Below are 228546 nucleotides of genomic sequence, written 5' to 3' on the forward strand. Positions count from 1 at the left end.
CCATGCCGAACTCAGAAGTGAAACGCCGTAGCGCCGATGGTAGTGTGGGGTCTCCCCATGCGAGAGTAGGGAACTGCCAGACATCAAATCAAGCGAAGGGCCCGGTCGAAAGATCGGGCCTTTTTGCGTTTACGCGCCCTGAGAACTGCCGGATGGCGGCGGTGCCTTATCCGGCTCGCGTTCCACCTGATAAGCGCAGCGCCACCAGGCAGTTAGTGAATGACTTGCGATAAAAATGCCCGGGTGCGCTCTGATTTAGGATGGGCAAAGAACTCTTCCGGTGGCGCCTGCTCAACAATTTCACCGCGATCCATAAAGATCACCCTGTCTGCTACCGTTCGGGCAAAGCCCATTTCGTGGGTGACGCAAAGCATTGTCATCCCGGACTGTGCCAGACCAATCATGGTATCCAGCACCTCTTTCACCATCTCAGGATCCAGCGCGGAAGTCGGCTCATCAAACAGCATAATTTTGGGCTTCATGCATAGCGAACGTGCAATAGCCACGCGCTGCTGTTGCCCGCCGGAAATCTGCCCTGGAAACTTATGGGCGTGCTCAGCGATGCGCACACGTTCCAGGTAATGCATCGCCAGTGCTTCAGCTTCTTTCTTTGGCATCTTCCGCACCCAAATCGGTGCCAGAGTACAGTTTTGCAGTACCGTCAGATGTGGGAAGAGGTTGAAGTGCTGGAACACCATACCGACTTCCTGTCTTACCCGCTCGATATTGCGAATGTCTTCATTGAGTTCAATACCGTCTACCACAATACGCCCTTGTTGATGTTCCTCCAGATGATTAATACAGCGAATGGTCGTGGATTTACCCGAGCCGGAAGGGCCACACAGCACGATACGCTCCCCCTGTTTCACGTTCAGATTAATGTCTTTCAGAACATGAAACTGACCGTACCATTTATTGACGTTTTCCAGCGTGATCATCGCGTCGGCAGGTTGAATTAATAATTGGCTCATAAAATCCTCAGTGCGGCGTACGCCCGGTGTTAAAACGTTTCTCCAGATGCTGGCTGTAACGCGACATGCTGAAGCAGAAAATCCAGTAAATCAGTGCGGCAAAAACATACCCTTCGGTCGACATCCCCAGCCATGCAGGGTCAACAGTTGCTTGCTGAACGCTACTGAAAAGGTCAAATAAACCGATAATGATCACCAGGCTGGTATCTTTAAACAGGGCGATAATGGTGTTCACCAGACCCGGGATTACCAGCTTCAACGCCTGGGGGAGAATGACCAGTCCCTGGGTTTTCCAGTACCCGAGCGCCAGAGATTCCGCGGCCTCATACTGCCCTTTTGGTAATGCCTGTAACCCTCCGCGTACGACCTCTGCGACGTAGGCAGACTGAAAAAGGATCACCCCGACCAGCGCCCGGATAAGTTTGTCGATACTGGTTCCTTCCGACATAAACAGCGGCAGCATGACCGAAGACATAAACAGCACGGTGATTAACGGTACGCCTCGCCAGAACTCGATAAAGATAACGGAGAGCATCCGAACGATCGGCATATGAGAGCGACGGCCCAGCGCCAGCAAAATTCCCAGAGGAAGGGCACCTGCAATACCGACGGAAGCGATGATCAACGTGAGCGTTAATCCTCCCCATTGCCGCGTTTCTACCCGCTCCAGCCCGAAGAAACCGCCATACATCAGCCACCAGACAACAATGGGATAGATAACCGCCCATGCGGCGATGTAGCGCCCGCGACGGGGCATTGCTTTCCAGAACATCGGCACAATGGAGGCCAGACCAACGAGTAATGCCAGGTTGATGCGCCAGCGTTGGTCATGTGGATAAAGCCCATACATAAACTGACCAAAACGTTCGTGAATAAATACCCAGCAGGCACCCGCCTTCGTACAATCAGCACGCGTCGAACCCACCCAGTTAGCCTGTAGAAACGCCCAGTTCAGCAAGGGGGGAATGAGTATCCACATGAGCCACAGACAAAAAAGGGTTAGCAGGCTATTGGACCAACTGGAAAAGAGATTTTTACGTACCCACAAAATTATGCGACCTGCGCCGTTATTGGCCGGGCGCATGGGATGAGACAGAAGAGCTTTTGTCATCATGGTTCCTTAGCGCTCAATCAGGGCGATACGGCGGTTATAAATATTCATCAGCAGGGAAATACTGAGGCTGATGATCAGATATACCGACATGGTGATGGCGATGGTTTCAATGGCCTGACCCGTCTGGTTCAGTACCGTTCCGGCAAACAGGGAAACCATATCCGGGTAGCCGATAGCGGCGGCAAGCGATGAGTTCTTCACGATATTCAGGTACTGGCTGGTCAATGGAGGAATGATCACGCGCAGTGCCTGGGGAATGATGACCTGGCGTAGCGTTACCGGATTAGGGAGACCCAGTGAACGCGCGGCTTCATGCTGGCCGTGGGGAACCGCCTGGATACCGGAACGGATGATCTCAGCAATAAATGCCGAGGTGTATACCGAAAGCGCCAGCGTCAACGCAGCCAGTTCTGGAATTAATGCCATTCCTCCCCGGAAGTTAAACCCGCGTAACTCGGGCACATCCCAGTGCAGCGCCGCGCCAAATAGCCACTGAGCGACAGCCGGCAATAGCACGATGAGCGCCAACGCCGTAGGCCATGTTCGGCGCAATTGCCCCGTCTTAATCTGGTGCGTTTTATTGAAGCGAAAGAGCCCGGTGGAGATGACGATCGCCAGAAGGATTGCCATGCAAAAAGCGATAACGCCTTCACCCAGCTGTGGTGCCGGAATATAGAGTCCCCGATTACTCAGAAAAACCAAATCCAGCGCGCTGACCGCCTGCCGTGGCCCGGGTAAATTACGCAGGACGGCAAAGTACCAGAAGAAGATTTGCAGCAATGGCGGAATATTGCGAAAGGTTTCGATGTAAATGGTCGATAACTTACGCAATAACCAGTTATCCGACAGGCGTGCAAGGCCGAGGAAAAAACCTAAAAATGACGCAAAAACAATACACAGTGCTGAGACCAACAGGGTATTGAGCAAGCCGACCAGAAAGACGCGACCGTATGTATCCCCTTGCTCGTAGTCGATCAGGTGCTGAACAATACCGAACCCGGCGCTGCGATCGAGAAACGCGAATCCTGAGGTAATCCCCCGGCTGCTCAGATTGTTAATCGTATTATGAATTAAATAGACCGCAACACTGACAACCGCAATAACGGCGAGTATTTGAAATAACCAGGCGCGGACCGCAGGGTTAGAAAAGGAGAGTATTCCTTTCACGGTTGAGCGGCGATGGGACATAAGAAAACCTCGGTAACCATAACTCTGGGCTGAGCGCCGCAGGTGCGGCGCCCGTTACATCACAACGGCTTAGCGTACGGGTGGTGCGTACTGAATGCCGCCATTATTCCAGAGATTGTTCTGGCCTCGTTTGATCTTCAGCGGGCTTTCCGATCCCACGTTACGTTCAAAGATCTCCGCGTAGTTACCAACCTGTTTAATGATGTTGTAGGCCCATTTGTTATCCAGTTTCAGATCCTTACCGTAATCCCCTTCTTTGCCCAACAAATGCGCCATGTCCGGTGTTGCCGGATTCGCCGCTTTCTCATCTACGTTCTGCGAGTTAATCCCCATTTCTTCAGCATTCAGCATAGCGAACAGCGTCCAGCGGACGACAGAGAACCACTCATCATCACCACGGCGCACAACGGGCCCCAGAGGCTCTTTTGAGATGACTTCAGGCAAGACGATCCATTCGGCAGGGTCGCTCAGCTTGATTCGCAGGGCATATAACTGAGACTGGTCAGAAGCCAGCGTGTCACAGCGGCCCGATTCCAGCGCTTTGGCTGACTCATCAGAGCGATCAAAAGTGACCGGGGTGTATTTCATTTTGTTGGCTTTAAAGTAATCGGCCACGTTCAGTTCGGTATCCGTGCCTGCCTGTATACAGACGGTGGCGCCGTCCAGCTCTTTAGCGCTTTTTAACCCCGCTTTGTTATGCGTCAGGAAACCAATCCCGTCGTAATACGTCACGCCAGTGAATGACATGCCCATACCTGCGTCGCGTGAAGAGGTCCAGGTTGTATTACGGGATAACAGATCGACTTCGCCGGATTGCAAGGCGGTGAAGCGTTCCTTTGCAGTGAGTGGGGTATATTTTACTTTTGTATCATCGCCAAAGACGGCTGCGGCAACGCCACGACAAACATCGACGTCAATACCCGTGAATTTACCGCTTGCATCTGCATAAGAAAAACCAGGCAGGCCGTCACTGATCCCACATTGTACGAATCCTTTTTTCTTTACGGCATCCAGTGTTGCGCCAGCATGCGCCTGATTTGCAACAGCAAGCAGCACGCCGACCGCAGCCAGGCTGGCTATCATCATCTTTTTCATAATGCATCCTGTGTGGAGAAATTATCGTTATAGAGAGACGTTCTGGAACGTCTTTACCTGTCTGTGGCTTTGGCCATACTCTTTTAAGCAAAGGTAGTGCCAGGTTTTGCGAACGAATGCTCGACGCAATATGCAGAGTGTAGACAGGAAAAAATAAATGCAGCGCCCTGAAATGGTGCGAAAATGAAACGTAAGCCACATTTTGGAGCAAAATATTTAAATTTACGGGCGCTGTGCGGAATAACGATTTCGCCCGTTAATATCGGCAGGATAAGTATGATAAATGCAGTTTCACTAAGACAGAATAATGAAAAGCGCCAATCTTATAGAGTAGATATGTGAGAGAAATCTATAATTGATGATTAATAATAAATCGATTGTCCAGAGCTTTGTCTTATATTAAAAGCGCGGGTTGCCGCGCTTTTAATAAAACCTATTTCGTCAGGGCAACAATCCCCAGCGTCAGGCCTGCGACAGCGGCTGCGCCACCGGCAATCGCCCCCGCTGTTTCCCAGTTATCTTGCGTGGTGCCCTTCATACAGGTATTGGTATGAACCAGACGACCCTGGTCGTCATAAACCGGAACGCAAGGAGAGTCATGCGCACACCCCGCCAGCAAGGTTGTGAGCAATGCAACAGGAATTAATCTTTTCATGGTGTTACCTCAAAAATAAACGTTTCGCTACATCCAGCAAAGTCGAATGCTCCGCTAGCTGCGAACCCGGCGCTATTTTATCACGCCTTAAAAAGGCACCCGCATATGGAATAATTTCAATTCATGTGGATTGTAAAAATAATGGAGAAAAGGATGGCTAAGCGGTGCATGTCTGGTAAATAGCAGGGAAAATAAATGACTATCTTTTTAATACATAAATGGATAATTATTTTGGAAAAAGGCGCCCGAGGGCGCCGTAATTTTAGTGGTTAATCATGATGCCGGTTAAAACGACGTCTCACGACCACAAAGAAGACCGGAACGAAGAAGATTGCCAGCAATGTCGCCGTCAGCATTCCTCCCATAACCCCCGTTCCCACCGCATTTTGCGCGCCACTGCCTGCGCCATGACTGATAACCAGCGGCATAACGCCGAGGATGAACGCCAGAGATGTCATCAGGATTGGGCGTAAACGCATACGCGACGCTTCAAGCGTTGCCTCAATCAACCCTCGTCCCTCTTTCTCCATCAGATCTTTGGCAAACTCTACAATCAGGATGGCGTTTTTAGCAGAAAGACCAATGGTTGTGAGCAGGCCAACCTGGAAGTAAACGTCGTTATTCAGTCCGCGAAGCGAGGCGGCCAGCAATGCGCCGACCACGCCGAGCGGTACGACGAGCATAACGGAGAACGGAATGGACCAGCTTTCATACAATGCAGCCAGGCAAAGGAAGACCACAATCAGTGAGATTGCATACAACGCTGGAGCCTGGTTGCCGGAGAGGCGCTCCTGATACGACATGCCAGTCCAGTCATGACCAATACCGTTCGGTAATTTTGCCGCCAGGCTTTCCATTAATGCCATCGCTTCCCCGGTACTTCTGCCGGGCGCCGCTTCACCCAACAGCTCCATTGAAGGCATACCGTTGTAGCGTTCCAGACGTGGTGAGCCGTAAATCCACCGTGCCGAACTGAAGGTGGAGAACGGAACCATTTCACCGTTTGCGCTACGGACATACAGATTGTTGATGTCACCGGGCAACATGCGGAACGGCGCATCCGCCTGGACATAGACTTTCTTCACTCGTCCATGATCGATGAAATCATTCACGTACGTACCGCCAAGCGCGGTGGAAATCGTCTGGTTGATGTCTGACAGGCTGACTCCCAGGGCCTGTGCTTTTTCCTGATCGACATCCAGCTTGAACTGTGGCGTATCTTCCAGTCCGTTAGGGCGTACACGAACCAGCAGGTCGGGATGCTCTTTTATCATACCCAGCAACTGGTTCCGGGCTTTGGTGAGTTCCGTGTGACCCAGGTTCGCCTGATCGATCAGTTCAAAGTCAAACCCCGTTGCCGTACCCAGCTCAATAATCGCGGGCAGGTTGAACGGGAAGACAAGACCATCCTTTATCTGGCTGAATGCCCTGGTTGCGCGGGCAACGATCGCTTCTACGCCATTTTCTTCGCCGGGGCGTTCTTCCCAGGGCTTCAGGCTAATAAAGACAATACCGGAGTTCTGCCCCTGTCCGCTAAAGCTAAAACCATTCACGGTAAAGACGGATTCAACGTTGGCTTTTTCCTGGTTCAGATAGTAGTTCTGAATCTGATCCAGCACCTGCTGCGTACGCGTCTGCGTCGCGCCAGCCGGTAACTGCACCATCGTCATGAATACGCCCTGATCTTCTTCTGGCAGGAAGGAGGTGGGTAAGCGCAGGAACAAAATGGCCATGCCGCCGACGATAAGGACATACAGCAGCAAATAACGCCCGGTCTTGCGCAAAATACCGCTGACGCTGTTACTGTAATGCCCGACGCTTTTCTCAAACAGCGTGTTAAACCACCCGAAGAAGCCACCTTTCTTTTCATGGTGATCGGCAGACGCAGGCTTAAGCAGCGTGGCGCAAAGCGCAGGCGTCAGGATGAGCGCAACCAGTACAGAAAGCGCCATTGCAGAAACGATAGTCAGCGAGAACTGGCGGTAAATCGCGCCGGTTGAGCCGCCAAAGAAGGCCATCGGCACAAATACGGCGGAAAGCACCATCGCGATCCCCACCAGCGCGCCCTGAATCTGCGACATTGATTTCTGGGTCGCTTCTTTGGGCGGTAGCTTTTCTTCCACCATCACGCGTTCGACGTTTTCCACGACGACGATAGCGTCATCGACCAGCAAGCCGATGGCGAGCACCATCCCGAACATTGTTAACGTATTAATAGAGAAACCGAACGCCGCCAGGATGGCGAATGTACCCAGCAGTACAACCGGTACCGCAATGGTCGGTATCAACGTCGCACGTATGTTTTGCAGGAAAAGATACATGACCAGGAAAACGAGGATGATCGCTTCAAACAGCGTTTTCACCACTTCATGAATCGATATTTTCACAAACGGCGTAGTGTCATACGGGTAGACCACTTTCAACCCTTGCGGGAAGAACGGCTGTAGTTCCGCAAGCTTCGCTTTAATGGCCGCTGCCGTATCCAGCGCGTTCGCGCCGGTTGCCAGCTTAATACCCAGGCCTGTCGCCGCCTGGCCATTAATCTTCGTCACCATGTTGTAGTTTTCGCCGCCAAGTTCGATGCGGGCCACATCTTTAAGATGGACCATCGAACCATCCTGATTCACTTTCAGCGTGATGCGGCCAAACTCTTCAGGCGTTTTCAGTCGTGTTTGCGCGATGATAGAGGCGTTAAGCTGCTGTCCCGGGATGGAAGGCGTCCCGCCCAGTTGGCCTGCGGCAATCTGGTTGTTCTGCGTTTTCAGCTGGTTAATAACATCTAACGGCGTCAGTTGGTATTTGTTTAACGCATTGCTGTCGAGCCAGATACGCATCGCGTACTGCGCGCCAAACAGTTGGACGTCGCCGACGCCGGATGTCCGGCTGATGGTATCTTTAACGTTAGACGCTACATAATCGGAAATGTCATCCTGCGTCAGGTTCTTATTGTCGGAAACAAAACCGGCCACCAGAAGGAAGCTACTGCTTGATTTCTCGACGCTGATACCTTGCTGCTGTACTTCCTGCGGCAACAAAGGCATGGCCAGTTGCAGTTTATTTTGTACCTGAACCTGTGCGATATCCGGGTCGGTGCCGGACTGGAACGTCAACGTAATAGTTACGCTACCGGACGAGTCGCTGGTGGACGACATATACATCAGGTTATCGATACCGTTCATATTCTGTTCGATAACCTGCGTTACGGTATCCTGCACCGTTTGCGCGTCCGCTCCCGGGTAGGTTGCGGAAATCGCAACGGCGGGCGGCGCGATGGTCGGGTACTGCGCAACGGGCAGCTGCATGATCGCCAGGGCGCCAGCCATCATGAGAATGATGGCCAGAACCCAGGCAAAAATCGGGCGATTAATAAAAAAGTTTGCCATGTCCGGTTACCTTATTGCGCTGCATTCGCCGCAGGGGCATCGGTGGTGGCTTTAACCTGTTCGCCCGGGCGGGCTTTCTGCAAGCCGCTGACGATAACTTTGTCGCCCGGTTGCAACCCTTTGCTGATTAACCATTTATCGCCGATCGCCTGAGTAGCGATAACGTCGCGCGCTTCAACCTGATCTTTATCATTGACGATCATCACCATCGCATCGCCACGCGGCGTGCGCGTTACGCCCTGCTGTGGAACGAGAATGGCATTGGGCTGAATGCCTTCATCAATTCGCGCGCGGACAAACATACCGGGAAGCAGGGTGTGCTGAGGATTGGGGAAAACAGCCCGAAGGGTGATAGAACCGGTACTTTCATCTACCGTGACGTCGGAAAATTGCAGCGTGCCTTTCAGCGGGTACGCCTGACCATTTTCCATTACCAACTCGACGTTGCTGCGGGTGTTGTCTTTGTGCAGGCTACCCTGCTCGACGGACTGCCTGAGACGCATAAAATCGCTGCTGGACTGCGTCACATCAACGTAAATAGGGTCAAGCTGTTGCACGGTCGCCAGTTCGGTTGCCTGACCATTGGTCACCAGCGCGCCTTCGGTGACACTGGATTTACCAATGCGGCCGCTGATCGGCGAAGTCACTTTGGTGTAGGCGAGGTTGATGCGCGCGCTTTCTACTGCGGCTTTTGCGGCGATAACGGCGGCATCAGCCTGACGAGCATCGGCGATGGCCTGGTCGTACTCTTGTTGGCTAATGTATTTTGTGCCAACCAGCGGAACGTAGCGTTTAACCGTTAAGTGCGCAATGGCGGCGGCAGCTTCGCTTTTTGCCAGCTCGCCTTTGGCGCTGTCGTAATCAGCCTGATAAGTCGCCGGGTCAATCTGATAAAGCGACTGGCCTGCTTCGATATCGCTACCTTCGGTGAAATTCCTTTTCAGTACAATGCCGCTGACCTGAGGCCGGACTTCCGCAATACGAAATGGCGTCGTGCGCCCCGGCAGCTCAGTCGTCACCGCTAAGGGAGCAGATTCGACTACGTGGACGGTGACTTGCGGCTCAGCAGGGTGAGCTTGCGTATCTCCCTGATCGTTACAACCGGCGAGTAACGCAGCGGAGATTATGATGAATGAGGGCAGGAGTGCAAACCTGGCATGTTTCGTCATTACTGTTCCTTAGAAAACCGAAGCTCGTTATTTACCGGATAACGGTAAGGCGTTAACGCGCACAAATAAAATAGCAGTTGGCTATCCTACAAATTATCAGCTCGTGATGTAAGCAATACTTATTTCCGGTCGTCATGCACGGCACGTAAAAGCAAAAAAAGATTAATATCCTGTCGTTTCATAATGCGGTGGAAAAGTAAAACCCTGTCTTTCATTAACACAAATAGAAATATACATTCTTTTGGTGAATAGTTTTATTTGATTCATTTGTATTTATTATTTATTTGGATGTATTGTGCGTAATAATACACGAGGGATCTCGTTTAAATAAAAATGAAGTGATACATTTGCGCGTTATCCCTGAACAGTATTTACTGTCATCCTTCGGTTTCAGACACACTTCATTATGGCCAGGAAAACAAAAGCGGACGCCCTCAGAACCCGACAACACTTGATTGAAACAGCGATCGTACAGTTCGCCTTGCACGGGGTCGGCAGCACCACGCTAAACGACATTGCAGACGCTGCGAATGTTACGCGGGGCGCTATCTATTGGCATTTTGAGAACAAGACGCAGTTGTTTAATGAGGTATGGGGTCAGCAACCGCCGCTACGCGATCTCATTCAGGACAGGTTAACAACGTGTGGGGGCGATAATCCGCTACAGAATTTGCGTGAAAAACTGATTGCCGCTTTGCAATATATTGCTGAGGTGCCCCGACAACAGGCATTAATGCAGATTTTATATCATAAATGTGAATTTCATAATGATATGATATCAGAGCAGGATATTCGGGAAAAAATAGGCTTCAGTTATCAGATAATGCGTGAAGCATTACAGCAATGTATGAATAAAGGACTGATTGCGACCGGTCTTGATGTCGAGGTCAATTTAATTGTGCTTCATGGCAGTTTTAGCGGAATCGTAAAGAACTGGTTAATGAATCCTTCCAGTTATGATCTCTATAAGCAGGCGCCGCAATTAGTGGATAATGTATTAAAAATGTTAGTTCCGAATGGCAATGTGATGGTATTAACGCAGAATAACAAGCCGGTCGTGGAAGCGTAACGGTTATCCCCAACTGTGCGTCGGCATAATTTGCATAGAACTGGCTGGCGTACTACTCAAGGTCGGCGCAGTTGACGAGTTTGAGCGGGTTAACCGAATTCATGTTGCGGCATTTATCGTATTCCGTTGTCATCAGTTCGATCCACTGCATGAGTAATGCGTCAAAAAGGAAAACGGAGACTGCGAAAACAACCAGCCACCAATACTTACGAATCATTGCCAAATCCTGTGTATTCATGCCCAAGCGTGCAAGGAATATACACGAAACAACGCGGCAGAAAAGCAGACTTACAATGCTTTTACTTCACCTGAGACGTATCCGTCATTTCGGTCATTCGGCTCTTTTTGGACAGGTTTGTTGTCTTGCGCTTTTTCACCTTTGCCAGCTCGTTTTCCGCATAGTGAGAGGTGACGTTCAGCCTTCTGATGCCCATTTTTACGTATTCATTGTTGATTTCGATGCCGACAAATTTGCGCCCGGTTTCCACGGCTACGGCGCCCGTCGTGAAGCTTCCGGCGAAGGGATCTAACACCGTGTCGCCCGGGTTTGAGGAGGCCAGGATGATCCGGCTCAACAGCGCTCTGGGTTTTTGCGTGGGATGGTTCTCATACTCATCCATTAAGTAGCGGACGCGGGGAAAATCCCAGACGTTTCCGGGGACTTTTTGCGTGTTGTAGGGCTGGGGTGGATTTTTGCGGTAATCGATCAACGCTCTTTTTGCGCCGGTTTTGGTTTCAACCAGGATGTCATCACGATTAAACGTATAGTTCTTCGCATCTTTTACCATCATCAGGATGGGTTCATACATTGAGCCAAAATACTTTTTGGCCTGCACGCCTGAGCTGTCGTACGACCATATGATGCGGCTTTTGATATCGAACAGTTTCCTGCATTTGAGGTCGAGATAGGGCATGTTCTCCGTGCTGTTCATGATGTACATCGTGCCGTGTTTTTTCAGCACCCGATGGCACTCATCAATGCATTCAAACAGCCAGGCCAAAAAGGTCTCTTCGTCCCAGGACTCCACCAGACCGTCAAAATTTTTTCCGATGTTGTAGGGCGGGTCGGCAAAAATTAAATCGGCACTTTCCGGGGGCAGTTTTTTCAATTCTGAAAGCGCATCACCGTGAATGATCTTCTTCGATTCATCGCCAAAATATTGCGGCTCAAATCCGACATTCATGAACAAACTCCTGTCTGACGCGAATAAAAAAGGCGCTTCCCCATGCCGAGTAGCGCCTTTTTAAACAAGCAATTAGCTAATCGAAATTAGTTCATGCCGTATTTTTTCAATTTTTTACGCAGCGTACCACGGTTGATGCCCATCATCAGGGCAGCACGGGTCTGGTTACCACGGGTGTATTGCATCACCATGTCCAACAGGGGCTGTTCTACTTCAGCCAGTACCAGCTCATAGAGGTCATTAACATCCTGACCGTTCAGTTGAGCAAAATAGTTCTTCAGTGCCTGTTTAACCGAGTCACGCAGGGGCTTTTGAGTCACCTGATCCTGAGAGTTAACGGTAGAAACGGTCAGTACGTCAGAATTTACGCGTTGTTCGAACATAGTTCTGTCAGCTCTTTATTTCATTACGCAAAATTTTCGAAGTATGCCTCCAACGCCTCCAGCTGTTCGCTGGCATCCTCAATGGCGTTGAATGTGCGCCGAAACTGGTCATTTGGAGCGTGCTCCTGGAGATACCAGGAGACGTGTTTACGTGCAATTCGGTACCCTTTTGCCTGGCCATAAAAGTCATGCAGTTCCCGAACATGCGCGCAAAGCAAGCGCTTAACCTCTGCCAAAGGCAGGGGGGGTAGCAACTCCCCAGTGTCCAGATAATGCTGGATTTCCCGAAAGATCCAGGGTCTTCCCTGAGCTGCGCGGCCTATCATCAGGGCATCCGCCCCCGTATAGTTGAGCACAGCTCTGGCTTTATGCGGGTCAGTAATGTCGCCATTCGCGATAATCGGAATGGAAACTTTCTGCTTAACTGCCCGAATACTGTCGTATTCAGCATCTCCATTGAACAAACAGGCGCGGGTGCGTCCATGAATGGTCAGAGCCTGAATGCCACAGTCTTCAGCCAGTTGGGCAATCTCTACGCAGTTACGGTGTTCCGGGGCCCAGCCGGTGCGAATCTTCAGGGTGACAGGAACGTCCACTGCACTCACGACCTCGGTTAGTATCGACTTCACTAAATCCGGGTACTGCAAGAGGGCTGAACCTGCGAGCTTGCGATTCACTTTTTTAGCCGGACACCCCATATTGATATCAATAATCTGGGCGCCGCTTTCCACGTTAATACGTGCGGCATCGGCCATCTCAACAGGGTCGCTACCGGCGATTTGCACCGTGCGAACGCCTGGCTCATCAACGTGCACCATCCGTAAACGAGATTTGTCGCTTTCCCAAACCTGCGGGTTAGAAGACATCATCTCGGATACCGTCAATCCTGCTCCCATCTCATAGCACAGCGTCCGAAAAGGTCTGTCAGTAATGCCAGCCATGGGCGCTGCGATCAGGCGATTTCTAAGCTGGTATTGTCCGATGCGCATGAGTTAAGAAATGACCATACTGTGACTGCAAGGCGGCGTATATTACGCATTTTTTGCACGAGATGAAAGGCCAAACTTTGACCAATCCTCTGAGGTGGATCAAAGAATCGCAGTTAAGATGAACGATGAGAATTAATTAACTTTATAAATCATTGCGTTATAAAATGAGGCCGAATTTTTATACGCTTACAATTTTGCGTAACTTATCATTTTTTCTTCTATGGCTGACGGCTGGACAACATAATCTGCTGATTTAACCAGCAGATTATCGTTTCATAGTGTGATCGCCGCCTCATTTCAGGACAGGATCGCGAAGCGTCGGTATCGACCATTCGTTAATGACGCGGCCATTCAAAGGCTGGACAGGGCGATTGTTGGCAGGGTGTATCGTATGGCGAAATTTTTCCAGTTGACCGGCAGAAAGCGTCATAGGCTGTTTCAGGACAATCCAGGTTACGCCTTCGCTACAGGGAGGCGTCGTTAACGAACCGCTAAAGCGCCAGTAGGTTCTGTCTTCCGGCAACAGCAGATTGATATCGACGGGGGAAAGCAACGGTATGCTGTCGCCCGGGGTTGCCGGGATGGATTGCCATAAACGTTCAATTGCCTCATTTGGCTCACCGATATCAAACATGACGGCAACAACGGCAATCTCACCTTCCTGGTTTTTGTGCGTCAGGTGCAGCTCCATCGCATAGTGTTTACCATTGATGGTATTTTCACTTGGGGCATGAAAATGAAATTCTGCTAAAGCATAAGGCCGATCGTCAATCTGAGTGGAAGCAGAAGAATAGGGGTTCATTGTTGCCTGAAGAGTGTGGTTAACGTTCAGGAGCATGTCGGCGCGATCGATGTACTGTACGTTAAGTGGTGGGAGCTGGATTTCATTCGTGGTGAGAATATCAACAGGGGACTGGCTCATCCCGGTCTGGCACAGTTTGTATGCTTTATTGATTTCACCCCAGTGCGCGGGAGAGGTGTCGCCTTCATAGCTCCAGTCAGTTGCCGAAACGGAAACGGGCATCATACAGATTGCCAGAAAGGCAGTGGCCAAAGAAATTAACTTCATGCATTTACCCGATGAATTGAAAACAACATAACATTATATAAATCAATCAATTATAAAGAATATTGTATCGGTGACGAGCAGGAGAGGAAAGCGAATCGTGTGAAAAAGGCGTGGCCAGATGACCACGCCGGAAAGGACTGATTATTTTTTACGACCGGTAATGCGGCACCACTCTTCTTTCTCTACCACCGGGTCGAGCGTAAAGAGTTCGGTATAGGCTTCGCATACGCTTTCCGCCTGGCTGGCCAGGATACCGGAAAGCCCCAGTAAACCGCCCTCAACGGGCAGTACGCTGATTAACGGGGCCAGTTCACGTAATGGGCCAGCCAGGATGTTAGCGACCACCACATCGGCTTTCATGGCTTCTGGCTGGTCTTTGGGGAGATAGAGCTCCAGACGCTCAGATACGCCGTTGCGCTCTGCGTTATCACGGCTGGCCTGGATCGCCTGCGGATCGATATCGATCCCGATAGCTTTCGCTGCGCCCAGTTTTAATGCGGCAATCGCCAGGATGCCGGAACCGCAGCCAAAGTCGATCACCGTCTTACCGTTCAGATCAAGCCCGTCGAGCCATTGCAGGCAGAGGGATGTGGTGGGATGCGTGCCAGTACCGAAGGCCAGACCCGGGTCCAGCATGACGTTGACGGCGTTCTCATCCGGTACATCGCGCCAGCTCGGGCAAATCCACAGACGCTCGCCAAAGCGCATCGGGTGAAAGTTGTCCATCCATTCGCGTTCCCAGTCTTTATCTTCCAGTTGCTCAATCTTATGCGCGAAACCCGCGCCCAGCAGCGGATGATGCTCAAGGATTGCCACCACCTCTTTCATGTCGGTTTCGGCATCGAACAGGCCGATAACGTCGGTATCGCCCCACAGACGCGTTTCACCTGGCAGCGGCTCAAATACCGGCGTGTCGTGCGTGTCCTGGAAGGTCACAGAGACCGCGCCGGTTTCCACCAGCGCATCGCTAAGTTCTTCGGCGTTCGTACCGGTCGTATTCAGTTTCAGTTGGATCCACGGCATGGCAAAACTCTTTATTTATCAGTAGTCAATAAGGTGGCTTGCTGGGCAGATGAACCAAAACGGTTTCCGGCCAGAAAAGCCAATAAACTGAGCAGTAGCGAGGGCACGATGGGGTGAAAGCCCAGGTACTGAACGTTAAAGGTGGCGAGCACGGCATACAACACGCCGCCAATGATCATGGCGCTTAGCGCGCCTGTCGCGTTTGCACGCTCCCAGTACAGGCCCAGCACCAGCGGCCATAAGAACACCGCTTCCAGGCCGCCGAAAGCCAGCAGGTTAAGCCAGATAATCATTTCCGGCGGTTTCCAGGCTGCGAGCAGTAGCAACGCACCTAACAGCAGCGTGATGATGGCTGACATCCGCTTCAGGCGAGTTTCGTTATGCATTTGCTCCGGGCGAATATTCAGATAGAGATCTTTAATGATCGTAGCGGAACTTTGCAGCAACTGGGCATTGATTGTCGACATAATGGCCGCCATCGGCGCGGCGAGAAAGATGCCGGCGGCAATCGGCGGCAGAACCTTAACCATCAGCGTTGGAATGACCAGGTCCGGTACGGTCAGGTCAGGAATCACCGCCCGTCCCAGCGCGCCCGCCAGGTGCATACCGAACATCAGGATCGCCACCACAATCGTGCCGATGATAATGCCGCGATGCACCGCTTTACTGTCTTTATAGGAGATGCAACGCACGGCAGTATGCGGCAGGCCGATCACGCCAAAGCACACCAGCACCCAGAATGAGGTCATAAAGGTCGGTGACAGAATGTCATCCGCGCCCTGCGGCGTCACCAGTTTCGGGTCGATCGTTTGCAGGGTTTCGACCGCGTGTCCGAGGCCGCCTGCCGCATGAACCACGCCGACCAACAGGACGATGGTGCCAATCAGCATGACCATGCCCTGCATCGTATCGTTGAGCACGCTGGCGCGAAAACCGCCAAATGCGGTATACAACGCGATGCTGACGCCAAAGATTAACAGCCCTGTTTCGTAGGGGATGCCCGCTGCGGTCTCAAGCAGGCGCGCGCCGCCAATAAACTGTACGGTCATCGCCCCGACGAAAGCCACCAGCAGGCTGAGGCTTGCCAGCCAGACCAGCAGACGGCTTTGATAGCGGGCAAACAGCATATCGTTAAGGGTGACGGCGTTGTAGCGCCGCGCCAGAATAGCGAACTTCTTACCCAGAATACCCAGCGAGAGCCAGACGGCGGGTAACTGGATCATCGCCAGCAATACCCAGCCCAGGCCGTATTTATAGGCCGCGCCCGGGCCGCCGATAAATGAGCTGGCGCTGATGTAGGTGGCGGTCAGCGTCATCGCCAATACAATTCCGCCCATCGAACGACTACCGAGGAAATACTCATTCAGGAAGGTGCCCGTCGTCCTTTTTCGCATGGCATAGACCGACAGACCAAACACCACCAGCAGATAGGCGATAAGCGGCAGAATGACTTCAAGCTGCATCATCGTCCTCCAGAGGAATGTCGCGATAGATAAATTTCACCATAGCCCAGCACAGTAAAATGAAAACAAGCGGCGTCAGCAGGCAGGCCATTTCAAACCAGTGCGGAAGGCCCGTTATGCCGGGTGCCGCGCCTGGTAAGTAAGCAGTCACCAACCACGCAGCCAGATACAGAAGGGTCAGCCACAGCGCCCAACGCGCCTCTTTGTTGGCCTGAACAAAACGCGTGTCCATTTTTTGTCCCTTGTGGATGAAGAAAGCGGGGATTGTACCTTATGGGATGTACCGGAGGGAAAAAAACAAAAGGCCGGAAAACCGGCCTTTTTCAGTTAACGCACGCTTATTTTTCCTGAAGACCGAGTTTCTTCTCCAGATAGTGGATGTTGGTGCCACCGTGCTGGAAGTGCTCGTCGTTCATGATGCGGGTTTGCAGGTCAATGTTGGTTTTGATGCCATCAATGATCAGTTCCTGCAATGCGTTTTTCATACGGGCAATCGCCACGTCACGGTTTTCACCGTAGCAGATCAGCTTGCCGATCATGGAGTCATAGTACGGCGGTACGGTGTAACCCGCGTAGATATGGGACTCCCAGCGTACGCCAAAGCCGCCCGGCGCGTGGAAGCGCGTGATTTTACCCGGGCTTGGCAGGAAGGTGTTCGGGTCTTCGGCGTTGATACGGCATTCTACCGCATGGCCTTTCACCACAACTTCTTCCTGCTTGATGGACAGCGGCTGGCCCGCAGCGATACGCAACTGTTCTTTGATCAGGTCAACGCCGGTGATCATTTCAGTAACCGGGTGTTCTACCTGAATACGGGTGTTCATTTCGATGAAATAGAACTCGCCGTTTTCGAACAGGAACTCAAACGTACCTGCTCCGCGATAGCCGATATCGACACACGCTTTGGAGCAACGCTCGCCGATGTAACGACGCAGTTCCGGGGTAATGCCCGGCGCTGGCGCTTCTTCGACCACTTTCTGGTGACGACGCTGCATGGAGCAGTCACGTTCTGCCAGATAGATAGCGTTACCCTGACCGTCAGCCAACACCTGAATTTCGATGTGGCGTGGGTTTTCCAGGTATTTTTCCATGTACACCATGTCATTGCTGAAGGCTGCTTTCGCTTCCGCTTTGGTCATGGAAATGGATTGCGCCAGTTCGGCATCGCCGCGCACAACGCGCATACCGCGACCGCCGCCGCCGCCGGACGCTTTGATAATAACCGGGTAGCCAATGCGTTTTGCAATGGCGCGGTTTTTATCCATATCGTCGCCCAACGGGCCGTCAGAACCCGGTACGCATGGAACGCCAGCCTGTTTCATTGCGCTGATTGCGGACACTTTATCGCCCATCAGGCGGATGGTGTCGGCCTTCGGGCCAATGAAGATAAAGCCGGAGCGTTCAACCTGCTCAGCGAAGTTGGCGTTCTCAGACAAGAAGCCGTAACCCGGATGGATTGCCACCGCGCCGGTGATTTCAGCGGCGCTGATGATAGCCGGGATGTTCAGATAGCTTTTTACGGACGGAGCCGGGCCAATACAGACCGTCTCATCCGCCAGCAATACGTGTTTTAAATCGCGATCCGCGCTTGAGTGCACAGCCACGGTCTTGATACCCAGTTCTTTACAGGCACGAAGAATACGCAGTGCAATCTCGCCACGGTTGGCGATGACAATTTTATCCAGCATGTTCGCCTCGTTATTCGATGACGACCAGCGGCTCGTCAAATTCTACCGGCTGACCACTTTCGACCAGAATTGCTTTCACCACGCCGGATTTATCGGCTTCGATCTGGTTCATCATTTTCATGGCTTCAACGATGCACAGGGTATCGCCCGCGTTAACTTTCTGACCGACTTCGACGAATGCTTTCGCATCCGGGCTCGGGGTGCGGTAGAAAGTACCAACCATTGGGGAACGTACGATGTGACCACTGATTTCCGCTGATGCAGCAGGCGCTTCCATTGCTGGAACAGCCGCCGGAGCGACAGCGTTAGACAGAGCTGGCTGCTGCATTGGCGCAGCATAAGCTTGTTGCATCACTGGAAAACCTGCGTTTGGCGCGGTGCGGCTGATGCGCACAGACTCTTCGCCTTCAGAAATTTCCAGTTCGGAGATGCCTGATTCTTCAACCAGCTCGATCAGTTTTTTAATCTTACGAATATCCATGAGTGGGTTCCGTACTCTTTGTTTAGTGTGATTGTGACAGGCGTTTTACCGCCGTCTGTAAAGCGTATGAGTAACCGTCAGCGCCGAATCCGCAAATGACACCAGCCGCAATATCGGAAAGATACGAATGCTGGCGAAACGGTTCCCGCGCATGTACGTTGCTCAGGTGAATCTCGATAAACGGGATGCTCACCGCGAGCAGCGCATCGCGAATCGCAACACTGGTGTGCGTAAACGCGGCCGGATTAATCAGGATATAGTCCACAGTGTCTTTAGCCTGATGAATACGGTCGATGAGTGCGTACTCCGCGTTAGACTGCAAATGATCCAGCGTCACATTCAGCGCGTCGGCCTCTGCATTCAAACGGTTAACAATTTCCGTTAATGTCAGGGTGCCGTACTTATCAGGTTCACGGGTGCCGAGCATATTAAGGTTCGGACCGTTTAAAAGCAAAATGTGTAATTTGTCGGCCATCGTGCAGCTATCTCCTGCGATTCTCCGGTAAAAAACAAAATATACCTTTGATGCGCGATTGTCACCCTTTCAGCGGCTTAAAAACCCTGTCCGGGAAACCAAGGTCGCACATTATAACGATTTCGTAGCATTTGGCAGCTAAATACTGGTCTTATCAGGGAAGATTATCAACTGCTAACACGCAAAGACCCAAGGCGAGTCCTGGTTTTGCAACAAACCGCACATAACGGAGGCGTTACAGCATTTTGCCCGCAAACGACCGCCACCACTGGCGAAATGTCTTGTAGCGCCAGGCTAAAAGCACCAGCGCCAGCAGGACATAAATGACCGGCTGCGGCGATAAAATTTTTACCGACCACAGATAATGAATGGGAGCCAGAATCGCGACAAGATAAACGAAGTTATGCAAACGTTGCCAGCGTTTCCCCAGTTTTCGTTGCGCCGCCTGCGTGGAGGTCAACGTAAGGGCGAATAAAATGAACCAACTGATAATGCCCAACGTTAAATAAGGACGAGTGATTAACTCCTGGCCCAGCAGCGCCAGATTATTTATGCCCAGTTCAAGTAGCGCATAGCTGGTTAAATGCAGCGTGGCCCAGGCGAAGCACCATAACCCTAACAAGCGGCGGGTGCGGATCAATAATGGCTGTTTAGCGTAGCGCGCCAGCGGTGAAACCAGCAAGGTGGCGAGCAAAAATTTCAGCGCTGTCCTACCGGTAAAGTGTTGAATATCTTTGACCGGATCGGCGCTGAGCCCTCCCTGATTCACCGCCCAGACGAGCCAGAGAAACGGTAATAATCCGGCAAGATGCAGCAGTACTTTTAACCAGACGATCTGTTTTTGTGTCAGACGCACTTAGAAATTCTCCCGCAGATCCAGACCGCGATATAAAGACGCCACTTCACTGGCATAGCCGTTAAACAGCAGCGTCGGCTGTCTTTGTACATCCAGAATGCCGCCCGCGCCAATAAAACGCTCGGTCGCCTGTGACCAGCGCGGATGATCAACGTGCGGATTCACGTTGGCGTAAAATCCGTATTCGTTTGGCGCGGCCAGATTCCAGGTGGTCGGCGGGCGTTCGCGGGTCAGTTTAATACTGACGATCGACTTAATCCCCTTGAACCCGTATTTCCACGGCACCGTCAGACGGATGGGGGCGCCGTTTTGCGGCGGCAGCGCTTTACCATAGACGCCGACAGTCAGCAGCGTGAGCGGGTGCATTGCCTCGTCCAGACGCAATCCTTCGACGTAAGGGTATTTTAGCCCGCCGCCGATAAAGCGGTCTTTTTGTCCCGGCATATCATCGGGCGCGTAGATCGTTTCGAACGCCACATAGTTAGCATTGCTGGTGGGTTCGACCAGTGCGAGCAGTTTATGTAAGGGGAAGCCAATCCAGGGAACCACCATCGACCATGCCTCAACGCAGCGCATACGATAGATTCGCTCTTCCAGCGGGAAACGCGTCGTGAGCGCATCGTGATCGAGCGTTAGGGGTTTTGCCACTTCGCCGCTAATTTTCAACGTCCAGGGATCGGTTTTCAGGCTACCCGCGTTGGCGGCCGGGTCTGCTTTATCGAGGCCGAATTCATAGAAATTATTATAACCGGTGACTTTGTTTTCCGGCGTTAACGGGAGGTCGTTTTGCCAGGCGGCGGGTTTGCTGAAATCAAGCGGCTTACCGGCAGGCGCAGGGGGACGATCGTTGCCTTTAAACCAGCTCAGCAGGTCGGCCTGGGCGGTGGCGGGCAGAGAAAGGGCGGCCGCGCTGATACCTAAAGCTTTCAGTACCTGGCGGCGCTGCAACATAAAAACGGACTCCGCAGTTACGTCGGCTTCCGTCAGTTTTTTCATTTTCATAGCATCCTCCGTCATGCGTTTTTTTAAGCATGACGGAGGCGAAACGTTAACGCGAATATGTCACGAAAATTTGAAGATTAGGCAATCTTCACCAGCGTACGGCCCTGTGCCTGGTTATTGATGATGGCATCGGCGAATTTTGGCGCGTCTGCCAGCGTGATTTCTGTTGCAGCCTGCGCATAGAAAGAGGCTGGCAGGTCGTTGACCAGGCGTTTCCAGGCTTCTGCGCGGCGGGCAGGCGGAGTCATCACGGAATCCACGCCCTGCAAGCGGACATTACGCAGAATAAACGGCATGACCGTGGTGGGGAGCGCGAAGCCGCCCGCCAGACCACAGGCCGCAACGCAGCCGCCGTAGTTCATCTGCGCCAGCACTTTCGCCAGCACTTTATCGCCAACGGTGTCGATGGCCCCGGCCCAGAGTTGTTTCTCCAGCGGGCGGGATTCGGCAAACTCATCGCGCCCCAGAATGCGGTTGGCACCCAGGCTACGCAGGTAGTCGTGGGTGCTTTCGCGTCCTGACACGGCCACAACCTGGTAGCCCAGCTTATGCAGCAACGCAACGGCAGTGCTGCCCACGCCGCCGCTGGCGCCGGTCACGACAATCTCGCCATCTTCAGGGCGAATGCCCGCGTCTTCCAGCGCCATCACGCACAGCATGGCGGTAAAACCGGCGGTGCCGATAATCATCGCATTTCGGCTATCAAGACCTTTCGGGAGAGCAACCAGCCAGTCGCCTTTTACGCGGGCGCGCTCAGCCAGACCGCCCCAGTGGTTTTCGCCTACGCCCCAGCCGGTCAGTAAAACTTCCTGACCGGCATGGAAGCGGGGATCTTCACTGGCGCGTACGGTTCCGGCGAAATCGATGCCAGGAATCATCGGAAAGTTACGGATGATTTTCCCTTTCCCGGTGATGGCCAGAGCATCTTTATAGTTCAGGCTGGACCAGTGGACATCTACCGTTACATCCCCTTCCGGTAGCCGACTTTCTTCAAGGGTCTGAACGGAAGCAAGGGTTTTACCGTCCTGCTGTTCTAAGATCAAAGCCTGCATAACCTGTCCTCAATTTGCATAGTGGATTGGAAAAATATTTATGAAGACTATACTCGCTAATCAAAACGTGATGCCGATTCAACGCAATAAATTGCCAGATAGACCTGATTTGGTAGTATGCCCGCTTAGCTGTGCAATTTAACGGACTTCGCGTTCAGAGTTGCTCTTTCATGTCGTTTATAACTGTCGGAGTTAACACACGGATGCGATTAACGACGAAATTCTCAGCCTTTGTCACGCTGCTTACCGGGTTAACGATTTTCGTTACGCTCATCGGCTGCTCGCTGAGTTTTTACAATGCCATCGAGAATAAATTCACCAGCCGCATTCAGGCGGTCGCCACCGCTATTGACACGCATCTTGTCTCCTCTGATTTTGTCACGCTAACGCCGCAGATTAATGAACTGATGGTATCGGTCGATATCGTGCGCGTCGATTTGTTGCAGGATGGCCGCCAGGTGTATAGCCATTCGCGCAACAGCAGCTATCGGCCAGCGGGAAGCAACAACCTGTATCGTGAGCTGACGATTCCGCTGGTAAAACATCCCGGCACCTCGCTGCATGTGGTGTTTCAGGACCCGATGGGCAACTATTTTCACTCGCTCGTGACCACCGCGCCGCTCACGCTGGCGATCGGCTTTATCGTTCTCATCCTGTTCTTATCGGTACGCTGGCTACAGCGCCAACTGTCCGGGCAGGAGCTGCTGGAAATTCGTGCAACGCGTATTCTGAACGGCGAGCGCGGGCCGAATGCGCGAGGGTCGGTCTATGAATGGCCCGCGCGCACCAGCAGCGCGTTGGATATGCTGCTGTCTGAAATTCAGTTTGCCAGCGAACAGCGCAGCCGTTTGGATACGCTTATCCGTTCTTATGCGGCGCAGGATGTCAAAACCGGGCTGGGCAATCGCCTGTTTTTTGATAACCAACTGGCGACGCTGCTGGAAGATCAGGAAAAAGTGGGATCGCATGGCGTGGTGATGATGATCCGCCTGCCAGACTTTAACCTGCTTCACGACAGCTGGGGGCGCGATCTCGCGGAAGAACAGCTGTTTGCGCTGATTAATCTGCTGTCGACATTTATTATGCGCTACCCGGGTTCGCTGCTGGCGCGCTACCACCGCAGCGACTTTGCCGTCCTGTTGCCGCACCGCACATTGAAAGAAGCGGAGAGCATCGCCGGGCAGTTATTAAAAGCGGTAGATGCATTACCGGTTAATAAAAAGCTCGATCGTGACGATATGGTACATATCGGCATTTGCGCATGGCGTAGCGGTCAGTCAACGGAGCAGGTGATGGAACATGCCGAAGCCGCGACCCGAAATGCCGTGTTGCAGGGAGGGAACAGCTGGGCGGTGTATGACGATTCGCTGCCGGAAAAAGGCCGAGGCAACGTACGCTGGCGCACCCTTATTGAGCAGATGCTCAGCCGGGGCGGGCCGCGGATTTATCAGAAACCGGCGGTAATGCGTGAAGGACGCGTACACCACCGGGAGCTGATGTGCCGTATCTTTGACGGCGCCGAAGAGGTGATTTCGGCGGAATACATGCCGATGGTATTGCAGTTCGGTTTATCGGAAGAGTATGACCGCTTACAAATTAGCCGTTTGATCCCGCTGCTGAAATACTGGCCGGAGGAAAATCTGGCGATGCAGGTAACGGTAGAATCGTTGATCCGCCCACGGTTTCAGCGCTGGCTGCGTGATACGTTGATGCAGTGCGAAAAATCGCAGCGAAAACGTATTATTTTTGAACTTGCCGAGGCAGATGTTTGTCAACACATCAGTCGGTTACAGCCTGTTATTCGTTTAATGAATGCGCTTGGCGTTCGGATCGCGGTGACACAGGCGGGTTTGACGCTGGTGAGTACCAGCTGGATTAAAGAACTTAATGTGGAATTACTGAAACTTCATCCGAGTCTGGTAAGAAACATTGAGAAACGAACGGAAAACCAGTTGCTGGTACAGAGCCTGGTGGAAGCCTGCACGGGAACGCATACGCAGGTTTACGCGACAGGCGTCCGTTCGCGTAGCGAGTGGCATACGCTGACGGGGCGCGGAGTGGCGGGCGGACAGGGGGATTTTTTTGCCTCCTCCCAACCACTTGACACCAACGTGAAAAAATATTCGCAAAGATACTCGGTTTAACCTGCCGTTTAATTTGTTTTCACGTAGAATAACGCGCGCTGTGCCTCATGGGGGTGTGCTTGTCTGCTCGCCAGATTGTTGCAGCAAATATGCAGGTAAACGACCTTTTACAGGTTGCAAATGAAGGCCAGGATTGCTGCTGATGTATTCAGTTCTGATGGACCCAGACAGAGATTTGTAACAAAGGAAACGTACTGCGCTAATTTTCACCGTAGCAGATGATTTTTGCGCCTTGTCGCTGCTGCGTGTGGTTGGTAAAGTAAGCGGATTTTGTTTTCCGCCCCAGCTTTCAGGATTATCCCTTAGTATGTTGAAAAAATTTCGTGGCATGTTTTCCAATGACCTGTCCATTGACCTGGGTACTGCGAATACCCTCATTTACGTAAAAGGACAAGGCATCGTATTGAATGAGCCTTCCGTTGTGGCCATTCGTCAGGATCGTGCCGGTTCACCGAAAAGCGTGGCCGCAGTAGGTCATGATGCGAAGCAGATGCTGGGTCGTACGCCGGGCAATATCGCTGCTATTCGCCCGATGAAAGACGGCGTTATCGCTGACTTCTTCGTGACTGAAAAAATGCTCCAGCACTTCATCAAACAAGTGCACAGCAACAGCTTTATGCGTCCAAGCCCTCGTGTGCTGGTGTGTGTACCGGTAGGAGCGACCCAGGTAGAGCGTCGTGCGATTCGTGAATCCGCACAGGGCGCTGGCGCTCGTGAAGTGTTCCTGATCGAAGAACCGATGGCTGCGGCAATCGGCGCCGGTCTGCCGGTGTCTGAAGCAACCGGTTCAATGGTTGTCGATATCGGTGGCGGTACGACGGAAGTGGCCGTTATCTCTCTGAATGGCGTGGTTTACTCTTCTTCTGTGCGTATTGGCGGCGACCGCTTCGACGAAGCGATCATCAATTATGTGCGCCGTAACTACGGTTCTCTGATCGGCGAAGCGACCGCAGAACGTATCAAACACGAAATCGGTTCTGCGTATCCGGGCGACGAAGTGCGTGAAATCGAAGTTCGCGGGCGTAACCTGGCGGAAGGCGTTCCACGCGGCTTTACCCTGAACTCCAACGAGATTCTGGAAGCGTTGCAGGAGCCGCTGACCGGTATTGTGAGCGCGGTGATGGTTGCGCTGGAACAGTGCCCGCCGGAACTGGCGTCTGATATCTCCGAGCGCGGTATGGTGCTCACGGGCGGCGGCGCGCTGCTGCGTAACCTTGATCGTCTGTTAATGGAAGAAACCGGCATTCCTGTCGTTGTTGCTGAAGATCCGCTGACCTGCGTGGCGCGCGGCGGCGGCAAGGCGCTGGAAATGATCGATATGCACGGCGGCGACCTGTTCAGCGAAGAGTAATCGGATACCGGCAGGGTGATGGTTTGATTACCCTGCCGACTCTGATACGAGAATACGCAAACTTATGAAGCCAATTTTTAGCCGTGGCCCGTCGCTACAGATTCGCCTTATTCTGGCGGTGCTGGTGGCGCTCGGCGTGATTATAGCCGACAGCCGTCTGGGGACGTTCAGCCAAATCCGCACGTACATGGATACCGCCGTCAGCCCTTTCTACTTTATTTCCAATGGTCCCCGTGAATTACTCGACGGCGTGTCGCAAACGCTGGCTTCGCGTGACCAACTCGAACTTGAAAACCGGGCGCTGCGCCAGGAACTGTTGCTGAAAAACAGCGAATTGCTGATGCTGGGGCAATACAAACAGGAGAACGCGCGTTTGCGCGAGCTGCTGGGTTCGCCGCTGCGTCAGGACGAACAAAAAATGGTGACTCAGGTCATCTCCACGGTTAACGATCCTTACAGCGATCAGGTGGTGATCGACAAAGGAAGCGTGAACGGTGTCTATGAGGGGCAACCGGTCATCAGCGACAAAGGCGTAGTGGGCCAGGTCGTTGCGGTGGCGAAACTGACCAGCCGCGTTCTGCTTATTTGCGATGCGACACATGCGTTGCCGATTCAGGTGCTGCGTAACGATATCCGCGTCATTGCCGCCGGTAACGGCTGCACGGACGATTTACAGCTTGAGCATTTACCGGCAAACACCGACATTCGCGTTGGCGATGTGCTGGTAACGTCGGGTCTGGGCGGCCGTTTCCCGGAAGGGTATCCGGTGGGCGTGGTTTCGTCCGTCAAGCTGGACACCCAACGTGCTTACACCGTGATTCAGGCGCGTCCGACTGCGGGTTTACAGCGTTTGCGTTATCTGCTGCTGCTGTGGGGAGCCGATCGCAACGGCGCTAATCCGATGACGCCGGAAGATGTGCATCGCGTCGCTAACGAACGACTGATGCAGATGATGCCGCAGGTTCTGCCTTCGCCAGATGCGATGGGGCCGCCAGCGCCAATGCCGGACCCTGCCACGGGGATTAGCCCGGCGCCTGCCGCGCCTCAACAACCGTCGGCTACGCGCGCAACGGGGGGGCAATAGTGGCAAGTTATCGTAGCCAGGGTCGCTGGGTTATCTGGCTCTCGTTTCTTATTGCGCTATTGCTGCAAATCATGCCCTGGCCGGATGACATCATCGTTTTCCGGCCAAACTGGGTGCTCCTTATCTTGCTGTACTGGATACTCGCACTGCCGCACCGCGTAAATGTGGGTACAGGTTTTGTGATGGGTGCCATACTGGATCTGATCAGCGGCTCCACGCTTGGCGTGCGGGCCTTGTCGATGAGTATCATTGCTTATCTGGTTGCACTGAAATTCCAGCTATTCCGTAACCTGGCGCTCTGGCAACAGGCGCTGGTGGTGATATTGCTCTCACTGGTCGTGGACATTATTGTTTTCTGGGCCGAGTTTTTAGTGATCAACGTCTCTTTCAGACCGGAAGTATTCTGGAGTAGTGTAGTAAACGGTGTGCTCTGGCCCTGGCTTTTCCTGCTGATGCGCAAAGTGCGCCAGCAGTTTGCTGTGCAGTAAAGGTTTCTATGACTGACGTTTATCTTGCTTCCGGTTCACCTCGCCGCCAGGAGCTGCTTGCGCAGCTGGGCGTCTCTTTTGCACGTATCGTTACGGGAATTGAAGAAACGCGTGGCGAAGGCGAAAGCGCGCAACAGTATGTCTTCCGTCTGGCGCGGGAAAAGGCGCTGGCAGGCGTGGCGCAAACGGCGCGCGACTTGCCGGTGCTGGGCGCCGATACTATCGTGATTCTTAACGGTGAAGTGCTGGAGAAACCGCGCGATGCAGAACACGCGGCGCATATGCTGCGCAAACTGTCGGGGCAGACGCATCAGGTGATGACGGCCGTCGCGCTGGCGGACAGCCAGTACGTGCTGGATTGTCTGGTGGTGACGGAGGTGACGTTCAGAACACTGAGTGATGAGGACATCGCGGGCTATGTCGCCAGCGGTGAGCCTATGGATAAAGCTGGAGCATACGGTATTCAGGGGCAGGGTGGCTGTTTTGTCAGGAAGATAAACGGCAGCTATCACGCCGTGGTCGGCTTACCGCTGGTTGAAACGTATGAGTTGCTGAGCAATTTTAACGCACTGCGTGAGAAAAGGGATAAACATGACGGCTGAATTGTTGGTAAACGTAACGCCATCGGAAACACGCGTGGCGTACATTGATGGCGGTATTCTTCAGGAAATTCATATTGAGCGTGAAGCGCGACGAGGCATCGTAGGCAATATCTACAAAGGCCGTGTAAGCCGTGTACTTCCGGGTATGCAGGCGGCTTTTGTAGATATTGGACTGGAGAAAGCCGCGTTTCTTCATGCTTCAGACATTATGCCGCATACCGAATGCGTGGCGGGTGAAGAACAAAAGAACTTCACCGTACGCGACATCTCTGAGCTGGTGCGTCAGGGGCAGGATCTGATGGTGCAGGTGGTAAAAGATCCGCTTGGCACCAAAGGCGCGCGCCTGACGACGGACATCACGCTGCCTTCCCGCTACCTCGTCTTTATGCCCGGCGCGTCGCACGTTGGCGTTTCTCAGCGTATTGAAAGCGAAACCGAACGTGAACGCCTGAAGAAGGTGGTGGCGGAGTATTGCGACGAGCAGGGCGGATTTATCATCCGTACGGCGGCGGAAGGGGTGTGCGAAGAGGATCTGGCGTCGGACGCCGCTTACCTCAAACGCGTCTGGACGAAAGTCATAGAGCGTAAAAAGCGGCCGCAAACGCGCTATCAGATGTACGGCGAACTGGCGCTGGCGCAGCGCGTACTGCGTGATTTTGCCGATGCCGAGCTGGACAGAATCCGCGTGGATTCGCGTCTGACGTACGAGGCATTGCTGGAATTTACCGCGGAATATATCCCTGAGATGACCAGCAAGCTCGAACACTACAGCGGCCATCAGCCGATTTTCGATCTCTTTGATGTTGAAAATGAGATTCAGCGCGCGCTGGAACGCAAGGTGGAGCTGAAATCCGGCGGTTATCTGATTATCGATCAAACCGAAGCCATGACCACCGTTGATATCAATACCGGGGCGTTTGTTGGGCACCGTAATCTCGATGACACGATCTTCAATACCAATATTGAGGCGACGCAGGCGATTGCGCGGCAGCTGCGTCTGCGCAATCTGGGCGGTATCATCATCATCGATTTTATCGACATGAATAATGAAGATCATCGCCGTCGGGTACTGCATTCTCTGGAGCAGGCGCTGAGCAAAGATCGCGTGAAAACCAGCATCAACGGCTTTTCGCAACTGGGTCTGGTAGAGATGACCCGCAAGCGTACCCGCGAAAGCGTGGAACATGTGCTATGCAATGAATGTCCAACGTGTCATGGACGCGGTACGGTGAAAACGGTGGAAACCGTCTGCTATGAAATTATGCGTGAAATCGTGCGTGTGCATCATGCCTACGACTCCGATCGTTTCCTCGTTTATGCCTCTCCGGCGGTGGCGGAAACGTTAAAAGGCGAAGAGTCGCACGCGCTGGCAGAGGTGGAAATTTTTGTCGGCAAGCAAGTTAAAGTCCAGATTGAACCGCTCTATAACCAGGAGCAATTTGACGTCGTAATGATGTAAAAGACCGCCGTTTCCAGGCCGGATAACGGGTTTGTGAGTCACATTTTTGGCAGACAAGGAGAGACGCGTGAGGCGATTGCCGGGGATATTACTGCTCACTGGAGCCGCGCTCGTCGTCGTCGTTGCGCTGCTGATCAGTGGATTGCGCCTTGCGCTCCCCCATCTGGATAGCTGGCGTCCGGCGATCCTCAGCAAAATTGAATCTGCCACGGGTATTCCTGTTGCCGCCAGCCAGTTGCATGCGAACTGGCAAACCTTTGGCCCCACGCTTGAAGCCCGGGACATCCATGCCAGTTTGAAAGATGGCGGCGAGCTTTCAGTAAAGCGCGTCACGCTGGCGCTGGATGTCTGGCAAAGCCTGTTGCATATGCGCTGGCAGTTTCGCGATCTCACCTTCTGGCAACTGCACATCCGCACCAATACGCCGATCCAACGCAGCGACAGCGACGAAGGCATTGAAACCAACCGTATTAGCGATCTTTTCCTGCGTCAGTTTGATCACTTCGATCTCCGGGACAGCCAAATTAGCTTTCTGACCTTATCAGGCCAGCGAGCCGAACTGGCGATCCCGCAGCTTACCTGGTTGAACGGCAAAGACAGGCACCGCGCGGAAGGTCAGGTCAGTCTCTCCAGCCTGACCGGGCAGCATGGCGTGATGCAGGTTCGTATGGATCTGCGTGACGACGACGGGCTGCTGAACAACGGTCGGGTCTGGCTACAGGCCGACGATATTGACGTGAAGCCGTGGCTGGGCAAATGGATGCAGGATAACGTGGCGCTGCAAACCGCGCGCTTTAGCCTGGAAGGCTGGATGACGCTCACGAAAGGCGAAGTCTCCAGCGGCGATATCTGGCTTAAACAGGGCGGCGCGAGCTGGCAGGGCGATAATCATTCGCACACGCTTTCCGTTGATAACCTGACCGCGCACATTACGCGCGAACAGCCGGGCTGGCAGTTTTATATTCCTGACACGCGTATCACGCTGGATAGCAAACCCTGGCCGCGCGGCGCGTTAACGCTGGCCTGGGTGCCGGAACAAGAGGTTGGCGGTCAGAACAACATACGCAGCGATGAATTGCGTATTCGCGCCAGCAACCTTGAACTGGCCGATATGGACGGGCTGCGTCCGGTGGCGGCGAAACTCTCGCCTGCGCTGGGCGACATCTGGCAGGCCACACAGCCACGCGGAAAAATAGACACTCTCGCGCTGGATATCCCGCTACAGGCGACGGAGAAAACGCGTTTCCAGGCGTCGTGGGATAACCTCGCCTGGAAGCAGTGGAAGCTCTTACCGGGCGCGGAACACTTCTCCGGCACCTTGTCCGGCAGCGTGGAAAACGGCGCGCTGACCGCCTCGATGCAGCAGGCCGAAATGCCGTATGAAACCGTCTTTCGCGCACCGCTGGAAATTGAAAGCGGCGTGGCGACGCTCACCTGGCTGAAGAATGACAAAGGGTTTCAGCTGGACGGGCGCAACATCGACGTGAAAGCGAAAGCCGTACATGCGCGCGGCGGTTTTCGTTATCTGCAACCCGCCGGAGAGGAGCCCTGGCTGGGGATTCTGGCGGGGATCAGCACCGATGACGGTTCACAGGCCTGGCGTTATTTCCCGGAAAACCTGATGGGCAAAGAGCTGGTTGATTACCTTAGCGGCGCGATTCAGGGCGGCGAAGCGGATAACGCCACGCTGGTGTATGGCGGCAATCCACATCTTTTCCCCTACAAACATAATGAAGGTCAGTTTGAAGTGCTGGTGCCGCTGCGTAACGCGAAGTTTGCTTTCCAGCCTGACTGGCCCGCTCTGACCGACCTCAACATTGAGCTGGACTTCCTGAACGATGGCCTGTGGATGAAGGCGGATAGCGTCAATCTGGGCGGTGTTAAGGCCAGCAATCTGACCGCGATCATCCCGGACTATGCCAAAGAAAAGCTGCTGATTGATGCCGATATCAATGGGCCGGGTAAAGCGGTCGGCCCGTATTTTGACGACACGCCGCTGAAGGATTCTCTCGGCGCCACGCTGGAGCAACTCCAGATTGACGGCGATGTGAATGCTCGCTTACATCTTGATATTCCGCTGGATGGCGAGCTGGTCACCGCCAAAGGGGACGTCTTGCTGCGTAATAATAGTTTGTTCATTAAGCCGCTCGACAGTACGCTGAAGAACCTGAGCGGTAAGTTCAGCTTCAACAACGGCAATCTTAAGAGCGAACCGTTAACGGCAAACTGGTTTAATCAGCCGTTGAACGTGGATTTCTCCACCAATGAAGGGGAAAAGGCCTATCAGGTCAACGTCAACCTTAACGGCAACTGGCAGCCGGGCCGTATGGGCGTGCTACCTGCGCAGGTGAACGATGCTATAAGCGGCGGTATGGCGTGGAACGGTAAAGTGGGCATCGCGCTTCCTTATCACTCTGGTGCGACATACAACGTAGAGCTGAAAGGCGACCTGAAGAATGTGAGCAGTCACTTACCGTCACCGCTCGACAAGCAGGCCGGGGAATCCTTGCCGGTGAGCATTAAGGCCGACGGTAACTTGCGTGGCTTCGCGCTGACCGGCAGCGCCGGGAAAAATAATCACTTTAACAGCCGCTGGCTGCTGAATCAGAAACTGACGCTGGATCGGGCGATCTGGACGACGGATAGCCGCACCACGCCGACATTGCCTGACCGACAAGGCGTTGAGCTTAATCTTCCGGCAATGGATGGCGCAGAGTGGCTGGCGCTGTTCCAGAAAGGCGCGGCGGATAACGTTGGCGCAAAGACCAGTTTGCCGCAGCGCGTGACGCTACGAACGCCTTCGCTGTCGCTGGGCGGGCAACAGTGGAATAACCTGAGCATTGTCTCTGAGCCGTCGCTGAGTGGTCAGAAGGTCGAAGCGCAGGGGCGCGAGGTTAACGCCACGCTGGCGATACGCAATAATGCCCCGTGGCAGGCGAACATCAAATACCTGTATTACAACCCGAGCGCGGCGAAGCGTACAGACGGCGCGCAGGCGACCTCGCCGTTCTCCTCCCTTGAGCGAGTCAGTTTCCGCGGCTGGCCTGATGTGCAGTTACGCTGCGTCGAATGCTGGCTGTGGGGGCAAAAATATGGGCGTATTGACGGCGACGTCGCGATTCAGGGAAATACGCTGACCCTGAGTAACGGGCTGCTGGATACGGGCTTCTCCCGGCTGACGGCTGAGGGTGTCTGGGTGAACACGCCGGGTAGCGAGCGCACGTCGCTGAAGGGGAAACTGCGCGGCCATAAAATTGATGCCGCAGCGGGATTCTTTGGCGTTTCGACCCCCATCCGCAACGCCTCGTTTAACGTGGACTATGACTTACACTGGCGTAACCTGCCCTGGCAGCCGGATGAGGCTTCCCTTAATGGTATTTTACGTACCCGCCTGGGGAAAGGTGAAATTACCGAGCTGAGCACCGGTCATGCGGGGCAGCTTCTGCGTCTGCTGAGCTTTGACGCACTGCTGCGTAAGCTGCGTTTTGATTTTAGCGATACGTTCAGCGACGGTTTCTACTTTGACTCTATTCGCAGTACGGCGTGGATCAAAGACGGCGTGATGCACACTGACGATACGCTGGTGGATGGGCTGGAGGCCGACATCGCCATGAAAGGTTCTGTCAATCTGGTGCGTCGGGAACTCGATATTGAAGCCGTCGTCGCACCGGAAATCTCCGCCACGGTAGGGGTTGCCGCCGCGTTTGCGGTGAACCCGATTGTCGGGGCGGCGGTATTTGCCGCGAGTAAAGTGTTGGGGCCGTTGTGGAGCAAAGTCTCCATTCTGCGCTATCGCATCACGGGCCCGGTAGACAAACCGCAGATTAACGAAGTCCTGCGCCAGCCGCGTAAAGAAAGCCAGCAATGATTTGACGGGGGCGAGTAATTGCCCCAATCTCAGTAAATAGAAATGAATGACGAACTGCAAAAGCCGGATGGCGCTGCGCTTATCCGGCCTACATAACTTCTACCGCAGTCCGGTATTGAAGCGCCTGATGGCGACGCAGGCGCGTCTTATCAGGCCTACAACAGTAACTAACGAGTAGCAAAACGATGAGTCTGAACCTGGTAAGTGAACAATTGCTAGCGGCTAACGGCCTGAACCATCAGGATTTGTTTGCCATTCTGGGCCAACTGGCCGAACGCCGTCTCGATTACGGCGATCTCTATTTTCAGTCGAGCTATCACGAATCCTGGGTTTTAGAAGATCGCATCATCAAAGATGGTTCTTACAACATCGATCAGGGCGTTGGCGTGCGCGCTATCAACGGTGAAAAAACAGGGTTTGCCTATGCCGATCAGATCAGCCTGCAAGCGCTGGAGCAGAGCGCGCAGGCCGCGCGTACCATTGTGCGCGACAGCGGCGACGGCAAAGTAAAAACACTGGGCGCGGTGGAGCACCCGATGCTCTATACCGCCATTGATCCGCTACAGAGCATGAGCCGCGAAGAGAAACTCGACATTCTGCGTCGCGTGGACAAGGCGGCGCGTGAAGCCGACAAGCGCGTACAGGAAGTGACGGCCAGCCTGACCGGCGTGTATGAGCTGATTCTGGTGGCAGCGACCGATGGTACGCTGGCGGCGGATGTGCGCCCGCTGGTGCGTCTGTCTGTCAGCGTGCAGGTAGAGGAAGACGGTAAACGCGAGCGCGGCTCCAGCGGCGGCGGCGGTCGTTTTGGCTATGACTTTTTCTTAGGCGATTTGGACGGTGAAGTACGCGCCGATGCCTGGGCGAAAGAGGCAGTGCGCATGGCGCTGGTGAATCTGTCGGCGGTTGCCGCTCCGGCGGGAACATTACCCGTTGTGCTGGGCGCGGGCTGGCCTGGCGTGCTGCTGCACGAAGCGGTAGGCCACGGACTGGAAGGGGATTTCAACCGTCGCGGTACGTCGGTGTTCAGCGGCCATATCGGTGAACTGGTCGCGTCTGAACTGTGTACCGTGGTTGATGACGGCACGATCGCCGATCGCCGTGGTTCGGTCGCCATTGATGATGAAGGTACGCCGGGCCAGTACAACGTGTTGATTGAAAACGGCATCCTGAAAGGGTACATGCAGGATAAACTCAACGCGCGTCTGATGGGCGTTGCGCCGACCGGTAACGGACGTCGTGAATCATATGCGCATCTGCCGATGCCGCGTATGACCAACACCTATATGCTGGCCGGGAAATCCACGCCGCAGGAGATTATCGAGTCTGTGGAATACGGTATCTATGCGCCTAACTTTGGCGGCGGGCAGGTGGATATCACTTCCGGGAAATTTGTGTTCTCGACTTCAGAAGCGTACCTGATCGAAAACGGTAAGGTGACGAAACCCGTGAAAGGGGCGACGCTGATTGGTTCTGGTATCGAAGCGATGCAGCAGATCTCTATGGTCGGGAACGATCTGAAACTGGATAACGGCGTTGGCGTCTGCGGTAAAGAAGGGCAGAGTCTGCCGGTAGGCGTGGGCCAGCCGACGTTAAAAGTGGATAACCTGACCGTGGGCGGCACCGCGTAAAGTCGTTTTGTAGGCCCGATACGCCATTGCGTTATCGGGCATTTTGCCGGATGCGGCGTGAACGCCTTATCCGGCCTGCCTGTTCTACAGGCGGGCTGCTGATCACTTCTCTTTTCCCCGACCGTACATTCCCTGAAATAACTGCGCGACATCGACAAAATAGTCTGTCAGATAGTTAATCACCACCTGCACCTTCAGCGGCAACTTATCTTTTTCGGTATACAGCGCGTAAACCGGGCGTGGATCGGACTGGTAGCGGGGCAGCAGGATCTCCAGATCTCCGCTGTTGATCTCATTGATCACCCACATCAACGGAACGTAGGCGATCCCGGCGCCTGCGGTCAGCCAGCGGCTGAGCGTCATCGGATCGTTGGTGACGAAGCGCCCTTGTGGGATCAGCCGGGTGGAGATCCCTTCCGGCGCAATCAACTCAAACTCGTTATCCGGGCGCACGCTGTATTCCAGCCATGAGTGATTGCTGAGGTCAGCGGGTTTTTCCGGCACGCCAAATTGCGCGAGATAACTTTTGGCGGCGCACACCACCATCGGCATTGCCCCCAGACGGCGTGAAAACAGGCTGGAGTCCTGCAACGCACCGACGCGAATCACCACGTCCAGACCATCGGCGATCAGGTCCGGCGCCGGGATGCCGGTCACCAGGTTAACCGTCAGGCCAGGGTACTCTTTCAGCATTTTGGCTGTTAACCCGGCGAGGACATTTTGTGCCATGGTTGAAGAACAACCAATTCGCAGGGTGCCGATAGGCGTGTTGTTGAAGGCATAAAGCTGCTCATGGACATCCTGCACTTCGTGCAGCATCCGACGGCAACCCTGATAATAAATTTTACCGGCCTCGGTCAGCCCAATGCTGCGCGTACTGCGGTTTAGCAGCTTAACCTGTAGCTCATCTTCCAGTTTTGCCACGGTCTGGCTGATAGAGGAAACGCTCATTTGTAGCTGTCTGGCAGCGGCGGTAAAGGAGCCAAATTCAACGACTTTGGCGAACACCGACATGCGTTTTAATCTTTCCATTATTCACTCTGGCTTAAAAGTGATTTAGATCACATATTATAGATAACAGCATAACAGTTACGTTAATATATTATTATTCAAATAACCGCTATGCCGCTCTCGCCTGGCTTTCCACGCCCTTCCCTGCGGTGGCATTGGCTGAAAACTGTATCGCCTGCACTCTCTTTATAAATCAAGGTCAACATGAGTCTGTTTCCCGTTATCGTGGTGTTTGGTCTCTCCTTCCCACCGATATTTTTCGAATTGCTTTTGTCACTGGCGATTTTCTGGCTGGTGCGCCGGATGCTGGTTCCAACCGGCATTTATGACTTCGTCTGGCATCCGGCTCTGTTTAATACCGCGCTGTATTGCTGCCTGTTCTATTTAATATCGCGCTTGTTCGTTTGAGGTAGAAGTGAAAACACTAACAAGAAAACTCTCTCGTACGGCCATCACGCTCGTACTGGTCATTCTGGCCTTCATCGCAATTTTCCGTGCCTGGGTCTATTACACCGAGTCGCCGTGGACGCGTGACGCGCGCTTCAGCGCCGACGTGGTTGCCATTGCGCCAGACGTCGCAGGCCTTATCACCAACGTGAGTGTGCATGATAACCAGCTGGTGAAGAAAGACCAGATACTGTTCACCATCGATCAGCCGCGCTATAAAAAAGCCCTCGAAGAAGCGGAAGCTGACGTTGCCTACTACCAGGTGCTGGCACAGGAAAAACGTCAGGAGGCTGGCCGCCGTAACCGCCTTGGCGTCCAGGCGATGTCGCGTGAAGAGATCGATCAGGCCAATAACGTTCTGCAAACCGTATTACATCAGCTTGCCAAAGCGCAGGCGACGCGCGATCTGGCAAAATTAGACCTCGAACGTACCGTGATTCGCGCCCCTGCTGACGGTTGGGTCACCAACCTGAACGTCTACACCGGCGAGTTTATTACCCGCGGCTCAACGGCGGTTGCGTTGGTGAAACAGCACTCTTTCTACGTGCTGGCCTATATGGAAGAGACCAAACTGGAAGGCGTCCGTCCAGGCTATCGCGCAGAGATAACGCCGCTTGGCAGTAACAAAGTGTTGAAAGGCACCGTTGACAGCGTGGCGGCTGGGGTCACTAACGCCAGCAGCACGCGTGACGCCAAAGGGATGGCGACCATCGACTCCAATCTGGAGTGGGTACGTCTGGCGCAGCGTGTTCCGGTACGTATCCGTCTGGACGATCAGCAGGACAACCTGTGGCCTGCCGGGACAACCGCAACCGTTGTGATTACCGGCAAGCAGGATCGAGATGAAACGCAGGACTCCTTCTTCCGTAAAATGGCGCACCGTCTGCGCGAGTTTGGTTAATCACCATGGGTATCTTCTCCATTGCCAACCAGCATATCCGCTTTGCGGTAAAACTGGCATGCGCCATCGTCCTGGCGCTGTTCGTTGGCTTTCACTTTCAGCTTGAGACGCCGCGCTGGGCGGTGCTGACCGCCGCGATTGTCGCCGCAGGCCCGGCATTCGCCGCCGGTGGGGAACCCTATTCCGGCGCGATTCGCTATCGCGGGATGCTGCGTATCATCGGGACATTTATTGGCTGTATCGCCGCGCTGACCATTATCATCACCATGATTCGCGCGCCGTTATTAATGATTCTGGTGTGCTGTATCTGGGCGGGATTTTGTACCTGGATCTCCTCGCTGGTGCGGGTTGAAAACTCCTATGCATGGGGGCTGTCCGGGTATACGGCGCTGATCATCGTCATTACCATTCAGGCGGAGCCACTACTGACGCCGCAGTTCGCGGTTGAACGTTGCAGCGAGATCGTGATTGGTATCGTCTGCGCCATTATGGCGGATCTGCTCTTTTCGCCGCGTTCAGTGAAACAGGAAGTGGATCGTGAAGTCGACGGCCTGCTGGTGGCGCAATACCAGCTGATGCAGCTGTGTATTAAGCACGGCGACAGTGAGGAAGTGGACAAAGCCTGGGGCGATCTGGTGCGGCGGACGGCGGCGCTGGAAGGCATGCGCAGCAATCTCAATATGGAGTCATCGCGCTGGGGGCGCGCCAACCGCCGCCTGAAAGCGCTGAATACGCTCTCGTTGACGCTGATCACCCAGTCCTGTGAAACATACCTGATTCAGAACACTCACCCGGAGTTGATCACCGACACCTTCCGCGAGCTGTTCGAAACGCCCGTCGAAACCGCGCAGGACGTACATAAACAGCTTAAGCGGATGCGTCGCATCATTGCCTGGACCGGCGAACGTGAAACGCCCGTAACCCTTTACACTTGGGCCGGTGCGGCGACGCGCTATCTGCTGCTAAAGCGCGGCGTGATTGGCAACGCCAAAATCAGCGTGACGGAAGAGGAAGTGTTGCAGGGCGAGCCCGTCGTGAAGGTGGAATCTGCCGAGCGCCATCATGCGATGGTTAACTTCTGGCGCACCACGCTGTCCTGTGTGCTGGGCACCTTATTCTGGCTGTGGACGGGCTGGACGTCGGGAAGCGGCGCGATGGTGATGATTGCGGTCGTCACGTCGCTGGCGATGCGCTTACCCAACCCGCGCATGGTCGCAATCGACTTTATTTACGGGACGCTGGCGGCGCTGCCGTTGGGTCTGCTCTATTTTTTAGTGATCATCCCGAATACGCAGCAAAGCATGTTGCTGCTGTGTCTGAGCCTGGCGGTGCTGGGATTCTTTCTCGGGATCGAAGTCCAGAAACGGCGGCTGGGTTCGATGGGGGCGCTGGCCAGTACCATTAACATCATCGTGCTGGACAACCCGATGACCTTCCACTTCAGCCAGTTCCTTGACAGCGCGCTCGGGCAGATTGTGGGGTGCATGATGGCGTTTATCGTCATTCTGTTGGTTCGTGATAATTCACGCGACAGAACCGGACGTGTACTGCTTAACCAGTTCGTTTCCGCAGCGGTGTCTGCAATGACCACCAACGTTGTGCGCCGTAAAGAGAACCACCTTCCGGCGCTGTATCAGCAGTTGTTCTTGTTAATGAACAAATTCCCGGGCGACCTGCCGAAGTTTCGTCTGGCGCTGACGATGATCATTGCGCACCAACGTCTGCGTGATGCGCCCATCCCGGTCAATCATGATTTATCTGCTTTTCACCGCCAGCTCCGGCGTACGGCCGATCATGTGATTTCAGCCGGAAATGACGATAAGCGTCGGCGCTACTTTGGACAACTGCTGGATGAGCTTGATGTCTATCAGGAAAAATTGCGAGTCTGGGAAGCGCCGCCACGGGTGACGGAGCCGGTAAAACGGCTATCCGGCATGTTGCACAAATATCAGCACGCCTTGACGGATAACTAACACTCAGGAGCCGACGCCAAAAGCGTCGGTTTTTTTGTGGCTATACTTATCTGACGTGCGAAAAACATGACATCAGGAGGAGAAAGAACCATGCAAACGCTCCAGGACAACGAACTTTTTCAGACGGGATATCTGGTTGATGGACTTTGGAAAACGCTGGATAACACCTTCGATGTTCTTAATCCGGCAACCGGTGAAACGATAGCCGCCGTTGCCAAAGCTGGTAAAAAAGAGACCGAAGAGGCGATTGCGGCGGCGGCAAAAGCCTTCCCTGCCTGGCGGGTCAAAACGGCAAAAGAGCGCTCGGCCATTCTGTATCGCTGGTATGAACTGATCATTGAGCATAAATCCTGGCTGGGCCGTCTGATGACCACTGAGCAGGGGAAGCCGTTGAAAGAGGCGGAAGGCGAAGTGGAGTACGTCGCCAGTTTCATCCAGTGGTTTGCTGAACAGGCGAAGCGGGCGAATGGTGAAATAATCCCGCCGATCAAACCCGGATCGCGGATCTTTGCCACCCGTGAACCGATTGGCGTCGTGGCGGCGATTACGCCGTGGAATTTCCCGATGGCAATGTTGACCCGTAAATTAGGCCCCGCGCTGGCGGCAGGCTGTACGGGGGTCATTAAACCGGCGAATAACACGCCGCTTAGCGCATTCGCCTTGCTGACGCTGGCGAAGAAAGCTGGCGTACCTGACGGCGTGCTGAACGCCGTCGCGGGCAATACCCCGGAGATCAGCGACGCCATTATGGCCAGCCACGAGGTGCGCAAAATCTCCTTTACCGGATCGACCGCCGTTGGGAAAACGCTGGTGCGTAACGCGGCTGACACGATGAAGAAAGTCTCGATGGAACTGGGGGGCAATGCGCCGTATATCGTGTTTGACGATGCGGATATTGACGCTGCGGTACAGGGGGCGATCGCCAATAAATTCCGCAACGCGGGGCAGGTGTGCGTCAGCGTTAACCGTTTCTATATCCATGAGTCGGTCTATGACGAATTTACCCGCAAGCTGGCGGATGCCGTACAAAAACTGAAGGTCGGAAACGGTCTGGAGGAGGGCGTGATCGTCGGCCCGCTGATTGAGCCGGCGGCCGTCGATAAAGTGCGTGAGCACGTTGAGGACGCTATCGCAAAAGGGGCGAAGGTGCTGGTAGGTGCTAAAGCGCATTCGTTAGGCGGGAATTTCTGGCAGCCCACCGTACTGGGCGACTGTAGCGATGGGATGAAACTGGCCAGTGAAGAGACCTTCGGGCCGGTCGCGGCCTGCTTTCGTTTTACCAGTGAAGACGAGGTCATTCAGCGCGCCAACAATACGCCGTTTGGCCTGGCGGCTTACTTCTACACGCAAAATTTACAACGCGTATTCCGCGTTTCCCAGGCGATTGAAAGCGGCATGATTGGGATTAATGAATGCGCCGTATCAACCGAGCTGGGGCCATTTGGCGGGGTGAAAGAGTCGGGTCTGGGGCGTGAAGGATCGGTGCTGGGGCTTGAAGAGTTTCTGGAAGTGAAGACCCTGCACATCGGCGGCCTGTAATGTGACTGCGTCGGGGATGGTGGCTGGCTATGAACATCTATACCTTTGATTTTGATGAAATAGAAGACCAGAACGATTTTTACCGCGAGTTTACGCGGATGTTTGGCCTTGCCAGAGAGAAAGTCGGCGATCTTGATTCTCTATGGGATACTCTCATGAGCGAGGTGCTGCCATTGCCGCTGGAGATTGAGTTTGTTCATCTGCCGGAAAAACTGCGCAGGCGCTACGGCGCGCTGATTTTGCTGTTTGATGAAGCAGAAGAGGAACTGGAAGGACAGCTGCGGTTTAATGTTCGCCATTCGTGACGACAAACATAAAAAAGCCCCCGGCAGTCGGGGGCAAGTCGTCGGACTAGACGACGAGGGTTTATTTGTAAAGTTCTGCCGTAGCGTGCCAGTTGTCACCGCTACGTGCTTCAGTAATCTGATAGGCGGATGCGCCGTTTGCTTCTGCTTTTTTGTTCAGCATTTCATGCATATCCATCGGGGAAGAACCGATAGCGCTTACGGAAACAGAGCCGATAGCCTGACGGCCTTGCGCTTGTTCTGCGTTGATGGATTCGGCTGCGAATGCGCCAAAAGAGAGAACGGACAGAACGCTTAATGCTGCAACAGTAGTTTTGATTTTCATGATTTTTACCTCGTCGAATTCTTTTATTAGGGTCTGTGTTTCGTGACCCTCATCACAAAATCAAGTATACACTAATCACGCGATTAATTAATACCACGCTAATGGTTTCATGGGTTATTGTGTGTTAATGATTTGTTTTTTTATAACCGTATGGAATTAAAAACGTGTTAAAAAGCATGTTGTTAAGATTAAATGCAATAAAATCATAAGGATATGAAATTTTGCAATTTGTGCGTTTTTTCCATTGCACATTCACCATGTAAATGATTTTTGACGGTTAAACGCACTATTTGTTAAGTGACAGGCAGTGAAAAATGACGGCGGAAGAGGTGGCGGCAGGTTTTTTCCCCGTCGCGCTTAACGACGGGGAGAAGGGATTACAGCTCTTGTTCGAACAGTTCCAGAATGGCTTCGTACAGATCTTTCACCGTAAAGCCATTCGCGGGGGTGGTGAAAATGGTGTCGTCACCGGCAATGGTCCCGAGGATGCCTTCCGCTTTCCCCAGCGAGTCCAGCAGACGCGCGATCAGCTGTGCGGCGCCAGGACTGGTATGGATCACCACAACAGCATCGTTGTAGTCGATATCTAACACCAGATTCTTTAAAGGGCTGGAGGTGGTTGGCACGCCTAGCTCAGCCGGGAGACAGTAGACCATCTCCATTTTTGCGTTGCGGGTACGCACCGCGCCGAACTTGGTCAGCATGCGCGAGACCTTGGACTGGTTGATGTTATCAAAGCCCTGATCCTGTAACGCGAGGACGATTTCGCCCTGTGAACTGAATTTTTCTTCTTTGAGTAGCGCTTTGAACGCCTTGACTAATTCTTCTTGTTTAGCCGAGCTTCGCATAAGTCACCCGTAATATGAGGATGGAAACAACATTATTATGCATACAGATGAATTTTTATGCAAACAGTCTGCCTCACCGGAGGCTGAAATAATGTTATGAAAGAGCGGAATTCTATCAAATTCCGTTATCAAGAAACATGCCTGCGTCACGGCGCGCAAATAAGCTTAAAAGTAAATTAAATGTTATCAAATTGATGTTGTTTTGGAGAGGCAGTAGAGTATATTGTCAGCACCTGTTGGAAAGTTGTTCTGTGGTTCAGGCGCTTTTGAATTACGTAAATTAGCTTTTCTATTACGTAAGTTAAATGCATAAAAGCCAAATTTGCGTGACTACGCATTCTTGACGCGTGGTGGTTGTATTCATTGGATTTGTGAATTATGGTCGCCGCCGCGGAGCAACAAACACTTAGCTTATCAATATAATAAGGAGTTTAGGATGAAAGTCGCAGTCCTCGGCGCTGCCGGCGGTATCGGCCAGGCGCTTGCACTACTGTTAAAAACCCAACTGCCTTCAGGTTCAGAACTCTCCCTGTACGACATCGCTCCAGTGACCCCAGGTGTGGCCGTTGACTTGAGCCATATCCCTACAGCAGTAAAAATCAAAGGTTTCTCCGGCGAAGACGCGACCCCGGCGCTTGAAGGCGCAGACGTCGTACTGATCTCGGCTGGCGTGGCGCGTAAACCGGGTATGGATCGTTCCGACCTGTTTAACGTCAACGCAGGTATCGTGAAGAACCTGGTACAACAGATCGCAACGACCTGTCCGAAAGCCTGTGTGGGCATCATCACCAACCCGGTGAACACTACCGTCGCTATCGCTGCTGAAGTTCTGAAAAAAGCAGGCGTTTACGACAAGAACAAACTGTTTGGCGTGACCACGCTGGACATCATCCGCTCCAACACCTTTGTCGCGGAACTGAAAGGCAAACTGCCGACCGACGTTGAAGTTCCGGTTATCGGCGGTCACTCTGGCGTGACCATTCTGCCGCTGCTGTCGCAGATCCCGGGCGTCAGCTTCACCGAGCAGGAAGTGGCTGACCTGACCAAACGTATCCAGAATGCGGGTACGGAAGTGGTTGAAGCGAAGGCTGGCGGCGGATCGGCAACCCTGTCTATGGGTCAGGCTGCTGCGCGCTTTGGTCTTTCTCTGGTGCGCGCGCTGCAAGGCGAGAAGGACGTGGTGGAATGTGCCTACGTTGAAGGTGACGGCCAGTATGCGCGCTTCTTCTCTCAGCCGCTGCTGCTGGGTAAAAACGGCGTGGAAGAGCGCAAGTCTATCGGCAAACTGAGCGCGTTTGAACAGAATGCGCTGGAAGGTATGCTGGATACGCTGAAAAAAGATATCGCCCTGGGCGAAGAGTTCGTTAACAAGTAAGCGCTTTTGTGCAGGCCGGATGGCGGTGTAAACACCTTATCCGGCCTACAAGTTAACCGAGACACAGTAAAAAACCGGAGATGACTCCGGTTTTTTTATTACGTTAATTTGTCGCCGGGTATTCCTGAATGGTGACCTGGAGCGTCAGCTTTTTATCGTCACGCATCACAATCACCGGGATCACCGAACCTGGACGTATTTCAGCAACCTGATCCATGGTTTCCAGAGCGGAAACGGCAGGTTTGTTGTTGACTGAAATGATCACATCATTGACCTGAATACCCGCCTGTGCAGCCGGGCCATCCGGCGACACTTCATTGACCACAATCCCCTGGATTTGATCCATCCCGGCGCCCTGCGCATGCAGCGGCGCGATTTCTCGCCCACCGATGCCGATATAACCGCGAATCACGCGACCATCGCGGATCAGCTTATCCATAATTTTGGTCGCTAACTGGAACGGGATTGCAAAACCGATCCCTTCCGGCGTCTCGCCGTCGTTACTCTTATCAAATGACAGGGTGTTAATGCCCATCAGTTCGCCCAGCGAGTTAACCAGCGCTCCGCCGGAGTTACCGTGGTTGATGGAGGCGTCCGTTTGCAGGAAGTTTTGTCGTCCGGTTGGGTTCAGACCGATACGCCCGGTGGCGCTGATGATCCCCTGAGTAATGGTCTGCCCCAGGTTATACGGGTTGCCGATGGCCAGAACCACATCACCAATATGCGGTGAGCGTTTCGTGTTGATCGGGATTGTCGGCAGACCGCCCGTGGCATTAATCTTTAACACCGCCAGATCCGTCAGCGTATCCGAACCAACCAGCAGCGCTTCAAACACGCGTCCATCCTGTAGGGCGACGATGATCTGATCCGCATCGTTGATCACATGCTTATTGGTGATGATGTAACCGCGCTGATCCATGATCACGCCCGATCCCAGCGTACGGATCTCAAGCTGATTATGCGTGGTGCTGTTCATACTGCGGTTATAAACGTTGACGACGGCAGGCGCGGCGCGGCGAACCGCCGAATTATAGCTGGCTGGCGTCTCATCCGCGCTGTCGAATTGCGGTGTGGTCAGGGTATTTATTTTGCGCAGCGAGGGCATGGCCGCCAACAGAATGGCACCCACAATAAGACCAATTGCGACCGAACGTAAGATCTTCACAAACATGATGGAGGCGTCATTAAAAAAGGGAACGGCAGCAGCATACCACGAGTTAACCGGACATCGCACGTGGGGCTGATGTCCGGTTAACGATGACTTAACGCAGGAGCAGGTAAATGTTCTCGTTACCGCGTACGACCTGTAGCGCAATAATCGACGGTTTCGCTTCCAGCACTTTGCGCATTTCCGCAATCGAGTGCACGCGATCGCGGTTAACGCTAATGATCACATCATCTTTGTGCAAACCGGCCTGGGCGGCGGGACTGCTTTTTTCAACGTTATCAATTTTGATGCCTTTATTGCCGTCTTTTAACTGACCATCGCTCAGCGTTGCGCCCTGCAATGCCGGGGCGATCATCTCCGCGCTGGCGGAGGATGACGTGCTGGTGTCGAGGATGACTTCGACTTCTAGCGGTTTGCCGTCGCGTAACAGACCGAGCTTCACTTTCGTGCCGGGTTCCGTCGTTGCGATGCGTGAGCGCAGTTCGGCAAAGCTGCTCAGCGGCTTGCCGTTGAGACTGGTGATCACGTCGCCGGATTTCACACCCGCTTTCGCGGAACCTGAACCCGGGAGCACTTCGCTGATGAACGCCCCGCGCTGTACATCCAGCTTGAAGGCTTTGGCGATATCGGCGGTCAATTCCATGCCTTTAATTCCCAGCAGGCCGCGTTTAATTTCACCAAACTGAATCAGCTGTTGCGCCAGCGTGCGCGCCATATTACTCGGAATCGCAAACCCAATGCCGATGCTACCGCCGCCAGGTGCCAGAATAGCGGTGTTGATGCCGATCAGCTCGCCGTTGAGATTCAGCAGCGCGCCGCCGGAGTTGCCGCGGTTAATCGAGGCGTCGGTTTGAATAAAGTTTTCCAGTCCTTCCAGATTCAGCCCGCTCCGGCCAAGCGCGGAGACAATGCCGGAGGTGGCGGTTTGCCCCAGACCAAACGGGTTGCCTACCGCGACGGCAAAGTCGCCGACGCGCAGTTTGTCGGAGTCGGCGATGGCGATTTGCGTCAGGTTGCTGGCGTTCTGGATTTGCAGCAGCGCGATGTCGCTCTGGTCGTCGCTGCCGATCAGTTTAGCGTCAAACTCGCGTCCGTCATTTAACTGAACGCTGATCTTCTGTGCCTGATTAATGACATGGTTATTGGTCAGAACGTAGCCTTTGGCGGCGTCAATGATGACGCCCGATCCCAGCCCTTCGAACGGCTGAGAGGGTTGATCAGGCAACTCGTCGCCAAAAAACTTTTTAAACTCTTCTGGAACCTTCTGACTTTGGGTCGCGGTTCCCTCAACCTTCACGCTAATCACGGCCGGCAGCACTTTTTCCAGCATTGGCGCGAGACTGGGGAGCGCCGCCTGACCGGGAATCTGCGCGGGTATCGATGCGACGGCCTGAAACGGTGCCGAGAGCGTTAACCCGACACTTAACGCTAATGCACTTAACAACGGGATTTGTTTTTTCATGGAGCCTGCTCTCGTACCTTGAGTGAACGGAAAGACGATTCAAAACAGTTTGATGTTATTGAATTTTCGGCCTGGTAACAATGAGGTTAATGACTAAATAATAGCTGGGACAGGAGAGAAGAGACGGGCGCAATCGCTGCGCCCGAAAAATTTCTTAACGATGTGCGATTAGTCGCGTTTTGCGCCACTACGCAGCAGGCCGGAAGCGCCTTCGGAATAGTCACGCGGCATCTGGACCGGCGCCTGATCGTTACTGGCTTCAGACTCCGCCAGACGGTTACGGAACGGGTTCGATTCCGCAGACAGTTCCGGCAGCAGGCTGCTGGAGCTTTTCGCCATGTGCTGATACAGCTGACGATAATCATGCGCCATGGTATCCAGCAGCTCGGCGCTGCGGGCAAAGTGGCTGACCAGCTCTTCACGATACTCTTCCAGCTCAGCTTTATTCTTTTCCAGTTCGTACTGCAATGCCTGCTGTTGGCGTAATTTACGATTACCAAAACGCATGGCTACGGCACCAATGATGATACCGACGACTAACCCAATTAGCGCATATTCCCAGGTCATGAACATCTCCCGTTGTCTTTTGTTTCCGTAGGGTGTTGGCTTTAGGCTCCATGCCTGCGCCTGATTATGCCACTATAACCGCTAATCCCGTAGAAGTGGAATCCCGTGTTTATATCACGTAATGTAGAACGGCCTTTTTTTCGTCAGCCGTGAACGTCGGCACATCGATTTTCAAGGAATAACAATAACATCATGCAAAACATTTCCCCCACATCGCGTTACCTTCAGGCCCTCAATGATGGCAGCCATCAACCCGACGACGTGCAAAAAGATGCGGTCAACCGGCTGGAGTCGATTTACCAGGCGCTGAGCGCCAAAACGCCCCCGGCGCCGCAAACCGGCGGACTGATGGCCCGTTTCGGTAAACTGCTTGGCAAACGTGAACCGTCAGCGAATGCGCCGGTGCGTGGTCTGTATATGTGGGGCGGGGTCGGGCGAGGGAAAACCTGGCTGATGGATCTCTTCTATCATAGTCTGCCGGGCGAGCGGAAACAGCGTCTGCATTTCCACCGCTTTATGCTGCGCGTGCATGAGGAGCTGACGGCGCTACAGGGGCAGACCGACCCGCTGGAGATTATTGCCGATCGTTTCAAAGCCGAAACGGATGTGCTCTGCTTTGATGAGTTTTTTGTTTCCGACATCACCGACGCGATGCTGCTTGGCGGCTTAATGAAAGCGCTGTTTGCCCGCGGCATTACCCTGGTGGCGACCTCGAACATCCCGCCGGATGAGCTGTACCGCAATGGTCTGCAACGTACCCGCTTCCTTCCGGCTATCGACGCTATCAAAGCGCATTGCGACATTATGAATGTGGATGCCGGGGTGGATTATCGTCTGCGCACGCTGACGCAGGCGCATCTGTGGCTTTCGCCGCGTAATAACGAAACGCAGCAACAGATGGATAAACTCTGGCTGGCGCTGGCCGGTGCGAAACGTGAGAATGCGCCAACGCTGGAGGTGAATCATCGTCCGTTACCGACGATGGGGGTGGAAAACCAGACGCTGGCGGTCTCCTTCATCACCTTATGCGTGGACGCTCGCAGCCAGCATGACTATATTGCGCTGTCGCGCCTGTTCCACACGGTTCTGCTGTTTGATGTGCCGGTCATGACGCCGCTGATGGAAAGCGAAGCGCGCCGTTTTATCGCGCTGGTGGATGAATTCTACGAGCGCCATGTGAAGCTGGTGGTGAGCGCCGACGCGCCTTTATATGAGATCTATCAGGGCGAACGCCTGAAGTTTGAGTTCCAGCGCTGTTTGTCGCGTTTGCAGGAGATGCAGAGCGAGGAGTATCTGAAACGCTCGCATATGCCGTAGGCCGGATAAGGCGTTTCGCCGCCATCCGGCGCAGGTTGCCTGGTGGCGCTTCGCTTATCAGACCGGCAGAAATGCCCTGCACAAAACCCATTGCAAATCACAAAAAGGGGTCGATCTTTGCCCCTGACTTCTCTATAATCCTGCGACCCCACGTTACAAGAAAGTTTTTTTCCCAAAACTTTTTGTGTGCTGGCATTGGCTATTCGAAGGGGTAGGTTTGCCGGACTTTGTCGTGTGAACCTCAACAATTGAAAACGTTTGGGTGTTCACCAACGTGTAACTATCTATTGGGTAAGCTTTTAATGAAAACTTTTACAGCTAAACCAGAAACCGTAAAACGCGACTGGTACGTTGTTGACGCGACCGGTAAAACTCTGGGCCGTCTGGCTACTGAACTGGCTCTTCGCCTGCGCGGTAAGCACAAAGCGGAATACACTCCGCACGTCGATACCGGTGATTACATCATCGTTCTGAACGCTGACAAAGTTGCTGTAACCGGCAACAAGCGTACTGACAAAGTGTACTATCACCACACCGGTCACATCGGTGGTATCAAACAAGCGACCTTTGAAGAGATGATTGCTCGCCGTCCTGAGCGTGTGATTGAAATCGCGGTTAAAGGCATGCTGCCAAAAGGCCCGCTGGGTCGTGCTATGTTCCGTAAACTGAAAGTTTACGCTGGCAACGAGCACAACCACGCGGCACAGCAACCGCAAGTTCTTGACATCTAATCGGGATTATAGGCAATGGCTGAAAATCAATACTACGGCACTGGTCGCCGCAAAAGTTCCGCAGCTCGCGTGTTCATCAAACCGGGCAACGGCAAAATCGTTATCAACCAACGTTCTCTGGAACAGTACTTCGGTCGTGAAACTGCCCGCATGGTAGTTCGTCAGCCGCTGGAACTGGTCGACATGGTTGAGAAACTGGATCTGTACATCACTGTTAAAGGTGGTGGTATCTCTGGTCAGGCTGGTGCGATCCGTCACGGTATCACCCGCGCTCTGATGGAGTACGACGAGTCTCTGCGTTCTGAACTGCGTAAAGCTGGCTTCGTTACTCGTGACGCTCGTCAGGTTGAACGTAAGAAAGTCGGTCTGCGTAAAGCACGTCGTCGTCCGCAGTTCTCCAAACGTTAATGGGTTTCTGCTCCGGCAGATTACCATTGGCGAAAAAACCCGCTTCGGCGGGTTTTTTTATGGAAAAAATGCGCGTGTGTCCAAAGTAATCCTCTGATTGCCACCTCTTTTTCCCCATTTCCAGAATCGACTCACCACAAAGGTCACAAAATCTGGTAAACTATCATCCAATTTTCTGCCCAAATAACGGGTATTGTTCATTTTTTGTTTGCTTTTTGAACAATGATGACTTTTCCGCAGGCGGGTGACATAACTTCTGGCTGGCCACGCGGTGGCTGGTAGCAGTAAAAATTCTGAATATACCTGGAGGTTTTCATGGCTGTCGCTGCCAACAAACGTTCGGTAATGACGCTGTTTTCTGGTCCTACTGACATCTATAGCCATCAGGTCCGCATTGTGCTGGCGGAGAAAGGTGTTAGTTTCGAGATCGAGCATGTGGAGAAGGATAACCCACCTCAGGATCTGATTGACCTCAACCCGAGTCAGAGCGTACCGACCCTGGTGGATCGTGAGCTGACCCTGTGGGAATCTCGCATCATTATGGAATACCTGGATGAGCGTTTCCCTCATCCGCCGCTGATGCCGGTTTACCCGGTTGCGCGTGGCGAAAGCCGCCTGTACATGCACCGTATCGAAAAAGACTGGTACACGCTGATGAACGTCATCGTGAACGGGTCCGCTTCTGAAGCTGACGTTGCGCGTAAACAACTGCGTGAAGAGTTGCAGGCGATTGCGCCTGTGTTTGGTCAAAAACCGTATTTCCTGAGCGATGAGTTCAGCCTGGTTGATTGCTATCTGGCGCCGCTGCTGTGGCGTTTGCCGCAACTGGGTATTGAGTTCAGCGGTGCGGGCGCTAAAGAGCTGAAAGGCTATATGACCCGCGTCTTTGAACGTGACTCGTTCCTCGCTTCTTTAACTGAAGCTGAACGTGAAATGCGCCTCGGTCGGGGTTAATCAGTATGGATTTGTCACAGCTATCCCCACGCCGTCCATATTTGCTGCGTGCATTCTATGAATGGTTGCTGGATAACCAGCTCACGCCGCACCTGGTGGTGGATGTGACGCTGCCTGGCGTGCATGTCCCTATGGAATATGCGCGCGACGGGCAAATTGTTCTGAACATTGCTCCCCGTGCGGTTGGCAATCTGGAGTTGGCCAACGACGAAGTGCGTTTCAACGCGCGCTTTGGCGGCGTCCCACGCCAGGTCTCCGTACCGCTGGCTGCGGTACTGGCGATCTATGCGCGTGAAAACGGCGCAGGCACAATGTTTGAACCTGAAGCTGCTTACGATGAAGACGTCGCCAGCTTAAATGATGACGATGTAACGCCGGGCGCGGAGAGCGAAACGGTCATGTCCGTGATTGATGGTGATAAGCCCGATCATGACGATGACAACAATCCTGATGACGATCCGCCGCCGCCGCGTGGTGGTCGACCCGCATTACGCGTAGTGAAGTAACCAAGACAGACAGGCCCTGAGGGCCTGTTTTTTTTCACGCCTGCCACGATTTCACCCCACTTTCGATCCTGTGATAGGATGGCCCTAGTTGCTGTTTTCCTCGACGATTTACATAATGGACGCTATGAACGCATTTGATTCGCAAGCAGAAAATTCTCCGCCAACCATCGGCCGTAGTTTGCGCAGCCGTCCGCTGGCGCGTAAAAAACTGTCGGAAATGGTAGAAGAAGAGCTGGAGCAGATGATTCGTCGCGGTGAATTCGGCGAAGGGGAGCAACTGCCGTCTGAGCGGGAGTTGATGACCTTCTTCAACGTGGGCCGCCCGTCGGTGCGTGAAGCGCTTGCCGCGCTCAAGCGTAAAGGTCTGGTGCAAATCAATAACGGCGAACGCGCCCGCGTGTCGCGGCCTTCTGCTGATACCATCATCAGCGAACTTTCCGGCATGGCGAAAGATTTCCTCTCGCATCCCGGCGGTATCGCCCACTTTGAGCAACTGCGCCTGTTCTTTGAATCAAGCCTTGTGCGCTATGCGGCGGAACACGCGACGGATGAGCAAATTGATCTGCTGGCGAAAGCCCTGGAGATCAACAGCCAGTCGCTGGACGATAACGCGCTCTTCATTCGTTCCGACGTCGAGTTTCACCGCGTGCTGGCGGAAATCCCCGGCAATCCGATCTTCATGGCGATTCATGTCGCGCTGCTGGACTGGCTGATCGCTGCGCGTCCTGCGGTCTCCGGGCAGGAGTTACATGAGCATAATAGCGTGAGCTATCAAGAACATATCGCTATTGTCGATGCCATTCGTCGGCGCGATCCAGATGAAGCTGACCGCGCGCTGCAAACCCACCTCAATAGCGTATCCGCCACCTGGCACGCCTTCGATCAAAAGAAAAAATTGCGTTAGCGATCGCGATCCTGACGATCGTTTAGTGAAGTAGATCGCACTCTGTGCGTTCTGTACTGGGGTGCTGCTTATTTGATCTGGTATAACAGGTATAAAGGTATGTAGTCAGATAACACTAATCATCGACAGAGGTCGTTATGGCAAAAGATTTACGAGGCGTAATGCCAGCGTTGTTAACTCCTTTTGATAACCAGCAGAAACTGGATATTGAGAGCCTGCGCCGTCTGGTGCGTTTCAACATTGCACAGGGCATTGATGGGCTGTACGTCGGCGGCTCGACCGGGGAAGCGTTCGTTCAGAGCCGCGCAGAAAGAGAGCAGGTCCTGGAAATTGTGGCGGAAGAGGCGAAGGGCAAGGTGACGCTGATTGCCCATGTCGGTACGGTCAGTACCGAAGAGAGCCAGCAACTGGCCAGCGCGGCGCATCGTTACGGTTTTGATGCCGTTTCCGCCGTGACGCCGTTTTATTATCCGTTTAGCTTTGAAGAGCATTGCGATCACTACCGCGCCATTATCGATTCCGCTGAAGGATTACCGATGGTGGTGTACAACATTCCTGCGCTGAGCGGCGTGAAGCTGACGCTGGAGCAAATCAACACGCTGGTTACGCTGCCCGGCGTTGGCGCGCTGAAACAAACCTCCGGCGATCTCTATCAGATGGAGCAGATCCGCCGTGCGCATCCTGATCTGGTGCTCTACAACGGTTATGACGAAATCTTCGCTTCCGGTCTGCTGGCAGGCGCAGACGGGGGAATCGGCAGCACTTACAACATTATGGGCTGGCGTTATCAGGGGATTGTTAAGGCCTTGCAGGAAGGCGATGTAGCGAAAGCGCAGCATCTGCAAACCGAGTGCAATAAGGTCATCGATCTGCTCATTAAAACCGGCGTGTTCCGTGGGCTGAAAACGGTGCTGCACTACATGGACGTGGTCTCCGTACCGCTGTGCCGTAAGCCGTTTGCGCCGGTTGATGAGAAGTATCTGCCTGAACTGAAAGCGCTGGCGCAGCAGTTAATGCAGGAACGCGGTTGACCGGTTGCCGGATAGCGCTAACGCTTATTCGGCCTACAAAATATGAAACGTAGGCCGGGTAAGGCGAGTCGAAGCCGCCATCCGGCAAAGCGACAATAAAAATCGTCGGGAGAATGAAAAATGAGTACTTCTACCCAGAATATCCCGTGGTATCGCCATCTCAACCGGGCGCAGTGGCGGGCATTTTCCGCCGCCTGGCTGGGATATTTGCTTGATGGTTTTGATTTTGTGTTGATTGCCCTTGTTCTGACGGAAGTACAGGGCGAGTTTGGGTTAACGACGGTTCAGGCGGCCAGCCTGATCTCGGCGGCGTTTATTTCCCGCTGGTTTGGCGGGCTGATGTTGGGCGCAATGGGTGACCGCTATGGCCGACGTCTGGCGATGGTCACCAGTATCATTCTTTTCTCTATGGGGACGCTGGCCTGCGGTTTTGCGCCCGGCTATACCACCATGTTTATCGCCCGTCTGGTGATCGGTATGGGAATGGCGGGCGAATATGGCTCCAGCGCCACCTATGTCATTGAAAGCTGGCCGAAGCACTTACGTAATAAAGCCAGTGGATTCCTGATTTCCGGTTTCTCCGTCGGGGCGGTCGTGGCGGCGCAGGTTTACAGCCTGGTGGTTCCGGTCTGGGGCTGGCGCGCGCTGTTCTTCATTGGCATTCTGCCGATCATTTTCGCGCTCTGGCTGCGTAAAAACATCCCTGAAGCGGAAGACTGGAAAGAGAAACACGAAGGTAAAGCGCCGGTGCGCACGATGGTGGACATCCTCTACCGGGGCGAACATCGCGTCGTCAATGTGCTGATGACGATCGCCGCCGCAACCGCGCTGTGGTTCTGCTTTGCGGGCGACCTGCAAAACGCGGCGATTGTGGCGGTGTTAGGGTTACTGTGCGCCGTTATCTTCATCAGTTTTATGGTGCAAAGCAGCGGCAAACGCTGGCCAACGGGCGTGATGCTGATGATCGTGGTGCTCTTTGCTTTCCTCTATTCATGGCCGATTCAGGCGCTGCTGCCAACGTATCTGAAAACTGAACTGGCTTACGATCCTCACACCGTTGCGCAGGTGCTTTTCTTTAGCGGCTTTGGGGCGGCAGTCGGCTGCTGCGTGGGCGGTTTCCTCGGCGACTGGCTGGGTACGCGCAAAGCCTACGTTTGCAGTTTGCTGGCTTCCCAGGTGCTGATCATTCCGGTATTTGCGATTGGCGGCGCAAACGTCTGGGTACTGGGTCTGCTACTGTTTTTCCAGCAGATGCTGGGGCAGGGGATCTCCGGGATCTTACCGAAACTCATTGGCGGTTATTTTGATACCGACCAGCGAGCGGCAGGTCTGGGCTTTACCTATAACGTCGGCGCACTGGGCGGCGCGCTGGCCCCTATCCTCGGGGCGCTGATCGCACAGCGTCTGGATCTGGGCACCGCGCTGGGATCGCTCTCCTTCAGCCTGACCTTTGTGGTGATCCTGTTGATTGGGTTGGATATGCCGTCTCGCGTACAGCGCTGGCTGCGTCCTGAAGCATTACGTATGCATGATGCTATCGACGGAAAACCGTTCAGCGGGGCCGTGCCGTTTGGCGGCGACAAAAGCGCCTTTGTAAAAACCAAAAGCTGATGAGGTTTGCCCGGCCAGTTTGCCGGGCGACCTGCGTAAGGAAGTGGATATGTCGTTACTTGAACAACTGGATAAAAACATTGCCGCCAATGGCGGGTTGATTGTCTCCTGCCAGCCGGTTCCAGGCAGCCCGCTCGATAAACCGGACATCGTGGCTGCGATGGCGCTGGCGGCGGAGCAGGCTGGCGCCGTCGCGCTACGCATTGAAGGCGTGGACAATTTGCGGGCGACCCGTGCGCTGGTCTCCGTACCGATTATCGGTATTCTCAAGCGTGACCTTGACGACTCCCCGGTACGCATCACGCCATTCCTTGAGGATGTGGATGCGCTGGCACAGGCCGGGGCGGATATTATTGCGGTTGACGGTACTGACCGTGTACGTCCGGCGACCGTCGATGCGCTGCTGGCGCGTATTCATCAGCACCAGTTGCTGACGATGACCGACTGCTCGTCACTGGAGGATGGCTTAGCCTGTCAGCGGCGTGGCGCGGAAATTATCGGCACCACGCTGTCGGGATACACCACGCCGGACACGCCGGATGAACCTGACCTCGCGCTGGTCAACGTCCTGCATGATGCAGGATGCCGGGTGATTGCCGAGGGGCGTTACAACACGCCGGCACAGGCCGCTGAAGCCATGCGTCACGGCGCGTGGGCGGTGACGGTGGGATCTGCCATTACGCGGCTGGAACATATTTGTCAGTGGTACAACACGGCATTGAAAAAGGCGGTGTCATGAGCACGCTGGCGATCGATATTGGCGGCACCAAGCTGGCTGCCGCGCGGGTGGATGATGATTTACGCATCCGCGAACGACGTGAATTGCCGACCCCCGCCAGCAAAACGCCGGATGCGCTGCGAGAGGCGCTAAAAGTGCTGGTTGAACCGCTGCAAACGACCGCGCTGCGGGTGGCGATAGCCTCTACCGGCATTATCAGAGAAGGCGCGCTACTGGCGATAAATCCGCATAACCTGGGCGGTCTGCTGCATTTTCCGTTGGTGCCGACGTTAGAAGATCTTACCGGTCTGCCGACGCTGGCGGTGAATGATGCGCAGGCGGCGGCATGGGCGGAATACCATGCCCTTACGTCTGATGTCCGCGATATGGTGTTTATTACCGTGTCGACCGGCGTTGGCGGCGGCGTGGTGAGCGACGGCAGATTGCTCACCGGGATGAGCGGTCTGGCCGGGCATCTGGGGCATACGCTGGCCGATCCGCAGGGGCCGGTTTGCGGGTGCGGACGACGCGGCTGTGTGGAGGCTATCGCCTCAGGACGCGGCATTGCGGCAGCGGCGCAGGGTTCCCTGGCCGGGTGCGACGCCAGAACTGTCTTTGCACATGCGGCTGCCGGGAACGAACAGGCCGTGCGTCTGGTTCAGCACTCCGCGCAGGTTGTCGCGCGGTTAATTGCCGATGTTAAAGCGACAACGGATTGCCAGCAGGTGGTTATTGGCGGCAGCGTAGGGTTAGCTGAGGGATATCTGGCGCAGGTACGCCACTTTCTGGCGCAGGAACCAGCGGTTTATCAGGTGGCGTTGAGCGCAGCGCATCACCGACATGACGCGGGGCTACTGGGCGCCGCGTTGTTAGCTCAGGGAGATAAATGATGTTGATGGGAGAAATTCAGTCGTTACCGTCTGCCGGGCTGCATCCGGTATTGCTGGATGCGTTAACCCTGGCGCTGGCGGCAAGGCCGCAGGAGAAAACGCCCGGGCGCTACGAATTGCAGGGCGACGATGTGTTTATGAATGTGATGCAGTTTGCCACGCAGTCGCCGCAGGAGAAAAAAGCGGAGCTGCATGTGCAGTACATCGACATTCAGCTGTTATTGACGGGTGAGGAGCGCATTTTGTTCGGCGTAGTCGGGTCAGCGCGCGAATGCGAGGAGCTGCATGGTGAAGAGGATTACCAGCTTTGCCGCCGCATCCATGAACAGCAGTCCATTACGCTGACACCGGGGATGTTCTCCGTGTTTATGCCGGGGGAACCCCATAAGCCCGGGTGTATGGCTGGCGAGTCAGGGGAGATTAAGAAAGCTGTAGTGAAGGTGCGCGCCAGCTTATTAGAGGTATGAAAATACCGGATGGTTTATAGCCATCCGGTGTAACGTTTTATATCTTCCGATAGTGCATAATCCCGTCAGTCGAGTTGTTGAAAATTCAGCTCGTGACGCAGTGCTTTTCCTGATGTGCAAAGTAAATTGGTTATTCAGTTGATTCAACTTGCTGTGCAGTCAGTGCTATTTGTGAACGAATGAGCTCATCTGCCAGTAGTTTTTCGTCAGGCAACTGCACTTTGTACTCGCTCGCCATGATGGTATTCGGCAGGCCGTTCAGCGCGTAATGCGCTTCCCCCGCGCCTTTTCCTGCGCACAAAACCAACCCGACGGGCGGGTTTTCTCCCGGCATTGTCCAGTGCTCTTTGGCATAGTTCAGGTACATATTCATCTGCCCGGCATCCGCATAACTGAATTTGCCGACCTTCAGGTCAACGAGCAACAGGCAGCGTAAGCGGCGATGGAAGAACAACAGATCGACGCGGAACCAACTATCGTCTATGCGTAATCGGCGCTGGCGGCCGACAAAAGCAAAATCGTCACCAAGCTCCAGCATAAAGTCCATCAGGTGACTGAGCAGCGCTTCTTCGAGATCCGACTCGGAATACTCGTCCTTCAGGTTAAGAAATTCCAGAATGAACGGGTCGCGTATGGCTCGCTCCGGCAAGACTGTTGGCTCGGCGGGCGCAGGCTGCTGCAACATGGCGGATTTGTCATGGGACAGTAGCGTCCGTTCGTAGAACTGGGTGGAGATTTGCCGATCGAGTTGCCGCACAGACCAGCCGTTACGTAGCGTCTCTTTCTCGTAAAAAGTGCGGGCATCGGGATTTTTTACCGATAGTAAACGCACGTAAGCTGACCAGGGAAGCGGAAAAACTTTAGCGAGGTAAATGAGATTTGAAGATTCACCAGACAGTGTCTGCTGAATTTCAATATCTTGAAAATAAAGATAAAACATGCGCATTTGTCGTAGGTTTGCGGTGGAGAACCCACGCTTATAGCGCTGGCTTAAATCTGCGGATAACCGCTCGATGAGTTGAATACCATAAGCCGCTCGTGCTTCGCCGCCTTGTTCAAACTCGACAATTCTCCTGCCGATTTCCCAGTAGGTTGCTGTCATCAAAGCATTAATACTGCGGACGGCCTCGGTATGGGCATTGTCCACTAATCGAATAATACCGTCATGGATTTGCTGATAATCGTCAGCGTGTTGAAGTGGTGTTGGTACAGTCATGTCATCCCTGGCGCGATAGTTGTGAAATGAAAAATATATCGCTACCAATACGCTTCAGGCATATTCCGGTCAATCCAGGAGAGGTGTATTACATTGAGTTACAGCCGTATTTGCGAGCGGCTTTCGAAGAATGAATTCGCATATATTTAGCAGAGAAATATTGGCTCCCCATCCATCAGCGTCAGGCTGTGGCAGGGGAGCCAGAAGTATTACACTTCCAGGTAGTTCAGGATACCGTCTGCCGCTTTACGGCCTTCGGCAATTGCCGTGACCACCAGATCCGAGCCTCGCACGATGTCGCCACCGGCGAAGATTTTCGGGTTGCTGGTCTGGAAGGCGTTTTCATTACCTTCCGGCGCGATAATCCGCCCCTGGGAGTCCAGCTCCACGCTGTGTTTCGCCAGCCACGCCATGCTGTGCGGGCGGAAACCAAACGCCATTACCACCGCATCTGCCGGGATCACATGCTCGGAACCGGCGACGATTTCCGCACGACGACGACCTTTCGCGTCCGGCGCGCCCATTTCGGTACGCACCATCTTCACGCCGCTTACTTTACCGTTGGCATTCACTTCTACGCCCAGCGGCTGCACGTTGAACTGGAATTCGACCCCTTCTTCGCGCGCGTTTTTCACTTCGCGTCTGGAGCCTGGCATGTTCTCTTCGTCACGACGATAGGCGCAGGTGACGTGCGTCGCGCCCTGGCGAACCGAGGTACGCACGCAGTCCATCGCGGTGTCGCCGCCGCCCAGTACCACGACGCGTTTGCCTTCCATACTGACGAACGGTTCGTCAGTGGTTTCGCCAAAGCCCATGATCTGTTTGGTGTTGGCAATCAGGAACGGCAGGGCATCGAACACGCCGTCGGCATCTTCGTTTTCCAGCCCGCCGCGCATTGATTGATAGGTGCCAACGCCGAGGAACACCGCATCGTACTCTGCCAGCAAGTCGTCCAGCTGCACGTCGCGACCCACTTCGGTATTCAGTTTGAACTCAATGCCCATGCCGGTGAAGATCTCACGACGGCGGGTCATCACCTCTTTTTCCAGCTTGAAAGCCGGGATACCGAACGTCAGCAGACCGCCGATTTCCGGGTGACGGTCAAAGACCACCGCCTTCACGCCGTTACGAGTGAGTACGTCGGCACAGGCCAGCCCTGCCGGGCCCGCGCCGATAATCGCCACGCGTTTGTCGGTCTGACGCACGCCAGTCATGTCCGGGCGCCAGCCCATTTCGAACGCTTTATCGTTGATATAACGCTCGATGTTGCCGATAGTCACTGCGCCGAACTCGTCGTTGAGCGTACAGGAGCCCTCGCACAAACGATCCTGCGGGCAGACGCGGCCGCACACTTCCGGCAGCGTGTTGGTCTGGTGAGACAACTCCGCCGCTTCGAAAATACGTCCTTCGTTCGCCAGCTTCAGCCAGTTCGGGATGTAGTTATGTACCGGACACTTCCACTCGCAGTACGGGTTGCCGCAGGAGAGGCAGCGATCCGCCTGCGCTTTGGCCTGGCCTTCGGAAAACGGTTCGTAAATTTCAACAAACTCGATTTTGCGGATCTTCAGCGCCTTCTTCGGCGGATCAACACGTTGCAGGTCGATAAATTGGTATACGTTCTGACTCATTGCTCTACCCCTTACTGCGCCTGCACACGCAGCTCAGCTGCGCTACGACTACGGTGACCCAACAGTGCTTTCACATCACTGGACTTCGGCTTAACCAGCGCGAATTTGGTTGAGAATACTGACCAGTTAGCCAGGATCTCTTCACCGCGCTGGGAACCGGTATGCTGCACATGCTCGGTAATCAGACCGCGCAGATGTTCTTCGTGGATGGCCAGGTCATCGACGTTCAGCACTTCCACCAGCTCCGGGTTCACGCGTTTGCGGAACTCGCCGTCTTCATCCAGCACGTAGGCGAAGCCGCCTGTCATGCCAGCACCGAAGTTAACGCCCGTTTTGCCCAGTACGCAGACAATACCGCCCGTCATGTATTCACAACCGTTGTCGCCAATGCCTTCTACCACGGTGATGGCCCCGGAGTTACGTACTGCGAAACGTTCGCCCGCGCGGCCCGCCGCATACAGACGACCGCCGGTCGCGCCGTACAGACAGGTATTGCCGATGATGCTGGCCTCATGACTGCGAAACGCTGAACCCACCGGAGGACGCACCGCCAGCAGACCGCCTGCCATGCCTTTACCGACGTAGTCGTTGGCATCGCCCGTCAAATACAGCTCCACGCCGCCCGCGTTCCAGACGCCGAAGCTCTGACCTGCGGTGCCGCTGAAGTGTGCCTTGATCGGGTCAGAGGCCAGCCCCTGATCGCCATGCGTCTGAGCGATATAGCCAGAGAGCGACGCGCCCACGGAGCGGTCGGTGTTGCGAATGTCGAACCAGAAGGTTTTGCTCTGGCGTTCATCGACAAACGGCTTCGCCTGTTGCAGCAGTTGCGCGTTCAGCACGCCGTTATCAAACGGCGGGTTATGTTCGGTGCAGTACAGCGCTTTACCCGGATGAGGCTCAGCGGTTTCCAGCAGTCGGGACAGTTCCAGCTTCTGCTGCTTAGCGGTAAACCCTTCCAGCTCTTTCAGCAGGTCGGTACGGCCAATCAGATCCACCAGACGCTTCACGCCAAGCTGCGCCATCAGCTCGCGGGTTTCGCGGGCGATAAACTCAAAGTAGTTGGTCACTTTGAACGGCAGGCCGTGGTAGTGGTTCTTACGCAGTTTGTCATCCTGAGTCGCCACGCCCGTCGCGCAGTTGTTCAGGTGGCAAATACGCAGGTATTTACAGCCCAGCGCCACCATCGGGCCGGTGCCGAAGCCAAAGCTTTCCGCGCCGAGAATCGCCGCTTTGATGATGTCGAGGCCAGTTTTCAGGCCGCCGTCCACCTGCAAACGGATCTTGTGACGCAGACCGTTAGCCACCAGCGCCTGCTGGGTTTCCACCAGGCCCAGCTCCCACGGACAGCCCGCATATTTCACGGAGGAGAGCGGGCTGGCACCGGTGCCGCCGTCATATCCGGCGATAGTGATCAGGTCTGCATAGGCTTTCGCCACGCCGGTAGCGATGGTGCCGACGCCCGGTTCAGAAACCAGCTTCACGGAGATCATCGCTTTTGGGTTGACCTGTTTCAGGTCGAAAATCAGCTGCGCCAGATCCTCGATAGAGTAGATATCGTGGTGCGGCGGCGGAGAAATCAGCGTCACGCCCGGTACGGAATAGCGCAGTTTGGCGATGTACGGGGTCACTTTGTCACCCGGCAACTGGCCGCCTTCGCCCGGCTTCGCGCCCTGAGCGACTTTAATCTGAATGACGTCAGCATTGACCAGATACGCTGGCGTTACGCCGAAGCGGCCGGAAGCGACCTGTTTGATGCGCGACACTTTGTTGGTGCCGTAGCGCGCCGGGTCTTCGCCGCCTTCGCCGGAGTTGGAGTTACCGCCGATGCTGTTCATCGCTTCCGCCAGCGCTTCGTGCGCTTCCGGGCTCAGCGCGCCGATGGACATCGCGGCGGTATCGAAGCGTTTAAACAGCTCGTTTGCCGGTTCAACATCGTTGATGCTGATGGCGTTATCGCCAGGATTGAGCGCCAGCAGATCGCGCAGCGTTGCCGCCGGACGTTCGTTAACAAGCGCGGCATATGCCTGGTAATCGCGGTACTCGCCGCTCTGCACCGCCTGTTGCAGGGTGCGCACCACATCCGGGTTATAGGCGTGGTATTCGCCGCCGTGCACGTATTTCAGCAGACCGCCCTGATCCAGCGGTTTACGCGCCAGCCAGGCACGTTTCGAGAGGTTCAGCAGATCCTGCTGGAAGTCGGCAAAACCGGCGCCGCCAATGCGGCTGACCACGCCCTGGAAGCAGTGGCTCACCACGTCGTCATGCAGACCGACCGCTTCAAACAGCTTGGAGCAGCGGTATGAGGCGATGGTCGAAATGCCCATTTTGGACATGATCTTGTACAGACCTTTATTGATGCCGTTACGGTAGTTCAGCATCACGGTACGGTAGTCTTTGGCGATGGCCTGGGTGTCGATCAGACGGCCCAGCGTTTCATAGGCGAGATACGGATAGATCGCCGTGGCGCCAAAGCCCAGCAGCACGGCAAAGTGGTGCGGGTCACGCGCGCTTGCGGTTTCTACGATGATGTTGGCATCGCAGCGCAGGCTCTTATCCACCAGACGAGTCTGTACCGCCCCGACAGCCATCGGCGCCGGAACCGGTAAACGGTTTTTCCCGATGTTACGGTCAGAGAGCACCAGCAAGACGGTGCCGTTACGCACCATCTGTTCAGCCTTATCGCACAGCGCTTTCACCGTTTCTTCGAGCGAGGTTTCCGTCACATCGAAGGTGATATCCAGCGTATCGGCGCGGTAGTGCTCCTCTTTCATGGTGGTGAGCTGTTTGAAATCGGAGTACAGCAGAATTGGCGATTTAAAGCTCAGACGGTGCGCCTGTCCTTCCGCTTCGCAAAAGACGTTCATCTCGCGGCCAATGCTGGTGGCCAGCGACATGACGTGCGCTTCACGCAGCGGGTCGATTGGCGGGTTGGTCACCTGCGCAAACTGCTGGCGGAAGTAGTCGTAAATAATGCGCGGCTGGCTGGAAAGCACGGCGAAGGGGGTGTCATCACCCATTGAACCGACCGCTTCCTGGCCGTTTTCGCCCAGTACGCGGATGACGGAATCCAGCTCTTCGGCGCTGTAGTTAAACTGTTTCTGATAGCTGGCGAGCATGTCGTCGTCCAGCTCGCGGTTTCCGACCTGATCGTCGGCCAGATCTTCAAACGGCACCAGGCGGCGGACGTTCTTCTCCATCCACTCTTTATACGGATGGCGGCTTTTCAGATCGTCATCGGTTTCCGCAGAGTGCAGGATGCGCCCGCCACGGGTGTCGATCACCATCAGTTCACCGGGGCCGACGCGGCCCTTTTCCACGACTTCGTCAGGCTGGTAGTCCCAGATCCCCACCTCAGAGGCGCAGGTGATCAGTTTATCTTTGGTGATGACGTAGCGCGCCGGACGCAGACCGTTACGGTCGAGGTTACAGGCAGCGAAGCGACCGTCGGACATCACGATGCCCGCCGGGCCATCCCACGGCTCCATGTGCATGGAGTTAAAGTCAAAGAAGGCGCGCAGGTCCGGGTCCATATCCGGGTTGTTCTGCCATGCGGGCGGCACCAGCAGGCGCATGGCGCGCACGATGTCCATCCCGCCTGCCAGCAGCAGTTCCAGCATGTTATCCAGCGAGCTGGAGTCGGAACCGGTCTCGTTGACGAACGGCGCGGCAGATTGTAAATCCGGGATCAGCGGCGTCTGGAATTTATAAGTACGGGCGCGCGTCCACTGACGGTTGCCGGTAATGGTGTTGATTTCGCCGTTGTGCGCCAGGTAGCGGAACGGCTGCGCCAGCGGCCAGCGCGGCACGGTATTGGTGGAGAAGCGCTGGTGGAACAGGCAAATGGCCGATTCCAGACGCAAATCCGCCAGGTCCAGGTAGAAGCGCGGCAGATCCGCCGGCATACACAGACCTTTATAGATGTTCACCAGGTTCGACAGGCTACAAACGTAGAAGTCTTTATCGTCCTGAAGGCGTTTCTCAATGCGGCGGCGGGCGATAAACAGGCGGCGTTCCATATCCCGGGGACGCCAGCCCGCAGGGGCGTTAACAAAAATTTGCTCAATACGTGGCAGGGAGGAGAGGGCGATTTCACCGAGGACACCTTCGTTGGTCGGCACATCGCGCCAGCCCACAATCGACAGGGTTTCCCGCTGTAATTCTTCTTCGACGATACGACGTGATGCCGCCGCCAGCTCAGGGTCCTTATTCAGGAAGAGCATACCGACAGCGTAGTTTTTGGCTAAACGCCAGCCGCGCTCTTCTGCAACGATGCGAAAAAAGCGATCGGGTTTTTGCAGCAGCAAACCGCAACCGTCGCCGGTTTTACCGTCAGCGAGGATCGCGCCACGGTGCTGCATACGGGCCAGTGCGTGTATGGCGGTACGCACTACCTTGTGGCTAGGTTCGCCTTCTATGTGGGCGATCAGGCCGAAACCACAGTTATCCCTCTCAAGGGATTTATCGTACAACATATCAGTGAACCTCCCCAGGCTCTGCGGGACTCCCATCCGATACCGATTGCGCACGGGCACAGAAAGAGCGTGGCGACGGGGGTTGCGTATCATACGCTTACCTCGCATTCGCCCTCTTTTATCCTTTTCGCATCGGTAAATACGTTTAAGAGGGAATCTCAATTACTGCATAAATATGATGAGCAGGCTGCTCATCCAGAAAGCTTCCAGCGGATTTCCAACTTATCGGGAATCCACACACAGGTCAAATGGCAATCTTATTTATGCAAAAATGTGCTATAGGTCTATTAACTTTATGAATGTATTGAAAATAATGACTTTTTTACATTGATTTGATGCGGCATAAGCGCAGGGGAGAGTGTGATCTGTCTCACTATCATAACGGCCTGTTAACCCTTATCTCACCTTGATTATCCGTAATGCTTAGCATTTTATGCTGGTTTAAGCGGCGCAGGCATTTCATGATACTGTTTTTTAGCCAGTGTCATCAGAAGATAAAAAAAGTGTGCAGTTATAAGGAAAAGTAATTAGCTATGGAGTGAATGAAATTTCGGTAATTTTGCTTGATTATGCAATAAATAAAAGCCTGCCGGAGCGATTGATCCAGGTCATCGCCGACAAAGGCTAAAAATGGCAGGCTTTGGCCTCTTTTCAAGGCGCGGTCTATCAGATTATGCAGTTACAGAAATTAGTCAATATGTTTGGTGGGGATCTTTCTCGTCGTTATGGGCAAAAAGTTCATAAACTGACGTTGCACGGCGGATTTAGCTGTCCAAACCGCGATGGCACCATCGGACGTGGCGGGTGTACTTTCTGTAATGTCGCCTCTTTCGCCGATGAGGCGCAGCAGTATCGCTCTATTGCCGAACAACTGGCGCATCAGGCGCATCTGGTCAATCGCGCCAAACGTTATCTGGCCTATTTCCAGGCGTACACCAGTACCTTTGCCGAAGTGCAGGTGCTGCGTTCTATGTATCAGCAGGCGGTAAGCCAGACCAGCATTGTCGGGCTGTGTGTCGGGACGCGCCCCGACTGTGTACCGGATGCGGTGCTCGATCTGCTCTGCGAATATAAAGACCAGGGCTATGAAGTGTGGCTGGAACTGGGATTGCAAACCGCGCATGACAAAACGCTGCGCCGTATTAATCGCGGCCATGATTTTGCCTGTTATCAGCGAACCACCCAACTGGCGCGCGAGCGTGGGCTGAAAGTGTGCTCGCATCTGATTGTGGGTTTACCCGGCGAAGGGCAGACGGAATGCCTGCAAACGCTGGATCGCGTGGTGGAAACGGGCGTGGATGGCATTAAGCTGCACCCGCTGCATATTGTAAAAGGCAGCATTATGGCGAAAGCCTGGGAAGCGGGGCGCCTGAACGGTATTGCGCTGGAGGCGTATACGCTGACGGCGGGGGAGATGATCCGCCATACGCCGCCGGAGGTTATTTATCATCGCATTTCCGCCAGCGCCCGTCGTCCGACGTTGCTCGCCCCGCTATGGTGTGAGAATCGCTGGACGGGCATGGTGGAGCTGGACCGCTATCTTAACGAACATGGCGCGCAAGGCTCCGCGCTTGGTACGCCGTGGGTGCAGCCGGAGAGCTAACCATCCGTAGGCGTGTAGGCCTGATAAGCGAAGCGCCATCAGGCAGCCTGGCGCACATTGCCGGATGGCGGCTATGCCTTATCCGGCCTACCGCCTACCCGGTCATTTCACCGATAACCTCCGCATTTATTGCACAATTTTCAACGTACTGCTCAGAATTGAGTATTATTGTGCGAAGTTGTCGTGAAGGAATCCCCTATGAAGCAAATTCGTATGCTGGCGCAATACTATGTCGACCTGATGATGAAGCTGGGTCTGGTGCGCTTTTCGATGCTGTTGGCGTTAGCGCTGGTGGTGCTGGCGATAGTGGTGCAGATGGCGGTCACCATGGTGTTGCATGGTCAGGTCGAAAGTATTGATGTCATCCGCTCCATCTTTTTTGGCTTGTTAATCACGCCCTGGGCCGTCTATTTCTTGTCGGTGGTGGTGGAGCAACTGGAGGAGTCCAGGCAGCGCCTGTCACGGCTGGTACAAAAGTTGGAAGAGATGCGCGAGCGCGATCTCAAACTCACGGTACAACTGAAAGACAATATTGCTCAGCTTAATCAGGAAATTGCCGATCGCGAAAAAGCGGAGGCTGAGCGCCAGTCGACCTTCGAACAGCTAAAAGTGGAAATCAAGGAGCGTGAAGAGACGCAGATTCAGCTTGAACAGCAATCCTCTTTCTTACGCTCTTTCCTCGATGCGTCGCCGGATTTGGTTTTTTATCGCAATGAGGATAAAGAGTTTTCCGGCTGTAACCGCGCGATGGAACTGCTGACCGGCAAGAGTGAAAAACAGCTCGTCCATTTAAAACCGGCTGACGTCTATTCTCCCGAAGCGGCGGAAAAAGTGATTGAGACCGACGAAAAAGTCTTCCGCCATAACGTCTCGCTGACCTATGAACAGTGGCTCGATTACCCGGACGGGCGCAAAGCGTGCTTTGAAATTCGCAAGGTGCCCTATTACGACCGCGTTGGTAAACGTCATGGCCTGATGGGCTTTGGGCGCGATATTACGGAACGTAAGCGTTATCAGGACGCGCTTGAACGCGCCAGCCGCGACAAGACCACGTTTATCTCTACGATCAGCCACGAGCTGCGTACGCCGCTGAATGGCATTGTCGGCTTAAGCCGCATTCTGCTGGACACCGACCTTACCAGCGAGCAGGAAAAATACCTGAAAACCATCCATGTCTCTGCGGTCACGTTGGGGAATATTTTCAACGATATCATTGATATGGATAAGATGGAACGGCGTAAAGTCCAGCTGGATAACCAGCCGGTAGATTTCACCAGTTTCATGGCGGATCTGGAGAATCTCTCCGGCCTGCAAGCGCAGCAAAAAGGGCTACGCTTTGTGCTCGATCCGACGTTGCCGCTGCCGCATAAGGTGATCACCGACGGCACGCGTTTGCGCCAAATTCTGTGGAACCTGATCAGCAACGCCGTGAAGTTTACCCAGCAAGGGCAGGTGACGGTGCGTGTACGCTATGATGAAGGCGATGTGCTGCATTTTGACGTGGAAGATTCCGGCATCGGTATTCCGCAGGATGAGCAGGATAAAATCTTCGCCATGTATTATCAGGTGAAAGACAGTCATGGCGGTAAACCCGCAACGGGGACCGGGATTGGCCTGGCGGTATCGCGCCGTCTGGCAAAAAATATGGGCGGCGACATCACCGTTTCCAGCCAGCCGGGTAAAGGTTCCGTCTTTACGTTAACCGTACATGCGCCAGCCGTGGCGGAAGAGGTCGAGGACACGCTGGAAGAGAATGACATGCCGCTGCCTGCGCTGCATGTGCTGCTGGTCGAGGACATTGAGCTGAACGTCATTGTGGCGCGTTCAGTGCTGGAAAAACTGGGCAACAGCGTTGACGTGGCGATGACCGGGAAAGCCGCGCTGGAAATGTTCACCCCGGGTGAATACGATCTGCTGCTGCTGGATATTCAACTGCCGGATATGACGGGTCTGGATATCTCCAGAGAACTTACCCGCCGCTATGCGCGGGAAGAATTACCGCCGCTGGTCGCACTCACTGCTAACGTCCTGAAAGACAAGAAAGAGTATCTGGACGCGGGAATGGACGATGTGTTGAGCAAGCCGCTGTCGGTTCCGGCGTTAACCGCCATGATTAAAAAATACTGGGATACCCGTAACGAAGAGGAGAGCACTGTGACATCTGAAGAGAGCAGCAAATCGCAAGCGTTGTTAGATATCCCGATGTTAGAGCAGTATATCGAACTGGTCGGCCCGAAATTAATTACGGATGGACTGGCGGTGTTCGAGAAAATGATGCCGGGTTACTTAAGCATTCTGGAGTCTAACCTGACGGCGCGAGATACCAAAGGCGTTGTTGAAGAAGGCCACAAAATTAAAGGCGCGGCGGGCTCCGTCGGGTTGCGTCATCTACAGCAACTGGGTCAGCAAATTCAGTCGCCGGATCTTCCTGCCTGGGAAGATAACGTGGGTGAATGGGTTGAAGAGATGAAGCAGGAGTGGCAGCACGACGTCGCGGTGCTGAAAGCCTGGGTGGCAAACGCGGAAAAAAAATGACCCCGGATTGACCGGGGTGCGCGAATACTGCGCCAACACCAGGGAAATCGTGGCTGCGCCGTAAGTTATGATTGTTTTTTACACAGGCGCAGCTCTGCTTTTCAGGCCGCACGCAGTTAAGATAGCAAATCTTAAATGTTTTGTTACATGAATCAGTTAAATGTGTGAAGCGCAGCATTTTAATCAGAATTATTAATACGCTTCAGTAAGTTGCGAAAAGGATCATCACGATGAAAAAAATTGGCGTAGTGCTCAGTGGATGTGGCGTATACGACGGCGCCGAGATTCATGAAGCCGTTCTGACCCTTCTGGCGATTGCCCGCAGCGGCGCGCAGGCCATCTGCTTTGCGCCGGATAAACAGCAGGCTGATGTGATTAATCACCTGACGGGCGAAGCGATGGCGGAGACGCGAAATGTTCTGATCGAAGCCGCGCGCATTACGCGGGGGGAAATTCGTCCACTCGCCCAGGCGGTCTCCAGCGATCTGGACGCGCTGATTGTTCCGGGTGGATTTGGCGCGGCGAAAAACCTGAGTAATTTTGCCAGCCAGGGCAGCGAGTGCCGGGTAGATAGCGACCTGGCCGCGCTGGCAATCGCCATGCACCAGTCGGGTAAGCCGTTAGGGTTTATGTGCATTGCCCCGGCAATGCTGCCCCGGATTTTTGGTTTCCCGCTTCGTCTGACGATTGGCACCGATATCGATACGGCGGAAGTGCTGGAAGATATGGGGGCCGAGCATGTGCCATGTCCGGTTGACGATATTGTGGTGGATGAAGATAACAAAATTGTCACCACGCCTGCTTACATGCTGGCGCAGGATATTGCACAGGCGGCGACCGGCATTGAAAAACTGGTGTCTCGCGTACTGGTTCTGGCTGAATGAGTAAAGGGCGTTTCACTCCGCTGGCGTCCCTGCGCCGTTTGCTCCTGCGCATCCTTGTGGTGCTGGCGGTTTTTTGGGGCGGCGGCATCGCGCTGTTCAGTGTCGTTCCGGTGCCTTTTTCCGCAGTGATGGTGGAACGGCAGATTAGCGCGTGGCTGCAAGGCGATTTCGGCTATGTTGCGCATTCCGACTGGGCTGGCATGGATGAGATCTCGCCGTGGATGGGGCTGGCGGTGATTGCGGCGGAAGACCAGAAATTCCCGGAACACTGGGGCTTTGATGTTTCGGCCATTGAGAAGGCGCTGGCGCACAACGAGCGCAATGAAAACCGAATTCGTGGGGCGTCCACGCTTTCTCAGCAAACGGCGAAGAATCTCTTTTTATGGGATGGCCGCAGTTGGCTGCGTAAAGGGCTGGAGGCCGGGCTCACCGTCGGGCTGGAAACCGTCTGGAGTAAAAAACGCATTCTGACCGTCTACCTGAATATTGCGGAGTTTGGCGATGGCGTGTTTGGCGTGGAAGCGGCGTCGCAGCGCTATTTTAATAAACCTGCCAGCCGGTTAAGTATGTCAGAAGCCGCGCTATTGGCGGCGGTGCTGCCGAACCCTTTACGCTTTAAAGCGAACGCGCCTTCAGGCTACGTGCGTAGCCGTCAGGCGTGGATTTTGCGTCAAATGCGCCAGTTGGGCGGCGAATCGTTTATGACGCGTAACCATCTGTATTAAGATTGTGCTGACGCGCGGCCTCAAGAGAGGGGAGCGGCAGCGCGCTTTTGTCTTCTTCCTGGCGGTTCATCTTCAGCGCCGCCACCAGACCCGGTTGGGCAATCAACCGTTCCCACTGTCTTTCCTGTTTGCGATGGCAAAACCAGGCTGACCAGCTTGCCAGCGGGATCAGCGTGCTCTCGCCGATGTTGTCGCAGATCACCGGGATCGCTTCGGATTCGCTAATGCGGTGACACAGAATATTTTGCGGCTTCAGGGTCATGGTGACGATGCGGTTATCGTAGATATAACGCTTGAGCGTTTTCAGCAACTGGCGCAGGACGGCGGCATCTTCGTTATTGCGGCACTGCGCCACAAATTCAGTCAGAGTGACGGACGGTTTGCCATCGAAATCGGTTATCACATCGTAGACGTAGCCCGTACCACAATCGGTCTCTACCGTACCGTGATAGCGCGGGATGCCGCTCCAGTCTTGCAGGTAACGTGACAGATGCGCGTAATATTTCAGCTCGCGGCGGATCTCTTTCTTGCCGCTGCGGTCGGCATTGTAAATGATCTTAATGCAGCGTTGGGCATCGCCCGGATGCGCATAACATTTACGATGGCGTCCGGTGCCCAGGGGATTTTGTTCAGATAAAAGTATCATGAGATCTCCTGGTAATGTTGCTAATAGAACCAGTATGAACGCTCAACTTAAATAGAACGTAAACAACCCCTCTTAAGGTTTTCTTAAGGTTTAATCAGGACGGAAAAGCGCACGGAATGTACAATATCGACGCAGGCAGAAAGACGAGGGAATAAAAAAACGCCGGGTGGCGTTTTCTGGGGGATGAGGAAGAGACGAAAGCGAAATGGCCTAATCTTCGTCGAATCCTGAATTGAACAGCGCGATCACCGCCGCCAGCGCTTCGACCTCCTGCGGGCCGGTGGCTTCAATTTCTATCTGGCGACCTTTAGCAGAGTCCAGCATCAGCAGGGCGATGACGCTATTGGCTTCGGCTTCGGTGCCTTCATCATTGCGTAACAGCACTTCGGCCTCAAAACCCTGCATTAATTCAAACAGTTTCATGGCTGGCCGGGCATGCATACCCAGCTTGTTCGTGACTTCTACAGTCTGCTTCACGGTCATGTTTTGCGTTTTTCCAGCGTTCTATGGCGTGACTGCACGTTCTTACCGCGTGAGCGGAAGTAGTCTGCCAGCTGTTCTGCAATATACACCGAACGGTGTTTCCCGCCGGTACAGCCGATGGCTACGGTGAGATAGCTACGGTTGTTTGTCTCCAGCATGGGTAACCATAACTCAAGATAGCTGCGAGTCTGGTAGATAAAATTGTGTACTTCTGTGTGCCTGTCGAGGAATGCCGCAACCGGTTTATCGAGGCCGGTCATTGGACGCAGTTTCGGGTCCCAGTGTGGGTTAGGCAGGAAGCGCACGTCAAAAACATAATCGGCATCAATTGGAATACCGTGCTTGAAGCCGAAGGACTCGAACACCATTGTCAGTTCGCGTTCGCGCTTGCCCAGCAGACGGGTACGCAGCATTTCCGCCAGTTCATGCACGGACATTTCAGAGGTATCGACAATCAGATCGGCGCGGGAACGCAGCGGTTCCAGCAGATCGCTTTCCTGGTCGATGGCGCTCTCCAGGGAGAGATTTTTGCTGGAAAGCGGATGCAGACGGCGCGTATCGCTGTAACGGCGAATCAGCGTGTTGCGATCGGCATCAAGGAACAGAAGCTGTGGTGAAAACGCATCGGGCAGGTTGTTCATCGCCTGCTCGAAAATTTCAGGGGACTCAGGCATGTTACGCACGTCAATGCTGACGGCCGCAGAAATCTGGCGATCGGCCAGCGTACGAGCCAGATCGGGCAACAGCACCACGGGGAGGTTGTCCACGCAGTAAAAACCCATATCTTCCAGCGCACGCAGGGCGACAGATTTCCCTGACCCTGAACGACCGCTGACGATCATCAGTACCATGTACCGTTTCTCCTCACAACAGATGCCATTGGGTGGTTATGCCTCATCCTTTCCACCTTCGGTGTCAGTGATGATTTGATACAGCTCTTCGTCACTCTGCGCGGCGCGCAGACGGCGGCAGATGGTTTTATCCGCCAGACGTTTAGCGACCAGCGACAGTGTATGCAGATGCGTTTTGGTTTGATCTGCGGGCACCAGCAGGGCGAAAAGCAGATCGACCGGTTGATTATCAATGGCATCGAAAGCGATAGGCGTTTCGAGTTGGACGAACACGCCGACGGCGCGCAGCGTATCTTCTTCCAGCTTGCCGTGCGGGATGGCGATACCATTGCCAATGCCGGTACTGCCCATTTTCTCACGCGTCAGGATTGCTTCAAATACCACCTGCGGAGGCAGGCTGAGCTGTTTTGCCGCCAGTTCACTGATAATCTCCAGCGCACGTTTTTTGCTCTGGCAGTGAACGCCGCTGCGCGTACATTCCTGGTTAAGTACGCTGCTCAGTTGTAGAGTCGTATCGTTATTTGTCATAATTTCACCTAAGAACCTGTTCCATCAGAATGATTCCTGATGAGGCAGATTCGGAGCGCTAACTGTACAAATGGCCTGTTGTGCGTCACAACAGGCCGTCCTGCACTCGCTAACTGCCCGGACAATTAGTGTTGTTTCAGTTTATCTTTGTGTTTCGTTAGCTGCCTTGCCAGTTTATCGATCAAACCGTCAATGGCGGCATACATATCCTGACCTTCCGCGCTGGCGTGAATTTCGCCACCGTTTACATGCAGTGTCGCATCCGAGATGTGTGTTACCTTCTCCACTTTCAAAACAACGTAGACCTGATTAATCCTGTCAAAATACTGCTCAAGTTTGGCGAATTTGGTTGATACAAAGTCGCGCAGGGCTTCAGTAATTTCGACGTTATTTCCAGTGATGTTGAGCTGCATAGTGTCTTCCTTATCGGTTGGTTCAAACCAGCTGTTTGCGCTGATTGGACGGCGGAATGGATAAAGACTCTCGGTACTTCGCAACGGTGCGGCGCGCCACCATGATACCCTGATCCGACAACATAGAGGTTAACTTGCTGTCGCTCAGCGGCTTCGCGGGGTTCTCCGCAGCAATTAATTTCTTCACCAGCGCACGTATCGCCGTGGAAGAGGCTTCGCCTCCGCCTTCGGTATTCACATGGCTGGAAAAGAAATACTTCAGTTCAAAAATGCCGCGTGGACTGTGCAGATACTTCTGCGTGGTCACACGGGAAATTGTCGATTCGTGCATCTCGACGGCCTGGGCGATGTCCGCCAGCACCATCGGTTTCATAAACTCTTCGCCTTGCTCGAAGAAGGCCTGCTGCTGCTCAACAATACAGCGGCTCACGCGTAACAGGGTGTCGTTGCGGCTTTCCAGACTTTTGATCAGCCACTTCGCATCCTGAAGGTTGCTGCGAATGAACTGGCTGTCGGCATCATTACGCGCGCCGTTGCACAGGGCGGCATAATGTTGATTGATCTGTAGACGGGGAATGCTGTCGCCGTTCAGCTCCACCATCCAGTAACCGTTATGCTTACGCACCAGCACATCCGGGATCACATATTCAGGTTCGCCGGTCTGGATAGACTGACCCGGTCTGGGATCGAGCGACTGGATAAGATTGACCGCCTCTTTCAGCACCTCTTCTTTCAGCCGCGTAACGCGCATCAGGGTACGGAAGTCATGATTGGCCAGCAGATCGAGGTGATCGCTGATGATCAACCGGGCGTCTTCCAGCCAGGGCGTGGATTTATCGAACTGTGAGAGCTGGATCAGCAGGCAGTCACGGAGATCTTTCGCCGCCACGCCGATGGGATCGAAGCGCTGAACGCGTTTGAGTACCGCTTCTATTTCATCGAGGCCGATCTCTTCATCGCCGATGCTTTCGAGAATGTCATCCAGCGAAATGGTGAGATAGCCGGTATCATCAACGGCATCGACAATTGAGGTGGCAATCGCGCGATCGGTATCCGAGAACGGAGTCAGCCCGACTTGCCACATCAGGTAGTCCTGGAGGGACTGCGTGGTTTCGCCCTGGTACACCGGCAGCTCGTCGTCGATGTAGTCGCCGCTGGTGCCGGACGGCGTACCTGCGGTGTAAATCTCATCCCAGCTGGCGTCAAGCGGCAGCTCTTCGGGCATCTCTTTCTGTTCGAGCGCGTCTGCGGTATCCAGGGCTTCGTTGTCCTGGGTTTCGCGCGTGTCGATTTCATCGTGAAGATCGGTTTGCTCAAGCAGCGGATTACTCTCCAGCGCTTGCTGAAGTTCCTGCTGAAGTTCCAGCGTAGACAACTGCAACAGACGGATGGCCTGTTGTAGCTGGGGCGTCATCGCCAGTTGTTGGCTGAGCCTGAGTTGCAAACCTTGCTTCATGTTCAGAGTCGTTTTCTCCCGCTGTGACGTCGCAGTCTTCTACCCTATCAGAGTCTGAAGTCTTCCCCAAGGTATACGCGCTTAACGTGCTCGTCTTGCAGGATTTCTGTCGGTGTGCCGTGTGCGATCAGATGCCCCTGGCTGACAATATACGCGCGTTCACACACCGCCAGCGTCTCACGAACGTTGTGGTCGGTAATCAGAACGCCGAGACCGCTGTCGCGCAGGTGCTCGATAATGCGTTTGATGTCGATGACGGAAATCGGGTCAACGCCTGCAAACGGTTCATCCAGCAGGATAAATTTCGGATTTGCGGCCAGCGCGCGGGCAATCTCCACACGGCGGCGTTCACCGCCGGACAACGCTTGTCCGAGGCTGTCGCGCAGATGCTCAATGTGGAACTCTTCCATCAGTTCATTGGCGCGGTCTTCACGCTGTTCGGTCGTGAGATCGTCGCGAATTTGCAACACCGCCATCAGGTTATCAAACACGCTCAGACGGCGGAAAATGGAGGCTTCCTGCGGTAAATAGCCAATACCGCGACGCGCGCGGGCATGCAGCGGCAGCAGGCTGATGTCTTCATCGTCAATAATAATGTTGCCAGCGTCGCGCGGCACAATGCCCACCACCATGTAGAAGGTAGTGGTTTTGCCTGCGCCGTTCGGCCCGAGCAGACCGACGATCTCCCCGGAATTCACGGTCAGGCTGACATCTTCCACCACGCGACGGCCTTTATAGGCTTTCGCAAGATTCTTTGCAGTTAATGTTGCCATAACGAATTAGTTACCCTTCTTCTGTGCCGGGGTCTGGTCTTTGTTTTTGTCCTGCAACTGCGACGGCACCAGAACCGTCGTTACACGTTTGCCTTTTTCGCTGAACGCCTGCATTTTCTGCTCTTTCACCAGGTAAGTGATCTTATCGCCGGTGATGTTGCTGTCGAGCTGCTCCAGGTAGGCGTTACCGGTCAGGACGACGAAATCTTTCGCCAGTTCATAATGCATTTTTTGGGCATGGCCTTTTACCGGCTTGCCGTTGTCCTGCATCTGATAAAACGTCGCCGGGTTGCCGAAGCCGTCGATCACCTCTTTGCCTTGCTCGCCGCCCGGACGGGTGACGACCACTTTGTCGGCATTGATTTTGATGGTGCCCTGAGTCACGACGACATTTCCGGTAAACGTCACCACGTTACCCTGCATATCCAGTGACTGCTGGTCCGATTCAATATGAATCGGTTGTTCGGTATCGCCGGTGACCGCGAACGCCGGAAGACTGGCGGCCAGAAGTGTGCTGGCAAGCACAAGATTAAGGCTGAGTTTGTTTGTTTTGAATTTCATAGGAGGTTCTAACCTTTTCAATCAGCTCGGCGTTCTTGCTGCGTAAGTTGCCGCGCATTTTCAGTCCGCTGGAGTTAAATGTTGTTCCGTATAACGTGACCAGATCTTCAGAGGTGACATCCTGCGTCACCAGGTTGATCGTCGCGTTATCCGTCGTGATTCTGCGTAGTTGAGCGTCAGGCGCCAGCGCATTGACTTCAACGTGACCATACAGATAGAGCATCCGGTCTTCGGTCAATTTCGCCTTATCCGCTTTAATCGACCATGTCGGGACTTTATCTTTATCAAAGGTGGTTAATACCGGTTGGGTAAACCACGAAAGCGCCTGTTCTGAATAATATTCAACGTGCTGCGCAATAAGACGATAGTTCAACGCGCCTTCCGGGCTATAGACGACCGTATCGGTATGCTCGCTCTTATAAGTCGGATCGCTGGTGTTCACCACAACCTGAGCAGGATCGTCTTTATCCGCCAGATTAATTCCGATCAACACCAGTACGGCCAACGACAGTAGAATGATAACCCAACGTCTGGTTTTACTCATATCGATTGCCCTTTGGCCTCATCAAGCTTACCCTGCGCCAGCAAGAGTAGATCGCACACTTCCCGCACCGCGCCGCGTCCACCGGCGATATGCGTCACATAGTCGGCGCGAGGGATCAGGAGCGGATGCGCATCAGCGACCGCAACGCTCAGACCCACTTTTTCCATCACCGGCCAGTCGATCAGATCGTCACCGACGTAAGCCACATTTTCAGGCGCAACGCCCAGCTTATCGAGCAGGTCGCCAAACGCGATAAGTTTGTCCGACTGCCCCTGATAGAGATGCGTGATCCCCAGGGTGGCACAGCGATCTTCTACAAGTTTAGCCTTTCGTCCGGTAATAATAGCGACCTCAATCCCGGAAGTGAGCGCACAGCGAATGCCGTAGCCATCACGGACGTTAAAGGCCTTCAGCTCTTCACCGTTGTTGCCCATATAAATCAGACCATCAGACAGCACGCCATCCACATCGAGGATGAGCAGACGGATGTTTTCCGCCTGGGCGATAACCTGTGTACTGACGGGGCCATAACAGGTCGCAAGCGACGCACCTGCTTTACTCATTTCTTTTATCCTTGAGTTTCTACACTACGCCTGCACGCAGTAAATCATGCATATGTAACACACCCAGTAACTGGTCGCCATCAGCAACCAAAACGGAGGTGATATGACGGGACTGCATTAAGTTCAGGGCGTTAACGGCGAGAATACCGGGGCGAACGCGAATTCCCCCTGGCGTCATGACGTCGGCAATCCCTAACTGGCGAACATCCACACCCATATCGAAAACACGACGCAAGTCGCCATCGGTAAAGATGCCGTCAATCTTCATTGTGTCATCACAAATGACGGTCATGCCGAGATTTTTACGCGTAATTTCCAGCAGGGCATCACGCAGGCTGGCGTTTTTATTCACATGCGGGATTTCATCGCCGGTGTGCATGATATCGTTAACGCGCAGCAGAAGTTTACGGCCAAGTGCGCCGCCCGGATGCGACAACGCAAAATCTTCGGCGGTAAAGCCGCGGGCTTTTAATAACGCGACCGCGAGCGCATCGCCCATGACCAGCGTAGCCGTGGTGCTGCTGGTCGGCGCCAGACCCAACGGGCAGGCTTCTTTCGGCACTTTAACACACAGATGCACATCCGCCGCACGCGCCATGCTGCTTTCTGGCCGCCCGGTAATACAAATCAGCGGCACCTGCAAGCGTTTGAGAACCGGGATTAATGCGGCAATCTCATTGGATTCGCCAGAGTTGGAAATCGCGATCACCACATCCTGCGAGGTGACCATGCCGAGATCGCCATGCGCGGCCTCGCCCGGGTGAACAAAAAAGGCGGAAGTGCCGGTGCTGGCAAAGGTGGCGGCCATTTTCCGCCCGATATGACCTGATTTTCCCATCCCCATGACAACGACTTTGCCTGTGCACGAGAAGATTTTTTCACAGGCGAGCGTGAAGTTCTGGTCGATGTATTGATCAAGCTCCGCCAGGCCTTCACGTTCAATCTCCAGGACGTCTTTGCCTGCTTTCTGAAAGTCAAAACCCGGTTGTAACGCTAAGTGCGACATAGTCCGTTTTCCCGTTATCCAATAAGAAGCGGCGATAGCCAGTACAGCATCGCCAGCCATACGATAAAACCGCCGGTCAGCAGCACGCCTGCGCCCCGACCAATCTGGCGCGGACGCCGCCAGCACAGCAATGCCAAAACAATGCTCACTAACAGCATCACGCTATAGTCACGCCCAAACGCCAGCGGGTTGACGTCGCCTGGCGTAATCAATGCAGGCAGCCCCAGAACGATGGCGATATTAGAAATATTGGCGCCGATAATGTTGCCAATGGCGATATCATTTTCACCTTTGCGGATGCCCGCGATCGCCGTCGCCAGCTCCGGCAGGCTGGTGCCAATCGCAATCACCGTCAGGCCGATAGTCAGTTCGCTCATGGCGAAGTAGTTCGCCAGTACGGTGGCGTTATCAACCACCATCCGCGTCGCCATCGGCATAATAATCAGCGCGATACCCAGCCACAAAAACGCGACGGGTAAGCCGCCTTCGCGCGGCAGCTCCGCCACCTGCTCCCGGGTGAGGCTGTCATTTCCCTGTCGCTCCGCCAGGCGCGCGATCTTAACAATGAACAGCAGCCATAGCACGGCCAGCAGCAGAAGAAAGATTCCGTCGCTACGGCTCAGCTCGCCATCGTGCAGGACGGAACCCGCCAGCACACTGACAAATAACATTAGCGGCAATTCGCGGCGCAAAACATCAGAATGCACGGTAAAAGGGTGAAACAGCGCCGCCAGGCCCAGAATCAGCAAGATATTGATGATGTTGGAGCCGAGCGCGGTGCCCACGGCTAAGTCCAGTTGCCCGTGAAGCGACGCGGCAACCGAGACAATTATCTCCGGTAATGATGTTCCGATACTGACGACCGTCATCCCGATAATGAGCGGAGGAATCCCCACTGCCCGGCACAAAATCGATGCGGCAAACACCAGACGATCGGCGCTGTAGACCACCAGAAGTAAACCAATAATTAACAGCGCCGTAGCTAAAAGCATCTAAAGTCCTTTCTTCAGGTATACTCGCCGGTCCACTGGAGGGATCTTCTGGAAGCCGTAACGAAGTCTTAATTTTGACTTTATGCGGCTAAAAAGTAAAACAAATGCCAGCTTTAGCTAACCAGGGCAGGTAATATTCTGTAAATATGTTGGGTTCATGGCTAAATTCAGCGCCATGCTTAGATCAACAAGGCGATACAAAGGATGAATCAATGGGTCAGTCTGTGGCGAATTTAGTCGATATGCGCGACGTCAGCTTTTCGCGTGGCGACCGCTGCATTTTCGATAATATTTCCCTGACCGTGCCACGCGGGAAGATCACGGCGATCATGGGGCCATCGGGGATCGGTAAAACCACGCTGTTACGACTGATTGGCGGACAGATCCCGCCGGATAGCGGGGAAATACTGTTTGATGGCGAAAACGTACCTGCTATGTCTCGCTCGCGGTTGTACACGGTACGAAAACGGATGAGCATGCTGTTTCAGTCGGGGGCGCTGTTCACCGACATGAATGTGTTTGATAACGTAGCCTACCCGCTGCGGGAGCACACGAATTTACCCGCGCCGCTGTTGAAAAGCACGGTGATGATGAAACTGGAAGCCGTTGGTCTGCGCGGCGCGGCAAAGCTCATGCCCTCTGAACTGTCCGGGGGGATGGCGCGGCGTGCGGCATTAGCCCGTGCTATTGCGCTGGAACCCGACCTCATTATGTTCGATGAGCCGTTTGTGGGTCAGGACCCGATTACGATGGGCGTACTGGTGAAGCTGATTTCAGAACTGAACAGCACGCTGGGCGTAACCTGCGTTGTCGTGTCCCACGATGTGCCGGAGGTGCTGAGCATCGCCGATCACGCCTGGATTATGGCGGACAAAAAAATCGTGGCGCACGGTAGCGCGAAGGAACTGCAAGAAAATGCCGACCCGCGCGTCCGCCAGTTCCTGGACGGTATTGCCGACGGGCCGGTTCCGTTCCGCTATCCGGCGGGCGATTATCACTCCGATTTACTCGAAACAGGGAGTTAAGCCACTCATGCTGTTAAATGCGCTGGCATCGCTTGGACACCGGGGGATCAAAACCCTCAGAACGTTCGGGCGTGCCGGGTTAATGTTATTCAATGCGGTGATTGGTAAGCCGGAATTTCGCAAGCATGCGCCACTGCTGGTGCGTCAGCTCTATAATGTGGGCGTCCTGTCGATGCTCATTATTATCGTCTCTGGCGTTTTTATCGGCATGGTGCTCGGGTTGCAGGGCTATCTGGTTCTGACGACCTACAGCGCGGAAACCAGCCTGGGTATGCTGGTGGCGCTTTCATTGCTGCGTGAACTGGGGCCGGTTGTCGCGGCGTTGCTGTTTGCCGGGCGCGCAGGGTCTGCGCTGACCGCAGAAATTGGTCTTATGCGAGCGACTGAGCAGCTCTCCAGTATGGAAATGATGGCCGTCGATCCGCTGCGCCGGGTGATCTCTCCGCGCCTGTGGGCGGGGGTGATTTCGCTGCCGCTGCTGACGATTATCTTCGTGGCTGTTGGCATCTGGGGAGGATCGCTGGTTGGCGTTAGCTGGAAGGGGATCGATGCCGGTTTCTTCTGGTCGGCGATGCAGGATGCCGTCGACTGGCGTCTGGATCTCGTGAACTGTTTGATTAAGAGCGTGGTGTTCGCCATCACGGTAACGTGGATTGCGCTGTTCAATGGGTATGACGCGATTCCGACCTCTGCCGGGATTAGCCGCGCAACCACGCGCACCGTTGTGCACTCGTCTTTGGCCGTTCTGGGTCTGGATTTTGTGTTGACCGCACTGATGTTTGGGAATTGAGTTCATGCAAACGAAAAAAAGTGAAATTTGGGTAGGGATCTTCTTGCTGGTTGCGTTGCTGGCGGCGCTGTTTGTTTGCCTGAAAGCGGCCAATGTCACCTCGATGCGCACGGAGCCGACCTACACGATTTATGCGACCTTCGACAATATTGGCGGCCTGAAAGCGCGCTCTCCGGTACGTATCGGCGGGGTGGTTGTCGGCCGGGTTGCGGATATCTCGCTGGATCCGAAAACCTACCTGCCGCGCGTCACGCTGGATATTGAAGAGCGCTATAACCACATTCCTGATACCAGTTCGCTGAGTATCCGCACCTCTGGCCTGCTGGGGGAGCAATATCTGGCGTTAAACGTTGGGTTTGAAGATCCTGAACTGGGAACGTCTATCCTCAAAGATGGCGACACTATTCAGGACACCAAGTCCGCGATGGTGCTTGAAGACATGATTGGTCAGTTCCTTTACAACAGTAAAGGGGACGACAATAAGAATTCTGGCGATGCGCCAGCGCCAACTGAAGGCAATAATGAAGCGACACCGCCTGCGGGCGCAACAAATTAATCACAGGAGAATCGATGTATGTTTAAGCGATTAATGATGGTAGCGCTGCTGGTCATTGCACCGTTGAGCGCGGCAACCGCGGCGGACCAGACTAACCCGTATAAATTGATGAATGAGGCGGCGCAGAAAACCTTCGATCGTCTGAAAAACGAACAGCCGAAAATCCGTGCCAACCCGGATTACCTGCGCGACGTCGTTGACCAGGAACTGCTGCCGTATGTGCAGGTGAAATACGCGGGTGCGCTGGTACTGGGTCGTTACTACCGGGAGGCGACGCCGGCGCAGCGTGACGCCTATTTCGCGGCGTTCCGTGAATACCTGAAACAGGCTTATGGTCAGGCGCTGGCGATGTACCACGGCCAGACTTACCAGATTGCGCCGGAACAACCGCTGGGCAATGCGACCATCGTGCCGATCCGCGTGACGATCATCGATCCGAATGGCCGTCCTCCGGTTCGACTGGATTTCCAGTGGCGTAAAAACACCCAGACCGGTAACTGGCAGGCTTATGACATGATCGCGGAAGGCGTCAGTATGATCACCACAAAACAGAATGAGTGGAGCGATCTGCTGCGTACCAAAGGCATCGACGGCCTGACCGCGCAGTTGCAGTCAATTTCTCGTCAGAAAATTTCGCTGGAAGAAAAAAAATAATGACGCAGTCACTTAGCTGGACGCGCGAAGGTGGCACGCTGGCATTAGCGGGAGAGCTGGACCAGGACGTGCTGAACCCGCTGTGGGATGCGCGCGTTGATGCGATGAAAGGCGTAACCTGCATCGATCTGAGCCAGGTCTCCCGGGTGGATACCGGTGGTCTGGCGTTACTGGTGCATCTTGTCGATCAGGCGAAGCGACAGGGCAACAGCGTTTCGCTGCAAGGGGTAAACGAGAAGGTTTACACGCTGGCGAAGCTCTATAATTTGCCTGCTGACGTGCTTCCACGTTAATTTTTGTAGGCCGGATAAGGCCTTGTGCCGCCATCCGGCAAAACCCCTAAGTGGGATTTGCCACCAAAGCCTTGCCTGATTTATCAGCTGGGCTTTTTGCTTATTTATGACAGCGCCACTTTGCTCTAAGATGTTGGGCTGTTTTCCCTATTTAACGAATGAAGAGCCCATGGAAAATCATGAAATTCAGAGCGTGCTGATGAGCGCACTCTCCCTCCAGGAAGTCCACGTCTCTGGCGATGGCAGTCACTTTCAGGTTATCGCCGTGGGTGAGATGTTTGACGGCATGAGCCGGGTCAAGAAGCAGCAGTCTGTTTACGGCCCGTTGATGGAGTTTATTGCGGATAACCGTATCCATGCCGTATCGATCAAAGCGTATACCCCAGCGGAATGGGAACGCGATCGCAAACTTAACGGTTTTTGAGCGACGGGCGACACGCCGGTAGCAGATATGAATTCTTAACAGAGAACAGAATAATGGATAAATTTCGTGTACAGGGGCCGACAACGCTCCAGGGCGAAGTCACAATTTCAGGCGCTAAAAATGCCGCATTGCCGATCCTTTTCGCGGCGCTGCTGGCAGAAGAGCCGGTAGAGATCCAGAACGTTCCAAAGCTGAAAGACATCGATACGACGATGAAACTGCTCAGCCAGCTTGGAACGAAAGTGGAACGTAACGGTTCTGTCTGGATCGACGCCAGCCAGGTCAACATCTTCTGCGCGCCTTACGAACTGGTAAAAACCATGCGCGCGTCGATTTGGGCGCTGGGGCCGCTGGTTGCGCGTTTTGGTCAGGGACAGGTTTCTCTGCCAGGCGGCTGCGCCATCGGCGCGCGTCCGGTCGATCTGCACATCACCGGCCTGGAACAATTGGGCGCTGAGATCAAGCTGGAAGAAGGCTATGTGAAGGCGTCTGTTAATGGTCGCCTGAAAGGCGCGCATATCGTGATGGACAAAGTCAGCGTCGGTGCGACGGTGACCATCATGTCTGCGGCAACGCTGGCCGAAGGGACCACCGTGATTGAAAACGCCGCGCGTGAGCCGGAGATCGTCGATACCGCGAACTTCCTGGTGACGCTGGGAGCGAAGATCAGCGGTCAGGGCACCGATCGTATTACCATTGAGGGCGTTGAGCGTCTGGGCGGCGGCGTATACCGTGTTCTGCCCGATCGCATTGAAACCGGCACCTTCCTGGTCGCGGCGGCGATTTCCGGCGGTAAAATCGTCTGCCGTAACGCGCAGCCGGATACGCTGGATGCCGTACTGGCTAAACTGCGTGACGCCGGAGCGGATATTGAAACCGGTGAAGACTGGATCAGCCTGGACATGCATGGCCAGCGTCCGAAAGCTGTGAATGTGCGCACCGCGCCGCACCCGGCTTTCCCGACCGATATGCAGGCGCAGTTCACGCTGCTGAACCTTGTCGCGGAAGGGACGGGTTTCATCACGGAAACCATTTTCGAAAACCGCTTTATGCATGTGCCTGAACTGATCCGTATGGGTGCGCACGCGGAAATCGAGAGCAACACCGTGATTTGCCACGGCGTTGAAAAACTCTCCGGGGCGCAGGTGATGGCGACCGACTTGCGTGCGTCTGCGAGCCTGGTGCTGGCGGGATGCATTGCAGAAGGTACGACGCTGGTTGATCGTATTTATCACATCGATCGTGGCTATGAGCGCATTGAAGACAAACTGCGCGCGCTGGGCGCGAATATTGAGCGTGTGAAAGGCGAGTAATTTTTTCCGCATGCACTGGTAGCCCCTGTTCGGGGGCTACCGTTCAGAGCGTTATCCGTTCCTTACTTCTTTATTTCCCTTTTCGAGCCCGCATCAGACGTGTTCTGTCAATGAACTCATGGGTTTCTGGGTCATGATAGCGCGATGGCCAGATCACCCAGGGTTCTGTACCCAGCGCCTTCGCAATGATGAGCTCTCCTTTCGGCCACGGTCGGGTCAGGGCGTTTGCCAGCGTCGAGGAACTTAATCCATTCTTGCGTGATTCCGCCGCCATAGATGTCCCTTTTTTACGTAATCCGGCAATGATGTCTGCGGGATGCCAGTCAATGAGTTTATTTTCCATTATTCCCTCACTCCTTCGGTCAGTCAGTCGCTTGCGGCCTGGATAATCAGCCTGTGAGAAATACTATACGCCAGGTGATAGTATTGCTCTAATATGTTCCTGTAAAGAGTATGCATATTCATAAAATGTGACAGCATACGTGCGATGGGTAAAGGGTTGGAAAAGAAATGAGTAACTGGAATTTACTGGAACTTAAGGATTCATCCCGCGCAGAGCACGGGATGAGAAGGGCGGGTTAACGATCGCGTTGTACGGCGATGTGCGCCAGACCGATCAGGGCTTCGCGCCACGGCGTATCAGGCAGAATCTGTAGGGCGGCGATGGCTTTATCGGCCTCGTCTTCTGCACGCTGACGCGTCCATTCCAGTGAACCGCAGGCGGTCATGGCTTCCAGAACGGGTTCCAGAAGGTGGCGACCATTGCCTTGTTCAATGGCGGTACGGATCATTTGCGCCTGTTCTGGCGTACCGTTACGCATAGCGTGCAGCAGCGGCAGCGTTGGTTTTCCTTCGTTGAGGTCATCGCCGACATTTTTACCTAACTGCTCGCCATCAGCGCTGTAATCGAGTAAATCGTCAATCAGCTGAAAGGCCGTACCGAGATAACGACCATAATCCTGCAACCCTTTTTCCTGCTCAGGAGTGCAGCCTGCAAGAATACCGGAACACTGCGCCGCAGCTTCAAACAGGCGCGCCGTTTTGCTGTAAATCACGCGCATGTAATTTTCTTCGGTGATGTCCGGGTCGTTGACGTTCATCAGTTGCAGCACTTCGCCTTCGGCGATGACGTTCACCGCTTCTGACATTACCTCCAGCACTTTCAGCGAGCCAAGGCTGGTCATCATCTGGAACGCGCGGGTGTAGATAAAATCACCGACCAGGACGCTGGCGGCGTTGCCAAATGCCGCATTCGCCGTTGCCTTCCCACGACGCATATCGGATTCATCCACAACATCGTCGTGTAGCAGGGTGGCGGTGTGGATAAACTCGATTAAGGCAGCGATCGTGACGTGCGCATTTTCCTGATAACCAACGGCGCGCGCAGCGAGTACGGCAATCATCGGGCGGATACGTTTTCCGCCGCCGCTAACGATGTAATACCCTAACTGATTGATCAGTTGGACGTCGGAATTGAGCTGTTCAAGGATTGTCGCATTGACACCCGCCATATCTTGCGCGGTTAACTCATTGATTTTTTCTAAATTCATCGCAAAAGCCGGGCTTATCGCCCCGATTAACTCATCATGGGATGAGATAACTAAGGGTTTAGGGTTAGGAATATATGCTGATTGTACTGAAAAAACGGCGCAGATAAACGTTACCGTACACGTTGTGTTTTTTTTCTTCATGTATTGACGGTAGCACTTGTCAAAGGCTCGCGTTTTGCGTAATATTCGCGCCCTATTGTGAATATTTATAGCGCACTCTGAATCATTGAAAAGGCGTGCGCGGAAGCGGAGTTTTTTATGTACGCGGTTTTCCAAAGTGGTGGTAAACAACACCGAGTAAGCGAAGGTCAGACCGTTCGCCTGGAAAAGCTGGACATCGCAACTGGCGAAACTATTGAGTTCGCTGAAGTTCTGATGATCGCAAACGGTGAAGAAGTCAAAATCGGCGTTCCTTTCGTTGATGGCGGCGTAATCAAAGCTGAAGTTGTTGCTCACGGTCGTGGCGAGAAAGTTAAAATCGTTAAGTTTCGTCGTCGTAAACACTATCGTAAGCAGCAAGGCCACCGTCAGTGGTTCACTGATGTGAAAATTACTGGCATCAGCGCCTAAGACCTGAGGAGAGATTTAAATGGCACATAAAAAGGCTGGCGGCTCAACTCGTAACGGTCGCGATTCAGAAGCTAAACGCCTGGGCGTTAAGCGTTTCGGTGGCGAAACCGTTCTGGCGGGTAGCATCATCGTTCGTCAACGTGGCACCAAATTCCACGCTGGCACTAACGTAGGTTGCGGTCGTGACCACACTCTGTTTGCTAAAGCAGACGGTAAAGTGAAATTCGAAGTTAAAGGCCCGAACAACCGTAAATACATCAGCATCGTTGCTGAGTAAGTTCTTCGTGGTCCGGTAACGGATTAAAGCCCCGCAACGTGTTGCGGGGCTTTTTACATTGAAAACCCGGAAAATTTTCTTGTAGGGAAAACGGGCATGAAGCAGCAGGCTGGCATTGGCATCCTTTTAGCACTCACCACTGCAATGTGTTGGGGCGCCTTGCCAATTGCAATGAAGCAGGTGCTGGAGGTGATGGAACCTCCGACCATTGTCTTCTATCGCTTTTTAATGGCGAGTATCGGCCTCGGCGCGATCCTGGCAGTTAAAAGAAAGCTCCCGCCATTGCGTATTTTTCGCAAACCGCGCTGGCTGGTGTTGCTGGCGATTGCAACAGGTGGACTTTTCGGGAATTTCATCCTGTTCAGCTCTTCCCTGCAATATTTGAGTCCGACGGCATCGCAGGTTATCGGTCAACTGTCACCGGTTGGCATGATGGTCGCCAGCGTCTTTATTTTGAAAGAAAAGATGCGCGGCACGCAGGTGATTGGCGCGCTCATGCTGCTTTGTGGGCTGGTGATGTTCTTTAATACCAGTCTGGTCGAGATTTTTACCAAACTGACCGATTACACCTGGGGTGTGATCTTTGGGGTCGGTGCGGCGACGGTCTGGGTGAGTTATGGCGTCGCGCAAAAGGTGTTATTGCGTCGTCTGGCCTCACAGCAGATCCTGTTTTTACTGTACACTTTATGTACGATTGCGTTATTGCCGCTGGCGAAGCCGGGGGTTATCTCGCAGTTAAGTGACTGGCAGCTCGCGTGTTTGATTTTCTGTGGGCTGAATACGCTGGTAGGATATGGCGCCCTGGCGGAAGCGATGGCGCGTTGGCAGGCAGCGCAGGTAAGTGCGTTAATCACGCTCACTCCGCTGTTTACGCTGTTATTTTCAGATCTATTATCTATGGCCTGGCCCGATTTCTTCGCCAGACCGATGTTAAACCTTTTAGGTTATCTCGGTGCGTTTGTCGTGGTTGCGGGCGCGATGTATTCCGCCATTGGTCATCGTATTTGGGGCGGTTTACGCAAGCATGAAACGGTGGTTTCGCAACCCCGCTCAGGCGAATGATTTACGGAGAGTAAAATGAAGTTTGTTGATGAAGCATCGATTCTGGTCGTTGCTGGCGATGGCGGCAATGGTTGCGTGAGCTTCCGCCGCGAAAAATACATCCCGAAAGGCGGCCCGGATGGCGGTGATGGCGGCGATGGCGGCGACGTCTGGCTGGAAGCCGACGAAAACCTGAACACGCTGATCGATTACCGCTTTGAAAAATCGTTCCGCGCTGAACGTGGTCAGAATGGCGCAAGCCGTGACTGCACCGGTAAACGTGGGAAAGATGTCACGATCAAAGTGCCTGTCGGTACGCGTGTTATCGATCAGGGCACCGGCGAAACCATGGGCGATATGACCAAACACGGTCAGCGTCTGATGGTTGCCAAAGGCGGCTGGCACGGCCTGGGCAATACCCGCTTTAAGTCCTCTGTTAACCGTACTCCGCGTCAGAAAACGATGGGTACGCCGGGCGATAAGCGCGATTTGATGCTGGAGCTGATGCTGCTGGCGGACGTGGGTATGCTGGGTATGCCAAACGCCGGTAAATCAACCTTTATCCGCGCGGTATCTGCGGCAAAACCGAAAGTGGCGGACTATCCGTTTACCACTCTGGTGCCGAGCCTTGGCGTTGTGCGTATGGACAACGAAAAGAGCTTTGTGGTTGCCGATATTCCGGGGCTGATTGAAGGTGCGGCGGAAGGCGCGGGTCTGGGGATTCGCTTCCTGAAGCACCTGGAACGTTGCCGCGTACTGCTGCACCTTATTGATATCGATCCGATCGACGGTTCCGATCCGGTGGAAAACGCCCGTATCATTATCGGCGAACTGGAAAAATACAGTCAGGATCTGGCTGCTAAGCCGCGCTGGTTAGTGTTCAACAAAATTGATTTGCTGGACCAGGCCGAAGCGGAAGAAAAAGCGAAAGCTATCGCGCAGGCGCTGGGCTGGGAAGATAAGTACTACATGATTTCCGCTGCCAGCCAGACTGGCGTGAAAGATCTCTGCTGGGATGTGATGACCTTTATCATCGAGAACCCCATCGTTCAGGCTGATGAAGCGAAGCAGCCGGAGAAAGTGGAGTTCATGTGGGACGATTATCACCGTCAGCAGCTCGCTGAAGTCGAAGATGAAGCAGAAGATGACTGGGATGACGACTGGGACGAAGACGACGAAGAAGGCGTCGAGTTCATCTACAAACGTTAATCTGGTTCAAATGCCCGGTGGCGCTTACGCTTACCGGGCCTACGGATAGTAGGCCGGATAAGGCGCAAAGCGCCGCCATCCGGCAATTAAATGACCCATCTAGTGTGTAGGCCGGATAAGCGTCAGCGCCATCCGGCACTATCCTTACCTAGTTGTTCTGATAAAGATCTTTGTACAACCGGCTTTCAAAACGTACTAACGGAATTCGACGATTGCGCTGGTCAGCTGGCGTAACGGCATACCCGGAAAGATACTGAACAAACGCCATCCGTTGCCCACTTGCCGTTGTAATAAATCCCGCCAGATTATAGACCCCTTGCAGCGAGCCTGTTTTCGCCGAAACTTTACCATCGACCCCAGCCTGATGCAGACCCGCACGGTATTGCAGAGAGCCGTCATATCCCGCCAGCGGCAGCATGGAGATAAAGTTCAGCTCGTTGTCGTGTTGGGCGATGTATTGCAGCACCTGCATCATGGTGGCCGGGGCAATCAGGTTGTGGCGAGAGAGGCCCGAACCGTCAGCAATGATGGTATTGCCAATATCAACGCCAGCCTGTTGACGCAGGATCTGGCGTACGGCATCAGATCCCGCCCGCCATGTGCCGGGAACGTTGAAGCGTGCGTGGCCGATCATGCGAAAGACGGTATCGGCAATCATGTTGTCCGATTTTTTCAGCATAATCTTAAGCAAATCATGCAGCGGCGCAGACTGCTTGCTGGCAACCACCGTTCCGGGTTCGTTGGCCTGCGTCTGGCGTAACAGCGTACCGCTGTAGGTAATACCTGCTTGTTTTAACTCGTCTTTCAGGATTGCTCCGGCATAGCTGGCGCCGTCCTGAATGGCGAAGGCCAGCGGTAACGGTTCGGCGCGCTGCGGCAGACAGCCTGTCAGCGTGAAGCGGTTTAAATCCCCAGGAACGACATCCAGCTCACAGTATTGCGCTTCCGCAGAGCCGCGTGGGAGGGTGCGAACCTGACTGAACATAGTCACCGGGTAATAGGACGCCACGCGAATATACGCTAAGTCATTCGGTTTTTGCGCGCTGTAGAGGGAGATGGAAAAGCAGTTGCGATCGACAATGGCGGCTGCGGGTGGTGCGCTAAAACATTGCGTCATGTCATTCCAGGGCCAGCCTGGCGCTTTATCATGGCTGGCGAAAATGGAGGTGTCGATGAGCACATTTCCCGCAATTTGCGTCACGCCGGATTTTTTCAGCGTTGCGACCATATTGCGAATATCCTGGCGTTTTAGCGTCGGATCGGCACCAAATCGCGCCACTAAGTCCCCTTTTAAGACGCCATTGTCCACGTTGCCTTTTGTCTCCAGCGTGGTGGTAAAACGAAAATCGGGGCCGAGCTGAATCAATGCCGCGAGGGCCGTGATCACTTTTTGCGTACTGGCGGGCAGCGCCATCTGCTGGCTATGGTAATCAATCGCGGGCGTGGACGCGCCGACCTTCTGAGCCATGAAAGCAAGGTTGGCCCCATCAGGGAGCTGATTGATGTATTCATCAACATTCGCGGCCTGGACGCTGAACGCTATACTGGTGGTCAATCCGATGATAAATCTGGAAAATCGCATAATCTCGCGCTAACAACCTGGAAACAAGCCGTCATACTACGGCGCAATGCCCTGGAAAGTAAACGATGACCCATAGGGAACTCCAGGGTAAAATACGTATCAAATTGAGAATTGTAGCTGACCTGGGGCTTTGTACCCGGGTCGGTATTTTTTTGCTTCTGGCTTTGGTAGAACGCATACCGGAGCAGGCTTAGCAGCCGAGGTGGGGTCAATCACCCCCTACAGGAATGTTCAAGAGGTATAACAAATGCAAGCTATTCCGATGACTTTACGTGGTGCCGAAAAACTGCGCGAAGAGCTGGATTTTCTGAAATCTGTGCGCCGTCCTGAAATCATCGCCGCTATCGCGGAAGCGCGTGAGCATGGCGACCTGAAAGAGAACGCCGAGTATCACGCTGCGCGTGAACAGCAGGGTTTCTGCGAAGGACGTATCAAGGATATCGAGGCGAAGCTGTCGAATGCGCAGGTGATCGACGTGACGAAGATGCCGAACAACGGACGTGTTGTTTTCGGCGCAACGGTAACTGTTCTGAATCTCGATAACGATGAAGAGCAGACCTGGCGTATTGTCGGCGATGACGAAGCGGATTTTAAACAGAACCTGATTTCCGTGAATTCACCTATCGCGCGCGGCCTGGTTGGCAAAGAGCAGGATGACGTCGTGACCATCAAAACGCCTGGCGGCGAAGTGGAATACGAAGTGATTAAGGTGGAATACCTGTAAGAATTACCCAATACTCAAGATGTTGATGTATTGTAAAGAAAGGAAAAAGGCCGCTATGCGGCCTTTTATCAACGAAGAGAGCGTGGCATTTTGCTCTCCTGCTTGCGGAAAACCCCTCGTTTTACACAGATTTTGTGTTCGACTTTAGGATATTCTTAGCGTGGCAGCGAGATTTTACGTTCTTTAGTTGGGCGATAAAGTACCAGCGTTTTACCGATGACCTGTACGTTACAGGCGCCGGTTTCGCGTACGATAGCTTCCACGATCAAGGTTTTGGTTTCGCGATCTTCCGAGGCGATCTTCACCTTGATAAGTTCATGGTGCTCTAACGCTTGTTCAATCTCGGCCAGTACCCCTTCGGTCAAACCATTGTTGCCAAGCATAACTACCGGCTTGAGCGGATGTGCCAGACCTTTCAGGTGCTGTTTTTGTTTAGTACTCAGATTCATCGTATATTTTTGCTTACGTTGGGATTGAAAACGGGTCATTCTACCGCCATCTCCCATATATCACCAAATGAGCGCGTAAAAATTTACGCTACGGGTAACGATGAATTGCCCCGATGGGAAAGTTAAATGACAGGTAAAAAGCGTTCTGCCAGCTCGAGTCGCTGGCTTCAGGAACACTTTAGCGATAAATATGTTCAACAGGCGCAGAAAAAGGGGTTACGTTCCCGTGCCTGGTTTAAACTTGATGAAATACAGCAAAGTGACAAACTTTTTAAGCCGGGGATGACGGTTGTCGACCTCGGTGCTGCGCCGGGAGGCTGGTCACAGTATGTGGTCACGCAGATTGGCGGCAAAGGCCGTATCATCGCTTGCGATCTTTTACCTATGGATCCTATCGTTGGTGTGGACTTTCTTCAGGGCGATTTTCGTGATGAACTTGTTATGAAAGCGCTGCTGGAACGCGTGGGTGACAGTAAAGTACAAGTTGTCATGTCAGATATGGCACCAAACATGAGCGGAACACCGGCGGTGGATATCCCCCGCGCCATGTATCTGGTGGAACTGGCGTTAGAAATGTGTCGTGATGTGCTGGCGCCAGGTGGAAGTTTTGTAGTGAAGGTGTTCCAGGGCGAAGGTTTCGATGAGTACCTAAGGGAAATTCGCTCCCTGTTTACGAAGGTTAAAGTTCGTAAGCCGGACTCTTCGCGTGCGCGTTCACGCGAAGTGTATATTGTAGCGACCGGGCGAAAACCATAACCGGGGGATTTCAGACGAAAGTTTGAAAGAAGCTGGATATAGAGTATCCTGACGCTGTTTTTAACACAGTTGTAATAAGAGGTTAATCCCTTGAGTGACATGGCGAAAAACCTAATACTCTGGCTGGTCATTGCCGTTGTGCTGATGTCAGTATTCCAGAGCTTTGGGCCCAGCGAGTCTAATGGCCGTAAGGTGGATTACTCTACCTTCCTGCAAGAGGTCAACCAGGACCAGGTTCGTGAAGCGCGTATCAACGGACGTGAGATCAACGTTACCAAGAAAGATAGTAACCGTTACACGACCTACATTCCGGTTAACGATCCGAAGCTGCTTGATAACCTGCTGACCAAAAACGTCAAGGTTGTTGGCGAACCACCTGAAGAGCCGAGCCTGCTGGCTTCAATCTTTATTTCCTGGTTCCCGATGCTGTTGCTGATCGGCGTCTGGATCTTCTTCATGCGTCAGATGCAGGGCGGCGGTGGCAAAGGCGCCATGTCGTTCGGTAAGAGTAAAGCGCGCATGCTGACGGAAGATCAGATCAAAACCACTTTTGCCGATGTCGCAGGTTGTGACGAAGCGAAAGAAGAAGTGGCTGAGCTGGTCGAGTATCTGCGTGAACCAAGCCGCTTCCAGAAGCTGGGCGGTAAAATCCCGAAAGGCGTCCTGATGGTCGGTCCTCCGGGTACGGGTAAAACCCTGCTGGCGAAAGCTATCGCAGGCGAAGCGAAAGTCCCGTTCTTTACGATTTCCGGTTCTGACTTTGTCGAAATGTTCGTCGGTGTTGGCGCATCTCGTGTGCGTGACATGTTCGAACAGGCTAAGAAAGCGGCGCCGTGCATTATCTTCATCGATGAAATCGACGCCGTAGGCCGCCAGCGTGGCGCGGGTCTGGGCGGCGGTCATGATGAACGTGAACAGACATTGAACCAGATGCTGGTTGAGATGGACGGCTTTGAAGGTAACGAAGGTATCATCGTTATCGCGGCGACTAACCGTCCAGACGTACTTGACCCTGCGCTGCTGCGTCCTGGCCGTTTCGACCGTCAGGTCGTGGTAGGTCTGCCAGACGTGCGTGGTCGTGAGCAGATCCTGAAAGTGCATATGCGTCGCGTACCGCTGGCGCCGGATATCGATGCGGCAATCATCGCACGCGGCACGCCAGGCTTCTCTGGCGCCGATCTGGCGAACCTTGTGAACGAAGCGGCACTGTTTGCTGCCCGTGGCAACAAGCGTGTGGTATCCATGGTTGAGTTCGAGAAAGCGAAAGACAAAATCATGATGGGTGCGGAACGCCGCTCCATGGTGATGACGGAAGCGCAGAAAGAATCTACCGCTTACCACGAAGCAGGCCATGCGATTATTGGTCGCCTTGTTCCAGAGCACGATCCGGTGCATAAAGTGACGATTATTCCGCGCGGTCGTGCGCTGGGTGTGACCTTCTTCCTGCCTGAAGGCGACGCGATTAGCGCCAGCCGTCAGAAACTGGAAAGCCAGATCTCCACGTTGTACGGCGGTCGTCTGGCGGAAGAGATCATCTATGGCGTAGAGCATGTTTCTACCGGTGCGTCGAACGACATTAAAGTCGCGACTAACCTGGCGCGTAACATGGTCACCCAGTGGGGCTTCTCCGATAAGCTCGGTCCGCTGCTGTATGCAGAGGAAGAGGGTGAAGTGTTCCTGGGGCGTAGCGTTGCGAAAGCCAAACACATGTCTGATGAAACCGCGCGTATCATCGACCAGGAAGTGAAAGCGCTGATTGAACGTAACTACAATCGTGCTCGTCAGATCCTGAATGACAATATGGACATCCTGCATGCAATGAAAGATGCGCTCATGAAGTATGAGACCATCGATGCGCCGCAGATTGATGACCTGATGGCGCGCCGCGAAGTTCGCCCGCCGGCTGGCTGGGAAGATCCGAACGGCACCAACAACTCTGACAACAATGGCACGCCTCGTGCGCCGCGCCCGGTTGATGAACCGCGTACGCCGAACCCAGGCAACACCATGTCAGAGCAGTTAGGCGACAAATAAGTTATCTGTTATTGATGACTCTGCTTCACCGAAACCCTGGGGCTTGCTCCGGGGTTTTTTATATTTGAAATAACATCAGAAGGATTAGCTATGAAACTCTTCGCCCAGGGCTCCACGCTGGATCTCTCTCACCCACACGTAATGGGCATCCTGAACGTCACGCCGGATTCTTTCTCCGATGGCGGGACGCACAATACGCTGGTGGAGGCGGTGAAGCACGCTAATCTGATGATTAACGCCGGAGCGACGATTATTGATGTCGGCGGCGAATCAACGCGACCTGGCGCGGCGGATGTCAGCGTTGAAGAAGAACTGGAACGCGTGATCCCGGTAGTTGAGTCCATCGCCCAGCGTTTTGAGGTATGGATTTCAGTGGATACCTCAAAACCGGAGGTGATTCGGGAATCGGCAAGAGTGGGCGCTCACATCATCAACGACATTCGCTCCCTCTCTGAACCGGGCGCGCTTGAGGCGGCGGCTGAGACTGGTTTACCGGTCTGCCTGATGCATATGCAAGGGCAGCCTAAAACAATGCAGGAAGCGCCAAAGTACGAAGACGTTTTTGCGGAGGTCAATCGCTACTTTATTGACCAAATAGCACGCTGTGAAAGGGCTGGCATCGCAAAAGAGAAATTGTTGCTCGACCCGGGATTCGGTTTCGGTAAAAATCTCTCCCATAACTATACGTTACTGGCACGTCTGGCGGAGTTTCATCATTTTAACCTGCCGCTGCTGGTGGGACTGTCACGTAAATCGATGATTGGTCAGTTGCTCAACGTCGGGCCCTCCGATCGTTTGAGCGGGAGCCTGGCGTGTGCGGTTATCGCCGCAATGCAGGGGGCGCATATCATTCGTGTCCATGACGTTAAAGAAACCGTAGAAGCGATGCGTGTGGTAGAAGCCACCCTGTCTGCAAAGGAAAATAAACGCTATGAGTAATCGTAAATATTTTGGCACCGATGGGATCCGTGGTCGTGTAGGCGATGCGCCCATTACTCCTGACTTTGTGCTTAAGCTGGGCTGGGCCGCAGGGAAAGTGCTGGCGCGTCATGGTTCACGTAAAATCATTATCGGTAAAGACACGCGTATTTCTGGCTATATGCTGGAGTCTGCGCTGGAAGCCGGTCTGGCGGCGGCGGGATTGTCTGCCTCTTTTACCGGCCCGATGCCGACGCCTGCGGTGGCTTACCTGACCCGAACCTTCCGTGCAGAGGCCGGGATCGTTATCTCCGCTTCGCATAACCCGTTTTATGACAACGGGATTAAATTCTTCTCCATTGACGGCACCAAACTGCCTGATGAAGTTGAAGAGGCTATTGAAGCTGAGATGGAAAAAGAGATCACCTGCGTGGATTCCTCAGAGCTGGGTAAAGCCAGCCGTATTGTGGATGCTGCGGGGCGCTACATTGAGTTCTGCAAAGGTACGTTCCCGAACGAACTGAGCCTGAATGAGCTGAAGATTGTTGTGGATTGCGCCAACGGCGCGACCTATCACATTGCACCGAACGTCCTGCGTGAACTGGGTGCGAATGTCATTGCGATTGGCTGTGAGCCGAACGGCGTCAATATTAATGAAGAAGTCGGCGCTACGGATGTGCGTGCGCTACAGGCGCGCGTGATCGCGGAGAAAGCCGATTTAGGGATCGCGCTGGACGGCGACGGCGATCGCGTGATCATGGTTGACCATGAAGGGAATAAAGTCGATGGCGATCAGATCATGTATATCATCGCCCGCGAAGGTTTGCGTCAGGGTCAACTGCGCGGTGGCGCAGTCGGTACGCTGATGAGCAACATGGGCCTGGAGCTGGCGTTGAAACAGCTGGGCATTCCGTTCGCGCGTGCTAAAGTCGGCGACCGCTACGTGCTGGAAAAACTGCAAGAAAAAGGCTGGCGTATTGGGGCGGAAAACTCCGGCCACGTTATTCTGCTGGATAAAACCACCACCGGTGACGGTATTGTCGCGGGGCTACAGGTTCTGGCGGCGATGGTGCGTAACCACATGAGTCTGCACGATTTGTGCAGCGGCATGAAAATGTTCCCGCAGATTCTGGTTAACGTACGTTATGCAGCCGGTAGCGGCGATCCGCTGGAGAATGACAACGTTAAGGCTGTGACGGCGGAAGTCGAAGCGGCGCTGGGAAATCGTGGTCGCGTGCTGCTGCGTAAGTCCGGTACTGAACCGTTAATTCGCGTAATGGTAGAAGGCGAGGATGAAGCGCAGGTTACTGAGTTTGCTCATCGTATTGCGGATGCCGTAAAAGCGGTTTAATCCTGGTGATAAGTGACTAAAAAGGCGGCGTTTGCCGCCTTTTTGTTGCAGGAAAAAGACCTTTTTGCTGTTTTTTTCCGCAGTTGATACAATGCACTAAAATTGCCCTTGCGAAGGTCATTCGCTTTGGTTAGTATTCACACCCGCTTCAGTGGGAAACAGTAAATTATCCCGCTTTATTGGTTGAAGCATTGGTATGCGGCAACTCCGCAAGGAACAGGTTGATTATGTACGAAGCTCTTTTGGTAGTTTTCCTTATTGTGGCAATTGGCCTAGTAGGCTTGATCATGCTACAGCAAGGTAAAGGCGCTGATATGGGAGCCTCCTTTGGAGCAGGCGCTTCCGCTACGCTGTTTGGTTCAAGTGGTTCTGGTAACTTCATGACCCGTATGACGGCTGTGCTGGCAACGCTGTTCTTCATCATCAGTCTGGCGCTGGGCAATATCAACAGCAACAAGACCAATAAAGGAAGTGAGTGGGAAAATCTGAGCGCTCCGGCAAAAACCGAGCAGACTCAGCCAGTTGCACCGGCACAGCCGAGCAGCGATATCCCACACTAAGATTTCCGTGCCGAGGTGGTGGAATTGGTAGACACGCTACCTTGAGGTGGTAGTGCCCAATAGGGCTTACGGGTTCAAGTCCCGTCCTCGGTACCAATATTCCGAAAGAAAGACGCTGAAAAGCGTCTTTTTTTTCGTCTGTATCTCGCGGGGGTTATAGACTTTGTTTTTGTCGGTTGGATAAGGCGTTTACGCCGCCATCCGACATGTTACGTAATGTGCCTGATGGCACTTTGTTTATCAGGCCTACACCGCCCAAAAAAGGCCGCTTACGCGGCCTTTAATCGTTGTCCGTTAACTTACTTGCCTTTGTTTTCCAGATTCTCAACCTGCGGCAAACCCGTAGCGGAAGAGGCGGAAAGCAGGCCTGACTGCGCATAACCAAACAGTTTTTCACGCGTATCGGTGATATCCAGGTTGCGCATCGTCAACTGACCGATACGGTCATCCGGCGAGAACACGGAGTCTCCTTTTTCCATCGTCAGACGCTCTGGTTTGTAGGTCAGATTGTCAGAGACGGTATTCAGGATCGAGTAGTCGTTACCACGACGCAGCTCCAGCGTGACTTCACCGGTAATCTGGCTGGCCACCCAACGTTGCAGACCGTCACGCAGCATCAGCGCCTGGGAGTCAAACCAGCGGCCCTGATACAGCAGTCGGCCTAACTGACGGCCATGCGCATGATACTGCTCGATCGTGTCTTCGTTGTGGATGCCGGTCAGCAGACGCTCGTAGGCAATATGCAGCAGCGCCATCCCCGGCGCTTCATAGATACCCCGGCTCTTCGCTTCGATGATACGGTTCTCAATCTGATCGCTCATACCCAGACCGTGACGGCCGCCGATACGGTTGGCTTCCAGCATCAGTTCAACATCATCGCTGAAGGTCTTACCGTTCAACGCGACAGGATGCCCCTGTTCAAAGCGCACGGTAACTTCTTCCGCCGGGATTTTCACGTTTTCATCCCAGAACTTGACGCCCATGATTGGATTGACGATCTTGACGCTGGAGTTCAGGAATTCCAGATCTTTGGCTTCATGGGTCGCGCCGAGCATGTTGGAGTCAGTGGAATAGGCCTTTTCGACGGACATCTTGTAGTCGAAACCGCAGGCAATCATAAACTCGGACATCTCATGACGACCGCCCAGCTCATCAATAAAGTCGGTATCCAGCCACGGTTTGTAAATCTGTAGCTCCGCGTTGGTCAACAGGCCGTAACGGTAGAAACGCTCGATGTCGTTTCCTTTATAGGTACTGCCGTCGCCCCAGATGTTAACACCATCTTCCTTCATCGCGGCGACCAGCATCGTGCCGGTAACGGCGCGGCCCAGCGGCGTGGTGTTGAAATAGGTCAGCCCGCCGGTGGTGTTATGGAAAGCGCCGCACTGAATCGCGGCGATCCCTTCGGCAACCAGCTGTTTACGGCAATCAATCAGGCGAGCGTTCTCTGCGCCGTATTCCATTGCGCGACGAGGAATGGCGTCATAGTCATCCTCATCCGGCTGACCCAGATTCGCAGTATATGCATAAGGGACAGCGCCTTTTTGTCGCATCCACAGCAGTGCAGCACTGGTGTCCAGGCCGCCGGAAAAAGCGATACCAATACGTTGACCTACCGGAAGATGCTTGAGAATCGTCGTCATAAATAAAACCCTGCTTGATAGACTGATGAAGAGATCGGCTTTCTGCTCTCAGTGCATTTTTATGCAAAATAAGTGAGTTTTCATTTAATCATCTTTTACGGATGACAGGAAGAGTTTAGTGATAATTTCGTTAAAAAACGGTATGGAGTGGCTTCTTTCCTGACTGGTACGGCTTCTTAACGGAGGCCGGGTTAGTATTCATTCATGTGCATATTATTAACGCGGTTGACATATCGCATATTGAATCAATATAATACGCGCAGATTTTACGTCCCGTCCTCGGTACCAAATCCCAGCAGTATTTGCATCTTTTACCCAAAGCGAGTAAAATTTGCCACGTTTCAGGCGCGGGGTGGAGCAGCCTGGTAGCTCGTCGGGCTCATAACCCGAAGGTCGTCGGTTCAAATCCGGCCCCCGCAACCACTTTCCCTTAGAGTTCTTTTTCAAATATACTGTGAAGACTTAGGCCTTCGTAGCTGGATTTGAAAAAAATTCTTTCGGAAGGTTCTCCAGACCGCAGTTGCGGTTATAGGGTTCAGTTATCTAAAGCCCCGATTTATCGGGGTTTTTTGTTATCTGACTACAGAATAACTGGGCTTTAGGCCCTTTTTTTATGTCTTGGGGGTGGGCTTGTCCACATTAGAGCAAAAATTAACAGAGATGATTACAGCGCCAGTTGAAGCCTTAGGTTACGAACTGGTCGGCATCGAATTTATTCGCGGTCGCACATCCACACTGCGCATCTATATTGATAGTGAAGATGGCATCAATGTTGATGATTGTGCTGATGTGAGTCACCAGGTGAGCGCGGTGCTGGATGTCGAAGATCCCATCACTGTGGCATACAACCTGGAAGTCTCCTCGCCAGGTCTCGACCGTCCTATGTTCACGGCTGAGCACTACGCGCGTTTCCTGGGTGAAGAAGTGACGCTGGTACTTCGTATGGCGGTACAAAACCGTCGTAAATGGCAGGGCGTTATCAAAGCGGTTGACGGTGAAATGATCACTGTCACAGTCGAAGGTAAAGATGAAGTGTTCGCGCTGAGTAATATCCAGAAGGCGAACCTGGTTCCCCACTTTTAATAGTCTGGATTGAGGTGAAAAGCCCGCGATGAACAAAGAAATTTTGGCCGTTGTTGAAGCCGTTTCCAATGAGAAAGCGCTGCCACGCGAGAAGATTTTTGAAGCGCTGGAAAGTGCGCTGGCTACAGCAACGAAGAAAAAATACGAACAAGAGATCGATGTTCGCGTACAAATCGATCGTAAAAGCGGTGATTTCGATACCTTCCGTCGTTGGTTAATCGTAGAAGAAGTCACGCTGCCGACAAAAGAAATTACGCTGGAAGCGGCGCGTTTTGAAGACGAAAGCCTGAACCTGGGCGACTACGTTGAAGATCAGATTGAATCTGTCACCTTTGACCGTATCACCACCCAGACGGCAAAACAGGTTATCGTACAGAAAGTTCGTGAAGCCGAGCGTGCGATGGTGGTCGATCAGTTCCGCGAGCACGAAGGCGAAATCATCACCGGCGTGGTGAAGAAAGTAAACCGCGACAACATCTCTTTGGATCTGGGCAGCAATGCTGAAGCCGTGATCCTGCGTGAAGATATGCTGCCGCGCGAAAACTTCCGTCCTGGCGACCGTATTCGTGGCGTTCTGTACTCCGTTCGCCCGGAAGCGCGCGGTGCGCAACTGTTTGTGACACGTTCCAAACCGGAAATGCTGATCGAGCTGTTCCGTATTGAAGTACCGGAAATCGGCGAAGAAGTCATTGAGATTAAAGCGGCGGCTCGCGATCCAGGTTCCCGTGCGAAAATCGCGGTGAAAACCAACGACAAGCGTATCGATCCGGTCGGCGCCTGTGTGGGTATGCGTGGTGCGCGCGTTCAGGCCGTTTCTACTGAACTGGGCGGCGAGCGTATCGATATCGTCCTGTGGGATGATAACCCGGCGCAGTTCGTGATTAACGCGATGGCGCCAGCAGACGTCGCTTCTATCGTGGTGGATGAAGATAAACACACCATGGATATCGCTGTTGAAGCCGGTAATCTGGCTCAGGCGATCGGACGTAATGGTCAGAACGTCCGTCTGGCTGCGCAACTGAGCGGCTGGGAACTTAACGTGATGACGGTTGATGACTTGCAGGCTAAGCATCAGGCTGAAGCACATGCAGCGATCGATACCTTCACCAAATATCTCGATATTGATGAAGAGTTCGCAACCGTACTGGTTGAAGAAGGTTTCGCGACGCTGGAAGAATTGGCCTACGTGCCAATGAAAGAACTGCTGGAAATCGACGGGCTGGATGAACCGACCGTTGAAGCGCTGCGCGAGCGTGCCAAAAACGCACTGACCACTCTGGCACTGGCCCAGGAAGAAAGCCTTGGTGATAACAAACCGTCTGACGATCTGCTGAATCTGGAAGGATTGGGTCGCGACCTGGCATTCAAACTGGCTGCCCGTGGTGTTTGTACGCTGGAAGATCTCGCTGAGCAGGGCATTGATGATCTGGCTGATATCGAAGGGTTGACCGACGAAAAAGCCGGTGAGCTGATTATGGCTGCCCGTAATATTTGCTGGTTCGGCGACGAAGCGTAATAAACTGTAGCAGGAAGGAACAGCATGACAGATGTAACCGTAAAAGCGCTGGCCGCAGAGATACAGATCTCCGTGGATCGCCTGGTACAGCAATTCGCTGATGCCGGTATCCCGAAGTCTGCTGATGACTCTGTGTCCGCACAAGAAAAACAGACTTTACTGGCTCACCTGAATCGTGAAAATGGTTCAGGGCCGGATAAGTTGACGCTGCAACGTAAAACGCGCAGCACGTTGAATATTCCAGGTACCGGTGGAAAAAGTAAATCGGTACAAATCGAAGTCCGCAAGAAACGCACCTTTGTGAAACGCGATCCGCAAGAGACAGAACGTCTCGCTGCGGAAGAGCAGGCGCAGCGTGAAGCGGAAGAGCAAGCCCGTCGTGAGGCAGAAGAAACAGCCAAACGCGAGGCGCAACAAAAAGCTGACCGTGAGGCCGCAGAACAAGCTAAACGTGACGCCGCTGAAAAAGCGAAACGTGAAGCTGCGGAAAAAGACAAAGTGAGCAATCAACAGACTGACGATATGACCAAAACCGCCCAGGCCGAAAAAGCCCGCCGTGAAAATGAAGCAGCAGAGCTGAAGCGTAAAGCGGAAGAAGAAGCGCGTCGCAAACTTGAAGAAGAAGCGCGTCGCGTAGCAGAAGAAGCTCGCCGCATGGCGGAAGAGAACAAATGGACTGATAACGCGGAGCCGACTGAAGACACCAGCGATTATCACGTTACCACGTCTCAACACGCCCGCCAGGCCGAAGACGAAAACGACCGTGAAGTTGAAGGCGGCCGTGGTCGTAGTCGCAATGCGAAAGCAGCGCGTCCGGCGAAAAAAGGCAACAAACACTCTGAATCGAAAGCCGATCGTGAAGAAGCCCGTGCGGCCGTTCGCGGCGGTAAAGGCGGTAAAAACCGTAAAGGTTCTGCTCTGCAACAGAGCTTCCAGAAACCGGTTCAGGCTGTTAACCGTGACGTTGTGATTGGTGAAACCATCACCGTTGGCGAGCTGGCGAACAAGATGGCGGTAAAAGGCTCTCAGGTCATCAAAGCGATGATGAAGCTGGGCGCGATGGCAACCATCAACCAGGTCATCGACCAGGAAACCGCACAGCTGGTTGCTGAAGAGATGGGCCACAAAGTTATCCTGCGTCGTGAAAACGAGCTGGAAGAAGCGGTAATGAGCGACCGTGATACAGGTGCGGCGGCAGAACCGCGTGCTCCGGTTGTGACCATCATGGGCCACGTTGACCACGGTAAAACCTCTCTGCTGGACTACATTCGTTCAACGAAAGTTGCCTCTGGCGAAGCGGGCGGCATTACCCAGCACATCGGTGCTTACCACGTTGAAACCGACAACGGTATGATCACCTTCCTGGATACCCCGGGTCACGCCGCGTTTACCTCTATGCGTGCTCGTGGTGCGCAGGCAACGGATATCGTTGTTCTGGTTGTGGCGGCAGACGACGGCGTGATGCCGCAGACCATCGAAGCTATCCAGCACGCGAAAGCGGCGGGTGTGCCGGTTGTGGTTGCGGTGAACAAGATCGATAAGCCAGAAGCCGATCCGGATCGTGTTAAAAACGAACTGTCCCAGTACGGCATCCTGCCGGAAGAGTGGGGCGGCGAAAGCCAGTTCGTCCACGTATCTGCAAAAGCGGGTACCGGCATCGACGAACTGCTGGATGCAATCCTGTTGCAGGCTGAAGTCCTCGAATTGAAAGCAGTTCGTAAAGGCATGGCGAGCGGCGCGGTAATCGAATCCTTCCTGGATAAAGGTCGTGGTCCGGTTGCAACCGTCCTGGTTCGTGAAGGTACGCTGAACAAAGGCGACATCGTCCTGTGTGGCTTCGAATATGGCCGCGTTCGTGCAATGCGTAACGAACTGGGTCAGGAAGTACTGGAAGCGGGTCCGTCCATTCCGGTTGAGATCCTGGGTCTGTCCGGTGTTCCGGCTGCCGGTGATGAAGTGACCGTGGTTCGTGACGAGAAGAAAGCCCGTGAAGTTGCGCTGTATCGTCAGGGTAAATTCCGTGAAGTTAAACTGGCGCGTCAGCAGAAATCTAAACTTGAGAACATGTTCGCTAACATGACCGAAGGCGAAGTTCATGAAGTGAACATCGTATTGAAAGCGGACGTTCAGGGCTCTGTGGAAGCGATCTCCGACTCTTTACTGAAACTGTCTACCGACGAAGTGAAAGTGAAGATCATCGGTTCCGGCGTAGGTGGTATCACCGAAACCGACGCAACCCTGGCTGCTGCATCCAACGCGATCCTGGTTGGCTTCAACGTGCGTGCCGATGCCTCTGCGCGTAAAGTGATTGAAGCGGAAAGCTTGGATCTGCGCTACTACTCCGTCATCTATAACCTGATCGACGAAGTGAAAGCGGCAATGAGCGGCATGCTGTCTCCAGAACTGAAACAGCAGATCATTGGTCTGGCTGAAGTCCGTGACGTGTTCAAATCACCGAAATTTGGCGCTGTCGCAGGCTGTATGGTTACTGAAGGTACGATTAAACGCCACAACCCGATCCGCGTACTGCGCGACAACGTGGTTATCTACGAAGGCGAGCTGGAATCCCTGCGCCGCTTCAAAGATGACGTTAACGAAGTCCGTAACGGCATGGAATGTGGTATCGGCGTTAAGAACTACAACGACGTTCGCGTTGGCGATATGATCGAAGTGTTCGAGATCATCGAGATCCAACGTACTATCGCGTAATCTTCGTCGTCTTTCGGGCCGCCACTGCGTTGGCTACGTGCGTTCACCCCGGTCACATAGTTATCTATGCTCCCGGGGATTCACACCCTTGCCGCCTTGTTGCAACCCAAAATACTTAGAAGATTGTTTTGCGTAGGCCGGGTAAGCGAAGCGCCACCCGGCATGAAATTTAAAAAGGGGCTTTTGGCCCCTTTTTTGTCTTTATTCTGGAGAATTTATTATGGCGAAAGAATTTGGTCGCCCGCAGCGCGTAGCCCAGGAAATGCAAAAAGAGATCGCTATCATCCTGCAACGCGAAATTAAAGATCCGCGTCTTGGCATGATGACCACCGTTTCCGGTGTGGAGATGTCCCGCGATCTGGCCTATGCCAAAGTGTATGTCACCTTTCTGAACGACAAAGATGAAGACGCGGTAAAAGCGGGCATCAAAGCGTTGCAGGAAGCGTCTGGCTTTATCCGTACCCTGCTGGGGAAAGCGATGCGTCTGCGTATCGTGCCGGAACTGACCTTCTTCTACGACAACTCGCTGGTTGAAGGGATGCGTATGTCTAACCTGGTGACTAACGTGGTGAAACATGACGAAGAACGTCGTGTGAACCCGGACGACAGCAAGGAGGACTAATGAGTCGTCCTCGTCGTCGTGGTCGCGACATTCACGGCGTCCTGCTGCTGGATAAGCCGCAGGGCATGTCCAGCAATGACGTCTTGCAGAAAGTAAAACGCATCTATAACGCCAACCGTGCCGGACATACCGGCGCGCTGGACCCGCTGGCGACGGGCATGTTGCCCATCTGCCTTGGGGAAGCGACAAAGTTTTCGCAGTATCTGCTGGATTCTGACAAACGTTACCGCGTGATTGCCCGCCTGGGGCAGCGTACCGACACCTCCGATGCCGATGGTCAAATCGTGCAGGAACGTCCGGTAACCTTCAGCGCAGAGCAGTTAGCTGCCGCGCTGGAGACGTTCCGTGGCGATATCGAGCAGATTCCATCGATGTATTCGGCGCTGAAGTATCAGGGCAAGAAGCTCTACGAATATGCGCGTCAGGGGATTGAAGTTCCCCGTGAAGCCCGCCCGATTACCGTTTACGAACTGCTGTTTATTCGCCACGAAGGGGATGAACTGGAGCTGGAGGTTCACTGCTCGAAGGGCACCTACATTCGCACCATTATCGATGATTTGGGTGAGAAACTTGGGTGTGGCGCGCATGTGATCTTCCTGCGACGTCTGGCGGTCAGTAAATATCCGGTTGACCGTATGGTCACGCTGGAACAGCTACGTGAGCTTGTTGAACAGGCGGAACGGCAGGATATTCCGGCTGCGCAACTGTTAGATCCGCTGCTGATGCCGATGGACAGTCCGGCTTCGGACTATCCAGTTGTCAATCTTCCTTTAACGTCATCGGTTTACTTTAAAAACGGTAACCCGGTACGGACGACAGGCGTGCCGCTTGAAGGGCTGGTTCGCGTGACGGAAGGTGATGACGAAAAATTTATTGGCATGGGCGAAATCGACGATGAAGGCCGCGTGGCGCCTCGTCGGTTAGTGGTTGAGTACCCGGCGTAATGCTGCTCCGTCTTGCGATAACAGGGCGCTACGAGTAGAATACCGCCGCTTAACGTCACGTAAATTTTTTAACAAGTTCGCGCGGCGTTTACATGGGGTCGCTGAATTAGAGATTGGCACCCTTTCATTCTTTATTATTTTTGGAGTTCATCATGTCTCTAAGCGTTGAAGCTAAAGCTAAAATCGTTTCTGAGTTTGGTCGTGGTACTAACGACAGCGGTTCTACCGAAGTTCAGGTTGCTCTGCTGACTGCACAGATTAACCACCTGCAGGGCCACTTTGCAGAGCACAAAAAAGATCACCACAGCCGTCGTGGTCTGCTGCGCATGGTTTCTCAGCGTCGTAAACTGCTCGACTACCTGAAACGTAAAGATGTTGCACGTTACACCGCGCTGATCGAGCGTCTGGGTCTGCGTCGCTAATTCTTGCGAGTTTCAGAAAGAGGGGGCCTTCATGGCCCCTTTTTTCAACCAGACGGCAGCAATTCACTGGAAACTAATGTATTGTTGCTATGGATGATCTTCCGTTGCAGAGGTTCGCGCGGCTAATGAGAGGCTTCACCCAAAGAGCATGGGTTAGGGTTGTCATTAGTCGCGAGGATGCGCAGAAGATCGGGTATTAACGATGGCGCCTGAGTGTGCCGTCAAAAATTAAGAAAGGGTATTATTTTGCTTAATCCGATCGTTCGTAAATTCCAGTACGGTCAGCATACCGTTACGCTGGAAACTGGCATGATGGCGCGTCAGGCAACTGCCGCCGTTATGGTAAGCATGGATGACACTGCGGTATTCGTTACCGTTGTTGGTCAGAAAAAAGCGAAGCCGGGCCAGGATTTCTTCCCGCTGACCGTTAACTATCAGGAGCGTACTTACGCTGCTGGCCGTATCCCGGGCAGCTTCTTCCGTCGTGAAGGCCGTCCGAGCGAAGGCGAAACCCTGATCGCGCGTCTGATTGACCGCCCGGTTCGTCCGCTGTTCCCGGAAGGCTTCGTTAACGAAGTTCAGGTTATCGCAACCGTCGTTTCCGTTAACCCGCAGGTTAACCCGGATATCGTCGCGATGATCGGTGCTTCTGCCGCGCTGTCTCTGTCCGGCATTCCGTTCAACGGCCCGATTGGCGCCGCGCGTGTTGGTTATATCAATGACCAGTATGTACTGAACCCGACTCAGGACGAACTGAAAGAAAGTAAGCTGGACCTGGTGGTTGCCGGTACTGAAGCGGCTGTTCTGATGGTTGAATCCGAAGCAGAACTGCTGAGCGAAGACACCATGCTGGGCGCCGTGGTATTCGGCCACGAGCAGCAGCAGATTGTGATTCAGAACATCAACGATCTGGTGAAAGAAGCGGGCAAACCGCGTTGGGACTGGCAGCCGGAAGCGGTAAACGAAGCGCTGAACGCGCGCGTTGCTGCGCTGGCCGAAGCTCGCCTGAGCGACGCTTACCGTATCACCGACAAACAGGAGCGTTATGCTCAGGTTGACGTGATCAAATCTGAAACCATCGCTGCGCTGGTTGCAGAAGACGAAACCCTGGACGAAAACGAACTGGGCGAAATCCTGCACGCTATCGAGAAAAACGTTGTTCGTAGCCGCGTACTGGCCGGCGAGCCGCGTATTGATGGCCGTGAAAAAGACATGATCCGTGGCCTGGACGTGCGTACTGGCGTGCTGCCGCGTACTCACGGTTCCGCGCTGTTCACTCGTGGCGAAACGCAGGCGCTGGTCACGGCGACGCTGGGTACCGCTCGTGACGCGCAGGTTCTTGATGAACTGATGGGCGAACGCACTGACAGCTTCCTGTTCCACTACAACTTCCCTCCGTACTCCGTTGGCGAAACCGGCATGGTCGGTTCTCCGAAGCGTCGTGAAATTGGTCACGGTCGTCTGGCGAAGCGCGGCGTTCTGGCAGTTATGCCGGAAATGGACAAATTCCCGTACACCGTTCGCGTGGTGTCTGAAATTACCGAATCCAACGGGTCTTCCTCTATGGCTTCCGTGTGTGGCGCTTCCCTGGCGCTGATGGACGCAGGCGTGCCGATTAAAGCGGCCGTTGCGGGTATCGCGATGGGTCTGGTGAAAGAAGGCGACAACTTTGTTGTTCTGTCTGACATCCTGGGCGACGAAGACCACCTGGGCGATATGGACTTCAAAGTGGCGGGTTCCCGCGACGGTATCTCTGCGTTGCAGATGGATATCAAAATTGAAGGTATCACCAAAGAGATCATGCAGGTTGCGCTGAACCAGGCAAAAGGTGCGCGTCTGCACATCCTGGGCGTGATGGAACAGGCGATCAACGCGCCACGTGGCGACATTTCTCAGTTCGCTCCGCGTATCCACACCATCAAGATCAACCCGGACAAGATCAAAGACGTTATCGGTAAGGGCGGTTCTGTTATCCGTGCTCTGACCGAAGAAACCGGCACCACCATCGAAATCGAAGATGACGGTACGGTGAAGATCGCGGCGACCGACGGCGAAAAAGCGAAACATGCAATCCGTCGTATCGAAGAGATCACTGCGGAAATCGAAGTGGGCCGTATCTACAATGGTAAAGTGACCCGCATCGTTGACTTTGGCGCGTTTGTTGCCATTGGCGGCGGTAAAGAAGGTCTGGTACACATCTCTCAGATCGCTGACAAGCGCGTAGAGAAAGTGACCGATTACCTGCAAATGGGTCAGGAAGTACCGGTTAAAGTTCTGGAAGTTGATCGCCAGGGCCGCGTACGTCTGAGCATTAAAGAAGCAACTGAGCAGTCTCAACCAGCTGCTGCGCCGGAAGCTCCGGCAGCAGAACAGGGCGAGTAAGGTTGCCATTTGCCCTCCGCTTTGGCGGAGGGCCTTTGACCCGGCAGGACGCCTTGTCAGCAACCGGGGAACAGGACGTTCATTCAATCGTTGTCTTCGGGAGTGGGAAATGAAGCCTTTTTTGCGCTGGTGTTTCGTTGCGACAGCACTCACGCTGGCAGGATGCAGCAACTCTGCCTGGCGTAAGAGTGAAGTCCTCGCGGTGCCATTGCAACCGACTTTGCAGCAGGAAGTGATTCTGGCACGCATGGAACAAATTCTTGCCAGTCGGGCTTTAACCGATGACGAACGCGCACAGCTTTTATATGAGCGCGGAGTGTTGTATGATAGTCTGGGTCTGAGGGCATTAGCGCGAAATGATTTTTCACAAGCGCTGGCAATCCGACCGGATATGCCTGAAGTATTCAATTACTTAGGCATTTATTTAACGCAGGCAGGCAATTTTGATGCTGCCTATGAAGCGTTTGATTCTGTACTTGAGCTTGATCCAACTTACAACTACGCGTACTTAAATCGCGGTATCGCATTGTATTACGGCGGTCGCGACAAGTTAGCGCAAGATGATCTGCTGGCGTTTTATCAAGACGATCCCAATGATCCTTTCCGCAGCCTGTGGCTTTATCTCGCTGAGCAGAAGCTCGATGAGAAGCAGGCGAAAGAAGCGTTAAAGCAACGCTTCGAGAAATCGGATAAAGAACAATGGGGATGGAACATTGTCGAGTTCTACCTGGGCAACATTAGCGAAGCAACGCTGATGGAACGCCTGAAGGCGGACGCAACGGATAACACCTCGCTCGCTGAGCATCTCAGTGAAACCAACTTCTATTTAGGTAAGTATTACCTAAGTCTGGGGGATTTGGACAACGCTACGGCATTGTTCAAACTGGCGGTGGCTAACAACGTTCATAACTTTGTTGAGCACCGATACGCATTGTTGGAATTATCGCTCCTGGGCCAGGACCAAGATGACCTGGCAGAATCGGACCAGCAATAGCTGACGTACACATCAGCCCGTAATCTTTTTGATTGCCATCACCTTCACGGGTGAGGGCGTTGTTGTTCGTTAATACACCTACTTTGAGCCGGTTCACACTTTTCAATGAAAATTGCAGATCAATTTCATGATGAGTTATGTAGACTGGCCGCCATTAATTTTGAGGCACACGTACTACATGGCTGAATTCGAAACCACTTTTGCAGATCTGGGCCTGAAGGCTCCTATCCTTGACGCCCTTAACGATCTGGGTTACGAAAAACCATCTCCAATCCAGGCAGAGTGCATCCCGCATCTGCTGGGCGGTCGCGATGTTCTGGGTATGGCCCAGACCGGTAGCGGCAAAACCGCAGCGTTCTCCTTACCGCTGCTTAACAATCTTGATCCTGAGCTGAAGGCACCTCAGATTCTGGTGCTGGCACCGACCCGCGAACTGGCGGTTCAGGTTGCTGAAGCCATGACGGATTTCTCTAAACATATGCGCGGCGTGAACGTGGTTGCCCTGTACGGCGGCCAGCGTTATGACGTGCAGTTACGCGCCCTGCGTCAAGGGCCGCAGATCGTTGTCGGTACGCCGGGACGTCTGCTTGATCACTTAAAACGCGGCACGCTGGATCTCTCTAAACTGAGCGGTCTGGTGCTGGACGAAGCCGACGAAATGCTGCGTATGGGCTTCATCGAAGACGTTGAAACCATCATGGCGCAGATTCCTGAAGGTCATCAGACCGCGCTGTTTTCTGCCACCATGCCGGAAGCGATTCGTCGCATTACCCGCCGCTTTATGAAAGAGCCGCAGGAAGTGCGCATTCAGTCCAGCGTGACCACACGTCCTGACATCAGCCAGAGCTACTGGACTGTCTGGGGCATGCGTAAAAACGAAGCGCTGGTGCGTTTCCTGGAAGCTGAAGATTTTGATGCGGCGATTATCTTCGTTCGTACTAAAAATGCGACCCTGGAAGTGGCTGAAGCGCTGGAGCGTAGCGGTTACAACAGCGCTGCACTGAATGGCGACATGAACCAGGCGCTGCGTGAGCAGACTCTGGAGCGTCTGAAAGACGGTCGTCTGGATATCCTGATTGCAACTGACGTTGCGGCCCGTGGCCTGGACGTTGAGCGCATCAGCCTGGTTGTAAACTACGATATCCCGATGGACTCCGAGTCTTACGTTCACCGTATCGGCCGTACCGGTCGTGCGGGTCGTGCTGGCCGCGCGCTGCTGTTCGTTGAGAACCGCGAGCGTCGTCTGCTGCGCAACATTGAACGCACCATGAAGCTGACCATCCCGGAAGTGGAACTGCCGAACGCAGAACTGCTGGGCAAACGCCGTCTGGAAAAATTTGCAGCGAAAGTTCAGCAGCAGCTGGAAAGCAGCGATCTGGATCAGTACCGCGCACTGCTGGCGAAAATCCAGCCGACCGAAGAAGGCGAAGAGCTGGATCTCGAAACGCTGGCTGCCGCACTGCTGAAAATGGCGCAGGGCGAACGCACGCTGATCGTACCGCCGGATGCGCCGATGCGTCCTAAACGTGAATTCCGTGACCGTGATGACCGTGGTCCGCGCGATCGTAACGATCGTGGCCCGCGTGCTGATCGTGGTGACCGTGAAGATCGCCCGCGTCGTGAACGTCGTGACGTTGGCGATATGCAGCTGTACCGCATTGAAGTGGGCCGTGATGACGGTGTTGAAGTGCGTCATATCGTTGGCGCGATTGCTAACGAAGGCGACATCAGCAGCCGTTACATTGGTAACATCAAGCTGTTTGCTTCCCACTCCACCATTGAGCTGCCGAAAGGTATGCCGGGTGAGGTGTTGCAGCACTTTACGCGCACCCGCATCCTGAACAAGCCGATGAACATGCAACTGCTGGGCGATGCGCAACCGCATTCCGGTAACGAGCGTCGTGGCGGTGGTCGTAGCTTCGGTGGCGAGCGTCGTGAAGGCGGTCGTGGTTTTGGCGGCGAACGTCGTGAAGGTGGCCGTGGTGATGGTCGTCGTTTCAGCGGTGAGCGTCGTGAAGGCCGTGCGCCGCGTCGTGACGACTCCACCGGTCGTCGTCGTTTCGGCGGTGATGCGTAATTCACGCTAAATCGCGGTCTCGCACCGTAAAGTAAAATATACAGCCCCGATGATTGCGATCGGGGCTTTTTTTATTTCCTTTGTACTCGTGTACTGGTACAGTGCGACACAATAAAATGTAGTCGCAATATTATTCACTGGAGAGAGGGCTGAATGGCAACACTAACCACCACCCAAACGTCACCTTCGCTGCTTGGCGGCGTGGTGATCATCGGCGGCACCATTATTGGCGCGGGAATGTTCTCCCTGCCGGTGGTCATGTCCGGTGCGTGGTTCTTCTGGTCGATGGCGGCGTTGGTGTTTACCTGGTTCTGTATGCTGCATTCCGGGCTGATGATCCTCGAAGCCAACCTCAACTACCGGATTGGCTCCAGCTTTGACACCATCACCAAAGACCTGCTGGGTAAAGGCTGGAACGTGGTGAATGGGATCTCTATTGCCTTTGTGCTCTATATCCTGACCTACGCCTATATCTCGGCGAGCGGCTCGATTCTGCATCATACCTTTGCTGAAATGTCGCTGAACGTTCCGGCGCGGGCGGCAGGTTTTGCGTTTGCGTTGCTGGTGGCCTTTGTCGTCTGGTTGAGTACGAAAGCGGTTAGCCGGATGACGGCGATTGTGCTGGGCGCGAAAGTCATCACCTTCTTTCTGACCTTCGGCAGTCTGCTGGGGCACGTCACGCCGGCGACGCTGTTTAACGTGGCCGAAAGCAATGCGTCTTACACGCCGTACCTGCTGATGACATTGCCGTTTTGTCTGGCGTCGTTTGGTTATCACGGCAACGTGCCAAGCCTGATGAAATATTACGGTAAAGATCCGCGTACCATCGTGAAATGCCTGGTGTACGGTACGCTGATGGCGCTGGTGCTGTATACCATCTGGCTGTTGGGTACGATGGGTAATATTCCGCGCCCGGCGTTTATCGGTATTGCGCAGCAGGGCGGTAATATTGATGTGCTGGTACAGGCGCTGAGCGGCGTACTGAACAGCCGCAGTCTGGATCTGCTGCTGGTGGTGTTCTCTAACTTTGCGGTGGCGAGTTCGTTCCTCGGCGTGACGCTCGGTCTGTTTGACTATCTGGCGGATCTGTTTGGTTTTGATGATTCGGCGCTGGGGCGCTTCAAAACTGCGCTGCTGACTTTCCTGCCGCCGGTGATTGGCGGTCTGCTGTGGCCGAACGGGTTCCTGTATGCTATTGGCTATGCGGGGCTGGCGGCAACCATCTGGGCAGCCATTGTTCCGGCTCTGCTGGCGCGAGCTTCACGCCAACGCTTCGGCAGCCCGAAATTCCGCGTCTGGGGCGGCAAGCCGATGATTGCGCTGATTCTGGTATTCGGTATCGGCAACGCGCTGGTGCATATTCTGTCGAGCGTGAACTTGTTACCAGTGTACCAGTAAGTTTGTTGTGCCGGATGGCGGCTACGCCTTATCCGGCCTGAACAATCTCGTAGGCCCGGTAAGCGAAGCGCCACCGGGCAAAACAACGCACTACCCCACCAACTCCTCTTTCACCTGCATCGCCAGGTCAAACGAATGCAGCCGCGCCTGATGATCGAAAATCTGCCCGTTGACCATAATCTCATCCGCCTGCGTTTCGCGCAGAATAGATTCCAGCCCGTGACGTACTTTGGCTTTATCGCCCACCAGCGACATGCTCAGTGCCTGTTGCACGCCATATTGCTCGGACGGCGACCAGAACTGATCCATATTTTGAATTGGCGCGGGTAGCTGTCCGGTCTCGCCGCGACGCAGTTTCACAAACGCCTGCTGCATAGAGGTAAACAGAAATTCCGCATCGCGATTGCTGTCAGCGGCGATGATATTGATGCACACCATCGCATACGGTTTTTCCAGCCGCGCGGACGGCTTGAACTGGGTGCGATAGAGATGCAGCGCCTGGAACAGCATATCGGGCGCGAAGTGGGAGGCGAAGGCGAACGGCAGACCACGCTGCGCCGCCAGCTGTGCGCCGTACAGGCTGGAACCCAGCAGCCACACCGGTATCTTCTCGCCATAGCCCGGAACCGGGCGTACATGTGGATTGGGATCGCGCGCGTCGAACCAGTCCACCAGTTCAGCGACGTCGCGCGGGAAATTATCAATATCGCCGCTCATATGACGACGCAGCGCCATCATGGTGCGCTGATCGCTTCCCGGCGCACGCCCCAGGCCCAGATCAATCCGTCCAGGATAGAGTGTATTCAGCGTACCGAACTGCTCGGCGATAACCAGCGGTGAGTGGTTGGGGAGCATCACCCCGCCAGAACCCAGATGCAACGTGGTGGTATTGGCGGCCAGATAGCCAATCAGCACCGATGTCGCCGCGCTGGCGATACCGGTCATGTTGTGATGTTCCGCCAGCCAGTAGCGGTGATAGCCGCGCCGCTCTGCCAGACGGGCGAGATCCAGTGAGTGTGAGAAGGCCTCTTTCGCAGAGGAACCTTCGGGGATCGGTGCCAGATCCAGCAGCGAAAATGGAATGGTTTTGTCAGTCATAACGGCTCACTTTGTCGTCGGTGAATCATTTAATACTGCATTAAAATTTGATTACCGTTGTTAACAAAGTGAGCGGTATAAGGCGGGGAGCAAACATCAACTGCCTGATGGCGCTTCGCTTATCAGGCCTATAAACGCATTGTAGGCCGGATAAAGCATTTATGCCGCCATCCGGCAAGGTTCAGTCACACCTGTAGTTCCAGACCGGCCAGGCGTTTCCAGTAACCGTTGCAGTCGCTGTGCGCGGCCAGCGGCAACGGCGCGCTGCCGTTTTCATTGGCGCGGAAGGCGTCGAGCATGGCGAATGTCTCCGTACCCAGCGGGGAAAGGCGCACAATGTCGACCAGCCCCTGCATGGAGGTCAGTTCGTTGCCGAGGTTATAAACGTAGCCGCTCATGGTCTGAATACCGTTAAGCACGAACACCTGCTGATTCTCCTGAGACAACACGTTGCGCCCGTTCGGGTACTTGATGCAGCAGGTTTCACACTCGTCTTTCGGGCGGTCTTCTGAACGCGCGGTAAAACAGCGGGCGGAGTACGCCAGCGGCAGATGACCGTAGCTCAGCACTTCCACTTCAAACTGATTGCGGATGCCGAGCTCATCGCACTGGTTCAGCAGATTCACCAGCCAGTCGCGGGAAAGCTCGACCGGCATGCACCAGCGCACCATGCCCTGTTTAAGCAGCAGACGCAGCGTTACCGCGTTATAGCAGTTAAGCGCGTGACCGGCGACAAACGGCAGCTTGCGCTCGGCGCACATATTTACGACGCCGAGGTCGCTGGCCTCCAGCAGGAAGTCGCCGTTTTCCACATAGCGTTTCAGTTCGCCTAATTCAGAGGCGGACTGTACCAGCGCCAGCGTGGAGAGCACGATCTGCTTGCCGCTTCCGGCAAGGGATTTCGCCATATCAAGCCAGTCGCCCACTTTGGTGGCGCGGCGTTTGCTGCACACCGCTTCGCCAAGGTAAATCACGTCGGCGCTGCTGGTGGCGGCCTGCTGATAAAATGCTTCCAGCGTCTCTTTCGGCCAATAGTAAAGCACCGGCCCTAAGGAATATTTCATTGCTTCTCTCACTGCCATTTACGGTGATACGCGCCAAGCGTGGTCTGAGTGCCTTCGGACATGGAGCCAAGCGTCTCCATCCAGGCGCTTTGCGGGACGAAGTTTTGCGGGTCGGCCATGCAGCGGTCGATCGCCTGACGCCACACTTTCGCCACCTGGCTGACATACGCCGGGCTGCGCTGACGCCCTTCAATTTTCACCGAGGCGATATTCGCCGCCAGCAGGTCAGGCAGCAGTTCCAGCGTGTTGAGGCTGGTAGGTTCTTCCAGCGCGTGGTAGCGCTCGCCATCAACCAGATAGCGACCTTTACACAGCGTTGGATAACCGGCGTTCTCACCGTCCTGATAGCGGTCGATGAGCACCTCGTTCAGGCGCGATTCCAGCCCCTGGGAGGTCTGTTGCCAGCGCACGAAGCGGGCCGGAGAGCAGGCGCCGACGGTATTGGGGGATTCACCCGTCAGATAAGAGGAGAGGTAGCAACGGCCTTCCGCCATAATGCACAGGCTGCCGAAGGCGAAGACCTCCAGCGGCACGGGCGTGACGCGGGCGAGCTGTTTCACCTGATGAATGGAAAGCACGCGCGGCAGGACGACGCGCGCAACGTCAAAGTTGCGATGGTAGAAGTTAATTGCTTCTTCATTCGTTGCCGATGCCTGAACAGAGACATGGCGCTCAATATGCGGATAGCGTTCTGCTGCATACTCAAGCATAGCAAGGTCGGCCAGGATCAGCGCATCTGCGCCCAGTTGCGCCGCCATATCCACGGCACGCTGCCAGCGAACATATCCATCCGGGTGTGCAAACGTGTTAATCGCGATGTGCAGTTTACGGCGATGTTGATGGACGTAATTCACCGCTTCCTGCAATTTTTTCTCAGTAAAATTAAGACCGGCGAAGTGACGGGCGTTAGTATCATCTTTTAGCCCGATATAAACGGCATCAGCACCGTTCTCAATGGCCGCCTTAAGCGCCGGGAGATTTCCGGCAGGGCAGAGCAGCTCCATAATTATTCCTGAATGTTGCGCCGTCCAGGCCGCAAAATTGTTAACGAAGAGAGATTTTAGTTAACCTTGCTGCGACAATTTTTGATTTAAGGCAGTTAAAGGCGTATTGGTTACACCTATAACTGGGTAACAATTTCGTATCGAATTGTTGATTTACGCCGCTATGTCGTTTATCTGATATGGCAAAATAACGGGATTATTGAAACAGGGAGTAAAGCTCGTGTTGGATAAACTGCGTTCACGCTTAGTACATTTTGGCCCGTCTCTGATGAGTGTTCCGGTTAAACTGACGCCCTTTGCGCTGAAGCGCCAGGTTCTGGAACAGGTTCTGAGCTGGCAATTTCGTCAGGCGCTGGCAGATGGGGAGCTTGAGTTCCTCGAAGGCCGTTGGTTAAGTATTACGGTGCGTGATATTAACCTCAGATGGTACACCTCTGTTGAGAACGGCAAACTGATTGTCAGTCAGAACGCTGAGGCCGACGTGAGCTTTAGCGCCGATGCCAGCGACTTGTTGATGATTGCGGCGCGTAAGCAGGACCCTGATACGCTCTTCTTCCAGCGTCGTCTGGTCATTGAAGGCGATACAGAGTTAGGGCTGTATGTGAAAAACCTGATGGACGCCATCGAACTGGAGCAGATGCCGAAAGCGTTACGCATTATGCTGCTGCAACTGGCGGATTTTGTTGAGGCGGGTATGAAAACCTCGCCAGAAACCAAACAGACCTCGGTAGGTGAACCATGCTGATTCGAGTTGAAATTCCCATTGACGCGCCCGGTATCGACGCTTTGCTGCGCCGCACGTTCGAAAGCGATGCGGAAGCGAAGCTGGTGCATGACCTGCGCGAAGATGGCTTCCTGACGCTGGGTCTGGTCGCCACTGACGACGAAGGTCAGGTGGTTGGCTATGTGGCGTTTAGTCCGGTCGATGTACAGGGTGAAGACCTGCAATGGGTGGGAATGGCGCCGTTGGCGGTAGATGAAAACTACCGTGGACAAGGGCTTGCGCGCCAACTGGTCTACGAAGGACTGGATTCACTCAACGAGTTTGGCTATGCGGCGGTCGTCACGCTGGGCGAGCCGGCATTGTACAGCCGTTTCGGTTTTGAACTGGCGGCGCATTACGATCTTCATTGCCGCTGGCCGGGCACCGAAAGCGCTTTCCAGGTACACCGCCTGGCGGAAGATGCGCTGGACGGCGTGACGGGCCTGGTGGAATACCACGACCATTTCAATCGCTTTTAAGCGTTGGGGTTTGCAGGCTGGCCAGTAGCGCCTCAAACCCTTCACCTTCTGTCACGAGGCGCTCCTTCTGGCGCTTTGTGAGTCTCTTGATGCGATACTCCATGCGCAGGGCAAGCGAGCGTTCGCCGACCTGCGCCGAAAACGCCAGGGTGAGTTCCCCTTTTCCGCGCAACGCTTTTGCGCCTTTACCACTTTGATGCTGCTTATAGCGGCGCGCCACATCGGTCGTAATCCCGGTGTAGAGGGCATTGTCTGCGGTGCGGATCAGATACAGATACCAGGGTGTCATCATGACCATTAGCGTGTTAATTTTCAGATGCCCAGTATAAGAGAGAATAACGATGGAAACACTCACCGCGATAAGCCGCTGGCTGGCAAAGCAGCATGTGGTCACCTGGTGTGTTCAGCATGAGGGTGAACTCTGGTGCGCAAACGCGTTTTATCTGTTTAATGCGCAAAAAGTCGCGTTTTATGTACTCACGGAAGAGAAAACGCGCCATGCGCAGATGTCCGGCCCGCGCGCGCCCGTTGCCGGAACGGTCAACGGCCAGCCGAAAACGGTGGCGCGGATTCGCGGAATACAGTTTAAAGGGGAGATCCGCAAGCTTGAGGGAGAGGAAAGCGATGCGGCGCGTCAGGCCTATCTCCGCCGCTTTCCTGTCGCCAGAATGTTGCCAGCGCCAGTATGGGAAATCCGCCTGGATGAAATCAAATTCACTGACAACACGTTGGGATTTGGCAAAAAAATGCACTGGCTACGCAGCCCGATCCGTAGCCTATAGTTAGATGAATGGTTGAGGTTATGGAGCGCGCGATGACTCAGGTGTTAATTACAGGGGCGACGGGGCTGGTGGGAGGACACCTCCTGCGGATGTTGCTTAATGAACCCCGGATTCATTCGATAGCCGCGCCCACACGCCGCCCTCTGGCGGATATGGTCGGCGTTTATAATCCTCACGATCCTCAACTGACCGATGCGCTGGCGCAGGTGACCGATCCGGTGGACATTGTTTTTTGCTGTCTGGGAACGACTCGCCGCGAGGCCGGAAGCAAAGAGGCGTTTATTCATGCGGATTATACGCTGGTGGTGGATACCGCGCTGACGGGGCGGCGGCTGGGCGCCCGGCATATGCTGGTCGTGAGCGCAATGGGCGCAAATGCGCGATCGCCGTTTTTCTATAACCGGGTCAAAGGTGAAATGGAAGAGGCGTTAATCGCCCAGCAATGGCCGCGCCTGACGATTGCGCGTCCCTCCATGTTGCTTGGCGACAGAGCTAAACACCGGATGAATGAAACGCTGTTTGCGCCACTGTTCCGGCTGCTGCCGGGAAACTGGAAATCCATCGACGCCAGAGATGTGGCGCGTGCGATGCTGGAGGAGGCTCTGGCGCCGGAGCAAGAAGGCGTTACCATCCTGACCTCATCCCAGTTGCGGGAAAGGGCGTTATAGCATCTGTTCACTGCCGGATGGTGGCTAACGCCTTATCCGACATGGGATTTCGTGGCGTTCTCCAGGCCCGATAAGCGTGAGCGCCACCGGGCATTTTGCCCTCATCCAATAAAAAACGACGTTTCCAAACATTTCCCAAAGGCGTAGTATTCACGGGCTTAATTATCTCAATAACTTCCTGGGGAATGCTATGGCTGGTCAGTCTTCATCTCAGGCGGTGACGCCATTTCAATGGTGGAAACCCGCACTCTTCTTTCTCGTCGTTATCGTTGGCCTCTGGTATGTGAAATGGCAGCCTTATTACGGCAAAGCCTTCACGGCTGCGGAAACGCACAGTATCGGTAAATCTATTCTGGCGCAGGCGGATGCGAACCCGTGGCGAGCTGCCTGGGACTACGCGATGATCTATTTTATCGCGGTCTGGAAGGCGGCGGTGCTGGGGGTGATCCTCGGTTCGCTGATTCAGGTGTTGATCCCGCGCGACTGGCTGCTACGTACGCTGGGGCAGTCGCGTTTTCGCGGCACGCTGTTTGGCACCCTGTTCTCGCTGCCAGGCATGATGTGTACCTGCTGCGCCGCGCCGGTGGCGGCGGGAATGCGTCGCCAGCAGGTTTCTATGGGCGGCGCGCTGGCGTTCTGGATGGGTAATCCGTTACTGAATCCAGCAACGCTGGTGTTTATGGGCTTTGTGCTCGGCTGGCATTTTGCGGCTATTCGTCTGGTTGCCGGGCTGGCGATGGTGCTGGTGGTGGCGACGCTGGTGCAGAAATGGGTGAAAGAGTCGCCGCAGGTAGACATTCCTCAGGAGATCGCCGTATCTGAACCGCAGGGCGGATTCTTTGCTCGCTGGGGAAAGGCATTGTGGTCGCTATTCTGGAGTACGATCCCGGTTTATATCCTGGCGGTACTGGTATTAGGCGCGGCGCGTGTCTGGCTGTTCCCACATGCCGATGGCGCAGTTGATAATACGCTGATGTGGGTTATTGCGATGGCCGTCGCGGGATGCCTGTTTGTGATCCCTACCGCCGCAGAGATTCCGATTGTACAAACGATGATGCTGGCAGGAATGGGAACCGCGCCTGCTCTGGCGCTGCTGATGACCTTGCCGGCGGTGAGTCTGCCGTCGCTGATTATGCTGCGTAAAGCCTTCCCGGCAAAAGCGTTGTGGCTTACAGGCGTACTGGTGGCGATTTCTGGGGTGATAGTGGGAAGTATTGCGCTGGTGTGAAGTGGCAATGCCGGGGGCGCTTCGCTTGCCCGGCCTACGTAAGTGCTTCTCTGTAGGCCGGATAAGGCAAAGCCGCCATCCGGCTCAATGCCCGGGGGCGCTTCGCTTGCCCGGCCTACGTGAGTGCTTCCCGTAGGCCGGATAAGGCGTTAGCCGCCATCCGGCTAAAACGGCGGGTTATTTGATAAACGTAAAGGCGGTGGTGACGCGTTTCACACCGCTGACCCGGCTGGCGATGTCCGCAGCGGCTTTTGATTCACGCTCGGTGACCAGACCCAACAGGAAGACCTCGCCATTTTCGGTCGTCACTTTTACGTTGGACGATTTCACTTGATCGCTGGTCAACAGCTGCGAACGCACTTTGGTGGTGATCCAGGTATCGTTCGAAGCTGTACCAAGACCAATCGGCTGGCCCTGACGGATTTCGTTATACACTTCTGTCGCCCCATCGACACCCATCGCAATCTGTTTTGCCCGCGAGGAGAGTTCGCTATTCGGCGACTGACCCACCAGTAATACCTTGCCCTGATACGCCGTTACGTTGATGCGCGCTTCTTTCTTGATTTGTTCGTCTTTCGACAGCGCGCTGTTTACGCGCAGCTCCAGGGTTCCGTCATCCACCTGGGTGCCAACGCTACGTGGATCGGTTGCGGCTTTCGTACCCACAGCGGCGGTTCCAACCACCGCGGCAGCGACGCAACCTTGCAACAGCAACGCAGAAATAAGGACTGCGAGTGGCGAAAATGCCTTCATATGTACTCCTTAATCATCCTGGTGAGGGAAAAGCGTGTTGTCGATCAAATCGCACAAGCAGTTTACCGTCAGCATATGCATTTCCTGAATGCGCGCGCTGTGGTGCGAGGGAATACGGATTTCAACATCCTGCGGCCCTAATAACCCGGCCAGCTCGCCCCCGTCATAGCCTGTCAACGCCACAATGGTCATATCCCGAGTGACGGCGGCCTCAACGGCCTTAACGATATCGCGACTGTTGCCACGCGTAGAAATCGCCAATAAAACATCACCGGCATGGCCCAGCGCACGGACCTGTTTTGCATAGATTTCATCATGCAGGCGATCGTTGGCAATCGCTGTTAAGACCACATTATCGGTATTAAGTGCAATAGCGGGTAAACTGGGACGTTCTGTTTCAAAACGGTTGATCATGCTGGCAGCAAAATGCTGTGCGTTGGCGGCGGAAGTACCATTACCACAACAGAGAATTTTGTTGCCGTTGAGCAGGGAGTGAACCAGCGTCATGGCGGCACGGGAAATTGCATCCGGGAGAGCTTCTGCCGCAGCAATTTGCGTTTGAATGCTTTCTGTAAAGCAGACTTTAATTCTATCGAGCACGCTAATCCTTAAATCTTCAATTATGAGCGGTCGTTAAAGGCATCCTTAAACCACTCAACATCATTTCCGGTGAAGGCTAACACATCGAACCGGCAATCCACAGTATCAAAACTCCCATTGTGGCGAGCAAGCCACAAGCGGGCGGTCTGTAATAATTTGTGTTGTTTGCTCCAGGTCACACTGGCGGCCGCGCCGCCAAACTGTGCCGAGCGGCGATAACGAACCTCAACAAAGACCGTGGTTTTTCCGTCACGCATTATCAGATCGATTTCGCCGCCGCGCTCACGCACGTTGGCGGCAACAAAACGCAGTCCCTTGCTCTCCAGCCAGCGGCGTGCGGCGGCTTCCCACACGTCGCCGGTCTGTTTACTCGTTAACTGGCGGGGACGATTTGCCCTTGCTGGTATTTGAGCCATGATAACTTCCTGTTAATCACGCAATCCTGTGTGGCGGTTAACGCCCCGGTATTACCGTTAATTTCAAAACCCGGCACCTGGCGCATCTGCGAGAAGTGGTTCGCCAGCGACCACGCGTCTACGCCCATCGCGTACATACGGGCAAGGGAGTAGTCGTTGCGTACGGCGCCGAGCGCCTGCTGCATTAACGGCATGTTGCTACCGGCCAGCATTGGGATCTCGCTGTACTGCAAGCCTTCCATCTCCAGACGGAAGTCGGGGCCGGAAGTGCCCTGCGCGCTGCGCGAGCTGGCGTACAGCGTTGCGCCGCTTTGGCTGCCGTTACGCATGGCGATCATCGGTTTAATAAACCCGATCTCTTCCGGCGTCGCCAGAATATAGACCGCGTCAACGCGACCGCCGCCGCCAGTGATCTGCGCGTCTGTCGGCGGTGCTGGAATCGTCAGGCCGCCAATGGTGACGCCCGGCTGTGAGGGCTGGCTGGCGGCGACAGGGCTGCCCGTCAGGGCAATGCCGGAGCCGCCGTTGACGCCCATTCTCAGCTCAGCGGTAGAACCGAATTTCTGCTGCAACACCGTGCCGCCGCCCAGCTTCTGCCACTCCTGAGCGAAAGCGTTCGCCACGCGATCGCCCAGCCCGCTGCGTGGAATCAGCAACAGCGGATTTTGTTTGCCCTGGTCGTGAATATGATGCGCCGCGTCGCGGGCTTCATCTTCAGGTGAGAGGGCAAAGTAGCAAATATTGGCGTGGTTCTGCACCTTCTCAGGCTGATTAAGCGCCAGGACATTCAGCGGCGTATTGCTTTTGATCAGCTCTTCAACGTTATTTTTCAGCAGCGGCCCGACAACAATGCTGGCGCCGTCCTGCTGAACCTGCGTGAGGATCTGATCCAGCGGTTGAGAGGTGGTGTCGTAGATTTTCAGTTCAGCGGAAGGGTTGGCCGGCGCGCTCGCCGTAGCGGTCTGCGCCGGGGCGCTTACCGGTTGCTCGACGGGCTGCGTTTGTTCGTCGCCAGTCAAATCGTTCACCGCCGCCTGAGAAGGGCTGGCGACGCCGTCAGCGGCTTGCGGCTGGGCAGGTTCTGCCGACGCTGTCGGTTCCGCGACAGGCGCAGCGGCAGGCTGCGCGTCCACCGGTTGCGTCCCCAGATTTTTCGCCGCTTCAAAACCTTGCTGAATGGTGCGGCCAAAAATGGCGGCCTGGCCGTTCAGCGGCAGCAGCAGGGCGATTTTGCTGGTGGAAGCCGGTTTAAAGCTTTGCACATTGACCAGTTGTGTAGGCAGCAGTTTTGCCCCTGGGTTTTGCGGGTAGCGTTTTTGCCAGTCGGCAATCCCGGCTTTCATCATGTCCGGGTCGTTACGGTTATCGAACCAGACACGCTGTAAATCCAGCCAGCCTTGCAGGACGTTTTCATCGGCGTTAATGACCAGCGCCTGAGCCTGTTCCTGGGTCATAGAGGAGAGCGCTTGCCAGGTGGCGTCCATGTTCTTCTGCTTGTCTTTTGCAGACAGCAGTGGCTCCTGGGCGATTAATGCGCGCAGCAGTGAAAGAGAAGGGCGGCCCTGGCTGGCATCAATTTTCGCCTGCCAGTAACGCGCCTGTTGGTTCTGATCCAAATCAGCCGGAGTGAGTTTTTCCAGCAGCGCCTGCGCGCCGGCGATATCTTTCTGCGCCAGTTTGATCTCAACCGCCAGCAGCGACTGTTCGCGACGCTGCGCATCGTTCAGGTTTTGCGGCAACTGGTTGAATAATTCGATGGCATGCTGGCTTTTGCCTTCTTTCAGCAGTGCACGAATGGCGAGTAATTGCCAGTTGGTCTTGCTATCATCTGAACTTTGCTGCATTTGTTGCAGATAAAAGCCGGAATCAGCTTGTGCCGTGCCCTGCATATGGGCAGCACTTTGATCCGGCGCCTGGGTGCCACAGCCCGCGAAAATCAATGCTGCCAGAATGACAGGCAGCGCGCGCGCGGCTTTCAAACGAGAAAATGTTGAGGGTACCATACTGTATCCAGTGATATTTTTTACGCAATGCTCAATATTAAATCGGCAATACGGACGACACAATGAAACAAAACGAATCGGCGGATAATTCTCAGGGCCAACTCTATATTGTACCTACTCCTATCGGGAATTTGGCTGATATTACCCAACGAGCGCTAGAAGTTTTGCAAGCCGTTGATTTAATTGCCGCTGAAGACACTCGTCATACCGGACTATTGTTACAACACTTCGCGATTAACGCCCGTTTGTTCGCTTTACATGACCACAATGAGCAGCAAAAAGCCGAGACGCTGGTGGCGAAGCTAAAAGAGGGGCAGAACATTGCGCTGGTTTCTGATGCCGGAACGCCATTGATCAATGACCCGGGTTACCATCTGGTGCGCACCTGTCGTGAAGCCGGCATCCGTGTGGTTCCGTTGCCGGGGCCGTGCGCCGCGATTGCCGCGCTGAGCGCCGCCGGGTTGCCGTCCGATCGTTTTTGCTATGAAGGTTTTCTGCCCGCGAAATCGAAAGGCCGCCGTGATGCGCTGAAAGCGATTGAAGCAGAACCACGGACGCTGATTTTTTATGAATCCACGCACCGTTTGCTGGACAGCCTGGAAGATATGGTCGCCGTGTGGGGAGAATCTCGCTACGTGGTGCTGGCGCGTGAGCTGACCAAAACCTGGGAGACCATTTACGGCGCGCCGGTCGGCGAACTGCTGGCATGGGTGAAAGAGGACGAAAACCGCCGCAAGGGGGAAATGGTACTGATTGTCGAAGGGCACAAAGCTCAGGACGATGCGCTTCCCGCCGACGCGCTGCGAACGCTGGCGTTGTTACAGGCGGAACTACCGCTGAAAAAGGCCGCCGCTCTTGCCGCCGAAATCCACGGCGTGAAAAAGAACGCGTTGTATAAGTATGCGCTGGAGCAGCAGGGGGAGTAACAGTGAGCACCTACCAACCACCTTTCGTCATCACTCCATTGATCCTCAATCAAGTCATTGAGGTTGGTGAGTTGATGGGGCATTGGGCTGCGATGGCTGGTAGGACATCTCCTCTTTTGCGCAAAGAGAATCGTATTCGCACTATTCAGGCCTCTTTAGCGATTGAGCATAATTCGTTGACTACGGAACAAGTCACCGCTCTGATGGAGGGGAAACGTATTCTGGCTCCTGCTAAAGATATACAGGAAGTTAGAAATGCGATTCTGGCCTATGAAAAGATGTCGGAATGGAAAAGTGAAAAGTTATCTGACCTTTTACAAGCACATCGGGTCCTTATGCTCGGTCTGGTCGATAATCCGGGCCAGTTACGTACCGGAAATGTTGGTGTTTACAGGGAAAAACAGCTTATTCACATGGCTCCTCCGGCCTCACAAGTTTTTCGTTTGATGAATGATTTACTTGGTTGGTTAAAAACGACAGAGCTCCACCCACTGATTGCTGGTGCTGTTTTCCATTATGAGTTTGAATTTATTCATCCTTTTTCCGACGGAAATGGACGTATGGGGCGGTTGTGGCAGACATTAATCCTACGTGAGTGGCGATCGGAATTGGCGTGGCTACCTGTAGAGACGCTGATCCACTACCAACAGGACCGCTATTACCAGGTGTTAGGGCAGTGCGATCGGCAAAGTAGCTGCACGCCATTTATAGAATTTATCCTGGAAAACATCATCTCTGCTTTGCAAGAGGGATTGGGAAAATCATCAGCCCTGTCGGAAGAAATGTCGGAAGAAATGTCGGAAGAAATGTCGGAAGAAATGTCGGAAGAAATGTCGGAAGAAATGTCGCCTGATTTACTGGATATAGAAAAACGCATTCTACAAATCTTGTCGAATCATCCGGGCAGATCCGCCAAAAGTATCGCTGATGAGTGTGAGCTCTCAGCCCGAACCGTAGAACGCTATCTGAAAGCGTTGCAGCTAAAAGGCAAACTGCAACGCGTTGGCGCGACAAAAGGGGGGATGTGGCGGGTAATTTAAACGACCAGCAGTTCAACGCCTGTTTTGGCCAGCGCTGATTTATCCTGTTTGCTGATGCTGTCGTCGGTTATTACACAGTTAATCTTCTCCATTGGAAGTACCTGATTAAAACCACGGCGGTTAAATTTTGTCGCATCCAGTACGGCAATGACCTTATGTGCCGCAGCAGCCATCACGCTACTAATCGAATAGCCTTCATTGAAAGTTGTAATGCCGTTAGTTGCATCAATCCCATCAGCTCCAACAAACATGAGATCCGCACTGATCCCATGTAGCGAGCGTTCCGCAATTGTGCCATGCATGGAATGCGTTTTGTGTCGCACGGTACCACCACAAACGACCAGGGTCAGGTCTTTATTGTCGGATAAGGTAAATGCGGCAGGTAAGCTATTTGTGATAACGGTGATATTGCTTTTTCGGGTTAATGCTTCAGCAATCAGCAATGTCGTACTTCCGCTATCCAGAATAATGGTCATCCCTTCTTCAACCATCGAGGCTGCGGCCTGGGCAATCCGTTTTTTAGGGTCGCTGGCGAGTTGATAGCGATCTTCGAGTATGACTTCCTGATTGTCGCCTTCAGCCAGATGACTTCCAGGTTTTGCCGCGCCGCCATGAAAACGTGTGACAAGCCCTTTTTCTTCTAGCAAACGCAGGTCGGCGCGGATAGTGACTTCAGAGATACCAAAGGTATTCGAAAGGTCCATAACCAGTACGCTACCTTGCGTATTAATCAGATCGACAATTTTGTTCCTTCTCTCAAATGAGTTCATATTGATTTGCCTGACAATTAACTGTGACTAGTTTAATCGAAGGATTGCGAAAGGTGAACGCTAAATTTCGAAAGTAATTGTGAGCCAGCGCAGGTTGCTGGCTCATGATGTCAGGAGAGCTTAAGTAAGATTTTTCCCTGCATTGGCGCGCCGTTAAGCGCTTTCACTGCGTCGGCAAAACTATCAGCATCACCGCGATGGGCAATTAACGGTTCAAGTTGTAGACGTTTTTCCGTGAGTAAACGCGCTGCGGTTTCCCACTCTTCACCAGGCCAGGGACTGGAATAGTTCATCCAACTACCAAGTATTGTTAACTCCTTACGCAGAATTTGCCCAAACACGCCTGATGTCAGCGTCAGGTCATGGTGCAATGTTCCTACCAGAGCTAACTGGGCGCGTGGCCCTGCTATTTCGATGGTCAGGGAGACCGTTTGCGGCGTACCTGCTGTCTCCAGAATCAATTGATCAAACTGAATATCAGATAGTGCGGCGTGGATCTCTGACGCGGTCATTTCACGACTGTTAAAGGTGTACGTTGCGCCCAGCTCTTTAGCCAGTTCAAGTTTCTGGGGATTAATATCGATTGCTGTAACGCTTTTGGCTCCCAGCTCACGGGCGCACTGCATCGCCAGCAGGCCAATGGTACCTGCCCCTACGATAATAACGTTTTTACCTTTACAGCCTTGCGCCAGGTGAAAGGCGTGTAACCCTACGGTGATAGGTTCGATAAATGCGCCATCTTCAATTGGCATATCGGAAGGAAGCCGGAAGAGGTTGGCGCGTTTAACGACAACGTATTCAGCATTGCCCCCTTCACTACGCGAACCGACAAACTGGTATTGCTTGCATAATGAAAAATATCCCCGTTCGCATTGCGGGCAGTGAAAGCAAGGAAGAAGCGGAACACAGGCGACAGCATCTCCAGGCTGCATATCGGTAACACCTGAACCATAAGATTCAACGTAACCGCTAAATTCATGGCCTAACGTGATTGGATAATAATGCGCTCCGTGGGCGAAAATACGGGGGATATCTGAACCACAAAGACCCGAGCTAATAACCTTGATTAATACATCATCATCGGTCTGTATTTGTGGTATGGGACGTTCTTCAACGCGCACGTCTCCCTCAGCGTGAATCACCACTGATTTCATAAGTTTCTCCAAAGATGTTAAGGGGAGCGAATGCTCCCCTGGAATTAAGAGGCTGTTTGACTTTGCTGGGTAGCTGCTGCTTTTTCAGCGGCCATAAAGTTGCGGGCTCTGCGCCAGGTCAACAGAACGCCGGTAAAGTAGATGGCACCGATAACCACGAGACCAATAACATTTTGCCAGGTGAAAAGTTCAATGAGTAACCAGGTGACTGGAGAACCCCCCTGGTCCATGGAAGCTACCATCCCGCCAGCCTTCAGAGCCCCGGCATTAGCGGCGAGTTGGGTATGCAGACCGATAGTTTGTGTGGCGATCCATAGCGTGATACCCATGATAATGACACCGGATATCAACGTGCGGAACAGGTTACCCTGATGTACTGCTACCGCCATTGCGACAAAGAAACCGATAGTGGCGAGATCACCGAATGGGAGTACCTGATTACCGGGCACCAGTACCGCGATCAGAATAGTCAGCGGAATAAAAATCAGGCTGGCGGAAACCACTGAGGTGTGGCCTAGTAATAGTGCAGGGTCCAGGCCAATCAGGAATTCCTGCCCGCCAAATTTAGCTTGCAGACGTTTGCGGGCATGCCTGGCAATAGGCGTTAAACCATCCATGATCGGTTTAATCACCCGTGGCATCAGGAGCATGACTGCTGCTGTTTTTACAGCCAGTTGCAGCACGCTTTTCACGTCATAGCCTGCCAACATACCGATAACGAGCCCCATGACGAAACCGACAGTAACGGGTTCTCCGAAAGGACCAAAGCGTTTTTGTACATCATCTGCGCTGAAGTGAATGCGATTCAGACCCGGAATTTTTTCAATGATCGTATCAACCAGTACCGCTATCGGGCCAAGATAAGCAGACGAACCATGTGGGATGGCGATCCCCTCCAGACCAAAGAAATCGCGGGTATCTTTGGCAAACCAGTCACCCAGTTTGTAGACAAAGGCGGCATGAACAACGACGCCCAGGATACCCAACCAGTAAGAACCTGTCGCAAGATGCAGCATGGCGCCAGTAAATGTCATGTGCCAAATATTCCAGATATCGACATTCACAACGCGTGTCATTCGCGTGATCAGCATGATGACATTAACGCCAATAGCGACAGGGATGGCGATCAGTGCAATTTGCGACGCCCAGGTCATCGGAGACGAACCCGGCCAGCCGATATCAATAACATGCAGGTTTATCTGGAACTGTTCTGCCATGGCTTTTGCCGCAGGTCCGATAGAGTCGAGCATCAGACCAATCACCAGCCCAATACCAACAAAACCAATGCCGATGTGCAGACCGGATTTAAAACAATCCCCGAGCTTCATCCCCAGCAATTTAGAGAAGACGATAATTACCAGAGGCAGCATTACCGTGGGCCCTAAGTCCAGGATATAACGCATTATTTCGCTAAACATGACGTTACCCCTTAAGGATGCTCAGGATTTTTTGCTGCAATGCTTCAATACCCACGCCAGAAACAAATGGCATGCCGTGAACGACCGGGATATCGCCAAAGGTACGGTCAACGCGGGCGGTGGTACAAATAAGATCCGCGCCATCCATATAGGTTTCGATCTCCGTGACCCGGCATTGCACGAGATCAAGATCGATATTGTGAGCTTCACATAATTCTTTAATTTCTTCTGCGGCCATGGTTGAGGTCGCTACCGCACCGCCACAGGCCACGATTACTTTACGTTTCATAGGGTATTCCTTTTATTATCAGTTTGTTATTAGACCTGGGCGCACGGCTCAGACTCAAGGATGGTTTCCCGGAAGAGCGTAGCCAGCTCGGAATCAGGTGCGCTCAGCAAGGCGTCAAGAATGCTCGGATTTTGTAGCTCACTAAAAAGACGGCGCAGAAGCTTCAGCTGTGCCGCAGGGTTTTCAACGATGAGTGCGATGATTAAAGAAACGGCGATCTCTTCGTCATCGTCGGCCTGTTGAAACTTCACCGGGTTATCCGGTCGAATCAGATAGATTGCGGGTGATTTAGCATGAATGGCTTCGCAGTGCGGAATGGCGACGGCATGGCGTTCCAGCGCGATCCCTGTCGGGAAATTCGCCTCGCGTTCTACCAGTGCCTGCGGATAGCTCTCATGTACAACACCTTTTGCCAGCATCTCCTCTCCAATGTGTGCCAGCACTTGCTGGCACGAGTTAAAGTCAATTCCGGTTCGGACAAAAAGTTGGCTCATATATTCTCCGAATATCAGGCGGTTTCAGGCACACAACCAAAGCGGTAGGCACGCAGAACGTCCTGGATTTTGTCGATAATCAAGTTATGAGGTGTGGCGGTTAGTACCCCTTCGGACAGACGTTCAAACTGTACGGGCATAAACTGACTGATGAGTCCTGGCGGTAATGAAACCCCGTTCAGATTGGCAATTAATTTCTCCACACTTTGACGAATGCGTGGATGCGGCCAGTAGTAGCGAATACGATCGGATAAGCTGAAGTGAATATCGATCATCGCCTGGCTCCAGGTCGGACGATAATACTTCTTCCAGTAACCTGGCTCGTTAAGCATCACTTCATCGATCACTTCCAGTACCCGGCTGCGTTGTTCTGGAGAAATCAGTTCGTTCTCCATTTGCGCGAGTGCAAAAATCGCTTCACGTAAAGCAAAGGTCAGTGCCGGGCCGACTTTCAGAATGGCGTAGTGATCGCGTACCAGTGCGCGGTAGGCGTGACGTGTTTGATAGTCGGTAGAGTGGGCCTCATACACCATCGGCGTGTCTTTAATCCATGCGGAAAGCGCTTCAGCGGCCTGCGGTTGATAATGAATAATTTGGGAGTGATCGAATTCCACGCCAGGCTGTACCACAATGGCGATAATGCGAGTTAATGCTTCCTCGAGCCCTAATGCGCGAAAGGCGACCTGGTGCGTTTCCAGCGTACGGGCGGCATCTTCTTCACGCGTGACGTGAACGCGGCCGATGCTACTGGCTTCACCGCCGGGAACAGGAACTTCAGTGCCAATGACATAGGTTAAATGGCGCTTTTGTTCTTCAGTGGCCGTTGTTTCAGCGGCCTGGCAAAGTACAGCTGCGCGTTGGGCCACGACCATAGGATCAAGTGGGGTTGGATCGTCGGCACATGACATTGATGCATCCAGGTGGATTTTGCTAAAACCTGCGGCGACATAAGCCTTAATTAACTCAACAGATTTCTCCATTGCGGCGGCTGCGGGTTCATTCTGCCAGCAGTTAGGCCCCAGGTGATCGCCACCCAGAATCAATCTTTCACGCGGGAATCCTGTTTCCTGTGCAATGTTATAAACAAAATCGCGGAAGTCGGCGGGTTTCATGCCGGTATAACCGCCGAACTGATTAACCTGGTTGGATGTTGCTTCAATCAAAACTTTATTGTTTGTCGCGAGATCAAAGCGTAGCGCCGCTTCAATAACTAACGGATGTGCTGAACAGACGGAACAAATGCCTGACGCTTCACCTGCCTTATGACGAGAGATTATCTCTTTCACATCTATCTCCGATATCTTTTGTTTATCTTCATAATATTTTTGGATTGAAGGCAAAGGGTAAAAGCGACTTTCGTGATCCAGCTATAAAAAGATACCCTTGACCAAAATCCTTACAATTCATGTAAATGAATGAGTTAAGAGGCTGTGATATAGCAGCCTTATAGCCTTCCTTCGCAACCGCAGTCGGTGATGACTTTACGTACGACATCTTTCATTGCGGCTTTGGCCGGAACCATGTAGTGCCGTGGATCGCTGGCATCGGAATGTGTACGCAAATAATTTTTCAGGGCGTCGGAAAAAGCGATTTTTAGCTCGGTTGCGACGTTGACTTTACAAATACCCAGTGAGATAGCCTTGCGAATATCACTGCCGGGTAGCCCTGATGCGCCATGTAAAACTAAAGGGATATCAACATGCTGTCGGATCTCTGCCAGGCGTTCGAAATCCAGTTTCGGTTCTGCGGTATACAGACCATGTGCGGTGCCAATCGCTACGGCCAAAGAGTCGATACCTGTTTTAGCCACGAATTCTTGAGCCTGTTCTGGATGGGTATACAAAGCATCTTTGCCATCCACGATGAGATCATCTTCCTGTCCGCCCAGACGCCCCAGTTCTGCCTCAACACTGACGTCATAGCGATGGCAGTAATCCGTTACGTTTTTCACTAAGGCGATGTTGTCTGCAAACGGCAGATGCGAGCCGTCGATCATCACTGAGCGAACGCCTGCCCTGACTTTCTCTTCGATATCCATTGTTTTCTCATGATGATCGAGATGAATGGCCAGAGGATGGTTCCAGGTTTTTGCCAACTCGCTGGCAATTGCCACGATATTACTGACGCCAGCGTAGCTGAAGGTTCCTGGTGTTCCGGCAACGATCAATGGCGCGCGCATTTCAGCGGCGGTTTCCACCACGACCTGTAATGTTTCGAGGTTGTGGATGTTGAATGCGGGCACCGCGTAACCTTCACGCTGAGCTTTCTTTAGCATCGTTTTGGTTGAAATGATAAACATCCTTCCTCCGAATTCTTTCGTTTGTTTTCTTCGAAAGAAGATATAGGGTTTCGTAATGTTGTTTTGTGATTTCGATCTAATAAATGAAAGTTTCGAAAGTATCTGGAGGATTACGAAAGTCGTGCGATGAAAAGCGCTGTAAGAATGAAGCAGGGGTTGGGGGGCTTATCAATTCAGACGTAGAAAGAGGGAGGCAGCAGAAGATATAAAATGTAGGTCTTCAAAATGTAGAGTCTTTAAAAAGTGTTGCCGGATGGCGATGCGATCCCATCCGGCCTTTTTCGTCATCAGGTCACTGGCGCGGGGTTAAACACGGCCAGCTGGTTATGCAGCCCCCATTGGTCTGAGAAGGTTTTCTTACGACCGCTCGCGACGTCCAGAATAAAGTGGAACAGCTTCCAGCCCACGTCCTCAATACTCTCTTCCCCTGTGGCAATGGTGCCCGCGTTGATGTCCATCAAATCAAACCAGCGATTCGCCAGCTCTGTGCGGGTCGCCATTTTGATTACCGGAACCGCCATCAGGCCATATGGCGTTCCGCGACCGGTTGTGAACACCTGCACGGTGATCCCGGAAGCGACCTGCTGCGTGCCGCAGACAAAATCACTGGCGGGCGTGGCGGCGTAAATTAAACCGCGTTTTGTCGGTCGCTGACCGGGGGACAGCACTTCCACAATTGCGCTCTGCCCGGATTTTGCGATAGAGCCCAACGCTTTTTCCACCACGTTCGCGAGACCACCTTTTTTGTTGCCCGGCGACGGGTTGGCGCTGCGGTCGGTTTTCCCCATATCAAGATAATTATCGTACCAGGCCATCTCTTCCAGCAGGCGTTTGCCGACCTCTTCGTTAATCGCGCGTGGCGTGAGAAGGTGGATCGCATCACGGACTTCGGTGACTTCCGAGAACATCACCGTCGCGCCGCAACGCACTAACAGATCCGAGGCGTAACCCACCGCCGGGTTGGCCGTCACGCCGGAAAACGCATCGCTGCCGCCGCACTGCATTCCGACCACCAGTTCGGAAGCCGGGCAGGTTTCACGCTGGCGCTGGTTGAGCTTCGCCAGGTGGCGTTCGGCCACCTGCAAAATATCCTCGACCATTGACTTAAAGCCGACGTGCTGCTCATCCTGCAAACGCACAATACTGGCGCTGTCCACCGGAATCCCTTTCACATCTTCCGTGCCTTCCAGCAGACGTTCCGGCTGAAGTTTTTCACAGCCAAGGCCGATGACCATAACTTCGCCGCCGAAGTTCGGGTTCAACGAGATGTTATGAATGGTGCGAATAGGCACCACGGCCGCTGGCGCGTTGATCGCCACGCCGCAGCCGTACAAGTGGTTCAGACCGACAACGCCGTCTACATTCGGGTATCCGGGCAGCAGGTCACGCTCAATGATCTTCACCACATAATCCACGACGCCCGCCACGCAGTGTACGCTGGTGGTGATGCCGAGCAGATTTTTGGTGCCGACGCTGCCATCCGCGTTGCGGTAGCCTTCAAACGTGTAGCCTTCCAGCGGCGGCAGCGGTTCCGGCACTTTCGTCGCCAGCGGCAGGGTGTGTAACGGCGGCGCTTTCGGTAGCTCAACCAGCGACTCATCTATCCAGCTGCCGCGTGCGATGTCGCGAACGGCATAGCCGATCACCTCGCCATAACGCACGATTTCGCCGTGGGCAGGAATCGCCTCCAGCGCCACTTTATGCCCCTGAGGAATATGTTCAACCAACGCCAGCCCGTCCGGGAAACGCGTTCCGGCTTGCAGACCATTGTCATTAACAATAATTGCCACGTTATCGGTGTCATGCACTTTAATATAAAACGCGGTTGGCGATTCTTGTCTAATTTCGATATCGGCCATTGTCCAGTATTCTCCAGCCAGGTGGTGATAATAAATGTGTTAAAGAGAACAACTGCTTTTTATTGTCAGAATTAAAAATACGTTGCTGCTAAATAAAGAATGCCAGGAGTTTTTGTTTAAAAATGTGATCGCGATCGGCCATTATTCCTGATGGTACGGGCGCTGGGCGAGTAATGTACAAATCTGTGCATCACCGCCCATGACGTTGTGCAAATGCTCAAAATATTATTCATTGTGAATATTAAAATTGAGCAATACAACAATGTTTAGCGGCGTAAGTATGATTATACTGATTCACGACTTTCATTATCCGCTATCGATAAAATATCAGCGTAATTCCTTAGATGAGCAAATCTAAATATCTCCCGGAATTGCGGAAATAAATAATGATTCATCCAGGGTATAAATGATGAGTAACGATATCTTCCCGAACAAATTTAAAGCTGCGCTGGCAGCGCAACGCATTCAGATCGGCTGTTGGTCCGCGCTGGCAAACCCCATCAGTACGGAAGTGTTAGGGCTGGCAGGTTTTGACTGGCTGGTGCTGGATGGCGAACATGCGCCGAACGATATCTCAACTTTTATTCCACAACTGATGGCGTTGAAAGGCAGCGCCAGCGCGCCGGTGGTACGGGTGCCGACGAACGAGCCGGTCATTATTAAGCGTCTGCTGGATATCGGTTTCTATAACTTCCTGATCCCGTTTGTCGAGACGGAAGAAGAAGCCGTTCGCGCCGTAGCCTCGACGCGTTATCCGCCGGAAGGCATCCGTGGGGTCTCCGTTTCCCATCGCGCCAATATGTTTGGCACCGTGCCGGATTACTTTGCCCAGTCAAATAAGAACATCACCATTCTGGTGCAGATCGAAAGCCAGCAGGGGGTGGATAACGTTGATGCTATCGCGGCCACTGAAGGCGTTGACGGTATTTTTGTCGGCCCAAGCGATCTGGCTGCGGCGTTAGGTCATCTTGGCAACGCCTCTCACCCGGAAGTACAGAAAACCATTCAGCATATCTTTGCCCGCGCCAAAGCCCACGGTAAACCGTGCGGCATTCTGGCGCCGGTCGAAGCCGACGCGCGCCGCTATCTGGAATGGGGCGCGACGTTCGTTGCTGTGGGGAGCGATTTGGGCGTGTTCCGCTCCGCCACGCAAAAGCTGGCTGACGCCTTTAAGAAATAACCACCACTGAAACAAGAGAGAGAAGATTATGACGATGAAAGTAGGTTTCATTGGCTTGGGCATCATGGGTAAACCAATGAGCAAAAACCTCCTCAAAGCCGGTTACTCGCTGGTGGTTTCTGACCGTAACCCTGACGCGATTGCCGAAGTTATTGCCGCAGGCGCAGAAACCGCAACCACGGCAAAAGCCGTTGCCGAACAGTGCGAGGTGATTATCACCATGCTGCCGAACTCGCCGCATGTGAAAGAAGTGGCGCTGGGCGAAGGCGGCATTATTGAAGGCGCGAAGCCAGGCACCGTTTTGATCGATATGAGCTCTATCGCTCCGCTGGCGAGCCGTGAAATCAGCGACGCGCTGAAAGCAAAAGGTATCGATATGCTGGATGCGCCGGTAAGCGGCGGCGAGCCGAAAGCGATCGATGGCACGCTGTCGGTGATGGTCGGCGGCGATAAAGCGATTTTCGATAAATATTACGATCTGCTAAAAGCAATGGCCGGTTCCGTGGTGCATACCGGTGATATTGGCGCGGGCAACGTGACCAAACTGGCTAACCAGGTGATTGTCGCGCTGAACATCGCAGCCATGTCTGAAGCGCTGACGCTGGCGACCAAAGCGGGGGTGAACCCGGATCTGGTGTATCAGGCGATTCGCGGCGGTCTGGCGGGTAGCACCGTGCTGGATGCGAAAGCGCCGATGGTGATGGAACGGAATTTCAAACCGGGCTTTCGCATCGATCTGCATATTAAAGATCTGGCGAATGCGCTGGACACCTCTCATGGCGTAGGCGCGCAGCTGCCGCTGACCGCCGCCGTGATGGAAATGATGCAGGCGCTACGTGCCGATGGTCTGGGCACGGCCGACCATAGCGCCCTGGCCTGCTACTACGAAAAACTGGCGAAAGTGGAAATCGCTCGCTAATGACGTCATGCCCGGTCGCGCGCGGCGGTCCGGGCCTATGACCCTGGCCGGATAAGTGAAACGCCATCCGGCGTTGTGCAGTAACAGGCTACAACTATGAAAATCGTAATCGCCCCAGACTCTTATAAAGAAAGCCTTTCTGCCGCTGAAGTTGCGCAGGCGATAGAAAAAGGATTCCGGGAAATTTTTCCCGATGCGCAGTATGTTTCTATCCCGGTCGCTGACGGCGGAGAGGGAACGGTCGAAGCCATGATTGCCGCCACGCATGGAACGCAGTATACCGCTTTTGTGACGGGGCCGCTGGGGGAGACCGTCATGGCCAACTGGGGCATGTCCGGGGACGGCAGCACCGCGTTTATTGAAATGGCGGCGGCCAGCGGGCTGGCGCTGGTTCCGCCAGAAAAGCGTAATCCGTTGATTACTACGTCGCGCGGCACCGGAGAGCTGATCCTGCATGCGCTGGAGCACGGTGCCAGAAGCATTATCATCGGCATTGGCGGCAGCGCGACCAATGACGGCGGCGCGGGCATGGTGCAGGCGCTGGGCGCCCGATTAACGGATGCGAACGGTACTGAAATTGGGAACGGCGGCGGCAGCCTGAACAGCCTGAATTCGATTGATGTCTCTGGTCTCGATCCGCGTTTAAAAACGTGTGCTATCCGGGTGGCCTGCGATGTGACCAATCCACTGACGGGCGAAAATGGCGCGTCGCGAATCTTTGGGCCGCAGAAAGGCGCGACCGAAAAGCTCATTCATGAACTGGACGGCAATCTTGCTCATTATGCCGACATGATTAAAAAGTCGCTGCGCGTGGATGTGGAAAATGTCCCCGGCGCGGGCGCGGCTGGCGGGATGGGGGCGGCCTTAATGGCTTTCCTCGGCGCAGAGTTGCGCAGCGGCATTGAGATAGTCACCACGGCGCTCAATCTGGAAGAACACATCCACGACTGCGCGTTAGTCGTCACCGGCGAAGGGCGTATCGACAGCCAGAGTATTCACGGCAAAGTACCGATAGGCGTCGCCAGTGTGGCGAAAAAGTATCATAAGCCAGTGATTGGGATCGCGGGGAGTCTGACGCATGATGTGGGAGTGGTGCATCAGCATGGCATTGATGCCGTGTTCAGCGTGCTTACCCGCATTGGCACGCTGGATGAAGCCTTTCGCGGCGCGTTTGATAATATCTACCGCGCCTCGCGAAACATCGCCGCAACGCTGGCGATAGGAATGCGTAGTGCAGGGTGACAATGGCGTGCAAACCCTCTATACTGCGCGCCGAAGCTGACCAGACAGTCGCCGCTTCGTCGTCGTCCCTTTCGGGGGAGACGGGCGGAGGGGAGGAAAGTCCGGGCTCCATAGGGCAGGGTGCCAGGTAACGCCTGGGGGGCGCAAGCCCACGACCAGTGCAACAGAGAGCAAACCGCCGATGGCCTGCGTAAGCGGGATCAGGTAAGGGTGAAAGGGTGCGGTAAGAGCGCACCGCGCGGCTGGTAACAGTTCGCGGCACGGTAAACTCCACCCGGAGCAAGGCCAAATAGGGGTTCATAAGGTACGGCCCGTACTGAACCCGGGTAGGCTGCTTGAGCCAGTGAGCGATTGCTGGCCTAGATGAATGACTGTCCACGACAGAACCCGGCTTATCGGTCAGTTTCACCTCTTCATGTAAAAACCCGCTTCGGCGGGTTTTTGCTTTCATAGCGTTTGGGTTCCCGGTACTGCCTGATGGCAGAGCGCTTTGGTAGGCCGGATAAGACGCGTGAGCGTCGCCATCCGGCAGATTCCCCGCAGAAGGTGCCCGATCGCGCCGCGTAACATAATCTCCCCGCCAAAAGATATTTCTTGTTCTGTGACCACTAACACAAAACGCTGTGTGGTGATTTTTTAACCGGATAAAAGATTGGCTGTTGATCGCTATCACAAAATTACGCGCTACAAAAATTGACAATCACAGTGTTAATATATTGTTGGTAATGATAATGGCGTGTATTAAATGAATTAAATATTCGTGTGTGTAATGTTTTTTTACAAACAAATAAGAAGAAAAAATGTGATATGCCACAATCTTTAATCCCAATAAGGGCGTAATTGTACTTATTTTTGATTAATTGTCCGTTAAATTTAAACGTAAATCTGCGTGTTAATTATGCGATAATTGATTGAATTATCGTCTTTCCCGAATTTGTAAAATAGCGAATGAAACGCATATGTTATCGCCATAAAATATTGTTATCCCCTCATGATTTTTTGACAAAAATCATGATAAAGTGCAGTCGCGTTCTTTCAACTTGTTGATAATAAATGATTTATTTTTTAAAAAATAAGCTTACAAAATGTAAGGTCAGTTAATTTGTGAGTAGTCGCACATAACCATGTAACCTTTATTTGGTACACTTCATGCCGTCAACAAAGTAATTAGTGCAGGTCGATATGAATACTATTCTTCTCCCTAAAACACAGCACTTGGTGGTCTTTCAGGAAGTCATTAGAAGTGGTTCTATCGGTTCTGCCGCAAAAGAGTTAGGGTTAACTCAGCCTGCTGTAAGTAAAATTATCAATGATGTTGAGGCCTATTTTGGCGTTGAGTTAATCGTTCGCAAAAATACCGGTGTCACGTTAACCAGCGCAGGTCAGGTGCTGCTTACCTGGTCTGAATCCATCACCCGTGAAATGAAAAACATGGTGAACGAGATGAACAGCATGACCTGCAACACGGTGGTCGACGTTTCGTTTGGTTTTCCTTCGTTGATTGGCTTTACCTTTATGTCTGACATGATTCATAAATTTAAAGAGGTGTTCCCAAAAGCGCAGGTGTCGATGTATGAAGCGCAGCTCTCCTCGTTCCTGCCCGCGATTCGCGACGGACGCCTGGATTTCGCTATCGGCACGCTCAGTGATGAGATGAAACTACAGGATCTACACGTGGAGCCGCTTTTTGAGTCAGAGTTTGTCCTGGTGGCCAGTAAGTCCCGAACATGCACCGGCATCACCACACTGGAATCGTTGCAGAACGAACAGTGGGTGTTGCCACAAACGAATATGGGCTACTACAGCGAACTCCTCACCACGTTACAAAGAAATGGCATCAGCAGTGAAAACATCGTTAAAACAGATTCCGTTGTCACTATTTATAATCTTGTTCTCAATGCTGATTTTCTGACCGTCATTCCCTGCGATATGACATCTCCATTCGGTTCAAACCAGTTTATTACGATTCCAGTAGAGGAAGATTTACCGGTCGCGCGTTATGCCGCGATCTGGTCTAAAAATTATCGGATTAAAAAAGCAGCATCGGTTTTGGTGGAATTAGCCAAAGAATATTCATCTTATAATGGTTGCAGACGAAAGCAATTAATAGAAATTAAGTAACGGATTAAATTTAATTTAATCAAAAACTGATGCCATCTGTCTGAATATCAGACGTTGGTACTGACTATTTATTTTACCTTAATACCCAGGTTAAGAGGTTATAATGCATATTACATACGATCTCCCGGTTGCGATTGAAGATATCCTCGAAGCGAAAAAAAGACTTGCGGGGAAAATTTATAAAACAGGTATGCCGCGCTCTAACTATTTCAGCGAGCGCTGCAAAGGCGAAATATTCCTTAAGTTCGAAAATATGCAACGCACGGGCTCTTTTAAAATCCGCGGTGCGTTTAACAAACTCAGTTCATTAACGGAAGAAGAAAAACGTAAAGGCGTGGTGGCTTGCTCTGCCGGTAACCATGCGCAAGGGGTGTCTCTCTCCTGCGCGATGCTCGGTATCGACGGCAAAGTCGTGATGCCGAAAGGCGCGCCGAAGTCCAAAGTGGCGGCCACCTGCGACTACTCCGCTGAAGTGGTGCTGCACGGTGACAACTTCAACGATACCATCGCCAAAGTGAGCGAAATTGTTGAGACTGAAGGCCGCATTTTTATTCCACCTTATGACGATCCGAAAGTGATTGCCGGGCAGGGAACGATTGGCCTGGAAATTATGGAAGACCTGTATGATGTCGATAACGTCATTGTACCAATTGGCGGCGGCGGTCTGATTGCCGGTGTTGCGATTGCTATTAAATCCATTAACCCGACAATTAAAGTTATTGGCGTACAGTCCGAAAACGTACACGGCATGGCGGCATCTTATCATGCAGGAGAAATAACCACTCACCGAACGACCGGCACCCTGGCGGATGGTTGTGATGTTTCTCGCCCGGGTAATTTAACGTATGAGATTGTTCGTGAATTAGTGGATGACATTGTCCTGGTCAGCGAAGATGAAATTCGTAACAGCATGATTGCATTAATTCAGCGCAATAAAGTCGTCACTGAAGGCGCTGGCGCACTGGCATGTGCCGCATTATTAAGCGGGAAATTAGATAGCTATATCCAGAACAGAAAAACGGTCAGCATTATTTCTGGCGGCAATATCGATCTTTCTCGTGTATCGCAAATTACGGGCTTAGTTGACGCTTAAACCCGGCTATTAATCTTTTCGTTGAGGATAGGATATGAGTACTACTGATAGCATTGTATCCAGCCAGACAAAACAGTCGTCCTGGCGTAAATCGGACACCACATGGACACTGGGACTATTTGGTACTGCCATCGGCGCCGGGGTGTTGTTCTTCCCTATTCGCGCAGGGTTTGGCGGGCTGATCCCGATTCTTTTGATGCTGGTGTTGGCCTACCCCATCGCGTTTTACTGCCACCGTGCGCTGGCGCGCCTGTGTCTTTCCGGTTCTAACCCTTCCGGCAACATCACAGAAACGGTAGAAGAGCACTTTGGTAAAACAGGCGGCGTGGTCATCACGTTCCTGTACTTCTTCGCTATCTGTCCGCTGCTGTGGATTTATGGCGTAACCATTACCAACACCTTTATGACCTTCTGGGAAAACCAGTTGCAGATGCCGGCGCTTAACCGTGGCTTTGTGGCGCTGTTCCTGCTGCTGCTGATGGCTTTCGTTATCTGGTTTGGTAAAGACCTGATGGTTAAAGTGATGAGCTACCTGGTATGGCCGTTCATTGCCAGCCTGGTGCTGATCTCTCTGTCGCTGATCCCTTACTGGAACTCTGCGGTTATCGATCAGGTGGATCTCAGCAATATCGCGTTAACCGGGCATGACGGCATTCTGGTTACCGTGTGGCTGGGTATCTCCATCATGGTGTTCTCCTTTAACTTCTCGCCTATCGTCTCTTCTTTCGTGGTTTCCAAACGTGAAGAGTATGAGAAAGACTTTGGTCGTGAATTTACCGAGCGTAAATGTTCACAGATCATCTCCCGCGCCAGCATGCTGATGGTGGCCGTGGTGATGTTCTTCGCCTTCAGCTGCCTGTTCACGCTCTCTCCGGCCAACATGGCGGATGCGAAAGCGCAGAACATTCCGGTGCTCTCATATCTGGCGAACCACTTTGCGTCGCTGTCTGGCACTAAATCAACGTTTGCTACGGTTCTGGAGTACGGGGCTTCCATCATCGCACTGGTCGCTATCTTCAAATCATTCTTCGGTCACTATCTGGGCACGCTGGAAGGCCTGAACGGTCTGGTGCTGAAGTTTGGTTACAAAGGCGATAAAACCAAAGTTTCACTGGGCAAACTCAACACCATCAGCATGATCTTCATCATGGGTTCCACCTGGGTTGTGGCATACGCCAACCCGAACATCCTGGACCTGATTGAAGCAATGGGTGCGCCGATCATTGCCTCGCTGCTCTGCCTGTTGCCGATGTACGCCATCCGTAAAGCGCCGTCACTGGCGAAATACCGTGGTCGTCTGGATAACGTGTTTGTGACCGTGATTGGTCTGCTGACCATCCTGAATATCGTGTACAAACTGTTCTAATCCTTTAGCTCAGGATGAGCGGAGTAGTGAAATGAATGAATTTCCGGTAGTTCTGGTGATTAACTGTGGATCGTCTTCCATTAAGTTTTCAGTACTGGATGCAACCCATTGCGATGTGTTAATGGCAGGAATTGCGGACGGTATTAATTCTGAAGATGCGTTTTTATCCGTAAATGGAGGAGAGCCAGCTAAGCTGGCTCACCACAGCTACGAAGGCGCATTAAAGGCGATTGCGTTTGAACTGGAAAAACGTAATTTAATCGACAGCGTGGCCTTAATTGGCCACCGTATTGCCCACGGCGGAAATATCTTTACGGCATCAGCCATTATTACGGATGAAGTTATCGAGAATATCCGCCGGGTTTCTCCTTTAGCGCCGTTACATAATTACGCCAATTTAAGCGGAATTGAATCGGCGCAGCATCTTTTCCCGGGCGTACAGCAGGTGGCGGTATTTGATACCAGCTTCCATCAAACGATGGCGCCTGAAGCCTATTTGTACGGCTTGCCGTGGAAATATTTTGAGGAGTTGGGCGTCCGGCGCTATGGCTTTCATGGCACCTCGCACCGCTATGTCTCGCAGCGTGCGCATGACCTTCTTGCGCTACAGGAAGAGGACTCGGGTCTGGTTGTCGCGCATCTGGGCAATGGCGCTTCTATCTGTGCCGTTCGTAACGGTCAAAGCGTCGATACCTCTATGGGGATGACCCCGCTGGAAGGGCTGATGATGGGCACCCGCAGCGGCGATGTGGACTTCGGCGCGATGGCGTGGATTGCCAGCGAAACCAACCAGACGCTGGGCGATATGGAACGTGTGGTGAATAAAGAGTCTGGTTTGCTGGGGATTTCCGGTCTGTCATCAGACTTACGTGTACTGGAAAAAGCCTGGCATGAAGGGCATGAACGTGCGCAACTGGCGATTAAAACCTTTGTGCACCGTATTGCCCGCCACATTGCCGGGCATGCCGCATCGTTACACCGTCTGGACGGTATTATTTTTACCGGGGGGATTGGCGAAAACTCCGTGTTAATTCGCCGTCTGGTCATTGAACATTTGGCTGTTCTGGGCGTGAAATTAGATCACGAGATGAATAGCCTGCCTAATTCTCACGGTGAAAGAATTATCTCCAGCAAAGACACCAACGTTATTTGTGCCGTCATTCCAACGAATGAAGAAAAAATGATTGCCCTCGACGCTATTCATTTAGGCAAAGTTAACGCACCTGTGGAATTTGCATAATTTATTGTTGTTCTGTAGAGAGACTATTTTTCATGAAGGTAAATATCGATACCAGCGATATGCTGTATGCCGAAGCCTGGCTTGGCTTTAAAGGTACGGACTGGAAAGAAGAAATTAATGTCCGTGATTTTATTCAGCACAACTATACGCCCTATGAGGGAGATGAATCCTTCCTCGCGGAAGCCACGCCTGCGACTACCGCATTGTGGGAAAAAGTTATGGCGGGTATTCGTATTGAAAACTCGACGCATGCGCCAGTCGATTTCGATACCAACATTGCGACCACCATTACTGCCCATGACGCGGGTTATATTGAGCAGGAGCTGGAAAAAATCGTCGGTTTGCAAACCGATAAGCCACTCAAGCGCGCGCTGCATCCGTTTGGCGGCATCAACATGATCAAAAGCTCATTCCAGGCGTATGGTCGTGAAATGGATGCTGATTTTGAATATCAGTTTACCGAACTGCGTAAAACCCATAACCAGGGTGTATTCGACGCGTATTCGCCGGATATGCTGCGCTGCCGTAAATCCGGGGTGCTGACCGGCTTACCGGATGGCTACGGCCGTGGGCGCATTATCGGCGACTATCGCCGCGTTGCGCTGTACGGTATCCGTTATCTGGTGCGCGAGCGTGAATTGCAGTTTGCCGATCTCCAGTCAAATCTGGAGTGGGGGCAGAACCTTGAAGCGACGATTCGCCTGCGTGAAGAACTGGCCGAACACCGCCGTGCGCTGCTGCAAATGCAGGAAATGGCCGCCAAATACGGTTGCGATATCTCCCGTCCGGCGCGTAACGCGCAGGAAGCCGTCCAGTGGCTTTACTTCGCCTATCTGGCAGCGGTGAAATCGCAGAACGGCGGCGCAATGTCGCTGGGCCGTACCGCGTCGTTCCTCGACATCTACATTGAGCGAGACTTCAAAGCCGGGATCTTAACGGAAGAACAGGCGCAGGAACTGATCGACCACTTCATCATGAAGATCCGAATGGTGCGCTTCCTGCGCACGCCGGAATTTGACACGCTGTTCTCCGGCGACCCGATTTGGGCAACCGAAGTGATCGGCGGTATGGGGCTGGATGGCCGCACGCTGGTGACCAAAAACTCCTTCCGCTATCTGCATACCCTGCACACGATGGGGCCTGCGCCAGAGCCGAACCTGACCGTGCTGTGGTCAGAAGCGCTGCCGGTCGCTTTTAAAAAGTATGCGGCACAGGTGTCGATCGTCACTTCATCTTTGCAGTATGAAAATGACGATCTGATGCGCGCTGACTTTGACAGCGATGATTACGCCATTGCCTGCTGCGTCAGCCCAATGGTCATCGGTAAGCAGATGCAGTTCTTCGGCGCCCGCGCCAACCTCGCTAAAACGCTGCTGTATGCAATCAACGGCGGTGTGGATGAGAAGCTGAAAATCCAGGTTGGGCCGAAAACGGCGCCATTAATGGATGACGTGCTGGATTACGACACGGTGATGGAGAGCCTTGACCACTTCATGGACTGGCTGGCGGTGCAGTACATCAGCGCGCTGAATATCATCCACTACATGCACGACAAGTACAGCTACGAAGCGTCGCTGATGGCGCTGCACGATCGTGACGTTTATCGCACGATGGCATGCGGCATCGCGGGGCTGTCCGTGGCGGCGGATTCGCTGTCCGCCATCAAGTACGCGAAGGTGAAACCGGTGCGCGACCATAACGGGCTGGCAGTCGATTTTGTCATCGAAGGCGAATATCCGCAGTACGGCAACAACGACGAGCGCGTGGACAGCATTGCCTGCGATCTGGTTGAACGCTTTATGAAGAAAATTAAAGTGTTGCCAACCTACCGCAACGCGGTGCCGACGCAGTCCATTCTGACCATCACCTCGAACGTGGTGTACGGCCAGAAAACCGGGAACACGCCGGATGGACGTCGTGGCGGTACGCCGTTCGCGCCGGGTGCGAACCCGATGCACGGCCGTGACCGTAAAGGCGCTGTCGCTTCGCTGACTTCCGTCGCGAAACTGCCGTTCACCTATGCCAAAGACGGGATTTCCTACACCTTCTCCATTGTGCCTGCGGCGTTGGGCAAAGATGACGGCGTGCGGAAAACCAATCTGGTCGGCCTGCTGGACGGATACTTCCATCATGAAGCGCATGTGGAAGGCGGTCAGCACCTGAACGTCAACGTGATGAACCGTGAAATGCTGCTGGACGCCATCGAGCACCCGGAAAGCTATCCGAACCTGACGATCCGCGTGTCCGGCTACGCCGTGCGCTTTAATGCGCTCACCCGCGAGCAACAGCAGGATGTGATTTCACGTACCTTTACCCAGGCGATATAACGCCGGAGGCGCTATGAGAAAGATTATTGCCACCCAACATGCACCGGGGGCCATCGGCCCCTACGTACAGGGTGTGGATTTGGGCAGTATGGTGCTGACCTCAGGTCAGATCCCGGTATGCCCGCAAACGGGCGAGGTCGCGGAAAATGTCGTCGATCAGGCGCGTCAGAGCCTGGAAAACGTCAAAGCGATCGTGGAAGCTGCGGGCCTGAAAGTGGGCGATATCGTGAAGACCACCGTGTTCATTACCGATCTGAACGATTTCACCACCATCAACGAGGTGTATCAGCAGTTCTTTGATGAGCATCAGGCGACTTACCCTACGCGCAGCTGTGTGCAGGTCGCCCGTTTGCCGAAGGATGTGAAGCTGGAGATTGAGGCTATCGCGGTGCGTGGCGATACGCTGTAACCCCCTGCGGGGCGATCTTCAGGATCGCCCCGATCCCAAAAACGAGTGTGAAACTATTTGATGTCTGGTCTCCACTGAACGGCAATCCGAGGTTCTGGATATGATTAGCGCATTCGATATTTTTAAGATTGGCATTGGACCTTCCAGCTCCCATACCGTAGGGCCGATGAATGCAGGAAAATGTTTTATCGATCAACTGACCAGCAAGGGTGATTTACTTCGCACGACGCGTATTACGGTTGATCTGTATGGATCGTTATCGCTGACCGGGAAAGGTCATGCGACGGATACCGCCATCATGATGGGGCTGGCAGGTAACAGCCCGCAAAACGTGAATATCGACGCGATTCCCACCTTTATTGAAGACGTAACACACAGCGGACGCCTGCCGGTGGCCGAGGGAGCGCACGTTGTTGATTTCCCGGTAGCAGACAGCATTCTCTTTCACGCCGAAACGCTACCGCGCCATGAAAACGGGATGCGTATTACGGCATGGAACGGGCAAGAGACGCTGTTGAGCAAAACCTATTACTCCATCGGCGGCGGGTTTATCGTCGAAGAGGAGCGTTTCGGGCAGGCGCATGATGTCGAAACGCCTGTGCCTTATGATTTTCACTCGGCCAGCGAACTGCTGAAACTGTGTGAGCGAAACGGGCTTTCGGTCTCTGGCCTGATGATGCAAAACGAGCTGGCGCTGCGCAGCAAAGAGGAGATTGACGCCGGATTCGCGCGCATCTGGGATGTGATGTTCGCCGGGATTGAACGCGGTATGAACACCGAGGGCGTACTGCCGGGGCCGCTGAATGTGCCGCGTCGTGCCGTTGCGTTAAGGCGTCTGCTGGTCTCCAGCGACAGCCTCTCCAGCGACCCGATGAACGTTATCGACTGGATCAACATGTTTGCGCTGGCCGTCAGCGAAGAGAACGCGGCAGGAGGACGGGTCGTAACGGCGCCAACTAACGGCGCATGCGGCATTATTCCTGCTGTACTGGCCTATTATGATAAGTTCCGCCGTCCGGTGAATGCCAACTCGATTGCCCGCTATCTGCTGGCTGCGGGCGCGATTGGCGCGCTGTATAAGATGAATGCGTCTATCTCCGGTGCGGAAGTGGGCTGTCAGGGTGAAGTTGGCGTCGCCTGCTCGATGGCGGCGGCAGGGCTGACGGAACTGCTGGGCGGTAGTCCATCGCAGGTTTGCATTGCGGCGGAAATCGCGATGGAGCACAACCTGGGATTGACCTGCGATCCGGTGGCCGGGCAGGTGCAAATTCCTTGCATTGAACGTAACGCGATTAATGCGGTAAAAGCGGTGAATGCGGCGCGAATGGCGCTGCGGCGGACGTCTGAGCCACGGGTGTCGCTCGATAAAGTGATCGAGACGATGTATGAAACCGGCAAGGATATGAACGATAAGTACCGCGAGACTTCGCGCGGTGGGCTGGCGATTAAGGTCGTTTGTACCTGAGGTGAATAGCCGTGCCTGATGGCGCTGCGCTTATCAGGCCTACGGTTTACGTACGTTTGCAGGCCGGAGAAGGCGCAAGCGCCGCCATCCGGCAATGAACTAATCAACATGGCATGATAAAAAAGGTGCACTTTAGTGCACCTTTTTTGTTGTGATCTGCTTCAAGAATAGAAATTTAATTCTTTATTTGGCCGTAAAAGAGAAAATATTTCTTAACTTTTAGAAATTACAGGGGTTTGTTTGTGAAGTTTTTCTCTGATCCTGCGCGTATGATTTCCTCACTACTCCAATAACTCGCCTGCGCACGATGTACCGCGTATCGCCTTGATGCGGCACGGAAAAATAATAAAAAACTCTACCTACATATTAAGCGAGAACGTAATGGAAACGGCAACGAATAACAGCGTAATACTCGACGTATCAGCTCCGGCGCGCCGGGCAGGGATGACCGAAAGCGAATGGCGCGAAGCCATTAAATTCGACAGCACCGACACGGGCTGGGTCATCATGAGTATTGGTATGGCGATCGGCGCGGGGATTGTTTTTCTCCCGGTGCAGGTCGGTTTAATGGGGCTGTGGGTCTTTTTACTCTCCTCTATTATCGGCTATCCCGCGATGTATCTGTTCCAGCGCCTGTTCATCAACACGCTGGCGGAGTCCCCGGAATGTAAAGACTACCCGAGCGTCATCAGCGGCTATCTGGGGAAAAACTGGGGCATCCTGTTAGGCGCACTCTACTTTGTGATGCTGGTGATCTGGATGTTTGTCTACTCCACCGCCATCACTAACGACAGCGCCTCTTATCTGCACACCTTTGGCGTCACGGAAGGTTTGCTCTCCGACAGCCCGTTTTATGGACTGGTGCTGATTTGCATTCTGGTGGCGATCTCGTCACGCGGCGAGCAGCTTCTGTTCAAGATTTCGACCGGCATGGTGCTGACTAAACTGCTGGTGGTCGCGGCACTCGGCGTCTCAATGATCGGGATGTGGCATTTGTACAACATTGGCGCGCTGCCGCCGATGGCGCTGTTGATTAAAAACGCCATCATCACCTTGCCGTTTACGCTGACCTCTATCCTGTTTATCCAGACCTTGAGTCCGATGGTGATCTCTTATCGTTCACGCGAAAAATCCATTGAGGTCGCACGGCATAAAGCGCTGCGCGCCATGAACATCGCGTTCGGCATTCTGTTTGTTACCGTCTTTTTCTACGCGGTCTCTTTCACCCTGGCGATGGGGCATGACGAAGCGGTCAAAGCCTACGAGCAGAACATCTCTGCACTGGCGATCGCCGCGCAGTTTATTAGCGGCGCGGGTGCGGGCTGGGTGAAAGTGGTCAGTGTGATCCTGAATATCTTTGCCGTTATGACCGCGTTCTTCGGCGTTTACTTAGGCTTTCGCGAAGCGACTCAGGGAATTGTGATGAACCTGCTGCGCCGCAGAATGCCTGTCGAGAAGATTAACGAACGCTTCGTGCAGCGCGGCATTATGGTTTTCGCCATCTTACTGGCCTGGAGCGCCATTGTGCTGAATGCGCCGGTGCTGAGTTTCACCTCTATCTGTAGCCCGATCTTCGGCATGGTGGGATGTTTGATCTCGGCCTGGCTGGTCTACAAAGTTCCTGCACTGCACAAATACAAGGGCGCGTCCCTGTATCTGATTATCGTCACGGGTTTGCTGCTGTGCGTTTCTCCGTTCCTGGCATTTGCTTGATCTTCCTGAAAGTAAGGTTGTTGTTATGTTTGAGTCTACAGAAAATCCGTTATGGCAGCGTTTTATCCTCGCAGTACAGGAAGAGGTAAAACCGGCACTGGGATGTACGGAACCTGTCTCTCTGGCGCTGGCGGCGGCGGTTGCCGCGGCTGAACTTGACGGCGAAGTTGAACGCGTTGACGCGTGGGTCTCGCCGAACCTGATGAAGAATGGCCTGGGCGTCACCGTACCGGGCACCGGGATGGTTGGGCTTCCCATTGCGGCAGCGCTGGGGGCGCTTGGCGGCGATGCCAGCGCGGGGCTGGAAGTGTTGAAAAACGCCTCTTCGGGGGCGATTGCGGATGCGAAAGCGATGCTGGCTGCCGGGAAGGTGTCGGTGATGTTGCAGGAGCCATGCGACGACATCCTCTTCTCACGCGCTAAAGTGTACAGCGGCGATGCGTGGGCCTGCGTAACGATCGTCGGCGGGCACACCAATATCGTGCGCATTGAAACTCACACTGGGGTGATCTTTACGCAGACCGAAAGCGTGCAGGGGGAGGCGCAAGAATCGCCGCTGTCGGTCTTATCAAAGACCTCGCTGGAAGAGATTCTGGCGTTTGTGAATGCGGTGCCGTTTGTGTCAATCCGCTTTATTCTGGAGGCCGCCAGACTGAACGGCGCGCTGTCGCAGGAAGGATTGCGCGGCACCTGGGGGCTGCATATCGGGGCGACGTTGCAAAAGCAGTGCGCACGCGGTCTGCTGGCGGACGATCTGTCAACGGCGATCCTGATTCGCACCAGCGCAGCCTCGGATGCGCGGATGGGCGGCGCGACGCTGCCAGCCATGAGTAACTCCGGCTCCGGCAATCAGGGGATCACCGCGACGGTTCCCGTAATGGTGGTGGCGGAGCATGTGGGAGCGGATGACGAACGTCTGGCGCGCGCCCTGATGCTCTCGCACCTGAGCGCGATCTACATTCACCATCAGCTTCCGCGCCTGTCAGCGCTCTGTGCGGCGACCACGGCGGCAATGGGGGCGGCGGCAGGAATGGCGTGGCTGATGGATGGCCGCTATAACACTATTGCGATGGCGATCAGCAGTATGATCGGCGATGTGAGCGGGATGATATGCGACGGCGCATCGAATAGCTGTGCGATGAAGGTATCGACCAGCGCGTCTGCGGCCTGGAAAGCGGTGTTAATGGCGCTGGATGATACGGCGGTAACCGGCAACGAAGGGATTGTGGCGCATAACGTCGAGCAATCTATTTCGAATTTGTGCGCGTTGGCCTGTCATGCAATGCAGCAAACCGACCGTCAGGTTATCGAAATTATGGCCAGTAAGGCGCATTAACCCTGTGGCGCGGGTTTGCCTGATGGCGCTGCGCTTATCAGGCCTACGGCAACTTGTGTTCGTAGGCCTGATAAGGCGTTTACGCCGCCATCCGGCATTGCGTTTATCGGAAATCAGAAGCCGCCTTTTCAGGCGGCTTCATCTTCTTCCGCTAACCGGATCTCTGCATCCGCGACGATAGCTTCCAGTTCGGTTAGCATCTCCTCGTAGCCAAATTTCCCGGGCGCGTTTGCCGCATCCTGTGCTGCGGGTTGGGTTACGGATTGATGCTTTTTAGCCGATTTTTTGCTCACAGTCATAACTCCCTTATTTTTTCTGACTACACAGGCAAATCTATCAGTAAAGCGCGCAATGGCGTGTCGGCAACTAACGTTATGTTAGCTTCATCACGAATAAATGCGCCGTCGCCGCAGGTAAGCGCTTCTCGCTCCTCGTTATGCGTGACCGCATGAAACGTACCGTGAATCGACTGCAAATAGGCGCGTGGGCCATGCAGTTGAAAGCTCAGCGACTCGCCTTTTTTCAGCTCAATATGGTGCACCCAGACCTGCTGGCGTAATTGCAGGCTGTCCTGTTCTCCATCCGGGGAGGCGAGGAGTTGCTGTTTGCTCGCGGTTAGCGTGGTTTTCTGTACCAACGGGTTTTCCCGCTCAGGACAGGCGTCCAGCCATAGCTGCATCCTGGTAAGCGACTTATCTTTACTGAGGTTATGCTCGCTATAGCTAATGCCCGGCTGCGTGGTGAGCAGCAGGGCTTCGCCCGCTTTCGCCTGGACGTGATTGCCTTCGCTGTCGCGATATTCCGCTTCGCCTTCCAGAATCAGGTTTAAAATATCCACCTTCGGGTAGGTGCGCGGCTGGAAGGAGGCGCCCGGCGCCAGCACTTCCTGGTTGAGTACGCGCAGGGAGGCATAGCCCAGCAGTTTAGGGTCGAAGTAGTGTCCAAAGGAGAAGGTATAACGGGCCTGCAACCATCCGTAGTCTGCCTGTCCGCACTGTTTGGCTGTTCGGGTAGTAATCATAATTCTTGACCTCTCTTTACTTCCTTTTATGTTAAGGGGCTGGACGCTGCATTGTTAGCCAGATATTCTGCCCGGTATGTTCAAATTTCCTGAATGAGAACGATATGGCCAAAGAAAGGGCGTTAACACTGGAAGCGTTACGCGTCATGGACGCAATAGATCGACGCGGGAGCTTCGCGGCGGCGGCAGATGAGTTAGGTCGCGTACCATCCGCGCTCAGCTACACCATGCAAAAACTGGAAGAAGAGCTGGATGTGGTGTTGTTTGACCGCTCCGGCCATCGGACAAAATTCACCAATGTAGGGCGTATGCTGCTGGAACGCGGGCGCGTATTGCTGGAAGCGGCAGACAAGCTGACCACCGATGCCGAAGCGCTGGCGCGCGGCTGGGAAACGCACCTGACGCTGGTGACAGAAGCGCTGGTGCCGACCTCAGCCTTCTTCCCGCTGATTGACCGACTGGCCGCGAAAGCCAACACCCAGCTTTCGGTGATCACGGAAGTGCTGGCGGGCGCCTGGGAACGTCTGGAGCAGGGGCGGGCCGATATTGTGATTGCACCGGATATGCATTTCCGCTCGTCGTCAGAAATTAACTCCCGCAAGCTGTATACGCTGATGAACGTCTACGTGGCGGCGCCGGACCATCCGATTCACCAAGAACCGGAGCCGCTGTCTGAAGTGACCCGCGTGAAATATCGTGGTGTGGCGGTGGCGGATACCGCCCGCGAGCGACCGGTATTGACCGTGCAACTGCTGGACAAACAGCCGCGCCTGACGGTGAGTACCATTGAAGACAAACGTCAGGCCTTGCTGGCCGGGCTGGGCGTCGCGACCATGCCGTATCCGCTGGTCGAACAGGATATTGCACAAGGAAGACTGCGGGTCGTCAGCCCGGAATCGACCAGCGAAATTGATATTATTATGGCCTGGCGACGCGACAGTATGGGCGAGGCGAAAGCCTGGTGCCTGCGGGAAATCCCGAAACTGTTTGCCAGCAGATAAGAGCGCAAGCCCGGTTTAGCCGGATGGCGGTGCAGGCGCTCGCGTAGGCCTGATAAGCGCAGCGCCATCAGGCATCTTTCAGGGCAGAATTTTAGGGTCCTGCCCGAAGCGGTTTTCGCCTGGCGTACCGTTCTGGCAGTTAAAGAGGATGATGACCAGCCAGCCAATAACAGGGATGAGGAGCAGCAACAGCCACCATGCGGAACGATCGGTATCATGCAACCGACGGAACTGTACTGCCCACCACGGTAAGAAAATCAGAATGCCATAAATGGTTGTCAGCACGCCTTCGCCCCCGGCGCGTTGCCAGCCGAACATCTTGTCCAGCACGCCCAGCACGAACGTAAAAATGACGTTGACCAGAATAAACATCCAGTACTCTTTACGACGCGCGCGGCCGCCAAAGCCGATATAGTTCTTCAATACTTTTAAATACCAGTCCATTTTCGCCTCAACATACGGTCAATCACTTGTTTTTAAATAAGAATAGCCGTGAATGGAATGGTGGTAAATATTCGAATGATTAATGTGTTTAATGCACCGGGCGGGTAAGGTGAGTCAGCGCCGCCATCAGGCTGTTTTCTGGTGGCGGCGTAAAGGGATTATCCCGCTTTTGCAAAGCGGACGTCGCGTCCGTGAGGCTCATTGAGATCCTGCAACGGGCCAATGGAGATAATCCCCGTCGGGTTGATGGTTTTGTGGCTACGGAAGTAGTGGTTACGGATATGGTCGAAGTTGACGGTTTCCGCAATGCCGGGCATCTGCCAGATATCGCGCAGGAAACCATAAAGGTTCAGGTAATCGCTGATGCGGTATTTGTCGCACTTGAAGTGCGTAACGTAAACCTGGTCAAAACGCACCAGCGTGGTCCACAGGCGAATGTCCGCCTCGGTTAACTGGTCGCCGGTCAGGTAACGGTGCTGCCCCAGGATTTGCTCCAGACGCGCCAGTGACTCGAACACTTTCTCTACGGCTTCATCATAGGCCTGCTGGCTGGTGGCGAACCCGGCTTTGTACACGCCGTTGTTGACGTTGTCATAAATCCAGCTATTGAGCTCGTCAATTTTTCCGCGCAGGGCCGTCGGGTAGTAATCCCCGGCTTTGGCGCCCAGCGCATCGAATGCGGTATTGAACATGCGAATGATTTCCGCCGATTCATTACTGACGATGGTGTGATTCTTTTTATCCCACAATACCGGTACGGTGACGCGACCGCTGTAGTGCGAATCGGCATGCAGGTAGAGTTGATACAGAAACTCGTGTTGATACAGCGTATCACCGGTTGCCGCCGGGAAATTATCATCAAACGTCCAGCCATTCTCCAGCATCAGCGGATTCACAACAGAAACAGAGATAAACGGTTCCAGCCCCTTGAGCTTACGCAGGATCAGCGTGCGATGCGCCCACGGGCAGGCAAGTGAAACATACAGGTGATAGCGATCTTTTTCGGCGGCAAAGCCCCCTTCGCCAGTCGGGCCCGGCGCGCCATCAGCGGTGAGCCAGTTACGGAAAGCCGATACAGAACGTTGAAATTTCCCCCCCGTAGACTTGGTGTCATACCAGGTGTCATGCCATACGCCGTCAATCAGTTGTCCCATTTTCTCTCTCCTCCAGATAGCAAAAACGAGGAGAATATCCCCTCGTTTTTTGATTCAGTATAGCGTGCTTACCACTTTTTATTCAGGACGCGGTCGATGCTGAATGCGCCCGGCCCTGTGATGGCCAGCAGCAGGAAACCGCCTGCGATGGTCAGGTTTTTCATGAACATCAGTGAGTTCACGCCTTCCGCAAAGTTGCTGTGGAAGATGAAAGCGGTCAGCAGGGTAAAGCCTGCGGTAAACAGCGCCGTTGTACGGGTCAGGAAACCGAACAGAATCGCCAGACCGCCGCCAAACTCAAGCAGGATAGTCAGCGGTAACAGGAACCCCGGAACCCCCATCGCTTCCATGTATTGTTGGGTACCCGCATAACCGGTGATTTTTCCCCAACCTGCGGTGATAAACAGAATGGGCATCAGAATGCGCGCTACCAGTACACCAACATCTTCTAATTTTTTCATTTTACTCTCCAGGGAACCACTCAGGCTGCTGATTTCATTTTTTGTGCAATCACGCGGAATGTCGCGTCGTTGCGGTTGATGGAGAGAATCATAAACGTGACATGTAACAATTGTTAGCAAGGAAAACTGTCAATAATTTTCAAAAATTTTGAGTGACAGGGCACAGATTGCCGGATGGCGGTGTAAACACCTTATTGGATCAACAGCAATACGTAGGCCCGATAAGCGTAGCGCCATCGGGCATTATGCCGGATGGCGAGGATGAGGGGGGCAGGAATCAGCCGCGTAGCTGCTGTTTTCGGATCGTGCTTTTGACCAGCCGCCAGGCGCTCCAGATGCCAAAACCGCGTTTTGCCCAGCGCACCAGCAGATTCGGGTGGCGAATTGTCCAGATAGCCATAACGCTGCTGCCGACCAGCGCCCAGGAACGCAGGCTGATCAGCGTGTTCCAGCCGCGATCCCAGCTGTCCGTCGCTTCCAGCCAGTCGCGACGACCGGCTGAAAGGTCCAGCCTTTGCTGCTGGATTTGGCTGAGCAGCAACGCCTTACGCTTTTGACGTTCGACTTTACTGCTCACGGCTTATCATCCTCCAGAATTTGCCGGTCGTTAGCCAGTTCATGACGCGTATGGCGTAACAGCGTTGACTGGCGGGCTTTGTGTAACGTCCAGAGTCCGCCGATCAGCGCCAGAACCAGCAACACAACGGTGGTGGCGATTATTGCATTGAGGCGATACTGGGGGTCAACCGCCCAGATGATAAGCACCATCAGGCTCATCAGACCGAACGCCGCGAAAAGCATGGTCAGCCCCAGCATCAGCAGAAGCTGAAAGAGATTCGCTTTTTCCTCTTCCAGTTCCACAACCGCCAGTCGCAGCCGGGTTTCTACCATCTCAACAAGGATAGTGACAATCCGCTGCCCGATGCCCAGAACGCTTTTGCCTGGCCCCTGCGCGTGATGAGAATCCGCCATAATTAACGACGCGTCAGCAGTACGCCCAGCACCACACCAACGGCTGCGCCAATGCCGACGCCCGTCCACGGGTTCTCGCGTACATAGTCGTCAGCGCGCGCTGCGGCTTCGCGGGTTTGTTTGGCAATCGCATCGCCGGTTTCGCCCAGACGGTTGCGGCTTTCTTTCAGCGCGCGCTCGGCTTTGCTACGAATCTTACTCAACTCTTCTTTCGACTTATCGCCAGAGGAGCTAAGCACCTCTTCGAGCGTATCAGCCAGGGATTTCAACTCAGCGCGCAGATGTTCCGTAGTGTTATCTTTCGACATAGTTTTCTCCAGGTGAGTGAGTCGTTAACGTTTGATTTGACTTAGTAGTCGCGTGCCTCAAGCTTTTTCAGGTCATCCTGAGCTTCAGCCAGCTTGCGTTCACGTTTCGCAATTTTATCCACATCGCCTTTTTGTTTTGCTTCGACCAGATCACGCTGACGTTCAGCAATCTCATCTTTTTGTTTTGCGATCTTTTTCTGATGGTCAGCACGCAGTTTACTGTCGGTGCAGTTTGCTCTGAGTTCGCTGAGCGCTTTATTCAAACCATTAATGCGGTTCTGGTTGTTGTGCTTTTCGGCGTAGCTAATTTCCTTCTGTATATCCTGCTCTTTTTCCTGACAGAGGGTATTGGCATAGCTGCCTGCACTGAGCGTGAAAAGGGTAATAGCGAAAGCGATGCGGTATTTCATTCTTGAACCTTCCATTGTGATTCGAACCCGTTACCGGGGGACGATGATCCAGGTCATAACACGGCGGACAATAAGTCCGCCTTATTAATCATAGTCAGTAAACGGCGAAATCACCAAAGTGGGTGATATGATTCGGATTCCTGGAAATTAACCGAAGCGATGTGGGTTATCCCGTAAGCGGGTCAACCACTGTACGGCCTGGCTGTCGCCGTTCTGTTGGGCGATGATATAGCCATGCGGCAACGTTCTGTCCAGCACGGCCTTAGCCGCCGCGCTTTGCGCGCTGGAGTCAAACGTAATAAGCAGCGCGTCATTTTGTGGCGTGATGCTTTTGAAGCGAATGCCGTTAGCGTCCAGATGATGCCAGATGGAAAAGCCGTCCGGCATACTGACGCCCTGATGGATGGCGCGAATGGCCAGCGTGGATTCCTGCTGGCGAATGGTCGACCAGACGAGAAAAAGCACGCTCATCAGCACGAGAAAAGAGGTTGTCCAGGCCAGTTGTCGAAGCGTTATGCGTGGTTTCACCATACTCTATCCCCGATTTCCGTATTTCTTTTTCCAGAGCACCACCAGCGAACCCGCCAGCCCAAAGACCAGCAGCACCACCGGCAGCAGCATCAGACATGACATCAGTTGGTCTTCATACTTCAGGAATACAGGCGTTTTGCCCAGCAAGTAACCCAGCGAGGTCAGGATCAGGACCCACAACAACCCGCTCATCCAGTTAAAGAATTGAAAGCGCGCGTTATTAAGACCGGACAGACCCGCGATAGTGGGTAACAAGGTACGAACGAAAGCGATAAAACGGCCAATTAACAGCGCGGACAGGCCATGTTTATGGAACAAATGATGGGCGCGCTGATGATAATGCGCGGGCAGATGCGACAGCCAGTTTTGTACAATACGCGTGTTGCCCAGCCATCGCCCCTGAATATAACTGACCCAGCAGCCCAGGCTGGCGGCCACGGTTAACAGCAGGAGCGTTTGCGGAAACCCCATTGCGCCTTTGGCGATAAGTACGCCGACCAGCACCAGCAAACTGTCACCAGGTAAAAAGGCGGCAGGAAGCAACCCATTTTCCAGGAACAAAATCATAAATAGTACGAAATAAAGCATGCCAATCATGGAAGGGTTGGCGAGTGTTTCAAAATCCTGAGCCCACAGGGCATTCAGTAATTGAGTCAGTAGTTCCATTCAGTATTCCTGGAGAATCGGTTAACGTCACGCCGGTTTTTTGAGTTTGCAATACCGCAACATTATTCATTTTCTACTTGGGTTGCGGACGGGCGCAAAATCGCGGCCTGAACCATTCCTTGTTAAGTTGTGAAGTAAGCAAGCACTAACACACAAAAATTCAAAATGCATCTAATTGTAACAAAGGTCGACGTAGTCCGTTATAGAAATCGCACGTCGTTAAAATATGATTTTGCTTATCACAAAGGTGGGTGGCGAGAGGATTTACACAGGCTGACACTTTATATCTTACGCTTACTGAGCGGCGTCGCAGACAGGCGCCTTGATGCGCCTGCCAGCGTAAGATTGTCTATTTTGCCCCGTTAGCGGCGGTGTCCAGATGAACAACGGGATTTTCAGCAAAAAGATAGCGGTCGGCGTTAAATTCGAAATCGTCGCTGGTTTCGTTAAACAGCATCTGTTTGGTGTTCTCCAGATGCTGCCACATTGCCAGTTTCGCGGCATGAGGATCTTTGCGAATCAGCGCCTTGAGAATATGGTCATGATCGTCGCACCAGTTATCGACGGTGCGTGAATCAATATGATCGTGCAGTTTTTTCCAGTACGGGTTATGTACGCGCTGAGTCCACATTTTTTCGACAATGGCGGCCAGCGCGGTATTTTGCGTCGCCAGCGCGACCTGCACATGGAACTGGAGATCCCATTCGGAGTCGCGGAAACATTTTTCGTTACGCGCTTTCTCCTGGATTTCCATCAACTTCATGATGTCCTGTTTCGTCACCTGCGTGGCGGCAAACTCGGCAATATTGCTTTCTATCAACTGGCGCGCCTGGAGAAGTTCGAACGGGCCATAATTGGCGAACTCAAGGTTTTCATCCGGGGCGACATAATATTTCGGTTGATTTGAAATGACGTGGATGCCGGAACCTTTGCGGACTTCTACGTAGCCTTCGACCTCCAGCATGATAATCGCTTCACGAACCACCGTACGGCTGACGTTTTTCTCATCGGCAATAAAGCGTTCGGCAGGGAGTTTATCGCCCACAAGGTAGACGCCCTGTTCGATGCGCTCTTTCAGGTCAGCAGCAAGTTGTTGATACAAACGTCGTGGTTCGGTGATTTCCATATGCGCTCCAGGCATAAGACGGCAGACTATATTTGTTATACCACTTTTGCGAGGCTGGCTCCACTTGTACCGTTGAAAAAGCCGCCTGTTTAACAGGCGGCTTTGGATGAGTAAACCTTGTTGGATGATGGCGCAGGTCAGGTCAACTTTGCGTTGCGGGGTGATTGACCTGCGACCCTGGCCCCGCCTCGCTGGCCGGTTTGTTTTGCAGCACCGTCCAGATAACCAGCGCGCCGAGCAGGTCGAACACCGCCAGTACCGCGAACAGCGGGCTGAAGCCGATGGTGTCAGCCAGCGCGCCGACCACCAGAGCAAACAATGTGCTCGCCAGCCAGGCGGACATCCCGGTCAGGCCATTCGCGGTTGCCACTTCATTACGGCCGAAGACGTCAGAAGAGAGCGTAATCAGCGCGCCGGACAGCGCCTGGTGAGCGAAACCGCCGATGCAAAGCAGCATGATGGCGATATACGGGCTGGTGAACAGGCCGATCATGCCTGGGCCAATCATCAGCAGCGCGCCCAGGGTAACGACCATTTTACGGGAGACGATCAGGTTTACGCCGAACCAGCGCTGGAACAGCGGCGGCAGATAACCGCCGATGATGCAGCCTAAGTCGGCAAACAGCATGGGCATCCAGGCAAACATGGCGATCTCTTTCAGGTTAAAGCCGTACACTTTAAACATGAACAGCGGGATCCAGGCGTTGAAGGTCCCCCATGCCGGTTCCGCCAGGAAACGTGGCAGGGCGATACCCCAGAACTGGCGGTTACGCAGGATCTGCGCGAGAGACATTTTCTTCGCAGTATTGTCTTTGTGCTGCGCTTCCTGACCGCCAATGATGTAGTCGCGTTCTGCATCCGTCAGCTTTTTCTGGTCGCGCGGGTGTTTATAGAACACCAGCCAGGCCATTGCCCAGATGAAGCTCAGCACGCCGGAAATAATAAACGCCATCTGCCAGCTATGCATCACGATAGCCCAGACGACCAGCGGAGGCGCAATCATCGCGCCGATGGAAGAGCCGACGTTAAAGTAGCCGACCGCAATAGAGCGTTCTTTTGCCGGGAACCATTCAGAGCTGGCTTTCAGGCCAGCCGGGATCATCGCGGCTTCAGCAGCGCCGACCGCGCCGCGCGCCAGCGCCAGGCCGCCCCAGCTTCCAGCCAGTGCGGTTGCGCCGCAGAATACGGCCCACAGAACGGCGAACATGGCGTAACCCACCTTCGTACCGAGAACATCCAGTACGTAACCGGCTACGGGTTGCATGACAGTGTAAGCAGCAGAATAGGCTGCGATGATATAGGAATACTGTTGTGTGGAGATGTGTAACTCTTCCATCAGCGTTGGCGCAGCCGCCGCCACAGTGTTACGCGTCAGATAGCCCAGCACGGTGCCTAATGTCACCAGTGCAATCATATACCAACGTAACCCTTTAATTTTACGCATGTAAAACCTCATCGTTTTGTTATTTCCGCAACAATCGCGGTTATCTTCCTGCGCTGAGCGGGGAAGTTATTGACGACGGGATAACCGAAAAAAAGCCGGTACGCCCCGAACGTTGCCATGAGTCATCGTGCTAATTCGGTTTCCGTACCGGTCAATTCGATGTCTTAACCATCGATAACTTTGCATTCCGTCGGCTTATGTATCGCGACGGCCAGAAAGATAACTTGTCATACAACTTCAAAAGGTGAGTGACATCACAAATGCAGGATTCTTAGTGTGGTCATTATTTCGATTTAGAAATACCAGCAATGGCGCGGCCTGGAGCGCTGTTTACTCTTTTAGGGGTAATTTATTTGTTGGTTTTTATTGATCCAACTCACGAAAATATCTTCAGTGTCTGGAAATTGGTGTGATAACTTTGACAGCATCAAAACATAAGCAATCTGACGCACTCGTTGAGAGGAAGACGATAATGACCCCGTTTATGACTGAAGATTTTCTGCTGGATACCGAGTTTGCCCGCCGTCTGTACCATGATTACGCAAAAGATCAGCCCATCTTCGACTATCATTGCCACCTGCCGCCGCAGCAGATCGCGGAAAACTACCGTTTTAACAACCTGTATGATATCTGGCTGAAAGGCGACCACTATAAATGGCGAGCGATGCGCACCAATGGCGTTGCTGAGCGTCTGTGTACGGGCGATGCGTCCGATCGTGAGAAGTTCGACGCCTGGGCCGCCACGGTGCCGCACACGATCGGCAACCCGTTATATCACTGGACGCACCTTGAACTGCGTCGCCCATTTGGTATTACAGGTAAGCTGCTGTCGCCTGCGACGGCAGATGAGATCTGGGATCGTTGCAATGAATTGCTGGCGCAGGATGCATTCTCCGCGCGGGGAATCATGCAGCAGATGAATGTAAAAATGGTCGGCACCACCGACGATCCTGTCGATTCGCTGGAGCACCACGCCACGGTCGCGAAAGACAGCACGTTCACCGTTAAAGTGCTGCCGAGCTGGCGCCCTGATAAAGCGTTCAACATTGAGCAGGCAACCTTTGGCGATTACATGACGAAGCTGGGCGAAGCATCGGATACCGATATTCGCCGCTTCACCGATCTGCAAGCCGCGCTGACTCAGCGTCTGGATCATTTTGCCGCCCACGGCTGTAAGGTTTCTGACCACGCGCTTGACGTCGTTATGTTTGCTGAAGCCAGCGACGCTGAACTGGACAGCATTCTGGCGCGCCGTCTGGCGGGCGAGACCCTGAGCGAGCATGAGGTCGCGCAGTTCAAAACGGCCGTACTGGTGTGGCTGGGCGCGGAATATGCGCGTCGCGGTTGGGTACAGCAGTACCACATCGGCGCGCTGCGTAATAACAACCAGCGCCAGTTCAAACTGCTGGGGCCGGATGTCGGCTTCGATTCCATCAACGATCGTCCGCTGGCGGAAGAGCTGTCAAAATTGCTGAGCAAGCAGAATGAAGAAAATCTGCTGCCGAAAACTATCCTGTACTGTCTGAACCCGCGTGATAACGAAGTGCTGGGCACCATGATCGGCAATTTCCAGGGCGAAGGGATGCCGGGCAAGATGCAGTTTGGTTCCGGCTGGTGGTTCAACGATCAGAAAGACGGGATGGAGCGTCAGATGACGCAACTGGCGCAGCTTGGCCTGCTGAGCCGCTTCGTCGGTATGCTGACCGACAGCCGCAGCTTCCTGTCTTATACCCGTCACGAATATTTCCGTCGCATCCTGTGCCAGATGATAGGCCGCTGGGTTAACGCGGGCGAAGCGCCGGCGGATATCCAGTTGCTGGGTGAAATGGTACGAAACATCTGCTTCAACAATGCGCGCGACTATTTCGCCATTGAACTGAACTAAGGTCTGGGGTTGATATGCAATACATCAGGATCCATACGCTGGATAACGTTGCGGTAGCGTTGGCCGATTTAACGCAGGGCGCTGAGGTCAGCGTCGATAACCATACCGTGACGCTACGCCAGGATGTCGTACGCGGTCATAAGTTTGCCTTACGCGATATTGCGCAGGGGGAGAACGTCATCAAATATGGCCTGCCTATCGGCCATACGTTGGTGGACGTCGCGGCGGGTGAGCATATTCATGCCCACAATACCCGGACTAACCTCAGCGATTTGGATGAGTACAGCTATCAACCCGATTTTCAGGCCCCTGAAGTACAACCGGCGGATCGCGATGTGCAGATTTACCGCCGTGCCAACGGAGACGTCGGCGTGCGCAATGAGCTGTGGATTCTGCCGACCGTCGGCTGTGTCAACGGCATTGCGCGGCAAATCCAGAACCGTTTCCTGAAAGAGACTTTTGATGCCGAAGGAACTGACGGCGTTTTCCTCTTCAGCCACACCTACGGCTGTTCTCAGCTTGGCGACGATCACATCAACACCCGCACCATGCTGCAAAACATGGTGCGTCACCCGAATGCGGGGGCGGTGCTGGTGATTGGACTGGGTTGCGAAAACAATCAGGTGGATGCCTTTCGCGAGACGCTGGGCGAGTTCGACCCTGAACGCGTTCATTTCATGACCTGCCAACAACAGGACGATGAAGTGGAGGCGGGCGTTGAGCATCTGCATCAGCTGTATAACGTGATGCGCCATGACAAACGCGTGCCGGGCAAACTGAGCGAACTTAAGTTTGGTCTGGAATGCGGCGGTTCAGATGGGCTGTCCGGTATTACCGCGAACCCGATGCTGGGTCGCTTCTCCGACTATGTTATCGCCAACGGCGGGACGACGGTGCTGACGGAAGTGCCGGAAATGTTCGGTGCAGAACAGCTGTTGATGAGTCATTGCCGCGATGAAGAGACGTTTGAAAAACTGGTGACAATGGTCAATGACTTCAAGCAATACTTTATCGCTCACGACCAGCCGATTTATGAGAATCCGTCGCCGGGTAACAAGGCGGGCGGGATTACGACGCTGGAAGACAAGTCTCTGGGGTGCACGCAGAAGGCGGGTTCCAGCCAGGTTGTGGATGTGCTGCGCTACGGTGAGCGCCTGAAAACGCGCGGTCTGAATCTGTTAAGCGCGCCAGGCAACGATGCGGTCGCCACCAGCGCGCTGGCGGGCGCGGGTTGCCACATGGTGCTGTTCAGTACCGGCCGCGGTACGCCATATGGCGGGTTTGTCCCGACGGTGAAGATCGCCACCAACAGCGAACTGGCGGCGAAGAAGAAGCACTGGATCGATTTTGACGCCGGGCAGTTGATTCACGGTAAGGCGATGCCGCAGTTGTTGAATGAATTTGTGGATACGATTGTGGCGTTTGCCAACGGCAAGCAGACCTGCAATGAGCGCAATGATTTCCGCGAGCTGGCGATTTTCAAAAGCGGCGTAACGCTGTAAAAAAAATGCCGGATGGCGACGTAAACGTCTTATCCGGCCTACGAGTGGGGCGTTGTAGGCCTGATAAGCATAGCGCCATCAGGCAATGAAAAATGCCGGATGGCGACGTAAACGTCTTATCCGGCCTAGGTGTGGGGCTGTTGTAGGCCTGATAAGCATAGCGCCATCAGGCAATGAAAAATGCCGGATGGCGACGTAAACGTCTTATCCGGCCTACGTGTGGGGCGTTGTAGGCCTGATAAGCGTAGCGCCATCAGGCAACGAAAAATGCCGGATGGCGACGTAAACGTCTTATCCGGCCTACGAGTGGGAGTCGTTGTAGGCCTGATAAGCGCAGCGCCATCAGGCTTGTGGTTATTTAGCTACGCAGCGCGCTTTTCGCTAAACGCGCGTCTTCCGCCTGACATACCGCGGCGGTAAACATAACGTCGGTAGAGGAGTTGATTGCGGTCTCGCAGGAGTCCTGCAACACGCCGATAATGAAGCCAACCGCAACCACCTGCATGGCGATTTCGTTCGGAATACCGAACATGTTGCACGCCAGCGGAATCAGCAACAGTGAACCGCCCGCCACGCCAGAAGCGCCGCATGCGCACAGCGATGCCACCACGCTTAGCAGCAGCGCCGTCGGCAGATCAACCGGAATACCCAGCGTATACACCGCCGCCAGCGTCAGCACGGTAATCGTGATTGCCGCACCGGCCATATTGACGGTTGCTCCCAGTGGGATGGAAACAGAATAGGTATCTCTGTCCAGATTCAGTTTTTCGCACAGCGACATATTCACCGGAATATTTGCAGCGGAGCTACGGGTAAAGAAGGCGGTCACGCCGCTTTCACGCAGGCAGGTGAGAACCAGCGGATACGGGTTGCGGCGGATCTGTAAAAAGACCAGCAGCGGGTTGATGACCAGCGCCACAATCGCCATACAGCCAATCAGCACCAGTAACAGTTGCGCATAGCCCCACAGCGCTGAGAAGCCCGTAGTGGCGAGCGTTGAGGCGACCAGGCCAAAGATACCGATCGGCGCGAAGCGAATCACCAGTTTCACAATAAAGGTGACGGCGTCGGACAGATCGTTCACCAGATTTTTGGTGGTTTGATTACTGTGGCGCAGCGCAAAGCCCAGGCCGATAGCCCACACCAGAATACCGATGTAGTTGGCGTTGATCAGCGCATGGATCGGGTTCGCAACGATGCTCATCAGCAGCCCGTGTATCACCTGGACAATGCCGCTCGGCGGCGTGATATCCGTGGCGCCAGTCGTCAGTTGCAGCGTGGACGGAAAGAGGAAGCTCACCACAACCGCCGTCAGCGCGGCTGAAAATGTGCCGAGCAGATACATCCACAAAATCGGGCGAATATTGGTTTTCTGACCGTGTTGATGGTTGGCGATAGACGCCATCACCAGCGTCAGTACCAGAACCGGCGCGACAGCTTTCAGCGCACCAACGAACAGGGTGCCCAGCAGACCCGTTGCCTCTGCGGCAGGTTTTGAAACTAAAGCCAGTAAAATTCCCAGTACAAGCCCAATTAAAATTTGTTTAACCAGGCTCCCTTGAACCAAACGCTGGAGTAGCCCCGATGAACGTTGCGTAGTCATTTCATGATCCTTTCAGTGTGATGTTGTTCATCCTTTGCACGCTCTATTGGCGCATCTTTCAGGATGTAACAAAGTGTTTGCCTGAGTGAGTATAAGGAAAGATGGGGATTGGGAAAGCGTAAAATGCTGGAATTTACGTACTACGTCATATTTTTTAACTAAACATTTACATGTTATCGGGTAGTGCTGCGTGTACTCAACCCACGACCGTGGTTTTTGTAAGCCCGGCAGACATGGCGCTGCCGGGCAGGATCTTACTGTAGCTGCTGCTTTTTATCGTTCTGGCGATTTACCCACGCGTTAACAATCAGCGTGATCACCAGAATACTGAACACCACGCCCAGCGAGATGGCGATCGGAATATGGTAGAAATCGACGATCAGCATCTTAATACCGATAAAGACCAGAATGACGGCCAGACCATATTTGAGCATCGAGAAACGCTCCGCTACCCCTGCCAGCAGGAAGTACATGGCGCGCAGACCCAGGATCGCAAACAGGTTGGAGGTCAGGACGATGAACGGGTCGGTAGTCACGGCAAAGATGGCCGGAATGCTATCGACGGCGAAAATCACATCGCTCAGTTCCACCAGAATCAGGACCAGCATCAGCGGCGTCACGAACAGCAAGCCATTCTTACGCACAAAGAAATGCTCGTTTTCGATGGTGTCGGTCATGCGAAGGTGGCTACGCAGCCAGCGAACCAGCGGTTTGTCGCCGATGCCGGATTCGTCCTCTTTCACCAGCGCCATCTTCACGCCCGTAAACAGCAGGAAAGCGCCGAACAGGTACAGTATCCAGTCGAACTGGGCGATCAGCCAGCTACCGGCGAAAATCATAATCGTACGCAGAACAATGGCGCCAAGTACGCCATACACCAGAACCCGGCGTTGCAGGGCAGGCGGAACAGAGAAGTAGCTGAACAGCATCAGCCAGACAAAGACGTTATCAACGGCCAGCGATTTTTCGATCAGATAACCGGTGAGAAACGCCAGCGCCTGCGGATCGGCCACCGCCCGACCCTGGGTCTCCGCCAGATACCACCAGAAGGCGGCGTTGAACAGCAATGAAAGTGTCACCCAGACCAGAGACCAGGCCGCCGCCTGCTTCATGGACATCGTATGTACGCCACGACGCCCCTGCAACAGAAGGTCGATAGCCAGCATAATCACCACAACGACAGCGAATCCGCCCCATAACAACGGTGTGCCGACAGTATTCATAGAATTTCCTTACACATAAAAAAAACGGCCAACGTCGAAAGACGTCAGCCGCTGCTTTTTATATGCATAGACCTCGCCTTCCGGCAAGGTCTCACTTACAACAAGAAAGTGATATGTACTCACTCCACGGGTGATGGCGAATCGGCTTCGTCATCAATCAAAGACATGAAGGCACATCACTTTCTTATTGCCCGGCGACCGGATGTGGTTTTTCACACATCGTAATGACGATCGACCGACAATGAAGTTACTCCCCTTTGCACGTAACAAAATATGACAGGCCATACGATCAGTCAATGGCCTGTTACATCTGTTTTACATTGTTTTACGCTGTGGCGTCATCAGCGGGGAAGACGACGCCCGTCTGCCGACGAATCTCCGTGAGCAGTTTGGCCGTGATACGGCTGACGGTCAGCTCGGGATGGTTCACCTCGTTGGTCTCGACGAGGTGTGCAAAGCGTTCCGCCTCATACAGCATCGTATTGATATGCTGAGGAACGGATAAATCCTGCGTTTTTCCGCCGCGCGGAATGAAGCACACTTTCTGACATTCCGAAATTTTCTCGATGACCAGAGAACCGGCTTCGCCCTGGATTTCGCTGGGCAGTACGGAATCACTCACTTTGGAATGCTGTAGGGTGACGCTGAAGTCGCCGTAATCCAGCACCGCCACGCCATGCGCATCGACACCGCTTTCCAGCAGACTGGCGGACGCCTGAACGTTTTGCGGTTCTCCCCAGAGCGCAACCGCTGACGCCAGACAGTAAAAACCGATATCCATAATGGAGCCATTCGAGAAGGCCGGATTAAAGGTATTGGGGTTTTCGCCGTCCAGATAGCGCTGGTAGCGCGAAGAATACTGGCAGTAGTTGATAAGGGCTTTGCGCATTCTTCCTGCTTTCGGCAGCGACTGCTGTAGCAACTGAAAATTAGGCAGACTGGCGGTTTTAAAGGCTTCGAACAGGACGACCTGATTTTCACGCGCGCACGCAATGGCGGCGTCGACTTCGGCCAGATTCGAGGCCAGCGGCTTCTCGCAGATCACATGCTTTTTGTGGCTTAAAAAGAGCTGAGTCTGGGGGAAATGCAGCGAGTTCGGGCTGGCGATATACACCGCATCAATGGCGTCGCTTTGCGCCATTGCTTCAAGCGAAGTGAATAAATGCTCGACGGGATAATCATTGGCGAAGGTTTGCGCCTGTTCGAGGCGACGGGAATAGACTGCGGTTAACTTATATTTGCCGGTTTCATGGGCGGCATCGACAAACTGGCGGGTGATCCAGTTTGTGCCAATAACAGCGAAACGTATCATAAACGCCTTCAGGCTCCATAAAGGGATTCTTTCGTCAATTTAGCATGCCTTTATGACAAAGCCAGTGCGCTACTGCTCAGATTGCTTTAACGAAAGATGCGTTAACCACAGGCGGGTATCAAACTCAAGCTGGTGATACTGCGGCTCCATATGACAGCACAGTTGATAAAACGCTTTGTTGTGCTCTTTCTCTTTCAGATGCGCCAGTTCGTGAACCACGATCATTCGCAGAAAAGGTTCCGGCGCATTGCGAAACACGGTAGCGACGCGGATCGCGGCTTTCGCCTTCAGCTTGCCGCCCTGTACGCGCGAAACGGCGGTATGCAGCCCCAGCGCATTTTTCAGCACATGGATCTTGTTGTCATACATCACTTTGTTGATCGGCGGGGCGTTACGCAGAAACTGGCTTTTCAGATCCTGGGTATACTGCCAGAGCGCTTTATCGGTCGCAAAATCATGCGTTCCCGGGTAGCGTTTTTCCAGCACTGCGCCCAGACGCTGTTCAGCAATGAGCGTGCGTACCTGAGACAGTAAATTCTCCGGGTAGCCGTGGAGATAAGTAAGTTGACCCATCAAAGCCCCAAATTAAATCTAAAAAAAGAGTATACTCACGCACCCTTTCAGGGATAACAGCGAAATTTTACCATTCAGGAGGGCCGATGAGCCACGTAGACAACGGTTTCCGTTCACTGACACTGAAACGTTTCCCGGAAACGGATGACGTTAACCCACTTCAGGCGTGGGAAGCGGCGGATGAATATCTGCTGCAACAGTTAGACGACACGGAAATCAGCGGCCCGCTGCTGATCCTGAATGATGCCTTTGGCGCATTAAGCTGCGCGCTGGCTGAGCATACACCATACAGCATCGGCGACTCGTATTTAAGCGAGCTGGCGACGCGCGAAAATTTACGCCACAACGATATCGCCGAATCCAGCGTGAAGTTTCTCGACAGCACTGCCGCGTACCCGCCGGCGCCGGGCGTCGTGTTGATTAAGGTGCCGAAAACGCTGGCGCTGCTGGAGCAACAATTGCGCGCGTTGCGCCAGGTCGTGACTCCGCAAACCCGTATTATTGCGGGAGCAAAGGCGCGTGACATTCATACCTCCACGCTGGAACTGTTCGAAAAAGTGCTCGGCCCCACGACCACGACGCTGGCCTGGAAAAAGGCGCGCCTGATCAACTGTACCTTCAGTAAGCCTGAACTGGCGGATGCGCCGCAGACGCTGAGCTGGAAACTGGACGGCACCGACTGGACTATCCACAATCATGCGAACGTTTTCTCGCGTACCGGCCTGGATATCGGCGCGCGCTTCTTTATGCAGCATTTACCGGAAAATCTGGAAGGGGAGATCGTCGATCTCGGCTGCGGCAATGGCGTGATTGGCCTGACGCTGCTGGCGAAGAACCCTCAGGCGAGCGTCGTGTTTGTCGATGAATCGCCGATGGCGGTCGCGTCCAGCCGTTTGAATGTGGAAACCAACATGCCGGAAGCGTTGGATCGCTGCGAGTTTATGATTAACAACGCTTTGTCCGGCGTGGAACCTTTCCGCTTTAACGCCGTGCTGTGCAACCCGCCGTTCCATCAGAAACATGCGCTGACGGATAACGTTGCCTGGGAAATGTTCCACCATGCGCGCCGTTGCCTGAAGATCAACGGTGAGCTGTACATTGTGGCGAACCGTCACCTGGATTATTTCCACAAGCTGAAGAAGATTTTCGGTAACTGCACCACCATCGCCACCAATAACAAATTCGTGGTGTTGAAAGCGGTCAAAACCGGTCGCCGCCGCTAATAGCGTGTGCCGGATGACGGCTAACGCCTTATCCGGCCTACAACGTGCTACCCCGTAGGCCTGATAAGCGTAGCGCCATCAGGCAATGCCCTTAAATCGCCAGCGCTAATTTTGTTCCCTGCGCAATTGCCCGCCGCGCATCCAGCTCCATCGCCACGTCGCATCCGCCAATCAGGTGTACCGTTTTCCCTGACGCGCGCAGCGGCTCCGCCAGTTCGCGCCGTGGCTCCTGCCCCGCGCAGATCACGACATGATCGACGTTCAGAAGCTGCGGTTCGCCGTTGATCAATACGTGCAATCCGTCATCGTCGATCTTCTGATAACTGACTGCCGGGATCATTTTTACGCCGCGGGACAACAGCGTTGCGCGATGGATCCAGCCGGTGGTTTTCCCCAGCCCCTGACCGGGTTTACTGGCTTTACGCTGTAGCATCACAATCTGACGTGGGCTGCGAGACAGATGCGGCCCTTCCGGGCGTAACCCGCCGGGCTGTTGCAGGCTGGTGTCGATCCCCCATTCCACGCAGAACTCGGCAATGCTCTGGCTGCTGGGATCGCCTGGCTGGCTGAGGTACATCGCGGTATCAAAACCAATCCCGCCGCAGCCGATAATCGCGACACGTTTCCCGACGGGAGTTTTATCGCGCAGCACCTCAAGATAGGTCAGCACTTTCGGGTGATCGATGCCCTCGATCGACGGTTTACGCGGCTCGATCCCGCAAGCGAGGATCGCTTCATCAAACGGTTGCAGATCGTCTGCGGTGACAAACCGGTTGAGCTTCAGCGTCACGCCGGTCACTTCGATCATCCGACGGTAATAGCGCAGCGTTTCATAAAATTCTTCTTTGCCGGGGATCTGTTTAGCGATGTTGAACTGCCCGCCGATCTCGGCCAGGGCATCAAACAGCGTAACGTCGTGCCCGCGCGCCGCTGCGTTAATGGCAAATGCGAGACCCGCCGGGCCTGCGCCGACGACGGCCAGGCTTTTCTTATGTTCAGCCGGAACTATCGGCATTTTGGTTTCGTGGCAGGCGCGTGGATTCACCAGGCAAGAGGTGACTTTACCCACGAAGATCTGATCCAGACAGGCCTGGTTGCAGCCGATACAGGTGTTGATCTCATCCGCCCGCCCTGATTGCGCTTTCGACAGCAGCTCGGCATCCGCCAGGAACGGGCGCGCCATCGACACCATATCCGCATCGCCGCGCGCCAGAATATCGTCCGCTACTTGCGGATCGTTGATCCGGTTGGTCGTGACTAGCGGAACGGTGACGTGGCCTTTCAGTTTGCGCGTCACCCAGCTAAAGGCGCCGCGCGGAACCGGCGTAGCGATCGTCGGGATACGCGCTTCGTGCCAGCCAATACCGGTGTTGATGATCGTCGCGCCAGCCGCTTCAATGGCCTGCGCCAGCTGTACGGTTTCGTCGAACGTCCCGCCGTTTTCCACCAGGTCGAGCATCGACAGACGGTAGATAATGATAAAATCGCTGCCCACGCGCTGGCGTACCGCCCGCACCACTTCCACCGCGAAACGCATACGCCTGGCGTAATCGCCGCCCCATTCATCGTCACGCTGGTTCGTGCGCACGGTAAGAAATTCGTTGATCAGATAGCCTTCCGAACCCATCACCTCGACGCCGTCGTAACCCGCTTCCCGCGCCAGCTGGGCGCAGTGGGCGAAATCGTCAATCAGTTGCAGGATTTCATCGTGCGTGAGTTCGTGCGGCGTAAAACGGTTGATGGGCGCCTGGATCGCCGAAGGGGCGACCAGATGCGGCTGATAGCTATAGCGTCCGGTATGCAGGATCTGCAACGCAATTTTCCCGCCTTCCTCATGAACGGCGTCCGTGATCACGCGGTGGTGCGGCAGCTGACTGGCATCATTTAATGTAGCGCCGCCTTCCATTCCCACCCCGGACAGTGCAGGGGCAATCCCCCCGGTGACGATCAGCGCGACGCCATGCCGCGCACGTTCGGCGTAGAAAGCCGCCAGCCGTTCGGCGCCATCGGGGTATTCCTCCAGCCCGGTATGCATCGAACCCATTAGCACACGGTTTTTAAGCCGGGTAAAACCCAGATCGAGCGGGGCGAAAAGCGACGGATAGCTCATAAGTGTGTCCAGTATGTAAAATTATTGTTATGTGGTCGGATGAGTTAATAATTTAGCCGTCGCGGCGTAAAAGGGAAAAGGGGAATGCGATGATTGTGATGGGATTCAAAAAAGGAGCGGGGCCAGAGAACGAATTTGCCGGATGGCGACGCTGGCGCGTCTTATCCGGCCTACGGATCGGATTCCTGTAGGCCGGATAAGCGTAGCGCCATCCGGCGGTGTGTTATGTTTCCTCAACGCTCACCCGTAACGCCGCCAGAGCCTTGCGGGTCGCTTTTAACACCTGTTCACACTGCTCAATTGTTAATGTCAGCGGTGGTTCGATGCGAATCGTTTTCGAGTTGTTGAGCGTCCCGGCAACCAGTACCCGCTGGCGGAACATCTCGCTGGCGAAGTTGTAGCCGATTTCGTTGTCAACAAACTCAATCGCCATCAACATCCCTTTTCCGCGAGCGTCCTGCACCAGGTCAGGGTATTCCCTGGCAAGCTGGAGGAAGCCGTCCAGCAACATATCGCCTTTCTGCTCCGCCTGTGCCGGTAGATTCTGCTCCAGCAACACGTTAATGGTCGCTAATGCTGCCGCACAGGCCAGCGGGTTGCCGCCAAAGGTTGTGGTGTGCAGGAACGGATTATCGAACAGAACGGAGAACACCTCTTCGGTGGCGATGGTTGCCCCAACCGGCATCACGCCGCCGCCTAACGCTTTTGCCAGACATAAAATGTCAGGCTGCACGTTTTCATGTTCACAGGCAAACATCTTACCGGTGCGCCCCATGCCGGTCTGGACTTCATCCAGAATCATCAGGGCGCCAAACTCGTCGCAGAGTTTACGCACGGCGGTCAGATAGCCCTGCGGCGGCAGGATCACGCCGCCCTCGCCCTGAATTGGTTCCAGAATGACGGCTGCCACATCGTCGCCGGTTTTTTTACACTCGCTAAGTGCAGTACGCATGGCCTCAATGTTGCCAAACGGTACATGGCGGAAGCCTGGCAGCAGCGGCATAAACGGCTTGCGGAACGTGGATTTCGCCGTGGCGGAAAGCGACCCCAGCGATTTACCGTGAAACGCGCCGCTGGTAGCGATAAAGGTAAACTTACCGCGCGGCGACTGATACGCCTTCGCCAGTTTCAGCGCCGCTTCCACCGATTCGGTGCCGCTGTTGCTGAAAAAACTGTACTTCAGTTTTCCAGGCGTGAGCGCTGCGAGCGTTTTAGCCAGCATGGCCCGGAGCGGGTCCAGTAACTCCTGGCTGTGCAGAGGTTGTTTTGCGAGTTGATTCTGTACGGCGGATACGACAACTGGATTACGGTGCCCCACGTTGAAAATGCCAAAACCACCCAGACAATCAATAAATTCCTGTCCCTGGGTGTCGACAAGCGTATTCAGACTTCCCGCTTGCCACTCTACGGCTCCGTAATCCCCGCCAGCGGTCACAGATTTTCGATACTCTAAAAACCCCGGATTAACATGCTCTTTGAAGTAATCAATCACCTCTCGGTTCAGTGCTTTCATTTCCTCATGATCAAGCGTTCGCTTTTCAATGAGATTCAGTGCGTGTGCGCTACAGGCCAGGGCCGATGCGCTGGAAGGTAACCTGTTCAAAATATGCTCCCGGAACTCGCGTATCACATGATACTGAGTTAAGTATTGCAGGGATTGCGCCATATCGGCGTGGATCATGAAAATCGGGATAAACACCAGGGAAAATATCAAGTGTGCAATATTTAATCTCATTCATTAACAATTGGTGATGTTTTGCGCAATGCGTGTGCGGGGGAAGCGGGGCTGACGAGCGGGCAGTCGCACCAGAACGGTGCGGGCGGTGTGCGTATATGGGGCGGAAGTTATAGCGGAACTGAATAGTTACTTAACGAAAGTATTTTAAATCAATGAATTAGAAAACATACAAATATTACGGTTTAAACGCAAATTGCGATCTAAATCAAATTTAACAACTAAAGATAAACCAATTATCGCCGAAATAACATCTGACAGAAAAGTTAACATTCAAGTAACCTGCACAGGACGCAACCATGTCTTCTCATCCCTACGTCAGCCAGCATAATTATCCGCTGGATGATGATACAACCCTGATGTCCACAACTGACCTGCAAAGCTATATCACCCATGCAAATGATACTTTCGTTCAGGTAAGCGGCTTTACGCTGAATGAACTGCTTACGCAACCGCATAATCTGGTACGCCACCCGGACATGCCGAAAGCCGCGTTTGCGGATATGTGGTACACCCTCAGGCAGGGTGAGCCGTGGAGCGGCATCGTGAAAAACCGACGGAAGAATGGCGATCACTACTGGGTGCGGGCGAATGCGGTGCCGATGGTGCGGGAAGGGCGCGTGACCGGCTATATGTCGATTCGTACCCGCGCGACAGATGAAGAGATTGCTGCCGTTGAGCCTTTGTATAAGGCGCTGAATGAAGGCCGCAGCAACAAACGTATCCACAAAGGACTGGTGGTGCGTAAAGGCTGGCTGGGGAAACTGCCGGCAATCCCCATTCGCTGGCGTGTACGCAGCGTTATGGCGCTAACGGGCGTGGTGCTGATGGCGGCGATGGCGCAAATGGGCGTTGCGTGGCCAGCGCTATTCGTGAACGCCCTGCTGATGCTGGCGGGAACGACGGTGTTTGAATGGCAGATTGTGCGTCCGATCGAAAATGTCGCCCGGCAGGCGTTGAAAGTCGCAACGGGCGAGCGTAACAGCGTATCGCATCTTAACCGTAGTGACGAACTGGGGCTGATGTTGCGCGCGGTAGGCCAGCTTGGGCTTATGTGCCGCTGGCTGATTAATGATGTCTCAAGCCAGGTTTCCAGCGTAAGAAACGGCAGCGAGACGTTAGCGAAAGGCAATGACGATCTGAACAAACATACCCGCCAGACGGTAGAGAATGTGCAGCAGACGGTGACGACCATGAACCAGATGGCGGAGTCCGTGAAGAAAAATTCCACCACCGCGTCCGCCGCCGATAAATTATCCAGCGCGGCCAGCAGTGCGGCGACGCAGGGCGGAGAGGCGATGGAAACCGTCATTAAAACGATGGATGACATCGCTGACAGCACGCAGCAGATTGGCACAATCACTACGCTGATTAACGATATTGCTTTCCAGACGAATATCCTGGCGCTGAACGCGGCGGTTGAAGCGGCGCGAGCGGGCGAGCAGGGTAAAGGATTTGCCGTTGTCGCCGGGGAGGTTCGCCATCTTGCCAGCCGAAGCGCCAGCGCGGCGAATGATATTCGTAAGCTCATTGACGCCAGCGCAAGCCGGGTACAGTCCGGCTCCGAACAGGTTCATGCGGCAGGACGCACGATGGATGATATTGTGGCTCAGGTGCAAAACGTCACTCAGCTTATTGCGCAAATCAGCCACTCGACGCTGGAACAGGCGGACGGACTCTCCAGCCTGACCCGCGCCGTGGATGAGTTAAACCATATCACGCAGAAAAATGCCGAGCTGGTGGAGGAGAGCGCTCAGGTTTCAGCGATGGTTAAACATCGCGCCAGCCGTCTGGAAGACGCGGTAACGGTTCTGCATTAAATCAAATTCCCTTTATTTCTGCCGACAAACGCTTATCGAAGCCGATAAGCGTTTTGTCATAATATTGGGCTAACAATGTTAAGCACATATTAAATATTTACCATTTCGAGCTATTTCCTTATTTAAACCCGCTGCGTTATTTTGTGTGATTCTTCATTTTCCCGAACCTGAAAAATGAATTGTATAACGATCGGTCTGCCGATATTCATCGTTGAAAACTATTTACTGTAATAACTTGAAATAAAAAACGATCAATATCATAAAGTTAGCGCAACCGTAACCGATAACGAACCCTGTATAGAGGAAAAACAATCTCCAGGGGGAAATATGCTTTTGCATAACATGAAGATCCGCTCGAAATTATTTATTGCGTTTGGTTTGTTTATTGTACTGATGATCGTGAGTTCTGGCCTTTCGTTGTTCAGCCTGAATCGAACGAATACCAGTATGCAGAACATCATTACTCACGATTATCCCACAACGGTGAAAGCCAACCTGCTGATCGATAATTTTCAGGATTTCGTTAGCACGCAGCAGCTGATGCTGCTGGATGAAGAAGGGCGCTGGAGCCAGGAGTCGCAAAAGCAGCTGGATGCGATTAGCCAGCGCATTACGGTATTGCTCGATGAGCTGTCCGCCAGCCGTCATGACGAGGCCTCAAAGGCCATTATCGCCGGAATTCGCGATGTGCGTCAGCAGTATCTGGCCTCCCGGTTCCGTATTTTGCAGGAAATTCAGAACCATAATCGTCCGGCGGCGATACAGGAGATGATGACGACCACCGTCAACATACAGCAGGCGTATAAAGCTAAAGTACAGGAGCTGATCGCTATTGAAGATACGCTGATGCGCAATGCGGGCGCGTCGGTTGACCAGGATTTTCGCACCAACCGGGCACAGCTGATTCTCCTGGCGCTCATCAGCATTGCCGCCGGAGTGATAATGGGATGGTACATCGTACGTTCCATTACCCGACCGCTTAATGACGCCGTGCAGTTTGCCGGGGCGATTGCGGAGGGGGATTTGACCCGCACGATTCATATCGCGCAAAAGGATGAAACCGGCGTGCTGTTACAGGCGCTGATGGAGATGAAAAACCGTCTGCTGGTGATCGTGCAGGAAGTTCAGAACGGCTCTGAAAATATCTCCAGCGCGGCGGCGCAAATTGTCGCGGGCAACCAGGATCTGGCGGCGCGTACTGAAGAACAGGCCAGTTCTGTTGAGCAAACGGCGGCCTCTATGGAGCAGATTACCGCCACTGTCAAAAATACGGCGGACCACACCAGCGAAGCGACCCATCTTTCTGCCGATGCGGCCAGCGTGGTGAAAAATAACGGTGAGATGATGCGTCAGGTCACGCAAAAAATGCGCGTGATAAATGAGACCTCTAACCGCATGTCCGACATTATCAACCTGATTGATTCTATTGCCTTCCAGACCAACATTCTGGCGCTTAACGCCGCCGTGGAAGCCGCTCGCGCCGGGGAACACGGGCGTGGCTTCGCGGTCGTGGCGGGGGAAGTTCGTCAACTGGCGCAAAAAAGCGCGTTGTCGGCCAGTGAGATCCGCCACCTGATCGAAGACTCTACCAGCCAGACGCAGGAGGGGATGCAACTGGTGGAAAAAGCCAGTGCGTTGATTAATGGTATGGTGGATAACGTTGAAGAGATGGATGTGATTCTGCGTGAAATCGGTCAGGCCAGTCGCGAACAAACCGATGGGATTTCGCAAATCAACAGCGCGATTGGGCTGATTGACGCCACCACGCAACAGAACTCGTGTCTGGTTGAGGAGTCCGTTGCGGCAGCGGCGTCGCTGAATGAGCAGGCCCGGCACTTAAAAGAGATCGTGAAAGTATTCCGCATCCGTGCGGAGGACGTACCGCCTGCTTAATCCAGTTGGCTGATTTCCAGCGCCGCGCGATCGATAACGCCGATTATCTGCTTAAGCTGCGCGTCGCTGATCCCGCCCTGATTCACCCGCAGATCCAACACGGCTTTGAAGTTGTCCAGCGCCCGTTTCATTTGCGGGTTCTTACGCAGTTCAAAGCCGACGCAGCGCGCTTTCACGCGTTCGTGGATGTGCTCCAGGTGTTCACGGTTCTCTTCCAGCCACCGTTGCCCCTGTTCTGTAATGGTGATCTGCTTACGCCCGCCGTCCTCTTCTTTGATAGTGATAAATTCCTGATCCTGAAGAAAATCCAGCGTTGGGTAAATCACGCCTGGGCTTGGGGTGTAGTTGCCCAGCGTCAGGTTCTCGATGGCTTTAATCAATTCGTAACCGTGGCTGGCCTCGCGGGTCAAAATTTCCAGAATCACCAGGCGTAGTTCGCCGTGGCCAAAAAAGCGCTGGCGACGTCCGCCGCCGCCGCCCCGGCCATGACGGTGCTCGCAGCCATGTTCATGGCCGTGGTGATGCTCTCTCTCGCAACCTTCATGATGATGTCGCATGATGTACTCCTGTTTTATTTAGATATATCTAATTTATATCTAAAACTTATGATCTTGCAAGTTGATCGATTTTTATTTTGTTTAATTTATTGATTTTAAAGTGATTAAAATTGTTTTATATCGTGAGATATATCGAAGGTTACTGTATCAAAAAAGTGCTTGCAATCTTCATAACTAACAATCATTATCATTTAAAATTTAATTTAGATATATCGTATTATCTGCATGAAGGCGAAAAAATGATAAATACATCCTCACGCTACCCACAGCGCGTTCGTAACGAACTGCGTTTTCGTGAACTTACCGTTCTGCGCGTCGAGCGTATTAGCGCCGGTTTTCAGCGCATTGTTCTTGGCGGTGAAGCGCTGGAAGGCTTTAGCTCGCGCGGCTTTGACGATCACACCAAAGTGTTTTTCCCTGAACCGGGCAGCCTGTTCGTTCCTCCGACGGTGACGGACGAAGGGATTGTCTGGGGAGAGGGCGTACGTCCTGCTTCCCGCGATTACACGCCCTTATATGATGAAGAGCGGCACGAGCTGGCGCTGGATTTCTTTATTCACGACGGCGGCGTGGCGAGCACATGGGCAGTAAACGCTCGCGAAGGCGACACGCTCACCATCGGTGGGCCGCGTGGATCGCTGGTGGTGCCGGAAGACTATGCATATCAGGTTTATGTCTGCGATGAGTCAGGGATGCCAGCGCTGCGCCGCCGCCTGGAAGCGCTCGATCGCTTGTCCGTTCGCCCGCATGTTACGGCGCTGGTCAGCGTACAGGATGCCGCGTATCAGGATTATCTGGCGCATCTTGATGGCTTTGCCATTGAATGGGTGGTCGGACACGATGAGCAGGCGATTGATGAGCGACTGGCGCAATTAACGGTGCCGGAAGCGGATTATTTCATCTGGATCACAGGCGAAGGGAAAGTGGTTAAGCATCTCAGCCGTCGCTTTGAAACGGAACAGTTTGATCCGCAACGGGTGCGCGCCGCAGCATACTGGCATCGTAAGCCGGCTTAATCATTCCTTACAGGTGGAAGTTTAACCGGGCCACTGCGGGCCCGGTTTTCTGCTGACTATCAGGCGTTGTGACTTTCCGCCAGCGCTTTAAACACCATTGCCACGGCGTGTGCGCCAGGGTCCATATTGCCAAGCAGGCTTTCGCTGCTGAGGTAGGATGCGCGTCCGGCGTTGGCTTTGCTGGACTGACAGGTACGTTCTGCGCCATTTTGCGCGGCGGAAAAGGCCGCGTGCAGATCCTGTGGCTGCGCAAGCAACGATGTCAGGGCCGGCTGTAAAGCATCGATCATGGTACGGTCGCCTTCATCCGCGCCACCGTAATACTTCATCTGCGCCAGACCGGTATTCAGCGCTTCCGCCACACTGGCGCCTTGTTCCAGTTTCTGCCCCGCGGCGGTAAAGAAAATGGACATCAGCACACCGCTGGAGCCGCCCATGACGACGGTCAGGCGTTCGCCAATGAGTGCGAACAGCGTGGCGAGATGGTCGAGCGGCAACTGCTGGCGGTGTAGCAGGCCCGCGATTTCACGCGCGCCTGCCGCAAAAGTTGAGCCGGTATCGCCGTCGCCGACTTTGGCATCCAGCGCGTTAAGATCCATTTCCAGATCGGACAGCGTGCGGGTGACTTGCTCAACAATCCCGGCAACTAACGCGTTCTCTGAAGGCTGAAACTCTACCCGCGCGCTTTGCAGTGAGGATGGCATAATGGTTATCTCACGCGGCGGCACCGGCGTTTGCCAACTGCTGGTTTCCACCCCGGAGAGCAACGCTTTTTCGATACTTTCTTCCAGCACCATTGCCGTCAGTGAAAAACCTTTCATATCCAGCGCAGTCACCAGCGAAGCCGGGCCGATAAGCCAGTCGATGCGTTTATGCAGCGGGCTGCGCGCCAGTTCACGCGTGATGATGGCCATTTCCGCGACGGAGACGCCGCCAAGGTTATTGACCATCACCGCCAGACGACCGGTCTCAGGCAGAGCGGAGAGGAGTTTGTCGGCCATCAGGCGCACAATCTGCGCGCTGTTTTGGGTATCAATGACTGATGCGCCGGGTTCGCCGTGGATCCCCATGCCCAGCTCAGACTGATTAGGATGATGGCGTGGCGCGTTCTCCGTCTCCTGCGGCAGATGGCAACTGGAAATCGCAACGCCAAGACTCACGGTATTGTTGGCGGCGTACTGCGCTTCACGCAAGACGGTCGCCAGGTTGTAGCCGCGTTCGGCAAAATAGCCGGCGACTTTATGAACCAGAATGGTGCCCGCGATACCGCGCGGGTGCTTATTGTCTGGCAGCGAAATGTCATCCCCGACAATCAGCATTTCAACGTTGTAGCCCAGACGGCGCGCTTTCTCTGCCGCAAGGCCGAAGTTCAGACGATCGCCGGTATAGTTTTTTACGATTAACAGGCAGCCGGCGTCGCCAGTGACCGCCTGGATAGCGGTCAGCACTGCATCGACGCTGGGGGAGGCAAACAGATCGCCGCAGACGGCAGCGGTTAACATGCCTTTCCCGATGAAGCCAACGTGGGCAGGTTCGTGCCCGGAGCCGCCGCCGGAAATCACCGCGACGTTGCTACGGTTCAGATCGCGGCGAACCACGACACGAATCGCCGGATCGCTCTCCAGGCGCACCAGATTGTTCCACGGGCTGGAGATAATCGTTCCTTCAATGACGTCGTTGACGAGATGGGGTCGCTGGTTAAAAAAGAATTGAGTCATAACGGTTCCTGGAGAGTGGGAAAAACACACCCCCGGCTGCACATTATGGTTGCGGAGGCGCTCATCATCGGGACGCTGCGGGGCAGGTCGGCGATGAGGAGATTCTGGCTGAGTTCATGAAGAAAAAAATTTGAAGAAAAGGAGTTTCATTACGAAACGAAATTATTCTTTTACGTTCCGTAATGAAACGTTTTCTGATGAAAAAAAGCCAAAATGCGAGCCGGAGCGCGCCTTTTTCCCGCTCATTCACGCAGAAAAGTTGGCCGGACAGAAAAATATTTTCCTGTCTTGTCGGCAGTCGGCGGCGAAAACCACGCATGATTCCCCTTTTTTCAGACGCATTATGAGAAGGCTGAACGGATCGGGATCGCAATCCTGCCGTTTTTTAGGGTTTATTGTTCCACTATGAAACGTGATGAATTTTTCTGTGTTCCATTTCAGAACAAAAAGAGGAAAGATTTTTTTGGCGATGCCTCGTCCTACAGTGATTGCATCGCTCCGGTATCGCTCCGTTTTCGCCATTAACACAGGGCCAAACAGGATAACGCCAGGGCTCACCATGTAAATACATGCACTTATTTGAGGATGACAGGAATGCTAAAAGTTATTCAATCTCCAGCCAAATATCTCCAGGGACCTGATGCTTCTGTCTTATTCGGTCAATATGCCAAAGACCTGGCGGACAGCTTTTTCGTGATTGCAGATGACTTCGTCATGAAGCTGGCGGGAGAGAAGGTGCTGAATGGCCTGAATAGCCACGAAATCCGTTGCCACGCAGAACGTTTCAATGGCGAATGCAGCCATGTTGAAATCAACCGTCTGATGGCCATTTTGAAACAAAAAGGCTGCCGTGGCGTGGTGGGGATCGGCGGCGGGAAAACGCTTGATACGGCAAAAGCCATTGGTTACTACCAGAAACTGCCGGTCGTTATTATTCCGACTATTGCGTCCACCGATGCCCCGACCAGCGCATTGTCGGTTATCTATACCGAAGCGGGCGAGTTTGAAGAGTATCTGATCTACCCGAAAAACCCGGATATGGTGGTGATGGACACGGCAATCATCGCCAAAGCGCCGGTGCGTTTACTGGTGTCCGGGATGGGGGATGCGCTTTCCACCTGGTTTGAAGCGAAAGCCTGCTATGACGCCAGAGCAACGAGCATGGCGGGCGGACAGTCTACGGCGGCGGCCTTGAGCCTGGCGCGCCTGTGTTATGATACATTGCTCGCAGAAGGTGAAAAAGCGCGTCTGGCGGCTCAGGCTGGCGTTGTGACCGATGCGCTGGAACGTATCGTTGAAGCCAACACCTATCTCAGCGGCATTGGCTTTGAGAGCAGCGGTCTGGCCGGGGCGCATGCGATTCACAACGGTTTCACTATTCTGGAAGAGTGCCACCATTTGTATCACGGCGAAAAGGTCGCGTTTGGCACGCTGGCGCAACTGGTATTACAGAACAGCCCGATGGAAGAGATCGAAACCGTTCTGGGGTTCTGCGAGAAAGTGGGGCTGCCGATTACCCTCGCGCAGATGGGCGTGAAAGACGGCATTGAAGGGAAAATTCAGGCGGTGGCGAAAGCGACCTGCGCGGAAGGCGAAACCATCCACAATATGCCGTTTGAGGTGACGCCGGACAGCGTTTATGCCGCGATTCTGACGGCGGATCTGTTAGGCCAGCAGTGGCTGGCGCGTTAATCCGCCTTTAGTTACGTTCCCTTCCCGAGATAAACAGGCAGTTTCTCCTCCCCTCTGACCGTTCCGGCCGGAGGGGTTGTCTATGGTAAAACAGCGGAAAAGGATATGACGGCTCAGACGCAGGACATCGGGAAGGAAGTATCTTCCGTCATCGCTCAGTCATGGCATCGTTGCAGCAAGTTTATGCAGCGAGAAACCTGGCAGACGCCGCACCAGGCGCAAGGGCTGACCTTTGAATCGATTTGCCGACGCAAAACGGCGTTGCTGACGATAGGCCAGGCTGCGCTGGAAGATGCCTGGGAGTTCATGGATGGACGACCTTGCGCGCTGTTTATCCTGGATGAATCCGCCTGTATCTTAAACCGCTGCGGCGATCCCGGGACGCTGGAGAAACTGGCGGAACTGGGCTTTCTCGACGGCAGCTACTGTGCGGAAAGCATCATCGGCAGCTGTGCGCTGTCGCTGGCAACCATGCCGGGGCAGCCAACCAAAACGGCCGGAGAGCAGCATTTTAAACAGGCGCTGCACCCGTGGTCATTCTGCTCAACCCCGGTATTTGATAATCACGGCCGCCTGTTTGGCTCCATTTCGCTCTGCTGTCTGGTGGAGCACCAGTCAGTCTCTGATTTATCGCTGACGCTGGCGATCGCCCGTGAAGTGGGAAATTCACTGTTAACTGATAGCCTGTTGGCCGAGTCTAATCGTCATCTGAATCAGATGTACGGGCTGCTGGAAAGCATGGACGATGGCGTTATGGCGTGGAACGAGCAGGGCGTGTTGCAGTTTCTCAACGCGCGGGCGGCCACGATGCTGCATCTGGATACGCAGGCCAGCCAGGGGAAAAACATCCATGATCTGGTCAATTTGCCTGCCTTGCTGCGTCGCGCCATTAAACACGCCCGCGGGTTGAGCCATGTCGAAGTGACTTTTGAAAGTCAGCATCAGTTTGTTGATGCCGTCATTACCCTGAAACCGATAGTTGAGGAGCAGGGCAACAGCTTTATTCTGCTGCTGCACCCGGTGGAGCAAATGCGCCAGTTGATGACCAGTCAACTGGGGAAAGTGAGCCATACCTTTGAACAGATGTCGACGGACGATCCAGAAACGCGTCGGTTGATCCACTTTGGCCGCCAGGCTGCGAGGGGGAGCTTCCCGGTTCTGCTGTGTGGTGAAGAAGGAGTGGGCAAAGAGCTTCTCAGCCAGGCTATCCACAACGAAAGCGAGCGCGCGAGCGGGCCTTATATCGCCGTAAACTGCCAGCTCTATGCCAATAGCGTACTGGGGCAGGATTTTATGGGCAGTGCGCCAACCGATGATGAAAATGGTCGTCTGAGCCGCCTTGAACTGGCGAGCGGTGGCACGCTGTTTCTGGAAAAAATTGAATATCTGGCGCCGGAGTTACAGTCTGCGCTGCTGCAAGTGATCAAGCAGGGCGTGTTAACCCGCCTTGACGCGCGACGTCTGATCCCGGTGGATGTGAAAGTGATCGCGACGACCACGGTTGATCTGGCGAATCTGGTCGAGCAGAACCGCTTTAGCCGTCAGCTTTACTATGCCCTGCATTCGTTTGAAATTATTATTCCTCCGCTGCGCGCGCGGCGTAACAGCATCCCTTCGCTGGTCTATAACCGGCTGAACGGCCTGAAAAAACGCTTTTCAACCAGCCTGAAGGTGGATGATGATGCGCTGGCGCAACTGGTGGCCTATTCCTGGCCGGGCAATGACTTCGAGCTGAACAGCGTCATCGAAAACATCGCTATCAGCAGCGATAACGGCCACATCCGCCTGAGTAATCTGCCGGAATATCTGTTTTCTGAACGCCCCGGCATGGATACGACATCATCGCTGTTACCCGCCAGCCTGACGTTTACGGCTATCGAGAAAGAGGCGATTATCCATGCCGCCCGCGTCACCAGCGGACGGGTGCAGGAAATGTCTCATTTGCTGAACATTGGCCGCACTACGCTGTGGCGTAAGATGAAGCAGTACGACATCGACGCCAGCCAGTTCAAGCGCAAGCATCACGACTAGACCGGCTTTCGCCGGGGGCTCCCGGCGATATCCGCAAATTTTTCCGGGTTACAGCCCGCCCAACAGTTTGCAGCGTTCGCCCACAACCGAAATGGCATTGGGGCCGAAAAAGTTCACATTTGGCACCAGATAATCAAACATACGATAGCTCATAATAAGACCTTCCAGGGTTCGGATGAGCATTCAGAGAAACAGCGCAACGCAGTTTCTGCCAATAACATATCCTGCTACGACGTACAGGGCTGAGGCCGCGATGAATTATCGCGCGGCGGTAAATGTTTTATTTCGTGTTCTTTATTTTGTCGCTCTCAGGTATTAAGTCAACAGGATAAAAATTGCTCAATTGATAACGCAATTATCTTCCGAACGTATTTTTTGATTAATGTCATTCGACATGATCACACTTTTCTCTACAGACCATTATTTGTGTTTCATACTGAAACTCATATTTTTAGAGGCGTATCAAACTGGAGCGTAATTAATTTTGTTTTTTCTCTCGGTGAACCCGGCACTGACCGCCCCTCACCAGGCGTCTAATCCCCCACACTTGCTGCGCTTGTTGTCTCCTGCCTTGCGGGCTATCTGGTTGATCTGTGGAGCGGAAGACGGATGGTGTTGTGACTCACCTCGAAACCTGGTTGAAAGAAAAGGATAAATTTAATGATTTCTTTGATATTAAGTTCAATCCAGGGGCATATTAGAGAGGTGTTTTTCAGATGGTTAATTTTAAGGATAAAAGTATGCCAGCAGTCATTGATAAAGCCTTAGATTTCATTAACGGTATGAATACATCCGCTTCAGTCCCACACCCAATGGATGAAAGTACAGCCAAGGGGATTTTTAAATATTTGAACGAGTTGGGGGTTCCGGCGAGAGCAGAAGATGTGGCAGCCCGAGGCGATCGGGAAGGGTGGAATGCCGGGTTTACGGAAAAATTGGTCGGGTGGGCTGAAAAAATTGCGTCAGGAGAGCGGGTGCTTATTAAAAACCCTGAATATTTTTCTTTATATATGCGTGAGCAGCTTCGGGCACTGGTATAAGCTGAGCGCGCGCAAAAAGATCTATCTGCCCCGATGCTCTCGCCTTCAATTCGGGAGCATCTATTCCGGCCACCCAGAAAAAAGGACCTGCGATTTCTCGCAAGTCCTTGATATTTGGTGGCCCCTGCTGGACTTGAACCAGCGACCAAGCGATTATGAGTCGCCTGCTCTAACCACTGAGCTAAGGGGCCGTGGCGGTGGATTATAAAGTAACTCCGTGTTGCAATCCAGCCATAACCGTACGGATGCTGTTTTTATAAACAACGTATTTTCAATCCGTTATACTTTCAGCCTGATGTATCGTTCAGGAGTTAACATGGTTAAGGACATACTGGCGCGGGAGCTGAGAGTGGTATTTTGCGGCATCAATCCCGGCCTCTCTTCTGCGGGGACAGGGTTCCCGTTCGCGCATCCTGCCAACCGTTTCTGGAAGGTAATCCACCTTGCCGGATTTACCGGGCGTCAACTGAAACCGGAAGAGGCGCAGCATCTGCTGGATTTCCGCTGTGGCGTTACCAAATTTGTCGACAGGCCTACCGTGCAGGCGAACGAAGTTAAGCTTCAGGAGATGCGTAGCGGCGGTCATAAGCTCATTGAGAAGATTGAGCACTATCAACCTGCGGCGTTGGCGATTCTGGGTAAGCAGGCGTTTGAGCAGGGATTTAGCCAGCGCGGCGCGCAGTGGGGAAAACAGACGATGACCATTGGCGATACGCAGATCTGGGTGTTGCCGAATCCCAGCGGCTTAAATCGCATCAGGACGGAAAAGCTGGTGGAGGCGTATCGGGAACTTGATGAATCGCTGGTGGTTCACGGGCTGTAAGCGGTAAAAAAAACGCCACCTTGCGGTGGCGTTGATGCTTATGCGGCGAGATTAATCGTCCAGGAAGCTACGCAGCACTTCAGAACGGCTCGGGTGACGCAATTTACGCAACGCCTTCGCTTCGATCTGACGGATACGTTCGCGGGTAACGTCAAACTGTTTACCCACTTCTTCCAGCGTATGGTCGGTGTTCATATCGATACCGAAACGCATCCGCAGCACTTTTGCTTCACGCGCCGTCAGGCCAGCCAGCACGTCATGCGTTGCGGCACGCAGGCTCTCGGTGGTGGCAGAGTCCAGCGGCAGCTCGAGGGTGGTATCCTCGATGAAATCTCCCAGATGCGAATCTTCATCGTCGCCGATCGGCGTTTCCATGGAGATAGGCTCTTTGGCGATCTTCAGCACTTTACGGATCTTGTCTTCCGGCATCAGCATGCGCTCGGCCAGCTCTTCTGGCGTCGGCTCGCGACCCATTTCTTGCAGCATCTGGCGGGAGATACGGTTGAGTTTGTTGATGGTCTCAATCATATGCACCGGAATACGGATGGTGCGCGCCTGATCCGCGATAGAGCGGGTGATCGCCTGACGAATCCACCAGGTGGCATAGGTGGAGAATTTGTAACCACGACGGTATTCGAACTTGTCTACCGCTTTCATCAGACCAATGTTGCCTTCCTGAATCAGATCCAGGAATTGCAGACCACGGTTGGTGTATTTTTTGGCGATAGAGATAACCAGACGCAAGTTCGCTTCAACCATCTCTTTCTTCGCACGGCGGGCTTTCGCTTCGCCGATGGACATGCGACGGTTGATGTCTTTTACCTGCTCGATGGTCAGGCCGGTTTCTTCTTCAATCTGTTGCAGTTTTTGCAGGCTGCGCTGAACGTCTTCAGTGACATCGTGCAGCTTTTCGGACCACGGCTTGTTCATCGCAATGGCGGCATTGAACCAGGTTTCGCTGGTTTCGTTGCCGGTGAACAGGGTGATGAAGTTTTTCTTCGGCATTTTGCACTGCTCAACGCAGAGCTTCATGATCAGGCGTTCTTGCGTGCGAACGCGATCCATCATGACGCGCATGCTGTTCACCAGGTAGTCGAACTGCTTCGGCACCAGGCGGAACTGCTTAAACACTTCAGACAGCTTCAGAATTTCGGTCTGCGCATCGGCGTGGCTGCGACCTTTCGCTTTGATGGTGTCACGGGTGACTTCGTACTGCGTACGCAGCTCTGCGAATTTTTCGCGCGCCAGTTCCGGGTCGATGCTGTTGTCGTCATCGCTGCTGTCGTCGTCTTCTTCTTCGTCTTCATCATCGTCGTCGTCCATCTCTTCCTGAGAGAGTTCAGAACCGACGTGCGTGGCGGTAGGCGCCATATCTTCTTCAGCGTTCGGGTCAACAAAGCCGGTGATCAGATCTGACAGGCGAGCTTCTTCGGCTTCAACGCGATCGTACTGTTCAAGCAGATAAGTAATCGCTTCCGGGTATTCGGCAACGGAGCATTGAACCTGGTTGATCCCGTCTTCGATACGTTTAGCGATGTCGATTTCGCCTTCACGGGTTAACAGTTCAACCGTACCCATCTCACGCATGTACATGCGTACCGGGTCAGTGGTACGACCGATTTCAGATTCAACACTGGATAAAACTTGAGCAGCAGCTTCTTCCGCGTCTTCGTCGGTGTTGTTGGTGTTTTCAGCAAGCAGCAGATCATCGGCATCCGGTGCTTCTTCCATCACCTGAATACCCATGTCGTTGATCATTTGGATGATGTCTTCGATTTGATCTGAATCGACGATATCTTCCGGCAGATGGTCATTGACCTCGGCATAGGTCAGATAGCCTTGCTCCTTACCACGGGTGACAAGAAGCTTCAGCTGTGACTGCGGGTTTTGCTCCATAAGACGGTATCCACACTTATTTCGTTTGATTGGTGTCGGCGGTGTATCTGCCAACCTTTAAAGCGAGGGCGTACTTATATTTTTGCCGCTGCCTCTCAGTGCGGCTGTCGGGGGCTTCCCGATCGCTATTCGGCACTTAAGCCGTTAAATACGTCATCCTTCAAGTTGTCTCTGCGTTAGCTGCGTTCTCTTGCTGCCTTAATACAACTTGAACGATTTTGTCTATCAATTCATTTTTTGGCCAGTTCCTGGTTCAGCGTCCAGAGTTCCCGGCGTTCTTCGTTGCTTAAACCGTGTGTGCGATCGCGAGCAATCAACTCTTCCTGGCGCAGCTTAAGCATCGAATCAAACATATGGTTGAGTGAGTCGGTGAAGGTTTTTTCAGCAATGTCCTTATCAGCTATATCGTCCCACATCGACAATTTTTCAAGGGTCGCAGCACTATTTGTGCCGCGATAATGTTCTAAAAGTTGGCCGGTGGTCAGACCTGGTTGAGACAAACAAGTGTTGACCAGTTCTTCAAATAAGCCAAGCCCGGGCAGCTTTTTTTGATCCAGACCGCCTAGCGGTGGTACTAACGGCGCCAAATCCGGGTTTTGTACCAGTAACCCTATAAGTATACGCATGGTCGTGCGTTTTAGCTGCGGAGCTGGGCGTACCGTGCCACTTTCTGCCTGTTTTGGCATTAAGCGGTCAAGCTGGCTATCGTCAAAGATGCCTAATTTCAGCCCCAGCATCTGTCGTAGCTGGATCCTGTGCGTATCTCCGGGAACCTGGTTAATCAGCGGCAGCGCCAGCGCGGCAAGCTGCGTACTTCCATCCGGCGTACTCAAATCAACCTGCGGCAAGAGGCTATTGAAGAGAAACAGAGAGAGCGGCAGAGCCTGCTCCATCCGTGCTTCGAATGCTTCTTTGCCCTCTTTACGCACCAGCGTATCCGGGTCTTCGCCATCAGGCAGGAACATAAAGCGCAACTGCCGTCCGTCGGTGATATAGGGCATTGCCGTTTCAAGCGCTCGCCATGCCGCATCGCGTCCGGCCCGATCGCCGTCATAACAGCAAATCACATTGTTAGTCGCCCGGAATAACATGTGGATATGGTCGGCTGTTGTCGATGTCCCCAACGATGCCACGGCGTAGTTAATGTCGTACTGCGCCAGCGCGACAACGTCCATATAGCCTTCAACAACAAGCAGTCGCTGTGGTTCAGCATTATGTTGCTGAGCTTCATAAAGGCCATACAGCTGTCGACCTTTATGGAAAATATCGGTTTCCGGGGAGTTCAGGTATTTCGGTGTATCGTTACCGAGTACGCGGCCACCAAAACCAATCACCCGTCCTCGTTTATCGCGAATCGGGAACATCACCCGATTACGGAAACGATCGTAGGTTCTGCCCTGGTCATTGTTGACCAGCATTCCGGCATCCAGTAACAGCGCTCTGTTGTCGCTATTATTACCGAAACGTTTTAATGCGTTATCCCAGCCTGGCGGAGCGAAACCAATCGCGAAGCGTTGAACGATTTCAGCGCTAAGGCCGCGTTTTTGCAAATATTGGCGCGCAGGCTCTGCTGTGGGGTGGGCGAGCGACTGTTGATAAAACGCATTCAGCCCGTCCATTAACTGATAGAGGTTTTGCCGTTGATGGCGCTCTATCTGGCTAAGACCTGTCCCTGCTTCGTAGGGAATTTCCAGGTTGTGCATTGCAGCCAGTTCTTCGACGGTTTCCACGAAATCGAGCTTGTCGTAGTTCATGAGGAAATCGATCGCGTTGCCGTGTGCGCCGCAGCCAAAGCAGTGGTAAAACTGTTTTTCACCGTTCACGGTGAAAGAGGGGGTTTTTTCGTTATGGAACGGACAGCACGCGTGAAAATTCTTGCCCTGCTTTTTCAGCTTCACCCGCGCATCGATCAGATCGATGATGTCGGTGCGTGCCAGCAGGTCATTGATAAATACGCGTGGGATTCGTCCAGCCATATGCCCCTTTTATACACTTCATCTTTCAGGCGCCGCTTTGCCGCATCCTGAATGATTTTGTATATATGCCAATGCATAAACGAAAATAAGCCGCGCATTCCTTTCGGAAGCACGGCCTTACAACTACAACTCGGTCTGAATCGAGAGCTTACGCCCTCAACGCATTAGTACAGACGAGTGCGGCGTGCGTTTTCGCGAGCCAGTTTCTTCGCGTGACGTTTCACTGCTGAAGCTTTAGCGCGCTTACGTTCGGTAGTCGGTTTTTCATAGAACTCACGACGACGAACTTCCGCCAGAACACCTGCTTTCTCACAGGAACGCTTGAAGCGACGCAGAGCTACGTCGAACGGCTCGTTTTCACGTACTTTAATTACCGGCATGTGCCTCTCACCTTTGATTAAATCGGTTTGCCGCTGGCATCAGCGCCAGCTTATTTCAAAATGGTGCGGAATTTTACTGCAATTGCTGCTGCTTTGTAAAGCACCGACGCCTTTTTTGAAAGGGACTTTTATAAGGGTGAGGAGTATACACGAGGCTGTCGCCAGGGGCGAACAAAGTTTTACATCAACCCGCATTGGCCCTACACTGCGCGGTATCAGAGTGAGGTAAAACAAGTCATGCGTGTACTGGGTATTGAGACATCCTGCGATGAAACCGGCATCGCTATTTACGACGACGAAAAAGGTCTGTTAGCCAACCAATTGTATAGTCAGGTGAAATTGCACGCTGACTACGGCGGCGTAGTGCCTGAACTGGCCTCGCGCGACCACGTACGCAAGACCGTGCCGCTGATCCAGGCGGCGTTGAAAGAGTCGGGTCTGACGGCGAAAGAGATTGATGCCGTGGCCTATACCGCAGGGCCGGGTCTGGTGGGGGCGCTGCTGGTCGGCGCGACCGTTGGCCGTTCGCTGGCGTTTGCCTGGAATGTTCCGGCGATTCCGGTACACCATATGGAAGGGCACCTGCTGGCGCCGATGCTGGAAGACAATCCGCCGGAATTTCCGTTCGTGGCGCTGCTGGTCTCCGGCGGTCATACCCAACTTATCAGCGTGACCGGGATTGGTCAGTATGCGCTGTTAGGCGAATCCATTGACGATGCGGCCGGTGAAGCGTTTGATAAAACCGCCAAACTGCTGGGACTGGATTACCCTGGCGGCCCGATGCTGTCGAAAATGGCGGCGCAGGGCACCGCAGGGCGTTTTGTCTTTCCGCGTCCGATGACCGACCGTCCTGGGCTGGATTTCAGCTTCTCCGGGCTGAAAACGTTCGCCGCAAACACTATCCGCAGCAACGGTGATGATGAACAGACCCGCGCCGATATTGCCCGTGCGTTTGAAGATGCGGTGGTGGATACGCTGATGATCAAGTGTAAGCGAGCGCTGGATCAGACCGGCTTTAAGCGTCTGGTGATGGCGGGCGGGGTGAGCGCCAACCGCACGCTGCGTGCGAAGCTGGCGGAAATGATGCAAAAACGGCGTGGCGAAGTGTTCTACGCGCGGCCAGAGTTTTGCACCGATAACGGCGCGATGATCGCCTACGCCGGTATGGTGCGCTTCAAAGCCGGCGCAACGGCGGATTTAGGCGTGAGCGTGCGTCCTCGCTGGCCGCTGGCGGAGTTGCCTGCGGCGTGATTTTTTGCCCGGTGGCGGCTTCGCTTACCGGGCTTACAATACCGTAGGCCGGGTCAGGCGAAGCCGCCTCCCGGCGATAAAAAACGCTATACCCGCAACATCCCTTTATCTTCCAGAAACGCAATAATCGTCGCCAGGCCGTCACCGGTTTTCAGGTTGGTAAACGCCCACGGCCGATCCCCGCGCATGCGCATTGTATCGCGCGCCATTACCTCCAGCGACGCGCCCACATACGGCGCCAGATCCGTTTTGTTGATCACCAGAAAATCGGATTTGGTAATCCCCGGCCCGCCTTTACGCGGGATCTTCTCGCCTTCGGCCACGTCGATCACATAGATCGTCAGATCGGCCAGCTCCGGGCTGAAGGTGGCGCTCAGGTTATCGCCGCCGCTCTCGACAAAGATCAGATCCAGGTTGCCGAATGTCTCGCTTAATGCTTCCACCGCCGCCAGGTTCATTGAGGCGTCTTCGCGAATGGCGGTATGCGGACAACCGCCGGTTTCCACGCCGACAATCCTTTCCGGCGCCAGCGCGCCCGCTTCGGTAAGAATGCGCTGATCCTCTTTGGTATAAATATCGTTAGTCACCACCGCCAGTTGATACGTATCGCGCATCGCTTTGCATAACGCTTCCAGCAGGGCGGTTTTACCGGAACCCACCGGACCGCCCACGCCGACGCGCAGGGGATGTTTATAGTCGTTCATCGTGTCTCCTCAGGAGCGAAATAATCGGCAATATTGTGTTTCGTGACGGGCAGAAGCGATGGCGGCCAGCGGCGTGGATGAGCCCAGATCCGCATCCGGGCGAGCCAGCGCCTGCGCCATACCCTGCGCGTAATGGTCGCAAAGCGAAAGAATGAGCTGCTGCGCCGCCTGTTGTCCGAAGGGCACCAGCTTCACCCCCGCCATCACCGCGCTTTCTAACCAGCTGTAGCCGAGGCTTAACGCCAGATCCGTCAGCGGGATGCGCCAGCGCACGCCCAGCCACGCCATACCGCAGAGCTGGCTGTCGGCAAAAAGCGGACGCCACGTCTGCGGGCAGTCCGGCACCCAGTCCACCACCAGGCGTGTAAACGCCGCCCCCCGGCTGCGCTCTTCTTCGCGCAGTTCCCGGGTTTCCCGACAGGCCAGCAGATATGCGCTCCAGCGGCGAGCGGCGGTAACGTCATTCCGTTCACAGGCGTGGTATAACCGGGCGAAAATCGGCAGGTCGACGGTAAAAAAGTTCTGCTCCAGCTGTTGCGTTTGCCAGTGCGCAAAGTCTTCCGCGTTTTTCACCCAGCCGATCTCCACCGCCCACTCCAGCCCCTGAGACCAGGTAAACGATCCCACCGGTAAACTGCTGCTGGCGAGCTGCATCAGGCGTAGCCGTTGTCTGGCGTCAGTCATCAGTGGGCGTGGCCGTGGTGATGGCCGTGAGATTCGCTGGCATATGCCCCCGCCTCCGGTTCAAAGGGCAGATGCGCGAAAGTCACCTCTAAGCTGAACTGGCGCAGCATGTCGTCGAGTACGTGATCGTGGTGATAGCGCAGCTCGTCAGGCAGAATTTGCAGCGGAACGTGGCGGTTGCCCAGGTGGTAGCAGGCTTTGGCGAGCAGGAACGGATCGGCGCAGCGCACGACCGAAACGGCTTCGTTTGCGGCGATGATCTCCACTACCTCTGCGCCATCTTCCGTGCTCAGGCGATCGCCGCCGCGTAACAGCAAACCGCGCGGCAGCAGTAAACCGGCTTCGCGTCCGTCGCCCAGCACTACCTTCGCCCGGCTTTTGACGCGGACATCAATAGGGAGCGTCAGCGTTGCCGTGACGGCGGCGGGCGTTTCAATACGTTGCGTCAGATACAGCATGTCGTCTCCTCAGAATAAAAAATAACGCTGGGCCATCGGCAACACGTCTGCCGGTTCGCTGGTGATCGGCTCACCGTCAATGCGCACCTCGTAAGTCTGGGCGTCAACGGTGATGTTGGGTTGCAGGCTGTTGTGGATCATGTCGGCTTTTTTTACCGTCCGGCAGCCTTTCACGACGGCGGTGGCGCTGCGTAAGTTGAGCTGCTGCGCAATGCCGTTTTCAACCGCAGCCTGAGAAAGAAAGGTCAGGCGACAGTGATGACGCGCCGCGCCAAGCGCGCCAAACATCGGCCGGTAATGCACCGGTTGCGGGGTAGGAATCGAGGCGTTGATATCACCCATCGGCGCGCAGACGATCATCCCGCCTTTAATGAGTGTTGCGGGTTTTACGCCAAAAAAGGCCGGAGACCAGAGCACCAGATCCGCCAGCTTTCCCGCCTCAACAGAACCGACCTCATGGGCGATGCCGTGGGTTAGCGCCGGGTTTATCGTGTACTTGGCGATGTAGCGTTTTACGCGCTGGTTGTCGTTATCGCCCGTCTCCTCCGCTAACGGGCCGCGTTGTACTTTCATCCGGTGCGCCACCTGCCAGGTGCGCAGAATGACTTCGCCCACCCGTCCCATCGCCTGGGAATCCGACGAGGTCAGGGAAAAGGCGCCGAGATCGTGCAGCACATCTTCGGCGGCGATGGTTTCCCGACGAATACGCGACTCGGCAAACGCCACATCTTCGGCGATATCCGGGTCGAGATGGTGGCAGACCATCAGCATATCGAGATGCTCGTCAATGGTGTTGACGGTATAAGGCAGTGTCGGGTTGGTGGAGGAGGGGAGAATATGGGGATGCGCGCAGGCGGTGATAATATCCGGGGCGTGACCGCCGCCCGCCCCTTCGGTATGAAAGGTATGGATCGTGCGATCGCCAATTGCCGCCAGCGTGTCCTCGACGAAACCGGACTCGTTTAACGTGTCGCTGTGCAGCGCGACCTGAATATCCATCTCTTCAGCCACGGTCAGCGCACAGTCGATCGCCGCAGGCGTCGCGCCCCAGTCCTCGTGGATCTTCAGGCCGATCGCGCCGGCGGCAATCTGCTCACGCAGCGCGTCCGGGTTCGAGCCATTCCCTTTGCCGAGAAAACCGATATTCACCGGCAGGCTGTCCGCCGCCTGCAACATGCGGGCGATGTACCACGGGCCAGGCGTGCAGGTGGTGGCATTGGTGCCCGCTGCCGGGCCGGTGCCGCCGCCAATCATGGTCGTCACGCCAGAGACCAGCGCCTCTTCCGCCTGCTGCGGGCAGATCCAGTGAATATGCGTGTCCACGCCGCCTGCGGTAACGATCTTTCCTTCACCGGCGATCGCCTCCGTGCCGACGCCAATTGGGATCGTCACATTGGGCTGAATATCCGGGTTACCGGCTTTGCCGATGGCGAAGATCCTGCCGTCTTTGATGCCGATGTCCGCCTTGACGATCCCCCAGTGATCGACGATCAGCGCGTTGGTGATCACCAGATCCACACACGCGCGAGCACGCATCTGCCCCTGGCCCATACCGTCGCGGATCACTTTGCCGCCGCCGAATTTCACCTCTTCGCCGTAGGTCGTGAGATCGTTTTCGACTTCGATCCACAGTTCGGTATCCGCCAGACGCACCCGGTCGCCGGTCGTCGGGCCAAACATGTCGGCGTAAGCCTGCCGGGAAATCTCAGTCATTGTCTGCCTCCAGAGAGCCCATTACTTCGCCGCGAAAACCAAAAATACGCTGTGCCCCGGCGACGCGCACCAGTTCGACCTCGCGTTTTTGCCCCGGCTCAAAACGCACTGCCGTGCCTGCGGGGATGTTCAGGCGAAAACCGCGTGCGGCTTGCCTGTCAAAGCGTAATGCGGGGTTGACCTCGTAAAAGTGATAGTGTGATCCGACCTGAACCGGGCGATCGCCATGATTCTCAACCACGATCGTGCAGGTTTCTCTGCCTGTATTGATCGCGATGTTTCCCGTGGAGATCCTGTATTCGCCTGGAATCATGGTTCCTCCTTTATACGATCGGGTTATGAACGGTGACCAGTTTCGAGCCGTCTGGAAAGGTGGCTTCAACCTGAATATCCGGGATCATTTCCGGCACGCCCTCCATCACCTGATCGCGGGTCAACACATGGCGACCGTCTTCCATCAGTGACGCCACGCTTTTGCCGTCGCGGGCGCCTTCCATAATGAAAGCGCTGATCAGCGCCACCGATTCCGGGTAGTTCAGCTTCAGTCCACGCGCCAGACGACGCTCCGCCACCAGCGCGGCGGTAAAGAGCAACAGCTTGTCTTTTTCTCTGGGAGTCAGTTCCATAGTGATTCTCTTATGTCTGCCAGATACGGGGCAGGAATGGCGGTTTTTGGGTCAGTTGTGGTCGTAAGGATTGCCAGACGGCGCGCATAACGCGCTGGATAAGCAGGTTGTCGTGCCCGAGGAAGCGCAGGGCCAGCAGTGAATCAATCAGCGTCGCGCCAGCGTAGTCGCCGAGGGGGGCAATTTGCTCGCGTACGCCGTCCAGCATCTTTTCCGTGGCGGGATAACAGAGCAGCGTACCGCTCCAGGGATGTCTGGCGACGGTGTGCAGGTTTCCTCCCTCAAGGTGCAGCCTTTCTATTAATAGCGGCGTACCGTCCCGCCATACTTCCAGGCGGTTGCGCAGCGTGCCGTGGCTGAAGGTCTCCTGCATCACCGGTCGCCCCAAACAGAGCAGATCCCAGGCCAGCAGTTGGCTCTCTTGCGCCAGATGAAAGACCGACTGGATGTTAGCGTTCGCGCCGGGAAAAAGGATCGTATCCTGCGGCAGCCACTCCAGCGTGGCCTGCGGGGCGAGATAAAAATCCTGCCGCAGCTGCGCCTGAGGGCCGCGACTGCGGTAAAACTTCCCTGCGCCAGGCTGGGTGATTAACGCATGGCTGTCTGTTGCAAGCGTGGCGGAAATCGTGAGTTCATCGCCCCCGACAATACCGCCCGGCGGATGAAGCAAATAGAGGTGGCAAACGTCGTCTTCCGGGTAAAACGGACGCTGTACCGTCAGCGGGCCGACGTGTCGCGCCGAAGTGAGCACTGTTTTATGCGCGGCGCGGGTAAACCGCAGATCCAGTTCGGCCTGCCAGCCCCGTGTGAGAGTCTTATGCGCAACGGTGTCCAGAGCGTTTCCCTTATCAGCGTGAGGGGAGTGCATACAAAAAAGTATGCCTCAGCGCATCGGGAAAACGGTCATACGAGAAGCTTATGGAAAAAAGAGGCGGCGTCATGCCGCCCCAACGAGGTTTACAGCAAAACGAGAGGCATCCAGACAAGGCCGGTTATTACCAGCAGAACCAGGAAGATCAGGCCAAAAATAGCGCCCAGCCGCCAGTAATCCACCGTCGGCAGATAACCGCTACCGTAGTAGATGGGGCTTGGGCCGGTCGCATAGGGGGTGAGAATGCTGCCCAGACCAATGGCGGCGCCGACCATCAGGCAAAACACCGGTAAGGGGATGTCCGGCATCGCCAGCGCGGCGGCAATCATCATCGGCGCCAGCGCGGAGGTATAAGCGGTGGCGCTGGCAAAAAAGTAGCGTAACAGATAAAACACCACGATGAGCGCGACCATCACCATCATCGGCGAATAGCTGCTTAGCCCGTTTGCCAGCAGTTTGCCAAACCAGGTGATAAAGCCGGTATTGTTCAGTCCGGTGGCGAGCGTAATCAGCGAAGCCAGCCAGAAGAAAACGTTCCATGCCGCTTTATTGCTGACGATGTCATCCCAGGAGATGATGCGTAATACCAGCATCAATGCCACCACGCTATAACCGACCATCGCGGCATCAATGTAATCGCCGCCGAAGATCCACAGCACCAGCGCGCCGACCATCAGCACCAGCATCTTTTTCTCGCGCGAGCAGAGCGGGCCCATCTCCTTTAGCTCAGCTTCCGCCCAGCGCGGCACCTGGTCGCCCGACTTCAGTACCGGCGGATACAGCACGTAGGCCAGCCACGGAACCAGCAAGACCAGCAGAATGCTTAGCGGCAGCATTCCTGAGAACCAGTCGCCCCAGCTTAGCGCCGTATGGGATGCGCTTTTCATCAGGCCAATCAGCAACAGGTTAGGCGCCATCGCCGTCAGGAAAATGGCGCTGGTAACGCAGTCGGCGGTGATGCCCATCCACATAATATATGAGCCAATGGAGCGGGAGCTGGCGTCGTTAGGCTGCGAGTTATAGAGCGGCGGCAGGTTGCGGATAATCGGGTAGATGATCCCGGCGCCGCGCGCGGAGTTAGACGGCGTGACCGGGGCGAGGATCAGCTCGGAAAACATCACCGCATAGCCAAGAAACAGCGTGCGATGGCCCATCTTCTTCACCAGCATCAGCGCAATTCGCCGACCGAGGCCGGTTTTTTCATAGCCGGTGCCAAACATAAAGGCGGCGAAAATCAGCCAGATAACCGAGTTAGAAAAACCAGACACCGCCCACGAGAGGGCTTTGGCGGTAAATTTGAAGCCTTCCTGCGCGAGCTGATCGGGGCTGAACAGCAGCCACGGCGACAGAACGGCGATGATCGAAATCCCGATCATCGCCACGACCGCGCCCGGCACAGGTTCCAGAATGAGTCCCACAATGACGCCGGTAAAGACCGCAAAATAGAGCCAGGTGTGGCTCTCAAGACCGGTGGGGACGGGCAAAACAGCAATAATGGCGATGACCACCAGTGGAGCCAGGTATCGCCACCAACCAGATAAAGGTGCCATTGTCGTATCCCTGAGAAAAGGGAGAGGCGCAGCGCCTCTCCAGGAGGGTTATTTGATGTAGTGCACGTACTCGCAGATCTCGTCAACGATGGGACCGCGACGCTCGGCGAACTGTTTTTTGTTGTCGGCGATCAGGTTGTTGCCGTGGGTATCGATAGAGACAATCAGCGGCCCGAACTCTTTCACCCGGCAAACCCACAGCGATTCCGGCATGCCGAGTTCTGTCCAGTGCACCTCTTCTATCTCTTCGACCTGGGTCGCCGCCAGCACCGCGCAGCCAGCCGGGAAGATGACGTGCAGCGCTTTGAATTTCTGGCAGCCTTCTTCGGTCAGCGGCCCCATCCCGCCTTTTCCGACCACCAGCTTCACGCCGGTCTGCTCAATGAACTCTTTTTCAAAGGCTTCCATACGCATGCTGGTGGTCGGGCCGACGGAGACCATCTCCCATTTATCACCGTTTTTACGCACAATCGGCCCGGCGTGGAAAATCGCTTTGCCATTGAGATCGTAAGGAATAGGGCGCTTGAGTTCGATCAGGCGGCGGTGACAAACGTCGCGACAGGTCACCAGCGTTCCGGTCAGGTAGATCACATCGCCAACGCGGATATCTTCCAGGTCTTCGGCTTTGATCGGGGTAGTGAGGATCTTTTTCATAACGCGCTCCGGGTGTGGGACAGGTTTTCGAAGGAGAGGTCAGAATGAACCAGCAGCGTACCGCGACGGTGCGCCCAGCAGCCGGTGGAGACAGCCACGCCAATGGTTGACGGATGACGGGCGGCGGATTCGATGTGTACGCCCATCACCGAGCTGTTGCCGGTCAGCCCTTGTGGGCCGATTCCCAGGCGGTTTAGCCCTTCTTCCAGCCGCAGCTCAAGCTCTGCTGCCTTTGGATTCGGATGACGGGTGCCTATCGGGCGCAGAATCGCTTTGCGGGAAAGCACGGCGGCGGTTTCGACGGAGGTTGCGATGCCCACGCCGACCAGTACCGGTGGACAGGCATTGACCGCCAGCGTGGAGATGTTTTCAAAGACGAATTTCACCACGCCTTCGTAGCCTTCGGAAGGCATCAGCACTTTGGAACGCCCTGGCAGCGTGCAACCGCCGCCCGCCATATAAACTTCAATTTCCGCATCGTCGCCATCGGGAATAATCTCCCAGGTGACCCACGGCACGCCGCTGCCGGTGTTTTTGCCGGTATTCACTTCGTCGAAGATTTCGACCGCGTTATGGCGTAGCGGCGCTTTTACGGTGGCGTCTTCCACGGCCTGCTTAAGAATACTTTGCAGCTCGCCCAGCAGCGGGAAGCGGGAACCGACCTTCACGAAGAACATAATTTCACCCGTGTCCTGGCAGGCCGGGCGGTTCAGGTCGATTGCTTTCTGCATGTTATCGAACATCGTGTGGTAGATAATGTTTCCCATCGATGAGGTTTCGGCATCACGCAGCTGTTTTAATTTATCGACGACGTCATCGGGCATTCGGGTGGAGATCATGGCGGTAAAATTAGCGACAATATCCGTCAACGTAGTAACCGCATTTTGGTTATTTTGATTGCTCATCATATCAACTCCAGTTCTTTTATTAATCTGGAAATAAATTCTCTGGAGTAAACTACCACTAAAGGTGTGGTTTTATATTTTTTGTCACTGTGTATATGCAATTAACAGTTCGTGAATCACACTACAGAAAGGTGATGAAAATTGAGCAAAGGCAGGGTTTAACGACGTTAAGAGATTTACACTGCGCGTATTAAAATCACGGATAACCGACAGATGCTGAACAACTATCCCTTAGCCAAAGACCTACAGGTTTTGGTTGAAATTGTCCATACGGGAAGCTTTAGCGCGGCAGCGGCGGCGCTGGGGCAAACGCCCGCGTTCGTGACGAAACGGATTCAGATTCTTGAGACAACCCTTGCCACCACGCTGTTGAACCGCTCGGCAAGAGGTGTTGCGCTGACGGAAAGCGGGCAACGCTGCTATGAACATGCGCTGAAGCTCCTCACGCACTATCAGCGGCTGGTGGATGAGGTGACGCAAATTAAAACGCGCCCGGAGGGAATGATTCGCATTGGCTGTAGTTTTGGTTTTGGCCGCAGTTATATTGCACCTGCCATTACCGACCTGATGCGCAATTATCCTGAATTACAGGTTCACTTTGAACTCTTCGATCGGCAAATTGATTTGGTACAGGATAATATCGATCTGGATATTCGGATTAACGATGAAATTCCTGATTATTATATTGCGCATTTGTTAACAAAGAATAAAAGAATATTATGCGCGTCTCCCGCATATCTCCATAAATATCCTGAGCCGAAAACCTTACAAGAATTAAGCGGTCATGATTGTCTGGTGACAAAAGAACGTGATATGACCCACGGCATATGGGAACTGGGGAACGGGCAAGAGAAAAAATCAGTGAAAGTAACCGGACACCTCTCTTCCAATAGCGGTGAAATTGTTTTGCAGTGGGCGCTGGAGGGCAAAGGGATCATGCTGCGTTCAGAGTGGGATGTGCAGCCGTTTCTGGCGAGCGGTAAACTGGTGAGGGTATTGCCGGAGTATGCGCAGAGCGCCAATATCTGGGCGGTCTATCAGGAACCGCTGTACCGCAGCGTAAAGTTACGGGTATGTGTGGAGTTTCTGGCGGCATGGTGCCAGAAGCGACTCGGCAAGCCAGACGAGGGATATCAGGTGGCGTGGTGAACCCATCTGTAGGCCGGATAAGACGCTTTGCGTCGCCATCCGGCGATGCGTATGTGCCTGATGGCGGCTTCGCCTTACCTGGCCTACGGCGTGGTGTAAAAAGCTACTGCGGATCTTTCTCGCGCTTCTTCTTAAGTTTCGTCCAGATCTTCGTCTCCTGACGACGCCACAGGCGCTGGATGTTGTCATGGTGGCGCAGCAAAATCAGGCAAGACAGCATAGAGACCGGGAAGGTGAACTGGGGTTTAAACCACCACACGTAGAATGGCGCAATCAGCGCGCTGACGATCGCGCCCAATGACGAGTAACCGCTCAGTAAGACGGTCAGCAGCCAGGTGCCCGCCATCACGCCAGTTAAGTCCCAGCCGATGGGCGCGATCGCGCCGAATGCGGTCGCGACGCCTTTTCCGCCTTTGAAGCCAAAAAAGACCGGCCAGATGTGCCCCAGACAGGCGGCGATGGCAATCAGGCCCAGCCAGAAAGGGGTTACGCCTAATGCATAAGCGCCCCAGACCGGCAGCATGCCTTTGAGGACGTCGAAAATCAGTACCGCTACGGCTGCTCCCTTGCCCCCTATGCGTAACACATTGGTCGCGCCAGGGTTACCGGAGCCACTCTGACGCGGGTCGGGTAAACCTGCAATGCGGCAGACCAGAATGGCACTGGAAATTGAGCCGCAGAGGTACGCGAAGAGGATCATTCCAGGCGCGATTGCACTCATAAGCTGTTCCGTTTTGAAAATGTCGTGTTAAACGCTACTTCTGTGGATAATACGCATATTTCGCCGGAAGTGGTATCCGGGTTAGCCAAAAAGCAGGCAGGTCGTGATGGATATTGTATTTATAGAGCAACTTTCGGTAATCACCACTATCGGTGTTTACGACTGGGAGCAAACTATCGAACAGAAACTGGTGTTCGATATCGAAATGGCGTGGGACAACCGTAAGTCAGCCAGAAGCGACGACGTTGCGGATTGTCTGAGCTATGCCGACATTGCCGATACGGTAGTCAGCCATGTGGAGGGCGGCCGTTTTGCGTTAGTCGAACGCGTAGCGGAAGAGGTGGCGGATCTGCTGCTCAGCCGCTTTAACTCTCCGTGGGTACGCATCAAGCTCAGTAAGCCCGGCGCCGTAGCGCGTGCGGCGAATGTTGGCGTTATCATTGAGCGTGGCAATAATCTGAAAGAAAATAATTAACTTCATAGTTTTTAAACCAAACGGCGATATATGGGTCTTAAAGCTGGAGTCATAACTGCTGTTCGTTTTTTTTGATTTAGGGGTTTATTGATGAGCGATATACACTCGCTGCTGGTGGCGGCAATTTTGGGTGTGGTCGAAGGATTGACGGAGTTTTTGCCCGTCTCCAGCACGGGCCATATGATCATTGTTGGTCACCTGTTGGGTTTTGAAGGCGATACGGCAGAGACGTTTGAGGTGGTAATTCAGTTGGGATCGATCCTGGCGGTGGTGGTGATGTTCTGGCGGCGTTTGTTCGGCCTGATCGGCATTCACTTTGGCAAACAACCGCATGAAGGCACCGGAAAAGGACGCCTGACGTTAGGGCATATTGTGCTGGGGATGATCCCGGCCGTGGTGCTGGGCCTGGTGTTCCATGACACCATTAAGTCTTTGTTTAATCCCGTTAACGTGATGTATGCGCTGGTCGTGGGCGGTCTGCTGCTGATTGCCGCGGAATGCCTGAAGCCGAAAGAGCCGCGCGCGCCGGGCCTGGACGATATGACGTATCGTCAGGCGTTTATGATTGGCTGCTTCCAGTGTCTGGCGCTGTGGCCGGGCTTTTCCCGTTCCGGCGCGACCATTTCCGGTGGGATGTTGATGGGGGTGAGTCGCTATGCCGCATCGGAATTCTCATTCCTGCTGGCCGTTCCGATGATGATGGGCGCGACGGCGTTGGATCTCTACAAGAGCTGGTCGTTCCTGACGGTGGAAGATATCCCCATGTTCGCCGTGGGATTTGTGACTGCGTTCATTGTGGCGCTGATCGCCATCAAAACCTTCCTGCAATTGATTAAGCGTATCTCGTTCATTCCGTTTGCGATTTACCGCTTTATCGTGGCTGCTGCGGTCTACGTTGTTTTCTTCTGATAACGCTTGATGCCGGATGGCGGCGTAAATGCCTTATCCGGCCTACGGTTCGATTTTGTTGCCGGATAAGCGGAGCGCCATCCGGCAACAAAACGGTGAGCTTACGCCTCGGGTTTCGGGCAACGCCGTTCCTTCCAGTTAGCCACCGCTGCAATTCGCCGTCTGGTGAGTTCTTCGCGGATCTCCGCGCCTTTAAAGCCTGCCTCCACCACCTCTTTTGTCGGCACCGCCTGCGCGACCAGCCACGCTTCGCGCAGCCAGCGACCTTGCGGATAGTCAGACGCCTCAAAACCGGTACGACCGCGCACGTCGGCCTCGCTGGTCAGGGCGATTTGCTCTACGCGCTGCGGCTTACGCCAGGCGTCAATCGAATCGAACAGCTTCACGATCGTTTTCGGCTGCAAAATCGGGAAGGTATGGATGAGATCGTGGAATTCCGCCACCAGTTTGGCTAAATCCCGAATCTCATTCGGCACGCGCAGACGCTGGCATAACTGCTCGACCAGCTTTACGCCTGCCGGGCCGTGACCATGATGGCGCGGCCAGAGCGCTTTGGGCGTCAACCCTTTGCCAAGGTCGTGACAGAGCGTGGCGAAACGCACATCAACGTTCGGGCTGAGCATGGCGGCCATTGATAACGTCATCAATGTGTGGATGCCGGTATCGATTTCCGGGTGCCACTTTGCCGGAGCCGGAACGCCAAACAGCGCGTCCACTTCCGGGAACAGAACGCGTAGCGCGCCGCAGTCGCGCAGCACCTGAAAGAAAACCTGCGGATTGCGCGTGGTTAAGGCGTTCTCGGTCTCCTTCCATACGCGCTCCGGCGTGAGGTGTTCCAGTTCGCCTGCGGCGGTCATGTCGCGCATCAACGCCAGGGTTTCATCAGCGATGCGGAAACTGAGGTGCGCGTAGCGGGCGGCAAAACGCGCCACGCGCAACACGCGCAGCGGATCTTCGCTAAAGGCGGGGGAAACATGGCGCAGCAGGCGATTGTCCAGATCGCGACGCCCCTGATAGGGGTCGACGATATGGCCGTCGTCATCCTGCGCGAGGGCATTAATGGTGAGGTCGCGACGTTGCAGGTCTTCTTCCAGCGTCACGTCCGGCGCGGCATAGCAGGTAAAGCCGGTATAGCCTGAACCGGATTTACGCTCGGTGCGCGCCAGCGCATACTCTTCACGCGTTTGCGGATGAAGAAACACGGGAAAATCGCGGCCTACCTGCTGGTAGCCCGCGTCAAGCATCTCCTGCGGCGTGGCGCCAACCACCACCCAATCTTTATCTTTGACCGGTAGCCCTAACAACGCATCCCGAACAGCACCACCGACCAGATAAATCTTCACGCCACTTTCCCTTCCTGAAAAAATCATCCCTTAATCATATGTCAGTGCGGCAGAGAAGGCGATTTAGTTCATCCAGCGGTCTTTGCGTTTACGGCTTGGGATCATGTGCGGGAGAACCAGGCCGAGCAGCAGGCCGAGTCCCAGCACGCCGCCGCCATACATGAACCACTGCATAATAATGGTGCGCTGCTTGTCATCAAGTTGCAGATTGGCGGCGCTGACTTTCTTCTGCGCCACGATCAGCTCGTTTTTCAGCTTCTGGTTTTCTTCTTTCAACCCGTTAATCACGCTGTCGCTCTGCGACACTTTTTGCTGCATGTCGGCCGTGCGCTGATTCCAGGTGGTATCAATATTGTTCAGCTTATCGGTCAGCGTCTTAACCTGATTTTCCAGATCCGGTACGCGGATACGCAGGCTGGGCGAGCTGTTCAGCTCTTTCATCGGGATCCAGGCAGTACGACCTGTACTGTCTTTCACCTGAGCGTAATTCGTGTTGGCGTCAGTCTGTAATAATGTCACTTCCTCGCCGGCATTCACCGTACCCACGAGGCGATAATTATCTCCCGGACCGCTGCGGACCCAGGTATTCAGTTCGTCAGAGACATAGCGCTTCTCTTCTGCGTGGGAGACGGCAGTGGCGCTAAGTGCAAGTAAAGTTAATCCAATCAGGCGTAATTTTGGCATCAGGCTGTCGTTTTTGTCATAAAAAGTGGAACGATAGTAGTGGCATCAGTGTCTCTACGCAAAGCATTCGACATCAATCGGAATCATCTGTGTCATCTTTGCCACTGTTTTAAACTTTTACGCCCGTCAAATTGCTCGTTGCATGGCAATTTGGCGCAAAATACTATCTACTGACAAAAAAGAACGCGTTAAGTTCGCCGTCATTCTTCCCATATGTGACATAACCCATAAGTACAAGGCAATGGCTCAGGAAATCGAATTAAAGTTTATCGTTAATCACGACGCTGTAGACGCGTTGCGTGACCATCTGCAAACACTCGGCGGCGAGCACCATGCGCCCAGCCAGTTACAGAACATTTACTACGAAACGCCGGACAAGTGGTTGCGTGGACATGATATAGGTCTGCGCATCCGTGGCGAGAATGGTCGTTATGAAATGACCATGAAAATCGCCGGTCGGGTTACGGGGGGCCTGCATCAACGGCCGGAATACAATGTTGCGCTGAGCGAGCCGACGTTGGATCTCGCACGGCTCCCGCAGGAGGTCTGGCCGAACGGCGAGCTGCCCGCGGATCTCGCTTCACGCGTGCAGCCGCTGTTCAGCACCGATTTTTACCGTGAGAAATGGCTGGTGGACGTTGACGGCAGCCGTATTGAAATCGCGCTCGATCTTGGCGAAGTGAAGGCCGGAGAATGTGCCGAGCCAATTTGCGAGCTGGAGCTGGAACTGTTAAGTGGCGAGACCCGTGCGGTGTTGAAACTGGCAAACCAACTGGTGTCGCAAGCGGGTCTGCGTCAGGGCAGCCTGAGCAAGGCCGCACGGGGATATCATCTGGCGCAGGGGAATGCTCCGCGTGGGATCAGACCTACTGCGGTGCTGAAAGCGCCAGCCAAAGCCAGCATTGAGCAGGGGCTGGAAGCGGCGCTGGAGCTGGCATTGTCGCAATGGCAGTACCATGAAGAACTGTGGGTGCGTGGAAATGACGCCGCCAAAGCGGATGTACTGGCGGCGATGGGGCTGGTTCGCCATGCGCTGATGCTGTTTGGCGGTATTGTACCGCGTAAAGCAAGCGCTCACTTACGCGATTTGCTGACGCAGTCGGAAGCGACCCTTGTCTCTGAGGTTTCAGCCATCACGGCTATCTATAGCACGCAAACGGCGATGGCTAAACTGGCGCTGACCGAATGGCTGGTCACCAAAGCCTGGCAACCGTTCCTTGATGCCAAAGCGCAGGCGAAAATGGCCGATTCTTTCAAACGCTTTGCCGATATTCACCTGTCGCGCCATGCGGCGGAGCTGAAAGCGACTTTCGGGCAGCCGTTGGGCGATCGGTATCGCGATCAGCTTCCGCGCCTGACCCGCGATATTGACAGCATTTTGCTGCTGGCAGGTTATTACGACGCGAATGCGGTACAGGCCTGGCTGGAGAACTGGCAGGGCCTGCGCCACGCGATTGTGACAGGGCAGCGCATTGAAGTTGAACACTTCCGCAATGAGGCGATCTTCCAGGAGCCGTTCTGGCTGCATAGCGGAAAACGATAACCAGTAACGCCTGATGGCGATGCAGCGCATCTTATCAGGCCTACGGGCGCAGGTTTTGTAGGCCGGATAAGGCGTCACGCCGCCATCCGGCAACACTCATCGGGATTAGTTAGCCATCTGAGGACACACCTTAAATGAAGCCGCTTTCTTCACCGTTACAGCAGCACTGGCAGACCGTGGTTGAGCGGTTACCAGAAATCCTGGCTGAAGCCACGCTTAGCGTTCAGGCGAAGTCAGTACTTACATTTAGTGACTTTGTGCAGGACAGCGTGATTGCGCATCCCGAATGGCTGACTGAGCTGGAAAGCGCGCCGCCGCAGGCCGATGAGTGGCGGCATTATGCCGCGTGGCTACAGGACGCGTTGGCGCAGGTGACTGATGAAGCGGCGCTGATGCGTGAGCTTCGCGTATTCCGTCGCCGCATCATGGTACGTATCGCCTGGGCGCAGGCGCTGTCGCTGGTGGAAGAAGAAAACATTCTGCAACAGCTAAGCCATCTGGCGGAAACGTTGATCGTCGCCGCGCGCGACTGGTTGTATGACGCCTGCTGTCGCGAATGGGGGACGCCCTGCAACCATGATGGCGTACCTCAACCGTTGCTGATTCTGGGGATGGGAAAACTGGGCGGCGGCGAGCTGAATTTCTCCTCGGATATCGATCTGATCTTCGCCTGGCCGGAGCACGGTTCCACCCGGGGCGGTCGGCGCGAGCTGGATAACGCGCAGTTCTTTACCCGCATGGGGCAGCGTTTGATCAAAGTGCTGGACCAGCCGACGATGGACGGCTTTGTGTACCGGGTGGATATGCGCTTGCGCCCGTTTGGCGACAGTGGCCCGCTGGTGCTGAGTTTTGCCGCGCTGGAAGATTATTACCAGGAACAAGGGCGCGACTGGGAGCGTTATGCGATGGTCAAAGCGCGCATTATGGGCGCTGCCGACAGTGCGTATGTCGATGAACTGCGCACCATGTTGCGACCTTTCGTGTTCCGCCGCTATATCGATTTCAGCGTGATCCAGTCCCTGCGTAATATGAAAGGGATGATTGCCCGTGAAGTGCGCCGTCGCGGTCTGAAAGACAATATTAAGCTTGGCGCCGGCGGTATTCGTGAAATTGAGTTTATCGTGCAGGTGTTCCAGTTGATTCGCGGCGGACGGGAACCCTCGCTGCAATCGCGCTCGTTGCTGCCGACGCTGAGCGCGATTGATGCGCTGCACCTGTTGCCAGAAAATGACGCCGGACAGTTACGCGCGGCCTATCTCTTCCTGCGCCGTCTGGAAAACCTGCTGCAAAGCATCAATGATGAGCAGACCCAGACGCTGCCGGGCGATGAACTGAACCGGGCGCGTCTGGCCTGGGGAATGCGCACGGATGACTGGTCGCAGCTCACCGACATTCTGGCGGCGCACATGGCTAACGTGCGTCGGGTATTTAACGAACTGATTGGCGATGACGAAACCGATACTCAGGAAGATACGCTGTCGGAACACTGGCGCGAACTGTGGCAGGATGCGCTACAGGAAGATGATACCACGCCAGTGCTGGCGCATCTGTCCGACGACGATCGCGGACGCGTGCTGGCGTTAATCGCCGACTTTCGTAAAGAGCTGGATAAGCGCACCATTGGCCCGCGTGGGCGGCAGGTGCTCGACCATCTGATGCCGCATCTGCTTAGCGACGTGTGCTCGCGCGAAGATGCTTCTGTGCCGCTGTCGCGTATTACGCCGCTGCTGGTGGGGATCGTTACGCGTACTACCTACCTTGAATTACTGAGCGAATTTCCTGGCGCGCTGAAGCACCTGATTTCGCTGTGCGCCGCTTCGCCGATGGTGGCGAGCCAGCTGGCGCGTTATCCGCTGTTGCTCGATGAACTACTGGATCCGAATACGCTGTATCAGCCAACGGCGACCGACGCTTATCGCGATGAGTTACGCCAGTATTTGCTGCGTGTGCCGGAAGATGACGAAGAGCAGCAGCTGGAAGCGCTGCGCCAGTTTAAACAAACGCAGCTGTTGCGCATTGCGGCGGCGGATATCGCCGGTACGCTACCGGTGATGAAGGTCAGCGATCACCTGACCTGGCTGGCGGAGGCCATTATCGACGCCGTTGTCCAGCAGGCGTGGGGGCAAATGGTGGCGCGCTATGGGCAGCCGACGCACCTTGCTGAGCGCACCGGACGCGGGTTTGCGGTGGTGGGTTATGGCAAGCTGGGTGGCTGGGAACTGGGCTACAGCTCCGATCTTGATCTGATCTTTTTGCACGATTGCCCAATGGACGTGATGACCGACGGCGAGCGTGAAATTGACGGCCGCCAGTTCTACTTACGCCTGGCGCAGCGCATTATGCACCTGTTCAGCACCCGCACCTCTTCCGGTATCTTGTATGAAGTGGACGCGCGGCTGCGCCCGTCCGGCGCGGCGGGAATGCTGGTTACGTCGGCGGAAGCCTTTGCCGATTATCAGAAAAACGAAGCCTGGACATGGGAGCATCAGGCGCTGGTACGCGCCCGTGTGGTTTATGGCGACCCGCAACTGACCTCGCAGTTTGACGCCGTGCGTCGCGATATCATGACCCTCGCTCGCGAAGGCAAAACGTTGCAGACCGAGGTGCGCGAAATGCGCGAGAAAATGCGCGCGCATCTGGGCAACAAGCATCGCGATCGTTTTGATATCAAAGCCGACGAAGGCGGGATCACCGATATTGAATTTATTACCCAATATCTGGTGCTGCGCTATGCGCATGAAAAGCCGAAGCTGACGCGCTGGTCCGATAACGTGCGCATTCTGGAACTGCTGGCGCAAAACGACATTATGGATGAACAGGAAGCGCAGGCGCTGACGCAGGCCTATACCACGCTGCGCGATGAGCTTCATCACCTTGCGCTACAGGAGCTTCCGGGGCATGTGGCGCAAGAGTGCTTCAGCAAGGAACGCGCGCTGGTACGGGCAAGCTGGCAGAAGTGGCTGGTTGCCGGGTGAAGTGTGCTATTATCGCGCGCAAATTTTAAGACCCTCAGAGAATCTCTCAGGAGACAGGAATGAAAGTAACGCTGCCAGAGTTTGAACGTGCAGGAGTCATGGTTGTTGGTGATGTGATGCTGGATCGCTACTGGTACGGGCCGACCAGCCGTATTTCCCCCGAAGCGCCAGTACCCGTTGTCAAAGTGGACACCATTGAAGAACGTCCGGGCGGTGCGGCGAACGTGGCGATGAACATCGCTTCTCTGGGCGCAAATTCGCGTCTGGTGGGTCTGACCGGTATTGACGATGCGGCGCGCGCGCTGAGCAAAACGCTGGCAGATGTGAACGTAAAATGCGACTTCGTTTCTGTGCCTACGCATCCGACGATTACCAAACTGCGTGTACTTTCCCGTAACCAGCAGCTGATTCGCCTGGATTTTGAAGAAGGCTTTGAAGGCGTCGATCCGCTGCCATTGCACGAGCGTATTAACCAGGCGCTGGGCTCAATTGGCGCGCTGGTGTTGTCTGATTACGCCAAAGGCGCGTTGGCCAGCGTTCAGCAGATGATTCAGCTTGCGCGTAAAGCGGGCGTTCCGGTGCTGATCGACCCGAAAGGCACCGATTTCGAACGTTATCGCGGCGCCACGCTGTTGACGCCGAACCTGTCTGAGTTCGAAGCGGTGGCGGGTAAATGTAAAAGTGAAGAAGAGATTGTCGAACGCGGCATGAAGCTGATTGCCGATTTCGAATTTTCTGCGCTGCTGGTGACCCGTTCCGAGCAGGGAATGACGCTGCTGCAACCGGGTAAAGCGCCGCTGCATATGCCGACCCAGGCGCAGGAAGTGTATGACGTTACCGGTGCCGGGGATACGGTGATCGGCGTACTGGCAGCCACATTAGCGGCGGGGAACTCCCTGGAAGAGGCCTGCTATTTCGCGAACGCGGCAGCAGGCGTTGTCGTCGGTAAACTGGGAACATCAACCGTTTCGCCAATCGAACTGGAAAATGCGGTGCGCGGTCGTGCGGATACCGGCTTCGGCGTGATGACGGAAGCCGAACTGAAACAGGCCGTGGCCAGCGCGCGTAAACGCGGCGAGAAAGTGGTCATGACCAACGGCGTTTTTGACATTCTGCATGCCGGACATGTGTCTTACCTGGCGAACGCCCGCAAGCTGGGCGATCGCCTGATCGTCGCGGTGAACAGCGATGCCTCCACCAAACGTCTGAAAGGCGAAACTCGCCCTGTGAATCCGCTGGAACAGCGAATGATCGTGCTGGGTGCGCTGGAGTCCGTTGACTGGGTGGTTTCTTTCGATGAGGACACCCCGCAGCGGCTGATTGCTGGCGTGCTGCCGGATTTGCTGGTGAAAGGCGGTGACTATAAGCCAGAAGAGATTGCCGGTAGCGAAGAAGTCTGGGCCAACGGCGGCGAAGTGCTGGTGCTTAACTTCGAAGACGGTTGTTCGACCACCAATATCATCAAGAAAATCCAGAAAGACAGCGATAAATAACCGCTGAACAGACGGCCCGATACGCACTGCGCCATCGGGCATCTGGCTTGTTCCCAAAGTGTGATGTCAGGCAACTGATATGCGCACTTTTTGCACAACCGTTCAACACATATAAGAGAATACTGAAATTAGAAAAAGCATATGGCCTTAACAGATATTTGATAACTGGAGGGTATGCTGATGAACGACAAGAACGTATATTCGTTAAACAATTTTGATTTTCTGGCGCGCAGTTTCGCCAGGATGCAGGCTGAGGGCCATCCTGTTGATATCCAGGCCGTTACCGGAAATATGGATGAGGCGCACCGCAGCTGGTTTTGCAAACGCTATGCGCTTTACTGCCAACAGGCGACACAGGCTAAGAAGCTAGAACTCGAACACTGAAAATATCAACGGGCCTTACGGCCCGTTGTGGTTTTTACTCTTGCGGATCGACAGGCGGGATGGCGGGCGCAGGTTTAACATCTACAGGTTTCTCACGCGCTTCCAGCTCGCTGAGGCGTTGCTCCAGCAGCGCCAGCTTTTCGCGGGTGCGCAGTAAGACCTGAGTCTGCACGTCAAACTCTTCACGGCTCACCAGATCGAGACGCGTCAGCTGCGATTGCAGCGTCTGACGGATTTTCTTCTCGATATCTTCCCCGAACTCCCGGACCCCTTTCGGCATCGACTCGTGAACCTGACGAGCGAGTTGCTCAATTTTTTTCGGGTCAATCATTGTGGTTTCCCTGAACTGGTAAGTGTCAGAACACATTGTAGTGCGATATGCAGGCGTCATAAACCAGAATTGTGTGTCGCTTAGCGGAGTAAAGGCGTTGATGAAGGTAATCAATAGCGTTATAGTTAACTCGCTTATTCTCAGGGCGGGGCGAAATTCCCCACCGGCGGTAAATCAGCGTATGTCCAAAAGATTTCGCGTTGCGGCAATGCAGCAGCGGCGTGAAAGATGAAGGACAGGTTGAAAGCCCGCGAGCGCTTCAGGTGCAAATCTGAAGGTCAGCAGATCCGGTGTAATTCCGGGGCCGACGGTTAAAGTCCGGATGGGAGAGAGTAACGATCCAGTCGGGCATGGGCCCGCTCACGTTATTTTTTTGCCGCTTGTCGGTACTCCTAAGACTGCCCTGATTCTGGTAACCATAATTTTAATGAGGTTTTTTTACCATGAATCAGACGCTACTTTCCTCTTTTGGTACGCCTTTTGAACGTGTGGAACATGCGCTATCCGCGCTGCGTGAAGGACGCGGTGTGATGGTGCTTGACGATGAAGATCGCGAAAACGAAGGCGATATGATTTTCCCGGCCGAGGCCATGACCGTTGAGCAGATGGCGCTGACCATTCGCCACGGCAGCGGCATTGTTTGTCTGTGCATCACTGAAGATCGTCGCAAGCAGCTCGATTTGCCGATGATGGTGGAGAACAATACCAGCGCCTACGGCACCGGTTTTACCGTGACCATTGAAGCCGCAAAAGGCGTGACTACCGGCGTTTCTGCCGCAGACCGCGTAACGACCGTTCGCGCAGCCATTGCCGATGGCGCGAAACCTGCCGATCTGCACCGTCCAGGCCACGTTTTCCCGCTGCGCGCGCAGCCGGGCGGCGTTCTGACCCGCGGCGGCCATACTGAAGCCACCATCGATCTGGTGACGCTGGCCGGGTTCAAACCTGCTGGCGTACTGTGTGAGCTGACGAATGACGATGGCACAATGGCGCGCGCGCCGGAATGCATCGCGTTTGCCGGTAAACACAACATGGCAGTAGTGACGATCGAAGATCTGGTGGCTTACCGCCAGGCGCACGAGCGTAAAGCCAGCTAATTCTGTAGGCCTGATAAGCGAAGCGCCATCAGGCGATGAGATGATAATAAAAACCGAAGCCGGTTCGCAGGCTTCGGTTTTTTGTGTTTACAGAGGTCATTAATCCCGCCGTTTATCCCTTATATTTTGCTTTTTTAAACATCCCATCTGTTAATAAAAGCCCAACCTTTTTCTCTATGATCAAAATCATATTCTCGATTTCATACTGTGCCAGTATATAGGGCTACCTCAATATAGGTAGAAAAGGTTTTAACGCTAATTGTTTGGTAATATTAGATTTTAAGGGTAAAAGGATGTTTATCGCCTGGTATTGGCTCGTCTTAATTTTTCTGGTGATCGTAGGGTATTTTTGCCATATGAAACGCTATTGTAAGGCGTTTCGGCAGGACAGAGATGCGCTGCTGGAAATCCGCAATAAATTACTTCGTCGCGATGATGAAGAACGCGTTATGACCAAAGAGCAGGAATAAGCGCTTCCTGCTGCCTCTGTTATCCGATTCCCATCGCCTGAAGCACGACAAGACTCAACCCCATCACCGACATTCCACACAGTACGCCGTAGCTGGGATTATTATTAGGGTCGATCTCTTTTGCCAGCGGCATCAGCTCATCAACGGATAATGCCACCATAATTCTCGCGACGGCGGCCATGATGGACGCCATAACGACCGGTGAGATCAGGCTGCCCAGAATAAGCCACGCCATTACACCGCCAAGAATTTCCGCCATCCCGGAGATACCGGCCCAGAAAATTGCGGTCCGTTTTGAACCGGTTGCGGCGTAGACTGGCCCGGCGACCGCTAATCCTTCAGGAATATTGTGCAAGGCGACCGCCAGGGCAATGCCAAAACCCAATTCGAGGTTGCTGCTGGCGGTGACGAAGGTGGCGATACCTTCCGGGAAGTTGTGCAGACTGATGCCCAGCGTCAGCAGGATGGCGGTGCGTTTTATCGAGCCGGGGAGAGGACGTGCGGTTTTTTGCACTAAATCTTGTGGGTGGGCGTGGGGAAGCAGCCTGTCGAGACCGAAATAACCCAGCAAGCCGATAATAAACATACCGTAACCCAGCACCGGAGACATGCCATCCGCCGCCAGCGCGGCTGGCAGCATCTCCATCAGCGAGATCAACAGCATAATGCCTGCGGCGAATCCCAGTGAAAACGCCAGCACGCGGTTGGACGGTTTTTGCCCCAGCACGCCAAGAAACGCGCCAATAAAGGTGGCGGCGCCCGCCAGTAAGGTCAGAATTAAAGGTACTGACATCGACAACTCCTTATGATTCAACTGTCCGAACCTGACCTTCAAAATAACTGATGATCTTCATCATGGTTATCTGAGTTCTTCATCCATCGAAAAAGCGTATTGTGATGATATCAAAATGACTCCCTCAGTAAGGATATCATCATGTCTTCAACACGTATGCCAGCATTGTTTTTAGGTCACGGTAGCCCGATGAACGTTCTGGAAGATAATGTGTATACCCGTGCCTGGCGGCATCTGGGGGATACATTGCCGCGTCCAAAAGCGATTGTCGTTGTTTCGGCGCACTGGTTCACGCGAGGGACGGGCGTGACGGCGATGGAAGCGCCAAAGACGATCCATGATTTTGGCGGCTTTCCTCAGGCATTGTATGACACGCACTATCCTGCGCCCGGTTCGCCGGAACTGGCGCAACATCTGGTTGAGTTGCTGTCGCCGACGCCGGTCGCGCTGGATAAAGAGGCGTGGGGCTTTGATCACGGCTCCTGGGGCGTGTTGATCAAGATGTACCCGAATGCGGATATCCCGATGGTGCAGTTGAGCATCGACAGCACCAAACCGGCGGCCTGGCATTTTGAAACAGGGCGCAAACTGGCGGCGTTGCGGGACGAAGGCATTATGCTGGTCGCCAGTGGCAACGTGGTGCATAACCTGCGCACGGCGCGCTGGCATGGCGAGAATACGCCCTACCCGTGGGCAACGTCATTCAATGAGTATGTGAAAGCGAATCTGACATGGCAGGGGCCGGTAGAACAGCATCCGCTGGTTAATTACCTCGATCATGAAGGAGGATCGCTGTCGAACCCAACGCCGGATCACTATCTGCCGCTGCTGTATGTGTTAGGCGCATGGGATGGCAAAGAGCCGGTGACGATCCCGGTTGACGGCATCGAGATGGGCAGCCTGAGTATGCTGTCGGTACAGGTGGGATGATTAATGCCCGATGGCGCTACGCTTGTCGGGCCTACGGCACGAATTGTAGGCCGGGTAAGGCGAAGCCGCCACCCGGCACAAGAAACTATTCGACAAAGATATGCGGGTAGAAGCGGGACAGATCCTGGGTGATCAACGCTCTGTCTTCGCGAATACCGATCCCGGCGGGTTGATCGTTGATCAACCAGCTGCCAATCAGCATATAGCTGTCGCCAAACTTCGGCAGCGGACAGAACTGCTGCACAATCATGCCTTCTTCGCCGTAAGGGCCTTCCACCGCTTCGATCGTTTTCCCGTTCTCAATGATGGAGACGTTAGCGCCTTCACGCGAGAAGATCGGTTTGACGACGAATTTTTCCATTTGCGGATAGTCATCTTCCGCAAAATAAGCCGGCAGCAGGTTAGGGTGATCCGGGAACATTTCCCATAACATTGGGAGCAGCGCTTTATTGGAGATAATGCTCTTCCAGGCCGGTTCCAGCCAGCGAACGCCAGCATCTTCCAGCTTGGTGGAGAACATTTCACGCAGCATAAATTCCCACGGATAGAGCTTAAACAGGTTGGCAATCACCTGATCCTGCAAGTCCGAAAACTGACCTTTTTCACCCAGGCCGATATCTTCAATGTAGAGGAACTCGGTGGCGATTTCAGCTTCGGCGGCGCAGTCCTGTAGATACTGGATTGTCCCGCGATCTTCCACGGTGTCGCGACAGCAGGTGAGGTGCAGCAGTTGGAAGCCATACTGCTCACGCAGCTCGGCGAAGCGTTCGATCAGCTTTTCTTGCAGACTGTTAAACTGATCGCTGCCTTCCGGCAGGTTGCCCGCATTTAGCTGGTCTTCCAGCCAGATCCACTGGAAAAACGCGGCCTCATACAGTGAGGTCGGCGTATCGGCGTTATTTTCTAAAAGCTTAGGCTCCCCCGTGCCATCCCACGCCAGATCGAGGCGGGAATAGAGCGACGGCTGCTGCGTTTGCCAGGACTGACGTACAAAGCCCCAGGTATGCTTAGGAATGCGAAACTTCGTCATCAGCTCGTCGCTGGCGATCACTTTCTCCACGACCTTAAGGCACATCTGGTGCAGTTCAGCGGTGACGTCTTCCAGCTTCTCAACCTGGTCGAGCGCCAGCTTGTAGTACGCGTCTTCACACCAGTACGGTTCCCCGTACATCGTGTGAAAATTAAAACCGTATTCGGTGGCTTTCTCGCGCCAGTCCGGGCGCTCAGTAATACTGATTCTTTCCATGCGTCTTAGCCGCCCATCGAACGATTCGAGGTGCCGGTGGCGCTACGCTGCATTGTGCTTTGTTTTGCCACTGACTCGCCAAAACCACCACGGGTAACGGTTGTGGTTGTGGCGGGCTTCGGCGCCATCGCGGTTTTCGGTACAGTCATGGTACGGCCAGGCTGTGCGGCGCCGTAGTTCTTGCCGCTGGCGTCGGTGTATTTACCGTAGGCCGGGCTGGCCGGGTTTTTTGAACTGAACAGTGGTTGCTGAGCAAAGCCCGCGCCGCCGCCCATCATTCGGCCCATCATGTAGCCCGCCATCAGCGGCATCCAGAAGCTGCCGCTGGATTGCGCCTGCGCCTGATTTTCCGGCGCCATGCCAGCCTGAGCCGGCGCCTGCTGGCACTGGCCTTCGCCGAATTCAGCCACGCAGTCTTCACGCGTCGCGTATTTCGGCGCGGTACGTTCCGCTTCTTTCAGGGCATTGTTGAATGCGGTCGTACATTCAGCGTTTTTGCCCGGGTTCGCTGCCGAGCAGTCGTCGGCGTTTTGATACAGCGAAACCGTTTCGTCGCTTTTTTCACAGCCGGCCAGCATAAAGACAGCGGTAACCGCCAGAGCAACCGGAGTAAGATGACGTGCGCTCCAGCTTTTGCGGAACGAGGCGTGATGTATAGATTTTGTCCGTTTCATTTTTGTCTTCCAGGACCCAGTGATAAACACAATAAATAATGCTCAGGATAGTGGATGGCTGGTCGAAATTGAAGCGAGAAGAGGCGAGAATGCGGCAGAATGGCGGGATCTTTACGTTGCCTTACGTTCAGACAAGGTTTAGCGCCCGGTGGCGCGACGCTTACCCTGCCTGCGATCAGGTAGGCTCAATAAGCGAAGCGCCATCGGGCAATTCATCAGTTACGGAACGGGTTGTTACCGTTGCTGCTGGTGGAACGTGCTGAAGCAGGCTGAACCGTACTGGCATTATAGCCATCCGCCGCTGCATCCTGTTGCGGGGTTTCCGGCGCGACGTTGTCCGGGGATGTCGAGATCGGTTTACCCAGCGCATTGTTTAGCGCCACCAGATCCTGCTCGTTCAACGTACCGAGAGCATTCTTGATGTTCAGCTGGTTAATCAGATAGTTATAACGCGCATTCGCCAGTTGTTGCTTCGCTTCATACAGCGCGGTGGTGGCATCCAGCACGTCAACAATGGTACGCGTACCCACGGAATAACCGGCTTCGTTTGCATCCAAAGAGCTTTGCGCGGAAACAACGGCCTGTTTGTAAGCGTTAATGCTGCTGATAGAAGCATTAATGTTGTTGAAGGAAGAGCGCACGGTCTGCACGACGCTGCGGTGCGCGCTTTCCAGCTGTTCGCTCGCGCCAACAAAGTTGTACTGCGCCTGTTTCACCTGAGAGTTGACCATCCCACCCTGATACAGCGGCAGCGAGAAGCTCAGGCCGATTTTGTTCTGGCCCATATTGCTGTCGTCATACTGCGTGCTGTTATGGGTTTTAGAGCCGCTATAAGAAGTGTCAGACACGCCGGTAGAGGCGGTTAAATCCAGCGTTGGCAGATGACCGTCCTGCGCCTGGCGGATTTGCTCGCGCGCCAGATCCTGGCTCAGACGCGCCTGCAACAGCGTCAGGTTACGGTTTTCGGCCTCTTTCAGCAGCGCGTTAACGGCCTGCGGCTTGTCGGTTTTAAAGTTCGTGACATTCAGCGAAGCCAGTTCCGGGTAGTAGTTACCGGTGACCTGGCGCAATTCTTCTACGGCGTTATCCAGATTGTTGCGGGCGGTGACTTCGTTCGCCAGCACGGTATCGTATTGTGCTCGGGCGTTTTGCACGTCAGTGATAGCGACCAGGCCGACGTTAAAACGCTGGGTGGTTTGATCTAACTGACGATAAACGGCTTCTTTCTGCGCCTGCGTATAAGAGAGAACGTCAATGGCGTTCAGGACTTTAAAGTAGGCGCTCGCCGTATTGAGGATCAGCGTTTGCTGATCGGTCTGGAACGTGACGTCCTGGATACCTGCGGATTTTTCCTGCAACGTCAGCGCGCGCCATTTTGACATATCAAAAAGGGTCTGGGTTAATTGCAGAGAGGCGCTGGTGGCGTTGGAGTTGATGCCATTCGCATCACGATAGCCGTTGCTGTAGGTGTAATCGGCACCTAAACCCAGTTGCGGCAGTAAAGGACTACGCGCTTCGTTAATTTTTTCGAATGCAGCATCGCGATCGGCGGCGGATTTACGCAATTCCGGGTTGCTCAGGCGTGCTTGCTGATAAACTTGCATCAGGTTCTCTGCCTGGCTCAGTGTGCTGAACCCCGTCAGGCTCAGGCCGATAAGGATGGGGAGCAATTTCTTCATTTGCATTCCTTGTTGTGAAGCAGTATTTAGCGCTGATCAAATTGTAAAAATAATTGCTGATTCTAGCAGAATCCGCCACTGCAAAAAGTTGGCGTTACGTGCCATCCGGCGTTAATTTGCACCAATTTATCACAAGGTCGCTGAAACGGCAGTCAAACGCCCTTGAAATTCACATTTTAATCACTATTGGTACCAGGACAGCACAATGCATAAACCAGACAACTCGCCAATGACTTTCTCCAAAAACGATGTAGAAATTATTGCACGAGAAACGCTATATCGCGGTTTTTTTTCACTGGATCTCTATCGTTTCCGCCACCGCCTGTTCAACGGTGAAATGAGCGGTGAAGTGAAACGCGAAATTTTTGAGCGCGGCCACGCCGCAGTGTTGCTACCCTTTGACCCTGAGCGCGACGAAATTGTACTGGTCGAACAGATTCGTATCGCGGCGTATGACACCAGCGAGACGCCGTGGTTGCTGGAAATGGTCGCCGGGATGATCGAAGAGGGCGAAACCGTTGAGGAGGTCGCTCGTCGCGAAGCAATGGAAGAGGCCGGACTTGAGGTCAAACGGACGAAACCGGTCATGAGTTACCTGGCAAGCCCCGGCGGCACCAGCGAGCGTCTTTCTATTTTAGTGGGCGAAGTGGATGCCACGACCGCGAACGGGATTCATGGTCTGGCCGATGAAAACGAAGATATTCGTGTTCATGTGGTAAGTCGGGAGCAGGCTTACCAGTGGGTAGAAGAGGGGAAAATCGACAACGCGGCTTCTGTCATCGCTTTGCAATGGCTGCAACTGCACTATCAAGAGTTAAAACACGAGTGGAAAAAATGAAGCGTTACACACCTGACTTCCCTGAAATGATGCGCCTGTGCGAAACTAATTTTTCGCAATTGCGCCGCCTGTTGCCGCGCAATGACGCACCCGGCGAAACAGTAAGCTATCAGGTGGCCAACGCGCAATATCGGTTAACGATCGTTGAATCGACCCGATACACTACGCTTGTTGCGATCGAGCAGACGGCGCCAGCCATTACGTACTGGAGCCTGCCGTCACTTACGGTGCGCCTGTACCATGACGCGATGGTGGCCGAAGTGTGTTCAAGTCAGCAGATCTTTCGCTTCAAAGCGCGGTATGATTATCCAAATAAAAAGTTGCATCAACGCGACGAAAAGCATCAAATTAATCAGTTTCTGGCCGACTGGCTGCGTTACTGTTTAGCACATGGAGCGATGGCGATTCCGGTTTATTAGCGTCGTGAAACCTAAGGACACCATTTGGAAAGCCTGTTAACCCTTCCTCTGGCTGGTGAGGCCAGAGTCAGGATCTTACAAATTACCGATACTCACCTGTTTGCCGAAAAACATGAAACGCTGCTGGGCGTGAATACCTGGGAAAGTTACCAGGCGGTGCTGGATGCGATTCATGCCGGGCAGCACGAATACGATCTGATCGTGGCGACAGGTGATTTAGCGCAGGATCAAACGGCTGCGGCCTATCAGCACTTTGCTGAAGGTATCGCAAGCTTTCGCGCGCCTTGCGTTTGGTTGCCGGGTAACCATGACTTTCAGCCCGCGATGTACAGCGCGTTGCAGGAAGCGGGGATCTCCCCGGCCAAACGCGTGTTTATCGGCGATCAATGGCAAATCTTGCTGCTGGATAGCCAGGTTTTTGGCGTACCGCATGGTGAATTGAGCGACTTTCAGCTTGAATGGCTGGAGCGCAAACTTGCCGATGCGCCGGAGCGCCACACCTTGCTGCTTCTGCATCACCATCCATTGCCTTCGGGATGCAGCTGGCTGGATCAGCACAGCCTGCGTAACGCGGCCGAACTGGACAGCGTGCTGGCGAACTATCCACGCGTCAAATACCTGCTGTGCGGTCATATTCATCAGGAGCTGGATCTTGACTGGAATGGCCGCCGCCTGCTGGCGACGCCGTCCACCTGCGTCCAGTTCAAGCCGCACTGCGCGAACTTCACGCTGGACACGATAGGGCCAGGCTGGCGGACGCTGGAACTGTACGCCGAGGGTTCTCTGGAAACGCAAGTGCATCGTCTGCCGGGGACTCAATTCCGACCCGATACCGCTTCGGAAGGATACTGATGTCTACGCTTCTTTATCTGCATGGGTTTAATAGCTCTCCGCGTTCGGCAAAGGCATGTCAGCTTAAAAGCTGGCTGGCGGAGCGCCACCCTCATGTTGAGATGATCGTGCCGCAACTGCCGCCGTATCCTGCCGATGCGGCAGAGTTGCTGGAATCTATCGTGCTTGAACACGGTGGAGCGCCGCTCGGCGTCGTTGGATCGTCGCTGGGCGGCTATTACGCCACCTGGCTGTCGCAGTGTTTTATGTTGCCTGCGGTGGTGGTGAACCCGGCGGTGCGGCCGTTTGAACTGTTGACCGACTACCTCGGTCAGAACGAGAACCCCTACACCGGGCAGCAATATGTGCTAGAGTCTCGCCATATTTACGATCTTAAAGTCATGCAGATTGACCCGCTGGAAGCGCCGGATTTGATCTGGTTGCTGCAACAGACGGGGGATGAAGTGTTGGACTACCGCCAGGCGGTGGCGTATTACGCCTCCTGCCGCCAGACCGTTATCGAGGGCGGAAACCATGCATTCACGGGCTTCGAAGATTATTTCAACCAGATTGTCGATTTCCTTGGACTGCACAGTTTCTGACAATCAATTCGAATTGCTAATTTAAATCATGACGCAAACTTATAACGCTGATGCCATTGAGGTACTCACTGGGCTTGAGCCGGTACGCCGCCGCCCGGGGATGTACACCGATACAACCCGCCCGAACCATCTTGGGCAGGAAGTGATTGATAACAGTGTGGATGAAGCACTGGCGGGTCACGCAAAACGCGTGGATGTGATTTTACATGCCGATCAGTCACTGGAAGTGATTGATGACGGCCGTGGGATGCCGGTGGATATCCACCCGGAAGAGGGCGTTCCGGCGGTTGAACTGATCCTCTGCCGACTGCATGCGGGCGGTAAGTTCTCCAACAAGAACTACCAGTTCTCCGGCGGTCTGCACGGGGTGGGGATTTCCGTCGTCAACGCCTTGTCAAAACGCGTGGAAGTCACCGTGCGTCGCGATGCCCAGGTCTATAGCATCGCCTTTGAAAACGGCGAGAAAGTGCAGGATCTTCAGGTTGTCGGGACATGCGGTAAACGTAATACCGGCACCAGCGTTCACTTCTGGCCGGATGAAACTTTTTTCGACAGCCCGCGTTTTTCCGTCTCTCGCTTAACCCATATCCTGAAAGCGAAAGCGGTGCTGTGCCCTGGCGTTGAAATCACCTTTAAAGATGAGGTCAACAATAGCGAGCAGCGCTGGTGCTATCAGGATGGCCTGAACGACTATCTGGGCGAAGCGGTTAACGGCCTGCCGACCCTTCCTGAAAAACCGTTTATCGGTAATTTTGCCGGTGATACGGAAGCCGTAGACTGGGCGCTGCTGTGGCTGCCGGAAGGCGGCGAGCTGCTGACCGAAAGCTACGTTAACCTGATACCGACGATGCAGGGCGGCACTCATGTGAACGGGCTGCGCCAGGGTCTGCTGGACGCGATGCGTGAATTCTGCGAATACCGCAATATTCTGCCGCGCGGCGTGAAGCTGTCTGCGGAAGATATCTGGGATCGCTGCGCTTACGTGCTCTCGGTGAAGATGCAGGACCCGCAGTTCGCCGGGCAGACCAAAGAGCGTCTCTCTTCGCGCCAGTGTGCGGCGTTTGTGTCGGGCGTGGTGAAAGACGCCTTCAGCCTGTGGCTTAATCAGAACGTTCAGTCTGCGGAGCTGCTGGCGGAGATGGCCATTTCCAGCGCCCAGCGTCGACTGCGCGCGGCGAAGAAAGTGGTGCGCAAAAAGCTGACCAGCGGCCCGGCGCTGCCGGGTAAACTGGCGGACTGTACCGCGCAGGATCTCAATCGTACCGAACTGTTCCTCGTGGAAGGGGACTCGGCGGGCGGTTCCGCCAAGCAGGCGCGCGATCGTGAATATCAGGCGATCATGCCGCTGAAAGGTAAGATCCTCAACACCTGGGAAGTCTCTTCCGATGAAGTGCTGGCATCGCAGGAAGTACACGATATTTCTGTGGCGATCGGCATCGATCCAGACAGCGACGATCTGAGCCAGCTGCGTTACGGCAAGATCTGTATCCTGGCGGATGCGGACTCCGATGGTCTGCACATCGCCACGCTGCTCTGCGCCCTGTTTGTGAAGCACTTCCGCACGCTGGTGAAGCACGGGCACGTCTATGTTGCGCTGCCGCCGTTGTACCGTATCGATCTCGGCAAAGAGGTCTACTATGCGCTGACGGAAGAAGAGAAAGCAGGCGTGCTGGAACAGTTGAAGCGTAAGAAAGGCAAGCCGAACGTGCAGCGCTTTAAAGGTCTGGGTGAAATGAACCCGATGCAGCTGCGCGAAACCACGCTCGATCCGAACACCCGTCGCCTGGTGCAGCTCACTATCAGCGACGAAGACGATCAGCGTACCAACGCCATGATGGATATGCTGCTGGCGAAGAAACGCTCCGAAGACCGCCGCAACTGGTTGCAGGAAAAAGGCGATATGGCGGATCTCGACGCGTAATCGACCATTGAATGCCTTATCCGGCCTACGCTCGCATTGTGCCCGTAGGCCGGATAAGCGAAGCGTCATCCGGCGTTACTGTCTATGCCGCTTGCGATACTGTAACGGCGTTTCGCCAATCCCTTTGCCAAAGGCACTAATAAAGTACGTCACGTCTGAAAACCCCACTTGTCGGGCAATCTCCCGCACACTCTCCTCGCTGTGTAACAACGCTTCACAGGCTTTGCGTAACCGAAGGGTATTGAGGTAATTGAGGATGCTTTCACCGGTTTCAAAATGAAAGCGCCGGGAAATGTAGCTTTTTGATTTTCCTGACTCTTCTGCCAGCTCGCTGAGGCTGAATTTACGGGTGTAGTTCTCATCCAGCCAGAACATCACCTGGCTTGCTATTCCGGTGCCAATCTCCGTCATATTGACGTTATCTTCGGGCAACAGGCTAAATAAACTCAATAACAGGCAGGAAATCTGTTCGGCGTTAAGCGGCTTGAGCGCTGCCATTTTTTCGTAACGGCTGAAGAGAAAATCAACGTGCGGGTGAATATCCGCCACATCGAATACTCTGGCCTCGCCGCCACGTACGGTCAGACTTTGCAGACGCTGTTGATTAAGCGGAAAATCGCGCAGCACTTTCAGTACCGCATGCTGATCGAGGTGAATAATGGTTCGGCGGTAGTGGTCTTGCGCCTGCTCATCCACCATGATTTTATGCAGGGTAAAGGGCGGGAAAAAGAACAATCGACCTGGCCGCATGGTGTATTGCTGGTGATCGACGATCACCACGCCAAATCCTTCCTCCACATACAGCACCTCCAGACACTGATGCCAGTGGTGATAGCGAACCGAGTTAGCAAATAATCGACTAAATGACGCAATGGCGTCATTGAGCGCGATCAGTTCCAGATGTTCCTGAGATGAGGGTGCATTCATAGTGCAACAGATTTAAATTTTTGCCGCTGAATTCTGGTTTATAAACCTTGTTTTTAAATTTTTTCAATCACTGTTTTATTTTAATTCTATTGGTGTGATTGAGATAACATTTCCGCTTGTCGGCGATTCACTATCCTTTAGCCACTTAATTCAGAGGGGCAGAGTATGTGGTCGGCAACTGAAGAAAAATCAAATCCATTGTCATTCCGTGAAGACGTAATCAGCGCCGTCACAACGATGCTGAGCGCGCTGGATAAACAGTTTCCCGCAGGGGCGGCGCAGTTTTCACTGGGTGACACTTGCGCGCACTACAGTGTGGATATCGCCTGCATGGAAGGGCTCTCCAGAGCGTTATGGGGTCTGTTTCCTCTGATGGCTGGCGGCGCTGAGGTGCCGTTTGCTGATAAGTATATTCAGGCGATTAAACTCGGCACCGATCCACTCAGTCCGCACTACTGGGGCGATACCGACCCTTACGATCAGCGCCTGGTTGAGATGGCCGCCTACGGCCTCGGCCTGGCGTTGCTGCAAACGCGTTTAACCGACAAGTTCAGCGAAACGGAACTGGCGAATCTTCATCGCTGGCTAAACCAGATCACCGACGCGCAAATGCCGGACAGCAACTGGAACTACTTTGCGATTATCGTCCAGTTGGGTTTCAAACGTGCCGGGCTGCCGTTCGATCAGGCGGCGATCGACCGCCGTTTTACGATGATGGAAGCGTACTACCTGGGTGACGGCTGGTATGCCGATGGCCCCGGTCGCCCAAAAGATTACTACATCTCGATGGCTTTCCATTTTTACGGGCTGCTGTACGCCACGCTGAACCCGGAAGATGCTGCCCGTGTCGCCACCCTGCGCGAACGCGCTCGCCTGTTTGCCGCTGATTTTATCTACATGTCGGCAGCAGATGGCGCATCCGTACCGTTTGGCCGCAGTCTGACCTATCGCTTTGCGATGGTCGCGTTCTGGAGCGCGGCGGCGTTTGCTGAGCTGGATGTCTTCTCGCCGGGCGTGATTAAAGGGGTGATCCTGCGGCATCTGCGCTGGTGGCAGCAGCAGCCGATTGTCGATCGTGACGGCATTCTGACGCTGGGGTTTACTTATCCGAATCTGGCGATGTGTGAAGATTACAACTCGCCGGGCTCCCCTTACTGGGCGCTGAAGGTCTTTTTGATCCTCGCCTTGCCGGACGATCACGCCTTCTGGCAGGCCGAAGAACTCCCGTTGCCGCAATGCGCAGAAAAACACGTTATTCCCCATGCCGCACAAATTTTGCAGCACAGTGAGAATTCAGACCATGTCACGATGCTGACTTCGGGCCAGCTTGAACTGAATAACTACGTTAACACCGAAGCGAAATACACGAAGTTTGCCTACTCCAGCCGTTTTGGTTTCACCATTGAACGCGGACGCTATGGCCTTAAACATGCGGCGTGTGACTCCATGCTGCTGCTGGCGGATAGCGACAACTATTTCCGTGGCCGCCGTCGCTGCGACGAAGTGCGGGTCGATGAGAATTTTATTTTTTCCCGCTGGTCTCCGTGGCATGACGTCACTGTCGAGACCTGGCTGGCGCCCTTCGGCGAGTGGCATCTCCGCCTGCACCGCATCCACAGCGCGCGAACGTTGCAAACCGTGGAAGGCGGCTTTGCGGTGATGAAAACGGCGCATCAGCTCAGTGAGCGCGGATGCTACCTGGCGGCAGAGAACGGATGCAGCACGATCGTCGATCTGTCGCCCGCGCTGGCCCGCCAGCCGGACAGCATTATTACGCCGCCGAACAGCAGCATTATGTTTGCACAATGCGCCGCGATTCCACTGCTTACCGCAGAAATTGCACAGGGCGAAAGCTGGCTGTGTTGCGCGGTTTCTGCTTCCGGGCAACAGAAAAAATATACGGCAATTCCGCAACTGCAAATAAACGATAACCAGGTGGTTATTCGCGAACCAGAAAGCGCACGCCAGTTATCGTTCTTTTTATAAAACTCTGGCCCCTACACGTTGGCGAGGATGGTATGAAAAATTGTTCAACAAATAACAGAACTGAATATTATAAAATCAGTAGCTTTATATTCCTCTATTTCTTTACCTGGTCTGCCAGTATTGGTTTACTGGCCATCTGGCTGGGGCAGAAAGCACAGCTAAGCGGCACGGTTATTGGTACGGTGTTTGCAGTAAACGGTATTTTTGCGGTCATTCTGAAGCCCATTTATGGCTACATTCTCGATAAAATCGGCATGAGCAAATACCTGCTCTATTTTGTTGTTATGATGTCGGCACTAATGGCGCCATTCTTTATTTATGTTTATCAACCATTATTGCTTTCAAACACCATGCTGGGCATAGTTATCGGCGCGATTTACCTGAGCTTTGCCTGGTATGCTGGCGTGGCGGCTTGTGAATCCTACTCTGACCGCTTCAGCCGTCTTAACGGCATGGAGTTTGGCCAAATCCGTATGTGGGGCTCGCTGGGGTGGGCGGTGGCGTCGTCGTTTTCCGGCCTGCTGTTTAACCTCTCTCCGGCGTATAACTTCATTATGGGCAGCGTGGCGTCGGTGGTGATGCTGGTGGTACTGCTGAGTCTGAAAGTGAATGTGAATGCGGCAAACGCAGCGGACGTGCTGACAAAAGAGAAAATCGTCCCGGCGGATGTCTACGCGCTGTTGCGCAGCCGTAAGTTCTGGGCGTTCTGCCTGTATGTCGCCGGCGTGGCGTGGATGATGTTTATCGCAGAGCAGCAGTTCTCCCGCTACTTTGTCACCTTCTTCTCTGACGTTCATGAAGGCAACGCGGTGTTTGGCTATCTGGGAACCGTGCAGTCGGGAATGGAATTTGTCATGTATATGGTGGTTCCATTATTTGTTAACGCGATCGGTGCTAAACGCGGTTTGTTGATTGTGGGGGCGCTGGTTGGCGCGCGTCTGATTATTTCCGGGCTGTGTGATTCACACTTGCTCATCTCTGTACTGAAGCCGCTGTATGGTCTGGAAATCTGTCTGCTGTTGGTTTCGGTCTTTAAATACATTGCTGAACACTTTGATAAACGCGTCAATGCGACCATGTATTTATTGGGCTATCAGGCGATGCTGTATGTCGGCAATGTGGTGATCTCTTCACCTGCCGGATTAATGTATGACCGAATTGGTTTTGAGAAAACGTATATCATCATGGGGATTATTGCACTGACCTTTACGCTTATTTCGGCATTTACCTTATCGGCATGTCAGAGTAAATCCCGCCATCGTACTGCTATTGAGATCGCCGAAAATAATACGGCGCATTAAATTTCATTGGGTTTAATTTAGAAGGAACCGAAATATGTTAAATCATATCGTTGAGGAAACGTTGCGCGCATTTCCTGGCAGCCCGGTTGACGCCGGAACTTTTCAGGATGAAATGATCGGCGCGCGTGAACACGTCCTCGAACTGATTAGCCGTCATTTAACGGAATTCGGTGAAAAATTTCCTGCCGAAACCTGCGTTAAAGGTTATTACCCGTTAACTGACAACGTTGAGTGGACCACCAGCTTCTGGACCGGGCAGCTGTGGCTGGCGTGGGAGATGAGCGGCGAGGCGAAATATCGTGAACTGGCGGAAAAACATGTGCGTTCTTTTGGCCTGCGTATTGCCGGACGCCACGACACCAACACCCACGATCTGGGGTTCCTTTATACCCTGTCCTGCGTCGCAGCCTGGCGACTGACGGGCAACCGTGATGCGCGTGGTTTTTCGCTGATGGCGGCGGAAGCGCTACTGGAGCGTTTCCATGAAAAGGCGCAGATTATCCAGGCGTGGGGCGATCTTAACGATCCCGAACAGGCCGGGCGGATGATCATCGACTGCAACATGAACCTGCCGCTGCTGTACTGGGCGAGCGAGCAGACGGGCGATCCGCGTTTTGCCGAGGCGGCAAAAGCCCATGTGGCGCAGGCCGCGAAATACCTGATTCGTGAAGATGCGTCTACCTTCCATACTTACTACATGGATGTGAAAACCGGCGCGCCGCGTTACGGCAACACCCAGCAGGGTTATGCGGATGATTCATGCTGGTCGCGCGGTCAGGCGTGGGGGATTTATGGCTTCCTGCTGAGCTATATCTACACGGGCGACAAAGAGATGGTGGCGCTGTCGAAAAAGCTGGCGAACTATTTCCTTAATCGCCTGCCGGAAGACGCGGTCTGCCATTGGGATCTGGCGCTGGTGGGGACAGACGCGCTGCGTGACGCTTCGTCGGCGGCGATTGCTGTGTGCGGCCTGCTGGAGTTGATCAAACACCTGCCTGTGACCGATCCGGATCGTGAGCGTTATCAGCAGTGGGCGATGGGAATCATGTCATCGCTAACGAAGCGCTATTTGATGGCGAAAAATGAGAAGGGGAACGGGCTGTTGAAACATTCGGTGTACCACCTTTCGAGCAACAAAGGGGTCGATGAGTGTGCAAGCTGGGGGGATTATTTCTACGTGGAAGCGTTAACGCGGTTTACCCAGTGCTGGAAGCTGTACTGGTAACCATATTGCCTGGAATTGCCCGGTGGCACTGCGTTTACCGGGCCTACATTCAGGGAATGCGCTGTCGTGCTGTAGGCCGGATAAGCGAAGCGCCATCCGGCATTTAGCGCAAAACTTAAACGCCTGACTCCAGAATACGGATACTTGTTTCCAGCACGTCGCCTTTAACGGCTTCGGCGTAGGCTTTCATATGTGGGGTTTGCAAATGCGCTTCGAGATGCGCAACGCTTTCCCACTGTTCAACCATCACGATTGAGTCAGGTGCGGTCGTCTGAAAGGCCACGCCCGCAGCGTGATCGACCATCGGCGCGTAGCCGTGGCAACCCTCTTCTTTCAGCACGGTCGGAATGATTTTGGCAAACTGATCCAGTACCGCCTGACGGTGATGTTGACCTGGACGGGTACGGATTTCAGCAATGACAGTAAGCATGGTTAACTCCTTCTAATTCCAGGCTACTAGTTAACCAAAAATCTCGCTCAGATGCTTGCGATATTCTGCGATATAACGCGGGACATCCGGCATTTTGATGACGTCATTGGTGATAAAGGTCGGTAGCGCTTCCATTCCGAGGAACTGATTGGCCTTGTGGAACGGCAGGTATACGCCATCCACGCCAACGCCGTGGAAGAACTGATCGTTGTCGGTGAAGGCCTCCATCGGTGCGTTCCAGGTCAGAGAAAGCATGTATTTTTTCCCCTGAATCAGACCGCCGGAGCCGTATTTTTTTGACGCGTCCGAACGGGTGCGGCCATCGCTGGCGTACAGCGTACCGTGGCCTTCGGTAAAGACGTCATCCATGTATTTTTTTACGGTCCACGGCGCGCCCATCCACCAGCCAGGCATCTGCCAGATAACCACGTCAGCCCAGACGAAGTGCTGGACTTCGGCTTTGACATCGTAATCACTTTCAGCGCGGACGATTTTGACATCATGCCCGAGGTCGCGCAGAAGGCCATCCGCCACTTCGGTCAGGGTGTCGT

At 54.1% G+C, this 228546-nt stretch carries 215 protein-coding genes, 3 tRNA genes, 1 rRNA gene, 1 other RNA gene, 3 pseudogenes and 1 riboswitch (1 of these 224 only partly in view); of the genes and pseudogenes, 112 read left to right on the forward strand and 111 right to left on the reverse strand.

Translation table 11 applies throughout. From position 1 onward, the window contains the following. Positions 1-82: ribosomal RNA gene (gene rrf, locus OGV82_RS22950) — 5S ribosomal RNA — on the forward strand; the annotation flags it as partial. A 130-nt stretch (positions 83-212) separates the two neighbouring features. On the opposite strand, the gene OGV82_RS09440 is transcribed toward rrf, so the two are convergent. The 7 genes from OGV82_RS09440 to OGV82_RS09470 form a co-directional block, all read right to left on the reverse strand. After that, positions 213-971, reverse strand: coding sequence for an amino acid ABC transporter ATP-binding protein (locus OGV82_RS09440; protein ID WP_012135408.1), 759 nt, complete (start codon positions 969-971; stop codon positions 213-215). A gap of 7 nt (positions 972-978) precedes the next feature. Next, positions 979-2082: an amino acid ABC transporter permease gene (locus OGV82_RS09445; RefSeq protein WP_024130997.1), complete on the reverse strand. Its 1104-nt coding sequence runs from the start codon at positions 2080-2082 to the stop codon at positions 979-981. Positions 2083-2091: 9 nt separating this feature from the next. Beyond that, a complete protein-coding gene (locus tag OGV82_RS09450; RefSeq protein WP_047460884.1) occupies positions 2092-3273 on the reverse strand; it encodes an amino acid ABC transporter permease in 1182 nt (393 codons plus the stop codon). Between the two features lie 69 nt (positions 3274-3342). Next, the gene (locus OGV82_RS09455) at positions 3343-4368 is read right to left on the reverse strand and encodes an amino acid ABC transporter substrate-binding protein (RefSeq protein WP_012135405.1); all 1026 of its coding nucleotides are present in this window, start codon (positions 4366-4368) and stop codon (positions 3343-3345) included. Between the two features lie 433 nt (positions 4369-4801). Continuing rightward, complete coding sequence (locus tag OGV82_RS09460; protein ID WP_012135403.1) at positions 4802-5023, reverse strand: putative periplasmic lipoprotein; 222 nt, start codon at positions 5021-5023, stop codon at positions 4802-4804. 269 nt (positions 5024-5292) lie between these two features. After that, the gene (locus tag OGV82_RS09465; protein ID WP_012135402.1) at positions 5293-8406 is read right to left on the reverse strand and encodes an efflux RND transporter permease subunit; all 3114 of its coding nucleotides are present in this window, start codon (positions 8404-8406) and stop codon (positions 5293-5295) included. 11 nt (positions 8407-8417) lie between these two features. Then, entirely contained in the window at positions 8418-9575 is a 1158-nt protein-coding gene (locus tag OGV82_RS09470) for an efflux RND transporter periplasmic adaptor subunit (protein WP_047460889.1), read from the reverse strand. Between the two features lie 406 nt (positions 9576-9981). On the opposite strand from OGV82_RS09470, the gene envR reads away from it, so the two are divergent. After that, a complete protein-coding gene (gene envR / locus OGV82_RS09475) occupies positions 9982-10644 on the forward strand; it encodes an acrEF/envCD operon transcriptional regulator (protein WP_047460892.1) in 663 nt (220 codons plus the stop codon). A gap of 52 nt (positions 10645-10696) precedes the next feature. Here envR and OGV82_RS09480 read toward each other — a convergent pair whose 3' ends face one another. The 14 genes from OGV82_RS09480 to acuI all read right to left on the reverse strand — a co-directional run bounded on the left by OGV82_RS09480 (position 10697) and on the right by acuI (position 22309). Then, positions 10697-10861: a DUF2556 family protein gene (locus tag OGV82_RS09480; protein ID WP_047460895.1), complete on the reverse strand. Its 165-nt coding sequence runs from the start codon at positions 10859-10861 to the stop codon at positions 10697-10699. Positions 10862-10943: 82 nt separating this feature from the next. Further along, positions 10944-11828, reverse strand: a complete 885-nt coding sequence (yhdJ, locus tag OGV82_RS09485) for an adenine-specific DNA-methyltransferase (protein WP_047460898.1) — start codon at positions 11826-11828, stop codon at positions 10944-10946. 86 nt (positions 11829-11914) lie between these two features. Continuing rightward, entirely contained in the window at positions 11915-12211 is a 297-nt protein-coding gene (gene fis, locus OGV82_RS09490; RefSeq protein ID WP_000462905.1) for a DNA-binding transcriptional regulator Fis, read from the reverse strand. Between the two features lie 23 nt (positions 12212-12234). After that, entirely contained in the window at positions 12235-13200 is a 966-nt protein-coding gene (gene dusB / locus OGV82_RS09495) for a tRNA dihydrouridine synthase DusB (protein WP_047460900.1), read from the reverse strand. A gap of 292 nt (positions 13201-13492) precedes the next feature. Beyond that, positions 13493-14269, reverse strand: a complete 777-nt coding sequence (locus tag OGV82_RS09500; RefSeq protein ID WP_047460902.1) for a carbonic anhydrase — start codon at positions 14267-14269, stop codon at positions 13493-13495. A 141-nt stretch (positions 14270-14410) separates the two neighbouring features. Next, on the reverse strand, positions 14411-15292 hold the full coding sequence (gene prmA, locus OGV82_RS09505; RefSeq protein WP_047460904.1) for a 50S ribosomal protein L11 methyltransferase: 882 nt from the start codon (positions 15290-15292) through the stop codon (positions 14411-14413). Positions 15293-15303: 11 nt separating this feature from the next. After that, positions 15304-16755 (reverse strand): sodium/pantothenate symporter, encoded by a 1452-nt coding sequence (gene panF, locus OGV82_RS09510; protein WP_047460907.1) that lies wholly within the window; start codon positions 16753-16755, stop codon positions 15304-15306. Continuing rightward, complete coding sequence (locus OGV82_RS09515; RefSeq protein ID WP_012135393.1) at positions 16745-16987, reverse strand: YhdT family protein; 243 nt, start codon at positions 16985-16987, stop codon at positions 16745-16747. The genes panF and OGV82_RS09515 overlap by 11 nt, the downstream gene beginning before the upstream one ends. 106 nt (positions 16988-17093) lie before the next feature. Continuing rightward, positions 17094-18443: an acetyl-CoA carboxylase biotin carboxylase subunit gene (gene accC / locus OGV82_RS09520; protein ID WP_012135392.1), complete on the reverse strand. Its 1350-nt coding sequence runs from the start codon at positions 18441-18443 to the stop codon at positions 17094-17096. A gap of 10 nt (positions 18444-18453) precedes the next feature. Next, positions 18454-18924 carry an acetyl-CoA carboxylase biotin carboxyl carrier protein gene (gene accB, locus OGV82_RS09525; RefSeq protein WP_012135391.1) on the reverse strand — a complete coding sequence of 157 codons (471 nt, stop codon included), beginning with the start codon at positions 18922-18924 and terminating at the stop codon, positions 18454-18456. Positions 18925-18946: 22 nt separating this feature from the next. Next, entirely contained in the window at positions 18947-19399 is a 453-nt protein-coding gene (aroQ, locus tag OGV82_RS09530) for a type II 3-dehydroquinate dehydratase (protein ID WP_012135390.1), read from the reverse strand. Between the two features lie 235 nt (positions 19400-19634). After that, positions 19635-20255, reverse strand: coding sequence for a protein-methionine-sulfoxide reductase heme-binding subunit MsrQ (gene msrQ / locus OGV82_RS09535; RefSeq protein WP_047460911.1), 621 nt, complete (start codon positions 20253-20255; stop codon positions 19635-19637). Continuing rightward, positions 20256-21257, reverse strand: a complete 1002-nt coding sequence (gene msrP / locus OGV82_RS09540) for a protein-methionine-sulfoxide reductase catalytic subunit MsrP (protein ID WP_024130995.1) — start codon at positions 21255-21257, stop codon at positions 20256-20258. Between the two features lie 77 nt (positions 21258-21334). Next, a complete protein-coding gene (acuI, locus tag OGV82_RS09545) occupies positions 21335-22309 on the reverse strand; it encodes an acrylyl-CoA reductase (NADPH) (RefSeq protein ID WP_047460914.1) in 975 nt (324 codons plus the stop codon). A gap of 203 nt (positions 22310-22512) precedes the next feature. Here acuI and csrD point away from each other — a divergent pair, with 203 nt between their 5' ends. From csrD to tldD, 8 genes are all read left to right on the forward strand, one after another. Next, positions 22513-24453, forward strand: a complete 1941-nt coding sequence (gene csrD, locus OGV82_RS09550; RefSeq protein WP_047460917.1) for an RNase E specificity factor CsrD — start codon at positions 22513-22515, stop codon at positions 24451-24453. 307 nt (positions 24454-24760) lie between these two features. Continuing rightward, positions 24761-25804 carry a rod shape-determining protein MreB gene (gene mreB, locus OGV82_RS09555; RefSeq protein ID WP_000913396.1) on the forward strand — a complete coding sequence of 348 codons (1044 nt, stop codon included), beginning with the start codon at positions 24761-24763 and terminating at the stop codon, positions 25802-25804. Positions 25805-25868: 64 nt separating this feature from the next. Next, positions 25869-26888, forward strand: a complete 1020-nt coding sequence (gene mreC / locus OGV82_RS09560) for a rod shape-determining protein MreC (RefSeq protein ID WP_012135384.1) — start codon at positions 25869-25871, stop codon at positions 26886-26888. Further along, a complete protein-coding gene (mreD, locus tag OGV82_RS09565) occupies positions 26888-27376 on the forward strand; it encodes a rod shape-determining protein MreD (RefSeq protein WP_012135383.1) in 489 nt (162 codons plus the stop codon). Before mreC ends, mreD begins: the two co-directional genes overlap by 1 nt. A gap of 8 nt (positions 27377-27384) precedes the next feature. After that, on the forward strand, positions 27385-27978 hold the full coding sequence (locus OGV82_RS09570; RefSeq protein WP_047460920.1) for a Maf family protein: 594 nt from the start codon (positions 27385-27387) through the stop codon (positions 27976-27978). Beyond that, positions 27968-29437, forward strand: coding sequence for a ribonuclease G (gene rng / locus OGV82_RS09575; RefSeq protein ID WP_101744384.1), 1470 nt, complete (start codon positions 27968-27970; stop codon positions 29435-29437). Before OGV82_RS09570 ends, rng begins: the two co-directional genes overlap by 11 nt. 67 nt (positions 29438-29504) lie before the next feature. Continuing rightward, complete coding sequence (yhdP, locus tag OGV82_RS09580; protein ID WP_047460923.1) at positions 29505-33305, forward strand: AsmA2 domain-containing protein YhdP; 3801 nt, start codon at positions 29505-29507, stop codon at positions 33303-33305. Positions 33306-33490: 185 nt separating this feature from the next. Further along, positions 33491-34936, forward strand: a complete 1446-nt coding sequence (gene tldD, locus OGV82_RS09585) for a metalloprotease TldD (RefSeq protein ID WP_047460926.1) — start codon at positions 33491-33493, stop codon at positions 34934-34936. Between the two features lie 102 nt (positions 34937-35038). On the opposite strand, the gene aaeR is transcribed toward tldD, so the two are convergent. After that, entirely contained in the window at positions 35039-35968 is a 930-nt protein-coding gene (gene aaeR / locus OGV82_RS09590) for an HTH-type transcriptional activator AaeR (RefSeq protein ID WP_047460928.1), read from the reverse strand. 183 nt (positions 35969-36151) lie between these two features. On the opposite strand from aaeR, the gene aaeX reads away from it, so the two are divergent. The 5 genes from aaeX to OGV82_RS09615 all read left to right on the forward strand — a co-directional run bounded on the left by aaeX (position 36152) and on the right by OGV82_RS09615 (position 41112). Then, a complete protein-coding gene (gene aaeX / locus OGV82_RS09595) occupies positions 36152-36355 on the forward strand; it encodes a p-hydroxybenzoic acid efflux pump operon protein AaeX (RefSeq protein ID WP_000051840.1) in 204 nt (67 codons plus the stop codon). Positions 36356-36362: 7 nt separating this feature from the next. After that, entirely contained in the window at positions 36363-37295 is a 933-nt protein-coding gene (aaeA, locus tag OGV82_RS09600) for a p-hydroxybenzoic acid efflux pump subunit AaeA (protein ID WP_012135375.1), read from the forward strand. 5 nt (positions 37296-37300) lie between these two features. Next, a complete protein-coding gene (gene aaeB / locus OGV82_RS09605; RefSeq protein ID WP_012135374.1) occupies positions 37301-39268 on the forward strand; it encodes a p-hydroxybenzoic acid efflux pump subunit AaeB in 1968 nt (655 codons plus the stop codon). Between the two features lie 90 nt (positions 39269-39358). After that, complete coding sequence (locus OGV82_RS09610; RefSeq protein WP_286462713.1) at positions 39359-40807, forward strand: NAD-dependent succinate-semialdehyde dehydrogenase; 1449 nt, start codon at positions 39359-39361, stop codon at positions 40805-40807. 29 nt (positions 40808-40836) lie between these two features. Next, complete coding sequence (locus OGV82_RS09615; protein WP_047460936.1) at positions 40837-41112, forward strand: barstar family protein; 276 nt, start codon at positions 40837-40839, stop codon at positions 41110-41112. Positions 41113-41173: 61 nt separating this feature from the next. On the opposite strand, the gene yhcN is transcribed toward OGV82_RS09615, so the two are convergent. Then, the gene (gene yhcN, locus OGV82_RS09620) at positions 41174-41437 is read right to left on the reverse strand and encodes a peroxide/acid stress response protein YhcN (protein WP_012135371.1); all 264 of its coding nucleotides are present in this window, start codon (positions 41435-41437) and stop codon (positions 41174-41176) included. Between the two features lie 377 nt (positions 41438-41814). Beyond that, a complete protein-coding gene (argR, locus tag OGV82_RS09625; RefSeq protein ID WP_012135369.1) occupies positions 41815-42285 on the reverse strand; it encodes a transcriptional regulator ArgR in 471 nt (156 codons plus the stop codon). Positions 42286-42721: 436 nt separating this feature from the next. On the opposite strand from argR, the gene mdh reads away from it, so the two are divergent. After that, positions 42722-43660: a malate dehydrogenase gene (gene mdh, locus OGV82_RS09630; protein ID WP_012135368.1), complete on the forward strand. Its 939-nt coding sequence runs from the start codon at positions 42722-42724 to the stop codon at positions 43658-43660. 103 nt (positions 43661-43763) lie between these two features. Here the strand turns inward: mdh and degS are convergent, their stop codons facing one another. The 3 genes from degS to zapG form a co-directional block, all read right to left on the reverse strand. Then, positions 43764-44831, reverse strand: a complete 1068-nt coding sequence (gene degS, locus OGV82_RS09635) for an outer membrane-stress sensor serine endopeptidase DegS (protein WP_012135367.1) — start codon at positions 44829-44831, stop codon at positions 43764-43766. Between the two features lie 91 nt (positions 44832-44922). Then, positions 44923-46290, reverse strand: coding sequence for a serine endoprotease DegQ (gene degQ / locus OGV82_RS09640; RefSeq protein WP_047460939.1), 1368 nt, complete (start codon positions 46288-46290; stop codon positions 44923-44925). A 168-nt stretch (positions 46291-46458) separates the two neighbouring features. Continuing rightward, the gene (gene zapG / locus OGV82_RS09645) at positions 46459-46857 is read right to left on the reverse strand and encodes a Z-ring associated protein ZapG (protein ID WP_042292056.1); all 399 of its coding nucleotides are present in this window, start codon (positions 46855-46857) and stop codon (positions 46459-46461) included. A 192-nt stretch (positions 46858-47049) separates the two neighbouring features. Between zapG and zapE the strand changes: the two genes are divergently transcribed. From zapE to nanQ, 11 genes are all read left to right on the forward strand, one after another. Continuing rightward, positions 47050-48174: a cell division protein ZapE gene (zapE, locus tag OGV82_RS09650; RefSeq protein WP_047460942.1), complete on the forward strand. Its 1125-nt coding sequence runs from the start codon at positions 47050-47052 to the stop codon at positions 48172-48174. Positions 48175-48476: 302 nt separating this feature from the next. Beyond that, complete coding sequence (gene rplM, locus OGV82_RS09655; RefSeq protein ID WP_000847556.1) at positions 48477-48905, forward strand: 50S ribosomal protein L13; 429 nt, start codon at positions 48477-48479, stop codon at positions 48903-48905. Between the two features lie 15 nt (positions 48906-48920). After that, positions 48921-49313 carry a 30S ribosomal protein S9 gene (rpsI, locus tag OGV82_RS09660; protein ID WP_000829818.1) on the forward strand — a complete coding sequence of 131 codons (393 nt, stop codon included), beginning with the start codon at positions 48921-48923 and terminating at the stop codon, positions 49311-49313. A gap of 315 nt (positions 49314-49628) precedes the next feature. Beyond that, complete coding sequence (sspA, locus tag OGV82_RS09665) at positions 49629-50267, forward strand: stringent starvation protein SspA (RefSeq protein ID WP_012135361.1); 639 nt, start codon at positions 49629-49631, stop codon at positions 50265-50267. A 5-nt stretch (positions 50268-50272) separates the two neighbouring features. Further along, positions 50273-50773, forward strand: a complete 501-nt coding sequence (gene sspB, locus OGV82_RS09670; RefSeq protein WP_012135360.1) for a ClpXP protease specificity-enhancing factor — start codon at positions 50273-50275, stop codon at positions 50771-50773. A gap of 115 nt (positions 50774-50888) precedes the next feature. Beyond that, positions 50889-51677 (forward strand): transcriptional regulator NanR, encoded by a 789-nt coding sequence (gene nanR, locus OGV82_RS09675; protein WP_012135359.1) that lies wholly within the window; start codon positions 50889-50891, stop codon positions 51675-51677. Between the two features lie 137 nt (positions 51678-51814). Then, positions 51815-52708, forward strand: coding sequence for an N-acetylneuraminate lyase (nanA, locus tag OGV82_RS09680; RefSeq protein WP_047460947.1), 894 nt, complete (start codon positions 51815-51817; stop codon positions 52706-52708). A gap of 120 nt (positions 52709-52828) precedes the next feature. Beyond that, positions 52829-54319, forward strand: coding sequence for a sialic acid transporter NanT (nanT, locus tag OGV82_RS09685; RefSeq protein ID WP_012135356.1), 1491 nt, complete (start codon positions 52829-52831; stop codon positions 54317-54319). Positions 54320-54368: 49 nt separating this feature from the next. After that, the gene (locus OGV82_RS09690) at positions 54369-55058 is read left to right on the forward strand and encodes an N-acetylmannosamine-6-phosphate 2-epimerase (protein WP_047460950.1); all 690 of its coding nucleotides are present in this window, start codon (positions 54369-54371) and stop codon (positions 55056-55058) included. Further along, a complete protein-coding gene (gene nanK, locus OGV82_RS09695; protein ID WP_047460953.1) occupies positions 55055-55927 on the forward strand; it encodes an N-acetylmannosamine kinase in 873 nt (290 codons plus the stop codon). The genes OGV82_RS09690 and nanK overlap by 4 nt, the downstream gene beginning before the upstream one ends. Further along, on the forward strand, positions 55927-56394 hold the full coding sequence (gene nanQ, locus OGV82_RS09700) for an N-acetylneuraminate anomerase (protein ID WP_047463891.1): 468 nt from the start codon (positions 55927-55929) through the stop codon (positions 56392-56394). The genes nanK and nanQ overlap by 1 nt, the downstream gene beginning before the upstream one ends. Before the next feature lie 130 nt (positions 56395-56524). On the opposite strand, the gene OGV82_RS09705 is transcribed toward nanQ, so the two are convergent. The 3 genes from OGV82_RS09705 to gltB all read right to left on the reverse strand — a co-directional run bounded on the left by OGV82_RS09705 (position 56525) and on the right by gltB (position 63710). Next, entirely contained in the window at positions 56525-57610 is a 1086-nt protein-coding gene (locus OGV82_RS09705; RefSeq protein ID WP_101744383.1) for a PDDEXK nuclease domain-containing protein, read from the reverse strand. A 209-nt stretch (positions 57611-57819) separates the two neighbouring features. Next, the gene (gene gltD / locus OGV82_RS09710; RefSeq protein WP_012135351.1) at positions 57820-59238 is read right to left on the reverse strand and encodes a glutamate synthase subunit GltD; all 1419 of its coding nucleotides are present in this window, start codon (positions 59236-59238) and stop codon (positions 57820-57822) included. Between the two features lie 11 nt (positions 59239-59249). After that, positions 59250-63710 carry a glutamate synthase large subunit gene (gene gltB, locus OGV82_RS09715; RefSeq protein WP_286462714.1) on the reverse strand — a complete coding sequence of 1487 codons (4461 nt, stop codon included), beginning with the start codon at positions 63708-63710 and terminating at the stop codon, positions 59250-59252. Between the two features lie 673 nt (positions 63711-64383). Here gltB and mnmL point away from each other — a divergent pair. The 4 genes from mnmL to mtgA all read left to right on the forward strand — a co-directional run bounded on the left by mnmL (position 64384) and on the right by mtgA (position 69457). After that, positions 64384-65313, forward strand: coding sequence for a tRNA modification radical SAM protein MnmL/YtqA (mnmL, locus tag OGV82_RS09720; RefSeq protein ID WP_047463893.1), 930 nt, complete (start codon positions 64384-64386; stop codon positions 65311-65313). Positions 65314-65511: 198 nt separating this feature from the next. After that, complete coding sequence (gene arcB / locus OGV82_RS09725) at positions 65512-67848, forward strand: aerobic respiration two-component sensor histidine kinase ArcB (protein ID WP_012135343.1); 2337 nt, start codon at positions 65512-65514, stop codon at positions 67846-67848. A 230-nt stretch (positions 67849-68078) separates the two neighbouring features. Next, entirely contained in the window at positions 68079-68732 is a 654-nt protein-coding gene (elbB, locus tag OGV82_RS09730; protein WP_012135342.1) for an isoprenoid biosynthesis glyoxalase ElbB, read from the forward strand. Further along, a complete protein-coding gene (mtgA, locus tag OGV82_RS09735) occupies positions 68729-69457 on the forward strand; it encodes a monofunctional biosynthetic peptidoglycan transglycosylase (RefSeq protein ID WP_047460963.1) in 729 nt (242 codons plus the stop codon). The genes elbB and mtgA overlap by 4 nt, the downstream gene beginning before the upstream one ends. Here the strand turns inward: mtgA and yrbL are convergent. From yrbL to OGV82_RS09795, 12 genes are all read right to left on the reverse strand, one after another. Then, the gene (gene yrbL / locus OGV82_RS09740; RefSeq protein WP_047460966.1) at positions 69432-70103 is read right to left on the reverse strand and encodes a PhoP regulatory network protein YrbL; all 672 of its coding nucleotides are present in this window, start codon (positions 70101-70103) and stop codon (positions 69432-69434) included. The genes mtgA and yrbL overlap by 26 nt on opposite strands. 210 nt (positions 70104-70313) lie before the next feature. Next, positions 70314-70586, reverse strand: coding sequence for a PTS phosphocarrier protein NPr (gene npr, locus OGV82_RS09745; protein ID WP_012135339.1), 273 nt, complete (start codon positions 70584-70586; stop codon positions 70314-70316). After that, positions 70583-71437, reverse strand: a complete 855-nt coding sequence (rapZ, locus tag OGV82_RS09750; protein ID WP_012135338.1) for an RNase adapter RapZ — start codon at positions 71435-71437, stop codon at positions 70583-70585. Before rapZ ends, npr begins: the two co-directional genes overlap by 4 nt. A 36-nt stretch (positions 71438-71473) precedes the next feature. Then, positions 71474-71965: a PTS IIA-like nitrogen regulatory protein PtsN gene (gene ptsN, locus OGV82_RS09755; protein WP_012135337.1), complete on the reverse strand. Its 492-nt coding sequence runs from the start codon at positions 71963-71965 to the stop codon at positions 71474-71476. Between the two features lie 125 nt (positions 71966-72090). Continuing rightward, positions 72091-72378 (reverse strand): ribosome hibernation promoting factor, encoded by a 288-nt coding sequence (gene hpf / locus OGV82_RS09760; RefSeq protein WP_012135336.1) that lies wholly within the window; start codon positions 72376-72378, stop codon positions 72091-72093. Positions 72379-72400: 22 nt separating this feature from the next. Further along, a complete protein-coding gene (gene rpoN / locus OGV82_RS09765; protein WP_012135335.1) occupies positions 72401-73834 on the reverse strand; it encodes an RNA polymerase factor sigma-54 in 1434 nt (477 codons plus the stop codon). Positions 73835-73881: 47 nt separating this feature from the next. Beyond that, positions 73882-74607 carry an LPS export ABC transporter ATP-binding protein gene (gene lptB, locus OGV82_RS09770; protein WP_012135334.1) on the reverse strand — a complete coding sequence of 242 codons (726 nt, stop codon included), beginning with the start codon at positions 74605-74607 and terminating at the stop codon, positions 73882-73884. 6 nt (positions 74608-74613) lie between these two features. Continuing rightward, positions 74614-75168, reverse strand: coding sequence for a lipopolysaccharide ABC transporter substrate-binding protein LptA (lptA, locus tag OGV82_RS09775; RefSeq protein WP_047460976.1), 555 nt, complete (start codon positions 75166-75168; stop codon positions 74614-74616). After that, complete coding sequence (lptC, locus tag OGV82_RS09780) at positions 75137-75712, reverse strand: LPS export ABC transporter periplasmic protein LptC (RefSeq protein ID WP_012135332.1); 576 nt, start codon at positions 75710-75712, stop codon at positions 75137-75139. Before lptC ends, lptA begins: the two co-directional genes overlap by 32 nt. Next, positions 75709-76275 carry a 3-deoxy-manno-octulosonate-8-phosphatase KdsC gene (kdsC, locus tag OGV82_RS09785; protein WP_012135331.1) on the reverse strand — a complete coding sequence of 189 codons (567 nt, stop codon included), beginning with the start codon at positions 76273-76275 and terminating at the stop codon, positions 75709-75711. Before kdsC ends, lptC begins: the two co-directional genes overlap by 4 nt. A 19-nt stretch (positions 76276-76294) precedes the next feature. Beyond that, complete coding sequence (gene kdsD, locus OGV82_RS09790) at positions 76295-77281, reverse strand: arabinose-5-phosphate isomerase KdsD (protein WP_012135330.1); 987 nt, start codon at positions 77279-77281, stop codon at positions 76295-76297. 14 nt (positions 77282-77295) lie between these two features. Then, the gene (locus tag OGV82_RS09795; RefSeq protein WP_012135329.1) at positions 77296-78273 is read right to left on the reverse strand and encodes a calcium/sodium antiporter; all 978 of its coding nucleotides are present in this window, start codon (positions 78271-78273) and stop codon (positions 77296-77298) included. A 212-nt stretch (positions 78274-78485) separates the two neighbouring features. Here OGV82_RS09795 and mlaF point away from each other — a divergent pair, with 212 nt between their 5' ends. From mlaF to murA, 7 genes are all read left to right on the forward strand, one after another. Then, positions 78486-79298, forward strand: coding sequence for a phospholipid ABC transporter ATP-binding protein MlaF (mlaF, locus tag OGV82_RS09800; protein ID WP_012135328.1), 813 nt, complete (start codon positions 78486-78488; stop codon positions 79296-79298). A 7-nt stretch (positions 79299-79305) separates the two neighbouring features. Then, complete coding sequence (mlaE, locus tag OGV82_RS09805; protein ID WP_047460983.1) at positions 79306-80088, forward strand: lipid asymmetry maintenance ABC transporter permease subunit MlaE; 783 nt, start codon at positions 79306-79308, stop codon at positions 80086-80088. 4 nt (positions 80089-80092) lie between these two features. Further along, on the forward strand, positions 80093-80644 hold the full coding sequence (gene mlaD / locus OGV82_RS09810; protein ID WP_012135326.1) for an outer membrane lipid asymmetry maintenance protein MlaD: 552 nt from the start codon (positions 80093-80095) through the stop codon (positions 80642-80644). Between the two features lie 18 nt (positions 80645-80662). Further along, complete coding sequence (gene mlaC, locus OGV82_RS09815; RefSeq protein WP_012135325.1) at positions 80663-81298, forward strand: phospholipid-binding protein MlaC; 636 nt, start codon at positions 80663-80665, stop codon at positions 81296-81298. Continuing rightward, the gene (mlaB, locus tag OGV82_RS09820; protein WP_047460986.1) at positions 81298-81591 is read left to right on the forward strand and encodes a lipid asymmetry maintenance protein MlaB; all 294 of its coding nucleotides are present in this window, start codon (positions 81298-81300) and stop codon (positions 81589-81591) included. The genes mlaC and mlaB overlap by 1 nt, the downstream gene beginning before the upstream one ends. Before the next feature lie 169 nt (positions 81592-81760). After that, the gene (gene ibaG / locus OGV82_RS09825) at positions 81761-82015 is read left to right on the forward strand and encodes a BolA family iron metabolism protein IbaG (RefSeq protein WP_024130986.1); all 255 of its coding nucleotides are present in this window, start codon (positions 81761-81763) and stop codon (positions 82013-82015) included. 53 nt (positions 82016-82068) lie between these two features. After that, positions 82069-83328, forward strand: a complete 1260-nt coding sequence (gene murA, locus OGV82_RS09830) for a UDP-N-acetylglucosamine 1-carboxyvinyltransferase (protein ID WP_012135322.1) — start codon at positions 82069-82071, stop codon at positions 83326-83328. 70 nt (positions 83329-83398) lie between these two features. Here murA and sfsB read toward each other — a convergent pair whose 3' ends face one another. Continuing rightward, on the reverse strand, positions 83399-83671 hold the full coding sequence (sfsB, locus tag OGV82_RS09835; RefSeq protein WP_012135321.1) for a DNA-binding transcriptional regulator SfsB: 273 nt from the start codon (positions 83669-83671) through the stop codon (positions 83399-83401). Positions 83672-83906: 235 nt separating this feature from the next. Further along, positions 83907-84878, reverse strand: coding sequence for an octaprenyl diphosphate synthase (ispB, locus tag OGV82_RS09840; RefSeq protein WP_047460989.1), 972 nt, complete (start codon positions 84876-84878; stop codon positions 83907-83909). A 258-nt stretch (positions 84879-85136) separates the two neighbouring features. Here ispB and rplU point away from each other — a divergent pair, with 258 nt between their 5' ends. The 4 genes from rplU (at position 85137) to cgtA (ending at position 87975) form a co-directional block, all read left to right on the forward strand. Continuing rightward, positions 85137-85448, forward strand: coding sequence for a 50S ribosomal protein L21 (gene rplU, locus OGV82_RS09845; protein ID WP_000271396.1), 312 nt, complete (start codon positions 85137-85139; stop codon positions 85446-85448). A gap of 19 nt (positions 85449-85467) precedes the next feature. After that, the gene (rpmA, locus tag OGV82_RS09850; protein ID WP_012135319.1) at positions 85468-85725 is read left to right on the forward strand and encodes a 50S ribosomal protein L27; all 258 of its coding nucleotides are present in this window, start codon (positions 85468-85470) and stop codon (positions 85723-85725) included. A gap of 96 nt (positions 85726-85821) precedes the next feature. Beyond that, the gene (locus OGV82_RS09855) at positions 85822-86787 is read left to right on the forward strand and encodes a DMT family transporter (RefSeq protein WP_012135318.1); all 966 of its coding nucleotides are present in this window, start codon (positions 85822-85824) and stop codon (positions 86785-86787) included. A gap of 15 nt (positions 86788-86802) precedes the next feature. Continuing rightward, a complete protein-coding gene (cgtA, locus tag OGV82_RS09860; RefSeq protein ID WP_012135316.1) occupies positions 86803-87975 on the forward strand; it encodes an Obg family GTPase CgtA in 1173 nt (390 codons plus the stop codon). 148 nt (positions 87976-88123) lie between these two features. Here cgtA and dacB read toward each other — a convergent pair whose 3' ends face one another. Then, entirely contained in the window at positions 88124-89557 is a 1434-nt protein-coding gene (dacB, locus tag OGV82_RS09865; protein ID WP_012135313.1) for a serine-type D-Ala-D-Ala carboxypeptidase, read from the reverse strand. Positions 89558-89804: 247 nt separating this feature from the next. Here dacB and greA point away from each other — a divergent pair, with 247 nt between their 5' ends. Continuing rightward, the gene (greA, locus tag OGV82_RS09870; RefSeq protein WP_012135312.1) at positions 89805-90281 is read left to right on the forward strand and encodes a transcription elongation factor GreA; all 477 of its coding nucleotides are present in this window, start codon (positions 89805-89807) and stop codon (positions 90279-90281) included. A 155-nt stretch (positions 90282-90436) separates the two neighbouring features. On the opposite strand, the gene yhbY is transcribed toward greA, so the two are convergent. Beyond that, positions 90437-90730 (reverse strand): ribosome assembly RNA-binding protein YhbY, encoded by a 294-nt coding sequence (gene yhbY / locus OGV82_RS09875; RefSeq protein WP_004139797.1) that lies wholly within the window; start codon positions 90728-90730, stop codon positions 90437-90439. A gap of 126 nt (positions 90731-90856) precedes the next feature. On the opposite strand from yhbY, the gene rlmE reads away from it, so the two are divergent. The 6 genes from rlmE to OGV82_RS09905 all read left to right on the forward strand — a co-directional run bounded on the left by rlmE (position 90857) and on the right by OGV82_RS09905 (position 96445). Continuing rightward, complete coding sequence (gene rlmE / locus OGV82_RS09880; RefSeq protein ID WP_000145975.1) at positions 90857-91486, forward strand: 23S rRNA (uridine(2552)-2'-O)-methyltransferase RlmE; 630 nt, start codon at positions 90857-90859, stop codon at positions 91484-91486. A gap of 99 nt (positions 91487-91585) precedes the next feature. After that, positions 91586-93520: an ATP-dependent zinc metalloprotease FtsH gene (ftsH, locus tag OGV82_RS09885; RefSeq protein ID WP_012135310.1), complete on the forward strand. Its 1935-nt coding sequence runs from the start codon at positions 91586-91588 to the stop codon at positions 93518-93520. 90 nt (positions 93521-93610) lie between these two features. After that, positions 93611-94459 carry a dihydropteroate synthase gene (gene folP, locus OGV82_RS09890; RefSeq protein WP_047460998.1) on the forward strand — a complete coding sequence of 283 codons (849 nt, stop codon included), beginning with the start codon at positions 93611-93613 and terminating at the stop codon, positions 94457-94459. Continuing rightward, on the forward strand, positions 94452-95789 hold the full coding sequence (glmM, locus tag OGV82_RS09895) for a phosphoglucosamine mutase (protein ID WP_012135308.1): 1338 nt from the start codon (positions 94452-94454) through the stop codon (positions 95787-95789). The genes folP and glmM overlap by 8 nt, the downstream gene beginning before the upstream one ends. A 227-nt stretch (positions 95790-96016) precedes the next feature. Next, positions 96017-96349, forward strand: a complete 333-nt coding sequence (gene secG / locus OGV82_RS09900; protein WP_012135307.1) for a preprotein translocase subunit SecG — start codon at positions 96017-96019, stop codon at positions 96347-96349. Between the two features lie 9 nt (positions 96350-96358). Continuing rightward, a tRNA-Leu gene (locus OGV82_RS09905) sits at positions 96359-96445 on the forward strand. A gap of 203 nt (positions 96446-96648) precedes the next feature. On the opposite strand, the gene argG is transcribed toward OGV82_RS09905, so the two are convergent. Then, positions 96649-97992 (reverse strand): argininosuccinate synthase, encoded by a 1344-nt coding sequence (gene argG / locus OGV82_RS09910; protein WP_012135306.1) that lies wholly within the window; start codon positions 97990-97992, stop codon positions 96649-96651. Positions 97993-98338: 346 nt separating this feature from the next. On the opposite strand from argG, the gene OGV82_RS09915 reads away from it, so the two are divergent. From OGV82_RS09915 to mtr, 12 genes are all read left to right on the forward strand, one after another. Further along, a tRNA-Met gene (locus OGV82_RS09915) sits at positions 98339-98415 on the forward strand. Between the two features lie 207 nt (positions 98416-98622). Further along, the gene (gene rimP / locus OGV82_RS09920; RefSeq protein ID WP_012135304.1) at positions 98623-99075 is read left to right on the forward strand and encodes a ribosome maturation factor RimP; all 453 of its coding nucleotides are present in this window, start codon (positions 98623-98625) and stop codon (positions 99073-99075) included. Between the two features lie 28 nt (positions 99076-99103). Further along, positions 99104-100591 (forward strand): transcription termination factor NusA, encoded by a 1488-nt coding sequence (nusA, locus tag OGV82_RS09925; protein WP_012135303.1) that lies wholly within the window; start codon positions 99104-99106, stop codon positions 100589-100591. Positions 100592-100615: 24 nt separating this feature from the next. After that, positions 100616-103300, forward strand: a complete 2685-nt coding sequence (gene infB / locus OGV82_RS09930; protein ID WP_047461002.1) for a translation initiation factor IF-2 — start codon at positions 100616-100618, stop codon at positions 103298-103300. A 220-nt stretch (positions 103301-103520) separates the two neighbouring features. Then, the gene (rbfA, locus tag OGV82_RS09935; protein WP_001040203.1) at positions 103521-103922 is read left to right on the forward strand and encodes a 30S ribosome-binding factor RbfA; all 402 of its coding nucleotides are present in this window, start codon (positions 103521-103523) and stop codon (positions 103920-103922) included. After that, positions 103922-104866 (forward strand): tRNA pseudouridine(55) synthase TruB, encoded by a 945-nt coding sequence (gene truB, locus OGV82_RS09940; RefSeq protein ID WP_012135299.1) that lies wholly within the window; start codon positions 103922-103924, stop codon positions 104864-104866. Before rbfA ends, truB begins: the two co-directional genes overlap by 1 nt. Positions 104867-105018: 152 nt before the next feature. Further along, positions 105019-105288, forward strand: coding sequence for a 30S ribosomal protein S15 (gene rpsO / locus OGV82_RS09945; RefSeq protein ID WP_003861789.1), 270 nt, complete (start codon positions 105019-105021; stop codon positions 105286-105288). A 246-nt stretch (positions 105289-105534) separates the two neighbouring features. Further along, positions 105535-107670 carry a polyribonucleotide nucleotidyltransferase gene (pnp, locus tag OGV82_RS09950; protein WP_047461008.1) on the forward strand — a complete coding sequence of 712 codons (2136 nt, stop codon included), beginning with the start codon at positions 105535-105537 and terminating at the stop codon, positions 107668-107670. A 109-nt stretch (positions 107671-107779) separates the two neighbouring features. Continuing rightward, positions 107780-108664 (forward strand): lipoprotein NlpI, encoded by an 885-nt coding sequence (gene nlpI, locus OGV82_RS09955; protein ID WP_012135296.1) that lies wholly within the window; start codon positions 107780-107782, stop codon positions 108662-108664. Positions 108665-108769: 105 nt separating this feature from the next. Next, entirely contained in the window at positions 108770-108850 is an 81-nt protein-coding gene (gene yrbN, locus OGV82_RS09960) for a protein YrbN (protein ID WP_010723222.1), read from the forward strand. Then, positions 108843-110741 (forward strand): ATP-dependent RNA helicase DeaD, encoded by a 1899-nt coding sequence (gene deaD / locus OGV82_RS09965; protein ID WP_024130983.1) that lies wholly within the window; start codon positions 108843-108845, stop codon positions 110739-110741. Before yrbN ends, deaD begins: the two co-directional genes overlap by 8 nt. Before the next feature lie 153 nt (positions 110742-110894). Continuing rightward, positions 110895-112139 carry a tryptophan permease gene (gene mtr, locus OGV82_RS09970; RefSeq protein ID WP_047461011.1) on the forward strand — a complete coding sequence of 415 codons (1245 nt, stop codon included), beginning with the start codon at positions 110895-110897 and terminating at the stop codon, positions 112137-112139. 90 nt (positions 112140-112229) lie between these two features. Here the strand turns inward: mtr and OGV82_RS09975 are convergent, their stop codons facing one another. The 3 genes from OGV82_RS09975 to ubiU all read right to left on the reverse strand — a co-directional run bounded on the left by OGV82_RS09975 (position 112230) and on the right by ubiU (position 115305). After that, positions 112230-113237, reverse strand: coding sequence for a luciferase-like monooxygenase (locus tag OGV82_RS09975; protein ID WP_047461014.1), 1008 nt, complete (start codon positions 113235-113237; stop codon positions 112230-112232). 185 nt (positions 113238-113422) lie between these two features. Continuing rightward, positions 113423-114301: a U32 family peptidase gene (locus OGV82_RS09980; protein ID WP_047461017.1), complete on the reverse strand. Its 879-nt coding sequence runs from the start codon at positions 114299-114301 to the stop codon at positions 113423-113425. An 8-nt stretch (positions 114302-114309) separates the two neighbouring features. Next, entirely contained in the window at positions 114310-115305 is a 996-nt protein-coding gene (gene ubiU, locus OGV82_RS09985) for a ubiquinone anaerobic biosynthesis protein UbiU (RefSeq protein WP_047461020.1), read from the reverse strand. A 220-nt stretch (positions 115306-115525) separates the two neighbouring features. Between ubiU and ubiT the strand changes: the two genes are divergently transcribed. Then, a complete protein-coding gene (ubiT, locus tag OGV82_RS09990) occupies positions 115526-116050 on the forward strand; it encodes a ubiquinone anaerobic biosynthesis accessory factor UbiT (protein WP_024130981.1) in 525 nt (174 codons plus the stop codon). After that, entirely contained in the window at positions 116044-116547 is a 504-nt protein-coding gene (locus OGV82_RS09995) for a GNAT family N-acetyltransferase (RefSeq protein ID WP_012135286.1), read from the forward strand. Before ubiT ends, OGV82_RS09995 begins: the two co-directional genes overlap by 7 nt. Here the strand turns inward: OGV82_RS09995 and OGV82_RS10000 are convergent. Then, entirely contained in the window at positions 116534-116836 is a 303-nt protein-coding gene (locus tag OGV82_RS10000) for a GIY-YIG nuclease family protein (protein WP_024130980.1), read from the reverse strand. The two genes, OGV82_RS09995 and OGV82_RS10000, sit on opposite strands and share 14 nt — an antisense overlap. A gap of 52 nt (positions 116837-116888) precedes the next feature. Between OGV82_RS10000 and OGV82_RS10005 the strand changes: the two genes are divergently transcribed. The 3 genes from OGV82_RS10005 (at position 116889) to OGV82_RS10015 (ending at position 119225) form a co-directional block, all read left to right on the forward strand. After that, positions 116889-117329, forward strand: coding sequence for a YhbP family protein (locus OGV82_RS10005; protein WP_047461023.1), 441 nt, complete (start codon positions 116889-116891; stop codon positions 117327-117329). A 32-nt stretch (positions 117330-117361) separates the two neighbouring features. After that, complete coding sequence (locus OGV82_RS10010; protein ID WP_024130979.1) at positions 117362-117997, forward strand: NAD(P)H-binding protein; 636 nt, start codon at positions 117362-117364, stop codon at positions 117995-117997. Positions 117998-118187: 190 nt separating this feature from the next. Beyond that, positions 118188-119225, forward strand: coding sequence for a permease (locus tag OGV82_RS10015; RefSeq protein ID WP_071257761.1), 1038 nt, complete (start codon positions 118188-118190; stop codon positions 119223-119225). Positions 119226-119402: 177 nt separating this feature from the next. On the opposite strand, the gene dolP is transcribed toward OGV82_RS10015, so the two are convergent. The 4 genes from dolP to OGV82_RS10035 are packed head-to-tail and all read right to left on the reverse strand — an operon-like array spanning position 119403 to position 122997. Next, positions 119403-119978, reverse strand: coding sequence for a division/outer membrane stress-associated lipid-binding lipoprotein (gene dolP / locus OGV82_RS10020; protein ID WP_012135280.1), 576 nt, complete (start codon positions 119976-119978; stop codon positions 119403-119405). A gap of 9 nt (positions 119979-119987) precedes the next feature. Continuing rightward, positions 119988-120578 (reverse strand): DnaA initiator-associating protein DiaA, encoded by a 591-nt coding sequence (gene diaA / locus OGV82_RS10025; protein WP_012135279.1) that lies wholly within the window; start codon positions 120576-120578, stop codon positions 119988-119990. Positions 120579-120598: 20 nt separating this feature from the next. Then, positions 120599-120994 carry a YraN family protein gene (locus tag OGV82_RS10030; protein ID WP_047461029.1) on the reverse strand — a complete coding sequence of 132 codons (396 nt, stop codon included), beginning with the start codon at positions 120992-120994 and terminating at the stop codon, positions 120599-120601. Further along, positions 120952-122997 (reverse strand): penicillin-binding protein activator, encoded by a 2046-nt coding sequence (locus tag OGV82_RS10035; protein WP_047461032.1) that lies wholly within the window; start codon positions 122995-122997, stop codon positions 120952-120954. The genes OGV82_RS10030 and OGV82_RS10035 overlap by 43 nt, the downstream gene beginning before the upstream one ends. 62 nt (positions 122998-123059) lie before the next feature. On the opposite strand from OGV82_RS10035, the gene rsmI reads away from it, so the two are divergent. After that, a complete protein-coding gene (gene rsmI, locus OGV82_RS10040) occupies positions 123060-123923 on the forward strand; it encodes a 16S rRNA (cytidine(1402)-2'-O)-methyltransferase (protein ID WP_047461036.1) in 864 nt (287 codons plus the stop codon). A gap of 2 nt (positions 123924-123925) precedes the next feature. Next, positions 123926-124963 (forward strand): Fic family protein, encoded by a 1038-nt coding sequence (locus OGV82_RS10045; RefSeq protein ID WP_102987579.1) that lies wholly within the window; start codon positions 123926-123928, stop codon positions 124961-124963. On the opposite strand, the gene OGV82_RS10050 is transcribed toward OGV82_RS10045, so the two are convergent. The 8 genes from OGV82_RS10050 to garD form a co-directional block, all read right to left on the reverse strand. Beyond that, complete coding sequence (locus OGV82_RS10050) at positions 124960-125733, reverse strand: DeoR/GlpR family DNA-binding transcription regulator (protein WP_047461039.1); 774 nt, start codon at positions 125731-125733, stop codon at positions 124960-124962. The two genes, OGV82_RS10045 and OGV82_RS10050, sit on opposite strands and share 4 nt — an antisense overlap. A 110-nt stretch (positions 125734-125843) precedes the next feature. Next, entirely contained in the window at positions 125844-126887 is a 1044-nt protein-coding gene (gene gatD / locus OGV82_RS10055; RefSeq protein ID WP_101744059.1) for a galactitol-1-phosphate 5-dehydrogenase, read from the reverse strand. A gap of 44 nt (positions 126888-126931) precedes the next feature. Beyond that, positions 126932-128305 carry a galactitol-specific PTS transporter subunit IIC gene (locus OGV82_RS10060; RefSeq protein ID WP_047461045.1) on the reverse strand — a complete coding sequence of 458 codons (1374 nt, stop codon included), beginning with the start codon at positions 128303-128305 and terminating at the stop codon, positions 126932-126934. A gap of 4 nt (positions 128306-128309) precedes the next feature. Next, positions 128310-128594, reverse strand: coding sequence for a PTS galactitol transporter subunit IIB (gene gatB, locus OGV82_RS10065; protein WP_058668144.1), 285 nt, complete (start codon positions 128592-128594; stop codon positions 128310-128312). Between the two features lie 29 nt (positions 128595-128623). Continuing rightward, the gene (gene gatA / locus OGV82_RS10070) at positions 128624-129088 is read right to left on the reverse strand and encodes a PTS galactitol transporter subunit IIA (RefSeq protein WP_047461052.1); all 465 of its coding nucleotides are present in this window, start codon (positions 129086-129088) and stop codon (positions 128624-128626) included. Positions 129089-129102: 14 nt separating this feature from the next. Next, the gene (gene gatZ / locus OGV82_RS10075) at positions 129103-130374 is read right to left on the reverse strand and encodes a tagatose-bisphosphate aldolase subunit GatZ (RefSeq protein WP_047461055.1); all 1272 of its coding nucleotides are present in this window, start codon (positions 130372-130374) and stop codon (positions 129103-129105) included. A gap of 158 nt (positions 130375-130532) precedes the next feature. Continuing rightward, complete coding sequence (locus OGV82_RS10080; protein ID WP_047461058.1) at positions 130533-131387, reverse strand: tagatose bisphosphate family class II aldolase; 855 nt, start codon at positions 131385-131387, stop codon at positions 130533-130535. Positions 131388-131674: 287 nt separating this feature from the next. Further along, positions 131675-133246 (reverse strand): galactarate dehydratase, encoded by a 1572-nt coding sequence (gene garD / locus OGV82_RS10085; RefSeq protein WP_012135264.1) that lies wholly within the window; start codon positions 133244-133246, stop codon positions 131675-131677. Between the two features lie 409 nt (positions 133247-133655). On the opposite strand from garD, the gene garL reads away from it, so the two are divergent. From garL to OGV82_RS22955, 14 genes and pseudogenes are all read left to right on the forward strand, one after another. Further along, a complete protein-coding gene (gene garL, locus OGV82_RS10090; protein WP_024130976.1) occupies positions 133656-134426 on the forward strand; it encodes a 2-dehydro-3-deoxyglucarate aldolase in 771 nt (256 codons plus the stop codon). A gap of 28 nt (positions 134427-134454) precedes the next feature. Next, positions 134455-135345: a 2-hydroxy-3-oxopropionate reductase gene (gene garR / locus OGV82_RS10095; protein WP_047461062.1), complete on the forward strand. Its 891-nt coding sequence runs from the start codon at positions 134455-134457 to the stop codon at positions 135343-135345. 96 nt (positions 135346-135441) lie between these two features. Continuing rightward, complete coding sequence (garK, locus tag OGV82_RS10100) at positions 135442-136587, forward strand: glycerate 2-kinase (protein ID WP_047461065.1); 1146 nt, start codon at positions 135442-135444, stop codon at positions 136585-136587. A 32-nt stretch (positions 136588-136619) separates the two neighbouring features. Then, positions 136620-136998: RNase P RNA component class A (gene rnpB, locus OGV82_RS10105), an RNA gene on the forward strand. A gap of 771 nt (positions 136999-137769) precedes the next feature. After that, positions 137770-138708, forward strand: coding sequence for a transcriptional regulator TdcA (tdcA, locus tag OGV82_RS10110; RefSeq protein WP_047461068.1), 939 nt, complete (start codon positions 137770-137772; stop codon positions 138706-138708). Positions 138709-138811: 103 nt separating this feature from the next. Then, entirely contained in the window at positions 138812-139801 is a 990-nt protein-coding gene (gene tdcB / locus OGV82_RS10115; RefSeq protein WP_012135254.1) for a bifunctional threonine ammonia-lyase/L-serine ammonia-lyase TdcB, read from the forward strand. 34 nt (positions 139802-139835) lie between these two features. Next, a complete protein-coding gene (gene tdcC, locus OGV82_RS10120) occupies positions 139836-141167 on the forward strand; it encodes a threonine/serine transporter TdcC (protein ID WP_012135253.1) in 1332 nt (443 codons plus the stop codon). A gap of 31 nt (positions 141168-141198) precedes the next feature. After that, positions 141199-142407, forward strand: a complete 1209-nt coding sequence (gene tdcD, locus OGV82_RS10125; RefSeq protein ID WP_024130974.1) for a propionate kinase — start codon at positions 141199-141201, stop codon at positions 142405-142407. 32 nt (positions 142408-142439) lie between these two features. Continuing rightward, positions 142440-144734, forward strand: coding sequence for a formate C-acetyltransferase (gene pflB, locus OGV82_RS10130; RefSeq protein WP_047461071.1), 2295 nt, complete (start codon positions 142440-142442; stop codon positions 144732-144734). Positions 144735-144747: 13 nt separating this feature from the next. Next, positions 144748-145143 carry an enamine/imine deaminase gene (locus tag OGV82_RS10135; protein ID WP_012135250.1) on the forward strand — a complete coding sequence of 132 codons (396 nt, stop codon included), beginning with the start codon at positions 144748-144750 and terminating at the stop codon, positions 145141-145143. Between the two features lie 100 nt (positions 145144-145243). Then, positions 145244-146608 (forward strand): L-serine ammonia-lyase, encoded by a 1365-nt coding sequence (gene tdcG, locus OGV82_RS10140; protein WP_047461073.1) that lies wholly within the window; start codon positions 145244-145246, stop codon positions 146606-146608. A 381-nt stretch (positions 146609-146989) separates the two neighbouring features. Continuing rightward, on the forward strand, positions 146990-148321 hold the full coding sequence (locus OGV82_RS10145; RefSeq protein WP_101744061.1) for an SLC5/6 family protein: 1332 nt from the start codon (positions 146990-146992) through the stop codon (positions 148319-148321). A 25-nt stretch (positions 148322-148346) separates the two neighbouring features. Further along, positions 148347-149657 carry an L-cysteine desulfidase family protein gene (locus tag OGV82_RS10150; protein ID WP_012135247.1) on the forward strand — a complete coding sequence of 437 codons (1311 nt, stop codon included), beginning with the start codon at positions 148347-148349 and terminating at the stop codon, positions 149655-149657. Between the two features lie 15 nt (positions 149658-149672). Then, a pseudogene (locus tag OGV82_RS22955) lies at positions 149673-149753 on the forward strand (hypothetical protein); the annotation flags it as partial. A 32-nt stretch (positions 149754-149785) separates the two neighbouring features. On the opposite strand, the gene OGV82_RS10155 reads toward OGV82_RS22955, so the two are convergent. Both OGV82_RS10155 and OGV82_RS10160 read right to left on the reverse strand, forming a co-directional pair. Further along, on the reverse strand, positions 149786-149950 hold the full coding sequence (locus tag OGV82_RS10155; RefSeq protein ID WP_047463896.1) for a protein YhaL: 165 nt from the start codon (positions 149948-149950) through the stop codon (positions 149786-149788). A gap of 26 nt (positions 149951-149976) precedes the next feature. Next, positions 149977-150678, reverse strand: coding sequence for a pirin family protein (locus tag OGV82_RS10160; RefSeq protein WP_101744062.1), 702 nt, complete (start codon positions 150676-150678; stop codon positions 149977-149979). A gap of 104 nt (positions 150679-150782) precedes the next feature. Here OGV82_RS10160 and yhaJ point away from each other — a divergent pair, with 104 nt between their 5' ends. Then, positions 150783-151679, forward strand: coding sequence for a DNA-binding transcriptional regulator YhaJ (yhaJ, locus tag OGV82_RS10165; RefSeq protein WP_012135243.1), 897 nt, complete (start codon positions 150783-150785; stop codon positions 151677-151679). 78 nt (positions 151680-151757) lie between these two features. Here yhaJ and OGV82_RS10170 read toward each other — a convergent pair whose 3' ends face one another. The 11 genes and pseudogenes from OGV82_RS10170 to OGV82_RS10220 form a co-directional block, all read right to left on the reverse strand. Beyond that, positions 151758-152123, reverse strand: coding sequence for a DUF805 domain-containing protein (locus OGV82_RS10170; RefSeq protein ID WP_012135242.1), 366 nt, complete (start codon positions 152121-152123; stop codon positions 151758-151760). 158 nt (positions 152124-152281) lie between these two features. Continuing rightward, on the reverse strand, positions 152282-153277 hold the full coding sequence (locus OGV82_RS10175) for a glutathione S-transferase family protein (RefSeq protein WP_047461086.1): 996 nt from the start codon (positions 153275-153277) through the stop codon (positions 152282-152284). 68 nt (positions 153278-153345) lie between these two features. Further along, positions 153346-153738 (reverse strand): DoxX family protein, encoded by a 393-nt coding sequence (locus OGV82_RS10180; protein WP_012135240.1) that lies wholly within the window; start codon positions 153736-153738, stop codon positions 153346-153348. 277 nt (positions 153739-154015) lie between these two features. Continuing rightward, positions 154016-154315 (reverse strand): YqjK-like family protein, encoded by a 300-nt coding sequence (locus OGV82_RS10185; RefSeq protein ID WP_012135239.1) that lies wholly within the window; start codon positions 154313-154315, stop codon positions 154016-154018. After that, positions 154305-154710 (reverse strand): annotated as a pseudogene (locus OGV82_RS10190) (phage holin family protein). The gene OGV82_RS10185 and the pseudogene OGV82_RS10190 overlap by 11 nt, the downstream one beginning before the upstream one ends. 2 nt (positions 154711-154712) lie before the next feature. After that, positions 154713-155018 carry an ElaB/YgaM/YqjD family protein gene (locus OGV82_RS10195; RefSeq protein ID WP_012135237.1) on the reverse strand — a complete coding sequence of 102 codons (306 nt, stop codon included), beginning with the start codon at positions 155016-155018 and terminating at the stop codon, positions 154713-154715. Between the two features lie 41 nt (positions 155019-155059). Beyond that, positions 155060-155428 (reverse strand): DUF1090 domain-containing protein, encoded by a 369-nt coding sequence (locus OGV82_RS10200; protein ID WP_012135236.1) that lies wholly within the window; start codon positions 155426-155428, stop codon positions 155060-155062. 147 nt (positions 155429-155575) lie between these two features. Next, complete coding sequence (mzrA, locus tag OGV82_RS10205; RefSeq protein ID WP_047461090.1) at positions 155576-155959, reverse strand: EnvZ/OmpR regulon moderator MzrA; 384 nt, start codon at positions 155957-155959, stop codon at positions 155576-155578. A gap of 3 nt (positions 155960-155962) precedes the next feature. After that, a complete protein-coding gene (gene yqjA, locus OGV82_RS10210; protein WP_012135234.1) occupies positions 155963-156625 on the reverse strand; it encodes a DedA family general envelope maintenance protein YqjA in 663 nt (220 codons plus the stop codon). Positions 156626-156974: 349 nt separating this feature from the next. Further along, positions 156975-157751 (reverse strand): transcriptional regulator ExuR, encoded by a 777-nt coding sequence (gene exuR / locus OGV82_RS10215; protein WP_012135233.1) that lies wholly within the window; start codon positions 157749-157751, stop codon positions 156975-156977. A 142-nt stretch (positions 157752-157893) separates the two neighbouring features. Continuing rightward, the gene (locus tag OGV82_RS10220) at positions 157894-159195 is read right to left on the reverse strand and encodes an MFS transporter (protein ID WP_047463898.1); all 1302 of its coding nucleotides are present in this window, start codon (positions 159193-159195) and stop codon (positions 157894-157896) included. 472 nt (positions 159196-159667) lie between these two features. On the opposite strand from OGV82_RS10220, the gene uxaC reads away from it, so the two are divergent. Both uxaC and OGV82_RS10230 read left to right on the forward strand, forming a co-directional pair. Next, entirely contained in the window at positions 159668-161080 is a 1413-nt protein-coding gene (uxaC, locus tag OGV82_RS10225; RefSeq protein WP_024130971.1) for a glucuronate isomerase, read from the forward strand. A gap of 14 nt (positions 161081-161094) precedes the next feature. Continuing rightward, a complete protein-coding gene (locus tag OGV82_RS10230) occupies positions 161095-162582 on the forward strand; it encodes a UxaA family hydrolase (RefSeq protein WP_012135230.1) in 1488 nt (495 codons plus the stop codon). A 358-nt stretch (positions 162583-162940) separates the two neighbouring features. Here the strand turns inward: OGV82_RS10230 and sstT are convergent, their stop codons facing one another. The 4 genes from sstT to OGV82_RS10250 form a co-directional block, all read right to left on the reverse strand. Continuing rightward, positions 162941-164185: a serine/threonine transporter SstT gene (gene sstT / locus OGV82_RS10235; RefSeq protein WP_047461096.1), complete on the reverse strand. Its 1245-nt coding sequence runs from the start codon at positions 164183-164185 to the stop codon at positions 162941-162943. Between the two features lie 254 nt (positions 164186-164439). Further along, on the reverse strand, positions 164440-165408 hold the full coding sequence (locus OGV82_RS10240; RefSeq protein ID WP_012135228.1) for a TerC family protein: 969 nt from the start codon (positions 165406-165408) through the stop codon (positions 164440-164442). 325 nt (positions 165409-165733) lie between these two features. Continuing rightward, the gene (locus OGV82_RS10245) at positions 165734-166720 is read right to left on the reverse strand and encodes a Gfo/Idh/MocA family protein (RefSeq protein ID WP_012135227.1); all 987 of its coding nucleotides are present in this window, start codon (positions 166718-166720) and stop codon (positions 165734-165736) included. 69 nt (positions 166721-166789) lie between these two features. After that, on the reverse strand, positions 166790-167293 hold the full coding sequence (locus OGV82_RS10250) for a M48 metallopeptidase family protein (protein ID WP_047461099.1): 504 nt from the start codon (positions 167291-167293) through the stop codon (positions 166790-166792). A gap of 86 nt (positions 167294-167379) precedes the next feature. Between OGV82_RS10250 and rlmG the strand changes: the two genes are divergently transcribed. Further along, positions 167380-168516 (forward strand): 23S rRNA (guanine(1835)-N(2))-methyltransferase RlmG, encoded by a 1137-nt coding sequence (gene rlmG / locus OGV82_RS10255; protein WP_012135225.1) that lies wholly within the window; start codon positions 167380-167382, stop codon positions 168514-168516. Positions 168517-168607: 91 nt separating this feature from the next. Here rlmG and OGV82_RS10260 read toward each other — a convergent pair whose 3' ends face one another. Next, positions 168608-170626 carry an NADPH-dependent 2,4-dienoyl-CoA reductase gene (locus OGV82_RS10260; RefSeq protein ID WP_047461103.1) on the reverse strand — a complete coding sequence of 673 codons (2019 nt, stop codon included), beginning with the start codon at positions 170624-170626 and terminating at the stop codon, positions 168608-168610. 223 nt (positions 170627-170849) lie between these two features. Further along, entirely contained in the window at positions 170850-172229 is a 1380-nt protein-coding gene (ygjG, locus tag OGV82_RS10265; protein ID WP_111925746.1) for a putrescine aminotransferase, read from the reverse strand. 431 nt (positions 172230-172660) lie between these two features. Between ygjG and OGV82_RS10270 the strand changes: the two genes are divergently transcribed. After that, positions 172661-174181, forward strand: a complete 1521-nt coding sequence (locus OGV82_RS10270) for a methyl-accepting chemotaxis protein (protein WP_047461107.1) — start codon at positions 172661-172663, stop codon at positions 174179-174181. Between the two features lie 327 nt (positions 174182-174508). After that, entirely contained in the window at positions 174509-176074 is a 1566-nt protein-coding gene (locus OGV82_RS10275; RefSeq protein WP_101744064.1) for a methyl-accepting chemotaxis protein, read from the forward strand. On the opposite strand, the gene OGV82_RS10280 is transcribed toward OGV82_RS10275, so the two are convergent. Beyond that, positions 176071-176631, reverse strand: coding sequence for a PadR family transcriptional regulator (locus OGV82_RS10280; RefSeq protein ID WP_047461113.1), 561 nt, complete (start codon positions 176629-176631; stop codon positions 176071-176073). The genes OGV82_RS10275 and OGV82_RS10280 overlap by 4 nt on opposite strands. A gap of 239 nt (positions 176632-176870) precedes the next feature. Between OGV82_RS10280 and OGV82_RS10285 the strand changes: the two genes are divergently transcribed. Further along, entirely contained in the window at positions 176871-177647 is a 777-nt protein-coding gene (locus OGV82_RS10285) for a siderophore-interacting protein (protein ID WP_047463900.1), read from the forward strand. A 59-nt stretch (positions 177648-177706) separates the two neighbouring features. Here OGV82_RS10285 and OGV82_RS10290 read toward each other — a convergent pair whose 3' ends face one another. Both OGV82_RS10290 and OGV82_RS10295 read right to left on the reverse strand, forming a co-directional pair. Further along, positions 177707-179365: a glycerone kinase gene (locus OGV82_RS10290; RefSeq protein WP_047461116.1), complete on the reverse strand. Its 1659-nt coding sequence runs from the start codon at positions 179363-179365 to the stop codon at positions 177707-177709. Between the two features lie 246 nt (positions 179366-179611). Continuing rightward, positions 179612-179926 carry a hypothetical protein gene (locus OGV82_RS10295; protein WP_047461118.1) on the reverse strand — a complete coding sequence of 105 codons (315 nt, stop codon included), beginning with the start codon at positions 179924-179926 and terminating at the stop codon, positions 179612-179614. A 33-nt stretch (positions 179927-179959) separates the two neighbouring features. Between OGV82_RS10295 and OGV82_RS10300 the strand changes: the two genes are divergently transcribed. Then, the gene (locus OGV82_RS10300; protein WP_024130968.1) at positions 179960-181057 is read left to right on the forward strand and encodes a glycerol dehydrogenase; all 1098 of its coding nucleotides are present in this window, start codon (positions 179960-179962) and stop codon (positions 181055-181057) included. A gap of 105 nt (positions 181058-181162) precedes the next feature. After that, entirely contained in the window at positions 181163-183088 is a 1926-nt protein-coding gene (gene dhaR / locus OGV82_RS10305; RefSeq protein ID WP_047461122.1) for a dihydroxyacetone kinase operon transcriptional regulator DhaR, read from the forward strand. 54 nt (positions 183089-183142) lie between these two features. Here the strand turns inward: dhaR and OGV82_RS10310 are convergent. Then, positions 183143-183241: pseudogene (locus tag OGV82_RS10310) on the reverse strand (hypothetical protein); the annotation flags it as partial. Between the two features lie 563 nt (positions 183242-183804). Here OGV82_RS10310 and OGV82_RS10315 point away from each other — a divergent pair. Next, positions 183805-184128: a DUF1889 family protein gene (locus OGV82_RS10315; protein ID WP_012135206.1), complete on the forward strand. Its 324-nt coding sequence runs from the start codon at positions 183805-183807 to the stop codon at positions 184126-184128. Positions 184129-184243: 115 nt separating this feature from the next. Here the strand turns inward: OGV82_RS10315 and OGV82_RS10320 are convergent. Continuing rightward, positions 184244-184319 (reverse strand) — tRNA-Ile (locus OGV82_RS10320). 125 nt (positions 184320-184444) lie between these two features. Between OGV82_RS10320 and mug the strand changes: the two genes are divergently transcribed. Then, the gene (gene mug, locus OGV82_RS10325) at positions 184445-184951 is read left to right on the forward strand and encodes a G/U mismatch-specific DNA glycosylase (protein WP_047461125.1); all 507 of its coding nucleotides are present in this window, start codon (positions 184445-184447) and stop codon (positions 184949-184951) included. Positions 184952-185002: 51 nt separating this feature from the next. Here the strand turns inward: mug and rpoD are convergent, their stop codons facing one another. From rpoD to rpsU, 3 genes are all read right to left on the reverse strand, one after another. Beyond that, a complete protein-coding gene (gene rpoD, locus OGV82_RS10330; RefSeq protein ID WP_256372597.1) occupies positions 185003-186877 on the reverse strand; it encodes an RNA polymerase sigma factor RpoD in 1875 nt (624 codons plus the stop codon). Between the two features lie 200 nt (positions 186878-187077). Beyond that, positions 187078-188823 carry a DNA primase gene (dnaG, locus tag OGV82_RS10335; protein ID WP_012135203.1) on the reverse strand — a complete coding sequence of 582 codons (1746 nt, stop codon included), beginning with the start codon at positions 188821-188823 and terminating at the stop codon, positions 187078-187080. 164 nt (positions 188824-188987) lie between these two features. Then, the gene (rpsU, locus tag OGV82_RS10340) at positions 188988-189203 is read right to left on the reverse strand and encodes a 30S ribosomal protein S21 (protein WP_001144069.1); all 216 of its coding nucleotides are present in this window, start codon (positions 189201-189203) and stop codon (positions 188988-188990) included. A gap of 237 nt (positions 189204-189440) precedes the next feature. Between rpsU and tsaD the strand changes: the two genes are divergently transcribed. Continuing rightward, positions 189441-190454, forward strand: a complete 1014-nt coding sequence (tsaD, locus tag OGV82_RS10345; protein ID WP_047461129.1) for a tRNA (adenosine(37)-N6)-threonylcarbamoyltransferase complex transferase subunit TsaD — start codon at positions 189441-189443, stop codon at positions 190452-190454. An 86-nt stretch (positions 190455-190540) separates the two neighbouring features. Here the strand turns inward: tsaD and ureG are convergent, their stop codons facing one another. From ureG to ttdA, 10 genes are all read right to left on the reverse strand, one after another. After that, the gene (gene ureG / locus OGV82_RS10350) at positions 190541-191158 is read right to left on the reverse strand and encodes an urease accessory protein UreG (protein WP_012135199.1); all 618 of its coding nucleotides are present in this window, start codon (positions 191156-191158) and stop codon (positions 190541-190543) included. 9 nt (positions 191159-191167) lie between these two features. Continuing rightward, positions 191168-191842: an urease accessory protein UreF gene (locus OGV82_RS10355; RefSeq protein WP_047461132.1), complete on the reverse strand. Its 675-nt coding sequence runs from the start codon at positions 191840-191842 to the stop codon at positions 191168-191170. Then, positions 191842-192300 carry an urease accessory protein UreE gene (ureE, locus tag OGV82_RS10360; protein WP_012135197.1) on the reverse strand — a complete coding sequence of 153 codons (459 nt, stop codon included), beginning with the start codon at positions 192298-192300 and terminating at the stop codon, positions 191842-191844. The genes OGV82_RS10355 and ureE overlap by 1 nt, the downstream gene beginning before the upstream one ends. 9 nt (positions 192301-192309) lie before the next feature. Further along, positions 192310-194013, reverse strand: a complete 1704-nt coding sequence (gene ureC / locus OGV82_RS10365; RefSeq protein WP_047461135.1) for an urease subunit alpha — start codon at positions 194011-194013, stop codon at positions 192310-192312. Then, on the reverse strand, positions 194006-194326 hold the full coding sequence (locus tag OGV82_RS10370; protein WP_012135195.1) for an urease subunit beta: 321 nt from the start codon (positions 194324-194326) through the stop codon (positions 194006-194008). The genes ureC and OGV82_RS10370 overlap by 8 nt, the downstream gene beginning before the upstream one ends. Positions 194327-194336: 10 nt before the next feature. Then, on the reverse strand, positions 194337-194639 hold the full coding sequence (locus OGV82_RS10375) for an urease subunit gamma (protein WP_042289336.1): 303 nt from the start codon (positions 194637-194639) through the stop codon (positions 194337-194339). Between the two features lie 10 nt (positions 194640-194649). Next, the gene (locus OGV82_RS10380) at positions 194650-195507 is read right to left on the reverse strand and encodes an urease accessory protein UreD (RefSeq protein ID WP_199972207.1); all 858 of its coding nucleotides are present in this window, start codon (positions 195505-195507) and stop codon (positions 194650-194652) included. Between the two features lie 89 nt (positions 195508-195596). Then, complete coding sequence (locus tag OGV82_RS10385) at positions 195597-197060, reverse strand: anion permease (RefSeq protein ID WP_047461140.1); 1464 nt, start codon at positions 197058-197060, stop codon at positions 195597-195599. Between the two features lie 48 nt (positions 197061-197108). Beyond that, positions 197109-197714, reverse strand: coding sequence for a L(+)-tartrate dehydratase subunit beta (ttdB, locus tag OGV82_RS10390; protein ID WP_012135191.1), 606 nt, complete (start codon positions 197712-197714; stop codon positions 197109-197111). Then, positions 197711-198622 carry a L(+)-tartrate dehydratase subunit alpha gene (gene ttdA / locus OGV82_RS10395; RefSeq protein ID WP_012135190.1) on the reverse strand — a complete coding sequence of 304 codons (912 nt, stop codon included), beginning with the start codon at positions 198620-198622 and terminating at the stop codon, positions 197711-197713. The genes ttdB and ttdA overlap by 4 nt, the downstream gene beginning before the upstream one ends. Before the next feature lie 210 nt (positions 198623-198832). On the opposite strand from ttdA, the gene ttdR reads away from it, so the two are divergent. Continuing rightward, complete coding sequence (ttdR, locus tag OGV82_RS10400; protein WP_047461143.1) at positions 198833-199768, forward strand: L-tartrate utilization transcriptional activator TtdR; 936 nt, start codon at positions 198833-198835, stop codon at positions 199766-199768. Between the two features lie 103 nt (positions 199769-199871). Here ttdR and plsY read toward each other — a convergent pair whose 3' ends face one another. Next, positions 199872-200489, reverse strand: coding sequence for a glycerol-3-phosphate 1-O-acyltransferase PlsY (gene plsY, locus OGV82_RS10405; protein ID WP_012135188.1), 618 nt, complete (start codon positions 200487-200489; stop codon positions 199872-199874). 106 nt (positions 200490-200595) lie between these two features. On the opposite strand from plsY, the gene folB reads away from it, so the two are divergent. Together folB and bacA are read left to right on the forward strand one after the other, a co-directional pair. Further along, positions 200596-200964, forward strand: coding sequence for a bifunctional dihydroneopterin aldolase/7,8-dihydroneopterin epimerase (gene folB / locus OGV82_RS10410; protein ID WP_012135187.1), 369 nt, complete (start codon positions 200596-200598; stop codon positions 200962-200964). Between the two features lie 90 nt (positions 200965-201054). Continuing rightward, the gene (bacA, locus tag OGV82_RS10415; protein ID WP_012135186.1) at positions 201055-201873 is read left to right on the forward strand and encodes an undecaprenyl-diphosphate phosphatase; all 819 of its coding nucleotides are present in this window, start codon (positions 201055-201057) and stop codon (positions 201871-201873) included. Between the two features lie 101 nt (positions 201874-201974). Here bacA and OGV82_RS10420 read toward each other — a convergent pair whose 3' ends face one another. Both OGV82_RS10420 and OGV82_RS10425 read right to left on the reverse strand, forming a co-directional pair. Then, complete coding sequence (locus OGV82_RS10420; protein WP_012135183.1) at positions 201975-203216, reverse strand: multifunctional CCA addition/repair protein; 1242 nt, start codon at positions 203214-203216, stop codon at positions 201975-201977. 63 nt (positions 203217-203279) lie between these two features. Then, a complete protein-coding gene (locus OGV82_RS10425) occupies positions 203280-203900 on the reverse strand; it encodes a TIGR04211 family SH3 domain-containing protein (RefSeq protein ID WP_012135182.1) in 621 nt (206 codons plus the stop codon). Between the two features lie 241 nt (positions 203901-204141). Between OGV82_RS10425 and OGV82_RS10430 the strand changes: the two genes are divergently transcribed. The 4 genes from OGV82_RS10430 to glgS all read left to right on the forward strand — a co-directional run bounded on the left by OGV82_RS10430 (position 204142) and on the right by glgS (position 210295). Then, positions 204142-205443: a CYTH domain-containing protein gene (locus OGV82_RS10430; protein WP_047461147.1), complete on the forward strand. Its 1302-nt coding sequence runs from the start codon at positions 204142-204144 to the stop codon at positions 205441-205443. Positions 205444-205577: 134 nt separating this feature from the next. Beyond that, a complete protein-coding gene (gene glnE / locus OGV82_RS10435) occupies positions 205578-208418 on the forward strand; it encodes a bifunctional [glutamate--ammonia ligase]-adenylyl-L-tyrosine phosphorylase/[glutamate--ammonia-ligase] adenylyltransferase (RefSeq protein WP_047461150.1) in 2841 nt (946 codons plus the stop codon). 59 nt (positions 208419-208477) lie between these two features. Continuing rightward, a complete protein-coding gene (gene hldE, locus OGV82_RS10440) occupies positions 208478-209911 on the forward strand; it encodes a bifunctional D-glycero-beta-D-manno-heptose-7-phosphate kinase/D-glycero-beta-D-manno-heptose 1-phosphate adenylyltransferase HldE (RefSeq protein ID WP_012135177.1) in 1434 nt (477 codons plus the stop codon). Between the two features lie 174 nt (positions 209912-210085). Next, positions 210086-210295: a cell surface composition regulator GlgS gene (glgS, locus tag OGV82_RS10445; protein ID WP_012135175.1), complete on the forward strand. Its 210-nt coding sequence runs from the start codon at positions 210086-210088 to the stop codon at positions 210293-210295. Positions 210296-210329: 34 nt separating this feature from the next. Here glgS and ubiK read toward each other — a convergent pair whose 3' ends face one another. Next, positions 210330-210626 (reverse strand): ubiquinone biosynthesis accessory factor UbiK, encoded by a 297-nt coding sequence (gene ubiK / locus OGV82_RS10450; protein WP_024130961.1) that lies wholly within the window; start codon positions 210624-210626, stop codon positions 210330-210332. A 132-nt stretch (positions 210627-210758) separates the two neighbouring features. Beyond that, a riboswitch (FMN riboswitch) is annotated at positions 210759-210964 on the forward strand. A gap of 105 nt (positions 210965-211069) precedes the next feature. Here ubiK and ribB point away from each other — a divergent pair. Together ribB and OGV82_RS10460 are read left to right on the forward strand one after the other, a co-directional pair. Then, on the forward strand, positions 211070-211723 hold the full coding sequence (gene ribB, locus OGV82_RS10455) for a 3,4-dihydroxy-2-butanone-4-phosphate synthase (RefSeq protein WP_101744066.1): 654 nt from the start codon (positions 211070-211072) through the stop codon (positions 211721-211723). Between the two features lie 293 nt (positions 211724-212016). Then, positions 212017-212193 carry a hypothetical protein gene (locus OGV82_RS10460; protein WP_012135172.1) on the forward strand — a complete coding sequence of 59 codons (177 nt, stop codon included), beginning with the start codon at positions 212017-212019 and terminating at the stop codon, positions 212191-212193. A 19-nt stretch (positions 212194-212212) separates the two neighbouring features. On the opposite strand, the gene zupT is transcribed toward OGV82_RS10460, so the two are convergent. Further along, positions 212213-212986, reverse strand: coding sequence for a zinc transporter ZupT (gene zupT / locus OGV82_RS10465; protein ID WP_101744067.1), 774 nt, complete (start codon positions 212984-212986; stop codon positions 212213-212215). Between the two features lie 141 nt (positions 212987-213127). Between zupT and ygiD the strand changes: the two genes are divergently transcribed. After that, complete coding sequence (gene ygiD, locus OGV82_RS10470; RefSeq protein ID WP_047461156.1) at positions 213128-213916, forward strand: 4,5-DOPA-extradiol-dioxygenase; 789 nt, start codon at positions 213128-213130, stop codon at positions 213914-213916. A gap of 85 nt (positions 213917-214001) precedes the next feature. On the opposite strand, the gene OGV82_RS10475 is transcribed toward ygiD, so the two are convergent. The 3 genes from OGV82_RS10475 to tolC all read right to left on the reverse strand — a co-directional run bounded on the left by OGV82_RS10475 (position 214002) and on the right by tolC (position 217521). Beyond that, positions 214002-215162 (reverse strand): glutathionylspermidine synthase family protein, encoded by a 1161-nt coding sequence (locus tag OGV82_RS10475; RefSeq protein WP_047461159.1) that lies wholly within the window; start codon positions 215160-215162, stop codon positions 214002-214004. A 5-nt stretch (positions 215163-215167) separates the two neighbouring features. After that, entirely contained in the window at positions 215168-215836 is a 669-nt protein-coding gene (locus OGV82_RS10480) for a DUF1190 family protein (protein ID WP_012135168.1), read from the reverse strand. 215 nt (positions 215837-216051) lie between these two features. Continuing rightward, complete coding sequence (tolC, locus tag OGV82_RS10485) at positions 216052-217521, reverse strand: outer membrane channel protein TolC (protein WP_012135166.1); 1470 nt, start codon at positions 217519-217521, stop codon at positions 216052-216054. Positions 217522-217720: 199 nt separating this feature from the next. Between tolC and nudF the strand changes: the two genes are divergently transcribed. Genes nudF through parE form a run of 5 tightly spaced genes read left to right on the forward strand, consistent with a single transcriptional unit; the run spans position 217721 to position 222126 of the window. Further along, positions 217721-218353: an ADP-ribose diphosphatase gene (gene nudF / locus OGV82_RS10490; RefSeq protein ID WP_024130957.1), complete on the forward strand. Its 633-nt coding sequence runs from the start codon at positions 217721-217723 to the stop codon at positions 218351-218353. Then, on the forward strand, positions 218350-218772 hold the full coding sequence (locus tag OGV82_RS10495; RefSeq protein ID WP_012135164.1) for a DUF1249 family protein: 423 nt from the start codon (positions 218350-218352) through the stop codon (positions 218770-218772). Before nudF ends, OGV82_RS10495 begins: the two co-directional genes overlap by 4 nt. A 24-nt stretch (positions 218773-218796) precedes the next feature. Continuing rightward, positions 218797-219624, forward strand: a complete 828-nt coding sequence (cpdA, locus tag OGV82_RS10500) for a 3',5'-cyclic-AMP phosphodiesterase (protein ID WP_012135163.1) — start codon at positions 218797-218799, stop codon at positions 219622-219624. Next, complete coding sequence (gene yqiA / locus OGV82_RS10505) at positions 219624-220205, forward strand: esterase YqiA (protein ID WP_012135162.1); 582 nt, start codon at positions 219624-219626, stop codon at positions 220203-220205. Before cpdA ends, yqiA begins: the two co-directional genes overlap by 1 nt. 28 nt (positions 220206-220233) lie before the next feature. Beyond that, positions 220234-222126 (forward strand): DNA topoisomerase IV subunit B, encoded by a 1893-nt coding sequence (gene parE, locus OGV82_RS10510; RefSeq protein WP_012135161.1) that lies wholly within the window; start codon positions 220234-220236, stop codon positions 222124-222126. A 75-nt stretch (positions 222127-222201) separates the two neighbouring features. Here parE and OGV82_RS10515 read toward each other — a convergent pair whose 3' ends face one another. Then, positions 222202-223053, reverse strand: coding sequence for a helix-turn-helix transcriptional regulator (locus tag OGV82_RS10515; RefSeq protein WP_012135160.1), 852 nt, complete (start codon positions 223051-223053; stop codon positions 222202-222204). A 165-nt stretch (positions 223054-223218) separates the two neighbouring features. On the opposite strand from OGV82_RS10515, the gene OGV82_RS10520 reads away from it, so the two are divergent. Genes OGV82_RS10520 through OGV82_RS10530 form a run of 3 tightly spaced genes read left to right on the forward strand, consistent with a single transcriptional unit; the run spans position 223219 to position 227565 of the window. After that, positions 223219-225039, forward strand: a complete 1821-nt coding sequence (locus OGV82_RS10520; RefSeq protein ID WP_047461164.1) for a DUF2264 domain-containing protein — start codon at positions 223219-223221, stop codon at positions 225037-225039. Positions 225040-225071: 32 nt separating this feature from the next. Beyond that, a complete protein-coding gene (locus OGV82_RS10525; protein ID WP_012135158.1) occupies positions 225072-226340 on the forward strand; it encodes an oligosaccharide MFS transporter in 1269 nt (422 codons plus the stop codon). Between the two features lie 34 nt (positions 226341-226374). Beyond that, entirely contained in the window at positions 226375-227565 is a 1191-nt protein-coding gene (locus tag OGV82_RS10530) for a glycoside hydrolase family 88 protein (RefSeq protein WP_047461167.1), read from the forward strand. A 115-nt stretch (positions 227566-227680) separates the two neighbouring features. Here OGV82_RS10530 and OGV82_RS10535 read toward each other — a convergent pair whose 3' ends face one another. Both OGV82_RS10535 and OGV82_RS10540 read right to left on the reverse strand, forming a co-directional pair. Then, positions 227681-227995: a putative quinol monooxygenase gene (locus OGV82_RS10535; RefSeq protein ID WP_012135156.1), complete on the reverse strand. Its 315-nt coding sequence runs from the start codon at positions 227993-227995 to the stop codon at positions 227681-227683. A 30-nt stretch (positions 227996-228025) separates the two neighbouring features. Then, on the reverse strand, positions 228026-228546 hold the 3' portion of the coding sequence (locus tag OGV82_RS10540; RefSeq protein ID WP_047461170.1) for an NAD(P)H-dependent oxidoreductase. It continues 61 nt past the right edge of the window; only the last 521 of its 582 coding nucleotides appear in the window; the start codon falls outside the window, past its right edge; the stop codon is at positions 228026-228028.

It is taken from the genome of Citrobacter sp. CK191, from assembly GCF_030333435.1.
Classification (GTDB): Bacteria; Pseudomonadota; Gammaproteobacteria; order Enterobacterales; family Enterobacteriaceae; genus Citrobacter_B; species Citrobacter_B koseri.

What these genes read in the sequence shown, in the direction of transcription:
- nanA (WP_047460947.1), top strand. Translation starts at nt 51,815, where the DNA reads ATGGCAAAAGATTTACGAGGCGTAATGCCAGCGTTGTTAACTCCTTTT.
- OGV82_RS09450 (WP_047460884.1), bottom strand. Translation starts at nt 3,273, where the DNA reads ATGTCCCATCGCCGCTCAACCGTGAAAGGAATACTCTCCTTTTCTAAC.
- OGV82_RS10460 (WP_012135172.1), top strand. Translation starts at nt 212,017, where the DNA reads ATGTTTATCGCCTGGTATTGGCTCGTCTTAATTTTTCTGGTGATCGTA.
- OGV82_RS10195 (WP_012135237.1), bottom strand. Translation starts at nt 155,018, where the DNA reads ATGTCGAAAGATAACACTACGGAACATCTGCGCGCTGAGTTGAAATCC.
- OGV82_RS09470 (WP_047460889.1), bottom strand. Translation starts at nt 9,575, where the DNA reads ATGACGAAACATGCCAGGTTTGCACTCCTGCCCTCATTCATCATAATC.
- OGV82_RS10005 (WP_047461023.1), top strand. Translation starts at nt 116,889, where the DNA reads ATGGAAACACTCACCGCGATAAGCCGCTGGCTGGCAAAGCAGCATGTG.
- gatD (WP_101744059.1), bottom strand. Translation starts at nt 126,887, where the DNA reads ATGAAATCAGTGGTGATTCACGCTGAGGGAGACGTGCGCGTTGAAGAA.
- OGV82_RS10495 (WP_012135164.1), top strand. Translation starts at nt 218,350, where the DNA reads ATGAAGCGTTACACACCTGACTTCCCTGAAATGATGCGCCTGTGCGAA.
- OGV82_RS10520 (WP_047461164.1), top strand. Translation starts at nt 223,219, where the DNA reads ATGTGGTCGGCAACTGAAGAAAAATCAAATCCATTGTCATTCCGTGAA.
- lptC (WP_012135332.1), bottom strand. Translation starts at nt 75,712, where the DNA reads ATGAGTAAAACCAGACGTTGGGTTATCATTCTACTGTCGTTGGCCGTA.
- parE (WP_012135161.1), top strand. Translation starts at nt 220,234, where the DNA reads ATGACGCAAACTTATAACGCTGATGCCATTGAGGTACTCACTGGGCTT.
- ygiD (WP_047461156.1), top strand. Translation starts at nt 213,128, where the DNA reads ATGTCTTCAACACGTATGCCAGCATTGTTTTTAGGTCACGGTAGCCCG.
- OGV82_RS10315 (WP_012135206.1), top strand. Translation starts at nt 183,805, where the DNA reads ATGGTTAATTTTAAGGATAAAAGTATGCCAGCAGTCATTGATAAAGCC.
- gatB (WP_058668144.1), bottom strand. Translation starts at nt 128,594, where the DNA reads ATGAAACGTAAAGTAATCGTGGCCTGTGGCGGTGCGGTAGCGACCTCA.
- mtr (WP_047461011.1), top strand. Translation starts at nt 110,895, where the DNA reads ATGGCAACACTAACCACCACCCAAACGTCACCTTCGCTGCTTGGCGGC.
- OGV82_RS09610 (WP_286462713.1), top strand. Translation starts at nt 39,359, where the DNA reads ATGCAAACGCTCCAGGACAACGAACTTTTTCAGACGGGATATCTGGTT.
- ftsH (WP_012135310.1), top strand. Translation starts at nt 91,586, where the DNA reads ATGGCGAAAAACCTAATACTCTGGCTGGTCATTGCCGTTGTGCTGATG.
- yhaJ (WP_012135243.1), top strand. Translation starts at nt 150,783, where the DNA reads ATGGCCAAAGAAAGGGCGTTAACACTGGAAGCGTTACGCGTCATGGAC.
- panF (WP_047460907.1), bottom strand. Translation starts at nt 16,755, where the DNA reads ATGCAGCTTGAAGTCATTCTGCCGCTTATCGCCTATCTGCTGGTGGTG.
- rpsO (WP_003861789.1), top strand. Translation starts at nt 105,019, where the DNA reads ATGTCTCTAAGCGTTGAAGCTAAAGCTAAAATCGTTTCTGAGTTTGGT.
- mtgA (WP_047460963.1), top strand. Translation starts at nt 68,729, where the DNA reads ATGAGTAAAGGGCGTTTCACTCCGCTGGCGTCCCTGCGCCGTTTGCTC.
- OGV82_RS09855 (WP_012135318.1), top strand. Translation starts at nt 85,822, where the DNA reads ATGAAGCAGCAGGCTGGCATTGGCATCCTTTTAGCACTCACCACTGCA.
- arcB (WP_012135343.1), top strand. Translation starts at nt 65,512, where the DNA reads ATGAAGCAAATTCGTATGCTGGCGCAATACTATGTCGACCTGATGATG.
- mlaD (WP_012135326.1), top strand. Translation starts at nt 80,093, where the DNA reads ATGCAAACGAAAAAAAGTGAAATTTGGGTAGGGATCTTCTTGCTGGTT.
- aaeR (WP_047460928.1), bottom strand. Translation starts at nt 35,968, where the DNA reads ATGGAAAGATTAAAACGCATGTCGGTGTTCGCCAAAGTCGTTGAATTT.
- OGV82_RS09465 (WP_012135402.1), bottom strand. Translation starts at nt 8,406, where the DNA reads ATGGCAAACTTTTTTATTAATCGCCCGATTTTTGCCTGGGTTCTGGCC.
- rbfA (WP_001040203.1), top strand. Translation starts at nt 103,521, where the DNA reads ATGGCGAAAGAATTTGGTCGCCCGCAGCGCGTAGCCCAGGAAATGCAA.
- zupT (WP_101744067.1), bottom strand. Translation starts at nt 212,986, where the DNA reads ATGTCAGTACCTTTAATTCTGACCTTACTGGCGGGCGCCGCCACCTTT.
- sfsB (WP_012135321.1), bottom strand. Translation starts at nt 83,671, where the DNA reads ATGGAAAATAAACTCATTGACTGGCATCCCGCAGACATCATTGCCGGA.
- OGV82_RS10240 (WP_012135228.1), bottom strand. Translation starts at nt 165,408, where the DNA reads ATGAATACTGTCGGCACACCGTTGTTATGGGGCGGATTCGCTGTCGTT.
- fis (WP_000462905.1), bottom strand. Translation starts at nt 12,211, where the DNA reads ATGTTCGAACAACGCGTAAATTCTGACGTACTGACCGTTTCTACCGTT.
- OGV82_RS09615 (WP_047460936.1), top strand. Translation starts at nt 40,837, where the DNA reads ATGAACATCTATACCTTTGATTTTGATGAAATAGAAGACCAGAACGAT.
- rlmE (WP_000145975.1), top strand. Translation starts at nt 90,857, where the DNA reads ATGACAGGTAAAAAGCGTTCTGCCAGCTCGAGTCGCTGGCTTCAGGAA.
- dolP (WP_012135280.1), bottom strand. Translation starts at nt 119,978, where the DNA reads ATGAAGGCATTTTCGCCACTCGCAGTCCTTATTTCTGCGTTGCTGTTG.
- folB (WP_012135187.1), top strand. Translation starts at nt 200,596, where the DNA reads ATGGATATTGTATTTATAGAGCAACTTTCGGTAATCACCACTATCGGT.
- yhbY (WP_004139797.1), bottom strand. Translation starts at nt 90,730, where the DNA reads ATGAATCTGAGTACTAAACAAAAACAGCACCTGAAAGGTCTGGCACAT.
- mnmL (WP_047463893.1), top strand. Translation starts at nt 64,384, where the DNA reads ATGCAGTTACAGAAATTAGTCAATATGTTTGGTGGGGATCTTTCTCGT.
- bacA (WP_012135186.1), top strand. Translation starts at nt 201,055, where the DNA reads ATGAGCGATATACACTCGCTGCTGGTGGCGGCAATTTTGGGTGTGGTC.
- ureE (WP_012135197.1), bottom strand. Translation starts at nt 192,300, where the DNA reads ATGCTGTATCTGACGCAACGTATTGAAACGCCCGCCGCCGTCACGGCA.
- degS (WP_012135367.1), bottom strand. Translation starts at nt 44,831, where the DNA reads ATGTTTGTGAAGATCTTACGTTCGGTCGCAATTGGTCTTATTGTGGGT.
- ttdR (WP_047461143.1), top strand. Translation starts at nt 198,833, where the DNA reads ATGCTGAACAACTATCCCTTAGCCAAAGACCTACAGGTTTTGGTTGAA.
- OGV82_RS10515 (WP_012135160.1), bottom strand. Translation starts at nt 223,053, where the DNA reads ATGAATGCACCCTCATCTCAGGAACATCTGGAACTGATCGCGCTCAAT.
- OGV82_RS10000 (WP_024130980.1), bottom strand. Translation starts at nt 116,836, where the DNA reads ATGACACCCTGGTATCTGTATCTGATCCGCACCGCAGACAATGCCCTC.
- nanR (WP_012135359.1), top strand. Translation starts at nt 50,889, where the DNA reads ATGGACGCTATGAACGCATTTGATTCGCAAGCAGAAAATTCTCCGCCA.
- OGV82_RS10275 (WP_101744064.1), top strand. Translation starts at nt 174,509, where the DNA reads ATGCTTTTGCATAACATGAAGATCCGCTCGAAATTATTTATTGCGTTT.
- OGV82_RS10530 (WP_047461167.1), top strand. Translation starts at nt 226,375, where the DNA reads ATGTTAAATCATATCGTTGAGGAAACGTTGCGCGCATTTCCTGGCAGC.
- OGV82_RS09445 (WP_024130997.1), bottom strand. Translation starts at nt 2,082, where the DNA reads ATGACAAAAGCTCTTCTGTCTCATCCCATGCGCCCGGCCAATAACGGC.
- yqiA (WP_012135162.1), top strand. Translation starts at nt 219,624, where the DNA reads ATGTCTACGCTTCTTTATCTGCATGGGTTTAATAGCTCTCCGCGTTCG.
- ptsN (WP_012135337.1), bottom strand. Translation starts at nt 71,965, where the DNA reads ATGACAAATAACGATACGACTCTACAACTGAGCAGCGTACTTAACCAG.
- sstT (WP_047461096.1), bottom strand. Translation starts at nt 164,185, where the DNA reads ATGACTACGCAACGTTCATCGGGGCTACTCCAGCGTTTGGTTCAAGGG.
- OGV82_RS09795 (WP_012135329.1), bottom strand. Translation starts at nt 78,273, where the DNA reads ATGCTTTTAGCTACGGCGCTGTTAATTATTGGTTTACTTCTGGTGGTC.
- OGV82_RS10245 (WP_012135227.1), bottom strand. Translation starts at nt 166,720, where the DNA reads ATGATACGTTTCGCTGTTATTGGCACAAACTGGATCACCCGCCAGTTT.
- OGV82_RS10010 (WP_024130979.1), top strand. Translation starts at nt 117,362, where the DNA reads ATGACTCAGGTGTTAATTACAGGGGCGACGGGGCTGGTGGGAGGACAC.
- OGV82_RS10525 (WP_012135158.1), top strand. Translation starts at nt 225,072, where the DNA reads ATGAAAAATTGTTCAACAAATAACAGAACTGAATATTATAAAATCAGT.
- garD (WP_012135264.1), bottom strand. Translation starts at nt 133,246, where the DNA reads ATGGCCGATATCGAAATTAGACAAGAATCGCCAACCGCGTTTTATATT.
- OGV82_RS10080 (WP_047461058.1), bottom strand. Translation starts at nt 131,387, where the DNA reads ATGTTTATCATTTCAACCAAAACGATGCTAAAGAAAGCTCAGCGTGAA.
- OGV82_RS10030 (WP_047461029.1), bottom strand. Translation starts at nt 120,994, where the DNA reads ATGGCTCAAATACCAGCAAGGGCAAATCGTCCCCGCCAGTTAACGAGT.
- infB (WP_047461002.1), top strand. Translation starts at nt 100,616, where the DNA reads ATGACAGATGTAACCGTAAAAGCGCTGGCCGCAGAGATACAGATCTCC.
- hldE (WP_012135177.1), top strand. Translation starts at nt 208,478, where the DNA reads ATGAAAGTAACGCTGCCAGAGTTTGAACGTGCAGGAGTCATGGTTGTT.
- nanK (WP_047460953.1), top strand. Translation starts at nt 55,055, where the DNA reads ATGAGCACGCTGGCGATCGATATTGGCGGCACCAAGCTGGCTGCCGCG.
- tolC (WP_012135166.1), bottom strand. Translation starts at nt 217,521, where the DNA reads ATGCAAATGAAGAAATTGCTCCCCATCCTTATCGGCCTGAGCCTGACG.
- dacB (WP_012135313.1), bottom strand. Translation starts at nt 89,557, where the DNA reads ATGCGATTTTCCAGATTTATCATCGGATTGACCACCAGTATAGCGTTC.
- OGV82_RS09980 (WP_047461017.1), bottom strand. Translation starts at nt 114,301, where the DNA reads ATGAAATATTCCTTAGGGCCGGTGCTTTACTATTGGCCGAAAGAGACG.
- tdcC (WP_012135253.1), top strand. Translation starts at nt 139,836, where the DNA reads ATGAGTACTACTGATAGCATTGTATCCAGCCAGACAAAACAGTCGTCC.
- nudF (WP_024130957.1), top strand. Translation starts at nt 217,721, where the DNA reads ATGCATAAACCAGACAACTCGCCAATGACTTTCTCCAAAAACGATGTA.
- truB (WP_012135299.1), top strand. Translation starts at nt 103,922, where the DNA reads ATGAGTCGTCCTCGTCGTCGTGGTCGCGACATTCACGGCGTCCTGCTG.
- mlaB (WP_047460986.1), top strand. Translation starts at nt 81,298, where the DNA reads ATGACGCAGTCACTTAGCTGGACGCGCGAAGGTGGCACGCTGGCATTA.
- mzrA (WP_047461090.1), bottom strand. Translation starts at nt 155,959, where the DNA reads ATGGTGAAACCACGCATAACGCTTCGACAACTGGCCTGGACAACCTCT.
- OGV82_RS10015 (WP_071257761.1), top strand. Translation starts at nt 118,188, where the DNA reads ATGGCTGGTCAGTCTTCATCTCAGGCGGTGACGCCATTTCAATGGTGG.
- folP (WP_047460998.1), top strand. Translation starts at nt 93,611, where the DNA reads ATGAAACTCTTCGCCCAGGGCTCCACGCTGGATCTCTCTCACCCACAC.
- OGV82_RS09995 (WP_012135286.1), top strand. Translation starts at nt 116,044, where the DNA reads ATGCTGATTCGAGTTGAAATTCCCATTGACGCGCCCGGTATCGACGCT.
- ttdA (WP_012135190.1), bottom strand. Translation starts at nt 198,622, where the DNA reads ATGATGAGCAATCAAAATAACCAAAATGCGGTTACTACGTTGACGGAT.
- uxaC (WP_024130971.1), top strand. Translation starts at nt 159,668, where the DNA reads ATGACCCCGTTTATGACTGAAGATTTTCTGCTGGATACCGAGTTTGCC.
- npr (WP_012135339.1), bottom strand. Translation starts at nt 70,586, where the DNA reads ATGACCGTGAAGCAGACTGTAGAAGTCACGAACAAGCTGGGTATGCAT.
- mlaF (WP_012135328.1), top strand. Translation starts at nt 78,486, where the DNA reads ATGGGTCAGTCTGTGGCGAATTTAGTCGATATGCGCGACGTCAGCTTT.
- gltB (WP_286462714.1), bottom strand. Translation starts at nt 63,710, where the DNA reads ATGTTGTACGATAAATCCCTTGAGAGGGATAACTGTGGTTTCGGCCTG.
- yrbL (WP_047460966.1), bottom strand. Translation starts at nt 70,103, where the DNA reads ATGATACTTTTATCTGAACAAAATCCCCTGGGCACCGGACGCCATCGT.
- sspA (WP_012135361.1), top strand. Translation starts at nt 49,629, where the DNA reads ATGGCTGTCGCTGCCAACAAACGTTCGGTAATGACGCTGTTTTCTGGT.
- rapZ (WP_012135338.1), bottom strand. Translation starts at nt 71,437, where the DNA reads ATGGTACTGATGATCGTCAGCGGTCGTTCAGGGTCAGGGAAATCTGTC.
- rplU (WP_000271396.1), top strand. Translation starts at nt 85,137, where the DNA reads ATGTACGCGGTTTTCCAAAGTGGTGGTAAACAACACCGAGTAAGCGAA.
- OGV82_RS10375 (WP_042289336.1), bottom strand. Translation starts at nt 194,639, where the DNA reads ATGGAACTGACTCCCAGAGAAAAAGACAAGCTGTTGCTCTTTACCGCC.
- argR (WP_012135369.1), bottom strand. Translation starts at nt 42,285, where the DNA reads ATGCGAAGCTCGGCTAAACAAGAAGAATTAGTCAAGGCGTTCAAAGCG.
- tdcD (WP_024130974.1), top strand. Translation starts at nt 141,199, where the DNA reads ATGAATGAATTTCCGGTAGTTCTGGTGATTAACTGTGGATCGTCTTCC.
- OGV82_RS10535 (WP_012135156.1), bottom strand. Translation starts at nt 227,995, where the DNA reads ATGCTTACTGTCATTGCTGAAATCCGTACCCGTCCAGGTCAACATCAC.
- zapG (WP_042292056.1), bottom strand. Translation starts at nt 46,857, where the DNA reads ATGACCTGGGAATATGCGCTAATTGGGTTAGTCGTCGGTATCATCATT.
- aroQ (WP_012135390.1), bottom strand. Translation starts at nt 19,399, where the DNA reads ATGGCCGACAAATTACACATTTTGCTTTTAAACGGTCCGAACCTTAAT.
- lptA (WP_047460976.1), bottom strand. Translation starts at nt 75,168, where the DNA reads ATGAAATTCAAAACAAACAAACTCAGCCTTAATCTTGTGCTTGCCAGC.
- prmA (WP_047460904.1), bottom strand. Translation starts at nt 15,292, where the DNA reads ATGCCGTGGATCCAACTGAAACTGAATACGACCGGTACGAACGCCGAA.
- degQ (WP_047460939.1), bottom strand. Translation starts at nt 46,290, where the DNA reads ATGAAAAAACAAATCCCGTTGTTAAGTGCATTAGCGTTAAGTGTCGGG.
- rpsU (WP_001144069.1), bottom strand. Translation starts at nt 189,203, where the DNA reads ATGCCGGTAATTAAAGTACGTGAAAACGAGCCGTTCGACGTAGCTCTG.
- ubiU (WP_047461020.1), bottom strand. Translation starts at nt 115,305, where the DNA reads ATGGAGCTGCTCTGCCCTGCCGGAAATCTCCCGGCGCTTAAGGCGGCC.
- OGV82_RS09690 (WP_047460950.1), top strand. Translation starts at nt 54,369, where the DNA reads ATGTCGTTACTTGAACAACTGGATAAAAACATTGCCGCCAATGGCGGG.
- gatA (WP_047461052.1), bottom strand. Translation starts at nt 129,088, where the DNA reads ATGAGCCAACTTTTTGTCCGAACCGGAATTGACTTTAACTCGTGCCAG.
- OGV82_RS09705 (WP_101744383.1), bottom strand. Translation starts at nt 57,610, where the DNA reads ATGACTGTACCAACACCACTTCAACACGCTGACGATTATCAGCAAATC.
- OGV82_RS10170 (WP_012135242.1), bottom strand. Translation starts at nt 152,123, where the DNA reads ATGGACTGGTATTTAAAAGTATTGAAGAACTATATCGGCTTTGGCGGC.
- OGV82_RS10035 (WP_047461032.1), bottom strand. Translation starts at nt 122,997, where the DNA reads ATGGTACCCTCAACATTTTCTCGTTTGAAAGCCGCGCGCGCGCTGCCT.
- OGV82_RS10175 (WP_047461086.1), bottom strand. Translation starts at nt 153,277, where the DNA reads ATGGGACAACTGATTGACGGCGTATGGCATGACACCTGGTATGACACC.
- cgtA (WP_012135316.1), top strand. Translation starts at nt 86,803, where the DNA reads ATGAAGTTTGTTGATGAAGCATCGATTCTGGTCGTTGCTGGCGATGGC.
- tdcB (WP_012135254.1), top strand. Translation starts at nt 138,812, where the DNA reads ATGCATATTACATACGATCTCCCGGTTGCGATTGAAGATATCCTCGAA.
- glnE (WP_047461150.1), top strand. Translation starts at nt 205,578, where the DNA reads ATGAAGCCGCTTTCTTCACCGTTACAGCAGCACTGGCAGACCGTGGTT.
- OGV82_RS10150 (WP_012135247.1), top strand. Translation starts at nt 148,347, where the DNA reads ATGTTTGAGTCTACAGAAAATCCGTTATGGCAGCGTTTTATCCTCGCA.
- pflB (WP_047461071.1), top strand. Translation starts at nt 142,440, where the DNA reads ATGAAGGTAAATATCGATACCAGCGATATGCTGTATGCCGAAGCCTGG.
- OGV82_RS10250 (WP_047461099.1), bottom strand. Translation starts at nt 167,293, where the DNA reads ATGGGTCAACTTACTTATCTCCACGGCTACCCGGAGAATTTACTGTCT.
- plsY (WP_012135188.1), bottom strand. Translation starts at nt 200,489, where the DNA reads ATGAGTGCAATCGCGCCTGGAATGATCCTCTTCGCGTACCTCTGCGGC.
- OGV82_RS10300 (WP_024130968.1), top strand. Translation starts at nt 179,960, where the DNA reads ATGCTAAAAGTTATTCAATCTCCAGCCAAATATCTCCAGGGACCTGAT.
- glmM (WP_012135308.1), top strand. Translation starts at nt 94,452, where the DNA reads ATGAGTAATCGTAAATATTTTGGCACCGATGGGATCCGTGGTCGTGTA.
- OGV82_RS10270 (WP_047461107.1), top strand. Translation starts at nt 172,661, where the DNA reads ATGTCTTCTCATCCCTACGTCAGCCAGCATAATTATCCGCTGGATGAT.
- OGV82_RS10285 (WP_047463900.1), top strand. Translation starts at nt 176,871, where the DNA reads ATGATAAATACATCCTCACGCTACCCACAGCGCGTTCGTAACGAACTG.
- sspB (WP_012135360.1), top strand. Translation starts at nt 50,273, where the DNA reads ATGGATTTGTCACAGCTATCCCCACGCCGTCCATATTTGCTGCGTGCA.
- OGV82_RS10060 (WP_047461045.1), bottom strand. Translation starts at nt 128,305, where the DNA reads ATGTTTAGCGAAATAATGCGTTATATCCTGGACTTAGGGCCCACGGTA.
- OGV82_RS10370 (WP_012135195.1), bottom strand. Translation starts at nt 194,326, where the DNA reads ATGATTCCAGGCGAATACAGGATCTCCACGGGAAACATCGCGATCAAT.
- nlpI (WP_012135296.1), top strand. Translation starts at nt 107,780, where the DNA reads ATGAAGCCTTTTTTGCGCTGGTGTTTCGTTGCGACAGCACTCACGCTG.
- OGV82_RS10145 (WP_101744061.1), top strand. Translation starts at nt 146,990, where the DNA reads ATGGAAACGGCAACGAATAACAGCGTAATACTCGACGTATCAGCTCCG.
- OGV82_RS10050 (WP_047461039.1), bottom strand. Translation starts at nt 125,733, where the DNA reads ATGAACTCATTTGAGAGAAGGAACAAAATTGTCGATCTGATTAATACG.
- OGV82_RS10480 (WP_012135168.1), bottom strand. Translation starts at nt 215,836, where the DNA reads ATGAAACGGACAAAATCTATACATCACGCCTCGTTCCGCAAAAGCTGG.
- rplM (WP_000847556.1), top strand. Translation starts at nt 48,477, where the DNA reads ATGAAAACTTTTACAGCTAAACCAGAAACCGTAAAACGCGACTGGTAC.
- glgS (WP_012135175.1), top strand. Translation starts at nt 210,086, where the DNA reads ATGCTGATGAACGACAAGAACGTATATTCGTTAAACAATTTTGATTTT.
- garR (WP_047461062.1), top strand. Translation starts at nt 134,455, where the DNA reads ATGACGATGAAAGTAGGTTTCATTGGCTTGGGCATCATGGGTAAACCA.
- garK (WP_047461065.1), top strand. Translation starts at nt 135,442, where the DNA reads ATGAAAATCGTAATCGCCCCAGACTCTTATAAAGAAAGCCTTTCTGCC.
- ubiK (WP_024130961.1), bottom strand. Translation starts at nt 210,626, where the DNA reads ATGATTGACCCGAAAAAAATTGAGCAACTCGCTCGTCAGGTTCACGAG.
- nusA (WP_012135303.1), top strand. Translation starts at nt 99,104, where the DNA reads ATGAACAAAGAAATTTTGGCCGTTGTTGAAGCCGTTTCCAATGAGAAA.
- OGV82_RS09455 (WP_012135405.1), bottom strand. Translation starts at nt 4,368, where the DNA reads ATGAAAAAGATGATGATAGCCAGCCTGGCTGCGGTCGGCGTGCTGCTT.
- ispB (WP_047460989.1), bottom strand. Translation starts at nt 84,878, where the DNA reads ATGAATTTAGAAAAAATCAATGAGTTAACCGCGCAAGATATGGCGGGT.
- kdsD (WP_012135330.1), bottom strand. Translation starts at nt 77,281, where the DNA reads ATGTCGCACTTAGCGTTACAACCGGGTTTTGACTTTCAGAAAGCAGGC.
- mdh (WP_012135368.1), top strand. Translation starts at nt 42,722, where the DNA reads ATGAAAGTCGCAGTCCTCGGCGCTGCCGGCGGTATCGGCCAGGCGCTT.
- OGV82_RS09515 (WP_012135393.1), bottom strand. Translation starts at nt 16,987, where the DNA reads ATGGACACGCGTTTTGTTCAGGCCAACAAAGAGGCGCGTTGGGCGCTG.
- deaD (WP_024130983.1), top strand. Translation starts at nt 108,843, where the DNA reads ATGGCTGAATTCGAAACCACTTTTGCAGATCTGGGCCTGAAGGCTCCT.
- secG (WP_012135307.1), top strand. Translation starts at nt 96,017, where the DNA reads ATGTACGAAGCTCTTTTGGTAGTTTTCCTTATTGTGGCAATTGGCCTA.
- greA (WP_012135312.1), top strand. Translation starts at nt 89,805, where the DNA reads ATGCAAGCTATTCCGATGACTTTACGTGGTGCCGAAAAACTGCGCGAA.
- aaeX (WP_000051840.1), top strand. Translation starts at nt 36,152, where the DNA reads ATGAGTCTGTTTCCCGTTATCGTGGTGTTTGGTCTCTCCTTCCCACCG.
- rpsI (WP_000829818.1), top strand. Translation starts at nt 48,921, where the DNA reads ATGGCTGAAAATCAATACTACGGCACTGGTCGCCGCAAAAGTTCCGCA.
- yhdJ (WP_047460898.1), bottom strand. Translation starts at nt 11,828, where the DNA reads ATGAATGTCGGATTTGAGCCGCAATATTTTGGCGATGAATCGAAGAAG.
- mreC (WP_012135384.1), top strand. Translation starts at nt 25,869, where the DNA reads ATGAAGCCAATTTTTAGCCGTGGCCCGTCGCTACAGATTCGCCTTATT.
- mreB (WP_000913396.1), top strand. Translation starts at nt 24,761, where the DNA reads ATGTTGAAAAAATTTCGTGGCATGTTTTCCAATGACCTGTCCATTGAC.
- OGV82_RS09480 (WP_047460895.1), bottom strand. Translation starts at nt 10,861, where the DNA reads ATGATTCGTAAGTATTGGTGGCTGGTTGTTTTCGCAGTCTCCGTTTTC.
- OGV82_RS10135 (WP_012135250.1), top strand. Translation starts at nt 144,748, where the DNA reads ATGAGAAAGATTATTGCCACCCAACATGCACCGGGGGCCATCGGCCCC.
- OGV82_RS10430 (WP_047461147.1), top strand. Translation starts at nt 204,142, where the DNA reads ATGGCTCAGGAAATCGAATTAAAGTTTATCGTTAATCACGACGCTGTA.
- yqjA (WP_012135234.1), bottom strand. Translation starts at nt 156,625, where the DNA reads ATGGAACTACTGACTCAATTACTGAATGCCCTGTGGGCTCAGGATTTT.
- dhaR (WP_047461122.1), top strand. Translation starts at nt 181,163, where the DNA reads ATGACGGCTCAGACGCAGGACATCGGGAAGGAAGTATCTTCCGTCATC.
- OGV82_RS10180 (WP_012135240.1), bottom strand. Translation starts at nt 153,738, where the DNA reads ATGAAAAAATTAGAAGATGTTGGTGTACTGGTAGCGCGCATTCTGATG.
- OGV82_RS09440 (WP_012135408.1), bottom strand. Translation starts at nt 971, where the DNA reads ATGAGCCAATTATTAATTCAACCTGCCGACGCGATGATCACGCTGGAA.
- envR (WP_047460892.1), top strand. Translation starts at nt 9,982, where the DNA reads ATGGCCAGGAAAACAAAAGCGGACGCCCTCAGAACCCGACAACACTTG.
- rsmI (WP_047461036.1), top strand. Translation starts at nt 123,060, where the DNA reads ATGAAACAAAACGAATCGGCGGATAATTCTCAGGGCCAACTCTATATT.
- exuR (WP_012135233.1), bottom strand. Translation starts at nt 157,751, where the DNA reads ATGGAAATCACCGAACCACGACGTTTGTATCAACAACTTGCTGCTGAC.
- argG (WP_012135306.1), bottom strand. Translation starts at nt 97,992, where the DNA reads ATGACGACGATTCTCAAGCATCTTCCGGTAGGTCAACGTATTGGTATC.
- msrP (WP_024130995.1), bottom strand. Translation starts at nt 21,257, where the DNA reads ATGAAAATGAAAAAACTGACGGAAGCCGACGTAACTGCGGAGTCCGTT.
- elbB (WP_012135342.1), top strand. Translation starts at nt 68,079, where the DNA reads ATGAAAAAAATTGGCGTAGTGCTCAGTGGATGTGGCGTATACGACGGC.
- OGV82_RS10220 (WP_047463898.1), bottom strand. Translation starts at nt 159,195, where the DNA reads ATGCGTAAAATTAAAGGGTTACGTTGGTATATGATTGCACTGGTGACA.
- accB (WP_012135391.1), bottom strand. Translation starts at nt 18,924, where the DNA reads ATGGATATTCGTAAGATTAAAAAACTGATCGAGCTGGTTGAAGAATCA.
- ureC (WP_047461135.1), bottom strand. Translation starts at nt 194,013, where the DNA reads ATGACTGAGATTTCCCGGCAGGCTTACGCCGACATGTTTGGCCCGACG.
- ttdB (WP_012135191.1), bottom strand. Translation starts at nt 197,714, where the DNA reads ATGAAAAAGATCCTCACTACCCCGATCAAAGCCGAAGACCTGGAAGAT.
- OGV82_RS10385 (WP_047461140.1), bottom strand. Translation starts at nt 197,060, where the DNA reads ATGGCACCTTTATCTGGTTGGTGGCGATACCTGGCTCCACTGGTGGTC.
- mlaC (WP_012135325.1), top strand. Translation starts at nt 80,663, where the DNA reads ATGTTTAAGCGATTAATGATGGTAGCGCTGCTGGTCATTGCACCGTTG.
- ribB (WP_101744066.1), top strand. Translation starts at nt 211,070, where the DNA reads ATGAATCAGACGCTACTTTCCTCTTTTGGTACGCCTTTTGAACGTGTG.
- tsaD (WP_047461129.1), top strand. Translation starts at nt 189,441, where the DNA reads ATGCGTGTACTGGGTATTGAGACATCCTGCGATGAAACCGGCATCGCT.
- kdsC (WP_012135331.1), bottom strand. Translation starts at nt 76,275, where the DNA reads ATGAGTAAAGCAGGTGCGTCGCTTGCGACCTGTTATGGCCCCGTCAGT.
- OGV82_RS10475 (WP_047461159.1), bottom strand. Translation starts at nt 215,162, where the DNA reads ATGGAAAGAATCAGTATTACTGAGCGCCCGGACTGGCGCGAGAAAGCC.
- OGV82_RS10295 (WP_047461118.1), bottom strand. Translation starts at nt 179,926, where the DNA reads ATGGTGAGCCCTGGCGTTATCCTGTTTGGCCCTGTGTTAATGGCGAAA.
- csrD (WP_047460917.1), top strand. Translation starts at nt 22,513, where the DNA reads ATGCGATTAACGACGAAATTCTCAGCCTTTGTCACGCTGCTTACCGGG.
- OGV82_RS10260 (WP_047461103.1), bottom strand. Translation starts at nt 170,626, where the DNA reads ATGAGCTATCCGTCGCTTTTCGCCCCGCTCGATCTGGGTTTTACCCGG.
- rlmG (WP_012135225.1), top strand. Translation starts at nt 167,380, where the DNA reads ATGAGCCACGTAGACAACGGTTTCCGTTCACTGACACTGAAACGTTTC.
- ibaG (WP_024130986.1), top strand. Translation starts at nt 81,761, where the DNA reads ATGGAAAATCATGAAATTCAGAGCGTGCTGATGAGCGCACTCTCCCTC.
- tdcA (WP_047461068.1), top strand. Translation starts at nt 137,770, where the DNA reads ATGAATACTATTCTTCTCCCTAAAACACAGCACTTGGTGGTCTTTCAG.
- OGV82_RS10200 (WP_012135236.1), bottom strand. Translation starts at nt 155,428, where the DNA reads ATGAAATACCGCATCGCTTTCGCTATTACCCTTTTCACGCTCAGTGCA.
- yhcN (WP_012135371.1), bottom strand. Translation starts at nt 41,437, where the DNA reads ATGAAAATCAAAACTACTGTTGCAGCATTAAGCGTTCTGTCCGTTCTC.
- OGV82_RS10160 (WP_101744062.1), bottom strand. Translation starts at nt 150,678, where the DNA reads ATGATTACTACCCGAACAGCCAAACAGTGCGGACAGGCAGACTACGGA.
- dnaG (WP_012135203.1), bottom strand. Translation starts at nt 188,823, where the DNA reads ATGGCTGGACGAATCCCACGCGTATTTATCAATGACCTGCTGGCACGC.
- OGV82_RS10290 (WP_047461116.1), bottom strand. Translation starts at nt 179,365, where the DNA reads ATGACTCAATTCTTTTTTAACCAGCGACCCCATCTCGTCAACGACGTC.
- OGV82_RS10380 (WP_199972207.1), bottom strand. Translation starts at nt 195,507, where the DNA reads ATGCACTCCCCTCACGCTGATAAGGGAAACGCTCTGGACACCGTTGCG.
- OGV82_RS10230 (WP_012135230.1), top strand. Translation starts at nt 161,095, where the DNA reads ATGCAATACATCAGGATCCATACGCTGGATAACGTTGCGGTAGCGTTG.
- tldD (WP_047460926.1), top strand. Translation starts at nt 33,491, where the DNA reads ATGAGTCTGAACCTGGTAAGTGAACAATTGCTAGCGGCTAACGGCCTG.
- rpmA (WP_012135319.1), top strand. Translation starts at nt 85,468, where the DNA reads ATGGCACATAAAAAGGCTGGCGGCTCAACTCGTAACGGTCGCGATTCA.
- OGV82_RS10355 (WP_047461132.1), bottom strand. Translation starts at nt 191,842, where the DNA reads ATGACTGACGCCAGACAACGGCTACGCCTGATGCAGCTCGCCAGCAGC.
- accC (WP_012135392.1), bottom strand. Translation starts at nt 18,443, where the DNA reads ATGCTGGATAAAATTGTCATCGCCAACCGTGGCGAGATTGCACTGCGT.
- ureG (WP_012135199.1), bottom strand. Translation starts at nt 191,158, where the DNA reads ATGAACGACTATAAACATCCCCTGCGCGTCGGCGTGGGCGGTCCGGTG.
- OGV82_RS10280 (WP_047461113.1), bottom strand. Translation starts at nt 176,631, where the DNA reads ATGCGACATCATCATGAAGGTTGCGAGAGAGAGCATCACCACGGCCAT.
- rpoN (WP_012135335.1), bottom strand. Translation starts at nt 73,834, where the DNA reads ATGAAGCAAGGTTTGCAACTCAGGCTCAGCCAACAACTGGCGATGACG.
- zapE (WP_047460942.1), top strand. Translation starts at nt 47,050, where the DNA reads ATGCAAAACATTTCCCCCACATCGCGTTACCTTCAGGCCCTCAATGAT.
- OGV82_RS10425 (WP_012135182.1), bottom strand. Translation starts at nt 203,900, where the DNA reads ATGCCAAAATTACGCCTGATTGGATTAACTTTACTTGCACTTAGCGCC.
- rng (WP_101744384.1), top strand. Translation starts at nt 27,968, where the DNA reads ATGACGGCTGAATTGTTGGTAAACGTAACGCCATCGGAAACACGCGTG.
- OGV82_RS09975 (WP_047461014.1), bottom strand. Translation starts at nt 113,237, where the DNA reads ATGACTGACAAAACCATTCCATTTTCGCTGCTGGATCTGGCACCGATC.
- yrbN (WP_010723222.1), top strand. Translation starts at nt 108,770, where the DNA reads ATGAAAATTGCAGATCAATTTCATGATGAGTTATGTAGACTGGCCGCC.
- lptB (WP_012135334.1), bottom strand. Translation starts at nt 74,607, where the DNA reads ATGGCAACATTAACTGCAAAGAATCTTGCGAAAGCCTATAAAGGCCGT.
- hpf (WP_012135336.1), bottom strand. Translation starts at nt 72,378, where the DNA reads ATGCAGCTCAACATCACTGGAAATAACGTCGAAATTACTGAAGCCCTG.
- garL (WP_024130976.1), top strand. Translation starts at nt 133,656, where the DNA reads ATGAGTAACGATATCTTCCCGAACAAATTTAAAGCTGCGCTGGCAGCG.
- aaeB (WP_012135374.1), top strand. Translation starts at nt 37,301, where the DNA reads ATGGGTATCTTCTCCATTGCCAACCAGCATATCCGCTTTGCGGTAAAA.
- mug (WP_047461125.1), top strand. Translation starts at nt 184,445, where the DNA reads ATGGTTAAGGACATACTGGCGCGGGAGCTGAGAGTGGTATTTTGCGGC.
- mlaE (WP_047460983.1), top strand. Translation starts at nt 79,306, where the DNA reads ATGCTGTTAAATGCGCTGGCATCGCTTGGACACCGGGGGATCAAAACC.
- nanT (WP_012135356.1), top strand. Translation starts at nt 52,829, where the DNA reads ATGAGTACTTCTACCCAGAATATCCCGTGGTATCGCCATCTCAACCGG.
- murA (WP_012135322.1), top strand. Translation starts at nt 82,069, where the DNA reads ATGGATAAATTTCGTGTACAGGGGCCGACAACGCTCCAGGGCGAAGTC.
- tdcG (WP_047461073.1), top strand. Translation starts at nt 145,244, where the DNA reads ATGATTAGCGCATTCGATATTTTTAAGATTGGCATTGGACCTTCCAGC.
- OGV82_RS09460 (WP_012135403.1), bottom strand. Translation starts at nt 5,023, where the DNA reads ATGAAAAGATTAATTCCTGTTGCATTGCTCACAACCTTGCTGGCGGGG.
- acuI (WP_047460914.1), bottom strand. Translation starts at nt 22,309, where the DNA reads ATGCAGGCTTTGATCTTAGAACAGCAGGACGGTAAAACCCTTGCTTCC.
- nanQ (WP_047463891.1), top strand. Translation starts at nt 55,927, where the DNA reads ATGTTGATGGGAGAAATTCAGTCGTTACCGTCTGCCGGGCTGCATCCG.
- OGV82_RS09500 (WP_047460902.1), bottom strand. Translation starts at nt 14,269, where the DNA reads ATGAAGTTAATTTCTTTGGCCACTGCCTTTCTGGCAATCTGTATGATG.
- dusB (WP_047460900.1), bottom strand. Translation starts at nt 13,200, where the DNA reads ATGCGCATCGGACAATACCAGCTTAGAAATCGCCTGATCGCAGCGCCC.
- gltD (WP_012135351.1), bottom strand. Translation starts at nt 59,238, where the DNA reads ATGAGTCAGAACGTATACCAATTTATCGACCTGCAACGTGTTGATCCG.
- OGV82_RS09570 (WP_047460920.1), top strand. Translation starts at nt 27,385, where the DNA reads ATGACTGACGTTTATCTTGCTTCCGGTTCACCTCGCCGCCAGGAGCTG.